Here is a 230,686-nt window from a genome sequence, read left to right as displayed (position 1 = left end):
AGACCGTCTCGTACCGCCGCGTCGCGGCGAAGCCGTAGGCGGCATAGAGCGGCTCGCCGGGCAGGGTGGCGACCAGTTCGAGCGCGCGGAAGCCGGCCTCCCGCACCGCCGACTCGCTGGCGCGCATGAGGGCGCCGCCGATGCCCCGGCGCGCGTGGCCCGGATGCACAAAAAACGCCCGGATCCGCGCGGCGTCCCGGGCCGGATCGAGCAGCGGATCCTCCTCGCCTTTCATCTGATCGCCGCCATAGAGCGTCTTGCGCCGGCTCCATCCGCCGCATCCCACGATCGCATCGCCGTCGGTCACCACGAAGTAGGTCCGGTCTTCGAGCAGTTGCGTGTCGACGCCGAAAATCTCCACGATCGCCTGTTCGATCTGCTCATCCGAATAGAATCCCGGACTCAGGCCGCGGACGGACAGCGGGATCAGCGCCTGCATGCCGGCGAGGTCCGCGGGGCCGGCGAGTCGGAGGTGTCCCATACGCTTCGACAGAGGGGGTTCAGCGGATGAAGAGCAGGTAGACCGGAAGCAACGCATTGACGACGATGAGGGCGACCCAGAACAGCGTGGTCCACGTGCTCATGTGGCCGAGCGGATGCTGCTTGAGATACGCTTCCCAACCCAGTTCGCCGGGTAGCTGGACCGTGTCGGTCACCTTTTTGAGATAGCCCGAGACGCGTCGAATGGTTCGGATCGTCATCAGGTTGTTGAACCAGAGAAGCACGGTGATCACGAGGGGGATCCAGTAGGCGATGGTGATGACCGCATTCTCCTGGCTGAGCAGCCACGCCCACATCGCGCCCGTGATGAACAGGATATGCCACGTCTGCGCGGCCAGATGGTCGATGCGCTGCAGGTTCTCGGCGCGCAGGGCGTTGTATTCGGCGATGAGGAGCTCTTCCTGGACGCTGGACATGTCGGGCCTGGGGCGGATGACGAGGAGGGAGCCGGCGCACGCAGTGTAGGCATGCCGCACGAAAAGAGAAAGGGGTGAGAAGATCGCGGCCAGTGGTTACCTTACGGCGATTCACCGACCCTGGTTTTTACGCACACGAATATGACTTCATTTCGGACGATACAGCGCATCGCCTTCGCGGCGCTCATCCTCGCCGCCGGCTTCGCCCCCGCGGCCTTCGCGCAGGTCGACATGGACGCCTTCAAGGCCCTCAAGGCGCGGTCGATCGGGCCGGCCGGCATGAGCGGCCGCGTCACGGCGATCGACGCCGTCGTGGCCGATCCGGACATCGTCTACGTCGGCACCGCGTCGGGCGGGCTGTGGAAATCGACCAACGGCGGGATCGACTTCGATCCGGTGTTCGACGACCAGCCCGTGCACTCCATCGGCTCGATCGCCATCTACCAGAAAAGTCCGGACATCGTCTACGTCGGCACCGGCGAGGGCAATCCGCGCAACAGCATGAACGCCGGCAACGGCGTCTACAAAAGCCTCGACGGCGGCCGGACCTGGATCCACCTCGGGCTCGACGCCACCCGCAGCATCCATCGCCTCTTCGTGCATCCGGACAATCCGGACATCGTCTATGCCGGCGCGCTGGGCTCCGGCTGGGGCGCCAACGAGGAACGCGGCGTTTACAAGACGACCGACGGCGGCGCCACCTGGGAACAGGTGCTGCACTTCGACGCGACGACCGGCGTCGGCGACATGGTGATGGATCCCGTCAACCCGAACAAACTCATCGCCGCGATGTGGCAGTTTCATCGCGAGCCGTGGTTCATGAACTCGGGCGGCGAAAACTCGGGGATCTATGTGACGGTGGATGCCGGCAAGACGTGGACGAAGCGCACGGAAAAGGACGGGCTCCCCGGCGGGATCCTCGGTCGCTCCGGCCTCGCCATCGCCCCGAGCGACCCGTCCGTCGTGTACGCACTCGTCGAAGCCACGAAAAACGCGCTCTACCGCTCGAACGACGGCGGCGTAACGTTCGCGAAAGTCAACGACGCGAATGTGTCCGACCGACCGTTTTATTACAACGACCTGTATGTCGACCCCGCCAACGAAAACCGGCTCTACCACGTCGCCTCCATCATCCAGGTCAGCGACGACGGCGGGCGGACGTTCAAGGAGATCCTCGGCAACGTCCATCCGGACCATCACGCGTGGTGGATCAACCCCCGGGATCCCCACCTGATCTACGAGGGCAACGACGGCGGGATGGCCGTCTCGCGGGACCGCGGCGCGACGTGGCGCTTTATCGAAAATCTCCCCCTAGCCCAGTTCTACCATATCCGGGTCGATAATGAGATCCCCTACCGCATCTGCGGCGGGCTGCAGGATAACGGCTCCTGGTGCGGCCCGAGCCAGATCTGGAGCGCCGGCGGCATCCGCAACACGTACTGGCAGGAAGTGGCTTTCGGCGACGGGTTCGACGTGATGATCCATCCGGAAGACCCGAACGTCGGCTACGCCATGAGTCAGGGCGGGAATGTGACCCGCTTCCAGGTCGATACCGGGTTCCAGAAGTTCATCAAACCGATCCATCCGGACGGCATCGAGCTGCGCTTCAACTGGAACGCCGGCATCGCCCAGGATCCGTTCGACGCCAACACGATCTACTACGGCAGCCAGTTCGTCCACCAAAGCACCAACCGCGGCGATGCCTGGAGCATCATCTCGCCGGATCTCACGACGAACGACCCCGAGAAGCAGAAGCAGCTCGAGAGCGGCGGCCTCACGTACGACGTCACGGGCGCCGAAAACTTCACCACGATCATCGCCATCGAGCCCAGCCCCCTCGAGCGCGGCGTGCTCTGGGCCGGCACCGACGACGGCAACGTCCAGATCACGCGCGACGGCGGCGCCACCTGGACGAACGTCGTCAAAAACATCCGCGGCCTGCCCGCCGGCACCTGGGTGCCGCAGATCCGGGCGTCGCGACACCACGCCGGCGAAGCCTTCGTGCTGTTCGACGACCACCGCCGCAACAACTGGGAGCCCTACGCCTTCCACACGACGGATTACGGAAAGACCTGGAAGCGCCTCACCGACGCCGGCGAGGTGTGGGGCTACACGCTTTCCATCGAACAGGACCCCGTCGCCCCGAACCTGCTGTTCCTCGGCACCGAATTCGGACTCTACGTCAGCTTCGACTACGGCGACACCTGGCAGGCCTTCAAGCACGGCATCCCGACCGCATCGGTCATGGACCTGGTCATCCATCCGCGCGACCACGACCTCGTGGTCGCCACGTTCGGCCGCGCCGTTTTCGTGATCGACGACATTCGTCCCCTGCGCGCCGTGGCGCAGAAGGGCGCCGCGCTGCTGAACTCCCCGCTGGCCGTCTTCGAGGCGCCGGTGGCCTACCAGGCCGTCTATAAGCAGGCTCCGGGGACGCGTTTCGTGGCCGACGCCATCTATGCCGGCGAGAACCGCCGGCCGGGGGCGATGATTAGCTACCTGGTTACCCCTGCGGAAGTCAACGTGATGCCTGATGAGGAGAAAGGGGAGATGGATTCAACAGCGACGTCGAAAAAGGCGAAGATCGAGATACTGGATGGGGATGGTACGGTGATTCGGACGCTGAGCGGGCCGGCGGAGAAGGGAGTCAACCGGGTGTACTGGGAGATGAGCCGCAAGGGCATCCGGTTCAATCCGTTCGGCGAAAACCAAAACGCGGACGAGCCCGCCGGCGCGGATGTCCTGCCGGGCACGTACACCGCACGCGTATCCTACGCCGGCCAGACGGACGAGACGCCGGTCGAGGTACGGTACGACCCGCGCATCGACGTCCGCCGCGCCGACCTCGAAGCGCGTCTCGCGATGTACGACCGTTGGGAGCAGATCGCAGCCGTGGCGGTGGACGCCCAGAAGCGGCTGAAGCAGGCCGGCGAAACCATCGAGACGGTCGGCAAACTCCTGGCTGACCGCGACGACGAGGCCTCCAAAACACTCAAGGCACGTGGCAAGGTGCTCGCGGACTCCATCAAGACGCTCACCGAGGCGATGAGCGGCAAGGAGGTGCAGGGCATCCGCCGCGATCCGGAGACCCTGATGAACCAGCTGTTCACAGCGCGGAGCTACATCACCTCCGGCCTGAATGCCCCGGATCCAAGCGCGACGATCGCCCTCGACAAAGCCCGTGCTTCCTTGCGGGGGTTCGCGGACGACGTAAATGCGTTCTTCGCCGGCGACTGGGCGGCCTACCGGCAGGCGGTCGACGCCGCGAACGTCTCGCTGTTCAGGGACGCCGAGCCGCTGGCGGTGCCGGTGGAATGATGATTACTCCATGTCGGGTTGCGGGCCACGGAAGGCCGCGATGTGGAAAAAGACATGGCGGGTTACGGGCCAACGAAGGCCGCGATGTGGAAAAAGATATGTCGGGTTACGGTCCCTGCGGGGACCTAACCCGACCTACGGAATTATGGGAAATACGGGAATGGCTATGCGATTTTATCTGGCGACCCTCTTCGCGTTGATGCTGGCTCTGCCGGCGGCGGCGCAATCTTCCAACTACGACGAGGCGCTCTACAGCGCGCTCGAATACCGCAGCATCGGCCCCTTCCGCGGCGGCCGGTCGGCGGCCGTCACCGGCGTGGCCGGCAAGCCGCTGCTCTTCTACTTCGGCTCCGTCGGCGGTGGGGTGTGGCGGACGCAGGACGGGGGGCAGTCGTGGAGCAACATCTCCGACGGCTACTTCGGCGGCTCGATCGGCGCGGTGGCGGTCAGCGACTGGGATCCCAATGTGATCTATGCCGGCGGGGGCGAGGTGACGGTGCGCGGCAACGTCTCGCACGGACACGGGATGTGGAAATCCACCGACGCCGGCAAGACGTGGACCGACGCGGGGTTGAAGGATTCCTACCACATCCCCCGGATCCGCATCCACCCGAAAAACCCCGATCTGGTCTACGCCGCCGTGCTGGGCAACCTCTACCGGGATACGGAGGAGCGGGGCGTCTACCGCTCGAAAGACGGCGGCGCGACCTGGGAGCGGATCCTGTTCGCGAACGCCGGCGCCGGCGCGGTCGACCTGGTGATGGATCCGACCAATCCGCGCATCCTCTACGCCAGCACCTGGAACGTCCGCCGCAACCCGTACAACCTCTCCAGCGGCGGCGAGGGCTCGGCCCTGTGGAAGTCGACCGACGGCGGCGACACGTGGTCGGAGCTGTCCTCGAAAAAAGGCATGCCGGAGGGCACGCTCGGCATCATCGGCGTGGCCGTCTCGCCCGTCAACCCCGAGCGGGTCTGGGCGATCGTCGAGGCCGACGAGGGCGGCGTGTTCCGGTCGGACGATGGCGGGGAGACCTGGAAGAAGATCAACGAAGACCGCAATCTCCGGCAGCGGGCGTGGTACTACACGCGCATCTACGCCGACACGCGGGACGAGGACATGGTGTACGTCCTCAACGTGCAGTTCTGGCGGTCGAAAGACGGCGGCGCGACCTACGAGCGCATCCAGACGCCGCACGGCGACCATCACGACCTCTGGATCGCCCCGGAGGATCCGAGCCGGATGGTGATCGGAGACGACGGCGGCGCGCAGGTGTCGTTCGACGCCGGCGCGAACTGGTCGACCTACCACAACCAGCCCACGGCCCAGTTCTACCGCGTCACCACCGACACCCACTTCCCCTACCGGATCTACGGCGCGCAGCAGGACAACTCCACCGTGCGCATCCTGAGCCGGAGCCGGGGCGGATCGATCGGCGAGCGCGACTGGGAAGACACGGCCGGCGGCGAAAGCGGCTTCCTCGCCCCGCATCCCCTCGACCCGGACATCGTCTACGGCGGCTCCTACGGGGGCTACCTCGAACGCCTCAACCACCGGACCGGCGAATCCCGCGACGTGAACGTCTGGCCGGACAACCCGATGGGGTATGGCGCCGAGGGCATGCGATTCCGTTTCCAGTGGAATTTCCCCATCTTTTTCTCGCCCCACGACCCGAACACCCTGTATACCACGGCGAATCAGGTCTTCAAGACCACGAACGACGGCCAGTCGTGGGAAGCGATCAGTCCGGACCTCACCCGCAACGACCCGAGCACACTCGGCCCCTCCGGCGGCCCGATCACGAAGGACAACACGAGTGTCGAGTATTACGGGACGGTCTTCGCCGCGGTGGAATCCCCGCATGAGGCCGGCGTGCTCTGGGCCGGCTCGGACGACGGGCTGATCCACGTCACGCGCGACGGCGGGGCCACGTGGCAGAACGTGACGCCGCCGGCGCGGATCATGCCCGAATGGATCCTCATCAACAGCCTGGAAGCCGATCCCTTCGAACCCGGCGGCTTGTACGTCGCCGCCACCATGTACAAACACGGCGACTTCCGGCCGTATCTCTACAAAACAAAAGACTACGGGAAGACCTGGACGAAGATCGTCGCCGGCATCGACGAGGCGCACTTCACCCGCGTCGTCCGCGCCGACCCGCGGCGGCGCGGCCTGCTCTACGCCGGCACCGAGGTGGGGATGTACCTGTCGTTCGACGATGGCGCGCACTGGAAACCGTTCCAGCTCAACCTCCCCATCGTCCCGATCACGGACCTGATCGTGCACGAAAACGACCTCGTCGTCGCCACGCAGGGGCGTTCGTTCTGGGTGATCGACGACCTGACGCCGCTGCATCAGCTGAACGAGACCGTCGCGAAAGCCGATTTCTGGCTGTACGCGCCGCGCCCCACCTACCGCCTCAACGGCGGGGGCGGTGGCCGGCCGCCGCAAAACGCCGGCGCGAATCCCCCGAACGGGGTGATGCTGCGCTATTACCTTCGGGAGAAGCCGGAGGATGAAGCCGGCGTCACTCTCCGCATCCTGACCCGGGACGGGGCGATCATTCGGTCTTACACGTCGGACGCGAAGGAAGAAAACGAGCGGGTGCCGGCGGCTGCCGGCGCCAACCAGTTCGTCTGGAACATGCGCTACCCCGATGCCGAGGGATTCGACGGCCTCATCATGTGGGCCGGCAGCCTGACCGGCCCGAAAGCCGTCCCGGGCCGCTACCAGGCCCGCCTGATCGCCGGCGCCGACTCGATGACCGTCCCCTTCGAGATCCTGCCCGACCCGCGTCTGTCCGCCCCGGTGGCAGACCTCCAGGCCAAGTTCGATTATATCGCGGAATCGCAGCAAACCCTGACCGAGACGCACCAGACGATCAAGTCCATCCGGGAAATCAGGAAACAGGTGGAGGAGATCCGCGACCGTGTGAAGGGAAGCGACGGCGAGGCGGCCATCGAGGAAGCAGGGGACGCGCTGCTCGAACAGCTCAAGGCGATCGAAGAAACGCTGTACCAGACGAAAAACCGCAGCGGGCAGGATCCACTGAATTACCCGATCCGGCTCAACAACAAGCTGGCGGCGGTGGTCGGCACGGTCGAGCAGGGTGAGTTCCGCCCCACCGATCAGCAGGTCGCTGTCCGCGACGCGTTGACGCAACAGATCGAGGAGCAGCTCGAACGGTTCGAGCAGCTGATGGAGCAGGCCTTGCCGGCGTTCAACAAGCTGGTGCGCGACCAGGATGTGCCGGCGGTCGTGATCGAGATGAAATCTGCGCCGCCCCCCGGCACGTAATCCGGCTGCCGGCGTAAGACCCGAAGGGTTTTAGAAACCCTTCGGGTCTAGGCCAGGGCTCCATTTTTATCCGAAACTATGCCGCATTTTTCCCTCCGCATGGCGTTCGCGCTGTGCCTCCTTTTCGTCGCAAACGCCAACGCCCAGTTCACCCGGCAAGACTCGCTCAGGGGTTCGATCACCCCGGAGCGCGCATGGTGGGATCTGGTCTATTATCACCTCGACGTCAGCGTCGACCCCGCCGGCCGCACCGTCTCCGGCACCAACACCGTCGCCTACCGCGTGCTGGCCCCCGGCCAGCGGATGCAGATCGACCTCCAGCCGCCCATGCGGATCGAGTCCGCCACCCAGAACGGCGCCCCCCTGCCCTTCGAGCGCGACGGCAACGTGTACTACATCGACCTCAAGGAACCCCAGGCACTGGACGCCCTGAACGAGGTCGCCATCCGCTTCGGCGGCATACCGAAGGAAGCCGTCCGGCCACCATGGGACGGCGGCCTCACCTGGCGCGCGGATAACCGCGGCAACCCGTTTGTCGCCACCTCCTGTCAGGGCATCGGCGCCAGCATCTGGTGGCCCACCAAGGACCACATGTACGACGAGCCGGATAGCATGCTGATCAGCGTGACCGTCCCGGATTCGCTGGTGGGCGTCAGCAACGGCCGGCTCCGCAGCGTCGATCCCCCTAAAAACGGCACCCGGACCTACCACTGGTTCGTCGACAACCCCATCAGCAACTACGGCGTGAACGCCAACGTGGGCGACTACGTGCACTGGTCAGACACCTACCCCGGCGAGAAGGGCGATCTGAGCCTCGAGTACTACGTGCTCCGCGACAACCTCGACAAGGCGCGCACCCAGTTCGCCCAGGTGCCGGGCATGATCGAGGCCTTCGAGCACTGGTTCGGCCCCTATCCGTTTTATGAAGACGGGTATAAACTCGTCGAGGTGCCTTATCTCGGGATGGAACACCAGAGCTCCGTCACGTACGGCAATCGCTATGGCAACGGCTATCTCGGCAACGACCTCAGCGGCACGGGATGGGGGTTGAAGTTCGATTTCATCATCGTCCACGAATCCGGCCACGAATGGTTCGCCAACAACATCACCTACAAGGATGTGGCCGACATGTGGGTGCACGAGGGGTTCACCGCCTACTCCGAGAATCTGTACCTCGACTACCACTACGGCAAAAAGGCCAGCGCCGACTATGTCATCGGTACGCGGGGACGGATCCAGAACGACCGCCCCATCATCGGCACGTACGGCGTCAACCACGCCGGCTCCGGCGACATGTACTACAAGGGCGCGAACATGCTGCACACGATTCGCACCCTGATCGGGGACGACGAGAAATGGCGCCAGATCCTGCGGGGGCTGAACGCCACCTTCTATCACCAGACCGTCACCACACAGCAGATCGAGCACTACATCGTCGACCAGAGCGGCCTCGACCTCCAGCCGGTCTTCGATCAATACCTCCGCGATACCCGCATCCCGACCCTCGAATACCGATGGGAGGATGGTAACACGCTGGCGTATCGCTGGGCCGAGGTCATCGACGGCTTTGCGATGCCCGTCGCGCTCAGCGTCGAGGGCCAGACCTATTCCGTGCGTCCGACGTCCGCGTGGCAGACCCAGCGCACCCTTTCGCGTGGCGATGTCGAAGTCGACCGCAATTACTACGTCGAGACCCGCGGCGTCGCCCGCTGAGGCCGGCACGAAATCCGCGTCGCCGCGTTAGACCCGAAGGGTTTTCGAAACCCTTCGGGTCTTCGGGTTGCATCGCGACGAGTGTTTATGAATCACCACCACCTCGACGTCTCCCGGAGCGCGCGTTTCTTTACCCTGGGCGCCCCCTCGCCGGCTCTCCGCGAGGTCTGGTTCGTACTCCACGGCTACGGCCAGCTCGCGGAGTATTTCATCCGCCACTTCCGCCCCATCGCCGACGACAGCCGGCTGATCGTCGCCCCCGAAGCGCTCTCCCGGTTTTACCTCGACGCCGAGTACAAACGCGTCGGCGCCTCGTGGATGACGCGCGACGACCGCGAGCGGGATATCGCGGACAATAACGCGTATCTGGAAACCGTCGCCGGCGAGATCTGGCAACGCCTCGACCCCGCCTCGGTAGAGGTGCACGTGCTCGGGTTCTCCCAGGGCGGCGCCACGGCGTCTCGCTGGGCCGCCACGTCCGCCGGCTTCGCTTGCCACCGGCTGATCCTCTGGGCGTCCCGCATCGCCTCCGACCTCGACGGCCACGCGGCGAAACTCAACCGCATGCGCCTCACCTACGTGGCGGGAGATCGAGACCCGTACCTCACGCCGGAACGCGCCCGGGATGAACGCGCCTGGCTGGATGGACACGGCATAGCCCACACCTTCGTCCCGTTCGAGGGCGAGCACCGCATGAACCCGGACGTGCTCCGTCAGCTGATTACACCAGCCACGTAACCAGCTCGGGGAACAGGATGATGAGCAGCAGCCCGATCAGCTGGAGCACGATGAAGGGGATGGCGCCCCGATAGATGTCGGTCGTGGTGAGCGAGGGCGGAGCCACGCCGCGCAGATAAAAAAGTGCAAACCCGAAGGGCGGCGTCAGAAAGGAGGTTTGCAGGTTCATGCCGATCATCACCCCGAACCAGACCAGATCGATCCCCAGGATGCGCGCCGCCGGGACGAGCAGCGGGAGGATGATGAACGCGATCTCGAAGAAGTCGATGAAGAACCCCAGGATGAAAATCGTAAGGTTCGCCACGATCAGCAACCCGATCACGCCACCCGGAAGATTCGTCAGCAAGTCCTCGATCCAGAAATCCCCATACAGCCCGCGAAAGACGAGCGCGAAGGCGGTCGAACCGATCAGCAGGAACAGCACCATCGAAGACAGCTTCGCGGTGGCGTTGAGAGAATCCTTGAGCGCCGCGCCGGTCAGCCGGCGATTCACGGCCGCCAGCCCCATCGCGCCGATGGCGCCGAGCGCGCCGGCTTCCGTGGGCGTCGCCACGCCGGCGAAGATGCTCCCGAGCACCACCAGGATCAGCACGAGCGGGGGCAGCATCACCAGCAGCACCCGCTTCAGCAACGCGCCGCGCTCGAACTGGCGGTCTTCGTGCGGCAGCGCCGGCGCGTCCTCGGGACGCACGATCGCCACGATGGCCACGTACGCGGCATACATCACGGCCAGCAGGATGCCGGGCACCAGCGCGCCCTTGAAGAGGTCGCCAACCGAAATCCCCAGCTGATCCGCCAGCACCACCAGCACGACGCTGGGCGGTATGATCTGCCCCAGCGTGCCCGACGCGGCGATCACGCCGGCGGACAGCCGGTTCGAGTAGCCGTAGCGCATCATGACGGGCAGCGAGATCATCCCCATCGCCACCACCGACGCCCCGACCACCCCGGTCGCAGCCGCGAGCAGAGCCCCCACGAAAACGACCGCCATCGCCAGGCCGCCCCGCATCGCGCCAAAAAGCTGCCCGATCGTCTGAAGCAGGTCCTCGGCGAGGCGCGACTTCTCCAGGAGCGTGCCCATGAAGATGAAGAACGGAATCGCCAGCAGCACATAGTTGGCCATGATGCCGAACGTGCGGTCCGGCAGCGCCAGCAGCAGGTGCCAGTCGAAAAAGCCCATCTCCACCCCGATAAACGCAAACACGAGGGCGGTGCCGCCCAGCGCAAAGGCTACCGGATACCCCATAAAAATCAGCACGAGCGCGCCGACGAACATCAACGGCGCCAGCCAGTCTCCTTCCATCAGAGGGCCTCCTCGCCGGCGGGGGTTGCATCGTCCCGGGTGGCGCGCAGCACGGCGACCTGCCGGATGATCATGGACACGCCCTGCGCGATCAAGAGCACGAATGCGATCGGGATGATGGTCTTGATCGGGTAGCGGGGCAGTCCGCCCGGGTCGGACGACATTTCGCGGACGCTCCACGAGTTGATCACCGCCGGCCAGGAGACCACCAGCATCAACACACTGAAGGGGATCAGGAAGAGTACGGTGCCGGCGATATTGATCCACGCCTGTCCGCGAGGCCCGAGCCGGCCATACAGCACATCGACCCGCACATGCGCGTCGTGCTTGAGCGTGTAGGCCGCGCCGAGCAGGAACACCATGCTGAACAGATACCACTGCAGCTCGATGTAGGTGTTCGAACTGAGCCCGAGACCGGTGTAGCGGTCCAGGTAACGCGCAACCGCGTTGAAGGCGCCGACGATGACCATCGCCAGCGTGAGCCAGTAGGTGATGCGGCCGATCCGTTCGTTAACGGCGTCGATCCAATCGGCGAGGCGTGCCCAGACACGCATGGGGCAGTCCGTCTGGTGGGTGGGGTACCATGGCATCCGGCCTCGTGTGGCCGAACCGATCCCAATGTACTGTTCCCGCGGACGAGATCAAACGCCGCAATCCGGCCTCAGAGCACCAGCCGCTGCCCGCATTCCGGAAGATGGATGGTGATTTCCGGATAGAAGTACCGGATGTTGTCCGCCATCCACTGGCGCGCGTCCGTTTCGCCGTGCACCAGGACGATCTGCTCCGGCTTGAGGCGCTCGACGATCTGGAGCAGGTCGCGCCGATTGCTGTGGCCGCTGAACCGGAAACGCTCCACATCGCAGTTGACGGGTTGAGGGCCGACCATGCGATCCAGCACGACCAAGTTGCCGGGACCTTCGGCCGCGGCATCGAGGATCAGGCGCGCCGGCGAATCCTCCTTCACGTAACCGACCAGGAAGATGCCATGCTTGTCGCTCTCCACGAGCTGCTGCGCCAGCCGGTTCGATATCGTGCGCTCGAACATCATGCCGCTGCTCATGATGTGGATGCTCGGCTTGCTGAGCGCCTCGCGCGTGGCCTCGTTGCTGCGCGGCAGCCGGCGCTGCGGCACGCCGTACACCTGAAAATCCGGATCCAGACGCGGCGTCGATAGACGCGTCTTGTCGTACAGATCGGCCACGGCGCGCATGGATCCGGCCGTGTAGATCGGGACGTCCTCCGGGATCCGGCCGTCCGCCATGAACCGGTGGAGCATGGCCAGCATCTCCTGGGCGCGTCCGAGCGCAAACACCGGGATGAGCACGGTGCCGCCCCGATCGAGGACGCGATGGAGCGAGGCGGCGAAGCGGTCTTCTTCGAGCTTGCGCGTGGTGCGCTCGGCGTCGGGGTCGGCGCCGAGGGTCGACTCCAGGATCAGGAGATCGAGCGGCCCGTCGGGGTAGTCGCCCCCGGGGATGATGTCCTGCGGCCGCACGTTCGTGTCGCTCGTGTAGAACAGCCGGCGCTGCCGGCCGTCCTCCTCGAACGTCATGTGCACGCCGACGGCGCCGAGCAGGTGGCCGGCGTTATAAAACTCCCCTCGGAACGGGATGTCGTCGTTCACGCCGCGCAGATCGAACGACTTTCTGAGCTCGTGGGTGAGATACAGAAAGCTCTGCATCTCCAGCTCCTCCTCGTCGAACAGGGGTTCGTAGGCGCTGGAGCCTTCCTTGAGCTTGCGACGCTGCAGCCGGGCGGATGCCGGCAGCAGCAGATCGGCCAACTGCCGGGTCGCAGCCGACATATGGACGTTGACGTTCGGGTACTCCCGAAGGAGCACGGGCAGCGAACCCATGTGATCGTGGTGCGCGTGCGTCACGATGACGTGATCGACGTACCACGCTGAATTGCGGCGGAGAATATCGAAACGCGGCAGGCTGTCCACGCCCTCGGCATCGGGATCAGCGCCGGCGTCCAGTACAATGCCGGTTTCGTTGATATTCAGAAAGAGACAGCTTGCGCCAATATCTTCCGTGCTCCCCAGCGCGACAAACTCCATGGACGTGTTACATGCGTTAGAGCCCCGGGAACCCTGCGCGGGCTGTATGGAGCGGGCCGTAGAAAAGAAGAAACGAGTCGTTTGAAGCTGCTTGGTACAGGCTGAGCGGCAAAACGGTTTCAGCGACGGGCGCAATAACACGTTCACCTCACACAATCTTCCCCGTCGAGGGTGCAGGAAGGCCGGGGCGCCTGTTCACGAGAACCCGGTCGAACGTACGCCCGCACCCCGGGACGTCCATCCCCTCAAACCCGCGTGCTCTTAGTTGCGGACTTGCCGGGCAGGCGCTACTTTCGCTGATCGTCTGCGTCCATAGCCCCACAGAAGGACCTGCCATGTCGCTGCCTCTCCAGGCGTTTGTCGCCGTATTTCCCATCATCCTGGCGGCCGTGTTACTGGTCGGGTTTCGCTGGCCCGCCCGGCGCGCGATGCCGCTCGTCTATGTCGTGGCCGCCCTCCTCGCGCTCACGCTCTGGGGCGTGGCGCCGGCGTATGTCGCCGCGTCGACCGTCGAGGGATTGTTTATCACCTTCAACATCCTCTACATCATCTTCGGCGCCATCCTGCTGCTGAACACGCTGAAATATTCGGGAGGGATATCGGCCATACGCGACGGGTTCACGCGGATCAGCACCGACCGGCGCGTGCAGGTGGTCATCATCGCCTGGCTTTTTGGAGCCTTCATTGAGGGCGCCGCCGGCTTCGGCACGCCGGCCGCCGTGGTGGGCCCGCTGCTCGTCGCCCTCGGGTTTCCGGCGCTCTGCGCCGTGATGCTCGGCATGATGGTGCAGAGCACGCCCGTGACGTTCGGCGCCGTCGGCACGCCGATCCTCGTCGGCGCCGCCGGCGGCCTGCAAAGCCCGGAGGTGACCGAACAGCTCGCCGCCGCCGGCTGGACCTTCGACGGGCTCATCCGGCAGATCACGACCGAGGCGGCCGTCCTCCACGGCATCACCGGCACCATCATGCCGCTGCTCATGGTGATGATGATGACGCGCTATTTTGGCGCCAACCGGTCGTGGAAAGAGGGACGGGCCATCCTGCCCTTCGCCCTCTTCGGCGGACTGTCCTTCACCGTCCCCTACATGCTGACGGGCATCTTCCTGGGCCCCGAGTTCCCGTCGCTGCTGGGCTCGCTGATCGGGCTGGGTATCGTGACCCTCGCTGCCCGGCGCGGCTTCCTCCTCCCGAAAGACACCTGGTCGTTCGCGCCGGCGGCCTCGTGGCCGGCGGATTGGACCGGCTCGATCGACATCCGCCTGGATCACGAGCTGGGCCGACCGATTTCGACGGCCAGAGCCTGGCTTCCCTACCTGGTGCTGGCGGTGCTGCTCGTCGCGAGCCGGCTGCCCTATCTCCCGCTGGGCACGTGGCTCAAGGCGCCGACCCTCTCCTGGTCGTCCATTTTCGGCACCACCATCACGGCGTCGACGCAACCGCTCTACCTGCCGGGGACGCTGCTCATCCTGACCGTCATCGTCACCTACTTCCTGCACGGGATGCGGCGCGAGGCGCTGAGCCGGGCGTTCAGCGAATCGACCCGCGTGCTGCTCGGCGCCGGCTTCGTGCTCATCTTCACCGTCCCGATGGTCCGTATCTACATCAACTCGGGCATCAATGGCGCCGGCCTGGCGAGCATGCCCATCGCCATGGCCGAGTGGGTGGCGGCGAGCGTCGGCGCCGTCTGGCCTCTCTTTGCCCCCACGATCGGAGCGATCGGCGCGTTTATCGCCGGCAGCAACACGGTCAGCAACCTCATGTTCAGCCTCTTTCAATTCAGCGTGGCGCAACAGCTGATGATATCCGGCGCGCTCGTCGTCGCACTGCAATCGGTTGGCGCCGCGGCCGGCAACATGATCGCCATCCACAACGTCGTCGCCGCCTCCGCCACCGTCGGCCTCCTCGGCCAGGAAGGCACCACGCTGCGACGAACGATCCTCCCGACGTTTTATTACGTGGGCCTGGCCGGCCTGATGGGCCTCGCGGCAGCCTATCTGCTGCACATCGGCGACCCCATCACCCCCTGACCGATGCTGTTCGATTATGGAACGATCACCCGCCGGCCGTCGCACAATACGACACCCTAGCGGGTTTCATGCGGGATCCTGCGCGAAAACAGGGGTTTTCGGCTCCGTTGGCACCTTTTTGGTTGATGGCGGCGCGGACATAAAAAGTTGACTGATGTCAGGCTAAATTGTTAGCTTGGCCCTGACCCACGAGCTTGCGCTATCACTGAACCTGGAGGTAACCATACATCCCTATGGGCATTTTCGATTTCTTGAAAAACATCGGCATCGGTGTCGACGACGGCAAAGAAGCCGAGCAGATCAAACAGACGATTTCGATGGCCTTTGGCACCAGCATCGAAGGCCTCAACGTCGCGTTTGACGACGGCACCGTCACGCTCAGCGGTCAGGCCGACTCCATCGCCACCAAGGAAAAGGCGGTACTGATGGCCGGCAACGTGAAGAATGTCGAGAAAGTAAACGACATGCTGACCGTCAAGGCCGCCCCGCCGGCCGCTCCCGAGCCGAAATTCTACACCGTTAAAAAAGGCGACTCCCTCTCGAAAATCGCGAAAGAAGTCTACGGCGACTTCAAGAAGTGGGAGAAACTCTTCGAGGCCAACAAAGAGGTCATCAAAAACCCGGACCTCATCTACCCCGGCCAGCAGATTCGCATCCCCGAATTGTAGGTCAAAAGGCTCCGGGGCAACCCGGAGCCTTTTTTTGTTCATCGGCCACTGGTCATCGGCCACTGGTCATCGGCCACTGGTCATCGGCCACTGGTCATCGGCCACTGGTCATCGGCCACTGGTCATCGGCCACTGGTCATCGGCCACTGGTCATCGGCCACTGTCACGGATGAACGCATTGCTCTCCAACGCCCTGACGCGCCCGAAGGGCGCCAATGACAGCGCCCAAAGGGCGCCAATGACCAGTGACCGCGCCCAAGGGCGCTAACCACCGCGCCCGAAGGGCGCCAGTGACCAATGCCGCGCCCAAAGGGCGCATGACCAATGACCGCGCCCAAGCCCTCCCTCCCCTCACCTCAAATCGTTGGCGAGCGTCCTCGTGATGCAATCCGCCGTGTAGCGGCTGAGCCGCTCGAGGGCGTCGCGCAATTCTTCCTCGCTCAATTCGCTCAGGGCTTTCGCGTTGCGGACGTTATCGAAGAGGTAAAACCCCCCGTCGTTGAGCGGCTCCTGCACCCCGACGTCCCGCTTCCAGACCAGCCGGCCCGAGTGGTTGTCGATCAACTCCACCCGGGCGTCGACGAAGTATTCCATGCCGCCATCGTAGCTGCGGCCGGCGTAGATGCCGTGGTTCTTGATCCGGAGGATCATCACGAAATCCGACCGGTCGAGATCTTCCGACGGGATCGCCCCCATGTAGCGCGCGGCCCGCGGCAACGCCTCCTCGGCGATCAGCATCGAGACATCCACCGAATCCGCGGCGCGGTCCAGCCGCCGGCGCGCCTTTTCAGCATGCGCCTCCTTGGCGATCGACGTGGCGGCCCGGAACAGCCCGCCCACCGACCGGGATGCCACACCGCCCACCACATCGCCCTCGACGTCGGTGATGATGCGCGGCACCGGCGCATACGGGGCGTCGAGCGCCAGGGTCTGCCCCTGGAAATCGTAACGCGCCAGATAGTGATGGTGCCGGGCGCATCCACCCATAAAAAATGTCGGCGCGATAAGCAGCCAGACCAGGATCGCGCGCAGACGCGGCGCAGTGTTCAGAAAAGCATACGCATTGTTCATCATAGCACCCATTCTACCCGTTCGTGAGTCGTTTTAAGCTATCGGGTGGCGATGGGAGGCAATAGTTCAAAGCCCGTACCGGGGCGCAAGGTGGGAGGATTAGGGATCAAGGATTAGGGATCAAGGATTGAGGATCAAGGATTGAGGATCAAGGATTGAGGATCAAGGCGGTATGCCCACAATCCCTTGAACCTTGAGCCTCAAACTTTGAACTCCCTCTCCCCCCTCACTTCCGGTCCAGGTGGACGCGGCGGGCGAACTGGGGCGATTCGGGGTCGGAAAGGATCAGGAGCGCGTGGGCGGCGCGGACGCGGACGTCGAGCACGGGGTCGTTGAGCATGGCATAGAGCTGACTGGCGCCGTCGACGAGCCAGGCCTCGGCCGCGGCGCGGGCGGCCTGGGACCGGGTGACGGAGTCGTTGCTGCTCAGCTGCGCGTAGAGGGCGGCGCGGCCGGCGGGGTCGCCCAGCACCGCCAGGGCGCGCTCGACGTAATACCGGTCGGCGTCGTACCGCGCCAACTCGAGGCTGGCGTTGAGGAGCGGGATATCCGAGGCCTCGCCGAGCTGGAGCAGCACGTCGGCCGCGATGCCGCGCACGATGGGGTCGTCGGAGAGCGCGCGCGACCGGATGAAGCCCAGCGTCTCGCCGCGTCCGGAACGCTGCAGCGCGGCGGCGGCGTACACCCGCAGACGCCCATCCTCACCCTCTTTCATGGCCTCCTGCAGCAGCAGCGTATCGCCCACGCGCCCGATGGTAAACAGCGTCCGCGCCGCCGCAAGACGCGATTCCATGTTTTGCCCGAGCAACATGTCCTGCAGCAGCACGATGCTGCCGTCATACCCGCTGCGCACCAGTTCGCCGATGAGGCCCGCCCGGACCGGGGCGTCTTTCACGACGGTCAGCAGATCGAGCAAGACGGGCTGCACATCGAACGTGTAGCGCGCGCCGGTAAGGGCCTCGGCGGCATGGATCACCGTTTCCGGATCGCCCTGGAGCATCCCCTGCCGCAGCGTCTGCATGCACTGTTCGTGCACATTGGCCGTGAGCAGATAGACCGCCGGCGGGGGCACGGGCGCATGGCAGCCGGCGATCGCGGCAAAAGCTAGAAACAGACAGGCGGCATTGCGGGCAATGCGCCGGCGTACGGCGGTCATGATGGGCTGGGAAAAAATGAACGGCTGCGTCAGCCGGGATGGGATGCGCCGTCAACCAGCGCTCCGCGCAAGAAACGAATCAGAAACCGGTCCGTCCAGTGCCAGTCGTGCCGGGCCTCGGAGTCGAACACCAGGGTGTCGAAACCCAGGCGCAGCCCTTTGTTTCTCACGAGCCGGCCGAAAAACCGGGTCCGGTCCCGGTTGCCCTGCTGACCGTCCGCGCCGGCGCTGGCGATCCAGAAGGTCGTCTTCCCCAGCTCGCGCAGCCGCTGCTCGTCCGCGCGCTTGAGGGTGTCCGTCGGATTCCATCTCCGCAGCGCATCGGCATCCCGCGGGCTGCCCAGCGCCGCATCGAAGAGCGGCGAATCCCGCCAGATGGGATCCGTCAGGCCCTTCCCGTCCTCCCTCGGATCGCGGTGTCCGGGCCACATGAACAGGGCGTCGTACATCGCCGCGTGAGCAAAAAAACCGGGGCGGTGGATGGCCAGCAGGCTGACCGTATATCCCCCCAGCGAAAAACCGGCCGCGAGCCGGATGCCCCCGCTGGTCTGGGGATAGTCGCACCCGATGCGTGAAAACAGCTCGTCGTTAAGGTAGCGCCAGAACCGCCCTTCACCCAGCCCCTCGGGGCGCCCCGCCATCGGCCCCACCATATCGACGCCGAGCGACGGCACATGGTTGTTCGTGCTCGTCAGACCCGGCATCACGGCCAGCATCGGCGGCAGGTCGCCGGCCGCAATCGCCCGGTCGAGATCCTCGATCGCCGTGCTGTGCTGACGCGAGGCATCCTCCCCGATGTTGACCCATTCCCGCTCGTGCCCCCGGAACAGATAGACCGCCGGCAGCGCCGCATGACGATCCAGGCCCGGCGGCTCGTAGACGTAATAGGACTTGCGTAGACCGAGCGCGCGGGATTGCAGCCAACGCAGCTTGAGCCGGCCCTGGAGCGTTTCCGCGTGCCGGGAGAGAATGTCGCGAGACGAAGGCATGTAGGCGTGATGTCAGGCGACGTGCGGTTCGACAGGCCGCGTCGCTTCGCTGGTCCAGGGCTCCCCGATCGCCTGATGGAGAAAGTTCGGGATGACGCGGCTGTGCGTGCGCGCCAGATACTGTCGATCCTTGAGCCGCTGCATGATGAGCTTGAACTTGGCCTCGCCGTGCGCCTCGATGAGCGCCGCGCGGCGAACCGGGTCGTTGAAGTGCCGAAGCATGCCCGGCGGATGCGCCTCGGGATGAAACTGCACGCCGACCATCTCCGGCGAAACGCGCAGCGCCATGATGGCCTGCTCGAGTGCGACATGCGGACGGAATTTTTCGCGGGCCAGGATCTGCGCGCCCAGCTCTTCGATCCGCCGCTCGTGCCGATGTACCACCTGCCAGTGCCGAAAGTCGGCCGCATAAAACGGGTCGCCCAATCCCTGGAACAGCGGGTCCTGCACGCCGGCCGACGTCGGGTTCACCGGGAAGACCCCGAACGACTCGGAGCGCCGGCGGGTCACCTCGGCGACGCCGAAATGCCGGCACATCAACTGGAACGAGTGGCAGATGAACAGGACGTGCCGGGCCCGCCCCTCCGCGCGATGCGACTCGTTGAACGTCCACAACCGATCCAGCCAGCTAAAATACGCATCCTCCCAGGCCGTCCCGACGCCCTCGAACGGGCTCCCCGGTCCGCCCGACGAGATGTACAGATCGTACGACAGGTCGGGCACCTCGCTGCGGCGACGCACATCGAAGGTTTTCCACGTAAACGAACGCCCCGAATAGTGGGCCCGGCCGTTGAGCAAGAACCGCTCGATGGCATGCATGCCCAGATTGGGCTCCCCGTTGTACAGATCGAGAATGGCGACGTTAATCGGGGACTCGGTACGAATTGTCGTCATGCGTATGGCGTAAGATGAACAGCGGCAGCGAACCGCCGCCGGCCGTTACGTTGGCCAGGTTCGAGGCCGACGTCCGCGTCAGGCAGCCTCCCATCAGGGGTCCGTTGAGATACGGATCCAGGTCGATGATAGTCGGCACGTATTCCCATCCGCCGGCTGTTTTCTGCAGGAAGGGCTCCCGATGGATATCTACTACCTCCTGGACTACAAATTGATGCCGCGCGCTTTGTTCGATGGCGTCGTCCCACTCCGCCTGGGAGGCGGAGAATCCGAGCGTAACCCCCTTGCCGCCATACTCGTCGTTCGGCTTGATTACAAAGTAGTTTCGGTTGTTTCGGACGAACTCTAAGAGGTCGATGTCCAGACCCCGGAACGTGGTCCGCTCCGCGCGCAGCATGCGCGTCCACGGGATGTGATTCCGGATGGCCTCCTGCTGTTCGGGCGTGAGATGGCGGGTGTAGCGCTCATCCGTCAACAGGCTGAAGATGGCCTTCTTGTGCACCATCTTCGTGCGGAACGTGTTGAGGTAGCACGTTTTCTGGGCGATATAGCCTTCCAGAAATGCCTTGCACGTGTCGCGCATCTCGTAGTACTCGTTCATCAACAGCCGGCGATACAGGATGTCGATCCGCCGCCCGTTCGCATAGATCCACCCGTCCCGGCACTCCAGCGCCCGCGGATCCACCACCTCGCACGGATAGCCCATGCGTTCGAGATAGGCTTTCAGCAGGTTGAACTCGTGGATCGTAGGCACGTCGAGATGGTCCACGATGGCGACGGCGGGATGCTCTTCCCGGCCGTCGAATTGCTCGTGGTAGATCTGCATCAGCGCCGCCACCGTGTGCTCGAGCGGCGACACGAAGCGAACGGGATGCTGCTTCTCGAACGCCTGGAAGATCGGCAGCGACCGGTAGATGCGCCCGAGTTCGTGGAGATACGCGATGCCGGCGGGATTCTCGGCGTTCAGCTCGACGAACTTGAACGACGACCGGGTCATAAACGAATCCATCCGGGCGAATGCCGAAAGCCGGATCACGTTCGTCGGTATCGCCGCCAGCTCGATCTCCCAATCCTCCATCCCCAGCTCATGCCGGAGCACCTGTTCCTTGCCGAAACAGATCGCCGCGATATGCAGGATGGCCTGACGGATCAGATACACGGTGTCCTGCACGGCGTTGTAGGTCGCCTCGGTCATCAGCGTCGGGCGCAGGCTGTTCGCCATGTGCCGGTCGCCAAAGAGCACGCGGCGTTCGTGCTGCAGCGCGACGAGCTGGTCGAGCTGGGCCTCGGCCGCCGGCAGGTTGGCCTCGATCAATCCGTGATAGGCGCCGATGGCGTTCGTCAGTGCGTTCGACATCGATCAGCCCACCCTCCCGGGCTCCAGCAATCCGTTGGCCGTAAACGCCGGCGCGGGCTTCGACTTCGCCCGGTCGACGAGGAATTTCCCGACTGTCCGGATCACCCACTCGTAATTTTCCTGACCGACCGTGTGGTAGTCGGCATCCGGCGCGGGATTCATGAAGTCGATCGCGTACGGAATCCCGCCGCGGACGGCGAACTCGACCGTATTCAGGTCGTACCCGAGCGCGTCGCACAACGCGAGCACGTCGCGCTCCAGCTTTTTCTTCATCTTCGGATCGATCGGCGACGGATCCACTTCGGTGTACCGGGTGCCGGCGTTGTCCGCCGCCGGGTTGTACCGCATGATGCGGACGTGCTTCCGCCCGATGCCGTAGCACCGGAAATAATCCTCGAACTCGATCGACTCCTGGAGCATCATGCACGACGTGCCCGACGCGTTGTACGCCTCGAACAGCGCCTCGGGGTCGGCTACCCGCGTCACCCCGCGCCATCCCCCGCCGTCGTGCGGCTTGAGGAAGGCGGGAAACCCGACATAGGCGAACACCGCCGGCCAGTCGATCGGATACTTCAGGTTCCGATACGACGACGCCTGGGTATTGGGCATGTGGTCCTTGTGCGGCAGGATGACGGTCCGCGGCACCGCCACGCCGGCGGCTTCGGCGATCACGTTGTCGATGAACTTGTCGTCGGCGCTCCACCAGAACGGATTGTTGACCACGTACGTGCCCTTGAGCGACGCCCACTTGAGGTAGGAGCGGTAGAAAGGCACTTCGTGGGATATCCGGTCGAGCAAAACGGCGTATTCCGGGTCTCCGTCCATCCGCACCGAGTCGAGCATCACGAATTCCGCGGTGACGCCCTTGTCGCCGTAGTGCTCGTTGATGTGGTGAATGAGTCCGTCCGGAAACGTGGTCTCCATTCCGCGGAGAATGCCGATTTTGACTTCTTTCTTGCTAGCCATGGGGAGTCGGGTGGGGTTGCGGGTGCTCGCGCGGACGGTTGACCGCGCGATGGGCTCAGGCGATATGCTGCACGATGAGATCGCGCCACCAGGGCCAGTCGTGGCCGAATACGCCGGGGCGCGAATCGAGGGTATGACCGATGCTCTTGGCGTGCAGGATGCCACTGAGGGTATCGTTCGCCGCCTTGCACGGATCGTACTCGGCGGTGCTCAGGATAATATGGTTGCGGCGAATGGCCTCGAGCGTGCCGTGGTCGGTGAGGTTCGGGAGATAATCGATGGGGTTGCTGAAATACACGTCGTCGTTGTAGAACCCGTCGAGTTGCGACCTGATGTCGAACGCGCCGCTCAGGGCGATCAGTTTGCCGAACGCCCAGGGGTGCTTGAAGACCATGTTCGCCGCATGATACCCGCCGAAGCTGGCGCCCGCCGCAATCAGGAAGGATTGCCCGCTGATGTGGCGGATATACGGCACCACTTCGTCGATGATGTAGCGCTCGTATTGCTGATGCCGTTTGATGCGCGTGTAGGGATCCACGCCGCGGTTGTAGAGGCTCTCGGCATCGACGGAGTCCACGCAGATCAGCCGGTTGTGGCCTTCCTCCAGCTGGCGGGACAGGGCGCCGGCCATCCCGAAATCCTCCCACTCGTAAAACCGCCCGAGGCTGGATGGAAACACGAGCGCGGGCGTGCCGGCATGACCGAGTACGAGGAGATCCATGTCCCGCCCGAGAGCGGGGCTGTGCCATTTGATGTGCTCGCGATGCATGTCGTGGTTTTTTCGAGGAGAAGCGACGGTGGAACGCCCCGAAATGTACGGATGCGGACAAGAAAAACCCGCCAGTCCACGCCCTCTTTTTGGCGAGTTACCCCGGCGCGGCCGTATCATGGAGCCGCCGTCCATCCCGCTACCCGATGCCCGCAGACTCGCCCATCGCCCGACGCGCCTGGATCGCCGTCATCGGTCCGGGCATCCTGATCGCCGCCACCGGCGTCGGCGCCGGCGACCTGGCTACCGGCGCCTTCGCGGGCAGCAAGCTCGGCGTGGCCGTCCTGTGGGCCGTGGCGCTCGGCGCCGGCATCAAGTTCGTGCTGACCGAGGGGCTGGCGCGCTGGCAGCTGGTCACGGGAGAAACCCTCCTGGAGGGCGCCATCCGCCGGCTCGGCCCGATCGCCCGGTATTTCTTCATCACCTACTTCCTCGTCTGGTCGTTCAGCGTCGGTTCGTCGCTCATCAGCGCCTGCGGCGTCGCCGCCCATGCCCTCTTCCCGGTGTTCGACGACCCCGTTCGCGCCAAGATGATCTGGGGCGCCCTCCACAGCCTCGTAGCCCTCGGCCTCGTCCTGGCCGGGTCGTTTCGCCTGTTCGAGTGGACCATGAGCCTCTGCATCGGGCTGATGTTTCTCCTGGTGGTCCTCACCGCCGTCCTCATCGGCCCCGACTGGCCGGCGGTCCTTCAGGGCCTGTTCGTACCCCGCATACCCGCCTACGCCCCGGCCGGCGTCGACGAGGGCGCCACGTGGACGCTGGCCCTGATGGGCGGCGTCGGAGGAACGCTCACGGTGCTGAGTTACGGATACTGGATCCGCGAAGAAGGGCGTGCGGACGCCGGCGCGATCCGGCTCTGCCGGATCGACCTCGGCGTGGCGTACGCGGCCACGGCGCTCTTCGGCATGTCGATGGTGATCATCGCGAGCGCCATCGACCTCGAGCGGCAGCCGAGCGCGCAGCTCGTGGTGTCGCTGGGCGACCAGCTGGGCGGCGTCGCGGGGCCGGCGGGACGCCTGCTGTTTCTCGTCGGCGCCTGGGCGGCCATGTTCTCGAGCATGCTCGGCGTCTGGCAATCGACGCCCTACCTCTTTGCCGACTACCTCCGCATCACCCGCCCCGGACCGGGCCGCGACCGGGTCGACATCCGGAGCACGCCCTACCGGGCCTATCTCGTCGGCATCGCGACAATCCCGATGGTGGGGCTGTTTTATAACTTCGAGCTCGTCCAGAAACTCAATGCCGTGTACGGTGCGCTCGTCATGCCGATGCTTGCGCTGACCCTCTTTCTGTTGAATCGAAAACCCGGGTGGATGGGCGTCCACCGCAATCGGCCCCTCACCACCCTCATCCTGATCGGCACCCTGCTGTTTTTCGCCTTCATCGGCATGCCCGAACTGGCGGGCGCGATCAAAGGGCTCTTCGGATCGTAAGGCTTCGCATGCACGCTACTTCCCTGCCAGACCGACTCTGGGCGCTCGTATCGGAACAGGTGTTTACGGTCCCTTCCGCTGCGGGGCTTTTTAACCCCTACGCGGACCGGGTCGACGGCATCGACCATCCGGACGCGCCGGCGATCCGACGCGAGAACCTTCGGCAATACTTCGCCAGCTACCGGACCGCCCCGAGGGTGCTCCTGCTGGCCGAGGCGCCGGGGCCCTGGGGCTGCCGATTCTCGGGCGTGCCGCTCGTCAGCGAATCCCAACTGGCCGACCCGGCGTTTCCGATCGACGGGACGCCGACAAGCCTCGAAGAAAAACCGCACACCGAGTACAGCGCGAATATCTACTGGCGTATCCTGCGACCCTATTTCCCGGCTTTTTTCACCTGGAATACCGTCCCGTTCCACCCGTACAAGGCGGAGCGCATGCTGTCCATCCGAAACCCGACCCATCGGGAAGTAATGGCGTTCCGGGATGTAGTGGATGGCATGGTCGAGATCCTCAAGCCCGAGCGTATTCTGGCGATTGGCCGAAAGGCCGAACACGTACTGCAGCAGCTAGGCCTACCCTGCCGCTACGTGCGCCATCCCTCGCAGGGCGGCGCGCTCCTGTTCGAGCAGGGCGTGCGAGAAGCCTTCGCCGAACTCGGTTTGTGATCCCCCGGGCATCATTTTGCGTTTTTCATTTTGCATTTTGCGATCACCCACATGTCCGACCTCTTCAACGACGCCGCCGAGCGCTACCGGGCCCGGAATGCGCCTCTCGCCGACCGCATGCGGCCGCGCAGTCTGCATACCTTTATCGGGCAGGGCCATGTGCTGGGGGAAGGCAAGCTCCTCCGGCGCGCCATCGAAGCCGACCAGCTGTCCTCCTTGATCTTTTACGGCCCTCCGGGCACGGGAAAGACGACGCTGGCCCGCATCATCGCCAACACGACATCGGCCCACTTCACGGCGCTGAATGCGGTGCTCGCCGGCGTGAAAGATATCCGCGATGCCATCCACGATGCCCAGGAGCGGCTGAAGCTGCAACAGAAGCGGACCATCCTCTTCGTCGACGAGGTGCACCGGTTCAACAAGGCCCAGCAGGATGCGCTGCTCCCGCATGTCGAAAACGGCACCGTCATTTTTGTCGGCGCAACGACCGAAAACCCGTACTTCGAGGTCAACAAGGCGCTGGTCAGCCGATCGCGCATCTTCGAACTGCGGACCCTGGAGGAGGATGACCTCCGCCGGGTGGCCCTCATGGCTATCCAGGACCGGGAGCGGGGCTATGGAACCCGCAACGTCGTCATCGACGACGACGCGCTCGCGCACCTCGTCAGCACCGCCAACGGCGACGCCCGCTCGCTGCTCAATGCGCTGGAGCTCGCTGTCGAAACCACACGCGTGGACGAACAGGGGGTGCTCCGTATCGATCTGCCGGTGGCCGAACAGAGCATCCAGAAACGAGCCGTCCTGTACGACAAGGAGGGCGATGCCCACTTCGACACGATCAGCGCCTTCATCAAAAGCCTCCGGGGGTCGGACGCCGACGCCGCGCTCTACTGGATGGCGCGCATGGTCTACGCCGGCGAGGACCCGCGTTTCATCTTTCGCCGCATGCTGATCTTCGCCTCCGAAGACATCGGCCTCGCGGATCCCCGCGCCTTGCAGATCGCCGTGGCCGCGTCGCAGGCATACGACTACGTGGGCATGCCCGAAGGGCGTTTCCACCTGGCACAATGCTGCCTCTACCTGGCCACCGCACCCAAAAGCAACACCACCCTGTCGTTTTTCGACGCGCTCCAGTTCGTGGAGCAGGAGCAGTCGCACGACGTTCCGAATCCGATCAAAGATGCCAATCGGGACAAAAAAGGGTTCGGCCATGGCGAGGGATACCTCTACCCGCACGCCTTTCGGGATCACTACGTCCCGCAACAGTACCTGCCGAACGAGATGCAGGGCACGTACTTCTACAAACCGAGCGGCCAGGGGTACGAGCAACGCATTGCCGCCTGGATGGAGGCGCACCAGCAACGCGACGAGGAAGAGCATCTGTTGCGCCGCGTGAAACGGTATGCCGGCAAGGACGAGCCGCCCGAAGAGCGCGACCAAATGTAACAAAACAGGAAAAGCCGACCCAATTTGCATTGGATCGGCTCTTTACCTTGCTGCTTGCCCCCCGGTTATAGCAGCATATTCAAAACAGGGTAGTATCTTTCGGGTCTTGTAAATGGTTCGGGCCGGCCGTTACCCGTGAGGGAAACGGCCAGCCCTCTACCTTGCTGCTTGCCCCCCGATTTAAGCAGCAAACCCAGGAGAGGCGGGATGTCGTAGCGCGGCATCCCGCCTTTTTAGTTCGTTCGTGTAGCGGTGGTTGAAGCCCGGCCGGGCGAACCCGGCCGGTCCTCTACCATTGCTGCTTGCCCCCCGATTTAAGCAGCAATTGCTGGTGCGCTATAGGCGTGTTTTTCTGGCGCTGTATAAGCAAACCACGCACGCCTTACCTGGGGCAAACGGTGGTTGAAGCCCGGCCGGGCGAACCCGGCCGGTCCTCTACCTTTGCTGCTTGCCCCCCGGTTATAGCAGCAAACTCGCGTACACTTCAATAGCTCAAAGAATCACGTGAACGGCGCCTGGCCCGAATCACGAATGTAATTTAGCTCGGTACCCGGGTGCCAGGTCTCAACCTCTGGCGTGGCGCTATAGCACCTTTGGCGCATTCGGCCTCTCGTTATCGGCGTATCGAAATTGACCTCGATTTTGCCGACCGGCACCCGCATCATTTCAGTAGGTGTACCCCCGAGATCAACCCTCCCACTATGCGGAGGCGGCTGCCCTTTCAGGCGGCGCATGTCCTCGGGTGCTGAGAACGTGATTACCCTTCGTCACTTCCCAATACACCTACGGTGCCAAAACAGAATGAGCACCAATCCTGCACAGTTCCTCAACATTTGCCGGCGTTAATCGCCCAAAATCGCCGATTTGCCTGTGCGGCGATTTCAAAATCCGGCCGGCCGGCGTGACATGCGCCCCGAGCGTCTCACGCGATATCACTTTGATACAACACAGGCCTCATTACGGGACAATCTATTCGGAACGGGACGCCAGGCCATGGAAATCCTACACCGCCCCCTGAAAGCGCAGGAAGCCTGAAGCTGAAACGGGGTCTCGTGCGAGCCGGGCAGACATAACGCGGCGCCCCGTTCGTTTAAACCAACGGGCTACGCAGCCGATACCCTGACAAATGGATTTTGATAACCAATCCCCACCGGCGATGCGTCAGCTCCATGCTCCGATCTCAGATTCCAGCGACCTGCCGCTCGTCATCGATCTGTTCTTCCCCCTCTTCGCTATACTGTCTGGCCGCTCGGCCTTACGAGGTGCAGGACGGAGGTCGTACCCCACCGTAACGACCTCCGTCCATTCTTATGATGTGACAAGGTCTGTATCGGTAGGCGCCGGCATCTCTTAAGGGCCGGCTAATGTAACGAATCGGAACCGCTCGCCTGCGTATCGAAAAAGAAGTGAGGGGACGGAGGCTCTACCCCTCCAATGTCCTCCGTCCCCATATCGAGATGTGTCTCGCTGAGTGCGTCATATCCAGAAAAGGACGCTACTCTTCTCATTGCGTTATAAGGTACGCAGGCCCGCCGGACCGGGTTTGGAACCGACGCCTTATTTTAGCCGGCACTGTCGGAGCACTGCAGTGGTACTGAAGGAGTAGCGCGCACCCGATACCCACAAAAAAAGACCAGGGCCCGAGACGCGAACCGCTCGAACCCTGATCTGTAGGCCACAATGCATGTAGGATATTCGCCAGCCGAAGCGAATGACTATCCCTGCATCACACTATTTTTTACCCGACCGTCACGGTACCTGGTAGGCGATCAACCGATCCGACATCATGACGGGCAGATAAACCATCCGCTGCGCCGGTACGTATTCGAGATCGGCCGTACCCTGGGACACCGTGAGCACATCCGTCGCTCCGGCTTCGGGCGTGTAGTAGAAGACCTTGCCCGCGCCCCAGTCGGACAGGATGTACCCGCCCTTACCGTCAGGCTCGATCGCGTCCAGACCGCCGATACCGACTTCGTCGCGCAGGGGAGTCACCGCCTTGTCGGCATAGGAGATGGCCATCAGGTACCGGGCATTGCCCGGATTTTCGATGTCGGTCCCGTTAGCCGCGATCAACAGGCGGTCGGCTTCCGCGAAGAGGCCGTTGGGCGAGCGGATCGCGTCGCCCTGAAGCCACGGTTCGAACACGCCGTCTTTCAGGCGCCACACCGACGCCTGGTTCATGTCCGAAACATAGACCGAACCGTCGGGCGCGACCGTGACGTCGTTCAGGAACTGGGCGCCGGCGGCGGGATACCGCGCGCTGATCGCGCCGGCCGCGATATCGATCTCCACGAGCTGATCGATGTCCGCCGCGTACAGCATGCCGTTGCCGACGTCAACCCCTTTGGGCGCATCGAGGCCGACGACCCAGGCGCTGTCGATCATCGTTCCGTCGAGCCCGACCTTGGCGATGTAGCCCGTCCCATTTTTCTCCGTGGCCCCACCGGCCATGTTGGACAGGTACAGGGCATTGGTCGCAGGATCGAACGCGATCGATTCAGGCCGGTTAACGCCGTCGCTGAGTTCCCAGGTCATCTGCAGGGAAAACGGCATCGCCGTCTCCATGCTTTCTTCGGCCTGCGCGGCGGGAGGCTCCTGGGGTTCGCAACCGGTATAGGCAAGAACGGCCAGGCACAGGCCGCCCATTAGATGTAATCGTCTCATAGGAATGGTCTCTTTCGTAGGTAGCATGACGCCCGAATTGGGCGATCACCACCCCTAAAATAGGCAATTCCTGAATCACACGCTAACAGTTGGCTTCCGGGGACCAGAGGTTAGCCTTCTTCACCGAGGCATAAGCCTTGATCCGACTGAGCCGGGCCTTCAGCGCCTTCACCAGCGTATCAGGCTCCATACCCTTCCGGAAGAAATCGTCGCTCCCGATCGCAACGGCCTCCATTTCGACCTCCTCATTCGCTTCGGACGTCAGGAAGATGATCGGCAAATCGAAGTACGCCTCGTGCTGGCGAATGACGGCCGCCAGTTCCAGTCCGGTGCAACCGGGCATATAATAATCGAGCAGCAGGAGGTCCGGGTTGGAACACTCGATGGCTTCCAACGCGAGCAGCGGGCTGGTGAGGATGTCGGTCTCGACGCCGGCTTCCGTCAGCTTGGCGGCAATGAACTGCGCCGGCACCAGGTCGTCGTCGATGATCAATACCCGGCCTACCGGGGATGACTTGGGGCGCTTCGACTTCTCGATCGCGCCGATCAGGCCGCGGACATCGACGGGTTTGGTAAAATAACGCGTCGCGCCGGCGCGGCTTGCAGCCAGGCGCGCGGCAATATCCCGTCGCGCGGAGAGAAAAAAGACAGGCACCGAGGCATCGATGCGCGACCGAACCCGGGCTATGGCCTCGGCGCCGGCCAGGTTGTTCTCGGGGAACATCATGTCGGATACGATGGCGAAAGGCGTCCGCTCGGCGAGGGCGTACTCGAGATCCTCGAGCGCGCCGAACGTGGCGACCTCGAAACCGGCCTGCTGCAGGACAAAGTCCAGCATCCGCGTTTGATCGGGGTCGTCATCCACCACAAACACCTCGCGCCCCGCGAAGTGCATGCCCAGCGAAGGGTGCGCCGGCGGGTGGAACCGGAGGGCGGACGATTCCGTCTCGGGCTGGCGCCGCTCGACGACGCGCTCGACCTCCTCCCTGAGTGCGCGCATGAGCTGACCGATTTCCGCGAGCGTCGACGCCGGCAGGTTCTGCAGGTCCTTCCGCGGGCGAACGAAATCCAGAAAGGTGCTCGCCATGGTCGATATGGATGTGAACCCATAAATCCCGGCGCCGCCGATCATTTTGTGCAGCAATCCATACGCCTCGCGCAACCCGTTCGTCACGTCCTCGCCGCTCCCGTTGACCCGTTGCAACGCCATCTCGATCTCTCTCACCTTTTCAGGCAGCTTGCCGAGGTAGGATGCGCGCAACGTTTCAAGCTTCTCGTTTGCAATGGAATCGGTCATGACATTCTCCTGTTTATACATGCTGGGTACGTTCACAGCATTCCTGTCGGACGTGCGGTGAACGGTTCTACGAAACGGGCCTCGTTACAGGCGCCACCTCCCTGGGCCTGCAACCGGCGACGGCAAATGCACGCCATCGGCATCCTCGGGGTCATTGCTAGAGCTCGGCCCAGATAGCGCGGATGCGATCGGAAAGCGCTACCGGATCGAACGGCTTGTCGATCACGGCTACGGCACCTCTTCCCAGGTATTCCTCGATCTCGTGTTTCTGCACGCGCGCCGACATAAAGATGACCGGAATGTGCGCGTGCGCCGGCGTGCGCTTCAGCTCGGCCAGCGTGCTCAACCCATCCATGACCGGCATCATCACGTCGCACAGGATCATATCCGGTTCAAATTGCGCCACGCGATCCAGCGCGATACTCCCGTTCTCGCAGGCCTCCACCTCGAAGCCCCCCAGCGCCTGCATCAAATGGTGCGCGACGAGACGGATGTCCTCATCGTCTTCGATGATCATGATCCGCTGTAAAGACGTCTCATTCATACGAACCCTCACATGGTCCTTGTGAACCCGGCGCGTCGGGGCAGGAATGAGGTCGGGCCAGGAATCGAGTAAACAGTGGGTAAGTCGTGTATCGCGGCCCCACCCCAAGCACTAAATCGTTTCTTGTTGAAGATTGTGCGAGGACGGTCGCGGCACGGCATCGCCCGAATCGATACGGACCACGGTTTCACGACGAGCACGAGGATGTCTGCATCTAAAAAACCCGCCTCACTGCGCGCCCTGAACGCGACGCGATACCGGATTCGTTCGCCGAGGTGCACGCGGGCAGCACCTTCCCCAAGCAAGCACGCCGATTTTTTTGCCCGCGCCTTATACCCACTAACCCAGCGCCGATGCTAATCTTAGCAGTTGCGCAATTCAGTATGGGTGGAACATGCTCGAGTATTTCACGGCGTTTTTTGAACCGAATACCACATCGCCGGCGACTCGATTCGGCTGGCCGGACGACATGTTCTGGCTGCACGTGCTCTCGAATGTGCTGCTAGCGATCGCCTGCCTCGCGATACCCGTTGCCTTCGCGCGGCTGGCCCGCGGCAGGAACGATTCGACCTTCAGCAGCCTGATGTCCCTGTTCGGCATCACCGTCCTCCTTTTCGGGCTCTCGTACGCGTCGGACATCTGGGTGGTGTGGACCGGCGCGTATCGGATAGCCGGCCTGCTCGATGCCGTGACCGCGTTCCTCTGCCTGACCGTCGCGGTCATCCTGCATGCGCTGGTCCCCACGCTCGTCTGCATCCCCAGCCCCTATGAATTGAAACACATCAACGATTCGCTGCAAAGCGAAATCGACGAGCGTGAGGAAGCCGAACTGGAGCTCATCCGGCATCGCGGCCATCTCGAGGAGCTGATTCGGGAACGAACGCAGGAACTCGAGTCCGTCAATCTCCTGCTGCGGAAGGAAATCCGCACGCGCGAGCAAGCCGAAGCCAGCGTGCGTCATTCGGAGACGCGGTACCAGTCGCTCTACGAGAAATATCTGGATCTGTACGAAAACGCGCCCGACATGTACGTATCGGTCGACGCACTCAGCGGCATGATTGTCCAGTGCAACGTGACGCTGTCGGACCAGACGGGGTATCCCAAACACGTGCTGATCGGCATGCCCTTTTTCAGCCTCAGCACACCGGCCTTTCGCCGGCGGACCTACGAGGCGCTCGATCGCATCCACACCGATGGCGAGGTCTACAACGTGGAACTCCAGCTGCGACGCAAGAGCGGCCAGCCGATCGATGTCACCCTCAACGCCAGCGCCATACGAAACGAAAATGGCGTATTGATCGCCAGTCGATGCTCGTTCCGGGACATCACCGTCCAGAAACGGGCCCAGTTGGCACACGAGGAGTCGAATGCGCGCATCAAAGCCATCGTCGACCATGCCGTGGATGCCATCATTACCATCGATGAACGAGGGATCATCGAGTCGTTCAACCCCGCCGCGGAGGCCATCTTCGGCTACGCGCACCACGAGGTCTATGGCAAAAACGTTAACTGCCTCATGCCGATGGACTACGCGGCGGAGCACGATGCCTACCTCGAACGATACCTCATTTCCGGCGAGCGCCGCATTATCGGTGTAGGACGCGAGGTGGAAGGCATGCGCCACGACGGGACCCGATTCCCCATCGAATTATCGGTGAGCGAGGTACTCGTCGCCGGCAAGCGCATCTTCACCGGCATCGTTCGCGATATCACGGAGCGGAAACAGCTCGAGCACATCAAGGACGACTTTGTGTCGATCGTGAGCCACGAGCTGCGCACCCCCCTCACCTCGATCAACGGCTCGCTCGGCGTGCTCGCCTCGGGAACGGTCGGCGCCATCCCGGAGGCGGCCCAACGGATGATCGGCATCGCCCGGCGCAACTGCGAGCGCCTCGTGCGGCTCATCAACGATTTGCTCGACCTCCAGAAGATGGAAGCCGGCAAGTTCGATATCCACCGGGAGCCCGTGAACCTGGTGCAGCTGATGAACCAGTCGCTGGAATCCAATGCCGGGTTTGCCAGGGCACACAACGTCCGCCTCGAACTGGTCTCCACGACGGAACCGTGCCCGCTCGACGGCGATCCGGACCGGCTGCTCCAGGTCATGGCCAACCTGATCTCGAACGCCGCCAAGTTTTCCCCGACAGACGAAACGATAACCATCCGGGTCGACCGGGAGCCCGAGATGGTTCGGGTGGCGATAGAGGACCGGGGAATCGGCATCCCGGAGGAGCAGATCGCGACGATATTCGACAAATTCGTGCAGGTCGATTCGACCCTACAGCGGCAAAAAGGCGGCACCGGGCTCGGGCTCAGCATCTCGAAACGCATCATCGAGATGCACGGAGGACGCTTGAGCGTCGAGTCGACGATGGGCAAAGGCACGACCTTCTTTTTCGAACTGCCGCTCGCACCCGTGGAAGAGGGGACGCTGACGTCTTGACCCCATCTTACGGGAGATGACGCAGGATGTGCAGATAGGCGTTCGCATCCATCGGCTGCGGATTGGACGCGTTGGAGTTGTTGGCCTCGGCGGCCTCCGCTACCTGCGCGTAGGCGCCGCTCGGGATGTGGAGGGATGAAAACGGCGGAATGCCCAGGTCGCTGACGAGCGTTTCGAGCCGTTCGATGAATCGCTCGCCGGTCGCGCCGGCGCGCTCCGGCTCCACCAGCGCCTCCAGTCGGGCCAGCTTCGGTTCGATGTGGGGCAGATGGTAACGCATGACGGGCGCCAGCAGGATCGCGTTCGCGAGCCCGTGCGGCACATCCCAGAGCCCTCCCAGCGACTCCGACAGGCAGTGCACGCCGGCCACGTCCGCATTCCCGAACGCGATGCCGGCGATCGTGGCCGCGCGCATGACGCCCTCGCGGGCCTCATCGTCGTGCTCGATATCGGCTGCCGCGCGCCGGAGGTAGGAAAATAGCAGGGTGACGGCCTGTTCCGCGAGGGCATCGGAGACGGGATTGGCCGCCTGGCCGGTATACGCCTCCACGGCATGGGTCAGCGCATCGGCGCCGGTCTGGGCGACCAGCGCGTGAGGCAGGGTACGCAGCAACTGGGCATCGACCAGCGCGACGCGGGGAAACATGCCGTCTCCCTTCACGCTCGCCTTGCGCTTCGCCGCCGCGTCCGTGATCACCGAGACCCACGTCACTTCCGAACCCGTCCCGCAGGTGGTGGGGATGGCGATGAATGGCGCCGATCCATGCGCAAACCGGTTGCGGCCTTCGTAATCCAGGCAGCCGCCGGGGTTGCGCAGCAGCATGGCCACCGCCTTCGCCGCATCCAGCACGCTGCCTCCCCCCAGCCCGACGACACAGCGTATGCCCCGATCGCGCGCGCCGGCGGCCAGCCGATCGATCGTGGTGTTTCGGGGATTGACCTCGACGCCGTCGAACACCATCACCTCGTGGCCGCAGGTCACGAGCAAATCGAGCACGCGCGCCGGCCAGCGGGTCGCCTTCAGACCGGCGTCGTAGACGAGCAGGACAGGCCCCCCATCGAGGGAGGCGACAAGACCCGGAAGCCGATCGAGACAGCCGGGTTCGATATAGACGTGCGTGGGAAGACGAAAAGGCACTGGGCGTTCCGGGCGTTTGGAGAGGGTAACGTCCGAAAGTAAACCGGGAAGGTTGCTTCGTCAAATCGTGGAGACGACGGATCTCATCCGGGGTATAAAGAACCGCACCGCGAGGCCGGCGCCTAAAGGGTAAAGCCGGCGCCGAGGGCGAAGTCGACCACGCTGAAGTGCATCCCGAGCGCCGCATTGCGTCCGAACGGAGTGCTATGGACGAGTCGATACCGGCACTGCGTGAGCAGGAAGAGATGCGGGTTCAGCACGGTCCGGAAGCCGATGGACACTTCGGCGCCATACCCGAGGCCGTAACTGCGGTCGTAGAAGACATCCCGGTCGGTTTCGCTTTTGATCTGGGGGCCGATGGGGCGATGCGCCGCATCCATCAGGCGGTAGGCGCGCGTGAAATGCGCCGTCACGCCGGCGGTAAACACAGGCAGGAACCGCGTGGACCGAACGGGCAGCAGGTACGAATAGGCAAAGGTGAGGGGATAGGAGTAAAACTTCCAGTCCGGATCGATCCCCGCCATCTTGTAATACGCCCGGGGCAACGAGGCGGCGCGAAAGAATTCGCCGGTCAGGTTCAGGGCATGGGGGCCGCGCAGCGGGTACGTGAACGTGAGGGTCTTCGACGTGGACCGGATCAATACCCGAGCGGGCTGAGAGGGCAGCTTGACGGTTTCACCACCGAACATGGGCACAACGACCGCGTCCTGCGCGAACACGCAGGGACCGGTTGCCGCAGCCGCGCAGAGAATCACGGCAACGAAGGCATATGTGCTTTTCGATGGCGTCATGTGATCTTGGATCGAGCGGGTGGCACATACCCCTCAGGCGAACGACATGCCGGTGCCGGATCGCGCCTGAAAGGCCGAAAAAAGGGGGCTTGAGAACCACGCTCGATTGGAATGATTTAGGCTAGTCGCAAAGTGCGACTTCATCCCAATGCTAAAGATGAGACACTCGTACTGTGGGGGGTGGGGGGGTCTACAGCTCGAAACCGAGACCAAGGCTGAAGTCGAGCAGCGTAAACGGACCGTTCCTGGACCAGGAGGGGATGCCGGGCATCGTGCCGACATACCGGTACCGGCTCTGCGCCAGCACAAACACCTGCCGGCTGATCAGCATCCGAATACCCATCGTCGCTTCCGCTCCGGCGCGCAGCCCGTACCGCGTCGTAAAGCCCGGCTGCGGCAACGACCCGCCGCGCATCCCGTTGCGCATGCGTTCGGCGAAGAGATGCGTGGAAACACCCACGCCCACTACCGGCTGCAATTTGCGCGTCACGGAAGGCAGCGAATACGTGTAGCTGAACGTCACAGGAATCGAGCGAAATCGCCAGTCAGGGTCGGCGCGCAATCGCTGCGGATTAAACCGGGGCAGCGAGGATGCCCGAAAGTACTCCCCTGTGACGTTGATCGCGTGCGGACCGCCGATAGGCAGACGCACCGAAACCGCGTGCGACGAAGATGAAAATCCGGATGTCGACCGGCTGAGTTGCGGGTTATTCGCGAGTGCGGCCAGCAGGCTGTTCCACTGTGCGCAGGCCTCCCGGACACCCGACAGGGCGCCACAGAGGAGGAAGCACAGCAGACAACGCGTGGCGGCTCGAATAACCATCAATCAGGGTTGCGATCTACATAACGGGGGAGGAACCTGAGGAGACGACCGCCGGCTCCCGAAGGACTGACGCTACGTCTGATCGTACTTCTTGCCAGAGGGAGTATCGGAGGAAACCGGATAAAGCTTAAAGACCGGGCAAGCGCTTCCAGATCTACGAACGCGCGAGAGAGGGCGGCTGTTACAACAGCCCGGAAAAGAGCCTTTAACCGGAGTGGGGGGCGTCTGGAAAAGGAGTATAAACGGGTCGTCCCACCCGCGCAAGGTTGCGCGAGTGGGACACCAGATCGTTACAACAGTCGGCCGTGTTATTTATTGGCGGCCAGCGCGGCGGAGCGATCCCACAATTTGAGCGCTTCGGTGAGTTCCGGGTCGATCGAGTTCACGATCGGATGCCACACCCCGCTGCCATAGAGCTGCCGTGCGATGAGGGCCTTGAGGCGGGTCTCGATCGTAAGCCGCTGCTCGTTGGCGTCGGAACGGGCAAAGACCTTCTTCTCTTCGGAAACCTGGCCGGCGTCGGACGTCAGCGTGACGCCCTTGTCCGCCGCGTATTTCCAGAAGGCGTCCCACGTGGCGTCGTCGACTTCGTAGGAGCTGATAAACGCGCTGCGTTTGTCCGACCACTGCTCGCGATACATCTGTTCGTGGGTCTCGAACCACTCACGGGCGAAGAGCTGATCCAGCTGGTTACCGATGATGGCGCCGGCGACCGGCGAGGAGAGCGTGTCCAGCGGGACGATATAGTCCGGCAGGATGCCGCCGCCGCCGAACACGATCCGGTTGTGCGTGGTGCGGAACTTGAGCGAATCGGGGACGCTGTCCACGTAGTCGTTGAGGCTGAACGTGGTGACGTGGCTGAGCGATTTGTTCTCGTAGTACGATTCGAGATCGCCGCCTTCGTACGGCGTCTGGATGAGCCGGCCCGACGGCGTGTAGTACCGGGAGATGGTCATCTGGAGTACGCTCTTGTCCGGCAGCTCGAACTGGGACTGGACGAGGCCCTTGCCGAACGTCCGGCGACCGACGATCAGGGCCCGGTCATGATCCTGCAGCGCGCCGGCGACGATTTCGCTCGCCGAAGCCGAATATTCGTTGACGAGGACGATCACCGGCTGGGTTTCGAGCTCGCCGCCGGCGGTCGAGTGCTTCACCTGATCGTACTGCGCGTTGCGCCCCTTCGTGTACACGATGATCTTGCCGTCCGCGATCATCTCATCGGCGATCTTGACGGCCGCCTCCATGATCCCGCCGCCATTGTAGCGCAGGTCGATCACGAGCCGCTTCATGCCTTCGCCGAGCAACTGGTCGACGCTTTCGCGGAATTCCTTGTACGTCGTCATCGCGAAGCGGCCGATACGCACGTAACCCGTCTCGTCGTCGATCATGTACGAGGCATCGATCGTGGTGAGCGGAATCCGTCCGCGCTTGACCGTGAAGTCGATCGGATCTTTCGATCCGGGGCGCTTGACCGACATCTTGACGCGGGTGCCGATATCGCCCTTGAGATGTTTCTGGACCTCGTTCGTCGAAAACCCGACCGCGTTCGTGTCGTCGATCGCGATGATCCGGTCGCCGGCGAGCACGCCCACCGTCTCGCTCGGGCCATCCGTCACCGTGGAAACCACCCGGATCGTGTCGCGGATGATTTCGAAAAGAATGCCCACGCCGCCGAAGGAGCCCTTGTAGCTTTCCTGCAAATCGGCGATCTCTTCGGGGCTGATATAAATCGAGTGCGGATCGAGGTCTTCGAGCATGCTGTTGACCGCGCTCTCGACGAGCTTCTTCGGATCCGCTTCGTCGACATACTGACGCTGGATGATCAGAAACGCATTCTCGAGCTTGCGGAGCTGCTCGTACGTGTCCGTATCCGAAAGCACGGATTCGATCTTCATGCCAAGGACCAGCCCGATGACGAGCAGGATGAATCCGGGGATGACGTAGGTTTTTTTCATGCGTTGCATCGTCCTAGGGTGCGTCCGAAGTGCCGCTGGGAACGGTCGGGCGTGAAAAGTGCGTCGGGGCGGACCAGACCGTTTTGCTAAAGTAATAAAAATCAGAACGGTATTCATTCGCCCGAGCCGGCATTTTGTTGCAAGGTTCCAGCATTTCGCGCATGCGCCTTTGGCGCACGCGGGTGCATGCGGACAGGTTGCGGACTGGCCGGCTCGTACGAAAACGGGGTATCCTCTGGGTGTCAGCCGCCACGCACAAACCTTAAACGCGCGCACCCGTAACCTGCCCCGATCTTCAACCCAGTAACCTGACAACCTGCAACCTGCCAACCTGCAACCTGCCAACCTGCAACCTGACAACCTGTAACCTGCCAACCTGCAACCCGCCAACCACAACCTGTAACCTTTCCCGAACCCCGCGCGTCTCTCCCCGCAACGGATCGGAAATACCGAACACGAGTGTGCACAGGGGCATCACGTGACCCATCGACAATTCGAGCAACACGTTTTACAGTATCAGCATCGGGTCTTCGGGTTCGCCTACCATTTCCTCGGCGACCGCGAGGAGGCGGAAGACGTCACGCAGGAGGTCTTCATCCGCTTCTGGAATCATCGCGGTGAGGTAGACGGGGGGCAGCCCATAGGCTGGTTGCTGCGCGTGACGCGCAATGCATCCGTCGATGCGTTGCGTCGCCGGAATTCGTATCGAAAAACCATTTCCGGCGACTCCGAGCAGGTCGAACTCGCCCGAGGCGACGCGCCGGGGCCGGCGAAGGATGCCGAGAGCAGCGACTTTCGGGCCATGCTGGATCAGGCGCTGGACCGGTTGTCCGAGCCGTATAAAAGCCTGGTCATCTTGCGCGAACTGCAGGATCTGAGCTACCAGGAGATCGCCGATACGCTGGCACTCCCGCTCACGACCGTCAAAGTCTACCTGCACCGCGCCCGCAAGATGTTGCGCGACCACTTAACGGAGGTAATGCATCGTGAAACCCATTGACGACCTGCCGGCTGACGCCTGGATCGATGAACGGCTCGAAGCCTTCCTCGACGACGAGCTGCCTCCCGAAGAACGGGCGGAGATGGAACGCGCCCTGGACGCCCGGGCGATGTGGTCTGCCCGGCTCGACCTGGCGGAGCGCATCAAGACGACCCTCCACGCCACGGACACCCCGCCGGCGCCGCCCCAGCTGACGCGCACCATCCTCGCCCGCACCCGCCGCCTCTGGTGGCGCGAGCGGCTGCGCCACGGGTTGAACCTGTTCGTGCTCCCCCTGCGCGCGGCCTGGCAACCCGCCCTGGCGCTGGCCAGCGTGGCCATGCTCGCCACGTTCCTGTATTTCGCGGACGGCCTCGGCCTCCGCCCCCCTTCGACCGTGCCCGAACCCAGCGTCGAACAGGCCCTGGCCGAAGTCAAATGGACCCTGGGCTACATCAGTAAAACAGGCAAAAAGACGGGCGAGTCCGTGCAAAACGCCATGGGTCCCATGCTGCGAGAAACACCCCATGAGTAACCACCACACGTTTATGAAGGCTGTTCACACCCGTCTGCCCATGCTGCTGTTGAGCCTCGCGCTCGCCGGCGCCGCCCGGCCGGCGCTCGGCCAGGACGACCTGGCCCAGGTAGCGGGGTATGTCGACTTCACCGACCTGGCCGACCAGTTCGGCGAGGCGCCGACGCTCGAAGTCAACATCAAAGGGCCCTTGCTCAAACTCGTCGCCGAGGCGTCCCGCGAAGAGGATCCCGAACTGGCGGACCTGCTGCTCAAGCTCCAGGCGATCCAGGTGCGCGGCTATCCGCTCCGCCGTTCCCAGTTCCGAAGCATGGAGCGGCGCTCCCTCATGCTGGCCGAACGGCTCTCCGAAGCCGGCTGGGAGACCGTCGTCAACCTGCGCGATTACGGCCAGTATGTCGATATGTATGTCAAACAAAACCCGAAGGCCATCGAAGGCATGGTGCTCCTCGTGCTCGACACCGAGGCCGGCGAGACGGTCTTCATCAACATCGTCGGCGACATCGACCCCGGTGAAATGGGGCGCATCGGAAGCAAATTCACGACGACCCCGCTCGACGATCTTTCCAACTGACGCCAGACACACGATGAACGTGCACCGCCTGCTACCCGTCCTCTTCCTGGCCCTGGCCACTTCGGGCTGCTACCAGTTGAACGAGATGCGCTCCCTCCGCGACGACATCGGACACGAAACCGATACCCGGTTCGACACCGGCGTGTCGCTGTCCCTGGGGCCCGGCATGGCCCAGACCGCCAGCTGGATCACCCGGCACGTGGACGATACCGATGCCCGGATGGTCAGTCGCGCGCTGAATGGCGTGCGCCGGATGAAGGGCGCCGTTTACCCCTTCAAGCACGCCGGCAACGCTTGGGATCTCGATCCCCGTGCATTGCCTCACTTCTCCCATAACGGATGGGAGCTTGCCCTCAAGACGGTCGATTACGACGACGTATCCTGGGTCTTCTACCGGGAGCGGCGCGGCTCCGTCCGCGACATCTACACGATCGTCATCACCGACTCCGAGCTGGTGCTGGTGCGCGTCCAGGGGCACCTGAACGCGTTGCTCGACCTCGCCATCGCGGAGGCCGAAGGCGAGGGGACCGAAATCGTCGATCTGGAATATTGACCGAACGTTTGTTCGCTGGCGCGTAAAACGCAGGGCACCGCCGCCGGCCGCATCGCGGCGGCCACGTTCCACCCGCCATCGACGCCGTGCTCACCTCCTCGAACCCTCCTCCCGTCCGCGCCTATTCCCGGCGCTTTCGGCTGCTGGCCGTCTACGGCACGGCGCTGCGCATCGTGATGAGCTACCTGGGCGTCCAGCTCGCCGGCATGTTCCGGAGCCCCGACTGGAAGCAGCGGCGGCTGCCCGCGGTGCACCGGATCAATGCCCGGCGAGTCGAGCAGATGATCGTCCGCCACAAGGGCCTGTTCATCAAGGTCGGGCAGCTGATCAGCATCCTCACGAACTTCCTGCCGGAAGATTTTCGCGCCGGCCTCGAAGGGCTGCAGGACCAGATCCCGCCGCGTCCGTTCGAGGAAATTGAACGGCGCATCCTGCTCGAACTCGGGGACACCCCCGATGCGCTCTTCGCCGAATTCGAGCGGGACCCGGTCGCGAGCGCCTCGCTTGCGCAGGTCCACCGCGCCCGCCTCGCCGACGGCCGGCTCGTCGCCGTGAAGGTGCAGCATGTCGACATCGAGGCGATGGCGAAGATCGACCTGCGCACGATTCGCAACCTGCTCGGCCTCATCAGCGCCGTGTTTCGCGTCCGCGGGCTGGACACGCAGTACCAACAGCTGGAAGCGATGATCGCGGAGGAGCTCGACTTCGAGCAGGAGGCCCGCAACATCGAGCAGATCGCCGCTTGTTTCACGGCCGATCCGCGGACCCACTTCCCCACCGTCGTCCACGAGCGGTCGAGCCGGCGCATCCTCACCACCGAGTTCATCGAGGGGGTCAAGGTCACCCACCTCGCCGCGCTGGACGCGCTGGGCATCGACCGCGCGTCGCTCGCCGAACACATCGTCCGCGTGTATTGCCAGATGATCTTCACCGACGGCATCTACCACGCGGATCCGCATCCCGGCAACATCCTGGTGCGGCCGGATGGGAGCGTCGTTTTTCTCGATTTTGGCGCCGTGGCCACGCTGTCGCCGGAGATGAAAGCCGGCATTCCGGAGTTCCTCTCCGGCGCCCTGAGCCGCGACCCGGAACGCATCACCCGGGCGCTACGGCAGATGGGCTTTATCGCGCACGGGCATGGCGATGCCGAAGCGACCGCGCGCCGGCTGATCGACTACGTACACGAGCAGTTTCTGTCCGATCTCCCGCTCGAGGCGCTCCACCTGGACCACATCAACGCCGAAAACGCGCTGGAATCGAAGATGGAAATGATCGCCGATCTGCGGCGCATGAATATCTCGATCCGCGAGCTGACGAGCACCTTCCAGGTGCCCAAGGACTGGATGCTCCTCGAACGCACCATGTTGCTGCTGCTCGGGCTCTGTACCCACCTGCATCCCTCCATGAACCCGATGACGATCATCCAGCCCTATCTGGAGGAAGTCGTCCTCGGCAAGGACCGCGACTGGACCGCCTTCGTCGGCGCCATGGTCAGGGATGTGGCGCGCACCGCGCTCTCCATCCCCGACGAAATGCACCGGCTGCTGGTGCGCGCCAACCAGGGCGAACTCGAGGTGCGGATCAAGGGGCTGCGGCAAACCACCAACCTGGTCTATGCCCTCGGCCACCAGTTTCTGTTCGGGATGCTGGCGCTCGGCGCCGGCGCGCTCGCCTTCAACGCCCGCTCCGGCGGCGACCCCGCCTGGACGTACGCGTGGCTCGGCATCGCCGTCGCCTGCGCCGCGCTGATGGCCGGCACGTACCTCTCCGCCCGGAAGTGGCTGCGGGACTGACCGGCCGCGGCCTCCCGCCATGCGCCAGAGTCCCGCATCAGACGCCCCATGCGCCGGGCCGGCGGGGCAATCGCATGCTCTTCAAACGTGTGCATCTCCCGGTTTGGGAGTATGGGGGTGTGGGAGGTTTTGCGGTAAAAAGTGCCCCCCATGCACCCAAACTCCCAACCGCTTCTCACGGCCAAGGCGAAAATGCGATTGCCCTGGCCGGGCCGGCAGATGGCTGTAATCCGAGGATGAAAGTCCGTATTATAGCGCGGCAGGGAGGCGACCCACCGAAACCGGACCTGCCCCTGCTCGTATGCGAACCTGCTTCTTTCACTGAACCATTGGAAAACAATGCGTAGCAAAGGCACGCTTGCTTTACTGATCATCATCCTGCTGGTCGCCTTCGCCGGTTGCGCGGGATGCGGCTCCTACAACAGTCTCGTCTCCCTCGACGAAAGCGTCGCGACGGCCTGGGGCAATGTTCAGACCCAGTACCAGCGCCGCGCTGACCTCATCCCGAACCTGGTCAATACCGTGAAGGGCGCGGCCGAATTCGAGCAGGGCACGCTCGAGTCCGTCACCAACGCCCGGGCACGCGCCACGCAGATCAACCTGAGCGTGGACGACCTCAACGATCCCGACAAACTCCGCGCCTTCCAGGAGGCCCAGTCCCAGCTGGGAAGCGCGCTCGGCCGGCTGCTCGCGGTGTCCGAAAACTACCCGCAACTGCGCGCCACCGAAGCCTTCCGCGACCTTCAGGTGCAACTGGAAGGCACGGAAAACCGCATCAATACGGCTCGCCGTGACTACAACAACGCCGTACAAAGCTATAACACCACGGCGAGACAGTTTCCGACCAACATGATCGCCGGCCTCTTCGGCTTCGACCGCAAGACCGCATTCGAGGCCGACCAGGGCGCCCAGAACGCGCCTACGGTGCAGTTTTAGTCATTGGTCATTGGTCATTGGTCATTGGTCATTGGTCATTGGTCATTGGTCATTGGCGAACGCGTTGCCTGGAGCGGGTTCCCCGTGACCGATGACCCGTGACCGCCCTCAGGGCACAATGCCCCCGATCGCACACCTCTTCCCGATCCTTGCCGTTGTTCACTCGATATAAGGCGCCGTTCTTCTTGCTCGCCGTACTGGCGCTCTTGAGCCCGGCGCGCGCCCTGGCGCAGCGCTTCGATGTGCTGGCGCCGACCGGGCAGTGGGTCACCGACCGGGGGGATTTCCTGTCGCCGAACGAAGAGCGGTTGCTGAGCCAGAAACTGGCGGCGTATGAGGATTCGACGTCGACACAGATCGTGGTCGTCACCCTGCCGGATCTCGGCGGGGCGGACCCGGGCGAGTATGCCACCGAGCTGGGCCGGCGCTGGGGTGTGGGCCAGAAAGGCCAGGATAACGGCGTCGTCATCCTCGCGTCCAGGAACGATCGAAAGATCTTTATCGCCACAGGGTACGGCATCGAGGGCGCGATCCCCGATGCCGTGGCCGGGCGCATCGTGCGCAACATCATCGTGCCGGCGTTTCGCGACGGCCGCTATTACGATGGCTTTTCGCGCGCAGCGGACGCCCTGATCCTGTCGGCGAAGGGCGAGTTCGAGGCGGAGCCCCGATCCTCCCTCCCGGATGTCGATTACCTCGGCATCATTTTCTGGATCGTCATCATCCTCATTATCGTCATCAGCCGGTCGTCCGGCGGCGGACGGGGCGGCAAGCGGTATCGCAGCCGGCGCCACGGCAACCTGCCGCTCATCATCTGGGGATCGATCCTGGACGACGCCATGCGACAGGGCCGGCGTGGCGGCGGCAACTGGGGTGGCGGCGGCTGGGGTGGCGGCGGTTTTGGAGGCGGCGGTGGCGGCTTCGGCGGATTCGGGGGCGGCGGTGGCAGCTTCGGCGGCGGCGGCGCCGGCGGAAGCTGGTGACCCTGCCGGCCCACCGCGTAAATCAGGCAAAATCATGTCCAGGCTCGACTCGCTCCTCGGTTTCTTGCGCGAAGATCCGAACGACACCTTTACCCTCTTTGCCATCGCCTCAGAGTTTCGTAAACTGGGGGACGACGAACAGGCGCTTGCGTACTTCAACCGATTGGCGGAACATCACCCCGACTATGTGGGGACGTATTACCATCTGGGCAAGCTGCTCGAGTCGCTGCACCGTGCGGAGGAAGCCATCGCCGTGTACACCCGCGGAATTCGCAAGGCGGAGGAACTTCGGGACTTCCATGCACGTGCAGAGCTACAAGACGCGCTGATGCGCGCCCGGGGCGTCGATTTCGACGACAACCCGTAAGCGCGCACCCCACTCCATCGCCCTTTCCGTTGCCATGCGTTTCCTCCGACACCTCATCGGCTGCTCCCTCTTCCTGATCTTCGCCGTCTCGTTCGCCACCGCGCAAACGCCGACGACGTCGTACACCGTCAAAAAGGGAGATACGCTGTACAGCATTGCCCGCGCGCACGAGATGTCGGTCGACGAGTTGCGGTCGATGAACGGCCTGCAGAACAATACCATCTATTCGGGGCAGTCGCTCAAGGTGCGCACGCCGCTCACGGGCCCGCGACCTGTGCTCGAGGAGCCGCGCCGTCCGCGCCCCAACGACCCCGTGGCGCCCTCGCCCTCCGAGGAGAACACGATAACCGTGCGCACGTCCTCTTCGCGCCCGGCCGAGCCGACCGCCGCCGCGGCCGCCTACACGCCCGGACGCGGCAAGCGGACGTATACGGTACAACCCGGCGACACGTACTACAGCATCGGCGTCGCGATGGGCGTGCCGGCGTACGCCATCTTTGCGCTCAACGACGGCGACGGGTCGCCGCTCGAGCCCTACCAGTCGATCTGGGTGCCGGAAGCCCCTTCGCGTTCATCGGGCAGCCAGGGCGGCAGCCAGACCTACCGCGTCCGACGCGGCGACACGATGTTCAGCATCGCGCGGGAAAACAACATCACCGTGGGCGAATTACGCCAGGCCAACGGACTGGAAGGCAGCCAGCTGCGCGTCGACCAGGTGCTCAAGATTCCCCAGGGACAGCCGGCAGCGGCTCGCAAGAACCAGGCGTTGCCACCCGTGTTCGAGCAGGGCGTGGTGGATGTCTACCCGGATACGTTTGCCGGGCGCGTCCTGACCAGCGGCCGCCCCTACGACCCCACGCGCTTCACGGTCAGCCATCCGGATCTTCCGATGGAATCGATCGTGTTGTTGACCAATCCGGCGACGGGCATGAGCACGTTCGCCGAAGTGAGCGATCGCGGCCCGGCCGACGGTCGTTTTATCATGGATATCTCTTCCGCCGTGGCGCGCGAACTCGGGCTGTCCGTGGGCAGCCGCGATGTCGTGCAGGTGCGGGTCGTCGAGTGACGCCCCCGCCGGCCACGCTCCGCTCCTCTCTCTAAAAAGTCGCCGACATCTCGCATCTCCGTCGCGACGCGTACGTAACGGCCGCTATGGCTTCGCCGAACGATACCAGAACCACGCGCTCTCCGGAACCGGAACGGCCTACCACCTATCTGGGCCTGACGCGAACGGGCACCTACGGTTTTTTGAGCGCGCTCCCGCTCATCCTCCTCTACGAAGTGCTGATCATCAGCGCGAATCGCGGACGATCCGGGGAAATCCGGGTCAGCTCCGAAGTATGGCTGAAGGAGATCCTCGCCTCGATGGGTCTGCAAAGCCTGCACCTGCTCGCCGGCATCGTCCTCGTCATCGGCTTCGGCATCGTGATCTACGAACGCCAGAAGAAGATCCCGATCCGCATCCGGTATTTCGCCGGCATCCTCATCGAGAGCTCGCTGTACGCCGTGCTCGTGGCCATGCTCGTGTCCGAAATCGTATGGCGCATCTTCGACCCCCAGCTGCTGCCACCGAACATGATCCTCCAGGACGCGGTGCCGGATCTGTGGACCCAGATCGCCCTGTCCATCGGCGCCGGGATCTATGAGGAACTGCTCTTCCGCGTCATCGTCGTAGGCGGCGTATACCTGTTCCTGCATGCCCTGCTCGGGTTCAAGAGCGTGGCCTATCTGGTGGCCGCGGTGTCCGGTGCGCTTCTGTTCAGTTTCGTGCACTACATCGGGCCGCTCGGCGATCCGTTTACGATGACCTCGTTCACGTTTCGCTTTTTATTCGGGCTGGCGCTCAATATTCTATACCTGACCCGCGGCTTTGGCGTCGCCGCGTGGACCCACGCGCTCTACGATGTGATGATCGTGACCCACCTGCTCGGCTGAACCCCGCCGGGCCCGCTCAGTACAATAACGGCATACTCACCCTCATTCCACCGCGCAACACATGATGAACTCCGTTCGCACCGCCGCCCTGATGGCGTTTTTGATCGTGCTGTTCGCCCTGATCGGCCGGGGCATCGGCGGCTCGCAGGGCATGACCATCGCTTTTGTCATGGCGCTCGTCATGAATTTCGGCAGCTACTGGTTCAGCGACAAGATCGTTTTGCGGATGTACAAGGCCTCGGAGGTCAGTCCGAAAGAGGCGCCTGAACTGTTCGAGATGGTCGACCGGCTGCGCCAGCGAGCCGGCCTACCCATGCCCAAGGTATACGTGATCCCGTCCGATCAGCCCAATGCCTTCGCCACCGGCCGCAACCCCGAGCACGCCGCCGTCGCCGTCACCAGCGGCATCGTGCGGCTCCTGAGCCCCGCCGAGCTCGAGGGCGTCATCGGCCACGAGCTTGCGCACGTCAAAAACAGGGATATCCTGACCTCGTCCATCGCCGCAACCATCGCGTCCGCCATTACCATGCTGGCGCGCTTCGCGCTGTTCTTCGGGGGTGGAGACCGCGACCGGAATGCGATCGTCAACCTGTTGATGCTGATCTTCGCACCGATCGCCGCCATGATGATCCAGATGGCGATCTCGCGTTCCCGGGAGTTCGTGGCCGATCACGACGGCGCCGAGATCGCCGGCAACCCCCGCGCGCTGGCCAACGCCCTCGCCCGGCTCCATCAGGGCGCGGAGCGCATCCCCATGCATGCCGGCAACGAGGCCACCGCGCACATGTTCATCGTCAATCCATTCTTCGGCGGGCTCGGCAAACTGTTCGCCACCCACCCTCCGATGGAAGAACGGATCGAACGCCTCCTCGAACTGGAGCGTACAGGATTTCAGGATTGAACCCTGTAACTGATCTTACGCACGATAGCCTCAGGTCTTGTGATGCAGGATACAGGGATGCAGGATGATCGATAAAACGGACGGGGTTTTGGTAAACATCCTGCAACTTGCATCCCGCATCGATAGATCACGTCATTAACGTGCGTAACGTCAACATGTAAGATGAAAATTGGACTGCTCCTAGCGCAGGGCAATCGCATGCTCTTCAAACGTGAGCATGTCCCGGACTGGGGTATGGGGGTATGGGGGGTGTTGCGGTATAAAAAAAACCCGAACTCCCCTCCGCTTTTCACGGCCACGGCGAGTAGGCAATTGCCCTGGCGCCTGGCGGTTCATTTTGCACTTCTTACTTTTCATTTTTCAATTTCACCACACCATAATCAGCGCTCCGTCGACCGCGAGGGGCTCGGGTATGGGCTGACCGGGGATGCCGAGCAGGTAGTGGCCGTCCACGGTGCGCAGCACGGTGCGGTTTCCGGCCCAGCCCCAGAGGTCCAGCTTGCCGGCGGCGCGGGGTTGCTCGGCCACCTGGTACACGGCGTTGTCGTCCATCGAGCGGACACCCTTCTGGTAGAGCTCGCCGTGCACGAAGGTCCGGTCGTACGCGAGATACCGGCCGTCCGGAGACCATTGCGGGCGGGTTTCGCTCGGCATCACGGTGTCCGTCGCGCGCACGATGAAGGTCGCTTCGCCGGCCGCGAGGTCGTAGACGGCCAGATGCCGGATCGACGGGTCCGTCTGCGAGGTCACGTCGAACGCGAGTTTCGACCCGTCCGGTGACCAGGCGAGATTCCTGGGATGATACCGTTCGCCCGCGACCGGACGCTCGTTCGACCCGTCGAGCTCGGCGATCATCAGCGTAGAATCCGGTTCGTAGGTGCGTTTTTCCCGATTGTATTCCAGCTCACGAAAGATGTAGGCGACATGCCGGCCCGTGGGCGAAGGCGTCACCTGATGCTTCTTGAGCAGGGAGAACGTGGTCGTGGTGGCGCAGCCGGACGCCTCCACGAGGTAGATCGATTTCCCGTCGCCCACCAACATCCGATCGGCCGTGGGCCATCCGTAGACGATTCGGGATGCCGTACACCCGGACGGGCGCATTGTCATGCCGGCCGTCTCGACGACGACCATGCCCCCGGGGCCGGGCGCATCGCCGTCGGGCGTGTAATACCCTGCGACCAGCGCGCCCTCATCCGGACGCCAGGCCATCGTGACTTCGCGTCGTTTCGCGGCAAGCGGCAGCGTCCGGGCAGCGCCCTGACCGGGCGTGACGACCGCGAGATAGGTCGAGTCGTTCCGCGTAAACGCGACAGCCAGCATGGCGCCCGACGGGGCGAGGGATCGCGCGACGACGGCCTCCATGGCCGGCCCCACCCGGTCCACCGTCCCGGCAGGCATCGCGGCGCGCAGGAGGCCGTCCGGGCTGGCCACCAGCATCGAATAGGTCGGTCCGGCCGGCTCCCGGGGTAGATCCGCCGGGGCGAGGGTCTGCGGCCCCGAGCAGGCCGAGATCAGGAAGCCGGCGAGGAGCGCCGGCGCCAGGTAGGTACATCGAAAACGATCTATGTGCATGCCTACAGGGTGCGTGTCGTGATGATGGGGTGTGCAGCTCAAAAACGAGGCCAAAAGGTAAGAAATCTCCCGCCGGATTCCTCGCCGGCTTACTACGTCGTGTAGGCGTTTTGTCCGCCATCCTTTTGCACGGAAAGCGCTGGCGGCGCGCTTTCGATGCCGTTACTTTCCCAGGCACATCTCTGTTGTTCCTGCGGCTACCCTGCGATGATCCCCCTGGCCGTCCCTTCTGCACCCGAGTTGTTTCAAAACAACTTGTTGTTCATTACCGCCATGTTCGCCACTCTGGACAAGCCGGCTGCCCCGCGCACGCCGGCTGCATCGATTCGATCCGCCGCCCCCTTTCTCAGCATCATTGAAAACCTGACCGACCGGACGCACCGCAACCTGTCCCCCGAGTTACCGGAAGGACGGGAGGCGCTTGCGACGCTCCTCGAGCGCGCCATGGCGACGTCGCCGCTCGGTTTCCGGCGGCTGAACTATCTCCAGCTGCTGCGGCGCCTGCATCGCCGCATGCGGGCGGCCGGCGAAAGCGACCTCACCGCATACTGCGCCATGGCCGAAGCACATCCGGAGGAATTGTCCCAGCTCCGGCGCAATCTGCATGTGCGCTCAACCCGCTTCTTCAGCGATCCCGAATCGCTGTTCGTGCTCGAACGGTACGCCCTGCTCGGCCTGTTCGCGGCAGGTTCGCTCAAGGGGGGCATTCGCATCCTCGTGACGGGCAGCGGGAGCGGTGAGGAAGCCTATTCGGTGGCCCTGCTCCTCCACGAGTACGCGCGATGCATGGAGCAACCGCCCGCGATCGAAATCCACGCCGTCGAAAACGACGAGACGCAGGTGGATGTGGCCCGCCGAGGCCGGTATCCGCGCGCCCTGGCCGACGACCTCTCGGACGCCTGTCTGGCCGGCTACTTCACCGAAGACGCGGACGGCTTCACGTTGCTACCGCACGTGCGCGAAAGCGTGGTATTTCACCACGGGGTGCCGGCCGAGGACGTGGCGTTCGACGAACTCGACCTCATCGTCAGCCGGAACCCTGTATTGCTGATGGATCCCGTCCGCCAGGATGAACTGCTGCGTTCCTGCCACGCCCGGCTGCGGACGGGCGGCTACCTCCTGCTGGGAGCTCCGATGAGCGCGGAGGAATCCTCCGCCTATTTCGACAACGTCGTCGCGTCGAGCGGACTGTATCGGAGCCGCGAGCTCGATGCGGATGTGCCCGCGCCCCTCACCGAAGCCTCCCTGACCGAGGCGCATCAAAAAATGCGGACGCGCGGCCTGCTCGCCTACGCCCGCTATCTGAAGGAAGAGCTGTTCCAGAGCGAAGAGCGGGCGCGCATGACCCAGGAATACCTCGAAGGCAGCCACGACGTGATGGCCGACGATACCGACGCGCTGCGCGAGGCGTACGCCCAGCTCGAACAGGTCATCGCCGCCAGCAACACCGGGCTGCTGCATCTGGATTCCCATCTCCGCGTGCGGCTGTATTCGCATGGGCTGCCGGGCATCCTCGATCTCGAAGCCGGCGATATCGGGCGCCCGCTCACCGACTTCTCGTGGCCTGTCCGCCATACCCTGCAGGAGATGGCATCGGACGCCCTGCGGACGCACTTGCCGGCGGAACGCGCCGTTTCGCTCCGCGAGCGGACCTATCAGATCCAGGTCAACCCGCTGGACGATCCGGCCGCCGGCGCGATGGGCGTGGTGTGCTCGTTCATCGACACGACGACTTTCACCCGTTCCGACGAGTGGGTCGATCTCCAGCGCCAGGCCTTCGATCAACTGCACGACCCGGTCATCGTGACGAACCGAGCGCTCCAGGTGCTGTTCGCCAACGACGCCGCCTCGCAGCGGTACGGCATCGACCGGCAGCGGGCCGCCGGCCGCAACCTGAGCGATCTGCTGCAGATCGACTGGCCCACGCCGGTGGAACGCCAGCAGGCCCACGACGCGCTGGTGGAAACCGGGTCGTGGGTAGGCCGGCAGGTGCACCGGACGCTGACGGGCGGCGCCTACGACGTCGAGACCGCCGTAAGCATGCTGCGCGACGCGAAAGGGGAAGAAATCGGGATGATGATCGCCGTGCGAGACCTCACGTACCGCAATCCCCTGGGTATCGAGGCGCTGAGGCAGATGATCAGCGACCTGGATGCGCGCAACGCGTCCCAGTCGAAGGACGGGGCGCCGGCCGAAGCGACGCCGCTCCCCGAGCTGCGCCCCAATCGGCCGCCGCGGGAACGGTCACTTTTCCGGTAGGCCGCATGGCGCTGGAATTGGGGCAGCCGACACCGCCTTGCGGGATTGTTTGCGTATCTTGCGCAAAACGATCCCCACGCCTATGCCTCGCATCGTCATTGTCGGTTCCGTCAACATGGATCTCGTGGCCCGGGCCGAGCGGCTGCCGGCGCCGGGTGAAACGGTCCACGGCGCGTCGTTCTTTATGGCACCCGGCGGCAAGGGCGGCAACCAGGCCGTCGCCGCCAGCCGGCTGGGAGGGGCGACCACCCTCATCGGTTGCGTGGGCGACGACCTGTTCGGCACGTCGCTCACGGAGCGCCTGCGCCGCGAAGGGGTCGATACGCAGCACCTGCTCGTGGCGGCCGGCACGCCGAGCGGCGTCGCGCTGATCGGCGTGGACGACGCGGGCGAAAACGCCATCACCGTCGTCGCCGGCGCCAATGGCATGCTCACACCGGAACGGATCGAGGCGCTCGAAACGGTCATCGCCGGCGCCGATGCCGTGCTGGTGCAGCTCGAAATCCCCCTGGCCACCGCGTCGGCCGCGCTGCGCCTCGCGCGCCGCCACCGGGTCATGACCCTGCTCGACCCCGCCCCGGCGCCCCGGGCGCCGTTCCCTCCCGCGCTGTTCGAGGTCGACTTCCTGACGCCCAACCTCGCCGAGGCCGAGAGGCTGTCCGGCATCCGGATCGACGACGAGGCGTCCGCCCGCCGGGCCGCCGACGCGATCCATCGCCTCGGCGCCGGCACCGTGCTCATCACCCGGGGCGATGCCGGCGTCTATGTCTCGGGGGACGGATTCCTGGAGATCCCGCCGTTCCACGTCGAGGCCGTTGATACCACCGCCTGCGGCGACGCTTTTGCGGCCGCTTTCGCCCTGGCGCTGGCGGAGAACCGTCCGCTCGAAGCCGCCGTCCGCTGGGCCGGCGCCGCCGGTGCCCTCGCCGCTACACGCACCGGAGCACAGGATGCGATGCCGTATCGGGAAGAGGTGGAGCGTATGGTGGGTTAGTGATTAGTGGTTCGAGGTTTGAGGATCGAGGTTCAAGGAATGGCGAGGCAGTGCCTTGAACCTCAAACCTCAAACCTTGAACCTCGATCCTCAGACCTTGAACCCCTTACGCCAGCACGGCTTCCACGACGTTCCCGCTCACATCCGTCAGGCGGAAGTCGCGCCCCTGGAAGGGGTAGGTGAGGCGTTCGTGATCCAGCCCCAGCAGATGCAGGATGGTGGCCTGGAGGTCGTGGACGTGCACCTGGCCGTCGATCCCGTAATACCCGATCTCGTCGGTTTCCCCGTAGGTCACGCCGGCCTTGACGCCGCCGCCGGCGAGCCACATGGTAAAGGCCTCGCTGTGGTGGTCGCGCCCCTTGTAAGGATTGGATACGCCGCCGCGGTTTTCCATCATGGGCGTCCGGCCGAACTCGCCGCCCCACACCACCAGCGTTTCGTCGAGCAGTCCGCGCCGCTTCAGATCGATGACGAGGGCGGTCATGGCCTGATCGACCTCCTTGCACCGCTCCATGAAGCCGTAGTTGATCGACTCGTATTCGGTGGTGCCGTGGGAATCCCAGCCGTCGTGAAAAAGCTGGATGAACCGGACGCCGCTTTCCACCAGCCGGCGCGCGAGCAGGCAGTTGTTTGCGAACGACGACACGCCGGGTTCGGCGCCGTATAGCCGCCGGGTCTCCTCCGACTCCGCGCTGACGTCCAGCACGTCCGGGGCCTCCACCTGCATCCGGAAGGCCAGTTCGTACTGTTCGATCCGCGTCAGGATCTCGGGGTCCAGCGTCTCCTCGTATTGCTGGCGGTTGATGGCGTTGATGGCGTCCAGCGTGAGCCGGCGCGTTCCGCGATCCACCCCGGGGGGGTCGTTCATGTACAGGACCGGCTCGTCGCCCGAGCGGCACTGGACGCCCTGAAACACCGTCGGCAGGAATCCGCTTCCCCAGAGGCTCTTACCGGCGCTCGGCTCGGCGCGGCCCGACACCAGCACCACGTAGCCCGGCAGATTGTCGTTTGCCGACCCGATCCCGTACGTCACCCACGACCCCATGCTCGGCCGGCCCATGCGCGCATGGCCGGTATAGAGCAGCAGCTGCGCCGGCGCGTGGTTGAACTGATCCGTGTGCATGGCCTTGAGAAACGCGACCTCGTCGACGATCGTCGCGAAGTGCGGCAGCACGTTCGATACGTAGGAGCCCGTCTGTCCGTATCGATCGAACGTGGTATGCGGGCCCAGCATTTTGGGGACGCCCTCGATAAAGGCGAACCGTTTGCCCTCCAGCAGCGAAGGAGGGCAGGTCTGCCCGTCGAGGCGGGCCAGCGCCGGCTTGAAGTCGAAAAGCTCCAACTGCGACGGCGCGCCTTCCATGTGAAGGAAGATGACGCTTTTCGCCTTCGGCGCCACGCGGGCGGCCCTCTGCATCGCCGACGCAGCGTCGGGCGCGCCCTGGCCGCAGCCGGCCAGCATTGACAGCGCCGCCGCGCCGAGGCCGGAGGTGCAGGTCCTCAGAAAATGCCGGCGCGTCTGGTAGGCGCCGTAGGTCTGGCGGAGTTCGCGGTCGAGATCCATGCGGTTGCGGCGCCTCTCACTGTTTGACGATGAACGCATCGAGATTCATGATGGCCGAGGCCACCTGCACGAGCGCCGCCCGTTCCGGCGTGGCGGGATAGTCGGGGCCGGCCGCTGCGGCCAGCGTATCGGCCGGCGCGCCGGTGTACCGGTCGAATGCGCCCCGGTGCAGGCGTCGCAACGCCTCCAGGGCGTCGGGGGATGGGGGCGCGGCGACGGCGAGGCGGTAGCCGCGCGCCAGCTGCGCATCGAGGGAAGGACCGGCGTCCGCCATCCGCGCCGCGAGCGCCTGGGCCATCTCGACGTACACCGGGTCGTTCAGTGTCACGAACGCCTGCAGCGGCGTGTTCGTGCTGACGCGCCGCGAGATACAGAATTCACGGCTCGGGCTGTCGAACGCCACCATCGAGGGGTAAGGACTCGAGCGACGCCAGTACGTGTACAGGGCGCGCCGGTGTCGGTCGGCCGGGTCCTCGTCGTCGATCCAGCGAATCTGCGGCCGCAGCTGGACGCTCCAGATGCCGGGCGGCTGCACCGGCTTGACGCTCGGCCCGCCGACCACGGGATTCAACAGTCCGCTGACGGCCAGCCCCTGATCGCGGATCTGCTCCGCCGAAAGGCGGGTGCGCGGGCCACGGGCCAGGAGCCGGTTGTCGGGGTCGGCCTCCCGGAGCGCCGGCGTTAGCCGGCTGCTTTGCCGGTACGCGGCGGAGAGGACGATTTCTTTGAGAAACGGTTTGATGTGCCAGGCATGCGTCGTGCGGAGACGCACGGCGAGCCAGTCCAGCAGCTCGGGATGCGTCGGCGGCTCGCCCTGGCTGCCGAAATCCTCCAGGGTCTCGACGATGCCCCTCCCCCAGACGCCGGCCCACAGCCGGTTCGCCAGGACGCGCGCGGCGAGGGGGTTGTCCGGCCCGACGATCCACCGGGCGAGCCCCAGCCGGTTCGAGGGCAGGTCCGCCGGCATCGCCGGCAGCGCCCCGGGCACCCCCGGCGCGATCGCGTCGCCGGGATCGAGCCAGTTGCCCCGGTTGAACACATGCGTCGTCCGGCGGGCATCGCCCTCGAGCTCGACCATTACGGGCGTCCGCACCGTATCGCCCAGCACGGGGTCAAACACGGCGAGCCGCGGGCGTTCCGAGCCGTGATCGGTATCCGCCGTGTTGTTGAAGAAGGCGAAGGACGCGTAATAGTCCTCGTGACGAAACGGATCGTAGGGATGGCTGTGGCACTGGACGCAGGCCATGGTCGTGCCCATCCACACTTCCCACGTGGTGTTCACCCGGTCGATCACTGCGGCGACGCGGAACTCCTCATCGTCCGAGCCGCCTTCGTCGTTCGCCATGCTGTTGCGATGGAAGGCCGTCGCGAGCCGCTGGGCGTCGGTGGGCTCGGGCAAGAGGTCGCCGGCGAGTTGTTCGATGGTGAACCGATCGAACGGCATATCGGCATTAAACGCCTCGATCACCCAGTCCCTGTACTTCCAGATCTCCCGATGCAGATCCGGCCGATAGCCTTTGGTGTCGGCGTACCGGGCGAGGTCGAGCCAGGTAGCGGCGAGATGTTCGCCATAGGCCGGCGTCGCGAGGAGGCTGTCGACGAAGCGCTCGTAGGCGGCATCGGCGTCCGCGCGGCAGAGGCCGTCCGCCTGCTCGGGCGCCACGGGCAGGCCGGTCAGATCCAGCGAGACGCGGCGCGCCAGGGTGTAGCAGTCGGCTTCGGCGCTCGGAGACAGGCCGGCCTCGAGGAGCCGGTCATAGACAAACCGGTCGATCCCGCCGCGAACCCAGCGGGAGCGGACCGCCGGCGGCGCAAGGTTCGGATCGGGCGGAACGTACGCCCAGTGGGTTTCCCATTTCGCGCCCGCGGCGATCCATCGCGTGAGCAGGTCGATCTGCTGCTCGCTGAGTGGGGGGTGCTCGTAGGGCATCCGCTCCTCCGGATCGTCCAGCCGGATGCGCCGGATGACCTCACTGGAATCGGGCTGGCCGGGGACGATCGGGATGCGGCCGGATTCGCCGGGAAGGAGCGCGTCGTCGGGGAAAAGAAGACTGAAATCGCCGGCCTGGCGGACGCCGCCGTGGCAACGCAGGCACTGCCCATTGAGCAGCGGCCGGATTTCGCTGTTAAAATCGGGAGGCGCGTGCGCGGCGCGAAAGAGATACACCCCGCCGGCCACCAGCGTGACGCACAGGATCAGAAGAGCGGTCGTTCGCCAGGGCATGGTAGAGGAACGGGTAGCGTGTCATCGGGCGCTACAATCTACGTCCCCGCGGCGAACATGTCACGCCTTGCCGGCTCGTGCCGGCTATTCCACCACCGGCGCGACGCCCAGGCCCGCGTGCCGCCGCACGAGCCGCTGGAGCGAAGCCAACTGGATCGGCATCTGCAGCACGTCCGCCACCCCTCTGGCGACGAGTTTGGCGCGTCGAGCGACATCCAGCTGCGTGGCCAGCGCGACGACGCGCACGGCGCCGCGGTCGAAGCGGGTCTCCGGCGCGGACGCCAGGGCGTTTTCGATCTCATCGAGGCCGAGGAGCACGAGCGCCGGCTTCCCCGCGCGCACCGCGTCCAACGCGCCGGCGGGTGCGCCCATTTCGACGTCGCATCCCATGTCGCTCAGCATCTTGGCCATGAGCCGCTGGTGAACCGGGTGCTTTTCGGCGACGAAGGCCTGCATCGGTGCGGTCCACGAGCCGACGGGCTCCTCGACGGGTCTGGCGGCGAGCACGTCCTGCAACTTCTCGAAGAGCCCCCGCTTGCGCACCGGCCGATGGATGTAGGCATCCGCCGGCACCTGCCGGCACGTCACCGATTCGGACATGCACTGCGTGGCCAGCAGCGGGATGCGGCCCCGGCTCGTTGCGAGCGCGGCCGTCAGCATCTCAAACGATGCCTCGTCGCGCAGCCCCAGGATGACGACGTCGTAATGGACCTCGCCAATGTGCCGGACGGCCTCGGTCTCGTCCGAGCAGGCATCCACCCAGAGATTCATGCCATCGAGCCGGCGTGTCAGGATGTCGCGGCCGCGGGGGTGCGCATCGACAAAAAGGACCCGATGCGCCACCGGGAAGACGGGCGGGATGTCATCCGGGCCGGGCTCCGCGGGCTCGGCCTCGAACGTGCAATGGAAGGTAGTCCCGACGCCGACGGTACTCTCAACCCACATGGTCCCGCCCATCAACTCCGCCAGCTTGTAGGAGATTGACAGCCCCAGCCCGGTTCCGCCGTATTTGCGGGTGGTCGAGGCGTCCACCTGGGAGAACGACCTGAACAACCGGTTGAGCTTTTCTTTCGGTATGCCGATCCCCGTATCCCGCACGGACATGTGGATCTCGTAGCGCTCGCCGGCGATCGGTTTCGAGTCGACATGGACCTCGATCTCGCCCTGTTCGGTGAACTTGACGGCATTCGACAGCAGGTTGACCAGAATCTGCCGCAGGCGGGTCGGATCGGTAAAGACGCGCGGCGGCACCGACTCGTCGATTTCGTAGAGCAGTTCGATCCCATGCTCCGCGGCGCGGGTCGCGAGGAGATCGAGCGACCCCTCGACGAGATCGTGCAGGCAGACGGAGAGGCGCTCGAGTTCGATCTTGCCGGCTTCGATCTTCGAAAAGTCGAGAATATCGTTGATGATCGCCAGCAGGCTCTCGCTGGAGACCTGAATCGTCTGAACGAAATCGCGCTGCTCGCTGGTGAGATCGGTCTCCTTCAACAGGCTCGCCATGCCGATCACCCCGTTGAGCGGGGTACGGATTTCATGGCTCATGTTGGCCAGAAAGGCGCTTTTTGCCCGCGTCGCGCTCTCGGCCAGATCCCGTGCCTGCTTGAGCTCGCGGGCGTAATCCATCAGAGCCTTCTCCGCATCGATGCGCTGGGTAATATCCTGCACGATCGAGCTGACACCTACGATCTCGCCGTTCGCGGATCGCAGCGACGTGTTGTACCACTCGCAGGTGATGAACTTGCCCTGCTTCGTCTGATTCTTGTTGACACTGTATGCGCCGCCTTCCCCTTTCAGCAAGGCGCCGACCAGCGCGCCGACCTTCTCTTTTTCACTTTCCGGCACGATATCCGGGATCGGCCCGAGCGCTTCGGCCCGGGTATAGCCGAAGATGCGCTCGGCGGCCGGATTCCATTCCACGACCTCGAAGTTCGTGTCCCACTCGATGTAGGCCATCGGCGACTGCTCGATGTGGAAACGGAGGCGCTGTTCGGACGAATACGTGGCGTGGATCGCCTCTTCCTGTTCGGAGATATCCTGGATCGTGCCGATCAGCTTGGTCAGTTGGCCGTGCTCGTCAAACAACGCGCTTCCGCTGCTCACGACCCATCGGAGGCTTCCGTCGGGCAGGAGGAGGCGATGCTTCAGGGCGTAGGGCTCGCCGACTTGCAGGGCTCGTTCAATCGCGGCCAGAAATTGTTCGGCATCTTCCGGATGGATACGCTGCATGAAGTCTTCGATCGTGGGCTCGCCGGCCGCAGGGTCGAAGCCGGCGATGCGGAAGACTTCATCTGACCAGATTAGCCGGTTATCCTCCGTAAAGAATCTCCACGACCCGATCCGGGCGAGCTTCTGCGCGTCGCCGAACAACATCCGGGATTCGAGCAATTCCTGCGCGAGGTCGCGCTTGCCGCGTATGTCGCGCAGCTCGACCAGAATCCAGACCACCTGTTCGCCTTCGACCCGGTACGTCGTCACCTCGACGGGTACATCGTGGCCGTGTTTGTCGGAGAATCGGCAGGAACGGCGGTACGTCGGCTGGCTCAGCATCGCCATGGACGCTTCCGTCAGCCGCTGCGCATCTTCGTCGAGACACAGATCGCAGAGGTGGCGCCCGATCAATTCCTTGCGCTCGAAGCCCAGCAGCGATGCGCAGGCGGTGTTCAGATCGACGATGAGGCCTTCGCCATCCAGCCGGAGCCGTGCATCGAGCGCGTTGTGGAACAGGCGATCGAACCACTCCGCTGTCTCATTGGATAAGTCATCCTGCCGGTCAATTCGCAGTTCCGAAGCCTGTGACGCCATCGAAAGGGATGTGGTTTAGGGATCGACATCTACATCACACCCGAGTATCGACGGCGCGGCCCAAAACTATACCCCCGGAGTCCGGGCTTATCCCCTGAATGTGTAGGTATATTTGACTAGCAGGATCCTGCTCTCATAACGCGGCAGCATCGGACGATTCCGATCCTCCTGGATGAGGCGCTCGCGGTCCAGGTTCTGGCCTTCGTTGTATACCAGCCACAGGTCGTTTCCTTCGCTGAAGTTGTAACGGAATCGCACGTTCGACGTGACCAGATCGGAGGCGCTGCTATACTGGACAAACGCGCTCAGCGAGGCGCGCGTATTCAGGGCGAGCTGCGCCTTGAGCCGGACGATGTGCGTGTTGAAATCCGCGTCGCGGTCCGGGAAATGGACCATATTGATCAAGTATTCGGTCTGCAGCTGCACGTATTTCGAGGCGCTCCAGCGAGGCCCCACGCCGAGATCGACGCGCCATCCATCGTAGAACGTCCCCAGATAGAACTGATTCTCCGTTCGGAACAGCTTGCCGTTCGAGCCGCGCCCCATCGCCTCGACGCCGACGAACGAGTACGACCCGACGGGCACCTCGACGTCTTCGGGCAATTCCAGGGGCTCGGAGAGGTCTTCGTACGAATACTGCGGCCCGATGGTCAGCCGGCCGCCCCGTTGCGTCTCGATGGCGACGGGCGCCGTCACCGTAAACGTCTCGATCGTCGCGTCGTCGTTGCGCATGATGGTCACGACGTCGAGGCCCGACCCGACGTGGCGATACCAGTTTTCGGCCGTCCCGAACCAGCCGTAGCCGAGGTGACTGCCGATGGTCTGCACATTCTCCCGCGTGATGAAGCCCATCTCCGGGAAATATTCAGGGCCGTACCGCTTGCCGGTGAGCCGGTAGCTGAAGCCGTCGTCGGTGCGGCGCTCCCACTGCGCGCGCCACATGCTCGCGCGGCTGAGGTCGAAGGCGCCGCCGGCATCCGCGAGGTCGCTGTCGGCCGTACCGGCCACGCGGACGGTGACGTATTCGTTGCCGAAGGGGCGCAGGATGGCGTCGAGCCCGAAGGCCAGGTTGTAGGAGCCGTCGTTGCCCAGCCGGCTCGTCATCATGCCGCCGGCGTACGAGAAGCCGTTCAGCACCTGCCGGCGAAGCCGGAACACCCCGAAGTTCTCGGCCGGCAGGCTGTCGCTCACGGCCGTCTGCATGTCGAGGACGCCGAGATCCCAGGGCCCCACCCGCCCCACAACGCGGCCGCCCCCGAGGATACGCACCGGCAGCCCCTCGTCGTCGAGCCCGATACGCCGGCTGTAGAACAGCTGGTCCGTGCGGCCGGTGGAAAAATCGAAGATGCCGGCGCGCTCCTGGAAGAACTGCCGCTTTTCCGGGAAAAACAGCGAGAGGCGGGTCAGGTTGACCTGCTCGTCGTCCACCTCGACCTGCGCGAAGTCGGTGTTCAGCGTCAGGTCCATCGTGAGGTTGCTCGTGAGGTTGTACTTCAGATCGACGCCGGCCTCGCGGTTCCAGCCGCTGCTCCGGTCGATCGCGGTTTCCTCATCGTTCAGCAGCGCCGTCTCCCCGCGCCCTCCGAGCACATAGGGCGTGACGTAGAGGGGGTTCTGGCTGTAGACCCCGTCGAACGCAACATCCTGAATGACGGACGCCTTGGCCCACCCGAGCTGCCAGTTCGGGAGGATGTCGGGATACATGTGCCGCTCGTTCAGGCGGGAGATGTACCGGTAGGTGGATAATCCCATCACCACGTGGCCGTCCTCGTCCTGGAAGCGGAGGCTCGAAAAGGGGATGCGCATCTCCGCGAACCAGCCTTCGTCGGTCTGCCTGACGGCGACGTCCCAGAACGTATTCCAGCTTCGGTTGATGGTATTGCGCACGTCGCGCTGGGCCTGTGCGTCGTTGGCCACGGCCCAGTCGAAGCGTACGCCCGCGGGCGTGGTCGAGAACCACAGCGCGTTCTCGTTGTCGTTGAACGAGTCGAGAATCAGCGAAAAGGTGTCGTCGCCGGCATATTCATCGCGGTACAGCGAATTGGCGCGTATGCCCGACGGTTCGCTGTCGTACATCCGGCCGGCGGCGTAGATATACGCATCGTCGTACGCGACCCGGATCTCGGTGCGCTGGGAGGGCGGGGCGCCATGAACGGGCTGGTAGACCGTGAGCGGGAGCGGAGGGACCGCTTCCCAGGCCGCTTCATCGCTGAAGCCATCGAGTTCGATCGGGCCCTGGAGGCGGGGGATGGAAAACGGTTCGCTGACCTGCGCGGCGGCGGTGCCGGCGAGGCACAGGGCCGCGGCGGCCAGGGCATAACGGATTGGAAACGACATGCGCTGAGGCGAAGAAAAGTCGGAATAACGCGCTTCGACAGCCCGTATCGGGCCGCAGACGGGTGGAGCAGGCCCTATGATCGCGTTTTTTTGCCGAAATCACCAAGCCGGCCGCATGAAGATTCATCCGTTCCGCATCCTCTCACGAACGGACTATCGCGCGGGGTCGAGCTCCATCAACAGCGCGACATCCGGATCCACCACCAGTTCGGTAATCGGCCTGTCCAGCTCGAACCTGAACGTGTGTTCGGCCTGATCGACGAGGACGCGTTCCCGGCGGACGTCCCCGCCCGTCACCAGGTCGAGATCCAGCGGGAAGCGAAAGGGCGCGCCGGCCTGTCGCTGGGCGACGGTCACGGTCAGCTGCTTGTTCGCGGCGTCGTAGCCGTGCGTCACCCGCAGCTTTGGTTGCCCGGGGCGATAGAGCCACTGGTCGAAGAACCAGCCGAGTTCCTGGCCGGCCGCCTGCTCCATCGCTTGCCGCAGGTCGTCCGACGTGGCGTTGGCGTCGCGATGCGTTGCGTAGTAGCTCCGGATGCCGATCCAGAACGCGTCGTCGCCGATCAGCCCGCGGAGCATGTGCAGCACCCAGCCGCCTTTCTGGTAGCTGTTGGTATTGAGCAGCTGGTTGGGGTCGTCGGTGCGGGTGTCGACGAGCGGGGTGGGGCTGCGGCGGAAGAACCGGATGACGGCCTCGCGCGCCTCCGCCATGTCGGCGACGAGCCGGCTCCGCCCGTACGCGTGCTCCAGGTACAGCTCGGCGAAGTAGGTCGCGAATCCTTCACTGAGCCAGATATGCGGCCAATCGGCTTCGGTGACGGAATCGCCGAACCACTGGTGGGCGATTTCGTGGGCGACGGTCGACTCGTTGCTCCGCTCGCCGGTGATGGCATTTTCGTTATAGAAGATCGCGCCGGCGTTTTCCATGCCGCCGTAGCGGGTCTTCGACTGCACGTTCGCGAGTTTGGCGTAGGGAAACGAGCCGATGCGGTTGTCGAAATACCGCAGCATGTCCATCGCCACCGCAAAATCGTAAAACCCGTCGTCCCGGTCTTCCGGATACACCCAGGTCTGCACCGGCACGTCGGCCACCTCGCCTTCGTAACGCACCGCGAAGCGCGCCGCGCCGAACACCATCACCTTGGTCGGCAGCGGCGCGTCGGTCCGCCATGTGGTGCGGCGGCGCTCGCCCGGGAGATCGGTTTCCTCGACGAGCCGGCCGTTGGCGATGACCTGGTAGTGATTCGGGGCGGTGATGACAAAGGCGCACGTCGCCTTGTCGGAAGGATGGTCGATCGTCGGCAGCCAGTTGCGCGCGCGGTTGGGCCAGTTGTCCCCGAAAAACGTGCGGTTGCCGTGCCGGTTTTTGGCGATGATGAGCCCGTCCACCGGTATGCCGCCATACGAAATGCTGAACCTTCGTTCCTCAGCGGCTTGCGAGGGCGACGACAGATGGAGTACCAGGCGGTCCGCCGCGTGCTCGAAACGGATGGTACGATCGTTCTCCCGCACGCCGGCGACCTGCATGCCCGGCTCCCGCGGTCCTGCGGCCGTTACCAGATCGAGCGTGAGACGCTCCACGCCGGCCCGATCGAAGCGGACGGTGATCAACGTCTCGCCCTCGATCCGATCGGAGGCATCGTCGACCGCGATCCGAAACTCATAATCCAGAACATCGACGCCGGCGACTTGCGCCACGACGCGTTCCTGCGCGAACGCGCAAAACAGACTGCATACGACGATCAAAACGCGAAGACGCATCGACCCACCTGATTCGTTTCCGGAGCGTTTCTGCCGGCTGCGCGTTGCCGGCGCCATGAGATCCCGGGATGGGCGAATCTCAAGGTTTCGCACCGGGTTCGCTGACAGAAACCCCGGTATCTGCTTTCTGTTCAACCGTCAACAGCCATGTACGGGCTCCAGCCGTAATCCGACCCGTTCTACTTTCTTCCACGCGCCGTCCGGAGCATCCCGCAGGATGCCGTGACCGGCTTTACGTTCGACGCCCGACGCCACGAACGCGCGAACACCCCGATGCGACGCCGTCACGGTGGTTGCACGTGGACGCACCAGACACCGATATGGCACTAGATATCGCAATTCCTGAAAAGAAAGGGCTGAATCTCAGCGAAAAGGGAAAAGCCGCCGACGGCACCGAAATTTTCTCTGATCGCCGGCTCTATATGCAACTCCTCGCCTTTAGCGGTTGCCAGCACACCCATCGCATCATCGAAACACTCGAGGACAGCGAAATCAAGGGCGTGCTGTACGAAGAACTGAACGACCCGACAGGCATCGGCCTGCTCACGTTCAGCGAAGACCCCGACTACTTCGTCCACGTCATTCGCCCGCTCGTGCAGCGCCATCCGTTTTCCGACCTGGCCTTCAAGCCGGAATTCACCCTGTTCGGCCGCACATACACCATCGGCTACGAAGCCGATCTCGACGAAGTGCTCCTCCATCGCCCCATCCGGCATGCCACGCATCCCGACTGGCCCTGGGCCGTCTGGTATCCGCTCCGGCGCAGCGGCATGTTCGAACGCCTCTCGCGCGAAGAGCAGCGCACCATCCTGATGGAGCACGGCGGCATCGGCATGGCCTATGGCCGGGCGGATGCGGCCCACGACATCCGGCTGGCCTGTCATGGGTTGGACGTTAACGACAACGACTTCATCGCCGGCCTGATGGGCAAGGAGCTCTATCCGCTCTCGATGGTCGTCCAGCACATGCGGAGGACCCGCCAGACCTCCGAGTTCCTGGAGAAGCTGGGCCCCTTTTTCGTCGGCAAAGCGGTCTGGCGGCGCGCATCATGAGCCAGAAAACCGTAGCGGTCATCGGCGGCGGCATCAGCGGGCTGTCGGCGGCGTATTACCTCGAGCGCCTCGCAGCGGACAAAGGCCAGGATCTACGTGTGATCCTGATCGAGTCCGAGCGCGAGGTCGGCGGCAAGATCGACACCATCCGGCAGGACGGTTTCACGATCGAGCGGGGCCCGGATATCTTTCTGGCCCGCAAGCCCGACGGCGTGCGGCTGTGCAAGGCGATCGGACTCGAACAGGACATCATCGGCACCAATCCCGACCCGCAGCGGTCGGGCAGCCGGATCTTCTTCAAGGGGGAGCTCTACCCGTTGCCGGAAGGCCTGAGCGGCCTGGTGCCTGCGCGCCTCGGTCCGCTGGCGCGCAGCCCGCTGCTCTCCGCGGCCGGCAAGATGCGCGCGGCGCTCGACTACGTGCTGCCGGCCCGCTTCAACGACGACGACGAATCGGTCGGCTCCTTCATTACGCGCCGGCTCGGCCAGCAGGCCTTCAATCGGCTCGTGGACCCGCTGCTCGGCGGGATTTATGGCGGCGACGGAGACACGATCAGCCTGATGGCCACGTTCCCGCAGCTCCGCCGGCTCGAGCGCGAACACGGCGGCATCCTGCGCGGCCTGCAGGCGACGCCGGCATCCAAACCGGAAGAAGATGCCCTGACGCCCTTCGTCTCCCTCGCCGGCGGCATGCGTACCCTTCCGCAGACGCTCGCGAGCAAGCTGCATGACGTGCGGACCGGCCAGCGCGTCACCGCGATCGCGCGGCGCAAAACCAAATATGCCCTCTCGATCGACGGCGCCCGCGCCGTGACCTGCGATGCCTTTGTCGCCGCGACGCCGTCGTTCGCCACGGCGGAACTGCTGCGTCCGTGGGCGCCGGAAATCTCGAAGCGGCTCGACGCGATCCCTTACGGGTCAATGGCGATCGTTTTTCTCGCCTACAAGGCCTCCGACGTCCCGCATCCGCTCAACGCCTACGGCTACATCACGCCGCGCGAAGAGGGCCGGCCGATCCGCGCCTGCACCTGGATGTCGACCAAGATCCCGAGCCGCGCCCCCGAGGGGCACGTCCTGCTGCGCCTCTTCATCGGCGGGTCGACGGGATCCCCCAACCTGAACGACACGAGCGACACGGATTTCGTCCGGATGGCGGTACATGAAGTGCGCGATGTGCTCGGCATCGTCGAGGGGCCGCTGTTCCATGTCGTCCAGCGCTGGCCCGACTCCATGCCCCAGTACGCCGTTGGTCATGTCGACCGCGTGGCGGGTATCGAGATCGGCCTCCGGCGGCACCCGGGCTGCTTCCTCGCCGGCGCGGCCTATAACGGCGTAGGCATCCCCGATTGCATCCGGGATGGCGAGCGGGCCGCCCGCAACGTGATCCATTATCTCTATAAATCCTGACCCCTCCCTGCATGCCCCGTACCGGACTCATCATGCTGAATTTCGGCGAGCCGGCTGAACCGACGCCGGAAGCCGTCATCCCCTTCCTCGAACGCATTTTCTACACCAACGCCCCGCTCGAACAGTATCCGGACGAAGCCGCCTTGCGCCGCCGATGCCGCGAGCTGGCGGAGCGCCGCGCACCCGGACTGATCGCCGACTACCAGGCGATAGGCGGCTCGCCGCTCGACGAACAGGCGAATCGCCAGACCGAACGCATCCAGGACGTCCTCGCCGCGCGGGGGCATGACGTTCGGGCCTATCTGGGGATGCAGTATACCGGGCCGACCATCGCAGAAGCGGTGCAGCGCGCCATCGCGGAGGGGGCGGATCAGCTGATCGGGTTCTCCGTGTATCCCCTGTGCGGATTCACCACCAACGTCGCCGCACTCAACGACGTCTGGAGTGCGGCCGCGGAGGCCGGCTTCGAGGGACCGATCCGTGGGATTTCGGGGTGGCACGCCCATCCGGGCTACACCGCCATGCGGGCGGACCACATCGCCGGCAGCGCCGCCGCGGCGGGCATCGACCTCCACGCCCCCGACACGCTGCTCTATTTTTCGGCGCATGGGACGCCCATGAAATACATCGAGGCCGGCAGCCGCTACGACCGCTACGTCGAGGAGCAATGCCGGCAGATCGCCGAACGGCTCGCCGTGCAGTATACGATCGGCTATCAGAACCACGCCAACCGCAACATCGCCTGGACGCAGCCGGACAACGAAACCCACCTCCACGAGGTAGACGCCAGGCAGCTCGTCGTGGAGCCGATCAGCTTCCTGCACGAACAGTCCGAGACGCTCGCCGAACTCGACATCGACTTCAAGGAAAAGGTGGAAGCCGCCGGCATAGCGTTTTTCCGGGTACCGGTCCCGCACGACGATGCCCGATTGATCGATGCGATGGCCGACCTCGTCGAGTCGCTGCTCGACGCGGATGCGCCCGCGCTTTACCCGTGCCGGTGCCGGCCCGACGCCGGCACGTTCTGCACCAACGGCGGCCGCACGCTGCACCGATGACGGGCCGCGGAGCCCCCCAAGGAATCACGGCGGGTCGAGATCCGTTTGAGGCGTTACCGCTGATCCTCGAACCACAGGCTTTTCCGCCCCCGCCGACGTGAACCCCGCAACTCCCCACCCGATGGCCGGCATCGATGTCGGCGGCACCTTCACGGACTTCGTCTTCCTCGATCGGGGCGTCCTGCACGTGCTGAAAGTCCCGACGACCTCGGACGACCAGAGCGTCGGGATTCTGGACGGGCTGGCGCGTCTCCAGGCATCCGGCCAGACCGTCGTCGTGCACGGCACAACGGTCGCGACGAACGCGCTCCTGGAGCGCCGGGGCGCGCGCACCGCCCTGCTCACCACCGAGGGCTTCGCCGATGTCCTGGCGATCGGCCGGCAGAACCGGCCCCATCTCTATCGGCTGGATCAAACACGGCCCGAACCGCTCGTGCCGGCCGGATTGCGGTGCGGCATCCCCGAGCGGATCGACAGCGCCGGCGCCGTGATCGCCCCGCTCGACGAAGCCGCCATCCGCCGCGTGGCCGGGCGCCTCCGCAGCGAGGGCGTCGAGAGCGTGGCCGTCGTCTACCTGTTCTCCTTTCTCGCGCCCGAGCATGAACGCCGGACCGAGCGGCTGCTCAACGAGGCGCTGCCCGATGCCTACGTCACGCTCAGCAGCGCCCTCCTCCCCGAATACCGCGAGTACGAACGTACCTCGACGACCGTGGTCAACGCCTACGTCCAGCCCCTCGTGGCCCGGTACCTGCGGCGGCTCGACCGGGCGCTGAACGGCCGGCCCGTACGCATCATGCAATCGAACGGCGGGACGATCGGACTCGCCCAGGCGGCAGGCCAGGCTGCGCGGCTCGTTCTGAGCGGTCCTGCAGGCGGAGCGGTGGGCGCCTTCGCCCTGGCCCGGCAGGCCACGGGGGAAGCGCGGCCCCGGCTCCTCACCTTCGATATGGGCGGCACCAGCACCGACGTCGCGCTCTGCCCCGGCGAGGTGCCGCGATCCCAGGAGAGCCACATCGACGGCCTGCCGCTCCGCCTGCCGACGACGGACATCCACACGGTCGGGGCCGGCGGCGGCAGCATCGCCCGCATCGACGCCGGCGGGGTGATGCGCGTCGGCCCGGAAAGCGCCGGCGCGCGGCCGGGGCCGGCGTGTTACGGCCGCGGCGGCGCGGCGCCCACCGTCACGGACGCCAACCTCGTGCTGGGCCGGCTGCGGCCCGAAGGGTTCGGCGCCGGCTTCCCGCTCGACCGCGCCGCGGCGCAACAGGCCATCGCCCCGCTCGCGGAACAGCTCGGCCAATCCGTCGAACAGACCGCGCTCGGCATCGTCCGCATCGCCAACGCGACGATGGAGCGGGCGCTTCGCCGCGTCTCCGTCGAACGGGGGCACGACCCGCGCGACTACCTGCTGATGCCTTTCGGCGGCGCCGGCCCCCTCCACGCCTGCGACCTCGCCGAGGCCCTCGACATGCGCCGCATCCTCGTGCCGTTGCATCCTGGCGTCCTCAGCGCGCTGGGGCTGCTCATGGCCGATATCGTCAGCGATGCCTCGCACGCCGTCCTCCAGCCGGCCGCGGCGCTGCTCGACGGGCCGGACCTGCTCGCCGCGCCCGCCGCATCCCTCGCCGACATCCTGCTCAGCCAGCGCCCGACGGACGAGCCGGGCCGGCGCCTCGAGGCCTTTCTCGATCTGCGCTACAAGGGACAGAGCTACGAACTGGAGACGCCGCTCCCGCTGCCCATCCTGCCGGCATCGATCCGGAGCGCAATCGAACAGTTCCATGCCCGGCATGCGCAGCGCTTCGGTTACGCCATGCCCGAAGCGCAGGTCGAAGCCGTCACCCTCCGGATGCGCCTGACCGTCCCGGGCGTCGACCCCGGATGGCCTCGCCTGCCGGCGGCGGCGGCGCCGGCCGAGACCGCGCGCAGCGGGTTTCAACCCATGTGGCACGACGAATCCGGGCCCATCCGAACGCCGCTGTACGATCGCAGCCGGCTCGCTCCCGGGCACCGCTTCGAGGGGCCCGCCTGCGTCGTCCAGTACGACACCACCCTGCTCGTCAGCCCGAACTGGAGCGCCTCCGTCGACGATTGGGGCAATCTATGGCTGCAAACGCGCGGCTGAACGCCGTTCGAGGGCCGAACCGAAACGGTACTTCCGTTATCCACAAAAACGCAGGGAGAATCCCCCACACCGACCGCACACGACTTAGTGTAACTAAACCCTTATTTTTCATATCATTGAGATATGTTATCCAGAAATTATCAAGACGCTTGACCGCAATCTTCCACAAGTTATCCACATTTGAAAATCTGGTTGATAAACCGTGTGCGAACGCGGTTCACGGAACATGAAATGGATTGACGAAGCGGACCCCGACCCCATTCTGCTCGAAATCTACCGGCACCGGTTTTCCGGCATCGCCGAGGAGATGGGGGTCACGTTGCAGCGCACGAGCTACTCGCCCAACATCAAGGAGCGGCTCGATTTTTCCTGCGCCCTGTTCGACGGCGCCGGCAACCTGATCGCCCAGGCTGCCCACATCCCCGTGCATCTGGGCGCCATGCCGGCAAGCGTCGCCGCCGCCCTCGCGGCCTTTCCGTCGTGGGAAGCCGGCGACCTCGTGCTGCTGAACGATCCCTACGACGGTGGAACGCACCTGCCCGACCTCACGATGGTGTCGCCGGTGTTCGCTTCCGCCGGCGACGCGCCGGCCTTTTTTGTCGCCACCCGCGCCCACCATGCCGACGTGGGCGGCATGACGCCGGGGTCGCTGCCGCTCTCGACCGAAATCTTCCAGGAAGGCATCGTCATCCCGCCCGTCAAGCTCTATCGCGCCGGGGTGTTGAACGCGGATCTGCAGCGGCTCCTGCTCCGCAACGTCCGCACGCCCGAGGAACGCCTGGGCGACCTGTCCGCGCAGCGCGCCGCCCATGCGGTCGGCGCCCGTCGGCTCACGGAACTGTGCGAGCGGCACGGTCGGGCTGAAGTCGGCGCCTACGCCCGGCACCTGCTGGCCTACAGCGAGCGCCTGATGCGCGCGGCGCTGGCGGCCTGGCCGGCGGGGGTCTATCGCTACGCCGACAGCCTGGTGCTGGACGACCGCCCGGGCGCACCGGAGCTGACCATCCGGCTCGCCGTCACGGTGGGCGACGGCGCCGTCGACTTCGATTTCGCCGGCACGTCCCCGGCCGGCCCGACCTCCCTCAACGCCGTCCTCAGCATCACGCAATCCGCCTGTTATTATGTCGTCCAGGCGCTGGCGGGCGAGACCATCCCGGTCAACGCGGGCTGTTTTGCGCCGGTGGCGGTGCGCGCTCCCGCTGGCTGCCTGGTGCATGCCCTCCCGCCGTCCGCCGTGGCCGGCGGCAACGTAGAAACCTCGCAGCGCATCGTCGACGTCGCCCTCGGCGCGCTCGCGCTCGCCATGCCGGACCGTGCGCCGGCGGCCTCCCAGGGCACCATGAACAACCTCACCATAGGCGGCCTCCGGTCGGACGGGTCGCCCTACGCCTACTACGAGACCATCGGCGGCGGCATGGGTGCCAGCACTCGGCACGACGGGCTCGACGGCGTCCAGGTCCACATGACCAACACGCTCAACACGCCCGTGGAGGCGCTGGAACTGAGTTTTCCGTTTCGCATCACGCAGTACGCGCTCCGATCCGGTTCCGGCGGCGACGGCCGGCATCGTGGCGGCGACGGCATCGTGCGGGAATACGAGATGCTTCAGCCGGCAACCGTCACCATGCTCAGCGAACGGCGCAGCGTGGGCCCGAGCGGACTGGCCGGCGGCGACAGCGGGCTGCCGGGACGCAACGTTCTGGTCGACGCGGACGGCCGCGAGACGATCCTGCCCGGTAAATTCTCGCGCCGGCTCGAAGCCGGCGAACGCCTCCGGATCGAGACGCCCGGAGGCGGTGGGTATGGGCGGAAATAGTGTCCTCCCGACCGGCATTGCCGCGGAGTGACCTCCTGACTTGAGACATGGCCTTTGGGGGAAGGTCTCTCGGCTACATCGCCCAGCCGGGCGATTCCGGTGAGATGACATGTTTTTGCAGGACCTACGATCGAGGCTCCTCAGGGGGCAGCAAGGTCCGAAACGCGGTTTCGCCCGTTTCCAGCATCCGTCTCAGGTACGGATGGCAGAGACCGCACCCGTTGCCGCACAGCCCGCGAGCGCGAAGCTCATCCAGGCGCGTCAGGCCGGCGGCGTCGGCTTCCCGTTTGATCTCCGCGAAGGTGAAGCCGTGGCACACACAGCGGTCGATGCGGATCGCCATCGGGTTACCGGATTCGGGTGATGCGCGTGTGCGTCCGGCGTTCGCCGGCCGTCATTGAAACCACATAGACACCGGCTGGCGCCGATTGCGGCGCCCACCGCACCGTGTGCCGGCCGCCAGCGAAGACGCCCTCGGCGAGCACCTCGACTTCCCGTCCGAGCAGATCGTAGACGGCGACGCGCACGGGGCCGGACGTATCCAGGACAAACGGGATCGAGACGGCTCCGCGGAACGGATTGGGGTAGCCCGCCTCCAGCGCGAAGGCGCCATCCACAGGCTGCTCCTCGACGGCGACCGCCTCGCCGGCACGCTGGAGCGCGATGGAGGACGGGATGATGCCGGCGGCCACACGCGCCATCTCGCGCCCCTCGGCGTCGTGGATGGAGACCGAGCCGGCCTCGGCAAATCCCGTGATGCGCCCCAGATAAAACCGCGCCGTCGCGTCGTCGTAGGCGACCGCACCAATCGCCTCGTCGCCGGGTATGTCGATGGCCGGGAGCGCCGCGTTGCTAGCGGTATCGAACGGCAGGATGGCGGTGCCCTGGACGACAAAAAGCCGCCGGCTGATCGGATCGTAGAACGCATCCTGCCCTCCCACTCCGCTGCCCAGCTGCGCCGTCGCGTCGAACGATGTGACGAGCGCCCCGGTCGCCCCGTCGAGCACGACGACCCGGCCGTTCGATTCCGAGATGATCTCGGTGAAGTCCTCATTGTACACCGTGTTGCCGGTGCACACCACCCAGAGTTCCTGTTCGAGATCGGCCGCGAGCATGCGCGGTCCGTCGCAACCCGGCTCCAGCGGATCGAGCGGCGTATCGCTCGACGGATCGATCACCGAAAGCGTCGTTCCGGCCCCGAACCCGTGATTGGCCACATACACGCGCCCGCCGGCGACGGCGATGTCCTCCGGGTTGTCGCCCACGTCGACCGTCCCCTGCACGCTCGCATCCGAGAGCCGGATGATCGTCACCGTCGCGTCGTAGAGGTTCGACACATACGCCTTGTCCTCCCCGACGACCGTCATGTAGCGCGGACTCGGGACGCCGGCGATCTGGCCGGTCCGCTGCCGGGTGTCGAGCGAAAAGAGGTCGATACGGTCAGACGTGTTCGCCATCACGAAGCCCGTGCCCTCATGCAGCGTGATGCTCTGGACCAGCGTGTTCAGGTCGGGCAGTTGATCGAGGTTCACGGCCAGCGTCGCGGGATCGATGCTCGACACGGTGCCGTTGGCATCCGAAAAGTTGCCCTGGTTGCCGACGAAGACGGCGATGGTTTCCGGCTGGGCGAGGGCAGCCGGCGCGAACAGGCCGATCGACAGACAAAAAACGAGGAGGAGACGAGTCGGTGCGTTCATGAGCGTACGGGATGGCTGGGGTGGAAAAGGAGATCAGGAACCGAGATCGACCCGGAGGGCGATGTGGAGCCGGCGGGGGGGCATGGGGTAGCCCTTGATGCTTTCGTAGGCGGCGTCGAATGCATTGTCCAGACGGGCCGAGAGCTGGATACGGCCGAAGGCCGCCTGCCGGCCCAGCGTGACGCCGGCATCGGCCACGGCGTAGGGTGCAAGGGACTGCGTCTCGTCGGCCGTCACGAAGCGCCGGCCGATACGCACGGCGCCGGTTTCGAGCGAAACGTTCCAGGCGCGGGCTTGCCAGAGGGCCGAGACCGTCGCTTTCATCTGATGCCGTGGCACATAACGAACCTGTCTTCCGAAGGAGGCCGAGGCCGGGTCGGAGCGGTCGACGGCGGCGGTCAGGGTGTAGCGCGCATCCGTCGTTACCACCCACCGGCCAATGCGCCGTTGCGCGCCGGCGGAGGACTCGATGCCCCGCGACCGCACCTGCGCCACGTTTTGCGGCGACCAGACCGTGCTCGTGGCCGGCTGCCAGACGATCTGATCGCGCACATGCTGGTCGAAGACGGTGATTTCCAGCCGGGCGGCCTGCTCCGGGGGCGTCCACGCCACGCCGGCGTCGGCGGTCCAGCTCCGCTCGGGTTTCAGATCGGGGTTGCCGCCGGGCTGCCAGAAGCGGTCGTTGAGCGTCGGCGCCCGAAACCCGCGCGCGAGGCGGCCTTTCAGCGCGATGCCGGCGCGCGGCGTCAGATGCAGGTTGGCGCCCAGTCCCGGGTTCACGGCGTAGCGCCCGTCGCCGCCCGACGAAACCGCGTCGAGGCGGAGCGCGGGATAGAGCTGGAGCCGGCCGGCGTCGATCGTCCCGCTCGCGAAGGCCGCTCCCTGCGTCCTGCGCGCCGCGCTGGCCAGGTTGGGATGCTCGGCCCGCCCGGCGCCCCCGCTGAGGCCGGCGGTCCAGGCCAGGCGTCCTGCCGCCCCGAAGGTCTCCGCCTGTAGCAGCGCCGTCCGGGAAAGGCCGAGGTCGTCGATCCGAAGCCGCGGGTTCAGATAGCGCAGTTCCGACTGCTGGAGCGTGGCGCGCAGCCGCCATCCGGCGCCCTCGTGCGTCCCCCAGAGGCGCACCTGCCGATCCTGCTGTCGCTCGCCGACGGGGGTGGTCGTCGCCGGCCCGGGCAGACCGCGCTCGGCATCGGTCGCCAGCACGGCGATCCGCGTCTGGCGATGCGTATCGATGGCGCGCGTCAGGCCGGCGTACAGGCTATGCTGCCGGCGATCCGCCCCGGCGCGTGGCGCCTCCCGCGGCGGAAAGAGCGACGGATTCCAGAACGGGTAGTCGCCATCCTCCCCCCGAAATTCCCCGGCGACGCGCGCGCTCCAGCGCCCCTGGCGCGCGGCGAGCGTTCCGCCGGCCTGACGCTCGCCATAGGGGCCATATCCACCCGAAAAAGAGACCGAAAGCGGCTCCACCGGGACGGCGGTCTGGAGCTGTACCGCGCCCGAGATCGCCTCGCTCCCGTACAGCGACGAGCCGGCGCCGTGCATCACCTCGACGCGATCGACAAAAAACAGCGGCAGCAGCGAGAGATCGATCTGTCCGAGCTGCGGGTCCGACACCGGCAGGCCGTCGAGCAGGATGAGCGACTGCGACGCCGTGCCGCCGCGCATCGAGAGGGTGGCGAGCCCGTTGCCGTAGGGACGGATGAACACGCCGGCGCGGCGCAGCAGCACGTCGGCCAGCGAGGCCGCGGAGGCGAGGTCAGGGCGGTCGAGGCGCTGGATGCGCGCGGGAGCGCGATCCATGGCGACCGGTCGGCGCGTCGCCGTCACCGTGATGCCCGGGAGGGTGTAGACCGAGTCGGAGGCCTGCGCGTGCGCCGACGCGACGGCCGCGCCCAGCACGAGGAGGCAGCCGGCGCATCGAAGCGGACCGGCCCATCGAACGAGATGCCTGCTAAAAACCATAAAGCCCGAACCTCAATCAGATGAAGCTCGGGCAAACGGCACCGGGGCGCAGGGCCGCGTGAAGACGCGCCCATCGCCGGAATCGGGCGTGCTCGAACCTCATCTCCCGGAGGTCGAATGCGTGAACGCAGTGGCAGGTCTCCTGGCTCGTTGCCGGCGCCGAGAACTCGGCCGGCGGTCTTCCCATGCTGTTGCACAGTGACCGCGGCGTCGTCGTTCTCCGCTCCGATGGCAACCTACAGTTGCGGGTACAGCTCCGGATTCTTCGCGAGCGAATGACCGGATTCCCTTTTCATCCGAAATAGCGGAACCGCTGCGACATAAAAAAGAACGTGCCGGCAAGGTACGCCCCGCCGGCACCCGATGCAATCCATCGCATCGATGAAGATTATCACCACCACATTCCGTAGGTCGGGTTAGGCCCCCATCAGGGGCCGTAACCCGACACAATACATGCCATCAGGGGCCGTAACCCGACACCATACATGCCATCGAGCCCCAACCCGACACAATACATGCCATCGCGCCCCAACCCGACACAATACATGCCATCGAGCCCCAACCCGACACCATACATGCCATCGCGGCCGTAACCCGACACAATACATGCCATCGCGCCCCAACCCGACCCACGGATTTCGTCATCACCCGAACGGCACGCGCAGCGTCAGCGACACCGATCGGCCCATGTCCCGGATGCCATCGGGCTTGAGCAGCGAGAGGTGGTTGATGTATTTCGCGTTGCCCAGGTTATTGCCGTGCAGCCCCACCTGGACCGTCTGGCGCGCGAGCGGCAGACGCGCGTTGACCGAGGCATCGATCAGGACGTAGGCTTTCGACGACGCCTCCCAGAACGGCACGCGATCCTGCTTCAGGTAGGCATCGGCGCTGAGCGAAGCCGACAGGTTGCGGAACGGGCCGTTCGCGCCGCCGGCGAGGTCGAGCCCCGTCAGCACGTGGTGCGCGGGAATCATCGGCGCCCAGAGCGACGCCTCGTCGCGCAGTTGCGCGAGCACGAGGTCGAGCCGGCTGTACAGCTTCATGGCCGGCAGCGCCGCCGGGTGCAGCGCCACTTCCGCATGGCCGCCCCAGAAGTCGGCGTCGTCCTGCCGGTATGCAAACACCGGGAACACCTGGTCGCCCGACGGGCGGGTTTCGGTCACCGTAGCGCCCGTCGCGTACAGGTAGGTGTAGTTGAAGATGCGGTTGGCGAAGGCGCCGAGGGAGAACGTTACCGATTCGAGCCGCCAGGTCGAGGCGACGTCGAATTCGAGGTTCTGCTCGGCCACGAGTTCGTCGTTGCCGATGAGGAACCGCCGCACCTCGCGGAGCAGCCCGTTGGCCGTCAGGGCGGCCAGCGACGGCGCGCTGGCGCCGACGCCGGCGTTGACCTTCAGATTCCAGCCGGGGCGCACTTCGTAGGCCACCCCGATGGAGCCGCTGCCCATCCCGAACGAGCGCTCGAGGTCGCTGTCGACGAGCGCCGCTGTTTTCAGGAGGAACTCCTCCTCTTCGCCTTCCGCCGGTGACGTGGTGAGGCGCTGGGCATCGTAGCGCAGTCCCCCCTCGATCGTCGCGCGGTCGGTCTTCTTGCGCAGCAACGCATAGACACCGTTCTGATTCAGGTCGGCGTTCGGGACAAAAGGCTCCATTCCCTTGCTCTCGTTCTTCTGCACCTGCCCCTGGAGCCCCACTTTCAGCAGCCAGTCGTTTTCGAGGGCGCGTTCGTAGCCGAACCGGTAGTGGAACGTCGTCAGCACCAGGTCGACGGCTTTCTCTTTCTCCTCCGGCCCGGCGGTCACCGGCTCGAACTCCTGCTGCTGGTTGATCTGGACGCCCAGCACCGTATTGAGCCAGCCGGAGCCCACTCGCGTCTGCGTGTCGGAAGAGAGGATGTGATCGAACAGCGCGTGGTAGGGCGCCTCGATCTTCCGGTGGTTCTCCTCGCGCCCCATTTCCTCCTCTTCGGCCTCCACGATGCCGTTCAGATGCTGGAGGTAGTGGTACGTGAGGCGGGTGCTGCCCCAGTTCCGGCTGAGGCCGGCGAACACCTTGGCCTGGGTATGCCGGAACCGCGAGTTCGGGACGATCTTGTCGTTTTCGCCCTCCGGCTCGGGCGGACGCACCGCGCCCGGCTCCAGCTCGCGCTCGCCGCCGGCGAGGTAGTCCGCGTGCGCGTCGTAGCTGGCGCGGGCGCCCCAGAACCAGCCGTTCTGCGACTGCCGGACCGAGAGTTCATTGTACAGACCGCTCGTATTCGCATACAGCCCGGCGGTGTAGGCGCCGACGGTGCGCCCGACCGGCGCGGGGTACTCGGGCACAAACGTGATCACGCCGCCCATGGCGCCCGGACCGTACTGGAGCGTGGCCGGCCCCTGGATCACATCCACCTGCTCGGTGCTGTTGCCGTTTTCGCTGAGCCCCATCTCGGGATCCCACGTCTGGTACGTATACGGCATGTTTTCGACCATGAGCAGGATGCGTCCGCCCGAGAGACCCCGGATAAAGGGGCGCTCGATGCCGGGGCCGTTGGTGGACCGCGCGATGCCCGGCAGGCGGTCGAGCGCCTGCCAGACGCTCAACGCGCCGTATTCGCTCGCCTCAGCCTGATCGATGGACAGCGTGGTCAGCGGCACGTCGTCCTGGTTCTGCGGATCGTCCGCGATGACGACGACTTCCTCGCCGGCGACGGTCTGCGGCTGGAGGTCGATATCGACCCGCGCCGAGGCGCCGGCCGCCAGGGTCACCGTCCGCGTCTGCTTGAGGTAGCCCAGCCGGGAAAACTGGACGGTATACGTTCCCGGAGCGAGGCCTTCGATGGCATAGCGGCTCCGGGAATCCGTCACGGTGCCTCGCTTGAGGCTCGCGATATACACATGGACATCGGCCTGCGCCGCGCCGCCGGTTGTCGCCGTCCCTTCGATGGATTGGGCGTTGAGCACGGCGGGAAAGGAGGCCAATAGAAATCCGAGCACCGACCAGCGGCGCTTTAAACGTAGGATGGACATACGTATCCCTTGTGTTTGAATGGATCAGACACCACACGCGGCACAGGATGCCGCATGAAGCTCGAAGCACGGGTGGGCGCTTCAGCTCCAGGGTGGCGGGTCCGGGACTTCAGGGATACAGGAGCGGTAGCCGGCTTTCTGCGCCGGCGGGTAAGAAAGGGATGCAACGGCGGGGCTCACCGACGGATGCTTCGGCAGGATGCCGGCAAAGGCGCCGACCGATACCGATCGCCAGACGGAAGCCGGCGAGCGCGCGTCGATGCGCCCCTCATCGAACACGTTAGCGATGGCCCGCAGGTACCGCTCTTCCTTGATGTCACGCAGCAGCAGCACAAACATGGAGTCGCCGCGCTGCACCGCGAGCGCGATGTCGTACATCCCACCCTCCAGCCGTATCTCGCGCGCATTGACGCGTTCGAAGACCTGCTCGGGTTGCTCCCACTCGGCCACCGAGACGACCAGGCGCCGCGCCGCGGCGGGCGACGTGTGTTCGCCGGCCTCCGACGCCAGACGCTGGCCTCGGCGATGCGAGCGGAAATAGAGGTACGTGAACATCCCGGACATGCAGACCGGACCCATGAGGACCGCAGCGAGCAGGGTTCCGAGGACGATCGACCGCATAGAGATGGCTTGCGCGTTTCAGGAAAAAACAGCCGAGTTGAGCCGCGCCACGATACGACCGCGGCGACTGGTTTTCAACGACCTCTGGCGCACGACGCCAGCGTTTTTAATCGCCCCGCGCCGGCCCTCTGGCAGGGACGCCGTTTTTTTCGCGGCCCGTTGTCATGTATCTTGCCGGCGTAGCCCGGCGCCCGCTTTCTCCGACAACCGCCCTCCCCGACCCGACGCACCATGAAGATTTTTGCCAGTGTTTGCTGCGTTCTCCTGTTCGCTTCGTGCGCGCGTCCCGACCCCATGAACGGCTTCGACGATACCCTCGACGGCCTCCTGGCCTCCTATCCCGACGCGACGGTCGCCGTGGCCGTCCGCGACCCTGCGAAAGGCGTCTCCTGGGATCGCCTTCCCGACCGCACGTTCCACGCGGCCAGCACCATGAAGGTGCCGGTCATGATCGAGATCTACCGCCTCGCCGAACAGGGCCGGCTTTCGCTCGACGACCGGCTCCCCGTCGTCAACAGCTTCCACTCGATCGTCGACGGTTCGCTCTTCAGCATCGAGGACGATTCCGACGACGCCATCTATAAACGGCTCGGCGAAACGATGTCCGTCAGCGAGCTGGTGTATCAGATGATCACGGTCTCCTCCAACCTCGCGACCAACCTGCTCATCGATACCGTCCGCGCCGACTCGGTCCAGGCCACGATGGAGCGCCTCGGGACGCGGCACATGCAGGTGCTGCGCGGGGTGGAGGACCTCAAGGCGTTCGACCTCGGGATGAGCAACACGACGACGGCGTCCGACCTGGCGCTGGTGATGGAGCGCCTGATGGAGGGCGGGGCGGTATCCCCCGAGAGCGACCGGGCCATGCGGGAGGTCCTCCTCTCCCAGCAGTTTGGCGAGATGATTCCCGCCGGCCTGCCGTACGACGTCCAGATCGCCCACAAGACCGGCCAGATCACAGCCATCCACCACGACGCCGCCATCATCTACCCGCCCCAGCAGCCGGCGTTCGTGCTGGTGATCTTGATCGAGGGCATCACGGACAGCAAGGAATCCGCCGCCCTGGGCGCCCGCATCGCGACCGCCGTATATAACCGCCTCCGCACCTCCCCCGAAGCCCCCACCCCGTAGCAGCCACGCCACGGCATGGCGACGGGACCGGATCATTGCGACGCCGATTGCATAGCCCGTACGGTGCGTTGCCCATCGCAGAGGGGCGGCAATACATAGTCCCCGGGATGCCAGGCCTTTTCGGGCATCGCCGTCATCCGATGGATCAAATCGAACCGGTTTGCGACCTCCAGATACGCGATCGCATCCCGATTTCCCTGGGCCGCCTGCTCCTGCAATTCCTGCAGTTCCTTCCCCAGCCATTCGTGCAATCCTGCCGCCTCGTTGTCGACAGCCAGACTCGCCACGGCAAAATGGCGTTCGGGATCCACCCGATCGCGACGCGTATCCATGTAGACCATCGCCCACCGCCAGTAGGCATACGCATCCCCCTGCCGGCCCAGCTCTTCCAGGATCGCATCGGCCTCTGCCAGTTGTCCATCCCATGCGAGTTGCAGCGCATGGCTCCGCCGTGCGATCGGATGTCCGACTTCCAGCGCCCGGTCAGACCAGAGGCGTGAAAGCCCATCATCCTGGCCATCCATCCACATGGGATAAAATCCCCATCGGGAGCTGTACCGGGCGGATAGCCACAGCATCGCATCGCCGTCTCCCGCCTCGGCGCGCTCGTGCAGCGTCTGCTCCAGACGGTCGGCCCAGGCTTTTGATGCCGCGGCATCCTGCCCCAGCCAGGGCATCCCGGTCTGAAAGGCCTCGCCGCCCCAGATTCGGTTGGACGCATCACCGGCCAACAGCTCCGCCAGCAGCTGCATCGAACACAGATTCCCGGCCTCGGCGGACTGCTCGGCGACCTGCTTCGCCCGGTAAAAATCGCCTTCCTTGACGAGTTGGGCGGCCTGGATGAAGAGTTCGTCCGGCGTGCCCACGATGGGCGCGTCAGTCGTCCGGCCGCAGGCGGCGAAAAAGACGCCGGCCGCCAGCACCGCTACCGTCGCCAGCGCCCAGGACGGCGCGCGCATCCGCGTCCGTCGCGGCGTATCGCCCTCCACGATCCGCCGGATCCGGTCCACCAGCCGGCCGTCGGACGCGCCGAGCGCCAGCGCCGGCCCGCGGCGCTCCTCCAGGCCGGCGAGCGCGCGGACGTACGTCAGGTCGTCGCCCAGGGCGCGGACCGCCGCCGCGTCGCACGCGAACTCCCGCTCGATCCGCAGCCGGCGCGACACCCACCATACGGCCGGATGATAGAAGAACAGCGTTTCGAGCACCGCCTGGAGGTAGACGACGAGGTAGTCGTGCCGGCGGATGTGGGCTAGCTCGTGCACCAGCAGCGCCTCGACGTGCGCCGCCGGGATGCCGGCGAACAGGCCGGCCGGCACTACGATCATAGGCCGCAGCCATCCGAGCAGGGCCGGCTGCGCCACCGACTCCGACGTCACCAACCGTAGCGGCCTCGAAATCCCCATCTTCGCTTTCAGCGCGGCAAACCGGTCCGGCCATGCGCCATCCTCAACCGGAACGCTCAGCCGGCGGAGACGACCCACCCCGTACATCCCGTAGGCGAGGCGCAGCACAAACAGCGGCAACGCCTGCAACCAGACGCGAAAAATCACCCAGCGCCACTGGAGCGCGAACCAGCGAAACACATCCCAGCCGTCGATCTTCGATTCCACGCGTCCGGGTCCGGCGTACTTGGCGACTGATGCAGGCTCGCTCGGAACGGTGTCGTCCGATGCCGCATCGATCCCGAACCCATCCACCGGCCCCATCCAGCCGCCCGCGTCGATCCGCGCCGGCGCGACATACACCTGGATCGCCGTCGCTACCGGCAACAACAGAAGCAGCATCGCCGCCCCCACGCACAGGCTGTAGCGCGTCTCGGCGGAGGCATGACGCATCAGGCGCAGCGCGATCGCCAGCCCGATGGCCACGAGCGCCCCCTGCCAGACGAAGTGCAGCAACGCCGCGCCGGCGGCGTCGATCAAGGAAGGGGGCAGTTGTTCGAGAAAGGACTGCATGATGAGATGCCCTGTCGAGTTGATATGACTCCCGCTTACGATCCGCGCCTCTCCAGCTCCTCGATCAGCTTTCGTATCTCCGCCAGTTCCTCCGGCGTGCTCCGCCGCGCCGACAACGCCCGCAGCACGAGCATGCCGGCCGATCCATGGAACGCATCGTCGAGCAGATCCTCCACCAGATGCGTCTGCGTCTCCGCCTCCGATACCGCCGCCTCATAGCTATGCGTCATTCGGGACGTGTCGCACCGGACCAGGCCCTTCTTCCGCATGATCTGCATCTGCTTCAACACGGTCGTGTACCCGATCCCCTGCTCGCCGCCGAGTACATCGTGCACTTCGCGCACGGTGGAGGCGCCTCGCTTCCAGAGGACATGAAGAATCGCCAGTTCGGCGCTGGTCGGCTTCGGCGGTGTCATCGCGGTGCCCTTAAGATACGAAAAGCTTCGTACCCAAAGATACGAAAGAATTCGTAGGTGTCAAGCCCTCATTTTCCCCAACGCTTCGATTCCCGGGATTTAAGTCTGGAAGGCCCACGCCGATACACCCCTAAGCAGGTGCGCCCGGCCGGCGCTGACGAGTGATCGGAGCCGGATTTCGCCTGCTGAAGCGTCTACCCACCGGCTTCGTGCCGCCCCACCCGGACGCTTCGCCACATGGTCAGGTAGCTCCCCCGCTCCAGGCCCATGCAGTGCCCTGCCCACACGCCCTAACACGGCGTTCCAGCGCCACCGTGGCCAGAAAGGCCTACGAGACATGGACCTGATGCATCCCACGGCAGCCATCCCCCCGACCGCTATTCGCCGCCATCTGGCGCGATGCGCCGTCACGAGGCTGCACATCCGATAGGCCCTAGAGGCTTAATCGACTCCAACTATTCGAGGTTAAGACGCCATGCACGCAACGCAAGCGAATCCTGGTTTTCTGAAGCGGGTCTTTGTCCAGCCCGTACAACGATTCATCCAGATGGAGGCTTCCGGCGGCATCCTGCTGCTGCTCTGCGCCGTAGCCGCCATCATCTGGGCCAACTCGCCGTTTGCTGCCGCTTATTTCCACCTGTGGGAAACCCATATCGCGATCGAGCTCGGACACAGCATGGTATCCATGCATCTGATGCACTGGATCAACGACGGTCTGATGGCGATTTTCTTCTTCATGGTCGGGCTTGAAATCAAGCGCGAGATGTTGTCCGGCGAGCTCGCTTCGCCCAAGAAGGCCGCACTCCCGATCGCCGGCGCCATCGGCGGCATGATCGTTCCCGCCGTCCTGTACGCCGCGTTCAACGCCGGAACCGCTTCGGCCGGCGGCTGGGGCATTCCGATGGCGACGGATATCGCTTTTGCGCTCGGCGTCGTCATTCTGCTCGGTAAACGCGTTCCCCTGGCGCTTAAGGTATTCCTCACGGCGCTCGCGATCGTCGACGACCTCGGCGCCGTGCTGGTGATCGCGTTTTTCTACACGTCCGACCTGAACTTCATCAGCCTCGGAATCGGCGCCGCTTTTCTGGTCGCGCTCATCGCCATCAACCGCATGGGGGTTCGCCGGCCGGCGCCGTATGTCATGCTGGGCATCGGACTGTGGGTGGCCTTCCTGCAGAGCGGCGTGCATGCGACCATCTCCGGCGTATTGCTGGCCCTGACGATTCCGGCAAGCCGCAAAATGGGCGCCTACGCCTTCATGGCGGTCAGCCGCGACCTCGCCTACAAATACATGGGCCTCACGGAGCCCAACCAGCGCGATCTGAAGCACGACCAGGCGCATGTCGTACACGAAATCGAACATGCCTGCAAGGACGTCAGCAGCCCGCTGGTGCGCATGGAGCATGCCCTGCACGGATGGGTCAACTTCCTGATCATGCCGCTGTTCGCCTTCGCCAACGCCGGCGTCCGCTTCGTGGGTACCGACATCACGGCCGCGCTGACCAGCCACGTCACGATCGGCGTCATCGTGGGCCTCTTTGTCGGCAAGCAGATCGGCGTGTCGCTCTTCTCGTGGCTGTCGATTCGCCTCGGTCTGGCCGAAATGCCCTCGGGAACGACCTGGAGACAGTTTTATGGCGTGAGCCTCCTGGCCGGCATCGGCTTCACGATGTCCCTCTTCGTATCGAACCTGGCCTTCACCGAAGCCGCCATGCTCGACAGTGCCAAGATGGGCATCCTGCTGGCCTCCACGATCGCCGGCGTCGCCGGATGGATCGCCCTGAGCCGTTCCGCTGCCACGGCGCCGGCCCTGGATGCGCCCGCCGCCGTACCGGCCGCTCCGAAAACGCGCACGCAGCCCGCGCCCGTCGAGAGCGCAGCGCCTGCCCCTGCGCCGGCGCAGGTGGCTACCGAAAAGGAACCGAGTTATGTAAACGCGTGACCTCCTCCTAACTCCCCCCGGCTCATGCGAAATGCCCGGCAGGTCAATCCTGCCGGGCATTTTTCATGGGATGAAGCCGGCGCAGAGAAAAGGCGCATTCCCATGCGAAGAATGGTGCCATAACTACGCTGTTGCCAGTGGCAATTTTTTGTTATGTATAGCTGCCATCGGTGGCGCGTTTCCGAGTCCGTTCCACGTCGCGCCGCCTGCCCCCGTCGGCAGAGCCCCCGCTTTTCTCCAACACATATGCATCACCACATGAAAGCGAAATCAGTGTTCAGCCAGGCGTTGCTCGCAGCGAGCGTGGCGTGGGCCGCAGCGGGCACCGACGCGGCAGCGCAGGATCGATACCTCGTTCGCGCACGCGACGGACAAATGGATGCCGCCGTTTCACGCATCGCCGCCGCCGGCGGTACGATCACGCGCGATATCTCCCGAATCGGCATGGTCGCCGTGCAGACGTCCAATCCGCACTTTGCGGCCGACCTCAGCGGCGACGCCAGCATCGAATTCCTCACCGACAACCCGACCGCGCGCTGGATCGATCCGATCGGCCGTGAGAACGTCATGATCGAGGACTTCGGCACGCCGCCTGCCAGCGGCGACGACGACTTCTACTTCGACCTCCAGTGGGGCCACGACGCCGTCGACGCCACCCTCGCCTGGAACAAGGGCGCACGGGGCAAGGGCGTGACCGTCGCCGTGCTCGACAGCGGGATCGACTGCGACCACCCGGATATCGTGCCCAACCTCATGCTCGCCAAGAGCGCGTCGTTCGTGCCGGGTGAAGACGTCTGCATCCAGCCCGGGTTCTACTTCAACCACGGCACCCACGTCGCCGGCACCGTCCTCGCCGCCGACAACGGCTACGGCACCATCGGCGTGGCGCCCGAGGCGAAACTCATCGCCGTCAAGGTCCTCTCCGAATTCTCTGGCAGCGGCTCGTTCGACGGCGTCATCGCCGGCATCGTCTATGCCACGGACCAGGGCGCCGACATCATCAACATGAGCCTTGGCTCGCTCATTCCGAAAGCCGGCCAGGCCGACGGCGTACAGAAAGAGCTGCGGGCCGCCGTGGAAGTGGCCTCCGCCTACGCGCGCGCCCACGGCACGCTCGTGATCGCATCGGCCGGCAACGAAGCCACCAACCTCGACGCGGGCTACATCCACCTGCCATCCGACGCCAAAGACATCCTGTCGATCTCGGCCGCGACGCCGATCGGCTGGGCGCTCGACCCGTCGACCAACCTCGACATCCCGACCAGCTACACCAACTACGGCAAGAAGAGCATCGACTTCGCCGGCCCCGGGGGCGACGCGCTCTACCCGGGCAATGAAAACTGCCTCGTGGGCGGCCTCGAACGTCCGTGCTGGGTGTTCGACCTCGTCTTCAGCACCATTGCCGACGGCTGGGGCTGGGCCGGTGGCACCAGCATGGCGGCTCCGCATGCCGCCGGCGTGGCGGCGCTGCTCAAGAGCCAGAACCCCGGCGTCGGCCCCGATGGCCTGCGCAACCTCCTGAAGAACCGCGCCGACAAGCTCGGCGACAACCCGGGCAACGATACCTTCTTCGGATGGGGCCGCGTCGACGCCATCAACGGAGCGACGGGGTCGTTTGACGAGCTGACGCTCGATACGCCGGCGATGGAACGCGTCGCGGCCGACCTGCCGACCGAGTTCGCGCTCGACCAGAACTATCCGAACCCGTTCAACCCGACGACCGCGATCGTTTTCGGGCTGCCTGAACAGGCCAACACGCGGCTGGCCGTCTACGACCTGCTGGGCCGCGAAGTGGCTGTGCTCGTCGACGGCAGCCTGCCCGCCGGCCGGCACGAGGTGCAGTTCCGGGCGGACAACCTGCCCAGCGGCGCCTATTTCTACAAGATCGAAGCCGGCAGCTTCCAGCAAATCCGGCAGATGCTGTTGATGAAATAAGGCACTGCCGTTCAAGGTTTAGGGTTCAAGGTTCAAGGTGGCATTCACGCTCCTTGAACCTTGAACCTCAAACCTTGAACCCACTCACCGCATCGCCATCTCCTCGTCCCGCTCCACCGTCGCAGAATCCGGCTCGCGCCCTACAGGAAGAATGAGCCGCGCGCTTCGGTCGTAGGTGACGTAGTTCCAGGCCCAGTTGATCAGCACCTGGAGCTTGTTCCGGAAGCCGACGAGCTGCATCAGATGCAGCACCAGCCACATCACCCAGGCGATGAAACCGCGGGTGCGGATCCCCCCGCGCAACTCGGCAACCGCGGCGTTGCGCCCGATCGTCGCCATGATGCCCCGATCCACATAGACAAACGGTTTGCCCGGTTTGCCCGCCAGCCGGCCCGCGATCGTCCGCGCGACGTGTTGCGCCCCCTGCATCGCGACGGGCGCCAGCTGCGGGTGGAGCTCGCCGTGTTCATCCTGGCTGGCCGCGATGTCCCCGATGGCGAATACCTGCGGATGGTCCGGCAGACTCAGGTCTGGCGCGACCGCGACCCGGCCGCCCCGCACCGTTTCGACACCCAGCGCGGCGGCCAGGGGATTGGCCTGCACGCCGGCGGCCCACACCAGCGTGTGCGCCTGTAAAACCGATCCGTCGTTGAGTTCGACACGCGTCGGGCTGACCCGCACCACGTGGCGACCGAGGACCACCTCGACCCCGCGTTTACGCAACGCCTTGAGCGCGTGCGCCTGGGACTCCGGATGGAACGGCCCGAGCAGCCGATCCGAGGCCTCGACCAAATGAATCGCGACGTGCCGCGTGGCCAGGTTCGGGAAGTCGCGCACGAGCACCTTGCACGCCAGCTCATGCAGCGCGCCGGCCATCTCGACACCGGTAGGTCCGCCCCCGACGACGACCATCGACAGGGCGCCGTCGTCAATCAGCTCCGGATGTTCGCTCGCGCGCTCGAACGAGGCGATGATGTGGGAACGCAGCCGGATGGCCTCGGGCAGACTCTTGAGGGCAAATCCGTGGGCTTCGGCCCCCTCCACCCCGAAATAGTTCGTGACGGCGCCGGTCGCCAGCACCAGAAAATCGTAGCCGATCTCGGCCCCGTCGGCGAACATGACGCGCCGGCCGGGCAGATCGAATCCGGCGACCGTATCCATCCGAAACGAAAAATTCCGCTGATGATGGAAGATGCCGCGGACGGTGTGGGCGATTTCCTCGGCTTCGAGTCCGGCCGTGGCCACCTGATACAACAGCGGCTGGAACGTGTGGTAGTTCTGTTTATCGATGAGCAGGATGTCGACGGGCGCCTTGCGCAGCGCGCGGGCCAGCGTGAGCCCGCCGAAGCCGGCGCCCACGATGACGACGCGGGGTTTCGCTGTGTCTGTCTGGGTCATAGAAATAGGGTTCCAGGTTTAGGGTTCAATGTTCCAGGTGCTGGTGGGTTCTGCCCCCCAACCAACCTGCAACCTGAAACATGCGACCTGCAACCGCCCCGGACAACGTCCGGGCCTATTCCACCCAGACCGATTTGATGTTCACGAATTCCCGCATGCCGAAGTGGGAAAGTTCGCGCCCGATGCCGCTTTCCTTGACCCCGCCGAAGGGCAGGCGGGAGTCGCTGCGCACCATCGCGTTGACGAACGCGCTGCCGGCCTGGAGCTGACGCGCCAGGGTCTCGCCTCGCGCCCGATCCCGCGTAAAAAGGGTCCCGCCCAGTCCGAAGCGCGACTGGTTCGCGAAATAGATCGCCTCGTCGGCATCCTGAACCACACTGACCGCCGCGACAGGACCGAACAGCTCTTCTTCGAACGCCGTCATCCCCGGCTCGACGTCGGCGATGACGGTCGGCGCATAATAATAGCCCGGTCCGTCGATGGCGTGCCCGCCGGCGACGAGCCGGCCGCCCTCATCCAGCGTCCGCCGCACCTGGTCGTGCAGGGCGTCGCGCAGATCCGGGCGCGCCATGGGGCCGATGTCCGTCGCCTCGTCGCGCGGATCGCCCACCTGGAGCGCGCGGACCCGCGCGACGAAGGCCTCCATGAAGGCGTCGGCGATGGGCTGCTCGAGGATGAAGCGCTTGGCGGCAATGCAGCTCTGTCCGTTATTCTGCATCCGGCTGGCGATGGCGGTATCGACGGCCGCGTCGAGATCCGCATCGGCCAGGACGATAAAGGCGTCGGATCCCCCGAGTTCGAGCACGACCTTTTTCAGGGCGCGGCCGGCTTCCTCGGCCACGGCGCGGCCGGCGCGGCCGCTGCCCGTCAGCGTCACCGCCAGGATCCGGGCGTCGGCGATGAGGGAGGCGACGGCGTCGTGCTCGACGTACAGATTCTGCATAAAGCCGGCGGGGAAGCCCGCCTCCCGAAACAGCTCCGCGATGGTCGCGGCGCACTGCGGCACATTGGGCGCGTGCTTGAGGATGGCGACATTGCCAGCCATCAGCGCCGGCGCGGCGAACCGGAAAACCTGCCAGAAGGGAAAATTCCAGGGCATGATGGCCAGGATCGGGCCGAGCGGGTCGAACGCCACATACGAGGTGCGGGCCTCGGTGGCCACCGATTCGTTCGCCAGAAAGGACGCCGCGTGCTTCGCGTAAAACCGGCAGGCCGCGGCGCACTTCAGCACCTCGCCCCGCGCCTGTCGCACCGGCTTCCCGACTTCCAGGGTGATGAGCGCCGCGAGCGATTCGAGCCGCTGCTCGAGCAGGTCCGCCAGGTCGTTAAAGAGCGCGGCGCGGGTGGAGAACGAGTCGTACTGATGGATCGCGTACGTCGCCGTGGCGCGTACGAGCACGCCTTCGATCGCCTCGGCGTCGTGGGGAGGCACCGTGGCCAGCGTCTCGCCGGTTGCGGGATTTGAAGAAATGAAAGGCATGAGACGTTCGAAGCGTATCGACGCAGACAAGGCCTGTGAAAATACAAAGGACTCGCCGCCAAATCATGAGGGCCGGCGAGAGGGGGCGTCTTTTTTTATGATTTCGCTTATCTTTGTGCCCGTGTAACGACCAAGGGTACGCGAATTTGCATTCCACCGCGTCGAAGACATCGACTCCGCTTTTGCAGAGGCTCATTCGAGGTCTGTTTGGAGGATATTTCAGACGAGAAAAGCGCCCTTCCCCCCTCGCTCGTCAGGATATCGAACAACTGATCGGATTTCGCATCCGCGACATGAGCCTGTATGAACGCGCCATGCGCCACCGCTCGCTTCTCCGAGGCGAGACCAATACGGCATTGCGTTCAAACGAGCGGCTCGAGTTCCTGGGCGATGCCGTGCTGGGCTTCATCACCGCCGAACACCTCTACCAGATCTTCCCGACCAAGGACGAGGGGTTCCTCACCCGGCTGCGCGCCAAGCTGGTGAACGGCAAGGCCCTGGCGGAATGCGCCGAGCAGATCGATCTGGGCCGCTTCATCCTCATGTCCAAGAACATGATCCAGGAGCAGGGACGCCAGAACCGCACGATCCTGGCGGATGCGTTCGAGGCGTTGATCGGGGCCATTTACCTCGACCTCGGGCTCCCCGCCGCCCGGAAGTTCATCCACCGCACGATGTTCGCCAGCGTCGACCTCAGCGAACTCGCCCAGCAGCACGACAACTACAAAAGCCTCCTGCTCGAATTCGCCCAGGCCCGCGGCTGGTCGCAGCCCACCTATCGCGTCGTCTCCGAGGAAGGGCCCAGCCATGCCCGCACCTTCACCGTCGAGGCCGTCCTGCAGAACAACGCGTGCGGCCGCGGCCAGGCCGGCAGCAAAAAACTCGCTGAACAACGCGCCGCACGCGAAGCCCTCAAACGGCTTCGAGAAAAGGGCGATTGAGGGTTATTTTATGAATACGCGCAACGGATTCGGGCCCTGAGAAACTTCCCGCTCCGATGCGCCTTTGCAGCCCCATCCAGGCCGCGACGTCAGGGATCGCGCCGCCTGGCTGTCCCCGAACCTGCATTCCTCTGACGGAACGGCTCCCCGCGTTCCGCGACAGCACCCAGCATTCGTCTCGTCCGCGCTCCTATGTCCATAGATCTCTCGTTTACCGATTCGTTCGACCGCCGTCACAATGGATCTTCCCCGACCGAAATCAAGGACATGCTCGCCGCCGTCGGCGCGCCGTCCCTCGATGCCCTGACCGACCGCACGGTACCGGCCTCCATCCGCTTCAACGACGCACTCGCGCTCCCGCCGGCGCTCAGCGAACATGCCCTGCTCGAGCGTGCCCGGGAAATCGCCGCTACCAACGAGATCTACCGCTCCTTCATCGGCCTCGGCTACTACGACACGGTGACCCCGCCGGCCATCCTCCGGAATGTCTTCGAAAACCCCTCGTGGTATACCCAGTACACCCCCTACCAGGCCGAGATCGCCCAGGGGCGTCTGGAAGCGCTTCTCAATTACCAGACGATGGTGATCGACCTGACGGGGCTCGAGATCGCCAACGCCTCCCTGCTGGATGAGGGCACCGCGGCCGCGGAAGCCATGATGATGTTCCAGCGGCTCGGCAAGGGCGCGGAACGCACCCGGTTCTTCGTCTCGGAAGCCTGCCATCCCCAGACCATCGCCGTCGTGCGCATGCGCGCGGAGCCGCTCGGGATCGACGTAGTCGTCGGCGACCATCGCGCCTTCGCGTTCGACGAGACCGTCTTCGGCGCCCTCGTGCAGTATCCCGCGACGGACGGCGCGATCTACGACTACACCGACTTCTGCACGGCCGCCCACGACACCGGCGCCCTCGTCGTCGTCGCGACCGACCTGCTGAGCCTGACCCTCCTCAAGGCGCCGGGCGAATTCGGCGCCGACGCCGCCGTCGGCAACAGCCAGCGCTTCGGCGTGCCGCTCGGCTTCGGCGGTCCGCACGCGGCGTTCTTCGCCACGCGCGACGCCTTCAAGCGCCAGGTGCCGGGCCGCATCATCGGCCTGTCGGTGGATGCCGACGGCCAGCCGGCCCTCCGCATGGCCCTCCAGACCCGCGAACAGCACATCCGCCGCGACAAGGCGACCTCGAACATCTGCACGGCGCAGGTGCTGCTGGCCGTCATGGCCGGCATGTATGCCGTCTACCACGGCCCGAGCGGTCTCCGCGCGATCGCCGCGCGTGTGCATGGCGCGGCCCGGGTGCTGGCCCATGGCCTGGAGCGGCTCGGCTACACGCTGCGCCACGATCTGTACTTCGACACCCTGTGCGTCGAACTTTCTCCAGACGAGCAGGAATCCGTCCTCGGCGCCGCCGAGGCGAACTGCATCAACCTGCGCGCTTACGACGACGGCGCCGTGGGCATCGCGCTGGACGAGACCGTCTCGTCCGACGATCTCGATACGCTCCTGGCGCTCTTCGACCGCGAGGCGAGCGGTGAACTCTTCGCCGACGAACTCGCCGAAGAAACGACGCCGGCGGATTTCGGCCCCTTCGCGCGGACCAGCGCCTACCTCACCCATCCCGTCTTCCACCAGTACCACTCGGAAACGGAGCTGATGCGGTACATCCACCGGCTCTCTTCGCGCGACCTCTCGCTGACCACGAGCATGATCCCGCTGGGCTCCTGCACGATGAAGCTGAACGCGGCGGCGGAACTGATGCCGGTGTCGTTCCCGGGATTCAACAAGCTGCATCCGTTTGCGCCGGCCTCGCAGACCGCCGGCTACCAGATCATCCTCGACGAACTCAGCGATTGGCTCGCCGAGATCACGGGCTTCGACGCCGTCTCGCTCCAGCCGAACTCGGGGGCGGCCGGCGAATACACCGGGCTCCTCGTCATCCGCGCCTACCACCTGAGCCGGGGCGACACCCATCGCAACGTCTGCCTCGTGCCGGAGTCGGCCCACGGCACCAACCCGGCCAGCGCCGTCATGGCCGGCATGCAGGTGGTCATCGTCAAGAGCGAAGAAAGCGGCGACATCAACATGGCGGACCTGCGCGAGAAAGCCGCGGCGCACGCCGACCGGCTCGCCGCGATCATGGTCACGTACCCGTCCACCCACGGCGTCTTCGACGAATCGATCCGCGAGATCTGCGAAACCGTCCATGCCCATGGCGGACAGGTGTATCTGGACGGGGCGAACATGAACGCCCAGGTGGGCCTGTGCCGGCCGGGTGATTTCGGGGCGGACGTGTGCCATCTCAATCTCCACAAGACGTTCAGCATCCCGCACGGCGGCGGCGGCCCGGGCATGGGCCCCATCTGCGTCGCGCGGCACCTGGCCCCCTTCCTGCCGGGCCATCCGATCGTGGCGACGGGCGGCGAGCAGGCGACGGGTCCGGTTTCCGCCGCGCCCTACGGCAGCGCCAGCATCCTCCTCATCTCGTGGGCCTATATCGCGATGATGGGGCCGGAGGGGCTCAAAAGCGCCACCCAGCTCGCCATCCTGAACGCCAACTACCTCGCGAAACGCCTGGAAGGCCATTTCAACATCCTGTACAAGGGCCGGCAGGGATACGTCGCCCACGAGTTCATCCTCGACCTCAGGCCGTTCCGCAAGGCCGGCGTGATCGAGCAGGATGTGGCGAAACGCTTGATGGACTACAGCTACCACGCCCCCACCGTCTCCTGGCCGGTCGTGGGCACCATGATGATCGAGCCGACGGAAAGCGAGTCGAAGGCCGAACTGGACCGGTTCGTCGAGGCGATGACGTCGATCCGCGCCGAGATCCAGGAAATCGAACGGGGTATGGCGGATCCGACCCTGAACGTGCTCAAGCAGGCTCCGCACACGGCCGCCATGCTGACGGCCGACACGTGGACGATGCCCTACGGACGCGAAAAGGCGGCCTTCCCGGCGTCCTGGCTCCGCGCCTCGAAGTTCTGGCCCAGCGTCCGCCGGCTCGACGACGCGTACGGCGACCGAAACCTCGTCTGCGCCTGCCCGCCGCTGGAGTCCTACCAGGAAGCCTGAGCCCCGCGGGTTACGCGTCGATCCGGTGCATCTTGCCCGGCAGCGACCGCCCGAGGAAGGCTTCAAGATCGCGGGTGACGGCGCCGACCCGGCGGCGGTCGATCCCGGTTTCGATGCCCATCGATTCCAGGAGATAGACGGTATCCTCCGTCGCGATGTTGCCGGTGGCGCCCGGGATGAACGGGCATCCTCCCAGCCCGCCGAGGGACGTGTCGAAGTGCGTCACGCCGGCCTGCAGGGCCGCCAGCACGTTCGCCATCCCCAGCCCCCGCGTGTCATGCAGATGCAACACGATCGGGACCGCCCCGAGCACGGGGCGGACGGCCTCGATGACCCGCTGGATGTGCACCGGATTCGCCATCCCGGTCGTGTCCGCGAGCGAGAGCGACGCGATCCCCATGGGCGCATACCGCCGCGCCATGTCGACGACGCGTTTGAGCGGCGTGTCGCCGGGCGCGGCATAGCCGAACACGCACTGGAACCCCATCTGGGCCTGCAGACCCAGCTCCGTCGATAGCCGGATCATCGCCTCGGCCTGGACCATGGCTTCCTCGCGCGACAGGTTGGCATTGTCGCGGCTGTGCCGGTCGTTGGTCGATATCGAAAGGTCCACGTGCGTCAGTCCGGCCGCCGCGGCGCGCGCGACGCCGCGCGTGTTCAGCGCCAGCCCCGTAAACACCGCGTCGCCCGCGGGAAGCTGCGCGCAGAGCGCTTCGGCGTCGGCCATCTGCGGCACCCACTTCGGGTGCACGAAGGACGTGACCTGGATGCGCGACACGCCGGCGGCGAGCAGCCCCCGGAGCACCTCCAGCTTCCGCTCGGTTGAAATGGGGGTTTTTTCGAACTGGAATCCATCGCGCATTCCGACCTCGGTAAGGACGACGCGGGCAGGAAGTTCGATCATGCGAGACCCTCGCGGTTTCGTTGCATGTGGCTCGCAGGCGGCGTAACATAGACGCTCGATGCTTCGTCTCCCACACCGTCGTTTGCAGCGCAAGCTTCTCACCCAACGCAAGTCCCATGGTTAAGGTTCAAGACAGCCGGTCACGCCTTGCTCGGTGCCTGACCTTCGTCTTTCTCTACGGCGTTCTTGGGGTCGCTACCGCCCTGGCGCAGACCACGTCCGACACGCCGCTCAGCGATCGGCGTGTCGCCTACGAGATGGAAGTCACGCTCGACCCCGATACCCGAACGCTCGACGGCCGGCAGCGCATCACGTGGCATAATCCCGATACCGTTCCGGTGGACGAACTCCAGTTCCACCTGTACCTGAACGCATTCCGGGATTCCACCAGCACCTTCATGCGCGAAAGCGGCGGCCGGCATCGCGGATTCACGGCGGAAGGCGAGGACCGCTGGGGCGGGATCGACATCCAGCACATGCAGATCGTCCACGACACTCCCGGCGATGCCGGCCCGCTCGGCGCCGCCGCCGATGCGGTCGACCTCACCGACCGGATCCGGTTCATCCATCCCGACGATGACAACACGGACGACAAAACCGTCATTTCCGTCCCCCTGCCCGAACCGGTGGCGCCCGGAGGGTCGATCACGCTCGACGTCGACTTCACCTCGCGGATGCCGCAGATTTTTGCGCGAACGGGATGGGAGCGCAAGGCGAACGACAGCCTCTTCTTCCTGGTCGGCCAGTGGTTTCCCAAGCTCGGCGTCTACGAGGTGCCCGGCCAGCGGTACGTGCCGGCCGACGCCCCGCGCGGGGCATGGAATACGCACCAGTTCCACGCCAACAGCGAGTTCTACGCCGACTTCGGCACGTACGAGGTCTCGATCACGGCGCCGGCGCACTACCTGATCGCGGCGTCCGGCAAACAGGTCGGCGAAGTCACGCTCAACGGCCAGAAGCAGGTCACCTACCGCGCGGACGACGTGCACGACTTTGCCTGGACCGCCAGCGGCGACTTCCTCGAGTTCACCGACCAGTGGCGCCACGTCTCGCTGAAGCTGATGCTGCAGCCCGAACACCGCGGGCAGGTCGAGCGGCACTTCAACGCCGCCAAGGTCGCGCTCGAGCAGTACGACGCGTGGATCGGCGAATACCCCTACGAAACCCTCACATTGGTCGACGGCATCGGGGGCAGCAACGGGATGGAATACCCCACCCTGATCACCTGCGGCACCACGTATATGCTGCCCGAATGGGCGCGCATGCTCGAACTGGTCACCATCCACGAGTTCGGCCACCAGTACTTCTACGGGATGCTGGCCAGCAACGAATTCGAGGAGTCGTGGATGGATGAGGGGATGAATTCGTACATCGAAATGCGCATCCTCGACGAAGTCTATGGAAAAGGATCGGTGCTCGATCTGCCCGGACTCGCCCTGAGCGACGGCGAAGTGCAGCGGCTCGGTTACCTCAAGAACAATCCGGAGCGGGGGCCCATGTTCGCCAAAACCTGGGAAATGGCGAACGCGGATTATGCGAAGGCATCCTACAGCAAGCCGGCGGTCGTGCTCGCCACCCTCGAGCGCTATCTCGGCTGGGATACGATGCAGCGGATCCTCCAGACCTACTACCAGGAATGGCGTTTCCGGCACCCGACGACGCGCGACTTCATCGAGGTGGCTGAGCGCGTCTCCGGGCAGTCGCTGGACTGGTTCTTCCAGCCGTATGTCTACGGGACCGCCGTGGTCGACTACGCGGTCGACGACATCGTCAACACCCCCTCTGAAACCGGCGAGGGCGGATTTACCAGCACCGCCACGCTGCGCCGCGCCGGCGACGGCGTTTTCCCCCAGCAGGTGCTCGTCCGCTTCGCCGACGGCACGTCGGAAACCGTGGCCTGGGATGGCCAGGACGCGACACGGACGCTCAGCTATCAGCGCGCCGCGCCCATCGCCGAGGTATTCATCGACCCGGATTTTATCGTCTGGCTCGACGTGAACCGGCTCAACAACCGGCGTCTCGTGACGCCGGAGACCGCGTACGCGCGCCGGCAGCAGTTTAACGCCACTGTCTGGCTTCAGCAGCTGTTCTACCTCCTCGGCGGCCTCTTTTAATCCGGACCCACCCTGCACCCCGCAATCGAACGCGCATCATGTCGAATCATGTCATAGCGAGCATCGGCGAAGGCGTGGCGGCCGCGCGCCGTCGCCCGGCACTCACCCTGCTCGTCTACGCCGTCAACCTGAGCGGCGCCCTGCTGCTCTCCTCGCTTTTATACCGGCTGCTCGTGGATACCATCGGCGTCAGCGGTTTCGGCGACCAGAAACTTCTCGATTTCGACACGCTGATCTGGCAGGAGGCCATGGCGACCGGCGGAGGCCGGCTGGTCGGCATCGTGCGGCACCTGCTGTGGATCGTGCCGCTGTACCTCCTCTGGCGCGTCGTCGAGGGCGTGGGCCTGATCTATGCGCATCACCAGGGGGGCGCGTGGTCGTTCTGGCGGGGCGTCGGGCATTACATGATGCGCGGGCTGGCCCTCGCCATGATCTGGTTGCCGGTGCGCGTCCTGGCCATCGGGAGCGTGTTTGTCGGAGCGACCGGGCTGGCCTCGTTATGGGAGGGAGAGATCGGGACGTTCTGGTCGATGCTCGTCATCCTGCCGGCCGCCCTGATCACGGTGCTCGCGATGATCGACCTCTTCGAGCGCTACGGCCGCCTCGCGATGATCGTGCGGCACGAACGCATCCTGTCCGCCTTCGCGACCGGCATCGGCTGGCCCTTCCGGCATGGCAGCGCGAGCTTTCTGTACCTGTTCTGGTTTTTCGTCGCCCTCGCCGTGTTGATCGTGCCCACCCTCATCGGCGCGCGGGGCGCGACGACCCTCGCCGGCATCTGGGTCGCCTTTTTCATCCAGCAACTCGTCATGCTCGTCCGCGCCGCCATCACCGTGGCGTGGACCGGCAGCGAGGTCGCCCTCTTCGAGCACGTCTGGATGTCGCATCCGTCACCGGTCGCCCCGCACGACGTGAGGCCGGCCATCGCCTGAACCCATCCCCAAGCCACACAACCTCGCATGCGCACCGTACGCCCGAGCGTCTTCGTCACGGCGCTCCTCGTCGCGGCGTGCTCGTCGGAGCCGCCCGTTCCCGTCCATGTCACCGAACTCGCGCCGGCGCGCGCCGCGGCCCAGGCCGACTCGATCGCCCGCACCGCCAGCGTACAGCTTGCCGCCGGCCTGTCGCTGTCCCTCTGGGCCTCCGAGAGTCTGCTGGCGGATCCGATCGCCCTCGCCTTCGACAACGAGGGGCGCGCCTACATCACCCGAACCAATCGCCAGAAGCATTCGGAATTCGACATCCGGGGGTACCGCCACTGGATGCTGCCCTCGATCAGCTGGCAGACACCGGAAGACCGGCGCGCCTTCCTCCACGAGCAGTTCGCGCCGGAACGCAGCAGCGAGAACACCTGGCTCGACGACCTGAACGGGGATGGCTTGCACGACTGGCGAGACCTGACCGTGGAAAAGGAAGAGGTCTACCGCATCGAGGACACGAATGGAGACGGGGTGGCGGACCGTTCCCAGCGTTATGTGGAGGATTTTCATACCGAGATCACGGATGTCGCCGGCGCCGTGCTGCCGTTCCGCGACGACGTTTATGTCGGCGTGGGCCCGGATATGTGGCGGCTCACGGATACGTCGGGCGACGGCCAGGCCGACAAGATGGTCTCCATCAGCCACGGATACAACGTCCACATCGGTTTCGGCGGCCACGGCATGTCGGGCCTGATCGCCGGCCCCGATGGGCGCATCTACTGGTCGGTCGGCGACATCGGGTTCAACGTGACGGATCAGGAAGGCAAGGTATGGGCCTACCCGAACCAGGGGGCCATCCTCCGTTCGGAGCCCGACGGGAGCGGCTTCGAGGTGTTCGCCGCCGGCGTGCGCAACACGCACGAATTCGTCTTCGACGCCTACGGCAACCTCATCAGCGTCGATAACGACGGCGATCATCCCGGGGAGCACGAGCGGCTCGTGCATCTGGTGGAAGGCTCGGACAGCGGCTGGCGCGCCAACTGGCAGTACGGGAAGTACGTGGATCCCGACAACAACACCTACAAGGTGTGGATGGACGAAGGCCTCTATAAACCCCGGTTCGACGGACAGGCCGCCTACATCCTGCCGCCCGTGGCCGCCTACCACAGCGGTCCGGCCGGCATGGTCTACAACCCCGGCACCGGCCTCGGCGACGCCTGGCGCGATCGCTTCTTCGTGGCGGAGTTTACCGGCTCGCCGGCCCGGTCCCGCATCTTCGCCTTCCGGCTTGCGCCCAGAGGCGCCTCGTTCGAGCTGGCCGAGGACACCGAGTTCGCCCGCGGCATCCTGACGACCGGGCTTGACATCGCGCCCGACGGCGCACTGTATGCGGCCGACTGGCTCGACGGCTGGGGCACAAAAAATGCCGGCCGCATCTGGAAGATCGATGTCGCCCCCGGCGCCCGCAATCCGTTGCGCGGCGAAACGCAGCAGCTGCTGCAGGCCGGCTTCGAGGACCTGGAAGACAGCCGGCTCGGCGCGCTGCTCGGCCATGCCGACATGCGCGTCCGCCAGGAAGCCCAGTTCGAGCTGGCGCGGCGCGGCGATCGCGGCTTCGACGTCCTGCGCGACGCCGCCACGACTGCCGGCGAGCGCCTGGCGCGCATCCACGGCATCTGGGGAATCGGGCAGATGGCCCGCGCGAACCCGGCCTATGGCAACGCGCTCTACCCCGACCTCCTGAACGACCCGGACGCCGAAATCCGGGCACAGGCGGCCAAGACAATTGGCGACCTTCGGCTCGACGGTGCCGCCGAACAGCTCGTACGCCAGCTGACGGACGAGGCGCCGCGCGCGCGTTTTTATGCCGCCGAAGCGCTCGGACGCATGGCCTACAAGCCGGCCATTCAGCCGCTCATCGCCCTGCTCGAAGCGAACGACGACGAAGATGTGTACCTCCGGCACGCCGGCACGCTGGCCCTCGCGCGCATCGGCGACGCGGCGCCGGTGGCTGCCCTGGCCGGCCATGGCTCGCGCGCCCTGCGCATCGCCGCGGTGGTCACGCTCCGCCGCATGCGCGACGCCGGCGTCGCCGCCTTCCTGCGCGACACGGACCCGTACATCGTCACGGAGGCCGCCCGGGCCATCAACGACGACGGCGGGATCGAAGCCGCCCTGCCGGCGCTCGCGGCGCTGCTCGATACGCCGCGTCTCTCCGGCGAGCCGCTCGTCCGTCGCGTCATCAGCGCCAATGCCCGTCTCGGCACGACCGACGGCACGCGCCGCCTGGCCGCGTACGCCGCCCGAACGGATGCACCCGAAGCCATGCGCGTGGAGGCGCTCGCCGCCCTGTCGACGTGGCCGAATCCCTCGGTGGTCGATCGCGTCGACGGCCGGTACCGCGGCCCGGTGCCGCGCGACGGGGCGCCGGCGCGCGAGGCGTTCGCCGGCATCGCCACCCCGCTCCTGCGGGGCGCCTCAACCCCCGTGGCCGTCGCCGCCGCCGAGGCGGCCGGCCGGCTCAACGAGGAATCCACGCTGCCGGCCCTCCGGGCGCTGCTGCGCGGAGCCGCCGCGCCCGAGCTCCGGATCGCCGCGCTGAACGCGCTCAACGTCATGGGCGACGAGCAGCTGGCGGACGCGATCCAGCAGGCCCTGGCCGACCGCGCCGAGGCCGTCCGCATGACGGCGCTCGGCCTCATCCCGGGAGCGTCCCTGCCGGGCGCCAGCGTCGCCGAAATGCTCTACGCCGTCCTCGATCGCGCCCCGATTCCCGAACAACAGGCCGCGCTTCGCGCCCTCGGACTGGTCAAGACCGACCACGCGCGGGACGTGTTGCTCCGCTTGCTGACCCGGCTCGAGGCCGGCGACTGGCGCCCCGAACTCCAGCTCGATCTGCTGGAAGCCGCCGAAGCCCAGCAGACCGACGAACTCACGGCCCGCGTTGCCGCCTACCGGGCCGCGCTCGAACAGGCTGAACCCGTGGTCCGGTTCGGGGACGCGCTGCTCGGCGGCGATGCCGAAGCGGGCCGGCGGGTCGTTTTCCGGCACGAGGCGGCGCAGTGCATGCGCTGCCACGCCATCGACGGGCGCGGCGGCGATGTGGGGCCGGATCTCTCGCACGTCGCCCAGCGGCTGCCGCGCGAGGCGCTTCTTGAGTCGGTTGTCGCCCCGAACGCCCGTATCGCGCCCGGCTTCGGCCTCGTATCGCTCACGCTCGAAAACGGCGACGTCGTTCGCGGCACCGTCCGAAGCGAGGACGCGCAGACGGTCCGCCTCGTCGATGCGGAAGGCGAGGAGCATGAGGTGCCCGTGGCGTCCATCCGTCAGCGCGAGACCGGGGCGAGCGCCATGCCGCCGATGGGTCTCATTTTAAGCCGGCGTGAAGTGCGGGACGTCGTCGCCTACCTCGCGACGCTGCGCTGACCCCGGAGCCGGACGAATAAAAAAAGACCGCGTCTTACGGGACGCGGTCTTTTTATCAGGAAGATCCGGAAGCACCAGCCACGAATGCCGCCGGATCTCGTTTCCTGGGAAAAATCTATCGTTAATTGGCGCGCATGACGCCGAGCAAATCCTGGATTTCGTCGACAGCGGGCACTTTCATCGTTTCCGCGCCCGTCTCGAAGAAGGCATCCGCGAAATATTTCGCCAGCCCTTCGCGCTCTTCCTGCGTTTCCGCCCCTTCGTCGATGGCATGCATCATGTCTTCCCAGGACGTTTCCGCGATTTTACCGGAAACGTACAGTGCGAACAATCTGGGAAGCGCCGAATGAGCGCGTGTTGCGGGGAGCCTCGGGTGCGTGGTCATATGCGAGCCTCAAACATATTCAGGGGGTCAACGAAATCACTGTTTAGCAAATTCTTATACAAACTACGGGCCAACTTTCGCGACGAGCGCCGGATAAACCCGGGACCACAGAAAAAAATAGCGATTTGCTGGCGCGACCGCCGTGCGTCGGGCGGCTCGCGTTCGGGATGTGCGGTACGGAAAGGCCGGCGATGTCCTCAGGTGAGGACAATCTCTTTGCGCAGCCGGGCGACCGGAATGCCGAGCTGTTCGCGGTATTTCGTGACCGTGCGGCGCGCGATCTGAAACCCTTTCTCTTCGAGCATCTGGGCAATTTTCTGATCCGATAGCGGCTTGCGCTTCTCTTCACCCCCGATGATCGTCTCGATGATCGCCTTGACCTCCTTGTTGGAGATCTCCTCGCCGCTGTCGGTCGTGAGGCCTTCCGAGAAGAAGTATTTCAGCTCGTAGACCCCGAACTCGGTCTGGACGTATTTGCCGTTGACGACGCGGCTCACCGTGGAAATGTCCATGTTGATCCGTTCGGCGACGTCCTTGAGGATCATCGGCCGCAGATACCCTTCGCCGAACTTGAAGAAGTCCTCCTGGATCTCGACGATGGCGCGCATGACCTTCATCATCGTCTGCCGGCGCTGATTGATCGAATTGATGAACCAGCGGGCCGACTCCAGTTTGCCGCGCAGAAACTGCTTGGTATCCGTATCGAAAGCGCTCCCGTTTTTGCGTTCGGGATTCTTCTTTTCGGCGGAAATCTGATGCAGCATCTGCCGGTACTGCCGGGAGATCCGCAGTTCGGGCGTATTGCCGCTGTTCAGGTTGATGTAGAACTCGCCTTCGACGAAGACCACGGAAAAGTCCGGCGTGATGTAGTTCTGCGCCGCCGTGAATTCGCCCTCGCCCGGTTTCGGATTGAGGCGCTGGATCAGATCGAACGCTTCCTTGAGTTCTTCGGAGGACGCATCGAGACGCTTCATGATCGCGTCGAAATGCTTCATCGTAAAGGCTTTGTACGCCTTCTCGAGCATGGCGATGGCCACGTCGCGTCCGCGCAGATCGTCGGGCAGGTTGTCGAGCTGGACGAGCAGGCATTCCTTCAGATCGCGCGCGGCGATCCCGACGGGGTCAAGACGCTGGATACGCTCGAGGACATGCTCGACGTCTTCGTCGGACAACATCAGTCCCTGGTTGAACATGATGTCGTCGATGATCGATTCCAGCGGCCGGCGGAGGTAGCCGTCCTCGTCGATCGAGCCGATGATCTGTTCGGCGATCAGGAGTTCGGTCTCGTTGAGGTTGAGGAAGGGAAGCTGATCCATGAGGTGTTCAGCCATCGACACACGGGCCGGCAACGGGAATTCGCGGTCGTCCTCCTCTTCGCTGTGATCCACCTGGGCCTTGTATCCGTAGAGATCCTCGGCGCTGTTCAGGAATTCATCCCAGTCGTAGTCGTCTTCTTTATTGATCTGGTCGTCTTTCTGCAGCTCCACCTGGTCGAGGGTGTCCTCGGCCGGCTCTTCCTGCGCTTCGGCTTCTTCCTTGGTTTCGTCCTCGTCGCCTTCCTCAAGGAGCGGATTGGATTCAAGCTCGGCCTTGATCCGCTGCTCCAGCGCGAGCGTCGGCAGTTGCAGCAGCTTGATGTACTGGATTTGCTGCGGCGACAGCTTCTGCTGAAGCGATTGTTTTTGATGAAGGTTTAGCATCGTGATCTCTCAAAATCTTTAATCCGAGTCCCGATGCAGGCCCAGCGCCTTCCGGCGCTCAATGCATGCTTCACGGAACTGCTTATACCATTCTTCGCCATACTTGCGCACAAGCGGTTCGCGTAGGAAGTCCATTAGCTGGGTACCGTGCCGCTGCCCATGTTTGATCGCCGGGGTGCAGAGGCTGATTTGCTCGTAATTCAGTGCCTCGTAGTCGCCATACCGCTGGACGCGGATCGGGTAGAGGTGGCACGACACAGGCTTTTCGAAGTCGATACGACCGTCACGGTACGCCTTTTGAAGGCTGCACTTCGCAATCGGACCCTCGTAGTAGACGAAGACGCACTCGGCCTTGTCCACGCAGCGCGTGGCATACCGTCCTTCTTCGACTTCTTCCCAGGGACCGTGCTCCTCGATGATCGCGCGGGCCTCTGGCCGCAATAACTTGCGAACCCGGGGCAAGGCCCGCTCCAACGCTGCTCGCTCGTCCGGCTCCAGTGGGGCGCCGGATGATCCGACAACACAGCACCCGCCCAGGCACGCTCCGAGGTTGCAGGTGAACGGGGCATCGAGCACGTTGTCCGATACTAATACGCTACCTACAGCAAACATAATGCCAAAATATAGTGATTAAAGGAACGCTTGTCAACATCCATCGCACATTCATGGAAATATCTTTTTATCGACACGCCCACGGCTCCGGTTACACCGCCTCGATCAATTAACGGAAATCCCTATCTTGGGACAATCAAACGGGTCATTGGTCATTGGTCATTGGTCATTGGTCATTGGTCATTGGTCATTGGTCATTGGTCGAACGCGTCGCCTCCGGCGGGTTCCCGATCGCCCGCGGCCGGCGGTCGCTCACAGCCCCAGGACCGCGCACCATCGCAACGCATGTCATCACACCGAACAGCACACGATCCACGCGAGGAAGACTTCGAGCGCGCCCTGCGGCCCGGCCGGCTGGATGAGTTCATCGGGCAGCAGAAGATCAAGGAGAACCTGCAGATCTTCATGACGGCCGCGCTGCAACGCGGTGAGACCCTCGATCACGTCCTCCTCTCAGGGCCGCCCGGGCTGGGGAAAACGACCCTCGCGCACATCATCGCCAGCGAGATGGGCGCCGGCCTCAAGAGCACGAGCGGTCCGGTGCTGGACAAGCCCGCCAGCATCGCCGGCGTGCTGACGAACCTTGAGGAAGGCGACGTGCTCTTTATCGACGAGATCCACCGCCTCAGCCCGATCGTCGAGGAATACCTGTACTCGGCGATGGAAGACTACAAGATCGACATCGTCATCGACGCCGGCCCGAACGCCCGAAGCGTCCAGATCGCGTTGCCGCCGTTCACCCTCATTGGCGCGACCACCCGCAAGGGCCTGCTCACGGCGCCCCTGCGGGCCCGCTTCGGCATCGATTTCCGTTACGACTACTACGACGCCGACCTGCTCCAGCGCATCGTCCTCCGATCCGCCGCCATCCTCAAGCTCGAGATCGACGAGACCGGCGCCTACGAGATCGCGCGACGAAGCCGGGGCACACCGCGCATCTCCAACCGCCTGCTCCGTCGCACCCGCGACTTCGCCCAGGTCAAAGGCGACGGCCGGATCACGCGCGCCATCGCCGACCACGCGCTCAACGCGCTCGACGTCGATTCCGAAGGACTGGACGAGATGGACAAGCGCATTTTGCTCACGCTGATAGAAAAATTTTCCGGTGGACCGACCGGTCTTTCCAACCTGTCCGTCTCCGCCGGCGAGGAAGCCGGCACCATCGAGGAGGTGTACGAACCCTACCTGATCCAGGAAGGCTTCATCGAGCGGACGCCGCGGGGCCGTGTGGCCACGGCGCGGGCGTACGCGCATTTCGACCGCATCCCTCCCCTCCGTACCGGCGACCTGTTCGAGTAGGCGCCTCCGGCTCCGCGGGGCGCGTTCGGCCTGGCGCGAACCGCACCCGGATCAGACGCCGGCACACAAAAGCGTGCACCGAACTTGGTTTCCCTGTGGACAGGACGTATTTTCTGAACGCCCGCTAAAAAGCGGCTTTTTTTGCCACTACCGCATTATTTGTTACGAAGGAGGATCCTCCTATGCCTTACGTTGTCACCGAGGCCTGCATTAACTGCAAACACACCGATTGCGTGGAAGTCTGTCCGGTCGATTGCTTCTACGAAGGTCCCAATTTCCTGGCGATCCACCCCGACGAATGCATCGACTGCAACGCATGCGTACCCGTTTGCCCTGTGGAGGCCATTTACGCGGACGACGAGTTGCCGGCGCACCTCCAGCACTACGCCGAATGGAATACCTACCTGGCGAACCAGTGGCAGCAGCAGGGACACAACATCACCAGCAAACAGGACCCGCTCCCCGACGCGGAGACCTGGGCCAAGAAGGAGAAATCCGAACAGGATATCCTGACCTGGGATGGCGGCGAATAAGGCCGCGCGCAAAACGCAAAAAAAGCCGCACCGGATTGTCCGATGCGGCTTTTTTTATGGTACTCGGTGTCGCGGGCGATCAGGTGCCGGCGGCGTAGTCCGTCGCGTAGGCGATCTGCTCTTCCGTGAGGGTGTCGATCGACAGGCCCATCGTTTCCAGCTTCACGCCGGCGATTTCCTGGTCGAGCGCCTCCGGCAAATCATACACGATCGGCTCCAGCTTGTCGCCGCGCTTATGGGCCTGCACCAGCGTCAGGTGCGCCATGAACTGGTTGGCGAAGCTCATGTCCATCACTTCCGACGGATGGCCTTCCGCCGCCGCGAGGTTGACCAGGCGTCCGTCCGCCAGGACGAACACGCGCCGGCCGTTTTCCAGGGTGTACTCCCGGTTGTTGGCGCGGATGATGCGCGTATCGGTGGACAGCTCCGCCAGCTCCTTCAGGTTGAGCTCGACGTCGTAGTGCCCCGTGTTGCAGACGATGGCGCCGTCCTTCATCTTGGCGAAGTGCCGGCCGCGAACCACGTCGCTCATGCCGGTAGCCGTGATGAAGATGTCGCCGACCGCAGCGGCTTCGTCCATCGTCATCACCTTGTTGCCCTCGAGGATAGCCTTGAGAGCGGCCGTCGGCTTCACCTCGGTCACGATGACATTGGCGCCCAGCCCTTTCGCCCGCATCGCGACGCCGCGGCCGCAATGGCCGTAGCCGGCGACGACGACGTTTTTGCCGGCGATGAGCACGCTCGTCGCGCGCAGCACGCCGTCGAGCGTGCTCTGCCCGGTGCCGTAGACGTTATCGAAGTCCCATTTCGTCTCCGCGTCGTTGACGGCGTAGACCGGGTACAGCATCTTGCCGTCCGCCGCCATGGCGCGGAGGCGATGGACGCCCGTCGTGGTTTCTTCGCTGCCGCCGATGATCGTGTTCGCCTTCTCGGGGAAACGATTGTGGACGGTAAAGATGAGGTCGGCGCCGTCATCAAGCGTGAGGTGCGGCGTCTTGTCGATCGTGCGGTCGATGCACCAGTAGAATTCCTCGGTATTCATGCCATGCCAGGCATAAATCTCGATGCCGCCTTTCGCGAGGGCCGCAGCCACTTCGTCGTTCGTGCTCAACGGGTTGCACCCGCTCCACGCCACCTCGGCGCCGCAGGCGGCGAGCGTCTCGATCAGCACGGCGGTCTCTTTCGTCACGTGAAGGCAGCCGGTGATCTTGTAGCCTTTGAAGGGCTTGGATTCCGCGTATTTCTCGCGAAGGCGCATGAGCACCGGCATACGGCTCTCCGCCCATTCGATGCGCATGCGGCCGGCGTCGGCCATGCCCAGATCGCGCACTTTGTAGGATCCTTCTTTGTGGTCCATGATCTCTTTTTAAGTCGATGTAAAACAAGTCAAACGAGCGGCGGCAGCGCTGCGAGCCACGAGTGCGCCCCCATTCCGCCCAATAAACAGAACCCCTTGCCCGAGGTTGCGCCCATCCGGAAAATTCTTGCCGGCGCGGGTCGATCCCCCTCCCCCAAGCAGCCGCGGCGCACACGCGATCCCGTTATCGGGCGCGGCTCGTACGTTCTACTTTCACCAGCCGCACCACCTTGACGCCGGCCGGGGTCGACAGCCGCAAGAGGTACACCCCGCTGGCCAGATGACCGACCTCGTACGGGAGCGTATACGATCCGGCCGGCTGCGTGGCGTCGACGAGCACATCCATCTGCCGTCCGAGGACATCGTAAACCGCCAGTTCGACATGGCCCTCTTCCGCGAGAGTATAGGACAGGTTCGTGCCTGTGGTGAACGGATTCGGATAGTTCGCGTGGAGCGCCAGCGCGCGGGGAATATCGAACCCTCCCCCGACGGTCTCCAGCGTGGAGTAGCGCAGGCTGGCCGTGCCCACGCGCCAGGGCCCTTCCTCGGGTCCGGGGACGCCGGCGGCGTCGATGCGCAGGTAAATCTGGCGCCCTTTCCTCTCGAGCAAGTCGAACACCGCCTGCTGCAACCCCACCTGCCGGCCGACGAACGCCGATTCGCCGGCCATCTGGCGTATCGCGGTCGAGGCCATCACGCCTTCGTAGCCATCGACGGGCTGAAGGAGCGCCCATGAGGCGCCCCCATCGTCGGATAGCTTCACATTCATCCCGACCTCGCCGGCCCGCAGGCTCGCCTCCCACTGATAGATCAGCAGCAGCGAGAGATTATCGACGTTGTCCGGCAGATCGAGCGGCCCCATCACGAGGCCCGAATAGGCGGCATTGCCCACACTCTGGACACTCCACTGCGTCCCATCCCAGCGCCATGAACCCGATAAGACCGCATCCGGCATCAGATTGAGGGCTTCCTGCAACCGGTATTCGATCCGGAACGGCCGTTCATCGCTGGCCGGATAGACGGCGATATTTCCATCGAAATCGACGAGACGCAACCGGAACGTAATGCTGTCCCCCACGACGAGCCCTGCCCCGGACGCCAGCGCGAACGGGGCCTCGAACACCCGTCGATCGTCCGCGCTCATCGGCAAGCGGATCGCGCCTTCGTCGATGCCGGCGCGGCGATACACCTTGTACAACGCCTCCACCCGCTCGACACCGACGTTGTCGCCGGCTTCGACGTAGAGATCGGGCAGATCCTGCCCGGGCGAGAGGGCCAACCGGTAGGCCGGCAGCAGCGAGGCCTCGGGCCGCTCCACATCCTCGGGCGCCTCACCCAGCACGGTGATGTCGTCGAGATACCAGCCGGCATAGCCCTGCGCCGGCTGGTCGTTGCCCGCATCCGTTCCGAAATCAAACCGGAGCAGGACCTCGTCGGCCACCGGAAGCGAAACAACGGCGCGTTGCCAGCCATAGCTGAAGCCCCCGAACGCGGCCTGTCCGCCCATCGGGTTGCTGCGGCCGGCGTCGATGACGCCGTCGTATCCGCCCACCGGATCGAGCACGCGCCAGGTAGCGCCCCCATCTTCAGACACCTTGATGTTTCCACCATCCCACAGCGTGGTCGACCCATCCCCGGCGCTTTCGGTATCGTAATAGTGCCAGAAGACGAGATAGGTATCCCCTGCCGTCCGCACCCGCAGGGGCGGCAGCGTGAGGGAGGAGATGCCGGCCTGATCCGAATAGGCCCCGGCGGGATTGATGCCCCAGACCCTGGCGCCGGAATGGGCGAAGCGGGTCCCGAAGACCGGGGTTGCCTGTTGCCACAGGCCATTCGACTCGATGCCGTCCACGCTCGCCTCGAAATCATAGAACCTCAACACCCCGCCATCGGCCACGATGGAAAAGGTGAAGGGGCCATCGGCCGGCAGGGCGGTTTCGTTCGCGCCGAGCGAGCGATCGCGCGCCACGATCTGATACGAGACGACGCTCGCGGGCTCCATATCCTCCACCGGCACCGGAAAGGCGCCCTGGTACGAACCGTCGACCCGGGTCAATCCAAATGAGGAATCCGCGATCACGCCGCCGAGGGGATTGACGATCCGGAACAGCACCGACACCCCCTCGATCCCCAGATTGTCCGTAGCCTCCACGGTCACGACGGGCGGCCAGTCGGCCAGCGCAACGAGGCCAAGCGGCTCATGCGCCACGACGGGCGGTTCGGCGTCCGGCCCGAGCGTGAACGAATACCGGGTTTCCATGTCGGCCGAGGGCAGCCGCGTCATCAGGCCGCGCTTGTCGGTCACTTCCACCGCGTACACCACGTTGCCGGCCTCGGAAGGCAGGGCGAGCACGCCCTCATACCGATCGTCGCCCGCCGGATTCAGCGTGAGCTGCTGGGTAAGGGTGCCGTCAAAGCCATACGTGATCGACACCGCGTCGATTTCCGAGGAGACGCCCACGGCATCGACCACGAACGCGACCTCGCCGCCGAGCTGCTCGACCCAGGTGATCGGCACGTGGGTGGCGAGGGGGCTGAAGGCGGTCCGGTCGACCAGTCCGCGCTGCTCGAACAGATCGAACAGCTGCGTGGCGTGTTCGCCGGCATACAGATCCAGATCCGCCTGGATGACCGCCTCAGCGGCATCGCGGAACGTGACGGGATGCATCAGATAGGCATGCGAGGCCAGGTTGAGGCGATCCGTCACGGTGCGCCCGAGCACGTCGTACACCGCCATCTGCGAGACAGCCCAGAGCATGCCATCGGCATAGATGTCGCAGGAAGTCGGGCGGTCGTCGCACTGCGTGGCGGTGGGGTAGGTGCCCTGGAACGCCAGATGCCGGCCGGCCCAGATGGCCCCGTCGCCGCTATCCCACTTAAAAAACGTTTCCCAGTCTGACCGCCCCAGACCGCCCTCTTCCGCAAGAAAGCGGGCGTAGGAGGCCGCCCAGTAGTCGGCCCATCCCTCGTGCAGCGCGCGCCCCTCAGCGCTGTCCAGCAAGCCGGGCGCGCTTTCCTGCAGCAGCGCATGGCCGTATTCATGCCAGATCACGAACGCGTCTTCGGCATCGTCCACCCCGCCGGCGCCAAACGCGATGTAATTCAGCGTCGGATAGAACCGCGAATTGTCTTCGTTGCCGAGCCCGAACGGGTTGATCGAGATGGCGCGATCCTGGATCGGCCGCCCGATATTCAGCGATTTCACATACCGCTGGCTGGTGTCGACGTGGTAATAGACGTTTACCGCCTCGAAGGCGTCGTCCGCGCGCCCATACCGGAATCCGTCGGGCAGCGTCTCGGCGGGCGGCGCGTAGACGTCGCTGCCGGCCGGGCTCTGGCCGACGATCTTGACATGCGGCCCCTCGAGGCGGTACAGCCCGTCGTTGCCCAGCGCGATGTCGGGGAGGTCGACGAGCACCCGCTGGTCGTTGATGGCCGGCACGTCCTGATCGTCCGCATCGTCGAACGCCTGCGCGTACGTCAGGCCCGACGTGGAGAGCGGATCGGGGTTGAAAGCGAAGCCCTGTCCCGTCGCCATGCCGGCCGCGCCGACGGCGGGGGCCGGCGGGAGATGCGCCCTCGTTTCGGAGGGCGACGCGACATAGGGACGCGCGTGCGTGCTCAGGTCGCGGATCTGGATGAGCGCGCCCGACCTATCGTCGATGAGCAGCTCCCACTCGCCGTGATTCCGTTCGCTCCAGGCGACGAGCCGCCAGGCCAGCCGCGGTTCGGGGCGAGGGATCACGACCAGCTCCGCCGGCACGCTGCGGGCGAGATCGCCCTGGAGCGCATCCCGGGCCAGCGCGAGCACCTCGCCGGCCGAGCGGAGCGGCTGCACGTCCAGCGCGGCGTTTCGAGCCAGGTTCGGGGCATAGCCGCTAAGCACCATCGCCGGCGCGCGGCGGCCATCCAGGTTGACGCGGACGGTCCGGTGGTACACCGGAATGCCGCGATACATCTGCTGAAACGTGAGATGCCGGGCCCCCTCGCTCTCGACGCGGTCCGCGAGCACGAGATCGTCCAGCGAGGCTTCCATGCCGAAGGAACCGGCCTGGTCCGCGAGGTAGCGCCGGGCGACCGCCTCATCGCCGAGCGATGCCGGCGGCGGAGGCGCCTCGATGCGATAGCGTGCCCGCAACACACCGTCGTCGATATCCACCCGCCCCTCCGGGACGACACGCGTCCGGAACCGGGTCAGCGTGTCCTCCGGCGCGTACCGAGCGGCCGCGACGGCGGACAAAACATCCGCCACGCGCGCTTGCGGCTGCCGCGCCTGCCCGAACGCCGGGGAGGCGAGGACAGCCAGCATGACGCCCGCAAGAATCAGGTGCGAAGTATATCGAGGCATTCCATAGTGAGACGTGGTCGCTCGGTCCGTCAGGCAAGCTGCGCGGCGGCCCGCTTCAGCGAGTCCACCCGATCGAGCGCCTCCCAGGAGAACTCCGAACGACCAAAGTGACCGTATGCAGCTGTCTGGCGGTATTTCGGTTTAAGCAGATCCAGCTGACGAATGATGGATGTCGGGCGCAAATCGAACGTCTCGCGAACCAGTTGCACCAGCTGTGTATCAGAAACAACTCCTGTGCCATAGGTGCTCACGTCGATCGACACCGGGGCGGCGACGCCGATGGCGTAGGCGATCTGGACGAGCACTTCATCGGCGAGGCCGGCGGCTACGAGATTTTTCGCCACGTGCCGCGCGGCATAGGCCGCCGAGCGGTCGACCTTCGAGGGGTCCTTGCCGCTGAAGGCGCCGCCGCCGTGCGCGCCGCGGCCGCCGTAGGTATCCACGATGATCTTGCGCCCGGTCAGCCCGGTATCGCCATGCGGCCCGCCGATGACGAAGCGCCCCGTCGGGTTGACGTGGAGGATGAGGTCCTTGTCGATCAGCTCGGCCGGAATGACGCGCGGAAGGAGGATCTCGCGCACATCGTCATAGATCCGCTTCTGAGACACCTCCTCATCGTGCTGGGTCGACACGACGACCGTGTGCACGCGCCGGGGGGTGCGTCGGTCGTCTTCATATTCGATCGTGACCTGGCTCTTCGCGTCGGGGCGCAGATAGGGCATCAGGTTGGTGTGTTTGCGGATCTGGGCGAGTTCGCGGACGAGGCCGTGCGAGAAGACCAGCGTCATCGGCATCAGTTCGTCCGTTTCGCGGGACGCGTATCCGAACATCATGCCCTGGTCGCCGGCGCCCTGCTCGGCGTGCAGGCCGGCCCCTTCCGTCACCCCCTGGCTGATGTCCGCGCTCTGCTCGTGGATGCTGCTCAGGACGCCGCACGAATCCGAGTCGAACCGGAGGCGCGGATCCGTGTAGCCGATATCGCGGATCACGTCGCGCGCGATCTGCTGCACGTCGATGTAAGCGCTCGTCGTCACTTCGCCCGAGAGCATCACCAGGCCGGTCGTCACGAGCGTTTCGACGGCTACGCGGCTGGAGGCATCCTGGGCGAGCAGCGCGTCGAGGATGGCGTCGGAGATCTGGTCGGCAACCTTATCCGGGTGTCCTTCGGATACAGATTCAGAGGTAAACAGGTAGGCCATTCGTGGTTTTAGCATCAGAGATGAAGAGGTACGCCGGCGGGGCTAGTGCCGCCTGGCACGACGGAGCGACGACCATGGTCCGACGCCACCCGATCCAGCGCGCGCGCCGGCGGATGGGCTCCGATCCCGGACAAAACGTTTCTCTTACGCCACGTCGCGCATCCTGTTGCCTACGGGTATCGGCCAAAAAGTGACGTTCTGTTAGCGGGACCGGGGGCCGGGCGGCGAGGAAGCGTCGCGATGGCAGGGCTCCGGGGGCGCCGATAATTTGACGCGCGCCGGCCGGAACCAATCTGGCACACGGATGGCTAGAAGAAAGGGACCTGTCCGTCCCGCGAAAAAAGTGAGCGACCGACATCGCGGCGATTGACAATCGTCCTGGAAGCGCTTTTCTTTGGTGCTTTCTTTTTTCCGAATCGGGGTACGGACCATCTCTTTTCCCGAGAACGTCTACGGCGACATCGCCGTCATTCATAGATCCTGTATGCGTGCAGAAGGCGTAAGTAAACAAACCGTCGTCCACGAAGCAGCGCAGTTGTTCAACCATATCGGCTATAGCGACCGCTATTTTGCCGATGTGTGGCGTGCGTGCGTCGACACGGAGACCGAGTTGAGCTGGGCGTACGAAACGCCCGACCAGTTTGCCCGGGCGGCCTTCGCGTTTGCCGCCGGCCAGTCCGTCGCGCACCTCCATCGCGTCATCGCCGCGCACGCCAGCGCGCCCGACCAGCTGGCGGCTATTTTCGACGGCTTCGAGTACCTTTTTTCCCGTCCCCCGCTCAAGGGAGGCTGCGCGTTGTTCAACACGCTCACGGAAGAAGGGTGCGATCCGGACATCAAGGCGCTGGCCCGCCGCGAACTGCTCGGCATCCAGCTTGCGATCGAGCATGTGCTGCGCCGCGGCAGGTTGCTCGGCGACTTCGTTCGCTCCATCGACCCGCCCTCCTTTGCGGCGCACATCACCAGCACCCTGGAAGGCGCGTTCCGGCTCAGCCGCGTGTATCAAACCACGACGTATCTGCGATCCGCCCTTCAGCATCTGCGCCGAATGGCCATGATGAACATGTGCGCGTAACACGCGGGCGTCTTCGCTGACAGAAACAATCCTCGAACCGGCGGGATTTAAGCCGCCTGTTTTGATGCGCGTTTGCACCAAACGCGCGCCTGCGTTGCTTCTACCCATACCCTGGAGTAATTTAGCGCGCTCGCGAGTGCGACTTCGGCACAGGCTAGACCGGCAAACCCCGCCGCCTGATCCCGTCGCAATCCACCATACCATCAGCAAGAACGCCGTTAGTTATGTCCGAGATTAAATCCAAAGTCTTCGCCATCGTCGCCGACAAGCTGGGCGTTGAGGAAGAGAACATCACCATCGAGTCCTCTTTTATCAACGACCTCGGCGCAGACTCACTCGACACGGTCGAGCTCATCATGGAATTCGAAAAAGAATTCGATGTCACGATTCCAGATGAGGACGCCGAAAAGATCTCCACGGTCGGGCACGCCGTTGACTATCTGAAAGAAAAAACGAGCTGATTCGGTATGCAGGCCCGGCGTGTCGCTGCCATTGCGGAAGCGGCACGCCGGGCATTTTTGTCTGCATACATCCGCAACGGACGGTTTAACCTATGAGCAACGGCATGCGCAGGGTGGTGATTACAGGCATGGGTGCGCTTACCCCCATTGGCCTCAGCGTCGAGTCATTCTGGGAAGGCATGATGCAGGGCAAGAGCGGCGCCGGCCCGATTACGGCGTTCGACTCGAGCGAGTATGCCACCCGGTTCGCCTGCGAATTGAAGGGGTTTGATGTCCTGAATCACATGGACAAAAAATCCGCTCGCCGGGCCGACCGGTTCACCCAGCTCGCCATCGTCGCCGCGGACCAGGCCGTTCAGGACGCCGGCATCGACCCGAGCACGCTCTCCACGGAGGAAAAAGACGGCACGGCCGTCATTTTCGGGAGCGGCATCGGCGGGCTGCAGACCTTTCAGGAACAGACCGAGATCTACCTGAATCAGGGCCCCAACCGCATCTCCCCGTTCTTCATTCCGATGCTCATTCCGGACATCGCCGCGGGCCACATTTCGATGAAGCATGGCTTCCGGGGTCCGAACTACGCAATCGTGTCGGCGTGCGCCACCGGCAACCACAACATCGGCGACGCCTTCGTGATGATCCAGCGCGGCCTGATCCATGCCGCGGTGTGTGGCGGCAGCGAAGCGACCGTCACCCCGCTCGGCATCGGCGGCTTCAGCGCGCTGAAGGCCCTCTCCACCCGGAACGATTCGCCGGAAACGGCCAGCCGGCCGTTCGACGCCACGCGCGACGGCTTCGTCCTGGGCGAAGGCGCCGGCGCCCTTTACCTGGAGGAACTCGACCACGCCCGGCGGCGCGGCGCGCGCATCTATGCCGAGATCATCGGCATCGGACTATCCGGCGACGCCTACCACCTCACCGCGCCCGACCCCGAGGGCAACGGCGCGCGGCTGGCGATGCTGATGGCGCTGCGCGACGCCGGCATCACCACGACGGATGTCGACTACATCAACATGCACGGGACGTCGACCCCGCTGGGCGACGTCGCCGAGTCCAAAGCCATCGAACAGGTTTTCGGCGACCACGCGTACGCGCTCAACGTCTCGTCCACCAAGAGCATGACCGGGCACCTGCTCGGCGCCGCCGGCGCCGTGGAGGCCATCGCCTCGATTCTCGCGACGGTGCACGACATCATCCCGCCGACCATCAACTTCAAGGAAAAGGACGAGCAGTGCCGGCTGAACTACACGTTCAACACGCCGCATCGCCGCCCCGTCAACTACGCCGTGAGCAACGCCTTCGGGTTTGGCGGGCACAACACCTCCGTCATCTTCAAGAAGTACAGCGACGGCTGATCGCGGCACCAACGCCGCTCACCGAAACACGATATCCTGAACGAGCGGCGCCTCCAGCCGTTCGTTCAGCCGTTTTCGCCACGCGTTCCGATGCAGGTACAACTCCTGCCGCCACGTGGCCGACGTGACGACCACATAGAGGATCCCCTTGCTGGCCCAGACGCGTTCGGTGACGGCGTTGATGGGGCCGCCGGCGACCTCTTTCCAGGCATCGACGATGCGCGCTTCATCCAGCTTGCGCTCGATGCCCAGCGATCCGATCAGTTTGCCGAGCACGTCTCCAAGCGGCTCCGGGCGGTGTTTCGATGACATGTCGGCGCGCGATTGATCCACTTAGTCAAAAATTTGCAGGCGTCGAACGGCCTGCCCGAAAACAATGCATGCGCCCTTTTGTACACACGCATGTTACCTTAAACCGATGGCAGGCGGCTCCGATCCTGAGTGCGTCCACTGAAAGCCGGCCACCTCCTCGGCGCCGGCCTCCTCCTCCCGTCTCATGCTCCAACGCCCCGTTCGATTCATGCTCCGATCGCTGACGCTCGCCGGCCTGCTGCTGGCGACCTTCGCCGCGAGCACCCGGGCGCAGGCGCCGGCCGGCGACACGATGCGCGTCTCCGTCGCCCAGGCCATCCAGCGCGCGGTGACGGCAAGCCCGGAGATCGGCGATGTCGCCTCGCAGCGGGACTTCGCGGCCGCGCGGTACGAACTGGCGCGCGCCAGCCGCTTCCTGACCGAATTTAATCTGAATACCGGGCATTCGGTAGCCCCGGGGCTCAAAGGGATCGGCGACACGCCGACCGACCGGCTCTACCTCAACCCGGACATCCGCAACGACTGGAGCGACCTCAGCATGTATTATCAGATACAGGCCGAGGCCATCCAGCCCATCTACACCTGGGGCGAACTGAGCGGCAACCTCCGCGCCGCGCGGCAGGGCGTGGCGGTGGAAGAGGCCTCCGTCGACATCCGCCAGGCCGAAGTGGCGCTCCGCACCGGCGAGCTGTTCTATAGCGTGTTGCTGGCCGACGAGCTGTTCCGGCTGACCGACCGCGCCGGCGACATCGTCGATCAGGCCAAGCGGGAGATTCGCCGGCTGCTGGACGAAGGGGCCGAGGGGGTGGACGACGCCGATCTTTTTCAGGTCCAGATCACCGAGCAGGAGTTCCTTCGCCGCGTCGTCGAGGTAACCCAGCGCCGCGAAACGGCGCGCACGGCGCTGAAGCGACAGCTTTTCATCCCGGACGGGACGGTCGTCCTCCCCGACGCCATCACGCTCGAGCCCGTCGACTACGCGCCGGATGCGCTCGAAGCGTATTTCGAGCGGGCGTTTGCGCATCGACCGGAGTTGCGGAAGGCCCGCGCCGGGTTTGCCGCGCGGGATGCGCTGGTCGACGTCGCCCGGTCGCAGTATTACCCCAAGCTGTTCGCCGGCGTGTCGTCCAACCTGTCGGGCGCCGACGGGCGCTACCGGCAGCCGACCCCGTATGTCGGCGACCCGTTCCGGGGCCGCTCGTTCAAGGCCGGCCTGGGCCTGCGGCAAAACCTCAACGTCTTCCAGACGCGCGCGCGCGTCCAGCAGGCCGAGGCGGAGCGCAATCAGGTGTATTATCAGCAGGAGGGGCTGGAGCAACTGATCCTGTTTCAGGTTGAAGAAGCCTACCGGAACCTGATCGTAGCCCGCGCCGCGCTCGATGCACAAAACGAATCGCTGCGCATCAGCAAGGATTGGCTGCGCGCCGAGATGGTCAACTTCGACCTCGACCTCGGCGATACGGAGAATCTGGTCAAGGCCGTCCAGGCCGAGCTCCAGATCGAAGCCCAGTATTACGAAACGGTACAGCGATACAACATCACGGTGCTGCGCTTACTCAACGCGTGCGGCCTCCTCGTCGACCAGGCGCAGGGTGGCACACTCGTTGAATAAATACAGGGTGCACCGGGAGAAACAGCGAATTTGACGCTTTTTCCCGCTATCGACACCTTTACAAACCGACATCGCTCGATCCAATGTCTTCAATCCTATACAGAATATTCGCCCTTTGCCTCTTTCTGGTCGCCCTGCTCCTGCCGGCTTCGGCGCAGGCGCAGGAAGATGTCATCCGCAAGATGCTCATCGACCGCGATCATGAAATCAAGGCCCTTCTGGGGGACAAAAAAACGCTTACTGACGCCCAGGAGGATGAACTCAAGGAATTGATCAACGGCGTCATCGACTTCGACCGGATGAGCCAGGATGCGCTCGGCGCCGAGTGGAGCAAATTGACCCCGGAACAGCACACGGAATTTGTCAAAGTTTTTAGCGAAATTGTCAAAGGTCAGTCGCTGGCCGACCTTGACATCTACCGCCTCAACATGACCATCGGTGATATCAAGGTGGACGACGACAGCGCCCATGTTGAAACCACCACGGTCTACAAGGAGAAGCCCATGAACGTGGCGTACGCACTGGGCTTCCGCGGCAATGAATGGCGCGTGGACGACATCATCCTCGACGGTGTGAGCACCACCGAAGGATATGCCCGCTCGTTCCAGACGTATGTGCGGAAACGAGGCTTTGACGCCCTGATGGCCAGCTTGCACAAAAAGCTTGATAAAATGAGCGCGACGGGCTGAGAGACCTTCGCTCCGGGTGGCAGGCTCCAAGGGAGAACCTCGTCACAACAGGTGCGTACGTGTGGTTTCCTTCTAGTCAGCCGCCCTAGTAGAAGATACAGATGTCCACGTTCGAAGAAGGATACGTCTACCATACGTATGGACCTGACCGATACGTTCGAGATGCGGTTGCTTCTGTCCTGACGCTCCGGCGTCACGACCCCGATCGTCCGGTTGCGCTTTATTGTCCGCCGAATCACATCGAGGTACTCCAGCAGTACGGGCTTGACACGTTGTTCGACTTTATAGGCGAACTTCCGGAGGAAAACCGGTCGATCATCGGGTTCAAGCATCAACTGCACCTGTTCATGCCCTACGAGCGCTCGCTGTACGTGGACTCGGACATGGTGTGGTGCCGCGACCCGGATCCGCTCTGGACGCAGCTCTCCGCGTTTCCGTTCACGGCCACGGGCCTGGAGCGGGCGGACTTCTTCTTCGGGGGGCCGAAGGGCGTGGCGGTTGCGTTCGACTACCTGCTGGACCGGCGCCGGCGTACGATGCGCCGCTTCGGGCTCAGCCACCTGCCCCGCGTGCAGGCCGGCATGATCTACAGCCAGGACCGCGAACTCACGCGCGAAGTCTGCCAGCGGGCCTCGCGGTTCCTGAGCCGCCGCAACGAGACGCACTTCCGCAGCCGGCTCAACGAAGGCCGCACGGAAGAATCGTGCGAGTGGAGCCTCGCCATGGCGATGAGCCAGATGCGCCTCCATGTCTTCCCGTGGCTCCAGGGCCACAACAGCCCGCAGCTGGACTACATCGACGGCATGACCGAATACGACGGCGATTTCGAACACGTCGTGTGCCGCTACTACACCGACCGGTTCGTGTACATGATGCGGAGCATCGCCAACCTGCCGCTGCGCAACTTCCTGGTCAAGGTCTTTTCCTCGCTGCCGGGACGGGGCGACTACCTCGAAGTGACGCCGTTCGTGCTCCACTTCGGGTGGCTCCACTACAAACCCCGGTTCCGCGAGTTTTCGGTTCGCACGTGGAACCGGCTCACGCAACCCCAGCAGCCCCTGCCCGCCGAGGCCGTTTCCGTGCAGGCGGAATAAATCTCGATTGCATTTTGTATGTTTGGAAACGTGGCCGCCTCCGGGTGGCCACGTTTCTTTTTTTGGACTTGCTCCATCCCCATTTTGCCGATCTCCGGACCACGCACCGCCATGCGCATCGCCCTCATCACCCTGCTCGTCGTCTGTCTCACGCCATTCGCCACCGCGCAACGCGCGCCCCTGTTCACGCAGGATTTCAGTCCGGAAGAATTCGCCGCGCGCCGGGAGGCCGTCTACGATGCGATCGGCGCCTCCGGCATCGCCCTGCTGCAGGGAGCGCCCAGCCCGCGAGGCTACACCCGTTTTCGCCAGACGAACGAGTTTTATTACCTGACGGGTGTCGAGGTGCCGCACGCGCTCGTGCTGCTCGACGGCGCCAGCCGTTCGGCGACGCTGTATCTGCCGCACCGCAACGCGCGCCGCGAGGCGGGTGAAGGGCGCATGCTCGCGGCGGAAGACACGGATTTCTTCAGCGACCTGGGGTACGCCGGCGTATATGGCCCGGAGTTGCTCGGTGAACACCTCGGCCGCCAGCTCCGCCGGGCCGGCGTCACTGTGTTCACGCCGTTCAGCCCGGCCGAAGGCACGGCGGAAAGCCGGGATCTGGGGCTCCGCGTCAATGCCGACATCGCGTCCGACCCCTGGGACGGGCGCCCCACGCGGGAGGCCGCCTTCATGCAGCTCCTGGAGCAGCGCTTTCCCGGCATCGTCCTCGCCGACCTCACCCCGACCCTCGACGCGCTCCGTCTCGTAAAAAGCGACGGCGAGCTGGCCCTCATCCGCAAGGCGACCCGGCTGTCGGGTCTCGCGCTCATGGAAGCGGCGCGGTCGACCGTGCCCGGCATCATGGAAGAAGAACTCGACGCGGTCGCGCGCTACATCTTCCTGCGGCATGGCGCCCAGGGCGACGCCTACTACTCCCTCATCGCCGGCGGCCCCAACGCGTTTTTCCCCCACTATCACGCCGGCAAGAGCCCGCTGGTCGACGGCGAGCTGGTCCTGATGGACTACGCGCCGGACGTCGGGTACTACATGAGCGATGTCACCCGGATGTGGCCCGTCAACGGCCGCTTCAGCAAGGAGCAGCGCGAACTGTACGGGTTTTATCTGGCCTGCTACAAGGCCATCCTGAGCCACATCCGGCCCGAGGTGACGGCGGCCCAGATCCGCCGCGAGGCCGTCAAGGACATGGACGCCGCGTTCGCCGCCGCATCGTTCACCAAACCGGCTCACCGGGAGGCGGCGCGCGCCTTCGTCGAAAGCTACCGCGCCGGCAGCCAGCGCGAGGATGCGCGGCTCGGTCACTGGGTGGGGATGGCCACGCACGACGTGGGCGACTACACCGGCCCGCTGAAGCCGGGCATGGTCTTCACGATCGAGCCGGCGCTGCGCGTCCCGGAAGAGATGATCTACATCCGGCTCGAAGACCTCATCATCATCACCGAAGCCGGAGCCGAAATCGTATCCGATTTTGTGCCGATGGAGATCGAGGACCTGGAGCGGCTGATGGAAGAGCCTGGAATGCTTCAGGACTCGGCGAAAGAGCTGGATGCGGCGCTGATGCAGGCGCTGGATCCAGACATGGCGCGCAAGCGCTAGCGCCGGCGGGCGTTACGTCAGAAAAGCCATCGCCCCGGGCGCGTCTGGCGCCACGTGGTAGAGGTTGAAGAAGTGCTCGCGCAGGAAACGCTCCTGGTGCAGGTGCTCGAACAGACGCACGAGCGGATCGTAGATGCCGCCCGTGTTGATCAGGACGATCGGCTTGGCGTGATAGCCGAGTTGTTTGAGCGTCAGCACCTCGAGGAATTCCTCGAGGGTGCCGAGACCGCCGGGCAGCACCACGAAGGCATCCGAGCGCTCCCGGAGGAGCGTCTTGCGCTCGGCCATCGTGTCGGTGATGATGAGTTCGTCCGCGATGTCGTAGGCGACGCCTTCCAGTTCGTTGAGCGCCCGGGGGAGGATGCCCACGACCTGTCCCTTCGCGGCGTGCGCGGCCCGGGCCAGTTCGCCCATCAGGCCGACATCTCCGCCGCCATACACCAGCGTCAAACCGCGCCGCGCCAACTCGAATCCGAGTTGTTTTGCCACGTCAAAATACGCCGGCTGCACCGCACCGCTGGACGCGCAGAATACGCAGACCGATTCGATCATGAATTCGACCGCGCGTGTTCGAATGCGAACGAGGCATACGCATTCTCCGCGGTCGAGAACCATTTGTAGGAGCTGTCGCGGAACTGTTTAAAGGCCGCGTACACCCGCCCATACCCCGGCTCGGCAGCGGCCTGGGCTTCCATGATCTCGAACGCCTTCTTCTCGGCTTCCGCCATGACGTCGTTCGAGAAGCGGCGGAGGTTGACGCCGGCATCGAGCAGGCGCTGCAGGGCCGGCGGATTTTTCGCGTCGTAGCTCGCGAGCATCGCGATGGATGCCGCCGCGGCCGCCGTGGAGATCGCTTCCTGATAGGCAGCGGGCAGCTGGTCGTACGCGCCCTTGTTGACGTAGAGCGACAGGCCGGGGCCCGGCTCCCACCATCCGGGGTAGTAGTAGTACTTCGCTACGCGATAGAAGCCCAGCTTCTCGTCGTCGTAGGGTCCGACCCATTCCGCCGCGTCGATGGCGCCGCGTTCGAGCGCCGGGTAGACCTCGCCGGCCGCGATGAGTTCGACGCCCACGCCCATTTCGTGCATCACCTCGCCGCCGAGACCGGGAATGCGCATCTTGAGGCCGCGCATGTCCTGCAGACCGTTGATCTCTCGGCGAAACCAGCCTCCCATCTGCGTACCAGTATTGCCGCAGGGAAAGTTGATGACGTTGAAGTCCGCGAACACCTCGCGCATGATTTCGAGGCCGCCGCCGTGGTACATCCAGGCATTTTGCTGGCGGGCGGTGAAGCCGAAGGGCACGGTGCAGTCGAACGAGAGCGCCGGGTTGAGCCCCTTGAAATAATAGCTCGCGCCGTGACCGATCTGGACGGTGCCTTTCTGCACCGATTCGAGCACCTGGTCATACGGCACGATTTCGCCGGCCGGATAGACGCGGATGTCGAATCGTCCATCGGTCAGGGCCGAGACGCGTTGCGCGAAGACCTCGGCGGCGCCGAAAATCGTGTCGAGCGAGCGGGGAAAGCTGGAGATCAGCCGCCACCGGATGTTCGGTTGCGTCTGAACGGCCGGCGCGCCGGCGCCATCGGGGCCGGAGCCGCAACCTGCCAGCACGCCGCCGGCTGCCGCGGCCGTGAGGGTAGACTTCTTGAGAAAATCCCTTCTTTCCATGTCACGTGGACGTTCGATAGCGATGATTTTCCCGAAAAAGTCGGCAATTAAAAGTGAAAAACAAAGCTGGCGCCCCAGATATTCGGGCTGATCTCGTTGACGCCGAGATTGAATTCGGCCAGGAAATGCACCTGCTCGATAAACATGACATCGATGCCCAGATTCGCCCAGGTCGGCAGGTCGGGATCGTCGTCGAAGATGAGGTCGAAATCGATGCCGCCGTAGAGGTCGAGGGTCTCCGAGAGCGGGTAGGCGATGTTCAGCCCCCCGTCGAAGGCCAGATCGTTCTGGACGTGGAGCCCGGTCATGAGCGAGACGTACGGCGGGCCCGGCCGAAGGCCCAGCTCGACGGAGCCGCCGACAAGGGTGCCGTCTTCGAAGAAGCCGGCGCGGGCCTCGAAGTCGAGCCCGGTCCCGACGCCGTAGCGGCCCATGACAAACATCGCGAGCGCGTTGGCGCCGTCGTTGTTGAACACGACCGGAGCGCCGGCGAGAACGAAGGTGCGCCCGGGAAGCGAGCGTGCGGAGTTGAGTACCTGGGCCTGGGCGGTTGAACCGATCCATCCGGCCAGGAGGACGAGGAGCAGGAGGGTGTGTTTCATGGGTTCCGTCGGAATACAAAGGGGAGCGGCCTTATGGGCCACGGCGTGCACCCGGTTGGTGGACGGCCGGCGCATGTGCGCCGATGCTAGATAGAATGGTTGGATGATTTCCGGTCGGCGCGAAAGGAAGAAGGTGTTGGCGCGCCGTCTGATATGCGTTGTTCATCCCAACCCGAATCCCCTGCGAATCGTTCCGGGCCCATGGATGCACAATATTTGATGAAGGCAGGTCGTTGATTCCATAGCCATTCCGGAAACACGGCACCTCCCCCTCGCTCCCTTCTTTCTTAACCCATACCTGGACATCGCCATGTTTACGCGCCTGCTCACGACCGCGAGCCTGGGCCTCGCCGGCCTCGCCCTCTGGTTTTTCGCAACACCGACCTCGACCCCGGTACCGCCGCCCCCTCCGCCGATCCATCCGATCAACCTCCCAACACCTCCCCCGCTCCCGCCGACTATCGACGGCGAGCCCCGTCCCATCCCGGCGTTCATCCATCGCGGGCTCGACTGGCTCGCCGCCGCGCAGCTCGAAAGCGGCGGATGGGGCGCCGGAACGCACGCTCACCAGGACATCCGCGACCCGAAAGCCGTCGCCGCCGACCCCGCCACCACGGCGTTTGCGGCTATGGCCCTGCTGCGCACGGGCAGCACGCCGGCGTCGGGCCCCTACCGCGATCAACTCAGGCGCGCGCTGGTCTTTCTCGTCGATCAGGTGGAATCGCAGCTGCCCGGGACGGCCAACATAACCGACCTGACCGGCACGCAGCCGCAAATCAAGCTGGGGCAGAACATCGACGTCTCGATGACGGCGCAGTTCTTCACGCGGGCGCTCCCCTACCTGGCCGATGACGAGGCGCTTGCCGGCCGCGTGCAGCAGGCTCTGGGCGTCTGCCTGAACAAGCTCGCCGCCACGCAAAGCGCCGACGGCAGCTGGAACGACCGGGGCGGCTGGGCGGCCGTGCTCCAATCGGCCATGGCGAACAATGCGTTCGAGATGGCTGACGAGGCCGGCGTGGCCGTCGACAAGGACGCGCTCGAAAAATCGCGGCGGTACCAGCGGAGCAACGTCGACGCAGCGACGGGTGAGGTGCGCACGGAGAGCGCGGCCGGCGTATCGCTGTACTCGATCGCCAGCAACCAGCGCGCTACGGCCAAAGAAGCGCAGCAAGTCCGGGATGCCATCGCCGGCGCAAAATCACGCGGCGAACTCGCCCCGAGCGCCGAGCCCACGGCCCAGGCGCTGCAATCCCTGGGTTATGCCGCCGACGAGGCCGAGCGCCTCGAGGAATCCTTCCGCCAGAACGAGGCGACCCGGACCATGCTCAACGACGACGCGGTGCTCCAGGGCTTCGGCAACAACGGCGGGGAGGAATTTCTGAGCTACATGATGACGAGCGAGTCGCTCGCGCACGCCGGCGGCGAAGACTGGAGCGCCTGGTACGAAAAAATGAACGAGCGCCTCTCCGCCATCCAGAACGGCGACGGCAGCTGGTCCGGTCACCATTGCATCACGAGCCCCGTCTTCTGCACCGCCGCGGTGATCATGACGATGACGGCGGACCGGGATGGTGCGTCGACGAGGAAGAGCTGAGGGATTGCCTGCGGCTGCGGACATGAGTGCTTCGCGGCCATGAGCTGCCTGCGGCTGCGGACATGAGTGCTTCGCGGGCATGAGCTGCCTGCGGCTGCTGTCAGGAAAGGGTTAAGTATCCTATGAAGCATACATGACCTTGCCCAGCATTCATGACCTTGCCCAGCATTCATGACCTTGCCCAGCATTCATGACCTTGCCCAGCATTCATGACCTTGCCCAGCATTCATGACCTTGCCCAGCATTCATGACCCGGAAAAACCTCTTCCTCATCCCCCTTTGCCTCCTCGTCGCATCCTGCGGGCAGCCTTCGGTTCGGGAACGGGCCGAAGGGCTGCTTGCCGGGGCGAGCGCGTACCTGTGGGCGCAACAGGCCGGCGACGGCGGATGGCACAGCGAGACGCACGGCATCGTGCGGGGTGGGCAGGCCTGGACGCCCTTCATCCTGCACGCGCTGCTCACGACGTCCCCCGCCGCCCGGGATAGCGATGCCGCGCGCGCGGTGGCGTTCATTCGCGCACACATCGACAGCGCCGGCGCGGTGGGACGCCTCCATCCGATCGTACTCGAATACCCGAACTACGCCTCGGCCTTTGCGCTGAGGGTGCTCGCGCGCGACGACGCGACGGCGGGCGATGCCGGCCGCATCGCGCGCTACCTGCTCGGCCAGCACTTCACCGAACCGCGCGGCATCTTCCCGGAGCATCCCGCCTACGGGGCGTGGGGGTTCGGAGAGGTCGGGCTGCCGTCGGGTGGAGTCGGGCATGTGGACCTCTCCCATACGCGGCGCGTCCTGCAGGCGCTGCGCGAGGCGGGGGTGACGGACAGCCTCGTCTACGCCCGGGCTGCGACCTTCCTCGGACGATTGCAAAAGCGCGACGCCGCCGGCTACGATGGCGGATTCCACTATGCCCCACTGGCCGTCTTCGCCAACAAGGGCGGTTTCGAACCGGATGCCGGGGGCGTCCCCATTTATGCGAGTTATGCCACCACCACGTGCGACGGCCTGCTGGCCCTGCTGGCTGCCGGCGTCCCTCCCTCCGATGCCCGTGTGCGCGACGCTGTGGCCTGGCTGCGGGATCACCCGCGGCTCGATTATCCGGAGGGCATCCCTGCCGGACAGGCCGCCGGCTGGGACGAGGCCATCTTCTTCTACCACCTGATGGTCCGCGCCGAAGTCTATCGCGCGCTCGACTGGCCGGACACGGGATGGCGCGGCGAGATCGTGTCGCTCCTCGAAACCCGCGTGCGCCCCGACGGTTCGTTCGCCAATCCGGCCGGCGCGCCCAACAAGGAAGACGACCCGCTTCTGGCGACCGCCTTCGCCCTCGTGGCGCTCGGCGCCCTTGTGCACTGAGCGCGCCCGGCGTCCCGACGCGTCTCAACCTCTCGCATCATGCGCTACCCGATCTTCGACGGACACAACGACACCCTGCTCAACCTCTATGTCCCCGAGCGCGGACAGGGGCGATCGTTTTTCGAGCGGAGCGACATCGGCCACATCGACCTGCCCCGGGCGCTGGAGGGAGGCTTCGCCGGCGGTTTTTTCGCCATGTTCACCCCCCAGGCCGATCCCCCCAAAAAACCCGCGGCAGACGCCTCCCCCGAGGCCCTCGCGGCCTACGTCGAGGCCCTGCAAACGCCCGTCTCCCAGGAACGCGCGCGCGAGCTGACGCTGGGCATGATGGCCCTGCTGCTCCGCATCGCGTCGCAATCCGCCGGCCGCGTGCGTGTCGTGCACGACGTCGCGTCGCTCCGCCAGTGCATCGCCGACGGCGTGATGGCGGCTATCATGCACATCGAGGGCGTCGAGGCCATCGACCCGGGCCTGGATGCGCTGTACGTGTTCTACGAAGCCGGCTTACGCTCCCTCGGCCCCGTCTGGAGCCGGCCTAACGCGTTCGGTCATGGCGTGCCCTTCGCCTTCCCCGGCACGCCGGATACCGGGCCGGGCCTGACCGAGGCCGGCAAGGCGCTCGTGCGCGCCTGTAACGACCTCGGCGTGTTGATCGACCTCAGCCATCTCAACGAAAAGGGTTTCTGGGACGTGGCCGACCGGTCCGCACATCCCCTCATCGCCACGCACTCCGGCGCGCACGCGCTATGCGCCTCGCCGCGCAATCTTACTGATCGTCAGCTCGACGCCATCCGCGCCTCGGGCGGGGTAGTCGGCGTCAACTTTCACGTCGGCTTCCTGCGGGAGGACGGTCGGCAGGAGGCCGATACGCCGCTCCAGCGCATCGCCGATCACGCGGTCTATATGGCGGATCGGATGGGCATCGAACACGTGGCGCTGGGGTCCGATTTCGACGGGGCGACCATGCCGGCCGAGCTGGGCGACGTGGCCGGCTTGCCCCGGCTCATGGATACGCTGGCGGCGAACGGTTTCGGGCCCGACGACCTGCAGAAGATCGGCTACACGAACTGGATCCGTGTGTTAGAGGCAACCTGGCACGGTTAAACGCTCAGCCCCGGATCGATGCGTCGGCTCATCTGAGCGGGAAGTACCACTTGCCGAGATCGGCGGGGGCCGGCGGCAGGTTGCGCAGGTCTTCCCGTATCCCCAGGGAATCGATATAGGCCAGGTGCCGCATCGAAAGGGCAATGCGCTGGTCCGCGCCGCGCTCCAGTCCGCTGAGATGGCCATTCATCCACACCGCCACGGTCTCCGGGTGACGTTCCAGCATGGTTCTGACCACTTCGTAATATCGCCTCAAATCCACCTCCTCATCCCGCAACACGACGGAGGACCATCGCAAGAGCGAGAACGGGTCGCCGGCCTCGCCGGCTTCGAGCCAGAGGGCGGCGGCTTCGTCCTGCCGCCCCATCGCGGCGAGGTGATTCCCGTACAGCCGCTTGCCGACGATCGAGCCTGCCCGGGCCGCGCGTTCGGCCCAGAAGGCGAACTGGGTGGTGTCGGCGTCCGCCCCGGTCAGGCCGGCGACGCGGTACTCCGATCGATAGCTGATGGCGAGCACGGCCATGGCGTCCGCGTCGCCCCGGTCGGCCCGTTCGCGGAGGGTAGCGACGAGGCGGTCGGACCAGTACCGCGCCTTGTCCGGGTCCCGGGTCCAGTCGCGCATCCAGCGGGCGAACCAGTGCCGGCGGTTTCGGAGCTGGACGCCGTTCTCGTAATACGAGGCCAGATACTGCATGGCCGGCGCATCGCCCATGCGCGCTGCCCGCTCAAAATAATCCGCGGCGCGCAGCGGGTGTCCACTGTCATAGAGCGCTCGCCCACGGGCGCTCAGCTCCTCGGCGGAGAGCCCTGCGGGCGACTGGCAGCCGGCCATCAGGAGCAATACAAACAGCGCGACCGCACGCATGGATCGAACGAAGAAAACGGAGACAGACAAAGCGTTTTCCCAAAACGCCTAACCCGTCCATCCGGGTTCCTGCGCAAGGGGGAAAACAAAAAGACCCGGATCGGATGGCCCGAGCCAGGTCTTTCTTGGGTGTGGAGATAAGGGGAGTCGAACCCCTGACCTCTGCAGTGCGATTGCAGCGCTCTACCAACTGAGCTATATCCCCGTCGTGCCCCTGAAACCGAGGGGTCCCGCGCCCGGTTCCGGGGAGGCGATATCCGCGAATACACCAGTCGCAACGAGTTGTTAGTACCCCTCTGCTCGCCTCGCATACCTGCAGTCCGCGCACCAACCATGAAAGGTATTGCCATACCGCTCGTCGGGCTGATGGTATGCCTGGGATATGCCTGCCCGCTCAGCGCACAACCCCGACCTGACTGGGCGGTGGCGCTCGTCAACCTCGACAGCGCGTCGTACGATTTCCCCCGCATCCTCGACACGGCGATCGACCGTGACGGCAACCTGATCGTCGCCGGCATGGCGACCGGCGCGATCGATCTGGATGGCGATGGACAACCGAACTTCATCACGCGGGGCACCACCGACCTATTCGTGGCGCGTTACACGCCGACCGGAGCCCTCTCCTGGGCGCACAACGCGGGAGGCGACTGGTCGCTTGCGTTCAACGACCTACACGATGTACTGGGCCGGCACGTCGCTTCGCTGCACCAGGGCTTCCTGCCCGCCGGCGAGCATCGGTTCATCATCGATGGCAACGCGTTGCCGGCCGGCCTGTACGCGGTGAGGCTCCGTGGCGAGGCGCTGACCGCGCGCCGGCTGATCGTCAGGGTGCCGTAACGAGTCCGAATGCAGGTACATGCAGATGATCGGAACATGAAAGGTTCGTTTTAGCGGAACAGCCCCGATACCACCTCGTAATTCACACGTGCGCAACACGTGTAATCCGTACCGTCATGCAAAAGAAACTGACCATCACGATCGACGAAAGCGTCTACGAAGGCTTGTACCGCATCGTCGGCGCAGGCAATATCAGTCAGTTCATCGAACGCCTGTTGCGTCCGCATGTCATCCAGGATGAACTCGATGCGGCCTACGCCGAAATGGCTGCAGACGAATCCCGGGAGCGAGAAGCCCTGGACTGGTCAGAGGCCCACATAGCCGACGCTGCCGATGAAACGTGGTGAAGTGTGGTGGGTGAACTTCGACCCATCCGTTGGAGGTGAAATTCAGAAAAAACGACCCGCTGTCATCGTCAGCAACGATGCATCGAACAGACACCTGAATCGGGTCCAGGTGGTGCCGATCACATCAAACGCCGATCGCCTGTACCCGAGCGAAGCCTATGTACGGGTCGGTGATCGCACAGGGAAGGCCCTGGCAGATCAACTGGCAACCGTCAGCAAGCTGCGCTTCATGAGTCGGATAGGAACGATCTCCCCGGGTGATTTGCAGGCCATTGAACGGGCCATTCGGATTCAGCTCGGGATGTCGTGACCGTTTGACAGTCCAGAGCCTGCTGAAACCAGACCCTTTGGATCTTGAATCCCCGAAGGGTCTAAATTCCCTGCGAAGAACGCGCAATTATCGAACAATTCCCCTACCCTCCGGTATCAGTAGCCCTTCTCGACCGCCATCTTTCGACAGCCCAGACTATGAGCACCACGCCTGACAAACGGGACTATTTCGGCGCCAAGGCCACCTTCGACACCGGCTCCGGCTCCGCCTACATCTACCGCCTGGACCGCCTGGCCAAATCCTTTCCGGGCATCAACCGCCTGCCTTTCTCGATCAAGGTGCTGCTCGAAGCGGCCCTCCGCGAGTGCGACGGCTTCCTGGTGACCCGGGAAGATGTCGAGCGCCTCGCCACGTACGACCCGAAGGCGCCGGCCCAGGAAGAGATCCCGTTCATGCCGGCGCGCGTGCTCCTGCAGGATTTCACCGGGGTGCCGGCCGTCGTCGACCTCGCAGCCATGCGCTCCGCCATGGCCCGCCTCGGCGGCGACCCCAACGAAATCAACCCCGGCGTGCCGGTACACCTGATCATCGACCACTCGGTGCAGGTCGACGCCTACGGCATGGCGGACGCCCTGCGCATCAACTCGGAATACGAGTTCGAGCGCAACGCCGAGCGGTATGAGTTCCTCCGCTGGGGCCAGCAGGCGTTCGACAACTTCGGCGTCGTCCCGCCGGCGTCGGGCATCTGCCACCAGGTCAACCTCGAGTATGTCGCGCGCGCCGTATGGACGCGCCCCGAGGCGGACGGGCTCGTCGTCGCCTACCCGGATTCGCTCGTCGGCACCGACAGCCACACGACCATGATCAACGGCCTCGGCGTCGTCGGCTGGGGCGTGGGCGGCATCGAGGCGGAGGCCGTCATGCTCGGCCAGCCGGTCTACATGCTCATGCCGGAGGTGGTGGGCTTCCGCCTCACGGGCGAGCTGCCCGAGGGGGCCACGGCGACGGACCTCGTGCTCACCGTCACCCAGATGCTCCGCAGCTACGGCGTCGTCGGCAAATTCGTCGAGTTCTTCGGCCCGGGCCTCGGCCGGCTCACCGTGCCGGACCGCGCCACCATCGCCAACATGGCTCCGGAATACGGCGCCACGATGGGCTTCTTCCCCATCGACGGCGAAACGATCGACTTCCTCCGCCGCACGGGCCGCGACGCCGACCTCGTCACGCTCGTAGAGCGTTACACCAAAGAGCAGGGCCTTTTCCGGACGGACAGCACGCCGGACCCCGAGTTCGTCGACACGCTCGAACTCGACCTCTCGACGGTCGTCCCGAGCCTCTCCGGCCCCAAGCGCCCGCAGGACCGGATCGCCCTGCCCGACGTGAAGCAGGTGTTCGCCACGTCGCTCACCACGCCGCCGGGCCCCAAGGGCTTCGGCCTCAGCCCCGAGGCGCTGGCGAAAAAAGGCCGCTACAAGGACGACAAGGGACGGACGATCGAGATGCAACACGGCGATGTCGCCATCGCCGCCATCACGAGCTGCACGAATACGAGTAACCCGTCGGTCATGATCGGCGCCGGCCTCGTGGCCAAAAAAGCCGTCGAGCGCGGCCTGACCGTCAAGCCGTTCGTCAAAACCAGCCTCGCGCCGGGCTCGAAAGTCGTGCACGACTACCTCGAGGCCGCCGGCCTGCTGCCGTACCTCAACCAGATCGGCTTCAACATCGTCGGCTACGGCTGCACGACGTGCATCGGCAACTCGGGACCGCTCAACGAGCCGGTCGTCGCGGCGATCAAGGAGGGCAACCTCATCGCCGCCGGCGTGCTCTCGGGCAACCGCAACTTCGAGGGCCGCATCCACCCGAACGTGCAGGCCAACTTCCTGGCCTCGCCGCCGCTCGTCGTGGCCTACGCCCTGGCCGGCACGGTCGACATCGACCTCACGAAGGACCCGATCGGCACCGACAAGGCCGGCAAGCCGGTCTACCTGAAAGAGATCTGGCCGACGAGCAAGGAAATCCAGAACGCCGTCAGCCAGTACCTCACGCCGGCGATGTTCGAGAAGGAATACAACGGCATCGAGACCTCGAACGAGGACTGGAACAAGATCAAGATCCCCGAAGGCTCCATCTACGAATGGAGCACGGAATCCACCTACATCCAGGAGCCGCCGTATTTCGACGACCTGACCGGCGAGACGCCCACGATCGCGCCGATCGGCGGCGCGCGGGTGCTGGGTATCTTCGGCGACTCCACAACCACCGACCACATCTCCCCCGCCGGCGCGATCAAGCCGGACGGGCCGGCCGGCAAGTACCTCACCGAACACGGTGTGCCGTTCCTCGATTTCAACTCGTTCGGCTCGCGCCGCGGCAACCACGAGGTGATGATGCGTGGCACCTTCGCCAACATCCGCATCAAAAACAAGCTGCTCCCCGGCACGGAAGGCGGCATCACCAGATACCTGCCCACGGGTGAGACGCTGTCCATCTACGACGCCTCGATGAAGTACCAGGCCGACGGCACGCCGCTGGTCATCTTCGCCGGCAAGGACTACGGGATGGGCTCGAGCCGCGACTGGGCTGCCAAAGGCACGATCCTGCTCGGCGTCAAGGCCGTCATCGCCGAAAGCTTCGAGCGCATCCATCGCTCCAACCTGATCGGCATGGGCGTCCTTCCGCTCCAGTTCAAGGAGGGCGAGAGCTACGTGACCTACGGGCTGGACGGCACGGAAACGTTCGACGTCCCGGTGACGGACGACGTCAAGCCGCGCCAGGACATCGTGGTGACCGCCACCCGGGCCGACGGGTCGAAGGTGACGTTTACGACGACGTGCCGGCTGGACACCCCCGTCGAGGTGGATTATTACCGCAACGGCGGCATCCTGCACTACGTGCTGCGGAATTTCCTGAATCGGGCGATGGCGGGGGCGTAGGGAGGGTCACTGGTCATTGGTCATTGGAGCACCCTCTAATCACCCCTGACCGAGGTCCAGTGACCGATGTCCAGTGACCAATGACCGATGTCATCACGACGCCGGCGCGTAGTCTCGTTCGATCCGGCCGTCCACCAGTTCGACGACCCGGGTGCCGTAGCCGGCGAGCTGCTCGTTGTGCGTCACCTGGATGATGGTGACCCCTTCGTCGTTCAGGGCCTTGAGCGTCTCCATCACCTCCTGCGCCTGGTTGGAATGCAGGTTGCCGGTGGGCTCGTCCGCCAGGATGAGGCGGGGCTCGATGATGAGCGCCCGCGCGATGGCGACCAGCTGTTGCTGGCCCCCCGAGAGCTGATTGGGGAAGAGATCCTTCTTCGCCACGATGTTGAACCGATCCAGCATCTCGGCCACGCGGGCCTTCCGTTCGCCGCCCTTCATCTTCTTGTACAGCAGCGGCGTCTCCAGATTTTCGTAGACCGTCAGATCGTCGATGAGGTGGTAGGCCTGGAAGACGAACCCGATCTGCTCGCGATGCAGCGCCGTGCGCTGTTTCTCGTTCATCCCGTGCACCGGCTGGCCGTCAAACAGGTAAGCGCCTTCCGACGGGTCGTCGAGCATGCCGATGATGTGCAGCAGCGACGACTTGCCGGCGCCCGAGGGCCCCATGATGCTGACGAACGCGCGTTCCTCGATGTCCAGATCGATGTTCCGCAGGATGAAGTGGCGCGTAAAGCCCTGCTGGTATGCCTTGGTGATGCCTTTGAGTTGGAGCACGGTATTCGGGGTTGAGATAAGAGGAAGCGTTCAGGCGGCCGGCGTCTCGCGCTGGCGAAACATGACCGGGATGACACGGGCATGGGAGGCGCCGATCTGGACCAGCTCCCACCCGGTATCGTACGACAAAATCTGATGGCGAAGCCGCTCGATGCGCGACTCCTCGGGGGACTGCGTCGTACAATCGAAGGCCTCGACACGGTAGTGCATGATATGGCGTTTCCCATCGACGCGAACTTCGACTTCGACGGTTTGCTCGGGTTCGAGCGCGGGCAAGTGTACGCAGATCTCTTTCATGGTCTTGTCGGATGATGATACCTATTCGTAGCGGATGCTGTCTACCGGGTCGGCCAGGGCGGCGCGGATCGCCTGGAAGCTGACCGTCAACAGCGCGACGACCAGGACGAGCGCGCCGGCCGCGACAAATAGCGCCGGCGAGATATCCACGCGATACGCGAATCCGTCGAGCCACCGCCGCATCGCCCACGTGGCGACCGGCGTCGCGATCACGAACGACACCGCGACGAGCACGACGAACTCGTTCGCGATCAGCGCGACCAGCCCGGCCGACGACGCGCCGAGCACCTTCCGGATGCCGAGTTCCTTGGTCCGCCGGGAGACCGTGAGCGTCGCCAGCCCGAACAGGCCCAGACAGGCGATCAATACGGCCAGCAACGACGCGATGCCTACCATCCTCCCCAGCCGCTCTTCCTGCACGTACTGACGCTGGAGCGTCTGGTCCAGAAAGGAATACACAAAATCCTGCCCCGGCGCCACCGTATTCCAGGCGCGTTCGATCCGATCGACCCGATCCCGGAGGTCTCCCGGCCGGATGCGAATCGCGATCTTGGGCTGAGGCGACTGGCCGGCGCTATGATCGGACGCGCCCTCGTCCAGCATATCCAGATTGAGGACGAGCGCCAGGGGCGTCACCTCGGTGTGCAACGACGCAAAATTGAAGTCCCGCACGACGCCGATGATGCGATGGGGCCCGAACGGGCCCGGCAACTGGGCCGTGAGGGGATCGTCCCACCCGTACGCCGCGACAAACGCCTCGTTGACGATGATGGCCTGGTTGGCGTCGGATGGGATATCGAGCGAGAAGTTGCGGCCCGTCGTCATCTCCATCCCCATCGCGTCGATGTATTCGGGGTCGACCACGTTGACGTTGAACTCCCGGAAACGGCCGTCATTGGCGCGGTATCCCAGTTCCAGCCAGGCCCCGCTCGCGAACGCGTACTGGGAACTCCCGATACGCACGACGGCGGGATCGCCGGCGAGTTCGTTCCGCATCCGCTCGACCAGCGGCGCCCCGACTTCGGGCGGCACGCCGGTCTCGACGACCACCACCTGTTCCCGATCGAACCCCAGATCGCGCGTCTGCACATACTGAAGTTGGGAGCGGATCACGAGGGTGCTGGCGATCAGCGCTATCGAAAGCACAAACTGCACGGCGATCAGCCCCTTGCGCAACACGTTCCCCTGCCGGCCCGCCGCCACCGCCCCCTTGAGCACCTGGATCGGCCGGTACTCGGACATGACGACAGCCGGATAGGCCCCGGATAACAACCCCACGCTCAGGAACAGTCCGGTCGCTATGGCGATGAGCCCGCCGTCCAGCCGGATCGCCAGGCGCTGGCCGGCGAGGGCGTTGAAGAACGGCATCGCCAGCCAGGCGAGCGCGAACCCGACGCCCATCGTGATCGCCGTGAGCAGGAGGGTTTCCCCCCAGAACTGGAGCATCAACTGGCTCCTGTTGGCGCCGACGGCCTTGCGGATCCCCACCTCGGTCGCCCGCCGGGCCGACCGGCCGATGGCGAGTATCGTGAAGTTGATGCAGGCGATGAGGAGCACAAAAAACGCGATGGTCGCGAGGATGTAGGAATAGGCCGGATCGCTCACCGGCGCGATGCCCTGGGGGATGGCCGTATTGAGGTGGATGTCGGCGATCGGCTGGAGCCCCACTACGTATTGCCCCGGCTGCACCTCGTCGCCCAGGACCGTATTGACCATCGCCGGCAGCTTCGCCTGAAACGCGTCGGCGTCGGTGCCGGGCTTCAGCAGCAGGTACGTCTCGGGCGACACGTTGAACCACGCCTGGAGGGCGCGTTCGCTCCACCGCCGGCCGGTCCCGTTTTCGAACCGCAGCACCACGCCGTACTGGATCGAACTGTTGGGGGGCGGATCGGCGGCGACGGCGGACACGACGAACGGCTCGAAGGTCTCGTCGCCGATCCGTATGTCGAGCGTTTTCCCGAGGGCAGCCCCCTCGCCGAACAGCCGCCTCGCCGCGCTTTCGGAGAGCACGACATCGTTCAACCCGTCGAGCGCCTGCGACCGCTCGCCGGCGACGAGGGGGAAATCGAACACCTCGAAAAAGGCGGCATCGACGAGTTGAATGGACTCCGTGAGCGTATTCGCGCCCGGCCGCACCAGATTGTCGAACACGGTGTAGCGCACATAGGCCTCCACCTCCGGATACGTCTCGGCAATGGCCGGCCCAAGCGGCATGGGCGTGACGCTGTTGAAGAACTCCTGCCCCTCACCGTACGACTCGTGGACCCAGGCCCGGTAGATGCGATCCGATTTTTCGTGGAAGCGATCGTACGTCCACTCGGAGCGCACGAAAAGCATGATGAGCAGACTGCAGGCGATGCCGACGCTGAGGCCGACGACGTTGATGGCGGCGTAGCCCTTGTGGCGCCAGAGATTGCGCAGGGTGGTATGCAGGTAGTTTTTCAGCATGATATTGGGGATATAAAGTCGCCCTATTCGTAGCGGAGACTGGTGACGGGATCGCGCAAGGCGACCGCGAGCGCCTGCCCGCCGATCGTCAGGGCGGCGATGACCAGCGCCAGTCCGCCCGCGAGCACGTAATACACGGCGACGCCGGACAGGCGATAAGCAAACTGCCCCAGCCAGGCGTCCGAAATGGCGAAGGCGATCGGCCCGGCTACACACGCCGCGACGACCACGAGCGCCAGCATGTCGCGCGTCAACAGCCCGACCAGGTGCGCCGCCGAGGCGCCGAGCACCTTGCGGATGCCGATCTCCTTCGTACGCCGGCTCGCGGAGAAGGCCGCCAGGCCGAACAGCCCGAGACAGGCGATCACGATGGCGAGCAGGCTGAACCCGGCCAGGACCTGACCGAGCTGGCGTTCGGACCGGTACACCGCCGCGCCGGCATCGTCCAGAAACTGGTAACTGAAGGGCAGACGCGGCCCGAAGGATTGCCAGACGTCCTCGATGCGCTGGAGCGTGCCGGCGAGATCGCCGGTCGCCATCCGGATCGTCAGGACATCGAACTGATCCGGGATGACCCGCAGCGCCAGCGGCTGCACGGCCTGACGCAGCGAGCGGAAGTTGAAGGAGCGCACGACGCCCACGATGTGACCGCCGCTGGGCCAGGCATCGAATCGCCGGCCGATCGCCTCCTCGGGGCGCAAAAACCCGAGCTGCGCCACGGCCGCCTCGTTCACGATGAGCGCCCCCGAGCTGTCGGATACGAAGTCGGACCCGAACCCGCGTCCCGCCACCACCTCGATATCGTACACATCCAGAAACTGGTCGTCGACCAGCAGATGCGCCATCGCAGTTTCCGCCAGCGTACCGTCGGCCGTTTCGACGCTCATCAGCCAGTTGCCCTCGCGCATGCTCGCCGCCGGCGATTCCGACGAGGCCGTCAGCGCCTCGACGCCCGGCTGCTCCAGCAGCGCCGACCGCACCGCCGCGAGCTGCGAGCCGATCGCCGCATCCTGTCCGAACGGCACCACGATCATATGCTCCCGCCGGAAGCCGGGATCGTACGTGTTCAGAAAGTTGACCTGGGCGAAGATGATGGCGGTGACGACGATGAGGGTGACGGATACCGCAAACTGCAGGACGACGAGGCCCTGACGCAGCCGGCCCCTGCGGGTTGCCGGCTCGCCCTTGAGCACGTGGAGGGGTTTAAAAGCGGCCAGATAAAAGGCCGGATAACTGCCGGCCGCGAGCCCGACGACCACCCAGAGCAGGCCGAGCACGGCGACGATCCAGGGCAGGTCGCCGACGGCGGGCATGAGCGGCTTGCCCAGGTAGCCGCTGAAGGCCGGCAGCACCGCCCAGACGACCGCGACGGCCATCCCCAGGCTGAGCAGGCTCAGCACCAGCGACTCCATCAGAAACTGGGCGGCGACGTGGCTCCGCTGGGCCCCGACGGCTTTCCGGACCCCCACCTCGCGCGCCCGAACCATCGCCCGCGCCGTACTCAGGTTGACAAAGTTGACGCAGGCGAGCACGAGGATGAACACGCCGATCAGACTCAGAATCGAGAGTTGCGTGGCCGAGCCGGTCGGGCCGGCCTGCTGCGTCCGGTCGGACGTCAGGTAGATGTCCGACACCGGCTCGAGCGCCAGCGCGAACTTCCACGACGCCTCGATGCCGGCAAACTCGGGGCGTCGCTGCAGCGTCTCGTTGATGGCCGTCTCCAGGCGCTGCCGCTCCGTGCCGGCGCGCGCCCGGACGTACGTGTAGAACTGCCCGGACACCCAGTTGTCGAACAGCCACCCCTGCATGGCCTCGACGCTGGACATGCTCCCGAGGATCTGGAAAGCGAGGTGCGACTGGGCCGGCAGCGGATTCAGGATCCCCGTTACCCGCGCGTCGACCGCCCCATTGACGCGGATGGTCTGCCCGACGGGATCTTCGTCGCCGAAATAACGCGCCGCCGCGGCGGGCGTCATGACGATGCTGAACGGTTCATCGAATACCGAGGCGGGGTCCCCCTGCAGCAGGGAAAGCCCGAGCACATCGAACACGGTCGAATCCGCAAAAAACACCTGCTTTTCCTGAACTATCGCGTCGCCCCGCTCAAACTCGAAGTCGCCCGCATAAAGCCGGCTCGCCGCCTCGATGTCGGGCACGGCCTCGACCAGGAAGGGCGCGATGGGCGCCGCGGTCATCGCCGACCGCTCGGGCTCGCCGGCGGCGGTTTCGTCGGTCGCCACCCGGTACACCCGTTCGTAGTGCGGCGCGTAGCGGTCGTAGCCGGCTTCGAACCGCACATACATCACCAGCAACAGGCACGCAGCCATGCCGATCGTGAGTCCCGCCCCATTGAGCAGCGAGAAGCCGCGATACCGCCAGAGCTGGCGGAGGGCGATCTTGAGGTAGTTATTCAGCATGGCATTGACGGATTGGAAGGAGGCAGGTTATTCGTAACGCAAACTTTCCACCGGATCGGCGAGGGCAGTCCGGATTGCCTGGTAGGACACGGTGAGCCCGGCGAGGAGGAGCACGCCGGCGCCCACCGCCGCGAAAAGCGTCCACGACAGGGGGATCTGGTAGGCGAAGGCCTTGAGCCACTGTCGCATTAACAGGTAGGCCACCGGAGCGCCGAGGCAAAAACTGGCCGCGACCAGCAGCGAAAACTCGCTCGACATAAGCACCACCAGCTGCGCCACACTGGCGCCCAGTACTTTCCTGATGCCGATTTCCTTCGTCCGTCGGGCGGCGCTGAAGGCGGCCAATCCGAAGAGCCCCATGCACGCGATGAGCACCGCAAGGATCGACGATAGGCCGAACACCTGGCCCGCCCGCTCTTCGCTCCGGTAGAGTTTCTCCAGCTCTGCATCGAGAAACGAGAACGCAAACGGACGATCCGGCATCCAGGTGGTCCAGGCGGCCTCGATGCCGGCCAGCGCGTCTGCCGTGCTTCCAGGGGCGATGCGGACCACGATGAAGTTGCACCCCCAGGGCTCGACGAAATACGCGAGCGGCTCGATCGTCTCTCGCAACGAGAGGTAGTGATAATCCGCAATCACGCCGGCCACCGTACCCCACCGATTCCCGGACAGGGCGACCCGTTTGCCGATGGCTTCATCTGGCGTCCATCCGGCGGCCTGCACCGCCTTCTCGTTCAGCAGATATTGATAAGATCCCGAGGTGATCGAATCCGATCGTACCGGACGCAAACCCGGGCCGGCCACCAGATGCAACCCCAGCGTCTCTACGACATGGGCGTCGGACGGCACGCCACCGATCGCGATCGTTTCGTCACCCCCTTCGATACGCAGGCCATAGCCGCCACGCTGGTATCCCGGGAGATGATTTACCGCGGCCACGCCGGCAACCGATCGAAGTTGCAGCATCGCCTCGCGCATCGGTTCGTACGCGCGCTGCGTGGCCGGGTCGCCGACCGGGATGGGCAATGCGACCACGTGTTCTCTGTCAAACCCCAGATCCGCCGTCTGTACGAAACGAAGCTGACCGCTCACCACGACGGTCGCCACCAGGAGCACGACCGTCGCTGCAAATTGAAAGATGACCAGCCCGCGACGAAGCCATCCGCTTCCACTGCTAGAAACGGCCCGTTTGAGGATTCCCGCCGGCTTGAACGAAGCAAGCAGCAGTGCCGGATAGCTCCCGCCCGCGACACCGACAACCACCACGACACCCACCATGGCAGCCCAGGTGGCGGCGTTGCCCCAGAGGGTCAGGTTCTTGCCGGCGATCCCGTTGAAGGTCGGCATGCAGGCGGCGGCGAGAGCGACACCCAGCGCGAGGGAGAGCGTTGCCAGCACCATCGACTCGCCAAGGAACTGCCAGAACAACTGGTTGCGATTCGCGCCGGCGACCTTGCGGATGCCCACTTCCCGGGCTCTGTAGGCGGCGCGCGCGGTCGACAGGTTGACATAGTTCACGCTGGCGATCACGAGAAGCAACAACCCGATCGTCCCCAACAGGTAGACGTACGTGCGATGCCCTTCCACGTCGAGATAAATGCCGAGCAACGGCTGCAGGCCCAGCCGGTAGTCGGGCTCGACCTCACCGGCTTCGCGGGCTTCGGCGACCAGGTTATCCAGGGTAGCCTGCACCCGTTGCGGATCGGTACCGGGGCGCAGCCGGAGGTAGGTCAGAAAATTGGCGCTCCCCCATATCTCCTCCGTCGCCCAGTGCGTGGTGGCAAAGGAACCGAGGAAATCGAATTGAAGATGGGACGTTTCCGGTATCGGTGCCAGCACGCCGGTCACTTCGTACTCGCGCGAACCGATGGTCAGCCGCTGTCCTACCGGGTCCTCGTCGCCAAAATACTTCTCGGCCATCGGCGCGGTGAGCACGACGGTGTTCGGCCTGTTGAGCGCCAGGCCGACGACGCCGGCTTGCAGCGGAAAGGTGAACACATCGAAAACCGACGAATCCGCATAGAAGAATCGCGACTCGAGAAATTGCCGATCGCCACGGCGGACGACAACATCCTGGAAGCTTCCGATATTGTACAGCCGCGCAGCCGCCTCGACACCGGGAATGGCGCGAACAGCGAGCGGAGCGACGATGGTCGGCGTCACTTCGTTGTCGTCGCGCACATGCACGCGGTAGATGTCGGCCGCGTGCGCGTTGAATCGGTCGAAGCTCAGGTCGTCCTGGATGTACCGTGCGATGAGCAGGCAACACGCCATCCCGAGCGCCAGGCCAGCCATGTTGATGACCGTCTGGCCGCGATGCCGCCAGAGCTGGCGGAAGGCGATCTTGAGGTAGTTATTCAGCATGGGATTGGCGGTTTGGAAGGAGGCAGGTCATTCATACCGCAAACTATCCACCGGATCCGCGAGGGCGGCGCGGACCGCCTGGTAGATCACCGTCAGCAGGGCGATGGCGATGGCCAGCACGCCGGCGGCCAGAAACACGCCCATCCCCAGCGGCATGCGGTAGGCAAAGCTGTCGAGCCAGCGCTCCATCGTGAAGTACGCCACCGGAATCGCGACGGCGAACGCGACGACCACGAGCGCGATGAACTCCCGCGAGAGCAGCGACACCAGGTTGGAGACCGACGCCCCGAGGACCTTCCGGATGCCGATCTCTTTCGAGCGCCGCTCGGTCGCGTACGCCGCGAGGCCGAACAGGCCCAGCGAGGCGATGAGCACGGCGATCAGCGTGAAGTAGCTGAAGGTCTGGCCGAGCCGGCGTTCCGAGCGGTACAGCGCGTCGAAGTCGTCGTCCAGGAAGGTGTACTCGACCGGGTAGTCCGTGAAGGTGTCGAGGGTCGACGTGATGAACGCCAGGGTTGCCGGGATGTCGGTCGGGGCGATGCGGACCGCCACGCGGTTGTACCAGTTGCCGCTCATCCGCACCATCATCGGCGCTATCGGCAGGTGGAGCGAGTGCAGGTGGAAGTCTTTCATCACGCCGATCACCTGCCCGTCGTCCGTGAACCGCTTGCCGACGGCCGTTTCGGGCGTCCAGCCGAGCGCGGCTACGGCCGTTTCGTTCAGGATGATGGCCTGCAGCGAGTCGCTGGTGAAGTCGGGCGTGAATCGCCGGCCGGCGACGATGGGAATCTCGAACACATCGAAGAAATCGTAGGTCACGTTGGCCTGATAAACGGTCAACTCCGCGTCGCCTTCGTGCCCTTCCCACGCCTGCACGCCGTTCGACGATTCGATGTTGGTGGGGAGGCTGCTCACGGTGGTCACCGAGCGCACGTTGGGATGGCGGCGCAGGGTCTCGATCAGGACGTCGGACTGCTGCCGCAGCCCGCTATCGTAGATCGGCAGGCTGACGACCTGCTCGCGGTTGTAGCCGACGTCCAAGTTCTGGATGTACTGCAGTTGCCGGTAGATGACCAGGCTGCCGGCGATGAGCACGATCGACGCGGTGTATTGCACCACGATCAGCATGCGCTGCAACCGGGATCGGTCCGGCCCCCCGCTGACGCTGCCTTTGAGGGTCTGGATGGGCCGCAGCTTCGCCATGTAAAAGGCCGGGTAGCTGCCGGAAACGAGACCGACAAAGATCATCAACGCCAGCAGCACGGGATACAGCAAGGGCTGATCCCACGCGATGGCGATCGGTCGATCCACGAGGGCCCCGAACACGGGCGTTCCGTACCGCGCCAGCAGGATCCCGAGCACGAGCGCGACAAAAGCCATCAACACGGATTCGCTGATGAACTGCACGATGAGCTGCCCTCGTCGCGCCCCGATGGCCTGGCGCAGCCCCACTTCCCGCGCGCGCTTGATGGATCGGGCGATCGCCAGGTTCATGTAATTGATGCAGGCCAGCAACAGGATAACCAGCCCGATGGCGCCGAAGAGATAGACATAGCGAATGTCTCCCGACTGACCGAGATCGAAATTGGCATTCGAATACAGATGGATATCCGTCAGCGCCTCGACGATGTATTCGTAGTTGTGCGCCTGCTCCGCGCCCACATGCCGCAGCACGAAGTCGGGCATGGCCGTCTGCAGGGCCTCCGAATCGCTCCCGGTCTGCAGGCGGAAATACGTCACGTAGGAGTTGTTGGTCCAACGGGTCAGGCTTCCGACATAATTGTCGTTCGCGTGGATGGGAAGCACGAAGTCGAACGTGAAGTGGGCATTTTCAGGCACGTCCTCCATCACGGCCGAGACGGTGAACGGCTGCACGCCGGACCAGGTCCGGACGTCGAGGGTCTGACCGAGGGGGTCTTCCTCGCCGAAGAGGCGCTTCGCGAGCGTAGCCGAGAGCACCATCCCATCGGGCCCTCGGAGGGCGGTCGCGGCATCGCCCCGCAGCATCGGGAACGGCAGCACGTCGAAGAAGCTGGAATCCGCCCAGATGCCGTCTTCCATAAAATTCGCGTCGTCGGTGCCGAGCAGCACCCCGATATTTGCGACGGAGGTCGCATGGAGCACCTGCGGGAAGTCCGCCTCGAGCGTCCGCGCGAGCGGCGCCGGCGTGACGGCGAACCGGTCGTTGCCCATGAAGACATTGTTGGGCTGTCGTTCGATGATGCGGTAGACGTCATCCGCCCCGGGGTGAAACCGGTCGTGGCTCAGTTCGAACTGGATAAAGAAGTAGATGAGCAGAAACGACGCGATACCCAGCGCCAGCCCGAACACGTTCAGGCCGCTGTACAGCTTCTGCTGCGCCATCGTGCGCAGGGCGATCTTGAGGTAGTTTTTCAGCATGATATCGGGCAGTGGAATCGTGCGCGGGCGGGAGCGCCCTATTCGTAGCGGAGGCTTTTCACGGGGTCGGCGATCGCCGCGCGGATGGCCTGGTAGGCGATGGCGAGGAAGGCGATGAGCACGGCGGCGAGCCCTACCAGCAGGAAGATGCCGGCGTTCATGTCGGACCGGTACGCGAACGTCTCGAGCCAGCGCCGCATGCCAAAAAAGGCGATCGGCCACGCGATCACGGTCGCGAGCGCCACCAGCTTCAGAAAATCCCTGGAGAGGAGCCCGACCAGCGCCGGCACGCTCGCGCCCAGCACCTTGCGTACGCCGATCTCCTTCGTCCGCCGCGATGCCGCCAGCGCAGCGAGACCCACCAGCCCCATCGACGCGATGAGGATGGCGAACAGCGTCGAATACCCCACGATCTGCCCCCACCGGCGCTCCGCCGCATACTGCTGCTGCACGTCGTCATCCAGGAAAAAGAAGCTGAACGGGTGGTCCGGCGACACGGCTTTCCAGGTGTCCTCGATCGTTTGCAGCGCCTCGGTCACGCGCCCGGGGCGGACGCGGACCAGCACGTTGCCGAAGCCGTACGATGGCGTCATGTGCCAGAACGAGGGTCCGATGGGCTCGTGCAGCGAGCGCGAGTGATAATCCTTGACCACGCCGATCACGGTGAGCGGCTCGGCTCCCTCGTCGTCGTTGTACCCGAGGAGGCGTTGACCGATGGGCTGATCCCAACCGAAGGCTTTCGCAAAACTCTCGTTGACGATCGCCGCATGCGTGGGATCGGAGGGGTAGTCGCGGGAAAAATTCCGGCCGGCGACGAGCTCCATGCCGGCGGTGTCGAGGTACTCGTAGTCCACGCGCAGCCGGGCCGATGCGCGGGGCGTCCCGTCCGGCTCCTGCCACGAGACGGTATCGTAGCTCCGCGTAAACGAATACCCGGCGCCGGCGGCCGATACGATTTCGGGCCGGCCGGCGAGCGCCTGCTTGAACGACTCGACGGTCTGGATGGACTGCTCCGAGAAATCGAAGGTATTGAGCACGACCACCTGCTCGCTGTCAAACCCGAGATCCTTGTGACGGAGGTAATTGAGCTGCCGCGTCATGATCGTGGTCGCGATCATCAACGCGATGGCGAGGGCATACTGAAAGACGACCAGGCCCCGCGTGAGCCGCACGCGTCCGCCCACGCGCGCCTCCCCTTTCAGCGCGTTGATGGGTTTGAAGGCGCTCAGGACGAAGGTGGGGTAACTCCCGGCGAGCAGCCCGATCGCCGCGGCCAGCAGGAGCAGGGCACCGACCGACGCCGGCGTCGCCAGGGGCTGCATCGTGAGCGGCAGGCCGGTGAGCGACTTGAAGAGCGGCAGCGCCGCCCAGCACAGAATCACCGCCAGGGCCACCGCGGCGGCGCTCATCACGGCGGCCTCGCCCAGGAACTGCTGCGCGAGCTGCCCCCGTCGGGCGCCGAGCACCTTGCGGACGCCCACCTCGCGCGACCGGCTCGACGAACGGCCGATGGCGAGCGTCATGAAGTTGATGCACGCGATGAGCAACACGAGCAGGCCGATGCCGCCCATCGCCCACGAATAAAGCGGGTTATGCGTCGCTTGTTCGTAGATGCTCACGATCTCGGGCTGGAAATGCAGACGCACGAGCGGCTGGAGCACGAGGCGGAACGCGTCGTCGCCATCGGCCAGGTAGCCGGCTTCGCGGCGCCGTTCGATGAAATCGGCGAACGTCGATCGCACCAGCGGAACGAACGCGGCCTCCACGGCGGCGGGGTCCTGCCCCTCCTCCAGCAACAGATAGGTGGAGGCCCGCCCGCCCCAGTTATTGGCGCCCATGCCGAAATTCGGATATTGCGCGAACGGGATGAGGATGTCCATCTGGAGACTGGACTGCGCCGGCATGTCGCGCATCACGCCGTCCACCACGAAGTCGCTCGGCCCGTTCTGCGTCAATACCTGCAGCCGCTGGCCGACGACCGAGGCGAGATCCATCGTCCCAAAGTACTTCGTGGCGATGCGCTCGCTGATGACCGCCGACTCCGGATTGCGCAGGCTGCGCGCGGGGTCGCCGGCGACGAAGGGCAGCGTGAATACATCGAACACCGTCGAGTCCGCGTAAAAAAACGGCTCGACGTTGGACTCCAGATCCTGCCGTACCAGGAAGTTGTTGCGCACCAGCCGGGTATAGCTCTCGATGCCGGGTACCTGTTCGGCCACGCCGGGAGCGGTCTCGGGGAACTGAAGGACCCGATAGTACAGCCCGCCATCCGGCATCGTTTCCCGGTGGAGCACCCGGTAGATCCGATCCCGTTTCGCATGGGAGGTATCGAAGCCGGCCTCGTACTGAATGAACAGAAACAGCAGCAGGCAGCAGGCCACGCCGATCGCCAGGCCGGCGATGTTGATGAACGCGTAACCTTTCTGCCGGCGCAGGTTTCGGAGCGTGATCTTGAGGTAGTTTTTCAGCATGATCGCGGAGAGGATGGTGGCGCCTATTCGTAGCGCAGGCTTTTTACGGGGTCGGCCACGGCGGCGCGGACGGCCTGCCAGGCTACGGTGAGGAAGGCGATGGCCAGCGCGCCGCCGCCGGCCAGCAGAAATACATCGGCGCCCAGGTCGATCCTGTACGCGAATTCGCCGAGCCAATGCTGCATCAGGACGAGTGCGATGGGTGCGGCGACGAGCGACGAGATGCCCACCAGCTTGAGCACATCGGCGGTGAGCAGGCGGACCAGGCCGGCGACCGACGCGCCGAGCACCTTGCGGATGCCGATCTCCTTGGTCCGCTGCTCGGCCGTGAAGGCGGCCAGACCGAAGAGGCCCAGACAGGCGATGAAGAGCGCCAGCAATGCGAAGCTGCGCGTGAGGTCGCCCAGGCGTGTCTCGTCACGATGCCGCGACGCCCAGGCCGCATCGGCGAAGGTGTACGTGAAGGGGCGGTCGTCAACGAACGCCTGCCACACGGCGCGCATGGCGGCGAGCGCGCCGGCCACATCCGCCCCGGGCGCGAGCCGCACGACGAACGTACCCGGGAAAAACATCGACCGCCAGTCGCCCGGCTTCTCGAAGACGGCCGGCTCGATGGGGGCATGCAGGGACGCCAGATGGAAGTCGGACACGATGCCGATCAGCGTTTGCCCCGGAAAGGAGGCCTCGTCCAGGACCTCGCCCACCCGGTCCTGCACCCCGAAAAGGCGGGCCGCCGTTTCGTTGAGCAGCAAGGCCGTCGAATCCCCCTCCGCGCGAAATCCCCGGCCGGCGACGACGCGCATGCCGACGGTAGCGAAATAGCGTTCGTCCACTTTCAGGTAATGCAGGAGCGCTTGCTGATCGCCGATGGTTTTCGTCGAGATGATCCCGCCATCGAGCGGCATCCCGAACGCGTTGGACACCGACGCCACACCCGGCACCTCGCTGAGGGCCGCCCGGAAGACGTCGGCCTGGGCCGTGAGGGGGCCCTGCATCGGGATGCTCAGGAGCTGCTCGATCTCATAACCGGGGTCTTTGGTCTGGATAAACCGCACCTGCCGGCCGATCACCAGCGTCACGACGATGAGGACGATCGACATCGTGAACTGAACGGCGACCAGGGCGCGTCGCACCTGCCCGCCCCCGCCGCGGGAACGCCCCTTCAGAACGCTCATCGGCTGGAAGGCGGAAAGATGGAGCGCGGGATACCAGCCGGCGAGCAACCCGATCAGCAGCGTAAAACCGGCAAGCATGCCCCATGCTCGGGGACCGCTGAACAGGCCGCCGGCCAGCTCCCGGTCCGTCAGCTGGTTGAACAGGGGCGCGGCGAGCTGCGCGAGGAGGCACGCGAGCCCCACCGACAACGCGCTCAGCACCAGTGCCTCGCCCATGAACTGTCCCATGAGCTGCGCCCGGCCGGCCCCCACTACCTTGCGGACCCCCACTTCGCGGGAACGCTGCAGCGCGCGCGCCGTGGCCAGGTTCATGTAATTGATCATCGCGATGGCGATCAGGACGATGGCCACGAGGCCGAACAGGAACGGCAGACGCGCTTCGCTATTGGCCTCCGCCTCGCCGCGCAGCGCGGAATGCAGGTGGATATCGACCAGCGGCTGCAGATGAAAGCGCATCCCGCGCAACGCCATGCCGAGCACGGCCGCGACCTGCTCGGGGTCGGTTTCGGAAAACGCGTCCATCCGCGCCTGGATGGCGTCGAGATCGGCATCGGGCGCGAGGAGGAGGTAGGTGTAGCTCGATAGCTGCTCGGGCCGGCCCTCGCCGTCGGTCTGCCGCAGCGAGGAAAACGACGCCAGCAGGTCGAAGTGCAGATGCGTGTTGGTGGGCGGGTCCGCCACGATGCCGGTGACCGTGAGCACCTCGCCGTCCGCCTGTTCGAGCGTCCGCCCGAGGGGGTCCGCATCGCCGAAATAACGCTGCGCCGTCGACGCCGTCAGGATGACGCTGCGCGGCGCAACCAACGCCGTGGCGGGGTCGCCGGCGATCAGCGGGTAGGAGAACACCTCGAAGAACGAGGGATCGGCATAAAAAAACCGGGGCTCGGACTGCAACGCGCCGGCGCGCCGGAGCACCGTCTCCTGCCGATGCAACCGCACGGCATCCACGACGCCGGGGATCTGGTCCCGGAAGTAGACGCCGGCCTGCGCAAACGCCGTCGCCATTGTGCCGAAGGTGCCCATCTCCGTCACGAGCCGGTACACCCGCTCGCTCCGTTCGTGAAACCGGTCGTACGACCGCTCGTGCTGCACGTAGCGCCCGATCAGCATCGCCGCGGCGATGCCCACACTCAACCCCACCACATTGAGGGCGCTGTAGCCTCGATGCCGGTTGAGGTTGCGAAGGGCGATGATGAGGTAGTTTTTCAGCATGGGATGATGTCCGATGGGGACGCTCGGCGGCGATGCTATTCGTAACGAAGGCTTTCCACAGGATCCGCCAGCGCCGCGCGGACGGCTTGCGAGAGGACGGTGATCAGCACGAGCGTGAGCACGATGGCGAGACCCGTCAGCATCACGCCGGCGCCGAACGCGACCCGGTCGTAGAAGGTGTTCAACCAGAGGTTGTTGACGTAATAGGCGACCGGAAACGCGAGCGCGGCGGCGCCCAGCGCGAGCAGCAGAAATTCGCGCGACAGCAACCAGCTCACCTGGGCCACGCTGGCGCCCAGCACCTTCCGGATGCCCACCTCCTTCACCCGACGGGCCACGACGTAGGCGACCATGCTCAGGAGGCCCAGGCAGGCGATCGCCAGCGCCAGCACCGCCAGCCACCCGACGATCGCGGTGATGTCGCGGAAGGATTTGTTGACCGCGTTGTCGCGCGCTTCGAGCGCATACCGCTGGATCTCCAGGGTGTGCTGGCTATCGATCCGCGCCCAGATCGCTTTCAAGGCGGCTGAAACCGCCTCTTCGCGACCCGGCGTCGTGCGAACAGACAGGGTGAGGAAGGCGGCGGGGTCGTTCAGGATGAGCAGCGGCTCGGGCGCGGTCGACATCATGTCCACCTGGAAATCGCGCACTACCCCTACGACTGGCTGCAGGCTGTCCCTGAAGGCGACGGAGGCCCCGAGCGCGTCGTCGAAGACATGGAATCCAAAACGGCGAGCGGCCGTCTCGTTGAGCAGCACGCCGGGCGTGCTCCCGGCTTCCTCCTGGAAGTTGCGCCCCGCGAGGAAGACGAGGTCGAGATTTCTGATGAAGCCGGCGCTGGCGCTAAAGTAGTTCGTCCGCACGGTATCCTGCCCATACGCCATGTACGCCGACGTCCCGCCGCTGGCAGCCGGCAGACGCGACGTGGCCCCCGCCTCGACGACATCCGGCACGCGCAGCAGCTCCTGCCGCAGCAGCGCGCTGTCGTTGCCCTGCAGGTCGATCACCAGCTGGTCGTCCACGTTGAACCCGAAGTGCCCCTCCCGCATGTAGCCGAACTGGCGTACCAGCAAGACCGTGGTGACGATGAAGAAAAACGAGAAGGCCAGCTGAGCGAAGGTCAGGGTCAGTCGCAGACGCGATGCCGAGCGCCCCTGGCTGTCGATGCCGCCCCGCAGCACGGCGGAGGGCCGAAACGACGAGAGCCTGAACGCCGGAAACACGCCGGCCAGCAACCCGACCCCGAGTGCGAAGACCAGATAGATCGCGATCAGGCCCGGACTCAGCAGCATGGACGGGCTCACGGCGACGTCGAGTTCGGACAGGATCGAGATCTGATTGAAGGCCGGCACCAGCAGCGACACCATCATCAGTCCCACGACGAGCGCCGCCAACGCCGTGAAGATCGATTCGGCCAGAAACTGAGCCCGCAGATGCCCGGGGGTCGCGCCGATGGCCTTGCGTATCCCTACCTCCCGGGCCCGCCGAGTCGATTGCGCGACGGCGAGCCCGACGTAGTTGAACACGGCGACGATCACGACGGAAATCCCGAGCCCCAGCAGCGCCCACACCAGAAACCCGGGCAGGTTGTACGAAGCGATCTCGTTGCCCACCTCCGGCCCGAGGGTGATTGCGGTAAGCCGCTGCAGATACATCACATAATCGCCCCGATACCGCTCGGCATACCGCGCCAGGTGAGGGGCCAGCACGGCGGGATCCGCACCGGGTTTTAGCAGCACGTAGGTGGCAAAATGCCAGAAATTATCGGCATTCTGCAGTTCCTCGCGTCCGCTGTCGAGGGTCGAGAGCGTCTCGAAGGAAGCGAGGACGTCGAACCGAAGGTGCGACTTCACGTGGGCGGTCCGCACCACGCCGGTGACGGTATACTGTCCGAAACGGGTCAGTTCGAAGGACTGGCCGATCGGGTTCGCGTCGCCAAAAAACCTGGCCGCCGTTTCTTCGGTCAGGATGATCCGATGGGGGCCGGCAAGCGCCGTGGCCGGGTCCCCGGCGACGAGTTCGAAATCGAACAGCGAAAAGAAGGACGGCTCGACGTGCAGCCCGTTCACGAACAGCGCCTTGTCGTTCGCCGAGGCATCGGAACGGATCTGGCCGAACCGGACGACCTCCTCCACCTCGGGGACATCCTGCTTGAGCGACGGCCCCAGATACGCCGGCGTGGCGGCCAGCGCGCGCCGATCCGGACGCGCGGCGAGGACCCGCACGATCCGATCCGCCTTCGCATTGAACCGATCGTAGCTACGCTGGTCCTGGACGAGCAGCAGCACCAGCAGGCTCAACGTCATCGCCGCGCCGAGGCCCACCACGTTGATGAGGGTGGCTACCGGCTGGCGGCGCAGGTTGCGGAGGGTGACGGTCAGGTAGGTTTTCAGCATGATGTTGAACCGTATTTGAGCCGAGACGCAACATGTTGCGTCTCTACCAGGGGTCATTCGTATCGCAGGCTTTTTACGGGGTCGGCGAGGGCGGCGCGGACGGCCTGGTAGCTGACGGTGAGCAGGGCGATGCACAGGGCGACGCCGCCGGCGATCAGGAAAATGGACCCGTTCAGATCGATCCGGTAGGCAAAGGTGGACAGCCAGCGTTCCATCCCGACATAGACCACCGGGCTCGCCAGCACGAAGGCCGCCAGCATCAGCCAGACGATGTCGCGCGACAGCAGCAGCGCGATCTGCGCCACACTCGCGCCGAGGATCTTTCGGATGCCCACCTCCTTCGTGCGCTGCTGCGCGGCGAACGCGGCAAGCCCGAAGAGACCCAGACAGGCGATGGCGATCGCGAGCAGGGCAAACGCGCCGAACAACTGGCCGAGGCGCAGCTCGGTGCGGTAGAGGGCGTCGAAGACGTCATCGTAGAACCGATAGACGAAGGGCTGCTCGGGCACGACCTCACCCCAGAGCCGCTCGACGGCGGCAATGGTAGCCGGCAGGTCATGCGAGCGTACGCGCAGGACGACAAAGTTCGAGGCCTGGTCCGTCGGCTGGAGGTACATCGGCGCGATGGCCTCCTTGAGCGTCTTGTTGTGGAAATCCTTGACAACACCGATTACGGTGCGCACGTCCTCGTCGGAAAAATGCAGTTGTTTTCCGATCGGCGCATCCCATCCGGCTTCCTTCACGAGCGTTTCGTTCACGACGATATCGCGCGCCCTGGCGCCGGCATGCGCCGCATCAAACAGGTTGCCGGCGACCCGTTCCAACCCCATCGTCTCAAAAAAATCGGCATCGACGGTCTGCCCTTCGAGAAAGAGTCCTGGCGCCCCGTTCATCCCTCCTTCGACGTATTCGGCGTTCAGATAACGAATCTCGCCGGCCTGCGTCAGCGTGGAGGTCGTCGTCGCCTGCTCGACACCCGGGATGCGCAGCACTTCGCCCTTGAAGACATCGTACCGATCCGCCAGCTCGTTCTCGAGCCCACCCTGGACAAACGAGCCGCCGCGCGTGGCGAACGTCAGGAGCTGCGATTCCTGAAAACCGGGCCGTTCGCTCTGAACCAGATGCATCTGGCGATACACGACAAGCGTAGCCGCGATAAGCGCCACCGACACAAAGAGCTGGAAGACCACCAGCGCGCGACGAAGCGAGAGCGATCCCGCCCGCTGGATGCTGCCCTTCAGGACGGCCTCGGGCCGGAAAGCGCTCAGGTAAAATGCCGGATAGCTGCCGGCAATGACCCCCACGCCCAGTCCAAACAGCACAATCATCCCAACGAGCATGGGCGACTCGCTCAGCCCGAAGGCAATCTGGCGATCCATCACGTGTGCGAATGCCGGCAGCAAGAGCTGCACCAGCCCGATGGCGATCACCAGGGCCAGACCGCTCAAGAGCACGGACTCCGCCAGAAACTGCCCGATCAGCTGGACTTGCCCCGCACCGACCGCCTTGCGCACACCGACCTCCCGCGCCCGCACGGCGGCCCGGGCCGTGGCCAGGTTCATATAGTTGATGCACGCGATGAGGAGAATGAACACCGCGATGGCCGCGAAGAGGTAAACATACCGGATATCGCCTTTCGTGGTGCTGTCCCCGGTGACTTCGGAGGAATAGAGGTGGATGTCCAGCAGCGGCAGCGCGCTGAAGTCGATACCGCTGGTCCGGCCCTCCGGTACGCGCCGTTCGGCGAACGGCGTCAGGCCCTCCTCCAGCCGCTGCACATCGGCCGGCGACTGCACCAGCGCATACGTCCACGCATTGGTAAACCAGTTCTCGCGCTCGGTCCCCATCGCAAATTCAGACTCGAACGACCCCATGAAATCGAACGCGAGATGGGAATTCGCCGGCAGATCGGCGAACACGCCGGCCACGTCGAACGTCCACCGGTTGTCCAGCACCAGTTGCCGCCCCACAGGGGAGGTATCGCCGAAGTATTTCCTGGCGAGGCGCTGGGAGATGAAGACCGTGAACGGGCTGGCCAGCGCGGTGGCCGGGTCGCCTTGCACCACCGGTATGTCGAAGATGTCGAACACGGCCGGATCGCCAAACGCGACGCCGTCTTCAAAGAACCGCCGGTCGCCCTGCGCAACGAGCCGCTTGATCGGCGGCGTGATGCGTGCCGTCTGTTCGACGAAGGGAAAGTCTTCCTCCAGCAGCGCCGCCATCGGGATCGGCGCCAGCGCCCAGTGCCAGGAATCGTCGTTCACCCGCTGCATGGTGATCCGCACGATGCGATCCGCCTTCGTGTTGAAGCGGTCGAAGGACAGTTCCGTCTGGATATACAGCAGGATCAGCACGCACGCGGCCAGGCCGACAGAGAGCCCGACGATGTTGATCGCCGTATAGCCGCGGTGCCGGCGCAGGTTGCGAAGGGTGATGATGAGGTACGTTTTCAGCATGTCGTTCAACCGTATTTGAGCCAGACGCCACATGGTGCGTCTTTACAACGGCGCCACCGGGCACCTCGCCCGGTCATTCATACCGCAAGCTTTTTACGGGATCGGCGGACGCCGCGCGGACGGCCAGCCAGGCGACGGTGCCGGCCGCGATGAGCAGCGCCATCCCGCCGGCGGCCAAGAACACGCCCGGCCCGAGCACGATGCGGTTGGCGTAGCCGTCGAGCCAGCGCGCCATGGCGAGGTAGGCGATCGGTACGGCGACGAGAAAACCCATCCCGACGAGCTTGAGAAAATCCAGCGTCAGCAGCGCCGTGAGCCGGAGCGCACTCGCGCCGAGCACTTTCCGAATGCCGATCTCCTTGCGCCGGCGCTGCACGCCGAAGGCGGTCAGCCCGAACAGCCCCAGGCAGGCGATGAACAGCGCAAGAAACGTGAAGGAGGCCACGGCACGGCTCAAGACGCGCTCTTGCTCGGCCATCTTCGCAAAATTGTCGTCGATGAAGGCATAACGGAGCGTTTCGTCGCCGGCAAACGACGCCCACAGCGCCTGCACCTGCGCCATCGCCTCGCCAACCCGACCGGCCTGCAGTCGCACCAGCAGATGCGTTCCTTCCTCGTTGTAGAGCACGACCGCCGGCTCGATGCGCTGGCTGAGCGACTGGAAATAGAAATCGCTCACCACGCCCACGACGCGCCGGCCTTCGCCGATGTCTTTCCCGATCGGGTCGTCGCCCAGATTCAGGGCCCGCACGGCGGCTTCGTTCAGGATCGCGGCCGAGGAATCGGATGCCAGGTCGCGACTGAAATTCCGGCCGGCGATCAGGCGCAGCCCCAGCGTCGGCAGGTAGGTGTCGTCACCGCGGAACGTCTGCAGTGTCATCTCCTCGGGCATCTCCGGCGTCTTGTAGGTAAACATCGAGACGCCTGAGCCGGTCGGCACGCGGCGCGCGAGGCTGGTCTGCGCCACCGTCGAGAGCCGATCGACCTGATCGCGGAACGTTTCCAGACGCGGTCCGAGCACGCCGGCGTTTTCGATATCGACCACCCCCTCGAAGGCAAAGCCTTTATCGGTGCTGCGGAGATGATCGAGCTGGCGAAAGACGACCAGGCTTCCGATGCCCAGCGTGATCGCCACGGCGAACTGGGTGACGACGAGGGCACTGCGCAGCCGGCTGTTTCCCGGACCCGCGCCCGTGCCGTGCAGCATGCTCACCGGCCGAAACCGGGCGAGGAAAAGAGCGGGATACACGCCGGCCGCGAGACCGACCGCCAGCGTGAAACCGACCAGCCAGAGGAGATAGAGCGGCCCATCGAACAGGCTATCCACCAGTTCGGCGCCCGTCACATACGAAAAGACGCGCAACAGCAGCTGGGCGAAGACGAGGGCGACGACGAGCGCCATCCCGCTCAATGCGACCGTCTCGGCGACGAACTGGCGCCGCAACGCATTGGGCTCCGCGCCCAGCGTCTTTTTGACGCCTACTTCCTTCGCCCGGATCGCGCCGGCGGCCGTCGTAAGGTTGATGTAGTTGATCGCCGCCAGCACCAGGATGAACGCGCCGATGATCCCCAGCACGTAGACCTGCACGGGGTTGCCCCCGGGCTTGATTTCGAGCCGGTAGTCCGAGTGCAGGTAGATGTCCCGGAGCGGCTGGATCATGAAGCGGACGGCAAAATCGCTGGACGCCCATTGCTCGTAGGTGCCGTCGACGCCACTGGACGGAAAGGCGTAGTCGCGCAATAACCGGTCAAGACCGCGCTGCAGCGCGGCGGGGTCCGATCCCTCGCGCAGCCGCACGTAATTGTAGAACTGCACGTTGCTCCACGCGCTCGCCGGCTCGTCCTCGCGAACGAGCGGAAGCCAGAGCGAAGCCGCGAGGTGCGTCCGATAGGGCGGATCGGCGACCACCCCCGTGACACGATGGGGCTTTCGTTCCTTGCCCACCAACACCACGCGTCCCAGGGCCGGCGCATCGCCAAAGTAGGTACGCGCGGCCGTCTCGCTGAGGACGATCTCGTCGGGCGCGCGCATCACCTGGCCGGGAGTGCCTTCGAGAAACCGGTAGCTGAAGAGGTCGAAAAACGCGCTGTCGGCGTAGATGTAGGCCGGCTCGGCATACCGCGTCTCCCCCACCTGAACGGTCGTCTCCTGAAACCCCCGGTCGAACCGGGTGGCCGCTTCGATCTCCGGCACCAGATCGGGCAGGATGTCGAGGAGCTGTTGCTGGCTTTTGGCGAAGCCGCCCATGTTGAAAAAGTCGGTCGCGATCCGATAGACGCGGTCGCCACCCTCGACATGGCGGTCGTAGCTCAGCTCCTGCCGCACGTAGAGCCCGAGCACGAATGCCGCGGCAATGCCCAGGGCGAGCCCGCCGATGTTGATGATCGACGTCAGCGGATCGCGACGCAGCGAGCGGAGGGCGATGAGGAATGCGTGCCTGATCATGTCATTCGTACCGGAGACTGTCCACCGGATCGGCGAGCGCCGTCCGGATGGACTGATAGCTGACCGTCAGCAGCGCGATCAGGATCGCCACCACGCCGGCGCCGACGATGATCCAGCCGCTTATGGTCACCCGGTACGCGAAGTGCGCGAGCCACCGATCCATCGCATAGAGCGCTACCGGCACCGCCAGCACGTACGCCACGGCGATGAGCCGGGAGAACTCTTTCGACAACAGCAACACCAGCTGCGGCACCGTGGCCCCGAGGACCTTGCGCACCCCGATCTCTTTCGTGCGCGTCGCGGTGACGTACGACGCCAGACCGAACAGCCCGAGGCAGGCAATAAACACCGTCAGTGCCGTGAAATAGCCGAAGATCTGGCCGAGACGCTGCTCGCTGGCGTAAAGCCTGCCGAAATCGTCATCCAGAAAAAAGTAGTCGAACGGCTGGCCGCCGGCGATGTCCGCCCACTTCATCCGAAGCCGTTCGATGGTTTCGTCCAGCCGAACCGGGCTGACCCGCAACAGCGCATACTGCATGTCGCCGCCGAGCTTGAGCACGAGTGGCCGGATGGTGTTTTCAAAGGACTCGAACTGAAAATCGCGCACGACGCCGACGATGGGTCCGGAGACCGCCGCCTCGTCGTCCGGCTCCTCGATGCGTTTGCCGATCACATCCTCCAACGTGAAGCCCAGCTCGCGCATGCCGGCTTCATTGACGACATACGCCGCGCTATCGCCCGGAAACGCGCGCGAAAACGAGCGGCCCGCGACGAGGTCCATCTCGAGCGTTTCGATGTAGTCGTGGCTGACCTGTGCCGAAGCCAGGGCGAAAATCGTGTTGCCCGAAATCCCTTCCGGGCGAAAGGCATCGGTTGTCGTCAGCCGCCCAGGCAGCGCGTTGGCGAAGGCCACACCGGTCACTCCCTGATCCGACAACAGGGTGTTATGCATCGTCTCGGCGGCGACCGAATTCGAGGTGATCGGCAGCACGAGCACCTGGTTCTTGTTGAATCCCACGTCCTTCGACTGCATGAAATCCAGCTGCCGGCTCGCCACGCCCGCGCAGATCAGCATGCCGATGGACAGCCCGAACTGCATCACGACGAGCGCGTTGCGCAGGCCGGCGTGCCGCACCCCGCGCGGCAGGGTGCCCTTCAGCACGGCCGCCGGCTGGAAGGCCGAGAGCACGATCGCGGGATAGATGCCAGCCAGCAGCCCCGCGGCCAGCGTGATCCCCAGCATGCCCGCGAAGAAGCCGGCGTCGCGCGTGAAATCGATGGTAAGCGTCTTGTCCGCCAGCTGGTTGAACCACCCGAGCGAGAGCCACACCAGCAGGCTCGCGACCCCGAGCGCCGCCAGCGCCATGAGCATGGACTCCACCAGGAACTGCCGCATCAATTGCCGGCGCGTCGATCCCATCACCTTGCGAACGCCGACCTCACGAGCGCGGCCGGTCGAACGGGCCGTGGCGAGGTTCATGAAGTTGATGCAGGCGATGAGCAGGATAAACACTGCGATGGCGTTGAGCACATACACGTACGTGATATCGCCCGTTCGCCCGATGGTGCCGCCGGCCTGGGAATGGAGGTAAAGGTCGCCGAGCGGCTCGACGAAGTACGCCCATCGCATGCCGTTCGCCACCGCCTCGTCGAAGGAGACGCCCAGCGCGCCTTCGACCTGGGGGCGGACGTAGGTCTGCACCAGCGCTTGCAGCTTCTGTTCGAACGCGACCGGGTCCTTCCCTTCGGCCAGGCGCACGTAGGTATGAAACGAGTTGCTCACCCAGTTCGCCTGATTCACCCAGGGGATGCTGGTCAGCGAGGCAAGGAAATCGAACTGCAGATGCGAGGTGGACGGGATGTCCGCCAGGATGCCGGTCACCCGGTAGGCGTCGCCGTCGCTGTAGACGGTCTGGCCAAGGGGATCATCCCCGCCGAAGTATTTTTTCGCCATCGCATCGGTCATCACCACCGAATAGGGCTGAGCGAGGGCCGTGCGCGCGTCGCCGCGGAGCAGGGGAAAGGTCATCACATCGAACACCGACGAGTCGGCCCACATCCACCCCGACTCGAGAAAGGCGCGGTCCTCATACCGCACCGCCTGCCCCTGGTCGTCGAACGACGCGAAGAACCGCGCCACGGCGCGGACCTCCGGGTACTCGGTCGCCAGCACGCCGGCCATCGGCGCCGGCGACGTGGCCGTCTTGAGCGCCTGCCCGTTGAACGCCGCATCCAGGTTAATGCGATAGATGGACGCAGCGTGTTCATGAAACCGGTCGTAGCTCAACTCATCGCGCACATAGAGTACGATGAGCATCGCCACGGCCAGTCCGATGGCCATGCCGAAGACGTTGATGGACGTGTAGGCGCGCTGCTTCGACACAGTGCGGAGGGCGATGACGAGGTAGTTCTTGAGCATGATGGCCTCTTCGGCATGCAGCGCGTTCAGGCCGGGGCGATGTAGCGCTGTTTGAGAAAGTTCTCCGTCACGATGTGGCCGTCGAACAGGTGCACGATCCGGTGGCTGTATTCGGCGTCCGCCGGCGAGTGGGTGACCATGGCGATGGTGGTGCCGTTTTCGTTCAGCTGCGTCAACAGCGACATCACCTCTTCGCCGTGGGTCGAATCCAGGTTACCGGTGGGTTCGTCCGCGAGGATGAGCTTCGGGCCGGCGACGACGGCGCGCGCGATCGCGACGCGCTGCTGCTGACCGCCCGAGAGCTGCTGGGGAAAATGCCCTTTCCGGTGCGTCATCTGGACGCGATCCAGCGCCGCCGTCACGCGTTGTTCGCGCTCGGCGGACGTCATCCCCAGATACAGCAGCGGCAGCTCGACGTTTTCGTAGACGGTCAGTTCGTCGATCAGGTTGAAGCTCTGAAACACGAAGCCGATGTTGCCCTTGCGCAGGCCGGCGCGCTGGCGCTCGGACATGTTCGCCGTCTCGTGGCCCAGGAACGTGTACGACCCCTCGGAAGGGCTGTCGAGCAAACCCAGGATATTGAGCAGCGTCGACTTGCCGCAGCCCGACGGACCCATGATCGAGATAAACTCGCCTTCCTTGATCTCCATGTTGACGTTGTTGAGGGCGGTGGTTTCGACCTCTTCCGTCACGTAGGTCTTTTTAAGATTGGTGGCTTTGATCATACGTTTGATGTATTGAGCGTGTGCGTGGGCAAACGGTTACTGAAGAACGAGGCGATCGACATCGCCGAAAGTGTCGTACGAGGACGTCACGACCTGCTCGCCGGCCTCCAGCCCTTCGAGCACTTCGTAGACGAGCGGATTCTGCCGTCCGAGACGGACGACCCGCTTCACCGCGAAGTCGCCCGAGGGATCGAGCACGTACACCCATCCTCCGCCGGTGGACTGATAAAAACCGCCGCGCGCCAGGGTCAGCGCCTCGCCGAGGTCGCTCATCTCGAGGCCGAGCCGGATCGTCTGCCCGCGGCGAATGTCCGGCGGCGTCTCGCCGAGGAACGTGAGGTCGACTTCAAACCGCCCGTCCCGAACTTCCGGATAGACGCGCGTCACTTCCATGGCGTATTCGACGCCGGCGATCGGCTGGGTCGTGGCGCGCTGACCGCGTACGACCCGGTTGATGTAGTACTCGTCGATGCCGGCACGCACCTTGAACCCGTCGAGCACGTCCACCTGCCCGAACCGGAAGCCGGCGCCCTTCATCTCGCCGAGTTCGGCGTTGAGCGCCGTCAACTGGCCGGCAAGCGGCGCGCGCACGGTCAGGTTTTCGAGCTGTTCCTGCATCACCTCGAAGTTGGCGTCCATCCGCTCGACGGCGAGGACCATGCGCTCGACCTGCAGCGCCTGCCGCAGCGAATCCTGCTTGAACGACTGCTGGGTCAGGTCGCGCCGGCGCTGCCAGTATTCATATTCATCCTTCACCGTCTGGAACTCGCGTTCGGAGATGACTCGCTTCTCGTACAGGTCCTGGTTCCGCTCCAGATCGCGCCGGAGCCGCAGGATGTTGTAGTCCATGTCCGTCAGCTGCTGCCGGCGGGTGAGGTTGCCCTCCTCGATCTGAAAACGCGTTTGTTCGAGCTGGCTGATCTGCTCCAGACGCTGGGATTCCGTGTTCAACAGACTCAGCTGGAGCGTGCTGTTCGAGAGCCGGAGGATGGGCTCGTGGTCTTCGACCATCGCCCCTTCCTGGACATAAATCTCCTCGATGCGCCCTCCCTCGACCGCATCGAGGTACACCGTCGTGCGCGGGAGGACGTTGCCGGTGATGGCGATCCGTTCCTGGAACGGCTCGAACCGGACGGTCGATACGGTCAGGCGTTCGGTATCTACATTGAGTTTGCGCCCGCCGGTCGTCGTCCACAGGGCATAGCCCAGCAGGGCTACGAGGACCACGGCGCCGGCCAGTTGAAGGGTGCGGCGCATCGTCCAGAATCGGCGTTCGCGCTGCCGGTCCATGCCTTCGCCGCCGCCCATCCGGCGGTCGCCGGGATCGGACGCAGGGCCCGAGGAAGGACGCAGCAAAACGGAAATGTCAGGCTTCTGATCAGGGGTGTCGTTCATTGCTCTATCGGGTACGTGACTGCCCATTGCTTTGCAATCGCGGTGCCAGTACCCACAACTCGTTGCCTCCCAACAACATGACCCTCACACAGCCGTATCTCGCCTCCGCCGAAGGTGTTCGCCGGCGAAACACCAGGTGTCCGATTTCGAACACTCCGGTCAGCGTATTCGCGCCTGTTCACCTATATTGCGGGCTGGAATGATGTTTGGAGATCGCCGGCCGATCCACCCACCGTATTCAACCGAACCGTACCGCCACGTATGAGCGATTTCGGGAGTCTTTTGATTGTCGACGATGACGAGGATGTGCTGCAGGCCGCGCGCTTTCTGTTGAAGAAACATGCGCGCCGGATCCACACCGAAAGCCGGCCGGAACGTCTCCCCGAGCTGCTGCAGAACGAGACGTACGACATCATTTTGCTGGATATGAACTTCACGCGCGACGTCTCGAGCGGACGCGAGGGGTTTTTCTGGCTCGACAAGATCCTCGCGATCGATCCGGCGGCCGTCGTGGTGCTGATCACGGCGTTCGGCGATGTGGAAATGGCGGTCAACGCCATCAAGGCCGGCGCCACCGACTTCGTCCTGAAGCCCTGGCAAAACGAGAAGCTGATCGCCACGCTGACGGCTGCGCGGCGGCTGCGCTCGTCCAAGACGGAGGCCGGCCTGCTGCGCGATACGCAGCGGCAGCTCCTGTCCGATATCGACCTGCGCTACCAGGATTTCGTCGGCGAGTCGCCGGCGATGCAACGCGTCTTCGAACAGATCGACAAGGTAGCGGCCACCGATGCCAGCGTCCTCATTCTGGGGGAAAACGGCACGGGCAAGGAGCTCGTCGCCCGTGCCCTGCATCGCCACTCGCGGCGATCCGAGCGCCCCTTCGTCGGCGTCGACATGGGCGCCATCTCGGACACCCTGTTCGAAAGCGAACTCTTCGGCCACGTCAAGGGCGCCTTCACCGACGCGCGGGAGGACCGGGTGGGTCGTTTCGAGCTGGTTTCGGGCGGAACGCTGTTCCTCGACGAAATCGGCAATCTGTCGATGGCCAAGCAGTCCAAGCTCCTGACCGCCCTCCAGCGCCGTGAGATCGTCCGGGTGGGGTCGAACAAACCGATCCCGATCGACGTCCGGCTCATCTGCGCGACGAACATGCCGATCTACGAGATGGTCGAGGAAGGTCTGTTTCGCCAGGATCTGCTGTACCGCATCAACACCGTCGAAATCCATCTGGCGCCGCTGCGCGAGCGCCCGGAGGACATCGAACCCCTCGCCACGCACTTCCTGACGCGGTTCGCCCGAAAATACGGAAAGTCGGTCCGGTCGCTGAGCAGCGCGGCGATCCAGCAGCTGAAGGCCTACCACATGCCCGGCAACGTCCGCGAGCTCGAGCACATGATCGAGCGGGCCGTGATCATGACCGAGTCTACCTCGCTGCAGCGAGAGGACTTTTTCTTCGCCGGCACCCGGCGCCCCGACACCGACGGTCTCGTATTCGATGCCTACAACCTCGAGGAGGTGGAGCGCACGGTCATCCGAAAGGCGCTCGACAAACACGAGGGCAACATCAGCAAGGCGGCGAAGGAGCTTGGGCTCACCCGCGCCGCGCTGTACCGACGTCTCGAAAAATATCACCTCTGACCCCGATCCATGCGCGGCTTTCGCATACAGTGTACGCTACGCATTCTGGTGCTGGCAGCGAGCATCTTCGCCGGCGTGTACGCCTATGTGGTGCACGCCTCGTCGCTGATCCCCGTTGCGGCGGCGGTTCTGGTGGCATTCCAGGGCATCTCCCTGGTTCGTTTCGTCGATCGCACGAACCGCGAGCTGAGCCGGCTGTTGCTGGCTATCCGGTATTCCGACTTCTCGCAGGCGTTTCATGCCAAGGAGCTGGGGGGGTCTTTTGTCGAGTTGAGCAAGGCGTTTACCTCGGTCATGGAGGATTTTCGATCGGCGCGCGCGGAAAAGGAGGAGCACGTTCTCTATCTGAACACCGTCATCCAACATATCGGGATCGGCCTGCTCGCTTTCCAGGAAACCGGCAGCGTGGGGCTGATCAACAACGCCGCCAAGCGGCTGTTGCGCGTGCCCTACCTCAAGAACGTCAAGGCGCTGGCGGGATTCAGCGCCGAGCTGGTGGATACCCTGCTCAGGATGCACGCGGGAGACAAGGCGCTCGTCAAAGTGGTCGACGGCGACGAACTGCTGGAACTCGTCGTCTACGCCACGGAATTCAGGCTCGGCGGGCAGTTTTACACCCTGGTGTCGATTCAGGACATCCAGGCCGAGCTGGAAGAAAAGGAAATCCAGTCCTGGCAGAAGCTCGTCAGTGTCCTCACGCACGAGATCATGAACTCGATCACGCCGATTGCCTCGATGGCCGACACGGCGAACGAATTGCTGACGGATCTGGCTCCCGCCCCGGAAACCGGTCTTGCCGCCGAGACGCTCACCGATGTGCGTCTGGCGATGCAAACCATCGCGCGGCGCAGCCAGCACCTCATCCATTTCGTGCACGCCTACCGCAGCCTGACGCGCATACCGCGACCGGATCTCGAGATCTTCCCGATTCGCCGGCTCTTCAGCGCCATCGAGCATCTTTTCCGGAGTTCACTCGACGACGCCGGCATCGGGCTGAGGGTGGCGGTCCAACCCGAGGAGCTGGATGTGACCGCCGATCCCGAGTTGATCGAGCAGGTCGTCATCAACCTGATCAAGAACGCGATGGAGGCGCTGCAGGACACACCCGATGCCTGCATCCAGCTGAGCGCACGGATGACGCCGCGGGGCAATACGATCATCCAGGTCTCGGACAATGGCCCCGGCATTCCACCGGAAGCGCTTGAGCGCATCTTCATTCCGTTTTATACCACCAAGAAGGAAGGATCCGGCATCGGGCTCAGTCTATCCCGCCAGATCATGCGTCAGCACGGCGGGGCGTTGAGCGTTATTTCCGACCCGGACCGGCAAACGACCTTCACCTTGCGCTTTTGACGCCCAGGTCCGCAAGATTCGGGTCGACCCGGCCGGCGCGCTGGCGTATTCTGGGGTACCTTCCACGTATACCCGAAACGATATGTCTTCCGACTTCGACCGTATCGAAAGCGCCATTCGGTTTCTCGAGGACAACGTCCTCGACCAACCCCGCCTCGACGACATCGCCGCGCACATTCACCTGAGCCCGTACCATTTCGAACGGCTGTTCAAGCGCTGGGCCGGCGTGACCCCGAAGCAGTTCCTCCAGCATTTGACCCTGAGTCATGCCAAGGAACGGCTCAGGACGTCCGCCTCGGTGCTCGAGGCCGCCTTCGCGGCCGGCCTGTCAGGCCCGAGCCGGCTGCACGACCTGTTCGTCACCGTCGAGGCCGTCACGCCCGGCGAATTCAAGCAGCAGGGCGCCGGCCTGACGATCCGCTACGGTTTCCACGAGACGCGTTTCGGCTGGTGTTTCGTCGGCGTCACCGACCGGGGCGTCTGTCATCTGGCCTTCGACCCGCCGGGCCAGGGCCCGGTCGACGAGCTGGCTTCCCGCTGGCCGAGCGCCGGCCTGGTCGAAGCCCCGGATGAAACCCGACGCACCGTCGCGCGCATCTTCGGCGAGGAATCCGAGAACGGCTCTTCGATGAGGTTGTTGTTGAGCGGCACCAACTTTCAGTTGCAGGTGTGGCAGGCGCTGCTCCGTGTGCCGGCGGGCCATATCGTCTCGTACGAGGACCTGGCGATCGCCTTGGGCCGGCCGGCGGCAACGCGCGCCGTCGCCAGCGCCGTCGCCAGGAATCCTGTCGGCTACCTGATCCCCTGCCACCGGGTCATCCGCAAGTCCGGGCATTTTGGGCAGTACCACTGGGGCAGTGCGCGCAAGAAAGCCATGGTGGGGTTTGAGGTGAGCGCAGTCTTGAATGCGATGCCATGAGCCAAGACGCTGCCACATCGGGGGCTGAGCCCAACAAGCCTGGCACGATCAGATACGCACCAGCGTTTCAGGAATCGCTCGCGTAGCAGGCCACGAGATAAGCATAATTATCGAGTTCGATTGTTACGGTCGTAAAACCCTGCAAAACTTCAGCATGTGCAGGTAATACTTCATATTTATTGTAAAAGAAGGGATCGTCCTTTTGGACTCCGAAGAGACCTTCGAGAACCGAAAGGGTCAGCGTGGGCAACGCAACTTCACCGACCAGGTCTACCCCTTCCTTTTCGTACCATTCCAAAACCCTGATGACGCGATGATGCTGGGCGGTCATGTTGTTCAGTTTGATGACTTCACGTGCGAAATCGACGCAGTGCGAGATAGCAGCCTATAGACACCATGCGTTCACGCACGGCACGGGGCCGGCTGCAGGATTCCCGATGCAGCTGGCAAGGCCGAAGAAGCCGGTGTCACGGCTCCAGACGCACGATCAGGCGGCATGGCGCGCAACCGTTCACATGCTTGAGGCTGTCGAAGTGATCGTGATAGTCGGGGTCCTCGGTATCAAGCCTGGCCACCGCCACGAGATATCGTCCCAGGTTAAACAGCACGTCTCGATTTCCCGAAATCGATACCTGCATCGCTCCGGTTTCTTCCATTTCGTCTGTAACCATGTTCAAGCGAAGCTCCTTCTGGACGCATACCCCAAGCTGCTCCAGATGCTGCGGCCCAGCAACGCCGCCTTCAAAATACCCGTCTTCAGGCCTCGAGCGTCCCTGCATATACTCCAGGGTCAATAGCTCTTCCTTAACTATTTTCTTCATGTCTCTAGCCGGCGTCAAGCACCCTGGCGCTCCGAGTCGAACATCCTATACCGAACAGCTTCGGCGTAGTATTCTGGCAGTTTAAGGTATTCATCAGGTGAGCCCCTCCAATACATATTTGGCCCAGGCTCCCCCTCTGCACTATCGACTACAAATAAAACTCTCATTTAAAACATCTCTTTCAATAGTAACAATTAACAACATTTCCATTTATGGCCAGGAATGACAGGTATTTCATAGGAAAGATCTCACGCAAACCTGCGTTTTTTACAGGCCAGCATACTTCCTTGCATCCTACTTCAGATGACTGTGATGCAAAAGCCAACCCCTCAAATGGCTCCAAATAGCTAATGACGAGCAGTTTAATGGCATACGTAACTTCCGATGTTTTAAGGCGATATCTTGCATAACCCGTGCCCACTCAATCTACAGTCAAGATCATTAAGCTATTCTTTTCGCATGTACACCCAGGATCCTTCACTCAAGAGCTGAGGCACACGATCATTGCTTACAACATAATCTGTTTCCACGCTTACATCATCGAAATCAGCCATCATTTCTCCGGATACAGACTCCAATATATCTAATTCATCTTCTGATGGCGAGTCAGCAAAATAGAATCTTAAATAGACAACTCCATCTTTCATTGCCACAGCAATAGCTCTCATATTTGAAGTAATCATACTCAACAATGCCCTTTGAGCCGAAAGCAGTACGATTTTTTTCATTTTAGAGATACGGCCTAGATGGAACAATATGCACACCAGTCCTACTATTGATCACGATCCCTCTTGTCGTAGGCAACGAAGCCCCTGTAGACGGATCGACATAGCGACCTATTATTTTACCAAAATCCACCCTTATCTTGCTAGCATCAATTCTCTGAACCATAAGCACACTTCCATTGTGAAGATCATCAAGTAGTTCCTGAGCACTCAACTCAAGTATACTCCTCCCCGGAATATAGTTATTGTGCCCTAGAAGATGTTTTCCCTGTTTACCAAGATCAATTACTCTTGATATATCTCTAACATTATCATCCAAAACACCGACAACTCTTAATGATCCAACTTCAACACTGGATGATCCTCCAAGGAGTTTACCAATCCCTTTGCCCACAGATCCGGCTACTTTTCCAGTGATTCCACCAAGTGCCCCACCAATGCCTGCCGAGATCGCGACCTCTGTCCAGTCAAAGTTATTGCCAGAAAGTTTTTGATCTACCAAACTACCTGCCGCACCCCCAAGCGCCCCTGCTGCTATCAGGCTGCCAACCCCAGCTCCGGCAGTTAGTACAACCAGATCAGCAACTAGCCCGGCAGTCGCGCCAGAAATTGCTCCCTGTTTACAACCATCCCCAGTAGCTACTCCTACAGCACATCCGACGACTGCTCCTACTATCGTACCAATAATTTCGCCATTGGGGTCATAATTGATTACGGGGTTATTCGCCGCATAATTATAGGGGCTGATTTCCGGATAAATTTCCATTTGCGGATCCACACTCCCCCACCTCCCCAACGCCGGCATGTAGTACCTGGCGCCGAAGTAGTCGAGGCCTGTTTCCGCGTCACGCTCCTTCCCGGTGTATCCTTCTTTTGCCGCGGCACCCGAGAGATAACTCCGACCGGGCAGGGTCAAACCGAAGGGGTAGTAGTCCCGCCACTCCACGGTCGACCCCGCGGCGTTTATGACCAGTCGCGTCGAACCGAGGGCATCCTTGTGGTAATAAAACCGGTTCGTCCCGTCGTAGCGCCCCCAGACGGATTCGCCGGCGATGATATTCCAGTGTTTCAGCGTTCCCGTGTCAGAGAACACGCCCATGATCTGGCTCCCATCGAGAACATAGTGCTCGCCCGCAGCACTTCCAACCTTCTTCGCAAACCGCTGCCCGTCGCCACTGTAGCGATAGGTCGTGGTTGAGCCGGCCGTGAGGGACAGGGGGAGGTTACGTTCGTCGTACGTGCTGCTCGTGATGGCGTAGGGCGCCGGCGCCGTCAGCATGTTGCCATTGAGATCGTAGCTAAAACTGCCGGTCTCGGCATCCCACGCTTCGGCCGAGGAGACCGCATCGGTAACGGAGGCAAGCCGATTCGTGCCGCTCGCATACGAATAGGTAAGCTGATCGATGGCGCTCCCTGTCTCCCGATTTCGCGTCAGGGCGGTGATGTTGCCGCTCTTGTCATAGGTGATGCCGTTCACATCGTAGCGGGTTGTGAAATACCAATCCCACCCGCCTACGATATAGGGCTGCGGACCTACTTCACCCGTCCCGTTCCAGACGGCGTAGGAATAGTCGGCCGACTTGATGCGGTCGAGCGCGTCGTAGGTAAAGACATAGCGGTACCGCTTGTCCGACGTCGCGGTGCCTTGGTTGAACGTGGCCGTCGAGATATTGCCGTTTCCGAAGTAGTCGTACAACGCCGCAAAGGGCGTGTTTTCGCTATCCAGATCGATCCCGGTGACCCAGTCACGCAGGTTGTAGTCGTACCCCTTGGTGGCCCGGTACCCGTCGGTCTGGTATTCCTTCAGCTGGACGGTACGGACGGCGCCGGCCTGGTTGTACAAGAAGCGAACATCGGCCAGTGCCGGCTTGGCGGACGATGTAGACGCATACATTTTGGTCTCCCGGCCGAGCGCATCGTAGTCGTACCACTGGTACCAGTTCAGACTGCCGACCGTCGATTGCACCTTCGTACGCTGTCCCAGCCAGTTCAGCGTATAGGTAAAGGTGGTATTGAGGGCCGTAGTGACGCCGCCGGCATTGGACTCCGTGTACTGCCGCTTCCAGGTCTGCCGCTCTTCGTTGTCGTAGCTGGCCATCTCGATCTGCCAGCGTCCGTTGCTTTTGTAGGCCGATGCCGTGCGATGCATTTTCCCGTTGGCAGGGGTCGCGGCTCCGCTTATCTGGGAGCTGAACAACGACCAGGGATACGTACCCGTTGCCGGCTTGACGGCCGTCCCACCGTACCCGTTCGCCGCATCGCCGTAATGGTGGACCGCGAGGAAATAGGACGTCGTGGTATTCTCCCAGCCATAGTCTGTAGCGCCGGTGAGCGTATTAAAATCGATATGGGTATGCAGCCCGGTGATGGATGGCCGGCCCAGGTTGTCGTACCGGGTGTAGAGCACGTCGCTCTTCGAGGCCTGAACGGCGTCCTGACTGAATCGAAGAAGGCCCGCTTCGTCGTATTTGTATTTCACCGTGCCGGCATCGGGCGTGGTGCGCTGGGTCAGTTGCCCCTGTACGTTGTAGACGTTCGTCGTAACCAACCCACGCGGATCTGCGACCTGCGTGAGCAGATCGACGATGTTGTAGGTGAAGGTCGTGACCGCCTTGTCCGACGTGTTATAGCCGGCTACCACCTGCTTCGTACGCCCGAACGTATCGAAAAAGGTGCGCGTCACATGGCCGATTTCGTCGGTCGTTTCCTCGAACCTGTAGTTGGATGAGGAGCCCCCATCGAGCGTACCTACCTTGTAGGCCGTGAGGATGTAGGGGGCTGTCGTCCCGTCGTTTTCGGGCGTGACCCGGTCCACGCGCGCGAGGCCGTCACGCCGAAAGAGGGTCTCCACGTACGGATTCGTACTGCTCCCATACAGGCTTCGAGCCGATCCGGCGAAGCCGGCATGGTAGGCGCCTCCCGTTGCGTAGCTATACGGTTTCCACTCGCGGATGCGCGCGCCACTCGTCGCCGTGCCGGGCAGGTACTCCGTGTGGGAGACCACGTACAGCGCGCCGTCTTTGGATTGCGTCTGAAGGGGCCGGCCCAACCCGTCGAAGAACGAGATCGTCTCATAGGCGAGACCGGATGCGTGGAATTGCTTTCCGGTCACCTTGAAGGGGACGGTGGAGGTCGAATAGGAATACGTCGTCACCGTATTCGACGGGCTCATCCGGTTTTTGACTTCGGCGAGCCGGCCAAAGTTATCGTAGGTATAGGTTGTCGTGTGGCTGTTTTCGTCCTTGACGGTCGCGAGGAGTCCGAAGGCCGCATCGTAGCCAAACTCGACCGACAGCCCGGCTTTGGCCACCTTTTTGAGCAATCCCGGGGGCGTCGTGCTGACCCCGGTCGTTCCGGTGAAATACGTGAGCGTGGTGACGACGCCGCGAGGATCGGTGATCGACGTCGGTAGACCGTGCTCGTTGTAGGCCGTGGTTTTGTCCTTCAGCTGCCAGCCGCTCTGGATCGTGTCAGTCGTCCAATTGCTGTAGACCGGTTTGCTCGTCGAGGCCGTCCCGTTCCAGGCGACGTTGAATCGGGGCTTCCAGATGGTGCCGCCGGCCATGGCATAGCTGCTCCATCGCGTGGCGGTCGATGCGTGCCAGGTGGTTGAGGAAGCGCTGGTCTTTTCGCCTACGACCGTCTGAACGACCGGCCGCAGGATATTCCGGGTATTGAGTTCGCCGTATTTCTCGTAGCCGTACGTGTATTCGGTCTTCCGCGCCGGCGTTGACGTACTGTTGAGCGTTTCTTCGCTGGTTTTGACATAGCCGGTCCCCGTCCCGGCGGCCGTGTGGTGGGTATAGGTTGCCTTGTGCGTGATGGAGGTCGACGTGCTGGCGCTCTGGCCATAGTCGGTATCCGTTTCCGCGTCGACCTTACCGTCATACGACCACACCAATTTGGCGTCGTAGCCGCCGGCAGCGAATGCACTCGCCAGCGGGTATCCCGTCAGATCGTAGGTACGCGTCGTTTTGCGAACCGGATTGACGCCGCCATTATTGTAGTAGTATACCTCGTAGGGGAGCCCCCAATTCCAACCCTGATTGCCCTGCACGATCGCGAAGTCGTAGTACTGGAAGTTCGGATTTCCGAAATCGGCGCGCAGGTACAGAAAGGTACTGATTCGGGAAACCGTGGCCGGTGTATTGCCGGCGTTGGTGTAGTAGGTCTTGACGCTTCCGCCATCGGGATCGGATCGTTTTACATAATCATAGTACACCGCCGCCTGGGCTCGCTCGGTCCCCACAAAACCCCGGTATGTGGTGAAGTAGGTTTTCCACCACCCGCCCGGGACGCTGTTCAGCCGTCCCGAACCGTACGTGTAGGTCGTGCTCCATTCGCTCCCGAGCCCATCGCCTTGCGTTCGGGTTTTTACGCGGGCGCCACCCTGACGCGTCTGGTTGCCCGACAGGGTGAAGGAATACGCCGTGGTCGACGCATTCTGCTCCAGATCAAATAGCCAGAACGGGACCGTCTCGGTGCTGAGCAGGGAATCGTCCTCGTAATCGAACTGATCCCAGCCGCCGGACGGATACGTGATGCGTTTCAGGCTCCAGGCACGGCCGTCGTTGTTGACGCCGAGATTAAAGATGTCGGCGGTGCCTGCATTGCAGAAGCCGAACCAGTCCGCGTGCGCCGCCGTTACCGACGACGTGCAGGCCCCCCAGTACGTGAAGGCGTACGCCGGCAACGTAGCGTCGTTGTTCTTGCCGTAGATCTTGACGCCATCCAGCGAGAGCCGAGGCTCATCCGGACTGGCGTGAAGCGCTGAGGTGATCGTCTCGACTTTCTGCAGCGTCGTCGAAGGCGCCGAACGGGCCGCGAGGGTGATCTGCGTCAGTTTCTGGAAATGACCTTCCTCGTAGAGTGAAAGGTTTTCATTGTAGCGGGGCGCGGTTGACAGGGTCGCCTGATGGGTGGGCGTCACGATGGCGCTGAGGTACGATACCTGCTGACGCGTCGCCGCTTCGACCCCACCGGGGTCCACGACGGTCGTGGGCGTCGTATAGTCGAACCGAATCCAGCTGCCGGCTTCGTTCCCCGCGGGAATGTCGGGGCCCAGGTAGTCCGGCCCCAGGATCGACCGAAGCCGCCAGCTGCTGACATAATATTCGACCTGCAGGTCGTCGGACACAGTGAGAACGCTCGAAAAGATCCGAAATGTCGACAGGGTCGGGTGCGCAAAGACATAGCGGGTGCCGTCGTCGGTCGTTATCGTGAAACCGGTATAATCCGGCTTCTGGACGACCACACTGTTGAATACGGTCGCCGTCGTCGTGCCGCTTCCGGCTGCATCCACCACCGTCACGGGGGCGGAGCCGATGGCATCCACCTTCCAGGGGCGCCAGGCGTTCAGGTAGAATCCGTCCGCATCGGTGCGCGGCGGCGCCGTGCCGCCGGCTAGCCGCGTCATCATGGACGAACCGGCCGGCAAGGTGACGTAATAGGCATCGGGCTGCCACGCCGGCGTCGATCCGTCGGCCCAGTCGGTGCCGTGCACGGTGCCATCGGCCTCCACGAGCCCCATTGGCTCGCGCGTGATCGAACCCGGATCGAACTCCCAGCCCAGCCCGATCCAGCTGGCGCGCTGATCGACGCGGATGCCCGAACGGTAGGTAAACCGGATCTCGTAGTCGAGCCCGCCACGCCCCGGAACGGTCATGATCGGCAGGGAGAGCGTCAGGTCGCCTTTCGCATCCACGCCCGGTTCGGAGGGCGACGCCGGCCGCCAGACATCCGGCTGCGTCATGTGCGCGTTGAACAGCTGGCTCGTTTGTGCCGGCGAGGGAATTCCGGGCGAAAACAGGAGGAGCAGGCAAGCGGCCGTGAGGATGGGCTTCATGGCGCAAAGGGGATTGGTTTGATGTACGGCGCCAAATTCGCCGATCGCCGCCCCCGCAACATGAATGGAAGATGATCGGTGAATGAGATGTGACGCCGGCGGCATCCCGGTTTGCAAACAATCGCCGCGATAGCGCGTACATGGATCTCCAGACCGACTCGAAACGCCTTGAGATCGACTGGATTTGTTCGATAGTGAGCCTACCCGCAACGCTACCGAAAACAACGATGGACGCCTACATTTCCAAGAACGCCCGAAAGTTGCTGGACAACCCGGACACCTGCGAAGAGCTGAACCGGCTGCATCACGACCGTAAGGACGGATGGGTCAAGCTCGAAGGCGAGGCGTTTTACGTGACGCGTTCGCTCGACGAGGCCATGAGCCTCGCCCGATCGATCAAAAAACGCAAAAACGGTCACAAGAAAGGGTGAGCCGGCGGCAACGGCGCGCCCTCCTGTCGCCTCACCCCGTTGCATCTCCCCGCGCGTAGATCCCGGTCTCGATGGACGTCGCCTTTCCCGCGCTGCTCATTTTCCTGATCGTATTGCCGGGAATCGTCTGCCGGTACGGCTACCGGAAGGGCTCCTGGACCAGCCCGGTGTACCTCACCTCGATCTCTGAGGAAATCGCCTACGGCGTCGTGCTGGCGGCGGCCTTGCATGGGGTCTGGGGGTGGATGCTTTCGCTCTTCGGCGTCGCCATCGATCTGGATGCCGTCCTCTTCTTCCTGACCGGAGCGAACGGCGACGAAGCCGACCGCGCGATGCGGGCGGTGACGTACGCGCCCGAGCGTATCTTCGGCTACTTCCTCGCCCTGAACGTTTTTGCTGGCGCCGTGGGCTTCGGCCTGCATGAATTCGTTCGGCGTCGCCGGCTCGACCTCCGGTTTCGGACGATGCGATTCCGGAACGAGTGGTACTACCTCTTCCGGCAGGAAGACCCGATCATGGAGATCATCGAGGCGCGCGGCTGGAAGTGGGGCGGGCGCGAACTGCGGGAGTGGCTCAAATTCTACCGCTCGATCCAGGGGTACACGTATGTCTCCGCCGTCGTCGAACAGGGCGGCATCGCCTACATCTACTGGGGTTATCTCCACAAATTCTACTTCGACAAAGCCGGCGCGCTCGACCGAATCGTGCTCACCCACGCCAAACGCCGCCGGCTGGAGCAGGACAAACCGGATCCACTCGTCAAATCACCCGACAACGACGCCCGGTTTTATCCCATCTCAGGCGATTACCTGGTCCTCCGCTACGCCCACATCCACACGCTCAACGTGGAATACCGGTACGTCGTACCCGGTCAAAACGCCTCGCCTACCGAGAAGTAGAACGCGCGCCCGTCGCGCCCCCAGGCCATGTCGATGCGGAAGTTGACGCCCTGATCGTTCATCAGGAAGCGAAATCCGGCGCCGCCCGACAGGATGAACGGATCCGTCACCAGGCTGCGAGCATCCGGCTGTACGTCGGCGGCCGCGCCGAACACCGTGAAGCCGACCGGTCCCCACACCCACAGCCGGTATTCCGCCTGCAACGCCAGCATCAACCGATCCTTGTACCGCCCCTGCGCATAGCCCCGGAGCAGCTCGCTGCCCCCGATCTCGGGGAACATCTGAAACGGCGCCCCGCCGGCGACGCCGAGCCCCTGCAACTGCACGGCGAGGATCTGATCCCAGCCGAGCGACCAGAAGCGCCGCACGTCGAAACCCGTCCGGCTGAACTGAAAGTCGCTCCCGAACACCGGATCAAACACCATCCAGGACAGCCGCACATAGGTGCCCCGCGACGGATAGAACAGATCGTCGCGCGTGTCCCACCGCACGAAAGCGCCCGGCCCGACGATCCAGTTTCGCTCGCTCCCCAGCAAGGCGCCGGAAGCGAGCACGCCGTCCGCCTCGAGATCGACCAGGTTTTCGCGCCGCACCCATCCCATCAGCCCGACCCGGAACCCCGGCGCTATCTCATGTTCGCCCCCGACCAGGGCGCTGGCCACGCGTGACGTGTAGGTTTCGCTCTCGCTCAGGGCCTGATCGTTGCCGATGCCGTAAAAGCGATCGGGAAAGTTGAAATAAAGCAGCGTCCCGAACGCGCGCCACCGGTCGTGATCGAAAAACAGGTCCGGGGAAAACGTCACGATGGTCTGTTTTCGCTGTGTATAGACCACCGAGGCCTGGATCACGGACGGCCGTTCGCCGCGCAAACGTTCCGGAAAAAAGCGAACCGACCCGCCGCCGCCGATCTTGGTGCGCGGCGAATAAAACAGGCTCGGCAGGGCAACCCAGCTCCGTTTGACGACCTCGCCGGCCGCCGCCGTATCGGCCGATGCGGATCGCTGGGCCCTCGCCGGCGTGCCGGAAGCCAGATACAGGGACAGACCAAGCGCGATGAGCGCCAACCGGTAAAGCATGGGATAAAAGAAAGACGAGCCATACGGACGCCCTTCGATACGCCGGCGTCGCCGGAGAAGGTCCCGCCTCAGCCTCTGGTGATCAGATGCAGAAAGAACCCGACCCGCGCGTGGTATCGGATGGCGAGGTAGATGCCGAGGAGGATGACGATGAAAAACGGATTCCCCGCCAGCGCCGCCGCCAGCCGCGGCCAGCCGGCCCGCGTGATGTGGCGGTAGTCGTTCATCGTGCGGAAGGTCGCCCCGAAGCCGGAGACCAGCGTGGCCAGCGCCACGACGATGGCCCAGTTCATCGCCTCGGGCTGCTGGAGGGTGCTTACCACCATCGCCGCGAGCATCGTGCCCAGCAGCGTCCACCGGGGCCAGGAAACGAGCATCATCACCTGACCGGGCAACAGCGGGTTGCGGTTGCGGCTGGAGAGCGCGGACAGGACCGATGTCCACACCAGCACGCCCAGGGCGAAGATGGCGCCCATGACGAGGGTGAGCGTGAGCGGCCGCCCCAGCACGGCGACGCCGGAAAGGACCATGGACTCGGGCAGGCTGCGGGTCAACAGCGCAAACGCCGGCTGCTCGCGCACCGCCTCCAGGATGACGCCGTACACGAGCCCCGAGGCGACCACCAGCGCCGCAAGCACGAGCGCGTTCGGCCCGAACATGAGTTCGCGCCCCTGAGAAACCGACTCCCGGTAGAAGCCGTGGGCGAAGAAGTAGCGCCGGACCATGGTCTGGAACCGGATATACCGGAAATACGCGAGCCCCAGGATCAGCAGCACCAGCCATCCCAGGATGATCACCCACGGCGTCGCCTCGCTCGGCCGGCGCCCCGGAGGAAACGCGAACACGGTCTGCCGGCCCGTGTAGATACCTTCCACCACCGCCAGCGCCAGCCGCCGCTCGCCCGTAATGCCGTGCAGGCCGTAGGAATCCAGATACGGACTCGACAGATCGTGGCCGAGGGAGGGACGGTCGAAGCGCCGGTCGCGCCACGCGTACACGAACACCGACGACGGCGGGTTCGAGAGGGTGTCCGACAGCAGCGCGTTCAAGCCGGTCTCCAGAAAACGGGCCTGGAAGGAGCGCGAATGCGGCACCCGCGTCCCATCCTCATCCTGCGTGTCGATCACCCAGGTGCCCAGCCGCCCGATGCCGACACGGCCGGCGTGCGCGGAATGGGCAGATTGCCATGCCCGGAGCTGCCCGATCACATCCGGCGTGTCCAGCGCATCCAGCAGCACGGCGTCGACCCGCTCCGCGCACCGGTCATCCTCGATGAACGAGGTGATGTAATACAGCCGGATGCCTGCCGGACCGTCCCGCCGGAAACGATCCGCCATCTCGCCGAGGGCCTCGCAAGCCGTGTCGTCGCTCGTATCCGCGTAGCGCGCCAGCCCGAAATGACGGGCCGACGGATGCTCTTGCGTCCACCACAGCGCCTCCTGGATCACCTGCTCGGCGTAGCGTAGGGTATCCCTGAGTTCGCCGCCGGCGAGGTACTGAAAGGGGAGGTCCTGATAAAATGCGATGCCCAGCGAATCGGCCACGCGATACAGCCGCTCGTTACGGATCAGCGGAGATCGTATCGCCTGGACCCCCATGGCGTGCATCTCGAGCAGATCCTCCTCGGCGAGGTCCGTCCGCAGCGGCGGCTCCCACACGATGCCGCGCACCGGCTGGCCGTAGGCCGGCCAGGCCGCCATCGCGAGACCGACGCAGAGCAGTATCACTCGAGCAGCTGGCATGAAGAAGGAGTCTGGTAAAGCAAAACCCGGAGACCGCGCCAAGATACGCTACGGTGCGGCTCGGTGCAGAACACAAAAACCCCACACGCACTGCGGTGGCAGACGTGTGGGGCGCGGCCTTGCTCAGGGGCCGTGAAGGGACCGGAGGGCCCAGAGTTAATGCATATTGTAAAATGAAAAGTGCATAGCGGATCCGACAGTAACGATCTACCGCACGTGCAGGGCGGTCAGATCAACGATCCGATGACCCTGGCCATTTTACACTTTACAAGGTGCATGTTACTCGCTTAATCGATCATCTTGCGGAGGAACGCCGGCACATCGGTGTTGCCTTTGCCGATGCGTTCGCGGCGCTCGCGGACGTCGTCGCTCTGCAGCCGCTTGATGCGGTTCGCGGCATCGGCGTCGTCCGACAGTTCGATCGGATTGGCCATGCGCGGCGGTCCGGGTTGCCGGCGCTCGAACGCCGGGATATCGAGCTGACGCAGGTTGTCTTCACCCTTGTAGTTCGGGTAGTTGACCGTGTTTTCCTGCTCGAGCGGCGAGCTGCGGCGCTGCGGAGCGGCCGGCCCGGCCGACGGCTTGCGCTGCTTGTCGAAGCCCGTGGCGATGACCGTCACGCGGAGGCTGTCGCCCATATCCTCGTCAATCACGGTACCGAAGATGACTTCCACGTCGTCGCCGGCCTCGCGCTGGATGATGCTCGTCGCCGTCGTGGCTTCGTGGATGCCGAGGTTGCGGCCGGCCGTGATGTTGACCAGCGCGTTGCGCGCGCCGGCGATCGAGACGCCGTCCAGCAGCGGGCTCGAGATCGCCTCGATGGCCGCGCGTTCCGCGCGGTTCTCGCCCGACGCCGTGGCCGCGCCCATCAGGGCGGTGCCGCCGTTTTTCATCGTCGTCTCCACGTCCGCGAAGTCGAGGTTGATCAGGCCGTGCACCGTGATCAGGTCGCTGATACCGCGCGTCGCGTTCAGCAGCACGTCGTCGGCCTTCTCGAAGGCCTCGATCATGCTCGTGTGCGGCTCGGCGATGTCGAGCAGCCGTTCGTTCGGGATGATGATCAGCGTGTCGACCTGCTCGCGGAGCAGCTCGATGCCGGCTCCCGCGGACTCCATGCGCCGGCGCCCCTCGCACTCGAAGGGTTTGGTGACGATGGCCACCGTCAGGATACCCAGCTTGCGGGCGATGGCGGACACGACGGGCGCGCCTCCCGTGCCGGTGCCGCCGCCCATGCCGGCGGTGATGAACACCATCTCGTAACCCCGGAGCAGCTGTTCGATTTCCGAACGGCTCTCCTCGACGGCCTCCGCCCCCTTGACCGGGCGCGCGCCCGCGCCGAGCCCTTTGGTCAGGCTGACGCCGGCCTGGATTTTCACCTCGGCCCGGTTGACGTCGAGCGCCTGTTTATCGGTGTTTATCGAAATAAAATCGACACCGTTGATGCCTTTCGCGACCATGTTGTTGATCGCGTTGCCGCCACCGCCGCCAACGCCGATGACGGCGATTTTCGGGCCTTCGCTCGCGTCGTCATCGAACGCGAATCGTGAGCTGATGATATTTTCCATAGATCCCTCCTAACGGGGTACACAAGGTCCCCTGGATGAAAACCGGATTGAGCAGATCCGGCTTGTATGGTTAAGATGCTGGTTGCTGGGTATTTTCATCGCAAATCGCGACTCACAAATCGCTAATCGCAAATCGCTAATCTCAAAGTTCCTGGAACCACCGGGTCATGCGTTCGACGATGCGGCGCGCGCCGGACTCCTCGCCGTGCGCATGCGCGTTGCCGGCCGACCAGCGCTCCTTCTGGGCCAGGAATTCGCGCCCCATGAGGTTGGGACGCAGCCCGTAGAGCACGAGACCGACCGCCGTGGCGTATTTCGGGTCGCTGACTTCCTTGACCATGCCGCCGCCGAGACCGGTCGGGATCCCGACGCGCGCCTCGACGCCGAGCACTTCGGCCGCGAGCGCCGCCGTGCCGGGCACCATCGAGCCGCCGCCCGTCAGCACCACGCCGGCGCCCAGGTGACGCGCATAGCCGCTGCGCTTGATCTCGATGCCGGCGATCTCGAGGATCTCTTCCAGTCGGGGCTGGATGATCTGCGTGAGCGCGCTGCGGCTGATCGTCTTTTCGGTCCGGCCGCCGATGCCCGGGATCGCGATCGTCTCGTCCGGGACGTTCATGTCGACGATGGCCGTGCCGTACTGCTTCTTGAGCTGCTCAGCCTGGTCCTTCATCAACCCGAGACCCTTCCGGATGTCGTCGGTCACCTTGTTGCCGGCCACCGCGATCACGCCGGTATGGCGGATCGTCTTGTCCTCGAACACGGCGATGTCCGTCGTCCCGCCGCCGATATCGATCAGCGCGACGCCGACTTCCTTCTCGTCCTGATGCAGGACCGAGTAGGACGACGCCAGCGGCTCGAGCACGATGTCGGCCACGGTGTAGCCGGCCTTCTCGACGCACCGGTAGATGTTGCGCGCCGCCGAGACGAGCCCGGTCACGATGTGGACGTTCGCCTCGAGGCGGACGCCGTTCATCCCGACGGGATCGACGACGCCGTCCTGGCCGTCGACGATGAATTCCTGCGGCAGCACGTGGAGGATCTCGCGGTCGGCCGGCATGGCGACATGGGTCGTATCCTCGAGCAGACGCTGCACGTCGCGCTCGGTGATCTCCCCGTCGCGGTGCGTGGTGATCACGCCGCGGCTCTGGAAGCTCTGCACGTGGTCGCCGGCGATGCCGACGATCACGTTGCGCACGGTCACGCCGGCGGCGCGTTCGGCCTTCTCGATGGCCTCGCGAATCCCCGCCACCGTCTTGTCGATGTTGACGACGACGCCGCGGTTCAGCCCTTCGGATTCCGCCACGCCCACGCCGAGGATATGGATGCCTTCGAGGTCATCCTCCGCCGCGAGCACAGCGCAGATCTTGGTCGTGCCGATATCGAGGCCGACTACGATTTCTCCATCCATGGTGGTTACCGGTTTTCGTTCAATTATTGGGTCAGGGTACGTTCCCTGGTGATGATCTGACTGTCAAAACGGAGGTCAATCCACTCAAAATGTTTTTCGCGCTGCGCCAGCACCTCCTGGTCCCAGAAGGCCTGGAGCCGGGACAGCTTGCGCTCGAATCCGCCGGTGCCCATCCCGACCTGGATGGCGCCGCGGCCCGGCTTCGGTGTCGTGTAAAGCAACACGCCGCCATCGTCGGCCAACTCGAATTCCGAGAGCAGGGCGTCAGTCGTTTCGTCGACGCGCGACACCACATCGGCCAGTTCCAGCAGCGCCGGGTTTTCGGTCGGCGCGCCGGCGATGAACGGCTCTTTCAGCCCTTTCAGCAGCGGCACATCGTACCCGTGGCCCCGGACGTACGGCATCTGATAGCCGCCGGCGTCGATGAATCGGGTCGGTTTGCCCGAGGCGTCGACCGCCATAAGCGCCGGCGTGCGCTCGTGCACGTCGATCTTGATCGTCATGTCCGCCCCGCGATACACCCGCGCCTCCTCGATCCAGGGAAGCCGCGCGATCCGGTCGGCGATGGCGTGCGTGTCGATATCGAAAAACACGGCGCCCGAATCGACCGCGGCGATCGCGATGAGCGAATCGACCGGGGTGTGGCGGGCTCCGATCACCACGACGTCGCGCACGTGCAACTGCGATTTCCACGACCAGCCGACCACGGTCAGCAGGACGACGAGCAGAAACGAGACGATCGGTATCGTCAGGCGCTTCGCCCGATCCGGCGCGGCGCTCTTCGCGCGCGGCCTCGCCGCCGGCCGGGACCGCGGTCGTTCCGGTTTCGGCCGGGACCCGCCGCCACGACGCGGACTTCGTTTATCGTTTTTCATGCTGGAATCCGTCAAAATGTCGCCCGGACGCCCCGCGCCCGAATCAAATCAGGAAGCCTGCTGCAAGGCCTCCAGTAACCGTCTGCCGTAACGCCAGATGTTGCCGGCGCCCATGGTGATCACGACATCCCCCTTCCGGACGATGCCGTGCAGCCGTTCGATGAGCGCTTCGAGATCCGGCTCGAAGTGGACATCGCGATGCCCGTATTCCGCGGCGAGGTCGGCCACCGACTGCCCGTCCACGCCGGGGATCGGCGATTCGCGCGCCCCGAAGATTTCTGTCAGGACCAGGACGTCCGCGTCAAAAAATGCGCGGGCGAAATCGTCCTTGCAGTCCCGCGTACGGGAATACAGATGCGGCTGAAAGACGGCCACGATGCGCCGGTCCGGCCAGCCGGCGCTCGCCGCGCGCAGCGTGGCGCGCACCTCCGTCGGGTGGTGCGCGTAGTCGTCCACCACCAGGATACCCTGCGCCTCGCCGAGCACCTGGAAGCGGCGCTGCACGCCGGTGAAACGCGCCAGCCCCTCCCGTATCCGGTCGAACGGGATATCCAACTCGACGCCCACCGCGATGGCTGCCAGCGCATTCTGAATGTTGTGCTGACCGGGCGCCTTGATCACCACCTCGCCCAGCCGCTCCTTGCCCCGGAAGACCTCGAACCGGTTTTCCAGCCCTTCCTGCCGGGCGTTTTCGGCCCGGATGTCGGCCTGCCGCGCCGTGCCGTAGGTGACGATGCGGCGGTCGATCCGGCCGATGATTTCCTGCACGTGCGAGTCGTCCAGACACAGAATCGCCGCCCCGAAAAACGGGACGCTGTTGGCGTAGGTGACGAAGGCGTTCTGGATGTCGGCGAGATCCTCGTAGATGTCCAGATGGTCCGCGTCGATATTCGTGATCACCGCGAGGGAAGGCGTGAGGCGGAGGAAGGTCCGGTCGTATTCGTCGGCTTCGATGACGATGATATCGCCCTCGCCGGCCACCGCATTCGACCCGAACGACGCCACCTTGCCGCCGACGATGATCGTTGGGTCGAAGCCGGCCTCGGCCACGACGAGCCCCGCAAGCGTGGTCGTCGTCGTTTTCCCGTGCGTGCCGGCGATGCCGATGCCGAATTTCATCCGCATCAGCTCTCCGAGCATCACGGCGCGGGAGATCATGGGGATGCGGAGGCGTTCCGCCTCCTGCGTCTCGGGATTGCCGGCGGGATGGACGGCGGACGAATACACCACCACATCGGCGCCTTCCACCTGGGTGGCCTCATGGCCTTCGTAGATGGTGGCGCCGAGCGTTTCGAGGTGCTCGGTGATCTCGCTCTTCTTCATGTCGGACCCCGTCACCGCGTACCCGCGGCTGAGGAGTACCTCCGCGATCGAGCTCATCCCGATACCGCCGATGCCCACCATATGGACGCGCCGGATCCGCCCCAGAAAGGGCTGGCGCCGGCGTTCCGTGCGATCTGTGTCCAATGCGTGTTTCAAAACAAACGGCTAACCGCCTCGGGGCAACGGGAGTGTATGAGGTCGAGTACCTGCCTCGCGATGGCGCGCGCGGCGTCGGGCCGCGCCAGGCCGAGCATGGCCTCGCGCATGGCCTGCCGGCCGGCGTCGTCGCGGAGCAGCCCGAGCGCCTCGTCGGCGAGGCGTTCAGGGAGTTCTTTTTCCGGCAGGAAGCGCGCGGCGCCGGCATCCGCCATGCTGCGCGCGTTGGGGGTCTGATGATCCTCCGCCACATTCGGCGAAGGCACCAGAATCGCCGGCGTGCCGGTGATCATCAGTTCGCTACAGGTGATCGCGCCGGCCCGCGACAGCACCGCGTCGGCGGCGGCGTAGGCCATATCCATGCGGTCGATGTATTTGAGCAGCCGCAGCCGCGGATGCAGTTCGACGCGCGCGTTCACCCGCTCGTAGTAGAGCGAGCCCGTCTGCCAGATCACGCAGACATCGGGCTCGGCCAGCAGCCGGCCCAGATGGTCTTCCATGGCCGCGTTCAGCGCGGCGCTGCCCAGCGATCCGCCGAAAACGAGCAGCGTGCGCGCCGTTTCGGGAAGGTCGTAGAAGCGTCGCGCCTCGCCGCGGTCGACGCCGACGAGCGAACCGCGTGTCGGATTGCCGCTGATGACGCACCGTTTCGCATCGAAAAACCGCGTGGCCTCCGGAAAAGCGAGATGGATCGTCGTGGCCATCTTGCCCAGCAGCTTGTTCGTGACACCCGGGAACGCGTTCTGCTCCTGGATCACGATCGGCCGGCCCAGCAGGCGCGCCGCCAGCAAAACCGGCCCCGCCACATAGCCTCCGGTGCCGATCACGACATCCGGATCGAAGGCACGCACCAGACCCAGGCTTTGCAAAAACCCCTTCGTCACCTTGAAGGGAAAGCCGAGGTTGCGCAGCGGCTGTTTCCGATGAAATCCCTGCACGGTGATCGGATGGATGGCGTAGCCTGCCTGAGGCACCGCCTTCCATTCCAGCCGGTCTTCCGTGCCGGCGAACGCGACCGCGGCCTTCGGCTCCAGGGCGCGCACGGCATCCGCGATGGCGATCGCGGGATACACATGGCCTCCGGATCCGCCGCCGGCAAACAACACACGCGGGGCTCGTTCGTTTTTCATGGCAAAAAGGTGTGGAGCAGGGGACTATGAGGTCTTGGAGTGCTTCAGGAGTGAGGGTGATGATGTGCCTTCCTCATAGGCCGTGCACCTGCTCCACAGTATGGTCTACAATGTTGGGTCACTGGTCACTGGTCACTGGTCACTGGTCACTGGTCACTGGTCACTGGTCACTGGTCACTGGTCACTGGTCACTGGTCACTGGTCACTGGTCACTGGTCACTGGTCACTGGTCACTGGTCACTAACATGGCTGCAAACTGCGGCATTCCTGATGGCCAGCGCCCAATCCCGATGCTTTGCGTCCAGTGACCGATGACCGGTGACCGACTGCCAGCTTCACTTCGCCTGCCGGCTTATGTTGAGCAAGATGCCCATCATCATGCCGTTGGCCAGGATCGAGGTGCCGCCGTAGGACACGAACGGCATCGGCAACCCCGTCACCGGCAGCAGACCGCAGGTCACGCCGGCGTGGACGAATCCATAGAGGGCCACCACCGTGGTGAGCCCGACCGCCATGATCAGTCCGAGCGGATCCGGGGCGTGTCGGGCTACCCGGAGGTATCCTCGAAAGAGCAGCACCATAAACAGGAACAGCAGCGCCATGGCGCCGAACATCCCGTACTCCTCGGCGATGATCGCAAAGATGAAGTCGTTGTACGGCGCCGGCAGAAAGTCGCGCTGGACGCTTTTGCCCGGCCCCTGCCCCGTCAGCCCACCCATCGCAAAGGCGATGAGCGCCTGGCGCGACTGATAGCCTTGCTCCACCTTGAGGTCGTCGGCCTGCTCGGTGCCGTCGGCGTTGAGCCGCATCCCGAGAAACTCTTCGAGGCGATGCATTCGCGCCGGCGACGAAACCAGGAAGAGCGTCGCGAGCAGGATCGTCACCAGACCCAGCCCGCTGAGCTGTAGCACGGCCACGCGCGCCACGAAACACATGAGCACCGTCGAAAGCAGCACGATCGACGCCGTCGAGAGGTCTTCCATGCCGATCAGCACGACGGTCAGGATGATCCAGGCGAAGAGCGGGGTGAACGCGCGGCCGAAGCTCTCGATATAGGTCTGTTTTTTGGCCAGCAGGACCGCCATGTAGACCAGCAGCCCGACTTTCGCGATCTCCGCCGGCTGGAACATGCGCGACCCGACTTGCAGGGCCCGCTCGGCGCCGCCGAGCGACACGCCGATGAGCTGCACCAGCAGCACCAGCCCCGTGCCCAGGATCAGCATCGGCCGGCTGTAGCGCGCCACGATGTGGTAGTCGATGCGGCTGAAGGCGATCATGACGATGATGCCGAGCCCCAGGTGCACCACGTGGCGCAGCAGCAATCCCGTCACGTCTCCTTCGGCCTTGGAACTCGCCAGAAAGCCGATGGCGCTATACACGGCCACTACCCCGATGGCCCCCAGTCCCAGCACCACCCACAGGATGTACTTATCCAGCGGAGGCAGCGCGGCGACGGCGGCTTTCGCATTCGATTTCGGTTGCCGTTTGTTCATGGAGTTATCGTTCAAGGTTCAAGGCTCAAGGTTCAAGGATTATCAGGAGTTGCTCTCCGTGAACCTCAAACCTGGAGCCTTGGACCAGTTACTGTGCCCTGACCAGCTCGCGGAAGAGGTCTCCGCGGTGCTCGTAGTTTTTGAAAAGGTCGAACGATGCGCAGGCGGGGCTGAGCAGCACGACATCGCCCGGCTTCGACAGCCTGCGCGCCGTCTCGACCGCGTCGGCCATCGAGGTGGCCTCGACCGCCTCGGGAGCCAGCGCTCCCAGTTCCCGCATCACCGTCTCCGCGCTCTCGCCGAGCGCGATCACGGCGCGGACGCGGTCCCGCACCAGCGGCTTGATGCGGTTGTAATCATTGCCCTTGTCGCGACCGCCGGCGATGAGGATCACCGGCCGCGTCATGCTCTCGAGCGCGTACCAGACCGCGTCGACGTTGGTCGCCTTCGAGTCGTTGATGTAGCGCACCCCGTCCAGCTCGCGCACGAACTCCAGCCGGTGTGGCACCCCCGCGAAGCTCGACAGGCTCTCGCGAATGCGCCCGGGCGCTACGTCCATCGCCCGCGCGGCCATCGCGGCCGCGAGCGCGTTGTAGAGATTGTGCCGGCCCGGCAGCGCCAGTTCGGTCTTATCCATAAGCCGGATCTCCTCGCCGCCATAACGCAGCACCAGCTCCGTCCCATCCAGGCCGGCGCCGGTTTCGGGCCGCGTGCCCAGGCTGAAGCCGGCGAGCGTAACTCCGCCGGTTCGCGCGGCGGCCTCGGCGCGCGGCGCGAGCACCGGGTCGTCGATGTTGTAGACCAGGACATCGCCCTCGCCCTGGTTCTCGAACAGCCGGAATTTGCTGGCGGCGTATGCCTCGAAGCGGTAGCCGTACCGATCGAGATGGTCTGGCGTGATGTTGAGCACCACCGAAACGCGCGGTCGGAAGGTGTCGATGTGATCCAGCTGAAAACTGGACACCTCGAGCACGACCACCTCGTCGGGTTTCGCCTCCATCGCCACATCCGAAAAAGGAAAGCCGATGTTGCCGGCGACGTGCGCCGCGTAGCCGGCCTGCGCAAAGAGATAGCCGAGCAGACTCGTCGTCGTCGTTTTGCCGTTCGAGCCGGTCACCGCCACGATCGGCGCGCGGCAAAACCAGCTGGCGACTTCGATCTCGCTGTAAACCGCCAGGCCGTTCCCCAGGGCCGTCTGGATCAGCGGCGTCGTCGTCGGGACGCCGGGGCTGATCACCACAAAGTCGGCCTCGAGTGCCCGCTCGGTATGGCCGCCGGACTCGACGGTCACGCCGGCGGCTTCGAGCGATGCCCGGAGGGTGTCGTCGACCGGGCCCCGATCCGTAAGAAAAACCTGCGCCCCGGCGCGCGCCAACAGATGCGCCGCCGCCACCCCGCTGCGCGCGGCGCCGACGATGGAAACAGGTCTGCCGGAGACGTCGATCATACTGGATGCCGATAAGGGGTGCCGGGCCTTTCAGGGATCAGGCCGTGTCTGAAGCATTTTCAGACAGCGCTTAGTGGAGACGCAGGATCAGCAGCGACGCGATCACGGTGATCGCCGTCACGATCCAGAAGCGAACCGCAATTTTCGCCTCATGGATGCCTTTCGCCTCGAAGTGGTGATGGATGGGGGCCATCTTAAAGACCCGCTTTCCCGTCCCCGTCCTGCGCCGCGTGTATTTGAAGTAGCTCGTCTGGATCACCACCGAGAGCGTCTCGATGAAATAGATCGCGCAGAGCAGCGGGAGGAGGAGTTCGATGCGGATCATCAAAGCGAGGGCGCCAACGGCGGCGCCCAGAGCCAGCGAACCCGTATCGCCCATGAAGACCGATGCCGGGTAGCCGTTGTGCCAGAGAAAACCGAAACAGGCCGCGGACATGGCGACGGCGAAGACCACCAGTTCGCTCGCGCCGCGGAGATGGATAATGTGGAGAAACTCGGCGAAGTCGACGCGGCCGGCGCTGTACACCAGGGCGGAGAGCCCGAGCGCGACGATGGCCGTCACGCCGGCGGCGAGCCCGTCCAGGCCATCCGTCAGGTTGACGGCGTTGGATACCGCCGTCACGATAAAGACCGCGACGGGGATGTAGACGACCCAGCCGAGGTCGAAGTCGACGCCGAGCCAGTGCTGCAGGAAGGCGTAGTCGAACCGCACCGCATCCACGAAGGGGATGTACGGCAGGTAGGTCTGCGACCGGATCTCCTGAAACATGGGATGGAAATACAGCACGCTGCCGAGGATGACCCCGATGCTGATCTGCCCGATCAGCTTGATCCGGGCCGGCAATCCGCTTTTGTCGCGCTTGACGACCTTGATGTAGTCGTCGGCGAAACCGAAGGCGCCCATCCAGGCCGTCACGAGCAGGATCAGCCAGACGTACACCTGGCCGATGGCCCCCCAGAGCAGCGTGGCGCCGAGAATCGAAATGAGGATGATGACCCCGCCCATCGTCGGCGTGCCGGCTTTGTGCGAATGGTCGACCGCGCCCGCATGGACGCCGGCGCGCACCTGCTCGCCGATCTGCTTGCGCCGCAGCCACGCGATGATGCGGCGGCCGGCGAACAGCGAGATCACCAGCGCCGTAATCGCCGCCAGCGCCGCCCGGTTGTTGATAAACCGGATCGCCTGAAAGCCAGGCGGCTGGTAGAGTTTTTCGAGATAGTCGAGGAGGTAGTATAGCATAACACTCGCTGGGGTAGCCGCTCCCTGCACGTCACCGCGTGCGGGTCATCGGGCATCATCTCCGGTTGCCGTGCAACGCGTCGGGGCCGCGCCGCATGGTGCACTGTTCATGTCGCACTGTTCAAGTCACATTGTTCATGTTGCACTGTTGAACCATGTTTTCGCCTCCTCGCGATCGTCGAAGGGAAACTTCTCCTTCCCGATCACCTGGTAGGGCTCGTGGCCCTTGCCGGCGATCAGCACCACGTCTCCGTCGGCGCTGCGCGCGGCGGATTCGCGGATGGCTTCCCGGCGGTCGACGATCCATAGCGCGTCGGTCGGCCGGCTCATGCCCCGGCGAATATCGTTGAGGATGGCTTCGGGATCTTCCGTCCGCGGGTTGTCGCTGGTCACGATGACGCGGTCGGCGCCGGCTTCGGCGATGCTGCCCATGATGCGGCGCTTGTCCCGGTCGCGGTCGCCGCCGCAACCGAAGACGCACCAGAGGCGCGCATCGGGCGGCATCACGTCGCGCACGGCGCGCAGGATATTTTCGAGCGCATCGGGCGTGTGGGCGTAATCGACGATCACCGTGCGATTCCGGCCGTCCGTCAGGTACTCGAAGCGGCCCGGCACCGGACGCGCCTCGCACAGGGCGTCGATCGTCTCGGCGGCGCCGTATCCGAGCGCGCGGCCGGCCGCATAGGCGCCGGCCAGGTTGTAGGCGTTGAATGCGCCGACGAGCCGGAAACGCCGTTCCGTCCCGTCCAGACGCAGCCGCAATCCGTCGAGCCGGCTGCCCAGGATATCAAAGAGGACGTCGGCCTGCTGCGTCCGCCCGAAGGACGTCGCCCGGGCCCGGGTGCCGGACACCATATAGGCGCCGGCCGGGTCGTCGGCGTTGTAGACGGCGGCTGCATCGGGCGACAGGGTATCGAACAGGCGCTTCTTCGCGTCGCGGTAGGCGTCCATCGAGCCGTGATAGTCCAGATGATCGCGCGTCAGATTCGTAAAGAGGGCGGCGGCAAAAACAAAGGCGCGAACGCGCTCCTGATCCAGGGCGTGGGAGGATACCTCCATGCTGCATGCCCCGCACCCTTCGTCCACCATCCGCCGAAACAGCCGGTTGGTGTCGAGCACGTCGGGCGTGGTATGCGTCGCCTCCAGGACTTCCGCGCCGATCCGGTATTCGATCGTGCTGAGGAGGCCTGTCTTGACGCCCAGCGTCTCGAAGAGGTGGTGCATCAGGTAAGCGGTCGTCGTTTTGCCGTTGGTGCCTGTCACGCCCACCAGACGCAGTTCACGCGTCGGGTCGCCATAAAAACACGCGGCCAGTTCGGCCAGCGCGGCGCGCGCATCGCGCACCTGCACGAAGGCGATGCCGGGAAAACGCTCGCGCGCCTCCTCCGGCATCGCCTCGCACACGATGGCAATGGCTCCGTTTAAAACAGTCTTTTCAATGAACATATGCCCGTCGGTCTGGCCGCCGCGTATGGCGACGAACAGGCCTCCCGGCCCGACCTTCCGGCTATCGTTTGCCAGATGATCGATACTCAAGGTCTCGTCAAGTCCCAGCCTGCGCTGGATCAGCCCCGCATGGGCGAGGCGGTCAGTCAGCTCCTTTAGCGTTTTCATAGGCACGATGCGCTTCCGTATTTCGCCGGCGCGCTAGGCGGCCGGCAAGCACGGCCGGCGCATCATCGGCAGCGGACGACGGCCGTCGCCACCAGCGGCTGTCCGGCCGCGGGCGACTGACTCACCACCATCCCGTCGCCCTCGATGCGTACATCAACCTGCAGCGCATCGAGCCAGTGCACGGCCTGACGCAGACTCAGCCCGACGAGGTCAGGCATGGTCCGCACCGCCGCGCTGCTGTCGGAGGGAACGACCGCCCGCAGCGAGGCGCGCGCGCCCGCATACGCCAGTTCACCCGGCGCCGGCGTCTGCTCGCTCACCATCCGGAACATCGCGGCATCGTCCGCTTCGCGCACATCGAAACCGGCCGAACGGAGCCGCGATGCCGCAATCTCTACGGGCAACCCGACGACGCGCGGCGCCGAACGCTCATCGCCCCGCGGCGCGTGCAGGTCGGCCACCAGCTGTTCGGCCAGGTCGGGCCGGGAGCCCACCCACCGCCGCGCGATGCGCTGGAAGATGGGCGCGGTGATCACGCCGCTGTCGCCGCGTTGCCGGGGCTCCGCCAGCATCAACAGGATGGCCACCTCGGGCTTGTCCGCTGGAAAAAAGCCGACGTACGAGACGCGGTGCAGCTGGTTGTCGTACTGGCCATTGACCAGCACGCGGGCCGTACCCGTCTTGCCGGCGATGCGCAGGCCCTCGATGTGCGCCGAACGGGCCGTGCCCGTTTCGACCACTTCCTCGAATGCCGGCAGCAGCCGCCGCGCCGTCTCCCGCGAGAAGGCGCGCCGGATCGAATCCGGCTCGGCGGACCAGAGCAGACGCCCCTGGCTGTCGCGCCGCTCGGCGACGACGTAGGGCCTCATCAGCACACCGCCATTCGCCAGCGCGGCGTACGAGGACAAAATCTGCAGCGGCGTCACGTCCACCTCGTAACCGATGCTGATCGACGAGTGCGACGTGCCGCTCCACTGATACGGCTTCTTCAGCGTCCCATCGACTTCACCGGGAAGATCGATCCACGTCCGCTGACCAAACCCCATGTTGCGGGCATACTGGTAGAACACGCCCCGATCGAGCTGAACCGCCGTCTTCGCGATGGCGATGTTGCTCGACTTGGCGATCGCCTCGCCGAAGGTCAGCGTGCCGTACCCGTGGATGTCGTGCAACGGTCGCCCGTCGACCACCGCGAAGCCGTTACCGGTTTCGATCGAATCGGCCAGCGCCACGACATCCTGCTCCACGGCCGCGACGGCCGTCACGAGCTTGAACGTCGAACCCGGCTCCACCCGGTCGGTGATGGCGCGGTTGCGCCGGGCGCCGCCGCTGTACTGGTAGAACCGGTTGGGGTCGTAGGTCGGCACGTTGGCCATGCCCAGGATGGCTCCCGTGAAGGGATCCATCGCGACCGCCGTGCCCCAGGAGGCGCGCGTCGCCTCGACGCCGGAGGCCAGCTCCTCGAACAGAATCGATTGCAGGACGAGATCCAGCGTGAGCACGACCTGCTCGCCGTTGCGCGGCTCCACCACGGCGCCGTCGACGTCGGCTTTGATGCGCCCCGTGCGGTCGCGCTGAAAAACGCGCCGGCCCGGGATGCCCTGCAGGTACTCGTTGTACTGCAGCTCGACCCCGTCGAGGCCCATGCCGTCGCTGCCTACGTGCCCGATCACATGCGCCACCGTCTGCCCGTAGTTGTACCGCCGGCTGTACGCCGGCGTCATCACCACGCCCGGGACGTCCCAGGCCTCGACCTGATCTTTCTGGTCTTCGCTCAGGCTCCGCACGAGCATCACGTATTTGGGGCTCGAACGGGCCGACACCGCACGCCGGTATTCGGCGGCCGGCCGGCCCGTCAGGCGGGACAACTTGTCAAAGAACAGATCCGCCACCTCCGAGGTGAACCCCTCGATGGTCGGATCGAGCGCGAGCTGATAGTTCGCCGTGTTCACGACGAGCGCGCGCCCGTTACGGTCATAGATCCCCCCCCGCAGCGCGGGGATGGTCACGACGGCGCTGGACTGCCGCGTGCCGGCGTCGCCCAGTTCGTCGCTTTCCGTTACATAAATCCAGATCAACCGACCGGTCACCAGGACCGGAAGCACGCCGATCAGCACCAGCACGAGGTACATACGGAGTTGTATGTTTTCTCTGGCTCCCATGCGTCTTCGGTTCGATCCTGCTCAATGAACAACCTGCTCAATCCGGCTGACGCCAGACGATCGCAGGTCCGTACATGATGTCTTCTTCCAGGCCCAGGGCCCGTGCGCGCTCATAAATGTTCTGCGGCCCGGTCATCTGGTCCAGCACGCCATGCAGGCGGTTGACCTTCAGGTTGAGCCGCATGTGCTCCTTTTTCGCCTGCTCCAGCCGCGACAGGGTCTCCTGCGTGGCATAGACGTGGCGCACATACAACCCCAGCGTCAACCCCATCACGAGGATGACCAGCGCGAAACGAACCGTCGAAACCTGGGCGAGGAACGCATCGGCGCGCGCGTTGCGCGGCAGGGTGCGCTCGTTGCCTACGGACAGATCCTTCCACCCCGGGAGGGTATCCACCCGGTCGGCTATCGTATCGGACAACCACTGCGAAACGTGCTGCCGCGGACGCACCTGGGGAGGGGCTTGTTGTCTCGGTGTCCGCGCCGGCCGTTTCCGGCTACCTGGCCGGATATGTGTCGTGCTTGTGCTGCTCATGTGTGTTGATTGCCCCGAAAGGCAATCCAATACAGCGTTACAAAATTAGATGCGTTCTGCGATGCGCAGTCGTGCGCTTCGCGCTCGTGGATTGGATGCGGTTTCCGCTTCGTCCGGCGCAATCGCCTGACGCGTGATCAGTCGCCAGGGCACCTCCGGATTTCCATAGAGATCGCGGGCGACCTCGCCCTCGAAGTTGCCGGCGCGCAGGTAGCGCTTCACCCGGCGGTCTTCCAGCGAGTGATAGCTGATGACGGCGATGCGCCCGCCGGGCTTCATGCGGCGCATGCCGGCCTCGAGCACCCGCTCGAGCACACCCAGCTCGTCGTTCACGGCGATCCGGATGCCCTGAAACACCCGCGACAGCGTCTTCTGCTCGTCACGCCCGGGCACGCACCCGCGCACCACCTCGGCCAGCGCCCGCGTCGACGCCAGCGGCCGTGCCGCGACGATGCGCCGGGCGATCTGCGTCGCCCGCGGCTCTTCGCCGTAGGCCTTCAGCACGCGCCGAAGCTCGCGCTCGTCCCAGCGATTGACGATCTCATCGGCCGACAGAGGAGCCCGATCGTCCATCCGCATGTCCAGCGCGCCCTCGCCCCGGTAGCTGAAACCCCGATCCGGCGTATCGAGCTGGTGCGACGAAACGCCCAGATCGAGCAACAACCCGTCGATCGACGCCATACCCGCTTCTTCGAGCAGCGCATCCAGCTGGCCGAAATTTCCGCGGATCAGCCTCAGCCGACCCGCGGCTATCGCCGCCTCCAGGCGTCGCCGCACTGCGTCGAGGGCATCGACATCCTGATCGATGCCTATCACCAGCCCCGCTTCATCCAGGGCATCCAGCAGCGCCGCGGTATGCCCGCCGCCGCCCAGCGTCGCATCGACATAGATGCCTCGCCGGTCGACGACCAATCCATCCACAACAGCATCACAAAGAACAGGTGCGTGGTACGCCGAGGCATAGCTGCGAGCAGCCCCGGAGCGCGACCGCGCTTCATTATCTTCAGCATCCGGCATGACCCCGTCCGGCTCCGTCAAGGTGCTCCCATGACGCGTTCTGCCAGGCTCTGGTAGTCATCCACATGCTCTTTTGCGTACGTCTCAAAGTTCGCCGGATCCCAGATTTCGATGTGATCCAGCGAACCGATGATCAGCGCGCTGCCTCCGGCGGAAATGCCGGCGAATTCCAGAAGTGGCCGAGCGATCGCCACACGTCCCTGGCCGTCCAGCGCAACTTCGTCCGCCCACATCAGGATCGTGCGCAAAAAGTCGCGCGATTCCCGATTGTACATGTTGAGCTCGCGCATCTCCCCCTCCATCCTCGACCAGTGGTCGAGCGGATAGAGAAAGACGCACTTTTCGAAGCCCCGCGTGATCGTAAAGGTGTTCTTGGCTTCCGGGCTCAGGGCCGCACGCATCTTGGCCGGTATCGCTACCCGCCCTTTTGCGTCAACCGAATATGCTGCCTGTCCCTTGAAGCCGGGCATGATCGCTCACGTGTTACCTTAAGTGGCGCCACACAACACCTTTATCTCCTGGGCTGGTTCCCCACATTTCCCCACAATTCCCCCAATCTACCAAATTTGGTGTGAAGATCAAGTTATTCCTGAACCAAAACAGGCTAGGTCTCAAAAAAAAGTAACGCCAGGATTCGATGAAATGCCCAAAATACATATGAATATATATGTATTATCCTGATGTATCGCTTGAAGTGCCGGAAGGGGGATTTGTGGGGATACAAGGCCCACAGTCACCATTTGGCGGTGTTCTTAAGGGGATATTCGCCTCATCGCGCGGCTTTTCCAGAAAAAAAGCGGCGCCGGAAGAAAAAACGTGGGGAAATGTGGGGAAATCGGGGTACCGCCCGGCGCATCACGCACGGCGGGCCTTGCGCTGCCGTTCGTACTGCCGCTGCCGCTCCCGGAAAGCCGCGCGCTGGGATTCGGTCAAGGCATCGGCGCAACGCGGGCAGGACACGCCCTCCTCGAACAGCGGCGACACCCGATCCGCATCGGACACCGGCCGGCCGCATCCCTTGCACGCGTCGTAGTCCCCCGGCGTCAGCCCGTGCCGCACCGACACCCGCTCGTCGAAGACATAACAATCGCCCTTCCACAGGCTCTGCTCGGCCGGAACCGTCTCGAGGTAATGCAGGATGCCGCCTTTGAGATGATAGACTTCGCTGAAGCCCTGCTGCAGCAGGTACGCCGTGGCCTTCTCACACCGAATGCCGCCCGTACAGAACAGCGCGAGCTTGCGGTCGCGCTCCGGATCGAGCTTTTCGTGCACGTATTCGGGGAAGTTGCTGAAGGACGCCGTGCGCGGATCTTCGGCCCGCTCGAACGTGCCGATCTCGATCTCGAAGTCGTTGCGCGTGTCGATCACGCGCACCTCGGGATCCGAGATGAGCGCATTCCATGCTTCGGGATCGACATATTCGCCCACCCCGCGCCGCGGATCGACGCCCGACACCCCGATCGAGATCAGCTCTCGCTTCAGCCGCACCTTGAGCCGTTTGAAGGGAATGGCGGGAGCGGCCGCCTCCCGCGGCGCCAGATCGGTGAGCCGGGGGTCTTGCCGAAGGTGGTCCAGCACCGCGTCGACGCCGGCGCGGGTGCCGGCGATCGTCCCGTTCACGCCTTCCCGGGCGAGCAGCAGCGTGCCCCGCACGCCGGCATCCTCGCACGCCGCCAGGAGCGGCCCCCGCATCGACCGGTATTCGGGCAACTCCACAAACTTGTACAGGGCGGCGACAACGTACGACATGGCAGGAGACAGGGGCGGACGGAACGATCAGACCTTCGCGGCGGCGAGCTTGCTGCTCTTGACACGCCGGCGCGGCCGGGGCGACTCGATCATGTCTTTCTCGCGCGCATAGCCGATGCAGGCCTCCACGAAGGAGGCGAACAGCGGATGCGGCCGGCCGACCGTCGACCGGTATTCCGGGTGGAACTGCACGCCCACGAACCACCGCTTCTCCGGCAGCTCGATGATTTCGACGAGGTCGCGCTCCAGATTCATGCCCGTGAACTGCATGCCCCGCTCGAGCAGCTTGTACCGGAGCACGTTGTTCACTTCATAGCGATGCCGGTGCCGTTCGCGCGTCGCCTCGACGCCGTAAATGGCGCGCGCCCGCGACCCTTCCGAAAGCGCGCAGTCGTACGCCCCGAGACGCATCGTCCCCCCCATGTTCATGATCTTCTTCTGCTCCTCCATGATGTCGATCACGGGGTGCATCGTCTCTTTGTTGAATTCCGTCGAGTGGGCGTCTTCCCATCCGCAGACATTGCGCGCGAACTCGATGACGGCGCACTGCATGCCGAGGCAGATCCCGAGAAACGGCAGGTCGTTCTCGCGAGCATACCGCACGGCTTCGAGTTTGCCCTGGATGCCGCGGTCGCCGAAACCCGGCGCGACGAGCAGGCCGGCCACATCCGACAGGGCTTCGCCGACATTCTTCGCCGTCAGGTCGTCGGACAGGATGTACTTGACCTCGACCTGGACCCCGTTGGCGACGCCGGCGAGGATAAAGCTTTCCGAGATCGACTTGTAGGCGTCCTGGTGCTCGACATATTTGCCCACGAGGGCGATGCGCACCGTGCCGGCGGGATTCTTGAGCCGGCGCAGGAAATCGTTCCAGGCATCCAGGCCGTCGGCCGTATCGGGAGCGCGGTCAGTGCCGACGTGCAGCCGTTCCAGCACGATGCCGGCCACATCCTGCTCCTTGAGGAGGAGCGGCACTTCATAGATCGACTCGGCGTCCAGCGCGGCGATCACGGCGCGGGTTTCGACGTTGCAGAACTGCGCGATCTTGCGGCGCAGGTCGTTATCCAGCGGATGCTCGGCGCGGCAAACCAGCATGTCGGGCTGCAACCCGTGCGAGAGCAGCATCTTGACCGAGTGCTGCGTTGGCTTGGTTTTCAGCTCGCCGGCCGCCTGGAGGTAGGGCACCAGCGTCAGGTGCACGGTGAGGGTGTTTTCGGTGCCGAGCTCGTAGCGCAGCTGCCGGATCGCTTCCAGATACGGCTCGCTCTCGATGTCCCCCACGGTCCCACCGATCTCGGTGATCACGACATCGTAGTCGCCCGTCTCGCCGAGCTTCAGCATCCAGTGCTTGATCTCGTCGATGATGTGCGGCACCACCTGCACCGTCCGGCCCAGATAATGGCCGGCGCGCTCTTTCGTGATGACCTCCAGGTAGATGCGGCCGGTCGTCACGTTGTTCGCCTGGCTCGTGGATCGCCCCAGAAACCGCTCGTAGTGGCCCAGATCCAGGTCGGTCTCCGCCCCGTCGTCCGTGACGTACACTTCGCCGTGTTCGTACGGGTTCATCGTACCCGGATCGACGTTGATGTAGGGATCGAATTTCTGGATCGTCACGCGCAGGCCGCGCGCTTCGAGAAGCCGGCCCAGCGAAGCCGAAAAAATGCCTTTTCCCAGCGAGGAGGTCACCCCACCGGTTACAAAGATGTACTTGGTGTGCACAGCGGGACTGCGTTTGTCGATGAGTAATTTCCGGACGCCGACCGGGGGCGATGCTGCCGGCGGGCACACAAGAGATGCCCGACCAACATACGAAGCGACGAAAAGAAAAACGACAGGGGGTGGGAAATTGGTTTAAGGTTCAAGGTTCGAGGTTTAAGGGAGGGAGGGCCTGGAACCTCGAACTTTGAACCTTGACCCCTTTACCTGGGACTTTGCGTTGCGACGACGATCACGCCGGTGCCGGCGGGATTGGACCGCCGCACGTCGATGGCGTGCAGCACGACGCCGATCGGTAACACGGGGAGGTAATAGAGGGGCAGCACGGCGACGAATAGCCGGCTCAACCCGAGCAGCTTCATCGGGTATTTGATCATCATGCGCCACGCCAGGGAGCCAAAGGCGCCGTAGGTATAAAACCCTTCGACGGGCGTGAGACCGGCATCGGCCAGCTTGCCCTTTAGCTCGTCCATGTTGTAGCCGTCGCGCACATGCTCGCCGATGAAGCTCGAGTCCTCCCCCACGCCGACATCCGACCCACCCAGATCCGACGGCGTATTGATGAGCACATAGCCGCCCGGGGCCAGGACACGCGCAAAATGCCGAAACACGGCGCGGTCCTCCTCGATGTGCTCCATCACGTCGACACACAAGATCAGATCGAACGACCCTTCCGCCTTGAGATCCGTCAGATCCTCATAGGCCGTCTCCACGCGATCCGCGTAGCGGGTTTGATCGATGAAACGGCGCAGATTGGCGAGGTAATCGCGCTTTACATCCACCGCCAGCACGTGGGCTTCGGGGAAGGTGCGCACGATAAAATGGGCATACTGCCCGAACCCGGTGCCGGCGTCGAGCACCCGCAGGGGCTGCCCGCGGCGGGGCGCAAGCAGCCGGCGCAGCGTCCGGTGGACATGCCAGGCGCGCAGGAAAAACAGATCCAGCAGCGCATAAAAGCTGCGCTGAAGGAACGGCCGGCGACAGAAAAAGCGGCCCAGGGAATCCTTGATCGGATCGTAGTCCAAAAAAAGGGTAACGGTTTAGTGTGCAAGGTTCGAGGAGGGCCGCCCGCCATCCGGGATCTCACCGAAGGGACACGCCCGACAGCCGTTCGAGCGCCTCGTAGAGCCGTCCCCAGCCGTATTTTTTCTTCTCTTCCCGGACGCCGGCGGTCAGGCGATCGGCCCAGTCTTCCTGAAAAAAGCGGACGATCGCGGCGCCGAGGGCATCGGGGTCGCCGGGTGGGACGACGAAGCCGGCGCGTTCGTGCGGCACCACTTCCGCCAGCCCACCCACATCCGTGACGATCAACGGGCGCTCGAAGTGGTAGGCGATCTGGGCGACGCCGCTCTGTGTCGCCGTGCGGTAGGGCTGGACGACGACATCCGCCGCCGCAAAATAGTCGGGCACGGCCTCGCCGGGAATATAGCGAACGTCGAATCGAATGTGGGCCTCAAGACGGTGCTGCCGGACAAAATCGACGGCTTCGGTCATGGGATCGTAGCTTTCGCCGGCCACGACCAGCCGCACGGCCGGCAGCCGCTCGGCCACCGCCGGCATGCTCCGCAGCAGGACATCCAGCCCCTTGTACTTCCGGATGAACCCGAAAAACAGCAGCACTTGGTCGTCGGCCCCGAGCCCCAGACGCCGGCGCGCATCGGAGCGGCCGGGCGCCGGCCCGAACAGGTCATACACGGGATGGTCGATCCGCTCCATCGGCTGCCCGACGCCCAGCGCGCGCACGTCCTGCTCGACGGCGTCGGACAGGACGACGAGGCCGTCGCAGGCCGTCAGGAAGTGCCGACTGAGCCAGCTGTCGCCCGGATGGCGTTCGTGCGGGATCACGTTGTGGAGGATCGCGAGGACCGGGATCCGGTGAGCCCGCACCGCACGCGCGATCGACGCAAACGACGCCGCAAAAAACGGCATCCAGTACGCCATGATGACGAGATCGGGCTGCAGCTCCGCCACGAACGACGCCGTGCGGCGCCAGCTGAGCGGATTGAGGGTGTCGATGAGACGGACCGAGGCAAAGGGCGCCTGATCGTCCGGCACGTCCTCGAACTGCGTTTTGCCGGGAAAGAGAAACGACGGGTACTGCCGGCGGAAGGTGACGACGGTCACGTCGTGCCCGGCGGCGGAGAGGTCCCGGTACATTTTCTCCGTGAAATGCGCGATGCCGCCGCGGTAGGGGTGAGCCGGCCCCATCAGTACGATCCGCTTCGCCGGCCCCGGCGGTCCGCCGGCTTCAGCTGACATGATGCAGGCGCGGCTCCATGGCGTCGACGACCTGGTAGGAGGTGGTGTCCTCCATCCTGGGCGCGATAAACATCTCGCCCAGCAGACCGGTCGTAAACATCTGCGCGCCGAGCAGGATGAGCATCACCCCGAGCAGAAGCAGCGGCCGGTCGCCGATGGGGTGATTGAAGAAGATCTTGTCGACCGAGATCCAGAGGCTGATCAGAAAGCCCCCGAGAAAGGCGATGGTGCCTATCGTCCCGAAAAAGTGCATCGGGCGCGCGGCGAAGCGCGTGATGAAGAGCACCGTGATGAGATCGAGAAACCCCCGGATGTAGCGCTCGAGACCGAATTTGGTGCGGCCGTACTTGCGCGCATGGTGATGCACGGGCTTTTCCGTGATCCGGGTATAACCTTCCCACTTGGCAAGCAGCGGGATATACCGGTGCAGCTCGCCGTAGACCCGCACGTTTTTGATCACCTCGCGCCGGTAGGCCTTGAGCCCGCAGTTGAAGTCGTGCAGGTCGAGCCCCGACATCTTGCGGGTGATCATGTTAAAAAACCGGCTCGGTATCGTCTTGTTGAGCGGATCGCGGCGCACCTGCTTCCAGCCGCTGACCAGGTCGTTACCTTCCTGCAGCATCTGGATCATGGCCGGCACCTCGGCGGGGTCATCCTGGAGGTCGGCGTCCATCGTCACCACATACCGCCCCCGCGCGCGCTGAAAACCAACGGCGAGCGCGGCCGATTTGCCGTAGTTCCTGCGGAACCGGATGCCGGCGAAGCGGGCATCCTCCTCATGCAGCGTGCGAATGATCTGCCAGGAATCGTCCTTCGAACCGTCGTCGACGAGCCACACCTCGAACGAATAGCCGGCGTCCTCGCACATGGACCTCACCGCCTCGGCGAGCTCGGGGAGCGACTCCTCCTCCTCGTAAACCGGCACGACAATACTGAGGTCGGGTTGCATGGGATGGCTGCGCCGTTCAAGGGGACAGGTTCAATGTTCAAAGGCATGTACTGCATGAAACCTTGAACCGCGAACCTTGAACCGACTAAACGTCAATGGTGGCGTATTTGGCGTTGCGCTCGATGAACTTGCGGCGGGGTTCTACGGCGTCGCCCATCAGGGTGCTGAAGATACGGTCCACGGCGGCGGCATCCTCGATCGTCACCTGCTGCAGCATCCGGGTATCCGGATTCATCGTGGTGTCCCAGAGCTGCTCCGGGTTCATTTCGCCCAGACCCTTGTAGCGCTGGATGACGACCTTGCTGCGGTTTTCGGGGCCGAACTCCTCGATCAGCTGCTGCAGTTCCGCGTCGTTCCAGCAATACCGTTCGTCCTTGCCGCGCTTCACCTTGTAGAGCGGCGGCATGGCCACGTAGACGAAGCCGGCTTCAAAAAGCGGCCGCATGTGGCGATAGAGCAGCGTAAGCAGCAGGGTGCGGATGTGCGCGCCGTCCACGTCGGCGTCCGTCATCAGGATGATCTTGTGGTAGCGCACCTTGCCGAGGTCGAAGATCTCGTCCGTCGTCGCCAGGCCGGTGCCGAAGGCGGTGACGATGTTGCGGATTTCCTCGTTGTCGAGCACGCGGTCGAGGCGGGCCTTCTCCACGTTCAGGATCTTGCCGCGCAGCGGCAGGATCGCCTGGAAATGCCGATCGCGCGCCTGCTTGGCGGAGCCGCCGGCGGAATCCCCCTCGACGAGATAGATCTCGCATTCCTGGGGATCCTTCGAGGCGCAGTCGGCCAGCTTGCCGGGGAGACCGCCGCCGCCGAAGATGCTTTTGCGCTGCACCAGCTCGCGTGCGCGCCGGGCCGCGGCGCGGGCCTGCGCGGCGAGCACCACCTTGTCGACGATGCGCTTCGCCTCTTTCGGATGGTCCTCGAGCCACTGGGCCAGCTTGTCGTTGATCAGGACCTCGACGGCGCTCTGGACTTCCGAGTTGCCGAGTTTGGTCTTGGTCTGCCCTTCGAACTGAGGTTCAGCCACCTTGACGGAGAGCACGGCCGTGAGGCCTTCGCGAAAGTCGTCGCCCGACAGGTCGGTCTTGACGTTTTTCAACAGGTTGTTGCGCTCGGCGTACACCTTCAGCGTGCGCGTCAGGGCGCGCCGGAAGCCGGAGACGTGCGTCCCGCCTTCATGCGTATTGATGTTGTTCACGAACGACAACACCGTTTCCGCATAGCCGGTGTTGTAGCGCATCGCCAGTTCGACCGGCACTTCCGCCTCTTCGGCCGAAATGTACACGATCTCCTCCATCAGCGGCGTGCGGGACTCGTCGAGATACGCGACGAACTCGGACAGGCCGCCTTCGAAGTGATAGGTCTCCTTGCGCAGATCCACGTCCTCTTCCCGCCGGTCCTCCAGCGAGATGCGGATGGTGCGGTTGAGGTAGGCCAGTTCGCGGAGCCGCTCGTCGAGCGTGTCGAACCGGTACTCGAGTGTCGTGAAGATGCTGCCGTCCGGCCAGAAATGCACGTGCGTGCCGTTCGTCTCGTCGGGCCGCATATCCCGGACCCGCTTCACGGGCGCCAGGGACTTGCCCAGCGCGAACTCCTGCTGCCACACGCTGCCGTCGCGCCGGATCGTGGCGATGAGCGTCGTCGAAAGCGCGTTCACGCAGGATACACCGACGCCGTGCAGACCGCCGGAGACCTTGTAGGTGTCCTTGTCGAACTTGCCGCCGGCATGGAGCGTGGTCATCACGACTTCCAGCGCCGAGACGCCTTCGGTGGGATGGAGATCTACCGGAATGCCGCGCCCGTTGTCCTCGACGGAGACGGACCCATCCTCGTGGATGATGACCTCCACATTGTCGCAGTAGCCGGCCAGCGCCTCGTCGATCGAGTTGTCGACGACTTCATACACCAGATGGTGGAGCCCGCGCACGCCCACATCCCCGATGTACATCGCCGGCCGTTTGCGAACGGCCTCGAGCCCTTCAAGGACCTGGATGTTTGACGCGCCGTACGCTTTTTTGTCGGTGCTGGAAGCCTCGCTCATACGCAATGTAACCTGGATCCTGGATGTTGCGATGGATGCAACGCACAGGGCACGGGAGGGTTCTGCGCGGGGTTCGAGGATTGAGGTTCAAGGTTCGAAGTTCAAGGTTCAAGGGGCGAATCCCTTAAACCTTAAACCTTGAACCTCGAACCCTTCAGACGTTACGCCGGCCCCCGCGAATGTGTCTAGTAGGCAAAAACCCACCAGCCCGCCTACGCTGATGAAACGAACCGTCACCCTCCGCCCCGGCGCGCGCGGTACGAAGCAGCTGCACGCGCAATTCGGCAACGAACTCATGTACGTCCGCTACCGGTACGACCCGGGCATCCAGAAGCGGTACAAAACCATCGAGCTGATCATCGACGAGCAGTACTGGCTGCCCCGGGAGATCCGGGACATGCCGGTTTGGGTTCAGCTCGCCTTCCACGAGCGCGACCTGCGGCTGCGCATCGTCCGCTCCGGCGGCCGGTGGGACCCGGCCCATCAGCGCTGGGAGCTGCGTTTCGAGGACGCGGAGCGGCTGGGGCTGACCGAGCGGATCGCGCAGCGGGACGAGGTTGGCGCCTGAGCCGGCAATGCGTATCATGCGCGCACACCCACCCGTCGCCACACGCCGCCGCGCCCAGCGCGCGCCGCCCGTTCACCCCATGAAACGTCGCGTAAAAGCCTGGCTGCACCGCCACGGCCGGCTCAAACCGGCCGAAGAGCTGTACTTCAACCTGAAAACCCTGACTCCGGGCATCCTGTACCGCGAGCTGCGCTACAGGGCATGGGATGCGCCGGACGGGTTTCCCGTGCCGCCGGCCGCCTTCATCAAGGATGTCATCGCCTGCCGCTGGAATGCCGTCTTTTACGATTCGGGAAAACGGATCGTCGACGACATGGCCGACCTGCTGGGCCGGCACGGGCTGTCGTTTGCCTCCTTCACGTCGGTGCTGGATTTCGGCTGCGGATGCGGCCGGCTCATCCGCCACCTCGATCGCCGCACGGAAGCCGACCTGCACGGCTCGGACTACAACCCGGCCCTCATCCAGTGGTGCCAGAAAAACCTCCCGATCGCCTCGTTCGCCGTCAACCGGCTCGAGCCGCCGCTCCCCTACTCGGACGACACCTTCGACTTCGTTTACGCCCGTTCCGTGCTCACCCACCTGCCCGAATCCCTGATCGATGCCTGGATGGCCGAGATGCGACGCGTCATCCGGCCCGGCGGCCTGTTCCTCTTCACCATGCACGGCCGGCCCCTCAGCCACGGACTCTCCCCGGATGAGCGCGCGGCGTTCGAGCGAAACGAACTCGTCGTTACCTATACGGCCGCCGCCGGCGAAAACCTGTGCTCTACCTACGCGACGAAGTCCTACGTGGACGATCGGCTGATGGAGGGATTCGAGCGCGTCGACTTCGTGGAAGGCCGACCCGTCGAGCACCTCCGGCAAGACATCCATCTGGTGCGCAGGGTGGATGAAGGGCTTAACGTTTGAGGCTTAAGGTTTTAGGGCTGTCGTTGAAATTCAGGGGCGTATGGCGAGCACCGCGATGACCGGCAGGCGTCTGCCAGGATGCCGGCGCCCTTCCTCCTACCCGGTGCATCGCGCCCGGAACCGCCAGGAACCGAGTTCCGGCAGACGATTAGCACTACGATGCTCCAGCATCCCGTTTTTCCTATGAAGGCCACCGGAATCCTTTTCGCCCTGCTCGTCGCGCTGACGGCGCCGGCCTACAGCCAGCCGGCGGACAGCCTCGGCCTCTGGCGCATCCAGCGCGGGGTCCAGGCACAAAAAGGCGTCACGTCGATCACGGCGACGCTGGAGGCACGCGAGGCCCAGCGGTTCCTGGGCGTCCGCTGCGAAAATCAGCGCACCTACGCGTTCATCGCATGGAACGACCGGGTGGGCGCCTCCCCGCGCGTCGGCTATCAGATTGGCGACGAGGCGCCGCTCGAGAAGGTCTGGAACACCTCCTCGGAAGGCACGGCGTCCTTTGTGCCGGGACGCACCATCGAATTTCTAAACCGGATCGCCCGGCACGATTCCCTGCGTGCGCAGGCGACCCTCGAAGACGGGACGCCGATCACGGCCGTATTCGACCTGAACGGCATCGACTACGCGCTTCAACCTATCCGGGAAGCCTGCCGCTGGTAACGCCGGCATCGGGCGCGCCCGCCTCGTTTCCAATGGATCTATCCGCCTATGCGCCGTATGGCATCGACCGGATGCCGGCCGGCCACATCGATCCCGAACGCCTCGCCGGAGCACGTCTGGCCCGGGTGCTGGCGGTCAACCGAACCAACTACCTCGTCCGGACCGATACCGCCGACATCACCGCCGAAATTACGGGCAAGATGATGGCCGCTGCCGCGTCGCCGCTCGACTACCCGACCGCCGGCGACTGGGTCTACCTCCAGCTGTTCGACGACGACTCGCTCGGTATCATCCACGGGATCGTGCCGCGCAAATCGCTGCTGAAACGGAAGGCCGCCGGCAAAATCGTCGAGATCCAGCCGATCGGCGCCAACATCGACCACGCCTTCGTGGTGCAGTCGCTGGAAGGCGACTTCAACGTGCGCCGGCTCGAACGCTACGCCGCGATGATCTACGAAGCCGGGATCGGCATGACGCTGCTCCTCAGCAAGGCCGATCTCGCGACGCCGGCCGAGATCGCGGCCTGCGTCGACCGCATCCACGGCGCGATGCCCGGCCTGGAGGTGATCGCCTTCAGCAACACGACGGGCGAGGGCATCGAAGCCATCGAATCGCGGCTGGAGCCCGCCGGCACGTACAGCCTCATCGGTTCATCGGGGGTGGGCAAGACGTCGTTGCTGAATCGCCTGCTGGGGGAATCGCGCTTCGACACCCGGGCCGTGCGGGATGCGGACAAACGGGGCCGGCACACCACCACGCGCCGGCACCTGATCGTCCTGCGCAACGGCGCGCTGCTGCTCGACACGCCGGGCATGCGCGAACTGGGCACCATCGGGATGGAAGCCGGCATCGACGAAGCGTTCGATGAAATCGCCTCGCTCGCGGCCGACTGCAAGTTCAGCGACTGCAGCCATACCTCGGAAGCCGGCTGCGCCGTGCGCGCCGCCCTGGAAGCCGGACGGATCGAGGAAGATCGGTATGCCCACTACCTCAAACTCCAGCGTGAGTCCGCGTTTCATGAAATGACCTACGTGGAAAAACGCCGGAAGGACAAGAACCAGGGCAAGCTGTACAAGCGCATCATCAAAGGGAAAGAGCACCGCCGATCGGGACACTAGACGCCAACGGGATGCGGGGATGCTGGATGCGGGGATGCTGGATGCGGGGATGCTGGATGCGGGGATGCTGGATGCGGGGATGCTGGATGCGGGGATGCTGGATGCGGGGATGCTGGATGCGGGGATGCGGGATCCCCGATCGACGATACGGTTTTTCGGGAAACATACTGCATCCTGCATCTTGCATCCCTCCATCGCTTCGCTATCTTTTTACCGTCGCGCGTAACGTCACACAGCAGGATCACCTCATCACCATTCGCTCGGCTCCCATGTTTGCTCGCAACAGTTGCCTCCTCGCCGGCTTGCTCCTCACCGCCGCCACCTACGGCCAGACCCCGTGCGCCCGGCTGGCGGATATCCGGCTCCCGGATGTCCGCATCGACGACGCCCTCGTCGTCCCCGCCCCGGCCCCGCCTGCCGATATCACCGTCGCCCACTGCAAGGTGAGCGGCGCCATCGGCGGCACCATCGGCTTCGAGGTATTGCTGCCGGACGAATGGAACGGCCGCTTCTTCATGGGCGGCGGCGGCGGCTTCGTCGGCGAAATCGCCAACGCAGCCCGGACCGCCGTGAACCGCGGCTTCGCGTCGGCCGGCACGGATACCGGGCATCAGGGCAACGGGCTCGAAGCCGGCTGGGCGCTGAACGACCCGCTGGCCCAGCTCAACTTCGGCCATCTCGCCATACACCGGACGGCCGAGGTGGCCAAGCACATCATCCACGCCCGCTACGGCGACGCCCCGGCCTATTCCTATTTCTTTGGGTGCTCCCGGGGCGGCGGCCAGGCGCTGATGGAGGCGCAACGGTATCCCGCCGACTTCGACGGCATCGTCGCCGCCGCGCCGGCGTTGGACTGGCCGGGTTTCGCCGCCGAGTTCGTCCAGAACATCCAGCTCAATTTCCCCGACCCCGGGCACCTCGCCGAACCGGTCGTCACCCGCGATAACCTCATCCTGCTCGAACGATCGGTGCTGGACGCATGCGATGCGCTGGACGGGGTGAAAGACGGCGTGATGGAGGATCCGCGCGCCTGCCCATTCGACGTGCACACCATACCGGCCTGCGCCGCCGGCCAACCCGGGCCCGAGTGCCTGACCGCGCTGCAGCGTGCGGCCATCGAGCGGGTCTACGCGCCCGTCGTGACCGACGCCGGCGAAGTCCACCCCGGGCAGCCGTTCGGCGGCGAGGGCGATCTCGTCAGTGGCTGGCTGCCCTGGATCACCGGCGTCCTCGACCCCGTGTTCGCCGCATCCCAACAGCGGTTTCCGAGCCTGCAGTTTGCCTTCGGCACCGAACTGTTCAAGTACTTCGTCTACGGCGACCCCGACTGGGACTATGCGCGATACGACCTCAACCGCGTGCCGGCCGACACCCGCCACGTGGCTACGCTCCTGAACGCCACGAATCCGGATCTGAGCGCCTTCGAGGCGGACCGCGGCAAGCTGCTTCTCTGGCACGGCTGGTCGGACCCCGCCCTGTCCGCGTACCGATCCATCGACTACTACGAGGAGGCGGAGGCGCTGGATGCCGGCCTGCGCGACTACTTTCGCATGTTCCTGCTGCCCGGTGTGACGCACTGCGGCGGCGGCAGCGGTCCCGACACCGTCGACTGGTACACGCCCATCGTCGAGTGGGTCGAGCGCGGCCAGGCGCCGGAACGCCTGACGGCAGAAAAGCGCGACGCCGACGGGAAAACCACGCGGAGCCGGCCGCTCTGTCCGTACCCCCAGAAAGCCGTTTACCTCGGCCGGGGCGATACCGACGAGGCCGCGAGCTTTGTCTGCCAGTGACGGGTTGAACAGATGCGCGATCGCCACACCGCCTGACTTCCATGCCGCGTTGCGTCTTCCTCAGTATGGACAGCCTGGACGGCTACGTCAACGACGACGCCCTGGCGATCCCGGCGCTTGCGGCGGCCGGCTGGTCGGTGGACACTCTATCCTGGCGGGCGCCGGATGTTGACTGGGGCACGTACGACGCCGTCGTGATCCGTTCCACCTGGGACTACATGGAACACCCGGACGCCTTCCGGGCGGCGCTCGCCCGGATCGTGGCGTCGGGGACCCGGCTGCTCAACCCGCTTCCCATCGTCGACTGGAATCTCTCCAAACGGTATCTGGCCGATCTCGAAGGCCAGGGCGTCGCCATCGTGCCGAGTTGCTGGGGTCGCCGGCTGGACGAACCGGCGCTCCACGGGTTGTTCGAGCACTTCGACACGGACGAGCTGGTCCTCAAACCCCTCGTGAGCGCCAACGCAAAGGACACCTTCCGTCTGCGCCGCGGCGCGCGGCCGGCCATCGAGGCCGCCGTCGCGCGTTTCGCATCCGACGACTACCTCGCCCAGCCCTTCCTGCCGGCCGTCGTCGACGAGGGAGAATATTCACTCTTCTATTTCGATGGCGCGCTCAGCCACGCCATCCTGAAAACGCCGGCGCCGGCCGACTTCCGGGTCCAGGAAGAACATGGCGGACACATCGTCCCCATCCACCCCCCGCCCCATCTCGTGGCACAGGCCGGGCGCATCCTCGACACCATCGAAAGCCGGCTGCTTTACGCCCGGATCGACCTCGTCCGAACATCCGAAAACGACGCGGCGTTGATGGAACTGGAGTTGATCGAACCGTCTCTGTATTTCCGGATGGACAAGGACGCTCCGCTGCGTTTTTCGCGGGCGCTGCACCGCATGATGGAAGCCTGAGACGCTGCCCACTTCGCCTCGCCCTTCCCATCCCGCGCCCGCCGACACTCACTCGTACAGGTTATCCCTTCTCCATGGCAACCGACATAGCCAGCGCGGCCGACGAAAACCTGCTGGTACACTTTTCCTGGGCTCAGGAGCGCACCCCCGGCATGCGCGTCGCGCGCGCCGAGGACGTCACGCTGGTCGACAGCGGGCTCCCCTGCGACACCTTCAACGCCGCCATCCGGACGCGCCTGGACGAGGAAGCCGCCTCGACCCGCATCGCGGAGGTCCTCGGGTGGTACGAACGCGCAAAGCGTCCGTTTTCCTGGTGGGTGGGCCCGGCCGACCGGCCGGCGGGGCTGGGCGAGCGGCTGCTGGAAGCCGGCCTCGAAATCGCCCAGACCGACCCGGCGATGGTCGCCGACCTGGCGCACCTGAAATCCGCCGACCTCGCGCCGGGCGGGCTCAGCATCCGCCGGATCACCGACACGCAGGACCTGTTCGCCTTCGCCCGCATCAACGCCGCCAACTGGGATCCCCCCGACCGGTTCGTGATCCGCTACTACACCATCGCCGCCAGGGCGCTGCTGGAGCCGGATTCGCCCATCTGGCTGTACATCGGCTACATCGACGGCGTGCCGGTGGCGACCTCCGAACTGACCGTCGGCGGCGGCGTCGCGGGGCTGTACAACGTGTCGACCGACGCGGCGTACCGGCGGCGCGGCATCGGCTCGGCGCTGACGCTGAAGCCGCTGCTCGACGCCCGCGACGCCGGCATCAGGACGGCGATCCTCCAGGCAGAGCCTGACGGCGTGAGCGTCTACAGCAGACTGGGGTTCGAGGTGTTCGGCGAGGTCTCCGAATACAAGCCGCCGGCGCCGCCGCCACCCGAGCAGCCGGTCTACTGACGGCGGGTGGATGCCGCGCGCGCCTGGTACAGCCGCTCGATGCGATCGCGCGTCGCGCGGGTGTCGAGATCCGCTTCCCCGAGGCGTTCCACGAGCACGGGGAGACTCGCCTGCAGCAACTGTTCGGCCTCCTCGAACTGCCCGATGTCGATCAGGCAGCCGGCCAGCGCGCTGCGCGCCTGGGCCACGCGCCAGTGCGACGCATCGTGCAATGCGAGCCGCATCGCGAGTGCCCTGCGATACAGATCGACCCCCTCCGCGCCTTTGCCCGTGAGGCAGCGCAGGGTGGCCCGCCCCTGGAGCGCGCGCACGATGTAGGCGTGGGTTTCGCCGAACAGCGACCGCGAAATCTGCTCGGACGCAACGAAGAGCGATTCCGCCCGGGGATACTGGCGCGTGTCGACATACACCCACGCGAGCTGCTGCATGGTGTTGACGACGCGGATGTGCGTATCGCCCAGGAGCCGGCGTTCGGTGGCGAGCGCCTCCACCAGCAGCGTCTCCGCCTCGGCGTGTTTTTTCTCCTGACCGAGGATGCTCGCCAGCGTAAACTTGCTCACGGCGGTCTCGTTGTGCTCGTCGCCGACGGTCGCCTGCCAGATCGCGAGGCTCTCCCGCCCGTAGCGTTCCGCCGCTTCGAGGTTGCCGCTGTCGCGGCTGAGCTGCGCGAGATCGTTGAGGGCGACGGCCGTTTCGACATGCTGGTCGCCATACAGGGAGCGGGCGATGGCGAGCGCTTCCAGATAAAGCCGCTCGGCGGCCGGGTAATCCATCTGAAAGCGGTGCACCATGCGGCCCAGATCCTGGAGGTACCCGAGCGTGGCCGGATGTTTTTCGCCCGTCGTCCGCCGGCTGTAGTCTACCGCCTCCCGGAAGAGCGCCTCCGCCGTCGCGAAGTCGCCCTTGCGGTGCAGCATGGTCGCGTAGGCATCCATCGTCTCGCGCACCGCCGGGTGCGCGGCGTCGAGGTGCCGCTGCTGGACGTCGAGCGACAGCCTGAACAGCGGCTCGGCGGCATCGTACCGGCCCAGACTGCTCATCAGGTCGGCCAACTGAAACCGGGTGGCGGCCAGGTCGAGATCCTCCGGATCCAGCGTGGCCTCACGGATGGCGAGGGCCTCCCGCAGCAGCGTATCGGCCTCGGCATACGCCGACGCCTCCCCCCGGATGGTGGCGAGCTGATACAGGCTTCGCGCGAGATCGGGATGCGGCTCGGGATGAAGGCGGCGCTCGATGGCGACGGCCTCCTCCACCAGCGGCGCGGCGGCGGCGAGCAGCCCCAGGTTGCTGTAGACCTGCCCGACTTCCCCGAGCATCGTCGCCTGCAGCTCCGGCTGGTCGCGGAGGTCTTCCCGGATTCGCTCCACCCCTTCGTCGAGCAGCCGGCGGGCCGTGATCGTGTCGCCCAGCGCCTCACCAGGGTCGGGGAGGCGGAAGATGCGCTGCATCATCGCCACGACCTGCTCCGTCTTGTCCCGCTCGGCAAGCACCTTGTCCCGCTCGGCAAGCACGCGTCGCGACTGCCAGTACATCCCGAGCCCGCCGGCGATCACCGAGCACAAAAACAGCGTCATGGCCGCCACGCCGAGCCGGTGCCGGCGCACGAACTTCACCGCCCGATACGACAGGGTCGCGGGCCGGGCTTCGACCGGTTTCCCCTTGAGATAACGCCGGAGGTCGGCCGCCAGCGCGCCGGCCGTTCCGTACCGGCGTTCCGGCTCTTTCTCGAGCGCCTTCATCACGATGGTGTCCAGGTCGCCACTCAACGCGCGCCGGAGGGCCTTGACCCCGGCGTCCTGGGCGCGCGCGGGGCCATCCTTCGTCACGGCCGTGCTGGGCCGGGGCGGATCGGTGGCGCACACGATTCGCTCGACCTCACTGGGTGAGGCGGGCGCCTGGATGGCGTACGGACGCCGGCGCGCCAGCAATTCGTACAGGATGACGCCGAGCGAGTAGATATCGGTGGCCGTGCCGACGGCCTCGCCGCGCACCTGTTCCGGACTCGCGTATTCCGGAGTCATCACCCGCCCCAGCCAGCGGGTTGACGCTTCCGGGCCCGACTGGCCCTCGGCATCGAACGCCTTGGCGATGCCGAAGTCGAGCAGCTTCACCGATCCGTCCGCCGTCACATAGACGTTCGATGGCTTGAGATCCCGATGCACGATCAGCTTCTGGTGCGCGTGCTGCACGGCATCGGCTACGGCCGCGAAGAGGGCGACGCGCTTGCGGACCGAAAGGCCCCGCGACGCGCAATAGGCGTCGATCGGTTCGCCCTCGACGTATTCCATCGCGTAATACGGCGTCCCGTCCTCCGTGAACCCGCCGTCGAGCAGCCGGGCGATATTCGGATGTTCGAGCCGCGCCAGGATGCGCCGTTCGTTGAGGAAGCGTTCGCGGAGCGACCCCGTCCCGAGTCCGGACCGGACCAGCTTGAGGGCTACGCGCTGTTCGAACTGCCCGTCCGCGCGTTCGCCGAGATAGACGACGCCCATCCCGCCCTCCCCGAGTTTCCGGAGGACGCGGTAGTTACCGATCCGCCGGCCTTCGTAGGCATCCCGCTGCAGGGTGGAGCGCAGCGGCTCGACGAGCATGTTCGACAGTTCGTCGAGCATTCCCTCCCCCTCGGCGTGCCGGAGCAGCGACGCCACCTCGTCCCGGGCCTCGCCGTCCGTGATGGACGCCAGGAAGGCGTCGCGCGCGCCGGCTTCGAGGCCGGCGGCTTCTTCGAACAGCGCCTGGATATGTTGCCATCGGTCGGGCGTCATGCCGGGAGTGGAGTTACGATTCCATTTGAAGCTCCCGGTTCAGCCAGGCGCGGGCGATGGTCCATTCGCGCTTGACGGTGGCCGGCGACACCTTCAGCACCGTCGCGGTCTCCTCGATGTTCAACCCCCCGAAAAAGCGATAGGTAACCACCTGGTGCTGACGCACGCTCATCGCCTCGAGCCGGGTGAGTGCTTCGTCCAGGGCCAGGAGGGCATCGGCGCGCTGATCGGACATAACGAGCCCCTCGTCGAGGGGCAGTTTTTCCTGCGCGCCCCCTCGTTTCTGCGCCTTGCGTTTCAGGGCGTAGTTGACGAGGATGTTGCGCATGGCCTGCGCGGCGATGGCGAAGAAGTGCGCGCGGTTTTGCCACTGGATCCGGTCGAGCTGGACGAGCTTCAGGAACGCCTCGTGGACGAGATCCGTGGTGCTGAACGTGTGGTCGGCGCGTTCGCGATCGAGCTGGCGATGGGCCAGCCGGCGCAATTCGTCGTACACGACCGGCAGGAGACGGTCCATGGCTGCCGATTCGCCCTCGGACAACTCGATCAGCAATTGCGTTACGGTCTCGTTCACAGCCATACGATGTGGGTCGTTTGCAGATCGGATCTGGCCGGCGTTCGTTTCCGACGCGCGCATCGCGCCGGCGCCCTCTCCGTTGAACCGCACCTTCGACGTCAGGTGCCATCGAGGCGCGGCGTGGACGGGGGCCTGTTCGGATGTTCGTTCCATGGTCATGCAGAAAGTAAGGTATGTCGCTTCTCCTTTAATTCTATTCAATCTCTCATGCCCCGCGCGTGCATCCATGGTTCCGCCGTGCTACATTTCCCGAAGTATTATGCAGTAGGCATAGTGAAGTGTCATCACTTTCCCGGTTACGCATATGAAATTGCTCGGCAAGATCCTGAAATTCGGCATACCGGCCGTGCTTATACTCATCCAGTTTTTCCCGGTCGAGCGTACCAATCCGCCGGTCACGCGCGAGGTTCGCTGGGATTCTCCTGAAACGCGCGAACTCGCCGTGCGCGCCTGCTTCGATTGCCACAGCAACGAATCGGTCTGGCCGTGGTACGCGTATGTCGCGCCCGTCTCCTGGCGCATCTCCGAACACGTGGTCGATGGACGGCGCCACCTGAACTTCTCCACCTGGGATCAGCCCAACGAAGACTTCGAGGAAGTGGAGGAGCAGATCAAGGAGGAAGAGATGCCGCTCTGGGACTACCTCATCATGCATTCGGAGGCCAAGTTGTCTCCGCAGGAAACGCAGGCGCTCCTTAACGGATTAAAGGCCACGTTCGAGCAGGATCCCCCGATCGAACGCCCGCGTCGCCGGCCTCCCGGAGCATCCGAGGAGCACTGAAGCCGGCGCTGTCCATCACATGCCCGAGAGCCGACGTGTCCATCCGACGCCCTTTTATCCCCCTCGCCGTACTGGCCCTGCTTTCGCTCGCCGGTACGGCGCAGGGGCAACGACCGATGCTGCCCCATCCTGAAGACGTCGCGTCGATCGAGGGCATCATGAAAGCCTATTACGAGGTGGTCTCCGGGCCGGCCGGGCAGCCGCGCGACTGGGCGCGGGACAGCTCGCTGCACCACCCGGCGGCGCAGATCGTCATCGTCGAGGAGGTGGCCGGCAAGCCGCAGGCGCAGGTCATGACGCTCGGCGACTTCCACCGCGCGAGCGCGAACCTCGCCGACCGGGGGTTCTTCGAATACGAACTGCACCGCGAGGTGCAGCAGTTCGGAGCCACCGCGCACGTCTGGAGCACCTACGAATGGCGGACGGATAAAAACGGTCCGGTGGGCGGTCGCGGGATCAACAGCATCCAGCTGTATCACGACGGATCGCGCTGGTGGATTCTCGGGTGGATGTTCGATGGGCGGAGCGACGCCGGCCCGATCCCGCCGGCCTATTTGCCCGATCATTGATGAAAAAGCGGATCCTGGCGGCCGCCCTTATCTCCCTCGTCGTTTCCGCCGGTTGCCACTCCGAGCCCCCGCCCCCGCTGCTGCGGCTCGCCGGCGATAGCGTCTGGCATTACGTGCAGCAGCCCGCCGGCGCCCGGCTCACGTTCGCCGTCAACGGCGAGTCGGAGATCGGCGGCCTGGCCTACACCCAGGTTCACGTGACCATCGAGGACGGCGACGAGATTCGGGATGCGGGGCATCTGTACGTACGGCTGACCGATGAAGGCCTTTTCTGGCGTCTGAGCGACAGCGCACACACCCTGCTCACGCCGGGCTTTTTCATGTACCCCGTCCGGCCCGGACGCGCGTATGCGCGGGACGGCGCGACGTACCGGGTGGAACGCGATACGACATCCTACGCCGGGGCGACCGTCAACACCCTGACCTACGAACAGCGCGTCGCCGGCAAAGACCCGCTGCGGGTAACGTTTGCGCCCGGCGACGGCATGATCGCGCTCGAAAGCGGCGCCTTCCGGTTCGTCCGCGAACGCCCTTGACCCCAGGGGAATCGCATGCTCTTCAAACGTGAGCATCTCCCGGCATGGGGGCATGGGGGGTGTGGGAGTATGGGGGGTATGGGAGGTTTTGCGGTAAAAATGCCCCCATGCACCCAAACGCCCATACGCTTCTCATGGTCACGGCAAGAATGCGATGGTCCTGCCCTTGACCCGCCTCGGATCGCACCTTTTCGGCCGGCGCCGTACCTTGTCGCCGGCACACGTCGGTGCTCCGCCGCCCATTCATCAGCTCGTACAGGATTCCATGCGCGCCCTCTTCAGCCTCGTTCTCCTCGTCGGTTTTATCGCGCCCGCTTCCGGTCAGAAACTGACCGACCGGCGCCCGGTCGCCACCTATTCGATCGTCGCCCGCGACTCGGCGACGGGTCAACTCGGCGTGGCGGTCCAGTCGCACTGGTTTTCCGTCGGCCCGATCGTCGCATGGGCGGAAGCCGGCGTGGGCGCCGTGGCCACCCAATCGTTCATCGACCCCTCGTATGGCCCGCTCGGTCTCGCGATGATGCGCGCCGGACGCAGCGCGCCGGACGCCCTGGCGGGCCTGCTGCGGGCCGACGCCGACCGTGAAGTGCGGCAGGTCGCCATGATCGATGCGGCGGGCCGCGTACAGGCGCACACGGGCAACCGGGCCATCCAGGCGGCCGGCCAGCACGTGGGCAAGCAGTATTCCGTACAGGCCAACCTGATGGAGAACCCCACGGTGTGGGATGCCATGGCGAGGGCCTACGAGACCGCCGAGGGCGACCTCGCCGAGCGGTTGCTCAAGGCGCTCGAAGCGGCGGAAGGCGAGGGCGGCGACATACGCGGCCGGCAGTCCGCCGCCATCCTCGTGGTGTCCGGAACACCGACCGGCCGCTCCTGGGAAGATCGGATCTTCGACCTCCGCGTGGAGGACAACCCGGACCCGGTCGCCGAACTGCGCCGGCTGGTCCGCATGCAGCGGGCCTATCTCAAACTCAATGAGGGCGACGGCTGGGTGACGCAGGGCAACTTCCCGAAAGCGCTCGAAGCCTATTCCGATGCCATGGACATCCTGCCCGACGAGGCCACCAACGGCGAGTCGCCCTTCTGGGTAGGCGTCACCCTGCTGGACGCCGGCGACGCCGACCAGGCCCTGCCCTACCTCCAGCGCGCCTACCGGCAGGATCCCCGCTGGGCCGACCTCATCCCCCGCCTCCCCGCCGCCGGCCTGCTCAAAGCCGACCCGGCCACCATCGAACGGCTGGTGCAGGCCATGCAGCGGTGATCGAAAAAGGTACATCGTACATCGCAAATTGGGGCTGCCGGGAGGGTCTTCGACCAGCAACCGACGATTTGCGTTTTACGATGTGCGATTCCCCCTCACATCGTTTTTTCCCGGTGCAGCCAGCCGGTGAGGCTGAGGCGTTCGCGGCGGGAAGGGAGCACTTCGTGGACGATGCGATCGCTCCGGAAGCAGACGAACGTGCCGGCTTCGGGTAACACGTCCACGAACAGGTGCTCGGGGGCATCGGGGGGATGGATGCGCAGCAGTCCCCCGTCCTCCGGCGTCCAGCCCCGGTTCAGGTAGAGGATACACGATATCATCCGATGGGGGGCGTGCCTGAACTGGTCCAGGTGCGGCTTGTAGAAAGACCCCGGCGGATAGATGGCGTAGTGCGCCTCGAAGGCGCGCAGCCCCAGATAGAGCGACCGATTCATCTCGAGCCGGAGCGCGTCGACGAGGCTCCAGTACGGCTTCACCGCCTCGGGCAGCGCCTCGGCGTCCAGCCAGTGGATGCGGTCGTTGCGGATCTCCGGCCGCATCGCCGCGGCGCCGGCTCCGATGCCGGCCTGGCGAAAGGCCCCGGCCTCCCACAAGGCCAGCTCGGCCTCGATCATGCGATCGATCACATCGCCGTCCAGAAGTCCCCGTGAAATACTCCAACCCGTCGTCGCAATCGCCTCGACGATACCGGAAAAATCAAATGGGATACCCAACGTAATGCCTGAAAGACACCGTATTGAACCCGCAGGGCCATACCAGCCGAAACACAACCTGAACGGGAGTGAAATCGCCGCATATAGCGCGAATCGCCGGCATTGGTTCCTGCGCCCCGATGCCGCCTCATCCTGGCGTTCGACGCACTAGGGACGACCGCGCACACGCATGTTAGACCGCGACGGGAGGCCCCCAAATATTCTGCCGGCGGGCGCCCGAAAGACTAGCAACTAATCCATGCACCTGTCGTAATTTCGCTCTGTTCACGGAGCCGGCCTTTGAATCGTTTTCCGCGCGATCGCTGGAGCACGAACAGCTACCCGATACGCGCGGCGAGACGGCGCCGCAGCGGCACGTTCCAGGCGCTCGCGGCAGCAAACCTTCACATCTGGCTGCGCTCTATACAGGCATCCGCCCTAACCTTGGAGACATCACCATGGGTGCGCATGTTTACGTTGACGAAACCAACGTCGGCCGCGGCGTTTTTGCGGCTCGACACTTTAAGCCTGGAGAATTGATCTTGACGTTCTCCGGGCCACGCATCGACCATACCAGTCCACTTCATCACACGGAGCACGCGGGCAATCTGCTGCAAACTGGAAAATACACCTACATCTATCCCGACGCTCCGGGCCTCTACGTTAACCACTCCTGCGAACCAAACGCCGGCATCTTTCCACATCGCCGCCTCGTCGCGCTGACCCCGGTCGAACCGGGCGAAGAAATCCGCTTCGATTACTCCACAACCATGGACGACGGCATCTGGACGCTCAATTGCCTCTGCGGCCAACCCACGTGCCGGCACGTTGTAACCGACTTCAAAACCCTGGACCCCCAGCTTCAAGCCTCCTACCTCATGCGTGGGATCGTGTTGCGGTTCATCGCCCGCACGTATCGCCCCCCGATGATGAGAGCCGCTTGATTGACGGGTCGCCGTGAATTGCCCTGACCTGCAGGCGTCTGGCCCGGTGCCAGGCGCCTTTTTTTATTCGATGCGGCGGGCCCGGGGCAGGCTGAGCCGCGCAAAAATAGCATAAGACCGTAGGCCCGTCGTCAGGATCGCGACCGCCAGCAGCTGCGCCTGTTCCGGCAAGCCGGCCATCGACGCCGCCAGGAAGCTGACCCCGCCGGCCAGCGCCGCGGTGGCGTAGAAGTCTTTCTGGATCACCGCGGGGATTTCCCGGACCAGGACGTCACGCACGACGCCGCCCCCCGTGGCCGTCAGCCCGGCCATCATGATCACGCCGATGGGGCCCAGCCCGAACGCCTGCGCCTTGGACGCGCCGATCGCGGCGAACACGCCCAGCCCGATCGCATCGGCCACGAGCATCTCCTTCCAACGCGGCGCTATGTGCGGCGCCGCCAGAAACACGGACACACCCCCGAGGATACAGACGACGAGGTACCGTTCATCCTGAAAAACCGCCGGCGGCGTGGCGCCGAGCAGCACGTCGCGCAGGATGCCGCCTCCCACCCCCGTCAGCGTGGCGAGCACGAGAATGCCCAGCAGATCGAGTTCGTATTTGGCCGCTTTTAAACCGCCAGACACGGCGAACACGAAGGTGCCGATCAGATCGAGCAGTTCGAGCATCGTTCGTTCAGCCGGCGACCGCGTTCGCCCCGAGCGCCGCGAGTTCCGCGTCCTCCGCCTCGGGGAGTCCGCTCACCCCCACGGCCCCGACCACCGCGCCCTGCCACACGATCGGCACCCCGCCGCCCCATCCCGTGTACCGCAGGTCGCCAAAGTTCGTCATCGGAAAGCCATCCACCCGGGAGGCCTTCCCGATGGCCCCGGAGGGCTTGCGTTCGCGCGCCGCCGTAAAGGCCTTGTTGATGGCGTTCTGGATCGACGGCAGCGGGCACCCGTCCGTGCGCAGAAAAGCGACGAGTTCGCCATGGACGTCGACCACCGCGATCGCGGCGGCCTTGCCGGTTTCCGTCAGGCGCCGGCGTATCGCGTCGACAACGGCGAGCGCATCGGCATGGGAGAGCGTGGCAACCTGGTGCATAACAACCCTACGACGGCGGGTGAAGAGACGATCAGTACAACTTGATCTCGAAGATGAGCGTGGCGCCCGGCGGCACGACGGACGACCCGATATCGCCGTAGGCGAGGTCCGGAGGGATGATGAGCTGACGCTCGCCGCCACGCCGCATGGTGGCGACGCCCTCGACCCATCCCAGGATCACCTGCGACTCGTTCAGCGTGAACGAGGCCGGCACGCCGCGCAGGATCGAACTATCGACCAGGGTGCTGTCGCTCAGCCACGCATTGTAGTCCAGCACCACCGAGGCGCCGGCGCCGACAGGCGTCCCCTGCCCCACGACGAAGTCGTAATACTTGAGGCCGCTCTCCAGCACGGTGAACAGCGAATCCGCCACGACGCGCGGAACCGGGTCGGGCAGCACGACGACCTCGGGCTCCTCGTCCTTCCAGTTGAACAGGTCGCACGCCGAGACCGACAGCAACAGGACTATGGCGAGTGCCTTGACAAGGTTTTTCATAGAGGGGTTATTCGACGGCCAGGACGACGACTTCGAAGATAAGGGTGGCATTCGGTGGAATCGCTCCCCGGCCCGGAACACCGTAGCCGAGGTTGGGCGGGATGACGAGCTGTCGCTCGCCGCCTACGCGCATCCCTTCGATGCCCTCGTCCCACCCCTTGATGACATTCCCGGTCCCCAGCTGAAAGAGCAGCGGCACGCCCCGGAAAACCGAGCTATCGAAGAGGGTATTGTCAACGAGCCATCCGTGGTAATGAACCTGAACCACGGAGCCGGAATCGGCGACGGCGCCGTCGCCGACAAAAAGTCGTAATACTTGAGCCCTGTCGACGAGACGACGTAGAGGGAGTCGGCTACTTCACGCGGCAACGGATTCGGATCGATAGGCTCCTGGGGGTCGCCGTCGAAGAAGTCGCACGCGGAAAAGGCGACGGCAAGGAGGATGAGCGACATCCATACGGATAGACGTGCGGGCATGACAACCGGGTGAGGGATGGGTAGGACGCGATCCGCCGGCCGGCGGAAACCTACGTACGCCCCAGGTTGCCAAGATGTTTTGCCTGCCGGGCGCGCGCCCAGAACTTACACGCAGGCCGCGGCCGACGCGTAAACCTGCCGGCACCGGCGCAGGGCCTCCTGCAATTCGTCGCGGGCGATGGGTTTTCCGATGGCGTAGGTAAACCCGCGCTGGAGCAACACGCCGCGCTGCTCCTCGGTCAGTTCGGACACCATGGCGATGGCCTGCACGCCGTCCGGCATGTGCGGCCGGAGCCCCTCCAGGGCCTCGGCGGCGTCATCGGTCGACGCAGCCGCCAGCAGCACCACGTCGCAATCGCCGGCGTCCAGGCTCGGACGGGCGGCCGCGGTGTCCTGGAACGCGATCACCGTCTGGTCCAGCCCCTCGAGCGCCCGCTGCGCGAGCTTTTGCTGGACCGGGTGCGCCTCGACGAGGGCAAAACGAAGCGGCCCCTCCACGTTTTCCGGCGCCTCGTCGATCTTCAGGACATCGAGAACGACGGCGCGGAGCGCATCCAGCTTCAGGGGTTTCGCGATAAACGGGTAGGCCCCGCCGAACAGGGATCGGTGCAGGATGGTGCCGGTGACGATGCACGGAACCGGCGCCAGCCGTTTCACGAGGCTGGAAACGGTCGACCCGGGCAGGGTGGCATCGACGAAAGCGAGATCGAACGATTGCTCGCCGGCCAGTGCGAGGCCTGTTTGTTCATCGGCGGCGACGACACAGTGGATACCGAAGGACTCGACGTACTGGCGCAGCGTTTCGCGCGCGTCGTCATGATCCTCGATGAGGAGCGCGCGTTTGCCGGCCAGGTTCGCCGGCGCCGGCGCCGCGCCCGGGGCGACATCGAGCGAGAGGTTGAGGAAAAAGGTCGAGCCATTCCCCGAGGCGCTCTCGACGCCCATCTTGCCGCCCATCAGCTCGACGAGCCGCGATGAGATCGACAGACCGAGCCCCGTGCCGCCGTATTTACGCGTGGTCGAAGCATCGACCTGCGAGAAGGCGTCGAAAAGCGTCGCGAGCTTGTCATCCGGTATGCCGATGCCGGAGTCGTGCACCGCGATCTGAAACGAAAAACTGCGCTCGCTGGTGGCGACCGGTCGGACCGACACCACGATGCCGCCCTTGTCCGTGAACTTGACGGCATTCGACAGCAGGTTGACCACAATCTGCCGGATACGGTTCGCATCGCCGTAGAGGGCCGCCGGCACCTGCGTGTCGATGCAGCTGACCAGCTCCAGCTGCTTCTCGGCGCTCTTGGCGACCACGACATCGATCGCCGCCTCGACCACTTCGCGCAGGTCGAACGGGATCCGCTCCAGCACCACCTTGCCGGCTTCGATCTTCGAAAAATCCAGGATATCGTTGATGATGGCCAGCAGCGCCTGACCGGAGGACTGGATGACCTCCACCGTCTCGCGCTGATCCTCCTCCAGATCCATGTCGAGCAGCAAACTGGTCATGCCGATCACCCCGTTCATGGGGGTACGGATCTCGTGACTCATGGTGGCGAGAAATTCGGCTTTCGCGCGGGCCGCCGCCTCGGCCGCTTCTTTCGCCACCACCAGGTCGCGCGTGCGTCGCTCCACTTCCCGCTGCAGGGCGATGTTGCTCTCGAAAAGCGAAAACGAATCGCCGGAGGAGCGAATGCTCTGCTTCACGCGCTCCTTGAGCGCATCGTTGATCTTCTTTTGCCTGACCAGTTCTTCCTCGAGCGCGCGCAGACGCGCTTCCGGATCGAGCGGAGATTCCATTCAGTCGCCCTCTCCTATGGCTACTCCCGTGAGCGTCTGGTTGACGTGCAGGCCGTTGATCTGCTCGCCGAACGTGCTGAAACCGAGGAAATTGACGCTCTGAAGCCGTTTTGAGACATCCCCCTCGATCCCTTTTTCGAAGATCTCCAGCCGGCGAAGGATGCAATCGCAGCCCAGGGTCAGGGCCGGCTGGCCGATTTCCCCCCGGAGCCTGCCGATCTGCGCATCGAGCGCCTCGATATAGTCGACGCAGCGCCCGATGGTCAGCGGCAGCCCCGTATCGATGGCACAGAACAGCACCAGGCTGCCGTCCGGATCCATTCGGGAGATCGAACGGACGTACCACTCGTCGCCGATCTGGATCATGAGCGGGTGCAAGGAAAAAATCGCGGTCTCGAGCTGATCCCGGGTGAGCCCGAGGGCGCGGGCGTATTCGTCGCCGGCGTTGCCTCCGTTCAGTTCGTAGATGGTGCGAATCTCCGGATCGGAGTGCGTCACCACGAGGTCCACGTCGGTCGGCTCGAAGTGCTGCCAGCGGAATACCTGGAACGGGAGCGTGGTTTCGATGACCGTCAGCACCGCGGCCTGCCGGTGAAACTTCCCGTCGACAAACACCAGGGTTTCGACAAACTTCAGATCGTCGCCGGCAGAGCCCCCGACGATCGACATCCCGTTGAATGCGTTGTAGAGGTTGGCCGTGACCTGCTCCTCGAGCAGCGAGAGCCCGTCGACGAGCAGCAACCCGAACATCCCTTTCGCGCCGATCCGTTCGTTAAAGACCAGATCCGGCTCCACCTCCTCGCACAGCATGGCCGCGCGCGTGAGCCCGAAATCGCGCATGGAGCCGATCAGCCGGGGATGCATGCTGAAGTGCGACGAAGGAAATCCCAGACCGACGATGCTATTTGCCTGGTACGCGGTGCCGATCTCGCCGGCCGTCGTGCACCCGACCACAGGGCAATCGAACGCTTCGCGCATGCCCTCCGCGATGACCTCGAGATCGTAATTGGCCGAGCAAAAGAAGATCACGCCGGCCAGGTCCGGCTGGCGCACCTGTTCGGCAAAGGCGGCAACGGCGCGCCGGGCGTCGGGCTCCAGGATCTCTGCGCGACGAATCAGGGCGGTGTCAATCATAATCCATTATTACCTGTACAAAGGATCTGGCGCGCAAGGCGGCACATGGGCCATTTGCCTCCATTCGGTCCGGTAGCCGCCATGCAGGGAGGTGCAGCATGCACGTGATGGGTATCGTCGGCGGAACGCATTTTTTAAAACCCGCCGGCCGCGGTCCGGTGGCGGCGCCCTCGGTGGTTTCCTATCTTGCCCCGTCTATCCGAACGTCCACAGCAGATTTCGACTATGCGTCGCTCCGCCATTCTCTGGTTGCTTTTGTTCGCCCTGCAGGGGTCCGGGTGCACCTTACGCATGCGCCAGCCCGACGAAGCCGAGCGCAATGCGTTGCGGGAAACCGTCCTCAGCCTCACCCGCGAAATTCTCGACGCCGCAGAACAGGTGGATGTCGAAGCCGCCTTTCGCTACCACAGCGCGCTCCCCGACGCGGTATTCCTGATCGACGGCAAGCGGTACACGCGCCGCGAGTTGATCGAGGCCTACCAGAGCATCTATGCCGGCGTGGAAAGCCAGGATATCGACTTCGGGGAACCGACCGTCACCGTCGTCTCCGAACACATGATCGTCGTCTCTTCGACCGGCCGGTTCGTGACCCGCATGAAAAGCGGCGGATCCTTCGCGCGCGATGCGGCGTGGACGTATGTGTGGGTGAACGAGGGAGAAACCTGGAATATCCGCCACGTTCACCAGTCCTTCCCGCGCCCGGATTGACCGCCCGGATTGAACCGGCGCATCCGTGCCGCTCCCTACACGCCAAGGCGCCATGCACGCGCTCGCTCATCTACCCGTACAGACCCGCATCCGCAACGGCAGTCCCGTGCGGATCAGGCCGCTGATGCCCTCGGATCGCGAGGGCCTGCGCCATGCCGCCGGCCAGCTTTCGACCGATTCGTTTTATGCGCGCTTCCACAGCATGCCCTTCACCCTGTCCGAGGCGCAGCTCGACTATTTCACCCGCGTAGACCAGCAGCGGCACGTGGCCCTCGCGGCCTTCGACCTGGCCGGCGACGCCGAAACCGGCATCGCCACGGGGCGATACATCCAGATCGGCGACCTGCCGGCCGCCGCGGAACTGGCGCTGACGGTGGTCGATGCCTACCAGCGGCTCGGCGTGGGCTCGCTCCTGCTCGAACAGTTGATCCGGATCGCGGCCACGAACGGCATCGGCACCTTCGTGATGCACATCCACGCCAGCCGGCGCGGCCTGCTTCGCACCCTGTTCGCCGCCGGGGCGAACGTCGCGCAGGTCGAGGCCGGCGTGGCCGAGATCCATCTGCCCCTCCACGCCGTGGCGGTCAAGGGGTCGTGAGCAGCAGCGTATTGCCGGACGGATCCTGGATGGCCGGCCGATCGAACAGCACCGTTCGCGCGATGCCGGCCGCGTCGAGGTGACGCAGGAAGGCGTCGCGCGTCGTGTCGTCCGGCAGCACGAGCGATGCCGCCACCAGCCCCAACGCCCCGGGCGACGGTGGCTTTGCGCCGCGAGATTCCCAGGTGTTCGCACCGATATGATGGTGGTAACCGCCGGCGCTGAAAAAGCCGGCGCCCGGCATAAACGCCATCGTCTGCATCCCCAGGGCCTGCTCGTAAAACCGTAGGGTGGCCTGGATGTCCGCGACGCGTAGATGCACGTGCCCCATCGTCGTCCCGTCCGGCAGGCCGCGCCAGGCTACGCCAGCGCCGGCCTCGAGCAGGGCGCGGACATCCACCCGCTCGGTGCCCATCCGGAGGAGGCCCTCCACATATTCCCACATCTCGCGCGGGCGGTCTCGGTACACCTCGATGCCGTTTCCCTCCGGATCGGAAAGATAGAGCGCCTCGCTCACGAAGTGGTCGCCGGCGCCGTCGAGCCGGTAGCCGGTCTCGGCCAGATGCGCGAGCCACGCGCCGAGATCCGCTTGCGACGGAAGGAGCAGGGCGAGATGGTACAGCCCCGTCGATCCCGGCTCCGCGCGGCCGCCCTCCCGGCGCACCAGGTGCACCAGCGGAACCCCGCCGGCTCCCAGCATCGCCTCGTCGTCCGTGCGGACCAGCAAATCGAGACCGATCACGACCCGGTAGAAGCCGCTCATCCGTTCGAGGTCGGATACCGCAAGCGTGACCGCGCCCATCCGGACGCGCGGATCGATCGTGTAGGCGTGAGGATGGATGGAGGAATGGGCTTCCATGGAAAGAGGACTTGAAGGAGTGAGGACAACCCGTTATCATGGTAACCCCCGACAGGTTCCTGCGGCACGCCATACCGCGGCCTACCGATGACGGCGGCGACGCCACGCGCAGGCAACCTCACCCTGGACCACCGAGCCCGAGTATGGACTGGATTCCCGTATTGCTTGGAAGATTGCACCCGATGATCGTGCACTTCCCGATCACGCTGCTGCTCATCGCCCTGCTCATCGAAGTCCTGACCTGGAACGGCCGGCGAAGCCATCTCGAAGCCGGCAAGCGCATGATGCTGGGCCTGGGCGCCCTTTCGGCCGTCGTTGCCGCCGTCCTCGGGCTCCTGCTGGAAGACGCCGAATCGTTTACCGGGCAAACCGTGGTGTGGCACAAATGGGCGGGCATCGCGACGGCGGTGCTGGCGCTGGCGAGCCTTGCCCTGTTTCGGCGCGCAAAGGGGCTGAACACGGACCGCAGCCGGCTGCAGTACCGCGGCGTCCTCATCGCCGCCACGCTCGGCGTAGGCGTCGCCGGCCATTTCGGGGCGTCGCTCACGCACGGCGAGACCTACCTGACCGAAGTGCTCCCCTGGAACAGGCCGGCGCTGCCCGAGCTCAACCCCACGATCATGGCCGCGCTCGACGCCGGCGAGGCGCTGACGGACGACCAGCGCGTCGAACTGAACCTGGGGGTTCGCGCCATCTTCGCGCACAGCTGTTACAAGTGCCACAGCTCGAACAAGGTGGAAGGCGGGCTGCGGCTGGACGAGAAGGAATTCGCCTTTCTGGGCGGAGACTCCGGCGCCGCGATCGAGCCCGGCAACAGCGAAGGGAGCGAACTGGTGCGCCGGCTCCTCCTCCCGCGCCACGACGAGGAGTCCATGCCCGAAAAACGCGACGCGTTGCCGTCGGACGAGATCGCCCTGATCCGTCTGTGGATCGACGACGGCGCCTTCTGGCCCGACACGCTCGAATACAAGATCTTCCGGGAGGCCCCGCTCGCGCCGCGCCTGCCCGACCTGCCCGCCATCGCCGGCGGACGCACCCACCCGATCGATCGTATCGTCAATCGGTATTTCGAAGCACACGACATCACCTGGGAAAAACCTGTCGACGACCGCCGGTTCATCCGCCGCGCCTATCTCGACGCGATCGGCCTGCTGCCGACGCCCGAAGCGGTCGAGGCGTTTGTGGCCGATGGCCGACCGGACAAGCGGGCGGCGCTGGTCGACGAACTGCTGGCGCGCGACGACGACTATGCCGCGCACTGGCTCAGCTTCTGGAACGATCTGCTGCGCAACGACTACAGCGGCCCCGGCTATATCGACGGCGGCCGCCGGCAGATCACGCGGTGGCTGTACGACGCCCTGAAGGCCGACATGCCGTACGACGCGATGGTCCGGTCGCTCATCAGCCCCGACCCGCAGTCGGACGGCTTCATCAAGGGCATCAAGTGGCGCGGTGCGGTCAACGCCAGCCAGCGCGTGGAGCTGCAGGCCGCCCAGAACATCTCGCAGGCCCTCCTCGGCCTGAACCTGAAGTGCGCGTCCTGCCACGACAGCTTCGTGGGCAACACCAAGCTCGACGAGGCCTACGCGTTCGCCAACGTTTTCGCCGACACCACCCTGGAGATCTACCGCTGCGACAAGCCGACGGGACGCATGGCGGAGACGGCGTTCATCTACCCCGAGCTGGGCACGATCGACGACTCGGCGCCGGTCACCGAGCGCCTCGTGCAGCTCGCCGACATCATGACCCGGCCCGACAACGGCCGGCTTCAGCGCACCCTCGTCAACCGGTTCTGGGCCCGCCTGATGGGGCGCGGCATCGTCGAGCCGGTCGACAACATGGATGCGCTGCCCTGGGATCAGGACCTGCTGGACTGGCTCGCGTCCGACTTCTCGAACCAGGGCCAGGATATTCGCGGACTGCTCCGCACCATCATGACGAGCGAAGCCTACCAGCTGCCGGCTCGCATCGCCCCCTCCGAGGACGTGGTCCGGAGCGCGACGTTCGCCTTCGCCGGCCCGCTCGTGCGCCGGCTCACCGCCGAACAGTTCGCCGACGCCGTCAGCGCCTCGATCGCCCCGGTGTACGTGAGTGTCGCGTTCAACCCGGAAGCCCAGCGCAAGGCGCCCGAGGCGAGCTGGATCTGGTATCCCGACATCCACCAGTCGCAGAATGCCTATCCCGGCACCCGTTACTTCCGGGCGACGTTCGACGCGCCGGCCCGGGCGCTCGAGTCGGCCAGCCTCCTGGCCACGGCGGACCATTCGTATCGCGTGTTCATCAACGGCAAGGAAGCCCTCGCCGCCAGCGACTGGCGGACGCCCGAGCACATCGACGTGCGATCTTTCATCCGGTCCGGACGCAACCTGATCGCCGTCGAGGCGGTCAACGAAGGCACGGTCCCCAACCAGGCCGGCGTCCTGCTGAGCCTGCAGCTCGCGTACAGCGGCGGCACCGTCCAGCGCGTGGAGAGCGGAGACGGGTGGAAAACGCTCGACAGCCTGGCGACGGGCTGGAACGAACCCGGCTTTGACGATGCCGGCTGGAAAAACGTCCAGCGCAAGAGCCACAGCCTGTGGGGCTACCTGCTCCGGTTCACACACGACGACGACGCCCCGCTGCCCGATTTCGCGAGGGCCTCGCTCGTCTACAACGACGATTTCCTCAAGGCGCTCGGGCGCGAAAGCCGCGAGACGGTGATCACGAGCCGGCCGACGCAGACCACGCTGTTGCAGGCGCTCGAAATGACCAACGGCGAGCGGTTCTACGAGACCATGCAGATCGGCGCCGAGCAGTGGCTCGCGGCGCTCGGCGACGAGCCGGCGGCGCTCGTGGATAGCGTATACGCCTCCACGCTCAGCCGGCCGCCCACCGACAACGAACGCCGCGTGGCCCTCGAACTGCTGGGAACGGAGCCCGACACGTCGAGCGTCCAGGACCTGCTGTGGGCGGTCGTCATGCTGCCCGAATTTCAGTTGATTTATTGACCGAACGTACGTGCCCGGACGGTTTGACCGTCCGAAACAGGTTACAAGATGCAGGATACAGGATGCAGGGATGCAGGATCACGATCAATCGCACGGTTTTTCGGTAACCATCCTGCATCGCGTATCCCGTATCCATCGATCGCCTCGCTACCGTACGGAACGTCACGTATTCATTGATCTGACGCGGATGCGCTCACTATGAAAGATTCCTTCTCCCGTCGCGAATTCGTCAAACGGTCCGGCGCGGCCACCCTTGCCGCGATGGCCGCGACCCTGCCGTCCGCCACCTTCCTGAGCTCCTGCGCGAGGTCCGCCCGGGCGAACGCTTCGGCCGACACCGTCATCCTGCTCTGGATGGCCGGCGGCATGGCGCACACGGAAACGTTCGACCCGAAAACCTATATCCCGTATGAAAAAGGGATCGACCCGAACAAGGTGCTCAGCACGTTTCCGTCGATCCCCACGGCGATCGACGGCGCGCAGTTCAGCGAGGGGCTCGAACAGATCGCGAGCGTGATGGACCGCGGGACCGTGATCCGCTCCTATCAATCCGGCGACCTCGGTTTCATCCTCCACTCGCGGCACCAGTACCACTGGCACACCTGCTACGAGCCGCCCCAGACGGTGGCCGCGCCGCATATCGGTTCCTGGATCGCGCGCGAACTCGGGCCCATCAATCCCGCGTTGCCGGCGTTCATCAACATCGGCCAGCGTTTTCATGTGGGCGAGGCCGAGGAGCTGAAAGCCTTCCACACCGCCGGCTTTCTCGGGGCCGAGTATGGCCCCTTCCTCATCCCCGACCCGCAGACCGGCCTCGACAGCGTGCGTCCGCCCGTCGGCATGACGGCAAGCCGGTTCGAGCGCCGCAATCAGCTCTATCGCGAACTCATTAACCAGAGCCCCCTCGGCGATCAGGGCAGCGACTACCAGAAAGAGTCCCTCATGCGTTCGATGGAGCAGGCCTATCGCCTGCTCAACTCACCCGAGGCGCGGGCCTTCGACCTGTCCCTCGAACCGACCGAATCCTACGATACCTACAACACCGGGCGCTTCGGGCTCGGCTGTCTCCTCGCCAAACGGCTCACCCAGCAGGGCGCACGTTTTGTCACCGTCACGACCGAGTATGAGCCGTTCCACGGCTGGGATACCCACGAAAACGGGCACACGCGGCTCGTCAAGATGAAGGAGCTTATCGATCGGCCCATCGCGCAGCTCGTGCGGGACCTGGAAGAGAGCGGCCACCTGGACCGCACCGTGATCATCCTCGCGAGCGAGTTCAGCCGGGACATGCTCATGGAGGGCCGGCCTGGTGCCAAGGTAAAGGACCAGGTGTTTGTGCCCGATACTATCGAGGATCTCGTGCACTATGGGATGCATCGCCACTTCACAAGCGGTTGTTCGATTTTGATGTTTGGAGGCGGCATCAAGAAAGGACATGTTTTTGGCCGCACCGCCGACGAACGCCCGTGTGAAGCGGTAGAAAACCCGGTAAAAATCGACCAGATACATCAGACGATTTACCACGCGCTGGGCATTCCGCCCGAAACCAGTTATGAGATCGAGGGACGCCCGTTTTATACCACACCCGACGGCAAGGGAGAGGCCATCCTCGACATCCTGGCCTGACGACGTGACCGATCCCGCTGGTTCAGAACTATTTTGCGCGATTCTGGTAAACGAATTGCCTGTTTTTTCGCGCCTCCCCGATGCAGGGTATCGTGGCGCATCCCCTGATACCTTTCTCGATAATGCCGGGCGGGCCTTCTGGTTTACAGGCCTGCCTTTCGTGGCACTTTCTGGTACGTATTCTCTCGGACGGACCTCCGTATCGGCAGAAAAGGCGGCGCACATTGACATGCGATGAAGCGCAGTTTACCGCGATGTCAAATCAACCAACGCCCAAGATCAGCCGACGGGCGATATTGATGATTTACCAGTGCGCCTACGATTCGGGAATGACTGAAAGTCAATTCTTCGAAGGCGTGGGCTACGACGCCGATTCATGCCCCGAATGGATCGAATGGGATCATTGCGTGCTGTTTCATAACCGCCTTGCCGCACACGCCGGCTCCGACGAGCAGCTCCGCGAAATCGGATTTAACGTCTTCAAGGCGCCTTCCGGCATCCTGCTGCTCCGCGTCCTCGGGTTGTTTTCGGACCTTTCCGCGATTCTCATGCGCATGAACGCGTTCATCATGCGCACCTTTTTCCCGGGACTGATCTTCGACACCACGATCGACCGGTCGACGCGCAGGGCAACAGCCAGCATCCGCATACCCGAACCGTTCGCCTCGTGCCGCGCCTTTTTCGTCCTTTCGGCCTCCGCCTATGAGGCGACCTTCCGGCAACTCAAGGTGCCGTATCGCGATTTTTCCTTCGATATTTCGGAACGATCCGCATCGTACACCTTCACCTTCTATCCCAACCGATCGCTCTTCGAACGGGTCCGAAAGATTTATCAGGTGATCGTAGGGGCGGACTATGCGGTGCAGCAGCTCGCCGAAAACGAGGAGGAATTACGCCGGCGCCTGGAGATCGTGGAAGCCGCCCGCGCGGAGGCGGAAAGCCTGCGGATCAAGGAAGCGGAAGCCCGCCGGATCGCCGTGCAGGCGCTTGAAGTCCGGCAGCGGTTTCTCGCCGTGATGTCGCACGAGTTGCGCACCCCGCTGAACCACATCATCGGCGCCTCGACGATCCTGAAAGACGAGGAGCTGTCCGAAGAGAACCAGGAGATGGTCGGCATCGTCGACGAAGCGGCATTGCACCTCCTGCATCTGATCGAATTGATTCTGGATTTTACCGGTGTCGGCGAACTGTCGATGGAGATGGCGTCGGAGCAGGCCATCGACGCGCTCATCGACCCGGTAGTGGACAAGATGATTTATGCCTGCGAGGCGAAGGGCCTCTCGTTCGAGTACCGGGCGCTCGAACCCGGCCGAGTGTTGCCGCTTTATCCCGGGCACCTGAGCCGCATCCTGACGTTGCTGCTCGACAATGCCGTGAAGTTTACCGAAGCGGGTATCGTGCGGCTTCACGTGTCGATGCCGGCCGAAAAACACCTCGCCTTCCGGATCGAGGACAGCGGCTGCGGCATCCCGGCCGAGTGGGGCTCGCGGGTGTTCGAACCCTTCCAGGCCGTGGACGACTCCCAGACGCGGGCCACGGGCGGCATCGGCCTGGGCCTGACGATCGCGCGCAAGCTGGCCCAGGAGATCGGAGGCGATGTGCGGCTGCTGGAATCCACGACGACCGGCACGACCTTCCAGGTCGACATTCCACTGGATCGGAGCCTGTCGGTCGGCGACGGCATGGCCTCCTGAGTAGAAATCGCGCCCCCCGCCGGCCTACCGCCGGCGAACCATTGGCGCGCTAACGAGTACCCTGTCCCCGCGCCGCCGATCTGCCAGATATCCACCGAGGCAGGCTGGTTGCTTTCTGATCGATCACCTACATTCCGCAACGCGGAGCATCCCCCGGCTCCGCCCGCATCGCGCCAGACATGGGACACGTACACGCCCGGGGATGGTGGGAGCAGGCCGATCTGGGCCGGCAGTACATGGATGGATTGATCGTCTCGATCGAGAACGATCACATCGAAGGCTCCGGCAGCGATATGGTAGGCCTGTTCGTCCTCACCGGCTCACTCAGCGAAAACCGACACGTGGTCATCGACAAACAGTATCTCGGCAAACACCGGGTGAGTTATTCGGGCCAGTACGACGGCGTCCAGCGCCTGTGGGGTCGGTGGCGGCTGGCCGGCATGGAAGGCCCGTGGGAAATCGTGATCAAGGCGGAAGGGCAGGACGACGAGGCGATCGAAAACGAGGCCGTCGCCGCCATCGACGAGCCGGCGACGACGCACTGACCCCACGCCGGCGTCGCCCATGCGCGGTTGTATACGATCGACTACCCGAACCGTATGACCATACCCGAGCACTTACGTCATCAGCGCCTGTACAGCGACCGGGAAGTGAGCGCGATGCTGAAGCGGGCCTCGGAATTGCAGGATCATGCCGACGCGGGCGTCCGACAGGGGCTGCCCTACGCGCAGATCGAATCGTTCGCGAGCGGCCTCGGCATCGATCTCGAAGTGCTCCGCGCCGCCGCCGTCGAGCTGGAGCAGCGGGATCTCGAACACGGGACGCGCACGTTCTGGGGCGGACCCTTCGAGTTCGCGATAAAACGCATCGCCCCGGGAGCCCTCACGCCGGCACGCGCCGTGCGGCTGACGGATGCCCTGGCGGCGCTGAAACCGCGGATGAACGAACGCCGGGACGGGCACATCCACGGCACCGTCCGGTCCCACCTCACGGGCTCTCTCCATATTCACGTGGACTCGACGGACTCGCACACGACGATCCGCCTGCATCGCACGTTCACCCACGCGGCCGCCCTCGCGTATTCGCTGGGCATCGCGCTCAGCCTCATCGCCGCGATTTCAGCCCCCCTGCGGCATCATACCCTGTGGGTCGAGACCCTGATTTTCGCCGGCAGCCTCCTGCTCGGACTCACCGTAGCACGCCTGTCCCTGGGCCTGTGGATCCGCACACAACGCAAGCGCTTGAAACAACTGGCGGACCGTTTGCGTGATCTCTCTTCAACATCCCAATCCTGAATCGTCCGATGACCATCCATAGAACCATTTTTTCCCCCCGCATCCTCGCGCTCGTTGCGACGGGTCTCCTGGCAACCGGGGCCCTGGCTCAACCTACGCCGGCCGAGTTGCAGGCCCTGCGTGTCGACGTCGTCTACCTCGCTTCCGACCTGCTCGAAGGCCGGCAGACCGGCTCGGCCGGCGAGACCCTCGCCGCCGAATACATCGCGTCCCAGTTCGCCGCCATCGGGCTCGAACCCAGAGGCACCGACGGATGGCTCCAGCCGTTCTCGTTCCGCTACAGCGCCAACCCGCACGCGCCGGCCGAATCCGGCGAAGAGCGTACCGGCCATAACGTGGTCGCCTTCCTCGACAACGGCGCGCCCACGACCGCGATCATCGGCGCCCACTACGACCATCTCGGCCACGGCGGTTTCGGCTCCCGCGACCCCAACAGCGACGCCGTGCACAATGGCGCCGACGACAACGCCAGCGGGACGGCCATGCTCATCGAGCTGGCGCGCCGGCTCAAGGACGCCTCCTACGACGGCAACAACTACCTGTTCATCGCCTTCTCCGGTGAGGAACTCGGCCTCTACGGCTCCAAATATTTCGCCAACAACCCGACCATCTCGTTCGACAACGTCAGCTACATGCTGAATATGGACATGGTCGGCCGCCTCAACGCAGAGAACGTCCTGGCCGTAAACGGCACCGGCACGTCGCCCGCGTGGGATGGCGTGCTCGACGGGCTGGCCGGCAACGGCATCCAGGTCAAGAAACACGCCTCCGGCATCGGTGCTTCGGACCACACGTCGTTCTACCTTCAGAACATCCCGGTCCTCCACTTCTTCACGGGTCAGCACCAGGAATACCACAAGCCGTCGGACGACAGCGAGCTAATCAACTATGAAGGCATGTATGCCGTTACCGACTTCATCATGGGCGTCATCGCCTCGCTCGACGATTCCGGGAAGCTGGCCTTCACCGAGACGAAAGACGACGACCAGGGCCGGGCGGCCGCGTCGTTCAAGGTGAGCATGGGCATCATGCCGGACTATGTCGCGGAAGGCAAGGGCGTCCGCATCGACGCCGTCGTCAACGGCCGGGCGGCCGCCACGGCGGGCCTGGAGAAGGGCGACGTGATCATCAAGCTCGGCGATGCCGACATCGACGACATCAACGCCTACATGCAGGCGCTCGCGACCTACGAAAAGGGCGACAAGACCACGGTCGTCGTCAAACGCGGCAACGAGACGGTCAAAAAGAACATCGAATTTTGAGCATCCGATCCGGCCTATCCGGTTGAAAAGAGACGTCCCGTCGGGGCGTCTCTTTTTTTTGCCCGGCCGCGACGGCTTCCCTCCCTGCAACGCCGGCGCATTCGCTCCGTAGACAGGCCCGGACCCCACCGACGGCCTGCCATGACGATCGTATTTCTCAAAGGACGCGACAAACGCCACACGCTTTCGTGCATTCGGGACGACGGATCGAAGACCTGGACCTCCATCCAGAATGTGTTCGGCCCCCTGCACGACATCGGCCACTATGCCGTGGAGTCGGTGCTCGGGTTCGACGGGGGCTTTTACGGACTGCTGGCGCAGGGGCGCAGCATCCAGGAATTCGAAGAAACGGCCGACCGGAGCTGGATCGGCCCCCAGGGACTGCAATCCGAGGCCGTGGTGATGGCCCTCCAGTACGAGCTGGCCGGCGTGCTGCCCTATGCCGATTTCCTGGAGGCGGTCCGCGCGTCCTGCGCCGGCACGGGCGTGCCCATGCCTGCCGGACTGAACCCCGCGATCCACGAGGTCATCCTGTCGCGTTACCGGGCGCTGCTCGACGACTGGGAAGCGGTCGCTCCGGGGGAAACGCTCACGCTTCAGTTTCCGTGAAGTCCGTCGGTGGTCCCTCTCATCCGCAGGCGGTATCTTGAGCGCATGCGAAGATCTGCTCCGCACCGCCCTCATCGAACGGATCATCCCCATGGCGCCCATGCACCGCCGCGCTTTTCTGAAGAGTGCCCTCACCCTGCCTCTGCTCGCCGCGACCGACGCCGAGCCGCTGCAACCCGCTCGCGCCGGCAGACCGCTGCCCGGTCATCTGAAGCTCAGTTGCAACATGTTCTCGTTCAACGAGCCGCTGCGCGGCGGCGCCATGACGCTCGAACAGGCGATCGAGGCCTGCGCCGAGCTGGGCTTCGACGCCGTGGACCCGACCGGGTACTACTTCACCGGCTACCCCGAGCCGCCCGAGGATGCGTATGTGTTTCACATCAAGAAACACGCGTTCAGGCTGGGGCTGGACATCAGCGGCACGGGCGTGCGCAACGATTTCACGCTTCCGACACCGGCCGA

Annotated in this window: 174 protein-coding genes, 1 tRNA gene, 1 pseudogene and 1 riboswitch (1 of these 177 cut by a window edge); of the genes and pseudogenes, 80 read left to right on the top strand and 96 right to left on the bottom strand. The window is 64.6% G+C overall.

Annotated elements, in window-relative coordinates; genetic code table 11:
- Together R2834_06200 and R2834_06195 are read right to left on the bottom strand one after the other, a co-directional pair.
- Positions 1-481 carry the 5' portion of a GNAT family N-acetyltransferase gene (locus R2834_06200; protein MEZ4699902.1) on the bottom strand. It extends 53 nt beyond the left edge of the window, so the window shows 481 of its 534 coding nt (coding positions 1-481); it begins with the start codon at positions 479-481; its stop codon lies off the left edge, out of view.
- Positions 482-500: 19 nt separating this feature from the next.
- Positions 501-917, bottom strand: coding sequence for a hypothetical protein (locus R2834_06195; GenBank protein MEZ4699901.1), 417 nt, complete (start codon positions 915-917; stop codon positions 501-503).
- 141 nt (positions 918-1,058) lie between these two features.
- Here R2834_06195 and R2834_06190 point away from each other — a divergent pair, with 141 nt between their 5' ends.
- The 4 genes from R2834_06190 to R2834_06175 all read left to right on the top strand — a co-directional run bounded on the left by R2834_06190 (position 1,059) and on the right by R2834_06175 (position 9,981).
- Entirely contained in the window at positions 1,059-4,235 is a 3,177-nt protein-coding gene (locus R2834_06190) for a hypothetical protein (GenBank protein ID MEZ4699900.1), read from the top strand.
- Between the two features lie 160 nt (positions 4,236-4,395).
- A complete protein-coding gene (locus R2834_06185) occupies positions 4,396-7,530 on the top strand; it encodes a glycosyl hydrolase (protein MEZ4699899.1) in 3,135 nt (1,044 codons plus the stop codon).
- A gap of 78 nt (positions 7,531-7,608) precedes the next feature.
- Positions 7,609-9,243, top strand: coding sequence for a M1 family metallopeptidase (locus R2834_06180; protein MEZ4699898.1), 1,635 nt, complete (start codon positions 7,609-7,611; stop codon positions 9,241-9,243).
- A gap of 87 nt (positions 9,244-9,330) precedes the next feature.
- On the top strand, positions 9,331-9,981 hold the full coding sequence (locus tag R2834_06175) for a hypothetical protein (protein MEZ4699897.1): 651 nt from the start codon (positions 9,331-9,333) through the stop codon (positions 9,979-9,981).
- Here the strand turns inward: R2834_06175 and R2834_06170 are convergent.
- The 3 genes from R2834_06170 to R2834_06160 all read right to left on the bottom strand — a co-directional run bounded on the left by R2834_06170 (position 9,965) and on the right by R2834_06160 (position 13,343).
- A complete protein-coding gene (locus R2834_06170; protein ID MEZ4699896.1) occupies positions 9,965-11,284 on the bottom strand; it encodes a TRAP transporter large permease subunit in 1,320 nt (439 codons plus the stop codon). The two genes, R2834_06175 and R2834_06170, sit on opposite strands and share 17 nt — an antisense overlap.
- Positions 11,284-11,838 (bottom strand): TRAP transporter small permease subunit, encoded by a 555-nt coding sequence (locus tag R2834_06165; GenBank protein ID MEZ4699895.1) that lies wholly within the window; start codon positions 11,836-11,838, stop codon positions 11,284-11,286. Before R2834_06165 ends, R2834_06170 begins: the two co-directional genes overlap by 1 nt.
- A gap of 107 nt (positions 11,839-11,945) precedes the next feature.
- Positions 11,946-13,343, bottom strand: a complete 1,398-nt coding sequence (locus R2834_06160) for an MBL fold metallo-hydrolase (protein ID MEZ4699894.1) — start codon at positions 13,341-13,343, stop codon at positions 11,946-11,948.
- Between the two features lie 335 nt (positions 13,344-13,678).
- Here R2834_06160 and R2834_06155 point away from each other — a divergent pair, with 335 nt between their 5' ends.
- Positions 13,679-15,370, top strand: a complete 1,692-nt coding sequence (locus tag R2834_06155; GenBank protein MEZ4699893.1) for an L-lactate permease — start codon at positions 13,679-13,681, stop codon at positions 15,368-15,370.
- Between the two features lie 233 nt (positions 15,371-15,603).
- A complete protein-coding gene (gene lysM / locus R2834_06150) occupies positions 15,604-16,038 on the top strand; it encodes a peptidoglycan-binding protein LysM (protein ID MEZ4699892.1) in 435 nt (144 codons plus the stop codon).
- Between the two features lie 351 nt (positions 16,039-16,389).
- On the opposite strand, the gene R2834_06145 is transcribed toward lysM, so the two are convergent.
- From R2834_06145 to R2834_06115, 7 genes are all read right to left on the bottom strand, one after another.
- Positions 16,390-17,112, bottom strand: a complete 723-nt coding sequence (locus R2834_06145; GenBank protein ID MEZ4699891.1) for a hypothetical protein — start codon at positions 17,110-17,112, stop codon at positions 16,390-16,392.
- 223 nt (positions 17,113-17,335) lie between these two features.
- Positions 17,336-18,265, bottom strand: coding sequence for a HEAT repeat domain-containing protein (locus tag R2834_06140; GenBank protein ID MEZ4699890.1), 930 nt, complete (start codon positions 18,263-18,265; stop codon positions 17,336-17,338).
- A 29-nt stretch (positions 18,266-18,294) separates the two neighbouring features.
- On the bottom strand, positions 18,295-19,254 hold the full coding sequence (locus R2834_06135) for an alpha/beta hydrolase-fold protein (GenBank protein MEZ4699889.1): 960 nt from the start codon (positions 19,252-19,254) through the stop codon (positions 18,295-18,297).
- 12 nt (positions 19,255-19,266) lie between these two features.
- Positions 19,267-20,148 (bottom strand): hypothetical protein, encoded by an 882-nt coding sequence (locus R2834_06130; GenBank protein MEZ4699888.1) that lies wholly within the window; start codon positions 20,146-20,148, stop codon positions 19,267-19,269.
- Positions 20,117-21,505 carry a hypothetical protein gene (locus R2834_06125; protein MEZ4699887.1) on the bottom strand — a complete coding sequence of 463 codons (1,389 nt, stop codon included), beginning with the start codon at positions 21,503-21,505 and terminating at the stop codon, positions 20,117-20,119. Before R2834_06125 ends, R2834_06130 begins: the two co-directional genes overlap by 32 nt.
- A 3-nt stretch (positions 21,506-21,508) precedes the next feature.
- Entirely contained in the window at positions 21,509-22,471 is a 963-nt protein-coding gene (locus tag R2834_06120) for a hypothetical protein (protein MEZ4699886.1), read from the bottom strand.
- Positions 22,472-22,526: 55 nt separating this feature from the next.
- The gene (locus tag R2834_06115) at positions 22,527-23,240 is read right to left on the bottom strand and encodes an alpha/beta hydrolase-fold protein (protein ID MEZ4699885.1); all 714 of its coding nucleotides are present in this window, start codon (positions 23,238-23,240) and stop codon (positions 22,527-22,529) included.
- Between the two features lie 146 nt (positions 23,241-23,386).
- Between R2834_06115 and R2834_06110 the strand changes: the two genes are divergently transcribed.
- From R2834_06110 to R2834_06100, 3 genes are read left to right on the top strand one after another with little or no spacing between them, the layout of a single operon-like run.
- On the top strand, positions 23,387-24,673 hold the full coding sequence (locus R2834_06110) for an Nramp family divalent metal transporter (protein MEZ4699884.1): 1,287 nt from the start codon (positions 23,387-23,389) through the stop codon (positions 24,671-24,673).
- Between the two features lie 8 nt (positions 24,674-24,681).
- Complete coding sequence (locus R2834_06105) at positions 24,682-25,338, top strand: uracil-DNA glycosylase (GenBank protein ID MEZ4699883.1); 657 nt, start codon at positions 24,682-24,684, stop codon at positions 25,336-25,338.
- A gap of 51 nt (positions 25,339-25,389) precedes the next feature.
- Positions 25,390-26,784: an AAA family ATPase gene (locus tag R2834_06100; GenBank protein ID MEZ4699882.1), complete on the top strand. Its 1,395-nt coding sequence runs from the start codon at positions 25,390-25,392 to the stop codon at positions 26,782-26,784.
- A 1,749-nt stretch (positions 26,785-28,533) separates the two neighbouring features.
- Here R2834_06100 and R2834_06095 read toward each other — a convergent pair.
- The 3 genes from R2834_06095 to R2834_06085 form a co-directional block, all read right to left on the bottom strand.
- On the bottom strand, positions 28,534-29,451 hold the full coding sequence (locus R2834_06095; GenBank protein ID MEZ4699881.1) for a hypothetical protein: 918 nt from the start codon (positions 29,449-29,451) through the stop codon (positions 28,534-28,536).
- A gap of 82 nt (positions 29,452-29,533) precedes the next feature.
- Positions 29,534-30,748, bottom strand: coding sequence for a response regulator (locus R2834_06090; protein ID MEZ4699880.1), 1,215 nt, complete (start codon positions 30,746-30,748; stop codon positions 29,534-29,536).
- Between the two features lie 157 nt (positions 30,749-30,905).
- Positions 30,906-31,265, bottom strand: coding sequence for a response regulator (locus R2834_06085; GenBank protein ID MEZ4699879.1), 360 nt, complete (start codon positions 31,263-31,265; stop codon positions 30,906-30,908).
- 421 nt (positions 31,266-31,686) lie between these two features.
- On the opposite strand from R2834_06085, the gene R2834_06080 reads away from it, so the two are divergent.
- Positions 31,687-33,735 carry a PAS domain S-box protein gene (locus tag R2834_06080; GenBank protein MEZ4699878.1) on the top strand — a complete coding sequence of 683 codons (2,049 nt, stop codon included), beginning with the start codon at positions 31,687-31,689 and terminating at the stop codon, positions 33,733-33,735.
- 7 nt (positions 33,736-33,742) lie between these two features.
- Here the strand turns inward: R2834_06080 and R2834_06075 are convergent, their stop codons facing one another.
- From R2834_06075 to R2834_06060, 4 genes are all read right to left on the bottom strand, one after another.
- Positions 33,743-34,873, bottom strand: coding sequence for an iron-containing alcohol dehydrogenase (locus tag R2834_06075; GenBank protein MEZ4699877.1), 1,131 nt, complete (start codon positions 34,871-34,873; stop codon positions 33,743-33,745).
- A 122-nt stretch (positions 34,874-34,995) separates the two neighbouring features.
- A complete protein-coding gene (locus R2834_06070) occupies positions 34,996-35,592 on the bottom strand; it encodes a hypothetical protein (protein ID MEZ4699876.1) in 597 nt (198 codons plus the stop codon).
- Between the two features lie 262 nt (positions 35,593-35,854).
- Entirely contained in the window at positions 35,855-36,487 is a 633-nt protein-coding gene (locus tag R2834_06065) for a hypothetical protein (GenBank protein ID MEZ4699875.1), read from the bottom strand.
- Positions 36,488-36,795: 308 nt separating this feature from the next.
- On the bottom strand, positions 36,796-38,442 hold the full coding sequence (locus tag R2834_06060; protein ID MEZ4699874.1) for a S41 family peptidase: 1,647 nt from the start codon (positions 38,440-38,442) through the stop codon (positions 36,796-36,798).
- Positions 38,443-38,920: 478 nt separating this feature from the next.
- On the opposite strand from R2834_06060, the gene R2834_06055 reads away from it, so the two are divergent.
- From R2834_06055 to htpX, 11 genes are all read left to right on the top strand, one after another.
- Entirely contained in the window at positions 38,921-39,442 is a 522-nt protein-coding gene (locus R2834_06055) for a sigma-70 family RNA polymerase sigma factor (GenBank protein ID MEZ4699873.1), read from the top strand.
- Complete coding sequence (locus R2834_06050; GenBank protein MEZ4699872.1) at positions 39,429-39,956, top strand: zf-HC2 domain-containing protein; 528 nt, start codon at positions 39,429-39,431, stop codon at positions 39,954-39,956. Before R2834_06055 ends, R2834_06050 begins: the two co-directional genes overlap by 14 nt.
- Positions 39,957-39,969: 13 nt before the next feature.
- Positions 39,970-40,530, top strand: a complete 561-nt coding sequence (locus tag R2834_06045) for a DUF4252 domain-containing protein (protein MEZ4699871.1) — start codon at positions 39,970-39,972, stop codon at positions 40,528-40,530.
- Between the two features lie 13 nt (positions 40,531-40,543).
- Complete coding sequence (locus R2834_06040) at positions 40,544-41,083, top strand: DUF4252 domain-containing protein (protein ID MEZ4699870.1); 540 nt, start codon at positions 40,544-40,546, stop codon at positions 41,081-41,083.
- Positions 41,084-41,169: 86 nt separating this feature from the next.
- The gene (locus R2834_06035; GenBank protein ID MEZ4699869.1) at positions 41,170-42,876 is read left to right on the top strand and encodes an AarF/UbiB family protein; all 1,707 of its coding nucleotides are present in this window, start codon (positions 41,170-41,172) and stop codon (positions 42,874-42,876) included.
- A gap of 339 nt (positions 42,877-43,215) precedes the next feature.
- Positions 43,216-43,812, top strand: a complete 597-nt coding sequence (locus tag R2834_06030; GenBank protein ID MEZ4699868.1) for a LemA family protein — start codon at positions 43,216-43,218, stop codon at positions 43,810-43,812.
- Positions 43,813-43,997: 185 nt separating this feature from the next.
- A complete protein-coding gene (locus R2834_06025) occupies positions 43,998-44,795 on the top strand; it encodes a TPM domain-containing protein (GenBank protein ID MEZ4699867.1) in 798 nt (265 codons plus the stop codon).
- 34 nt (positions 44,796-44,829) lie between these two features.
- On the top strand, positions 44,830-45,162 hold the full coding sequence (locus tag R2834_06020) for a tetratricopeptide repeat protein (protein ID MEZ4699866.1): 333 nt from the start codon (positions 44,830-44,832) through the stop codon (positions 45,160-45,162).
- A gap of 34 nt (positions 45,163-45,196) precedes the next feature.
- The gene (locus tag R2834_06015; GenBank protein ID MEZ4699865.1) at positions 45,197-46,228 is read left to right on the top strand and encodes a LysM peptidoglycan-binding domain-containing protein; all 1,032 of its coding nucleotides are present in this window, start codon (positions 45,197-45,199) and stop codon (positions 46,226-46,228) included.
- Positions 46,229-46,314: 86 nt separating this feature from the next.
- A complete protein-coding gene (locus R2834_06010) occupies positions 46,315-47,097 on the top strand; it encodes a CPBP family intramembrane glutamic endopeptidase (protein ID MEZ4699864.1) in 783 nt (260 codons plus the stop codon).
- A 64-nt stretch (positions 47,098-47,161) separates the two neighbouring features.
- Entirely contained in the window at positions 47,162-47,998 is an 837-nt protein-coding gene (gene htpX, locus R2834_06005; GenBank protein MEZ4699863.1) for a zinc metalloprotease HtpX, read from the top strand.
- 366 nt (positions 47,999-48,364) lie between these two features.
- On the opposite strand, the gene R2834_06000 is transcribed toward htpX, so the two are convergent.
- The gene (locus R2834_06000) at positions 48,365-49,570 is read right to left on the bottom strand and encodes a hypothetical protein (protein MEZ4699862.1); all 1,206 of its coding nucleotides are present in this window, start codon (positions 49,568-49,570) and stop codon (positions 48,365-48,367) included.
- Between the two features lie 273 nt (positions 49,571-49,843).
- Here R2834_06000 and R2834_05995 point away from each other — a divergent pair, with 273 nt between their 5' ends.
- Positions 49,844-51,829 (top strand): CheR family methyltransferase, encoded by a 1,986-nt coding sequence (locus R2834_05995; protein MEZ4699861.1) that lies wholly within the window; start codon positions 49,844-49,846, stop codon positions 51,827-51,829.
- An 82-nt stretch (positions 51,830-51,911) separates the two neighbouring features.
- A complete protein-coding gene (rbsK, locus tag R2834_05990; GenBank protein ID MEZ4699860.1) occupies positions 51,912-52,823 on the top strand; it encodes a ribokinase in 912 nt (303 codons plus the stop codon).
- Positions 52,824-52,929: 106 nt separating this feature from the next.
- Here the strand turns inward: rbsK and R2834_05985 are convergent, their stop codons facing one another.
- From R2834_05985 to R2834_05965, 5 genes are all read right to left on the bottom strand, one after another.
- On the bottom strand, positions 52,930-54,387 hold the full coding sequence (locus R2834_05985; GenBank protein MEZ4699859.1) for a DUF1501 domain-containing protein: 1,458 nt from the start codon (positions 54,385-54,387) through the stop codon (positions 52,930-52,932).
- Positions 54,388-54,403: 16 nt separating this feature from the next.
- Positions 54,404-56,611, bottom strand: coding sequence for a PSD1 and planctomycete cytochrome C domain-containing protein (locus R2834_05980; protein MEZ4699858.1), 2,208 nt, complete (start codon positions 56,609-56,611; stop codon positions 54,404-54,406).
- An 84-nt stretch (positions 56,612-56,695) separates the two neighbouring features.
- Positions 56,696-59,416 carry a PAS domain S-box protein gene (locus R2834_05975; GenBank protein MEZ4699857.1) on the bottom strand — a complete coding sequence of 907 codons (2,721 nt, stop codon included), beginning with the start codon at positions 59,414-59,416 and terminating at the stop codon, positions 56,696-56,698.
- 87 nt (positions 59,417-59,503) lie between these two features.
- Entirely contained in the window at positions 59,504-61,753 is a 2,250-nt protein-coding gene (locus tag R2834_05970; protein MEZ4699856.1) for a DUF5916 domain-containing protein, read from the bottom strand.
- 153 nt (positions 61,754-61,906) lie between these two features.
- A complete protein-coding gene (locus tag R2834_05965; protein MEZ4699855.1) occupies positions 61,907-63,514 on the bottom strand; it encodes a M1 family aminopeptidase in 1,608 nt (535 codons plus the stop codon).
- 320 nt (positions 63,515-63,834) lie between these two features.
- Here R2834_05965 and R2834_05960 point away from each other — a divergent pair, with 320 nt between their 5' ends.
- The 5 genes from R2834_05960 to R2834_05940 all read left to right on the top strand — a co-directional run bounded on the left by R2834_05960 (position 63,835) and on the right by R2834_05940 (position 70,971).
- Complete coding sequence (locus R2834_05960) at positions 63,835-64,566, top strand: chlorite dismutase family protein (protein MEZ4699854.1); 732 nt, start codon at positions 63,835-63,837, stop codon at positions 64,564-64,566.
- On the top strand, positions 64,563-65,972 hold the full coding sequence (gene hemG, locus R2834_05955; GenBank protein ID MEZ4699853.1) for a protoporphyrinogen oxidase: 1,410 nt from the start codon (positions 64,563-64,565) through the stop codon (positions 65,970-65,972). The genes R2834_05960 and hemG overlap by 4 nt, the downstream gene beginning before the upstream one ends.
- Positions 65,973-65,983: 11 nt before the next feature.
- Positions 65,984-67,030 carry a ferrochelatase gene (gene hemH, locus R2834_05950; GenBank protein MEZ4699852.1) on the top strand — a complete coding sequence of 349 codons (1,047 nt, stop codon included), beginning with the start codon at positions 65,984-65,986 and terminating at the stop codon, positions 67,028-67,030.
- Between the two features lie 97 nt (positions 67,031-67,127).
- Entirely contained in the window at positions 67,128-69,155 is a 2,028-nt protein-coding gene (locus R2834_05945; GenBank protein MEZ4699851.1) for a hydantoinase/oxoprolinase family protein, read from the top strand.
- A 226-nt stretch (positions 69,156-69,381) separates the two neighbouring features.
- Complete coding sequence (locus R2834_05940; protein ID MEZ4699850.1) at positions 69,382-70,971, top strand: hydantoinase B/oxoprolinase family protein; 1,590 nt, start codon at positions 69,382-69,384, stop codon at positions 70,969-70,971.
- Between the two features lie 124 nt (positions 70,972-71,095).
- Here the strand turns inward: R2834_05940 and R2834_05935 are convergent, their stop codons facing one another.
- From R2834_05935 to R2834_05915, 5 genes are all read right to left on the bottom strand, one after another.
- Positions 71,096-71,314, bottom strand: coding sequence for a (2Fe-2S)-binding protein (locus tag R2834_05935; GenBank protein MEZ4699849.1), 219 nt, complete (start codon positions 71,312-71,314; stop codon positions 71,096-71,098).
- A gap of 4 nt (positions 71,315-71,318) precedes the next feature.
- A complete protein-coding gene (locus R2834_05930; protein MEZ4699848.1) occupies positions 71,319-72,668 on the bottom strand; it encodes a T9SS type A sorting domain-containing protein in 1,350 nt (449 codons plus the stop codon).
- A 33-nt stretch (positions 72,669-72,701) separates the two neighbouring features.
- Positions 72,702-74,630 (bottom strand): TonB-dependent receptor, encoded by a 1,929-nt coding sequence (locus tag R2834_05925; protein MEZ4699847.1) that lies wholly within the window; start codon positions 74,628-74,630, stop codon positions 72,702-72,704.
- A gap of 114 nt (positions 74,631-74,744) precedes the next feature.
- Positions 74,745-74,960: riboswitch (cobalamin riboswitch) on the bottom strand.
- Positions 74,961-75,274: 314 nt separating this feature from the next.
- Entirely contained in the window at positions 75,275-77,638 is a 2,364-nt protein-coding gene (locus R2834_05920; protein ID MEZ4699846.1) for a TonB-dependent receptor, read from the bottom strand.
- 81 nt (positions 77,639-77,719) lie between these two features.
- Positions 77,720-78,259: a hypothetical protein gene (locus R2834_05915; protein MEZ4699845.1), complete on the bottom strand. Its 540-nt coding sequence runs from the start codon at positions 78,257-78,259 to the stop codon at positions 77,720-77,722.
- Between the two features lie 294 nt (positions 78,260-78,553).
- On the opposite strand from R2834_05915, the gene R2834_05910 reads away from it, so the two are divergent.
- Positions 78,554-79,390 carry a serine hydrolase gene (locus R2834_05910; protein ID MEZ4699844.1) on the top strand — a complete coding sequence of 279 codons (837 nt, stop codon included), beginning with the start codon at positions 78,554-78,556 and terminating at the stop codon, positions 79,388-79,390.
- 32 nt (positions 79,391-79,422) lie between these two features.
- Here the strand turns inward: R2834_05910 and R2834_05905 are convergent, their stop codons facing one another.
- Together R2834_05905 and R2834_05900 are read right to left on the bottom strand one after the other, a co-directional pair.
- On the bottom strand, positions 79,423-81,345 hold the full coding sequence (locus tag R2834_05905) for a M56 family metallopeptidase (GenBank protein ID MEZ4699843.1): 1,923 nt from the start codon (positions 81,343-81,345) through the stop codon (positions 79,423-79,425).
- 35 nt (positions 81,346-81,380) lie between these two features.
- Positions 81,381-81,761 carry a BlaI/MecI/CopY family transcriptional regulator gene (locus R2834_05900; protein MEZ4699842.1) on the bottom strand — a complete coding sequence of 127 codons (381 nt, stop codon included), beginning with the start codon at positions 81,759-81,761 and terminating at the stop codon, positions 81,381-81,383.
- 475 nt (positions 81,762-82,236) lie between these two features.
- Here R2834_05900 and nhaA point away from each other — a divergent pair, with 475 nt between their 5' ends.
- A complete protein-coding gene (gene nhaA / locus R2834_05895; protein ID MEZ4699841.1) occupies positions 82,237-83,703 on the top strand; it encodes a Na+/H+ antiporter NhaA in 1,467 nt (488 codons plus the stop codon).
- Positions 83,704-83,961: 258 nt separating this feature from the next.
- Positions 83,962-85,638: a S8 family serine peptidase gene (locus tag R2834_05890; protein MEZ4699840.1), complete on the top strand. Its 1,677-nt coding sequence runs from the start codon at positions 83,962-83,964 to the stop codon at positions 85,636-85,638.
- 84 nt (positions 85,639-85,722) lie between these two features.
- On the opposite strand, the gene R2834_05885 is transcribed toward R2834_05890, so the two are convergent.
- Both R2834_05885 and R2834_05880 read right to left on the bottom strand, forming a co-directional pair.
- Positions 85,723-87,036 carry an NAD(P)/FAD-dependent oxidoreductase gene (locus R2834_05885; GenBank protein ID MEZ4699839.1) on the bottom strand — a complete coding sequence of 438 codons (1,314 nt, stop codon included), beginning with the start codon at positions 87,034-87,036 and terminating at the stop codon, positions 85,723-85,725.
- Between the two features lie 115 nt (positions 87,037-87,151).
- A complete protein-coding gene (locus R2834_05880; GenBank protein MEZ4699838.1) occupies positions 87,152-88,516 on the bottom strand; it encodes an NAD-dependent succinate-semialdehyde dehydrogenase in 1,365 nt (454 codons plus the stop codon).
- Between the two features lie 113 nt (positions 88,517-88,629).
- Here R2834_05880 and rnc point away from each other — a divergent pair, with 113 nt between their 5' ends.
- On the top strand, positions 88,630-89,457 hold the full coding sequence (gene rnc / locus R2834_05875) for a ribonuclease III (GenBank protein MEZ4699837.1): 828 nt from the start codon (positions 88,630-88,632) through the stop codon (positions 89,455-89,457).
- A gap of 192 nt (positions 89,458-89,649) precedes the next feature.
- Positions 89,650-92,523, top strand: a complete 2,874-nt coding sequence (gene gcvP, locus R2834_05870; protein ID MEZ4699836.1) for an aminomethyl-transferring glycine dehydrogenase — start codon at positions 89,650-89,652, stop codon at positions 92,521-92,523.
- A 10-nt stretch (positions 92,524-92,533) separates the two neighbouring features.
- On the opposite strand, the gene R2834_05865 is transcribed toward gcvP, so the two are convergent.
- Entirely contained in the window at positions 92,534-93,427 is an 894-nt protein-coding gene (locus R2834_05865; GenBank protein ID MEZ4699835.1) for a hydroxymethylglutaryl-CoA lyase, read from the bottom strand.
- 116 nt (positions 93,428-93,543) lie between these two features.
- Between R2834_05865 and R2834_05860 the strand changes: the two genes are divergently transcribed.
- Genes R2834_05860 through R2834_05850 form a run of 3 tightly spaced genes read left to right on the top strand, consistent with a single transcriptional unit; the run spans position 93,544 to position 99,887 of the window.
- Entirely contained in the window at positions 93,544-95,541 is a 1,998-nt protein-coding gene (locus R2834_05860; GenBank protein MEZ4699834.1) for a M1 family metallopeptidase, read from the top strand.
- A gap of 38 nt (positions 95,542-95,579) precedes the next feature.
- Positions 95,580-96,473 carry a hypothetical protein gene (locus R2834_05855; GenBank protein ID MEZ4699833.1) on the top strand — a complete coding sequence of 298 codons (894 nt, stop codon included), beginning with the start codon at positions 95,580-95,582 and terminating at the stop codon, positions 96,471-96,473.
- 27 nt (positions 96,474-96,500) lie between these two features.
- Positions 96,501-99,887, top strand: coding sequence for a HEAT repeat domain-containing protein (locus R2834_05850; GenBank protein ID MEZ4699832.1), 3,387 nt, complete (start codon positions 96,501-96,503; stop codon positions 99,885-99,887).
- Positions 99,888-100,008: 121 nt separating this feature from the next.
- On the opposite strand, the gene R2834_05845 is transcribed toward R2834_05850, so the two are convergent.
- The 3 genes from R2834_05845 to R2834_05835 form a co-directional block, all read right to left on the bottom strand.
- On the bottom strand, positions 100,009-100,167 hold the full coding sequence (locus tag R2834_05845) for a hypothetical protein (GenBank protein MEZ4699831.1): 159 nt from the start codon (positions 100,165-100,167) through the stop codon (positions 100,009-100,011).
- Between the two features lie 302 nt (positions 100,168-100,469).
- Positions 100,470-101,972, bottom strand: coding sequence for an RNA polymerase factor sigma-54 (gene rpoN / locus R2834_05840; GenBank protein ID MEZ4699830.1), 1,503 nt, complete (start codon positions 101,970-101,972; stop codon positions 100,470-100,472).
- Between the two features lie 18 nt (positions 101,973-101,990).
- The gene (locus R2834_05835) at positions 101,991-102,584 is read right to left on the bottom strand and encodes a DUF3109 family protein (GenBank protein ID MEZ4699829.1); all 594 of its coding nucleotides are present in this window, start codon (positions 102,582-102,584) and stop codon (positions 101,991-101,993) included.
- Between the two features lie 285 nt (positions 102,585-102,869).
- Between R2834_05835 and ruvB the strand changes: the two genes are divergently transcribed.
- Both ruvB and R2834_05825 read left to right on the top strand, forming a co-directional pair.
- Positions 102,870-103,883 carry a Holliday junction branch migration DNA helicase RuvB gene (ruvB, locus tag R2834_05830; GenBank protein MEZ4699828.1) on the top strand — a complete coding sequence of 338 codons (1,014 nt, stop codon included), beginning with the start codon at positions 102,870-102,872 and terminating at the stop codon, positions 103,881-103,883.
- 182 nt (positions 103,884-104,065) lie between these two features.
- On the top strand, positions 104,066-104,416 hold the full coding sequence (locus R2834_05825; GenBank protein ID MEZ4699827.1) for a ferredoxin family protein: 351 nt from the start codon (positions 104,066-104,068) through the stop codon (positions 104,414-104,416).
- A gap of 79 nt (positions 104,417-104,495) precedes the next feature.
- Here the strand turns inward: R2834_05825 and R2834_05820 are convergent, their stop codons facing one another.
- The 3 genes from R2834_05820 to metK form a co-directional block, all read right to left on the bottom strand.
- Positions 104,496-105,773 carry an adenosylhomocysteinase gene (locus R2834_05820; GenBank protein MEZ4699826.1) on the bottom strand — a complete coding sequence of 426 codons (1,278 nt, stop codon included), beginning with the start codon at positions 105,771-105,773 and terminating at the stop codon, positions 104,496-104,498.
- A 184-nt stretch (positions 105,774-105,957) separates the two neighbouring features.
- Positions 105,958-110,121 carry a T9SS type A sorting domain-containing protein gene (locus R2834_05815; GenBank protein ID MEZ4699825.1) on the bottom strand — a complete coding sequence of 1,388 codons (4,164 nt, stop codon included), beginning with the start codon at positions 110,119-110,121 and terminating at the stop codon, positions 105,958-105,960.
- 29 nt (positions 110,122-110,150) lie between these two features.
- The gene (gene metK / locus R2834_05810; GenBank protein MEZ4699824.1) at positions 110,151-111,320 is read right to left on the bottom strand and encodes a methionine adenosyltransferase; all 1,170 of its coding nucleotides are present in this window, start codon (positions 111,318-111,320) and stop codon (positions 110,151-110,153) included.
- A gap of 484 nt (positions 111,321-111,804) precedes the next feature.
- Between metK and R2834_05805 the strand changes: the two genes are divergently transcribed.
- The 3 genes from R2834_05805 (at position 111,805) to fabF (ending at position 114,211) form a co-directional block, all read left to right on the top strand.
- The gene (locus R2834_05805; protein MEZ4699823.1) at positions 111,805-112,395 is read left to right on the top strand and encodes a hypothetical protein; all 591 of its coding nucleotides are present in this window, start codon (positions 111,805-111,807) and stop codon (positions 112,393-112,395) included.
- Positions 112,396-112,619: 224 nt separating this feature from the next.
- Complete coding sequence (locus R2834_05800) at positions 112,620-112,856, top strand: acyl carrier protein (protein MEZ4699822.1); 237 nt, start codon at positions 112,620-112,622, stop codon at positions 112,854-112,856.
- Positions 112,857-112,948: 92 nt separating this feature from the next.
- Positions 112,949-114,211 carry a beta-ketoacyl-ACP synthase II gene (gene fabF, locus R2834_05795; protein ID MEZ4699821.1) on the top strand — a complete coding sequence of 421 codons (1,263 nt, stop codon included), beginning with the start codon at positions 112,949-112,951 and terminating at the stop codon, positions 114,209-114,211.
- An 18-nt stretch (positions 114,212-114,229) separates the two neighbouring features.
- On the opposite strand, the gene R2834_05790 is transcribed toward fabF, so the two are convergent.
- Entirely contained in the window at positions 114,230-114,523 is a 294-nt protein-coding gene (locus R2834_05790; protein ID MEZ4699820.1) for a DUF721 domain-containing protein, read from the bottom strand.
- 208 nt (positions 114,524-114,731) lie between these two features.
- On the opposite strand from R2834_05790, the gene R2834_05785 reads away from it, so the two are divergent.
- The 4 genes from R2834_05785 (at position 114,732) to R2834_05770 (ending at position 119,517) form a co-directional block, all read left to right on the top strand.
- The gene (locus R2834_05785) at positions 114,732-116,135 is read left to right on the top strand and encodes a TolC family protein (protein ID MEZ4699819.1); all 1,404 of its coding nucleotides are present in this window, start codon (positions 114,732-114,734) and stop codon (positions 116,133-116,135) included.
- An 83-nt stretch (positions 116,136-116,218) separates the two neighbouring features.
- A complete protein-coding gene (locus R2834_05780; GenBank protein MEZ4699818.1) occupies positions 116,219-116,824 on the top strand; it encodes an ABC transporter substrate-binding protein in 606 nt (201 codons plus the stop codon).
- 272 nt (positions 116,825-117,096) lie between these two features.
- Positions 117,097-117,918 carry a hypothetical protein gene (locus R2834_05775; protein MEZ4699817.1) on the top strand — a complete coding sequence of 274 codons (822 nt, stop codon included), beginning with the start codon at positions 117,097-117,099 and terminating at the stop codon, positions 117,916-117,918.
- A 111-nt stretch (positions 117,919-118,029) separates the two neighbouring features.
- Positions 118,030-119,517: a Xaa-Pro peptidase family protein gene (locus R2834_05770; GenBank protein ID MEZ4699816.1), complete on the top strand. Its 1,488-nt coding sequence runs from the start codon at positions 118,030-118,032 to the stop codon at positions 119,515-119,517.
- Between the two features lie 12 nt (positions 119,518-119,529).
- Here the strand turns inward: R2834_05770 and R2834_05765 are convergent, their stop codons facing one another.
- Genes R2834_05765 through R2834_05755 form a run of 3 tightly spaced genes read right to left on the bottom strand, consistent with a single transcriptional unit; the run spans position 119,530 to position 121,792 of the window.
- A complete protein-coding gene (locus R2834_05765; GenBank protein MEZ4699815.1) occupies positions 119,530-120,069 on the bottom strand; it encodes a TIGR00730 family Rossman fold protein in 540 nt (179 codons plus the stop codon).
- Positions 120,066-121,190: a TRAP transporter substrate-binding protein gene (locus tag R2834_05760; protein MEZ4699814.1), complete on the bottom strand. Its 1,125-nt coding sequence runs from the start codon at positions 121,188-121,190 to the stop codon at positions 120,066-120,068. The genes R2834_05765 and R2834_05760 overlap by 4 nt, the downstream gene beginning before the upstream one ends.
- A 47-nt stretch (positions 121,191-121,237) precedes the next feature.
- Complete coding sequence (locus R2834_05755) at positions 121,238-121,792, bottom strand: hypothetical protein (GenBank protein MEZ4699813.1); 555 nt, start codon at positions 121,790-121,792, stop codon at positions 121,238-121,240.
- A gap of 310 nt (positions 121,793-122,102) precedes the next feature.
- On the opposite strand from R2834_05755, the gene R2834_05750 reads away from it, so the two are divergent.
- The 3 genes from R2834_05750 to R2834_05740 all read left to right on the top strand — a co-directional run bounded on the left by R2834_05750 (position 122,103) and on the right by R2834_05740 (position 125,847).
- Positions 122,103-123,386, top strand: coding sequence for a hypothetical protein (locus R2834_05750; GenBank protein ID MEZ4699812.1), 1,284 nt, complete (start codon positions 122,103-122,105; stop codon positions 123,384-123,386).
- 247 nt (positions 123,387-123,633) lie between these two features.
- Positions 123,634-124,743 (top strand): hypothetical protein, encoded by a 1,110-nt coding sequence (locus tag R2834_05745; GenBank protein ID MEZ4699811.1) that lies wholly within the window; start codon positions 123,634-123,636, stop codon positions 124,741-124,743.
- Positions 124,744-124,782: 39 nt separating this feature from the next.
- On the top strand, positions 124,783-125,847 hold the full coding sequence (locus R2834_05740) for a dipeptidase (GenBank protein MEZ4699810.1): 1,065 nt from the start codon (positions 124,783-124,785) through the stop codon (positions 125,845-125,847).
- 28 nt (positions 125,848-125,875) lie between these two features.
- Here the strand turns inward: R2834_05740 and R2834_05735 are convergent, their stop codons facing one another.
- Together R2834_05735 and R2834_05730 are read right to left on the bottom strand one after the other, a co-directional pair.
- The gene (locus R2834_05735) at positions 125,876-126,742 is read right to left on the bottom strand and encodes a hypothetical protein (protein ID MEZ4699809.1); all 867 of its coding nucleotides are present in this window, start codon (positions 126,740-126,742) and stop codon (positions 125,876-125,878) included.
- 102 nt (positions 126,743-126,844) lie between these two features.
- A tRNA-Ala gene (locus R2834_05730) sits at positions 126,845-126,917 on the bottom strand.
- A gap of 128 nt (positions 126,918-127,045) precedes the next feature.
- Here R2834_05730 and R2834_05725 point away from each other — a divergent pair.
- From R2834_05725 to acnA, 4 genes are all read left to right on the top strand, one after another.
- On the top strand, positions 127,046-127,549 hold the full coding sequence (locus R2834_05725) for a hypothetical protein (GenBank protein MEZ4699808.1): 504 nt from the start codon (positions 127,046-127,048) through the stop codon (positions 127,547-127,549).
- A gap of 116 nt (positions 127,550-127,665) precedes the next feature.
- The gene (locus R2834_05720) at positions 127,666-127,896 is read left to right on the top strand and encodes a hypothetical protein (protein MEZ4699807.1); all 231 of its coding nucleotides are present in this window, start codon (positions 127,666-127,668) and stop codon (positions 127,894-127,896) included.
- A complete protein-coding gene (locus R2834_05715; protein ID MEZ4699806.1) occupies positions 127,883-128,206 on the top strand; it encodes a type II toxin-antitoxin system PemK/MazF family toxin in 324 nt (107 codons plus the stop codon). The genes R2834_05720 and R2834_05715 overlap by 14 nt, the downstream gene beginning before the upstream one ends.
- A 158-nt stretch (positions 128,207-128,364) precedes the next feature.
- Positions 128,365-131,100 carry an aconitate hydratase AcnA gene (gene acnA, locus R2834_05710; GenBank protein ID MEZ4699805.1) on the top strand — a complete coding sequence of 912 codons (2,736 nt, stop codon included), beginning with the start codon at positions 128,365-128,367 and terminating at the stop codon, positions 131,098-131,100.
- Positions 131,101-131,193: 93 nt separating this feature from the next.
- Here the strand turns inward: acnA and R2834_05705 are convergent, their stop codons facing one another.
- From R2834_05705 to R2834_05640, 14 genes are all read right to left on the bottom strand, one after another.
- A complete protein-coding gene (locus R2834_05705; protein ID MEZ4699804.1) occupies positions 131,194-131,874 on the bottom strand; it encodes an ABC transporter ATP-binding protein in 681 nt (226 codons plus the stop codon).
- 30 nt (positions 131,875-131,904) lie between these two features.
- Positions 131,905-132,171, bottom strand: a complete 267-nt coding sequence (locus R2834_05700; protein ID MEZ4699803.1) for a hypothetical protein — start codon at positions 132,169-132,171, stop codon at positions 131,905-131,907.
- Between the two features lie 21 nt (positions 132,172-132,192).
- Positions 132,193-134,619: an ABC transporter permease gene (locus R2834_05695; protein ID MEZ4699802.1), complete on the bottom strand. Its 2,427-nt coding sequence runs from the start codon at positions 134,617-134,619 to the stop codon at positions 132,193-132,195.
- 23 nt (positions 134,620-134,642) lie between these two features.
- Positions 134,643-137,036 (bottom strand): FtsX-like permease family protein, encoded by a 2,394-nt coding sequence (locus R2834_05690; protein ID MEZ4699801.1) that lies wholly within the window; start codon positions 137,034-137,036, stop codon positions 134,643-134,645.
- A gap of 27 nt (positions 137,037-137,063) precedes the next feature.
- Positions 137,064-139,400: an ABC transporter permease gene (locus R2834_05685; protein ID MEZ4699800.1), complete on the bottom strand. Its 2,337-nt coding sequence runs from the start codon at positions 139,398-139,400 to the stop codon at positions 137,064-137,066.
- A gap of 27 nt (positions 139,401-139,427) precedes the next feature.
- Positions 139,428-141,800 (bottom strand): ABC transporter permease, encoded by a 2,373-nt coding sequence (locus R2834_05680; protein ID MEZ4699799.1) that lies wholly within the window; start codon positions 141,798-141,800, stop codon positions 139,428-139,430.
- Positions 141,801-141,838: 38 nt separating this feature from the next.
- Positions 141,839-144,271, bottom strand: a complete 2,433-nt coding sequence (locus R2834_05675) for an ABC transporter permease (protein ID MEZ4699798.1) — start codon at positions 144,269-144,271, stop codon at positions 141,839-141,841.
- Positions 144,272-144,294: 23 nt separating this feature from the next.
- A complete protein-coding gene (locus tag R2834_05670) occupies positions 144,295-146,658 on the bottom strand; it encodes an ABC transporter permease (protein ID MEZ4699797.1) in 2,364 nt (787 codons plus the stop codon).
- A gap of 35 nt (positions 146,659-146,693) precedes the next feature.
- Entirely contained in the window at positions 146,694-149,054 is a 2,361-nt protein-coding gene (locus R2834_05665; protein ID MEZ4699796.1) for an ABC transporter permease, read from the bottom strand.
- A 53-nt stretch (positions 149,055-149,107) separates the two neighbouring features.
- Positions 149,108-151,510: an ABC transporter permease gene (locus tag R2834_05660; protein ID MEZ4699795.1), complete on the bottom strand. Its 2,403-nt coding sequence runs from the start codon at positions 151,508-151,510 to the stop codon at positions 149,108-149,110.
- Positions 151,511-151,583: 73 nt separating this feature from the next.
- Positions 151,584-153,956, bottom strand: coding sequence for an ABC transporter permease (locus tag R2834_05655; protein ID MEZ4699794.1), 2,373 nt, complete (start codon positions 153,954-153,956; stop codon positions 151,584-151,586).
- A 1-nt stretch (position 153,957) separates the two neighbouring features.
- Positions 153,958-156,375, bottom strand: a complete 2,418-nt coding sequence (locus tag R2834_05650; GenBank protein ID MEZ4699793.1) for an FtsX-like permease family protein — start codon at positions 156,373-156,375, stop codon at positions 153,958-153,960.
- A 26-nt stretch (positions 156,376-156,401) separates the two neighbouring features.
- On the bottom strand, positions 156,402-157,100 hold the full coding sequence (locus tag R2834_05645) for an ABC transporter ATP-binding protein (GenBank protein MEZ4699792.1): 699 nt from the start codon (positions 157,098-157,100) through the stop codon (positions 156,402-156,404).
- Positions 157,101-157,136: 36 nt separating this feature from the next.
- Positions 157,137-158,495 (bottom strand): HlyD family efflux transporter periplasmic adaptor subunit, encoded by a 1,359-nt coding sequence (locus R2834_05640; GenBank protein ID MEZ4699791.1) that lies wholly within the window; start codon positions 158,493-158,495, stop codon positions 157,137-157,139.
- A 261-nt stretch (positions 158,496-158,756) separates the two neighbouring features.
- Here R2834_05640 and R2834_05635 point away from each other — a divergent pair, with 261 nt between their 5' ends.
- The 3 genes from R2834_05635 to R2834_05625 all read left to right on the top strand — a co-directional run bounded on the left by R2834_05635 (position 158,757) and on the right by R2834_05625 (position 162,405).
- Positions 158,757-160,133, top strand: coding sequence for a sigma-54 dependent transcriptional regulator (locus tag R2834_05635; GenBank protein MEZ4699790.1), 1,377 nt, complete (start codon positions 158,757-158,759; stop codon positions 160,131-160,133).
- A gap of 9 nt (positions 160,134-160,142) precedes the next feature.
- A complete protein-coding gene (locus tag R2834_05630) occupies positions 160,143-161,486 on the top strand; it encodes a HAMP domain-containing sensor histidine kinase (GenBank protein ID MEZ4699789.1) in 1,344 nt (447 codons plus the stop codon).
- Positions 161,487-161,568: 82 nt separating this feature from the next.
- A complete protein-coding gene (locus tag R2834_05625) occupies positions 161,569-162,405 on the top strand; it encodes a methylated-DNA--[protein]-cysteine S-methyltransferase (GenBank protein MEZ4699788.1) in 837 nt (278 codons plus the stop codon).
- Positions 162,406-162,472: 67 nt separating this feature from the next.
- Here the strand turns inward: R2834_05625 and R2834_05620 are convergent, their stop codons facing one another.
- From R2834_05620 to R2834_05605, 4 genes are all read right to left on the bottom strand, one after another.
- Positions 162,473-162,736, bottom strand: a complete 264-nt coding sequence (locus tag R2834_05620) for a hypothetical protein (protein MEZ4699787.1) — start codon at positions 162,734-162,736, stop codon at positions 162,473-162,475.
- Positions 162,737-162,872: 136 nt separating this feature from the next.
- Positions 162,873-163,226: a hypothetical protein gene (locus tag R2834_05615; GenBank protein MEZ4699786.1), complete on the bottom strand. Its 354-nt coding sequence runs from the start codon at positions 163,224-163,226 to the stop codon at positions 162,873-162,875.
- Positions 163,227-163,672: 446 nt separating this feature from the next.
- Complete coding sequence (locus tag R2834_05610; protein MEZ4699785.1) at positions 163,673-163,954, bottom strand: hypothetical protein; 282 nt, start codon at positions 163,952-163,954, stop codon at positions 163,673-163,675.
- Position 163,955: 1 nt separating this feature from the next.
- Complete coding sequence (locus R2834_05605) at positions 163,956-169,796, bottom strand: polymorphic toxin type 50 domain-containing protein (GenBank protein ID MEZ4699784.1); 5,841 nt, start codon at positions 169,794-169,796, stop codon at positions 163,956-163,958.
- 227 nt (positions 169,797-170,023) lie between these two features.
- On the opposite strand from R2834_05605, the gene R2834_05600 reads away from it, so the two are divergent.
- Positions 170,024-170,227 carry a hypothetical protein gene (locus R2834_05600; protein ID MEZ4699783.1) on the top strand — a complete coding sequence of 68 codons (204 nt, stop codon included), beginning with the start codon at positions 170,024-170,026 and terminating at the stop codon, positions 170,225-170,227.
- Between the two features lie 71 nt (positions 170,228-170,298).
- Entirely contained in the window at positions 170,299-171,126 is an 828-nt protein-coding gene (locus tag R2834_05595) for a hypothetical protein (protein ID MEZ4699782.1), read from the top strand.
- Here the strand turns inward: R2834_05595 and R2834_05590 are convergent.
- The 21 genes from R2834_05590 to gyrB all read right to left on the bottom strand — a co-directional run bounded on the left by R2834_05590 (position 171,099) and on the right by gyrB (position 198,623).
- Positions 171,099-172,202, bottom strand: coding sequence for a BamA/TamA family outer membrane protein (locus tag R2834_05590; GenBank protein MEZ4699781.1), 1,104 nt, complete (start codon positions 172,200-172,202; stop codon positions 171,099-171,101). The genes R2834_05595 and R2834_05590 overlap by 28 nt on opposite strands.
- Before the next feature lie 68 nt (positions 172,203-172,270).
- The gene (locus R2834_05585) at positions 172,271-173,944 is read right to left on the bottom strand and encodes a hypothetical protein (protein ID MEZ4699780.1); all 1,674 of its coding nucleotides are present in this window, start codon (positions 173,942-173,944) and stop codon (positions 172,271-172,273) included.
- A gap of 287 nt (positions 173,945-174,231) precedes the next feature.
- A complete protein-coding gene (gene ftsZ / locus R2834_05580) occupies positions 174,232-175,509 on the bottom strand; it encodes a cell division protein FtsZ (protein MEZ4699779.1) in 1,278 nt (425 codons plus the stop codon).
- Positions 175,510-175,651: 142 nt separating this feature from the next.
- The gene (gene ftsA / locus R2834_05575) at positions 175,652-176,920 is read right to left on the bottom strand and encodes a cell division protein FtsA (protein MEZ4699778.1); all 1,269 of its coding nucleotides are present in this window, start codon (positions 176,918-176,920) and stop codon (positions 175,652-175,654) included.
- A gap of 23 nt (positions 176,921-176,943) precedes the next feature.
- Positions 176,944-177,795, bottom strand: a complete 852-nt coding sequence (locus tag R2834_05570; GenBank protein MEZ4699777.1) for an FtsQ-type POTRA domain-containing protein — start codon at positions 177,793-177,795, stop codon at positions 176,944-176,946.
- 48 nt (positions 177,796-177,843) lie between these two features.
- Positions 177,844-179,274 (bottom strand): UDP-N-acetylmuramate--L-alanine ligase, encoded by a 1,431-nt coding sequence (gene murC / locus R2834_05565; GenBank protein MEZ4699776.1) that lies wholly within the window; start codon positions 179,272-179,274, stop codon positions 177,844-177,846.
- Entirely contained in the window at positions 179,271-180,404 is a 1,134-nt protein-coding gene (gene murG / locus R2834_05560) for an undecaprenyldiphospho-muramoylpentapeptide beta-N-acetylglucosaminyltransferase (GenBank protein ID MEZ4699775.1), read from the bottom strand. Before murG ends, murC begins: the two co-directional genes overlap by 4 nt.
- 335 nt (positions 180,405-180,739) lie before the next feature.
- On the bottom strand, positions 180,740-181,897 hold the full coding sequence (locus tag R2834_05555) for an FtsW/RodA/SpoVE family cell cycle protein (GenBank protein ID MEZ4699774.1): 1,158 nt from the start codon (positions 181,895-181,897) through the stop codon (positions 180,740-180,742).
- A gap of 88 nt (positions 181,898-181,985) precedes the next feature.
- The gene (murD, locus tag R2834_05550; protein MEZ4699773.1) at positions 181,986-183,344 is read right to left on the bottom strand and encodes a UDP-N-acetylmuramoyl-L-alanine--D-glutamate ligase; all 1,359 of its coding nucleotides are present in this window, start codon (positions 183,342-183,344) and stop codon (positions 181,986-181,988) included.
- A 70-nt stretch (positions 183,345-183,414) separates the two neighbouring features.
- A complete protein-coding gene (gene mraY / locus R2834_05545) occupies positions 183,415-184,584 on the bottom strand; it encodes a phospho-N-acetylmuramoyl-pentapeptide-transferase (protein ID MEZ4699772.1) in 1,170 nt (389 codons plus the stop codon).
- A 135-nt stretch (positions 184,585-184,719) separates the two neighbouring features.
- Complete coding sequence (locus R2834_05540; GenBank protein ID MEZ4699771.1) at positions 184,720-186,198, bottom strand: UDP-N-acetylmuramoyl-L-alanyl-D-glutamate--2,6-diaminopimelate ligase; 1,479 nt, start codon at positions 186,196-186,198, stop codon at positions 184,720-184,722.
- A 62-nt stretch (positions 186,199-186,260) separates the two neighbouring features.
- Positions 186,261-188,330, bottom strand: coding sequence for a penicillin-binding transpeptidase domain-containing protein (locus tag R2834_05535; GenBank protein ID MEZ4699770.1), 2,070 nt, complete (start codon positions 188,328-188,330; stop codon positions 186,261-186,263).
- A gap of 67 nt (positions 188,331-188,397) precedes the next feature.
- Entirely contained in the window at positions 188,398-188,781 is a 384-nt protein-coding gene (locus R2834_05530; GenBank protein ID MEZ4699769.1) for a hypothetical protein, read from the bottom strand.
- 159 nt (positions 188,782-188,940) lie between these two features.
- Positions 188,941-189,912: a 16S rRNA (cytosine(1402)-N(4))-methyltransferase RsmH gene (rsmH, locus tag R2834_05525; GenBank protein MEZ4699768.1), complete on the bottom strand. Its 972-nt coding sequence runs from the start codon at positions 189,910-189,912 to the stop codon at positions 188,941-188,943.
- Between the two features lie 17 nt (positions 189,913-189,929).
- Positions 189,930-190,382 carry a division/cell wall cluster transcriptional repressor MraZ gene (gene mraZ, locus R2834_05520; GenBank protein MEZ4699767.1) on the bottom strand — a complete coding sequence of 151 codons (453 nt, stop codon included), beginning with the start codon at positions 190,380-190,382 and terminating at the stop codon, positions 189,930-189,932.
- A 385-nt stretch (positions 190,383-190,767) separates the two neighbouring features.
- Positions 190,768-191,661: a rhodanese-related sulfurtransferase gene (locus R2834_05515; protein ID MEZ4699766.1), complete on the bottom strand. Its 894-nt coding sequence runs from the start codon at positions 191,659-191,661 to the stop codon at positions 190,768-190,770.
- A 27-nt stretch (positions 191,662-191,688) separates the two neighbouring features.
- Positions 191,689-193,380, bottom strand: coding sequence for a CTP synthase (locus tag R2834_05510; protein MEZ4699765.1), 1,692 nt, complete (start codon positions 193,378-193,380; stop codon positions 191,689-191,691).
- A gap of 200 nt (positions 193,381-193,580) precedes the next feature.
- On the bottom strand, positions 193,581-194,402 hold the full coding sequence (locus R2834_05505; GenBank protein MEZ4699764.1) for a class I SAM-dependent methyltransferase: 822 nt from the start codon (positions 194,400-194,402) through the stop codon (positions 193,581-193,583).
- Between the two features lie 58 nt (positions 194,403-194,460).
- Positions 194,461-195,636, bottom strand: a complete 1,176-nt coding sequence (locus R2834_05500; GenBank protein MEZ4699763.1) for a glycosyltransferase — start codon at positions 195,634-195,636, stop codon at positions 194,461-194,463.
- Positions 195,626-196,585 (bottom strand): glycosyltransferase family 2 protein, encoded by a 960-nt coding sequence (locus R2834_05495; protein ID MEZ4699762.1) that lies wholly within the window; start codon positions 196,583-196,585, stop codon positions 195,626-195,628. The genes R2834_05500 and R2834_05495 overlap by 11 nt, the downstream gene beginning before the upstream one ends.
- Before the next feature lie 85 nt (positions 196,586-196,670).
- Positions 196,671-198,623 (bottom strand): DNA topoisomerase (ATP-hydrolyzing) subunit B, encoded by a 1,953-nt coding sequence (gyrB, locus tag R2834_05490; protein ID MEZ4699761.1) that lies wholly within the window; start codon positions 198,621-198,623, stop codon positions 196,671-196,673.
- Positions 198,624-198,843: 220 nt separating this feature from the next.
- On the opposite strand from gyrB, the gene R2834_05485 reads away from it, so the two are divergent.
- From R2834_05485 to R2834_05455, 7 genes are all read left to right on the top strand, one after another.
- On the top strand, positions 198,844-199,191 hold the full coding sequence (locus R2834_05485) for a hypothetical protein (protein MEZ4699760.1): 348 nt from the start codon (positions 198,844-198,846) through the stop codon (positions 199,189-199,191).
- Positions 199,192-199,270: 79 nt separating this feature from the next.
- Positions 199,271-200,101 carry a class I SAM-dependent methyltransferase gene (locus tag R2834_05480; GenBank protein MEZ4699759.1) on the top strand — a complete coding sequence of 277 codons (831 nt, stop codon included), beginning with the start codon at positions 199,271-199,273 and terminating at the stop codon, positions 200,099-200,101.
- A gap of 183 nt (positions 200,102-200,284) precedes the next feature.
- Positions 200,285-200,761 carry a type VI secretion system-associated protein TagO gene (locus R2834_05475; protein MEZ4699758.1) on the top strand — a complete coding sequence of 159 codons (477 nt, stop codon included), beginning with the start codon at positions 200,285-200,287 and terminating at the stop codon, positions 200,759-200,761.
- A gap of 32 nt (positions 200,762-200,793) precedes the next feature.
- A complete protein-coding gene (gene rsgA, locus R2834_05470) occupies positions 200,794-201,879 on the top strand; it encodes a ribosome small subunit-dependent GTPase A (GenBank protein MEZ4699757.1) in 1,086 nt (361 codons plus the stop codon).
- 269 nt (positions 201,880-202,148) lie between these two features.
- Positions 202,149-203,669, top strand: a complete 1,521-nt coding sequence (locus R2834_05465) for a tannase/feruloyl esterase family alpha/beta hydrolase (GenBank protein ID MEZ4699756.1) — start codon at positions 202,149-202,151, stop codon at positions 203,667-203,669.
- Positions 203,670-203,710: 41 nt separating this feature from the next.
- Complete coding sequence (locus tag R2834_05460) at positions 203,711-204,577, top strand: hypothetical protein (GenBank protein ID MEZ4699755.1); 867 nt, start codon at positions 203,711-203,713, stop codon at positions 204,575-204,577.
- A gap of 74 nt (positions 204,578-204,651) precedes the next feature.
- Positions 204,652-205,470 (top strand): GNAT family N-acetyltransferase, encoded by an 819-nt coding sequence (locus R2834_05455; GenBank protein ID MEZ4699754.1) that lies wholly within the window; start codon positions 204,652-204,654, stop codon positions 205,468-205,470.
- On the opposite strand, the gene R2834_05450 is transcribed toward R2834_05455, so the two are convergent.
- Together R2834_05450 and R2834_05445 are read right to left on the bottom strand one after the other, a co-directional pair.
- Positions 205,464-208,235, bottom strand: a complete 2,772-nt coding sequence (locus tag R2834_05450) for a serine/threonine-protein kinase (GenBank protein ID MEZ4699753.1) — start codon at positions 208,233-208,235, stop codon at positions 205,464-205,466. The two genes, R2834_05455 and R2834_05450, sit on opposite strands and share 7 nt — an antisense overlap.
- Before the next feature lie 13 nt (positions 208,236-208,248).
- The gene (locus tag R2834_05445; protein ID MEZ4699752.1) at positions 208,249-208,965 is read right to left on the bottom strand and encodes an ECF-type sigma factor; all 717 of its coding nucleotides are present in this window, start codon (positions 208,963-208,965) and stop codon (positions 208,249-208,251) included.
- A 151-nt stretch (positions 208,966-209,116) separates the two neighbouring features.
- On the opposite strand from R2834_05445, the gene R2834_05440 reads away from it, so the two are divergent.
- From R2834_05440 to R2834_05425, 4 genes are all read left to right on the top strand, one after another.
- The gene (locus tag R2834_05440; GenBank protein MEZ4699751.1) at positions 209,117-209,593 is read left to right on the top strand and encodes a heme-binding domain-containing protein; all 477 of its coding nucleotides are present in this window, start codon (positions 209,117-209,119) and stop codon (positions 209,591-209,593) included.
- Between the two features lie 35 nt (positions 209,594-209,628).
- Entirely contained in the window at positions 209,629-210,162 is a 534-nt protein-coding gene (locus tag R2834_05435) for a hypothetical protein (GenBank protein ID MEZ4699750.1), read from the top strand.
- Positions 210,162-210,698, top strand: a complete 537-nt coding sequence (locus R2834_05430) for a hypothetical protein (GenBank protein ID MEZ4699749.1) — start codon at positions 210,162-210,164, stop codon at positions 210,696-210,698. Before R2834_05435 ends, R2834_05430 begins: the two co-directional genes overlap by 1 nt.
- Positions 210,699-210,963: 265 nt before the next feature.
- Entirely contained in the window at positions 210,964-211,962 is a 999-nt protein-coding gene (locus R2834_05425) for a DUF1028 domain-containing protein (protein MEZ4699748.1), read from the top strand.
- Between the two features lie 95 nt (positions 211,963-212,057).
- On the opposite strand, the gene R2834_05420 is transcribed toward R2834_05425, so the two are convergent.
- Positions 212,058-212,675 carry a 2OG-Fe(II) oxygenase gene (locus R2834_05420; protein ID MEZ4699747.1) on the bottom strand — a complete coding sequence of 206 codons (618 nt, stop codon included), beginning with the start codon at positions 212,673-212,675 and terminating at the stop codon, positions 212,058-212,060.
- 437 nt (positions 212,676-213,112) lie between these two features.
- Between R2834_05420 and R2834_05415 the strand changes: the two genes are divergently transcribed.
- On the top strand, positions 213,113-213,598 hold the full coding sequence (locus R2834_05415) for an SET domain-containing protein (GenBank protein ID MEZ4699746.1): 486 nt from the start codon (positions 213,113-213,115) through the stop codon (positions 213,596-213,598).
- Positions 213,599-213,661: 63 nt separating this feature from the next.
- Here R2834_05415 and R2834_05410 read toward each other — a convergent pair whose 3' ends face one another.
- The 6 genes and pseudogenes from R2834_05410 to R2834_05385 form a co-directional block, all read right to left on the bottom strand.
- Positions 213,662-214,267: a trimeric intracellular cation channel family protein gene (locus tag R2834_05410; GenBank protein MEZ4699745.1), complete on the bottom strand. Its 606-nt coding sequence runs from the start codon at positions 214,265-214,267 to the stop codon at positions 213,662-213,664.
- Between the two features lie 7 nt (positions 214,268-214,274).
- The gene (locus R2834_05405; protein ID MEZ4699744.1) at positions 214,275-214,685 is read right to left on the bottom strand and encodes a heme-binding protein; all 411 of its coding nucleotides are present in this window, start codon (positions 214,683-214,685) and stop codon (positions 214,275-214,277) included.
- A 31-nt stretch (positions 214,686-214,716) separates the two neighbouring features.
- Entirely contained in the window at positions 214,717-215,181 is a 465-nt protein-coding gene (locus R2834_05400; protein MEZ4699743.1) for an FKBP-type peptidyl-prolyl cis-trans isomerase, read from the bottom strand.
- A gap of 7 nt (positions 215,182-215,188) precedes the next feature.
- Positions 215,189-215,455: pseudogene (locus tag R2834_05395) on the bottom strand (FKBP-type peptidyl-prolyl cis-trans isomerase).
- 308 nt (positions 215,456-215,763) lie between these two features.
- A complete protein-coding gene (locus tag R2834_05390; protein ID MEZ4699742.1) occupies positions 215,764-217,452 on the bottom strand; it encodes an ATP-binding protein in 1,689 nt (562 codons plus the stop codon).
- The gene (locus tag R2834_05385; GenBank protein MEZ4699741.1) at positions 217,453-218,586 is read right to left on the bottom strand and encodes an FIST N-terminal domain-containing protein; all 1,134 of its coding nucleotides are present in this window, start codon (positions 218,584-218,586) and stop codon (positions 217,453-217,455) included. It abuts the gene before it with no gap.
- 225 nt (positions 218,587-218,811) lie between these two features.
- Here R2834_05385 and R2834_05380 point away from each other — a divergent pair, with 225 nt between their 5' ends.
- Complete coding sequence (locus R2834_05380; protein MEZ4699740.1) at positions 218,812-219,294, top strand: nuclear transport factor 2 family protein; 483 nt, start codon at positions 218,812-218,814, stop codon at positions 219,292-219,294.
- A gap of 52 nt (positions 219,295-219,346) precedes the next feature.
- A complete protein-coding gene (locus R2834_05375; GenBank protein MEZ4699739.1) occupies positions 219,347-219,892 on the top strand; it encodes a GNAT family N-acetyltransferase in 546 nt (181 codons plus the stop codon).
- Here the strand turns inward: R2834_05375 and R2834_05370 are convergent.
- Positions 219,879-220,751 carry a VOC family protein gene (locus tag R2834_05370; GenBank protein MEZ4699738.1) on the bottom strand — a complete coding sequence of 291 codons (873 nt, stop codon included), beginning with the start codon at positions 220,749-220,751 and terminating at the stop codon, positions 219,879-219,881. The two genes, R2834_05375 and R2834_05370, sit on opposite strands and share 14 nt — an antisense overlap.
- 143 nt (positions 220,752-220,894) lie before the next feature.
- Between R2834_05370 and R2834_05365 the strand changes: the two genes are divergently transcribed.
- From R2834_05365 to R2834_05325, 9 genes are all read left to right on the top strand, one after another.
- On the top strand, positions 220,895-223,738 hold the full coding sequence (locus tag R2834_05365) for a DUF1549 domain-containing protein (GenBank protein MEZ4699737.1): 2,844 nt from the start codon (positions 220,895-220,897) through the stop codon (positions 223,736-223,738).
- A gap of 198 nt (positions 223,739-223,936) precedes the next feature.
- Entirely contained in the window at positions 223,937-225,364 is a 1,428-nt protein-coding gene (locus R2834_05360) for a DUF1501 domain-containing protein (protein ID MEZ4699736.1), read from the top strand.
- A gap of 4 nt (positions 225,365-225,368) precedes the next feature.
- Positions 225,369-225,602: a hypothetical protein gene (locus tag R2834_05355; protein ID MEZ4699735.1), complete on the top strand. Its 234-nt coding sequence runs from the start codon at positions 225,369-225,371 to the stop codon at positions 225,600-225,602.
- 91 nt (positions 225,603-225,693) lie between these two features.
- Positions 225,694-227,058, top strand: coding sequence for a HAMP domain-containing sensor histidine kinase (locus R2834_05350; protein ID MEZ4699734.1), 1,365 nt, complete (start codon positions 225,694-225,696; stop codon positions 227,056-227,058).
- A gap of 179 nt (positions 227,059-227,237) precedes the next feature.
- Positions 227,238-227,603 carry a hypothetical protein gene (locus tag R2834_05345; GenBank protein ID MEZ4699733.1) on the top strand — a complete coding sequence of 122 codons (366 nt, stop codon included), beginning with the start codon at positions 227,238-227,240 and terminating at the stop codon, positions 227,601-227,603.
- 54 nt (positions 227,604-227,657) lie between these two features.
- Entirely contained in the window at positions 227,658-228,353 is a 696-nt protein-coding gene (locus R2834_05340; protein MEZ4699732.1) for a hypothetical protein, read from the top strand.
- Positions 228,354-228,361: 8 nt separating this feature from the next.
- Positions 228,362-229,615: a M28 family peptidase gene (locus tag R2834_05335; GenBank protein MEZ4699731.1), complete on the top strand. Its 1,254-nt coding sequence runs from the start codon at positions 228,362-228,364 to the stop codon at positions 229,613-229,615.
- Positions 229,616-229,756: 141 nt separating this feature from the next.
- Positions 229,757-230,224, top strand: a complete 468-nt coding sequence (locus R2834_05330) for a hypothetical protein (GenBank protein ID MEZ4699730.1) — start codon at positions 229,757-229,759, stop codon at positions 230,222-230,224.
- Between the two features lie 37 nt (positions 230,225-230,261).
- On the top strand, positions 230,262-230,686 hold a 425-nt coding region (locus tag R2834_05325; GenBank protein ID MEZ4699729.1), incomplete at its 3' end, for a hypothetical protein.

The organism is Rhodothermales bacterium (genome assembly GCA_041391505.1).
Taxonomy (GTDB): Bacteria; Bacteroidota; Rhodothermia; order Rhodothermales; family JAHQVL01; genus JAWKNW01.
Note: the sequence above shows the minus strand (reverse complement) of the source record. Positions and strands in the feature narration are given on the sequence as shown.

Excerpts from the sequence above, each read along its gene's own strand:
- R2834_06195 (MEZ4699901.1), bottom strand. The coding sequence starts at position 917 with ATGTCCAGCGTCCAGGAAGAGCTCCTCATCGCCGAATACAACGCCCTG.
- R2834_06190 (MEZ4699900.1), top strand. The coding sequence starts at position 1,059 with ATGACTTCATTTCGGACGATACAGCGCATCGCCTTCGCGGCGCTCATC.
- R2834_06185 (MEZ4699899.1), top strand. The coding sequence starts at position 4,396 with ATGGCTATGCGATTTTATCTGGCGACCCTCTTCGCGTTGATGCTGGCT.
- R2834_06180 (MEZ4699898.1), top strand. The coding sequence starts at position 7,609 with ATGCCGCATTTTTCCCTCCGCATGGCGTTCGCGCTGTGCCTCCTTTTC.
- R2834_06175 (MEZ4699897.1), top strand. The coding sequence starts at position 9,331 with ATGAATCACCACCACCTCGACGTCTCCCGGAGCGCGCGTTTCTTTACC.
- R2834_06170 (MEZ4699896.1), bottom strand. The coding sequence starts at position 11,284 with ATGGAAGGAGACTGGCTGGCGCCGTTGATGTTCGTCGGCGCGCTCGTG.
- R2834_06165 (MEZ4699895.1), bottom strand. The coding sequence starts at position 11,838 with ATGCGTGTCTGGGCACGCCTCGCCGATTGGATCGACGCCGTTAACGAA.
- R2834_06160 (MEZ4699894.1), bottom strand. The coding sequence starts at position 13,343 with ATGGAGTTTGTCGCGCTGGGGAGCACGGAAGATATTGGCGCAAGCTGT.
- R2834_06155 (MEZ4699893.1), top strand. The coding sequence starts at position 13,679 with ATGTCGCTGCCTCTCCAGGCGTTTGTCGCCGTATTTCCCATCATCCTG.
- lysM (MEZ4699892.1), top strand. The coding sequence starts at position 15,604 with ATGGGCATTTTCGATTTCTTGAAAAACATCGGCATCGGTGTCGACGAC.
- R2834_06145 (MEZ4699891.1), bottom strand. The coding sequence starts at position 17,112 with ATGATGAACAATGCGTATGCTTTTCTGAACACTGCGCCGCGTCTGCGC.
- R2834_06140 (MEZ4699890.1), bottom strand. The coding sequence starts at position 18,265 with ATGACCGCCGTACGCCGGCGCATTGCCCGCAATGCCGCCTGTCTGTTT.
- R2834_06135 (MEZ4699889.1), bottom strand. The coding sequence starts at position 19,254 with ATGCCTTCGTCTCGCGACATTCTCTCCCGGCACGCGGAAACGCTCCAG.
- R2834_06130 (MEZ4699888.1), bottom strand. The coding sequence starts at position 20,148 with ATGACGACAATTCGTACCGAGTCCCCGATTAACGTCGCCATTCTCGAT.
- R2834_06125 (MEZ4699887.1), bottom strand. The coding sequence starts at position 21,505 with ATGTCGAACGCACTGACGAACGCCATCGGCGCCTATCACGGATTGATC.
- R2834_06120 (MEZ4699886.1), bottom strand. The coding sequence starts at position 22,471 with ATGGCTAGCAAGAAAGAAGTCAAAATCGGCATTCTCCGCGGAATGGAG.
- R2834_06115 (MEZ4699885.1), bottom strand. The coding sequence starts at position 23,240 with ATGCATCGCGAGCACATCAAATGGCACAGCCCCGCTCTCGGGCGGGAC.
- R2834_06110 (MEZ4699884.1), top strand. The coding sequence starts at position 23,387 with ATGCCCGCAGACTCGCCCATCGCCCGACGCGCCTGGATCGCCGTCATC.
- R2834_06105 (MEZ4699883.1), top strand. The coding sequence starts at position 24,682 with ATGCACGCTACTTCCCTGCCAGACCGACTCTGGGCGCTCGTATCGGAA.
- R2834_06100 (MEZ4699882.1), top strand. The coding sequence starts at position 25,390 with ATGTCCGACCTCTTCAACGACGCCGCCGAGCGCTACCGGGCCCGGAAT.
- R2834_06095 (MEZ4699881.1), bottom strand. The coding sequence starts at position 29,451 with ATGAGACGATTACATCTAATGGGCGGCCTGTGCCTGGCCGTTCTTGCC.
- R2834_06090 (MEZ4699880.1), bottom strand. The coding sequence starts at position 30,748 with ATGACCGATTCCATTGCAAACGAGAAGCTTGAAACGTTGCGCGCATCC.
- R2834_06085 (MEZ4699879.1), bottom strand. The coding sequence starts at position 31,265 with ATGATCATCGAAGACGATGAGGACATCCGTCTCGTCGCGCACCATTTG.
- R2834_06080 (MEZ4699878.1), top strand. The coding sequence starts at position 31,687 with ATGCTCGAGTATTTCACGGCGTTTTTTGAACCGAATACCACATCGCCG.
- R2834_06065 (MEZ4699875.1), bottom strand. The coding sequence starts at position 36,487 with ATGGTTATTCGAGCCGCCACGCGTTGTCTGCTGTGCTTCCTCCTCTGT.
- R2834_06060 (MEZ4699874.1), bottom strand. The coding sequence starts at position 38,442 with ATGAAAAAAACCTACGTCATCCCCGGATTCATCCTGCTCGTCATCGGG.
- R2834_06045 (MEZ4699871.1), top strand. The coding sequence starts at position 39,970 with ATGAAGGCTGTTCACACCCGTCTGCCCATGCTGCTGTTGAGCCTCGCG.
- R2834_06040 (MEZ4699870.1), top strand. The coding sequence starts at position 40,544 with ATGAACGTGCACCGCCTGCTACCCGTCCTCTTCCTGGCCCTGGCCACT.
- R2834_06030 (MEZ4699868.1), top strand. The coding sequence starts at position 43,216 with ATGCGTAGCAAAGGCACGCTTGCTTTACTGATCATCATCCTGCTGGTC.
- R2834_06020 (MEZ4699866.1), top strand. The coding sequence starts at position 44,830 with ATGTCCAGGCTCGACTCGCTCCTCGGTTTCTTGCGCGAAGATCCGAAC.
- R2834_06015 (MEZ4699865.1), top strand. The coding sequence starts at position 45,197 with ATGCGTTTCCTCCGACACCTCATCGGCTGCTCCCTCTTCCTGATCTTC.
- R2834_06010 (MEZ4699864.1), top strand. The coding sequence starts at position 46,315 with ATGGCTTCGCCGAACGATACCAGAACCACGCGCTCTCCGGAACCGGAA.
- htpX (MEZ4699863.1), top strand. The coding sequence starts at position 47,162 with ATGAACTCCGTTCGCACCGCCGCCCTGATGGCGTTTTTGATCGTGCTG.
- R2834_06000 (MEZ4699862.1), bottom strand. The coding sequence starts at position 49,570 with ATGCACATAGATCGTTTTCGATGTACCTACCTGGCGCCGGCGCTCCTC.
- R2834_05995 (MEZ4699861.1), top strand. The coding sequence starts at position 49,844 with ATGTTCGCCACTCTGGACAAGCCGGCTGCCCCGCGCACGCCGGCTGCA.
- rbsK (MEZ4699860.1), top strand. The coding sequence starts at position 51,912 with ATGCCTCGCATCGTCATTGTCGGTTCCGTCAACATGGATCTCGTGGCC.
- R2834_05985 (MEZ4699859.1), bottom strand. The coding sequence starts at position 54,387 with ATGGATCTCGACCGCGAACTCCGCCAGACCTACGGCGCCTACCAGACG.
- R2834_05980 (MEZ4699858.1), bottom strand. The coding sequence starts at position 56,611 with ATGCCCTGGCGAACGACCGCTCTTCTGATCCTGTGCGTCACGCTGGTG.
- R2834_05975 (MEZ4699857.1), bottom strand. The coding sequence starts at position 59,416 with ATGGCGTCACAGGCTTCGGAACTGCGAATTGACCGGCAGGATGACTTA.
- R2834_05970 (MEZ4699856.1), bottom strand. The coding sequence starts at position 61,753 with ATGTCGTTTCCAATCCGTTATGCCCTGGCCGCCGCGGCCCTGTGCCTC.
- R2834_05965 (MEZ4699855.1), bottom strand. The coding sequence starts at position 63,514 with ATGCGTCTTCGCGTTTTGATCGTCGTATGCAGTCTGTTTTGCGCGTTC.
- R2834_05960 (MEZ4699854.1), top strand. The coding sequence starts at position 63,835 with ATGGCACTAGATATCGCAATTCCTGAAAAGAAAGGGCTGAATCTCAGC.
- hemG (MEZ4699853.1), top strand. The coding sequence starts at position 64,563 with ATGAGCCAGAAAACCGTAGCGGTCATCGGCGGCGGCATCAGCGGGCTG.
- hemH (MEZ4699852.1), top strand. The coding sequence starts at position 65,984 with ATGCCCCGTACCGGACTCATCATGCTGAATTTCGGCGAGCCGGCTGAA.
- R2834_05940 (MEZ4699850.1), top strand. The coding sequence starts at position 69,382 with ATGAAATGGATTGACGAAGCGGACCCCGACCCCATTCTGCTCGAAATC.
- R2834_05935 (MEZ4699849.1), bottom strand. The coding sequence starts at position 71,314 with ATGGCGATCCGCATCGACCGCTGTGTGTGCCACGGCTTCACCTTCGCG.
- R2834_05930 (MEZ4699848.1), bottom strand. The coding sequence starts at position 72,668 with ATGAACGCACCGACTCGTCTCCTCCTCGTTTTTTGTCTGTCGATCGGC.
- R2834_05925 (MEZ4699847.1), bottom strand. The coding sequence starts at position 74,630 with ATGGTTTTTAGCAGGCATCTCGTTCGATGGGCCGGTCCGCTTCGATGC.
- R2834_05920 (MEZ4699846.1), bottom strand. The coding sequence starts at position 77,638 with ATGTCCATCCTACGTTTAAAGCGCCGCTGGTCGGTGCTCGGATTTCTA.
- R2834_05915 (MEZ4699845.1), bottom strand. The coding sequence starts at position 78,259 with ATGCGGTCGATCGTCCTCGGAACCCTGCTCGCTGCGGTCCTCATGGGT.
- R2834_05910 (MEZ4699844.1), top strand. The coding sequence starts at position 78,554 with ATGAACGGCTTCGACGATACCCTCGACGGCCTCCTGGCCTCCTATCCC.
- R2834_05905 (MEZ4699843.1), bottom strand. The coding sequence starts at position 81,345 with ATGCAGTCCTTTCTCGAACAACTGCCCCCTTCCTTGATCGACGCCGCC.
- R2834_05900 (MEZ4699842.1), bottom strand. The coding sequence starts at position 81,761 with ATGACACCGCCGAAGCCGACCAGCGCCGAACTGGCGATTCTTCATGTC.
- nhaA (MEZ4699841.1), top strand. The coding sequence starts at position 82,237 with ATGCACGCAACGCAAGCGAATCCTGGTTTTCTGAAGCGGGTCTTTGTC.
- R2834_05890 (MEZ4699840.1), top strand. The coding sequence starts at position 83,962 with ATGAAAGCGAAATCAGTGTTCAGCCAGGCGTTGCTCGCAGCGAGCGTG.
- R2834_05885 (MEZ4699839.1), bottom strand. The coding sequence starts at position 87,036 with ATGACCCAGACAGACACAGCGAAACCCCGCGTCGTCATCGTGGGCGCC.
- R2834_05880 (MEZ4699838.1), bottom strand. The coding sequence starts at position 88,516 with ATGCCTTTCATTTCTTCAAATCCCGCAACCGGCGAGACGCTGGCCACG.
- gcvP (MEZ4699836.1), top strand. The coding sequence starts at position 89,650 with ATGTCCATAGATCTCTCGTTTACCGATTCGTTCGACCGCCGTCACAAT.
- R2834_05865 (MEZ4699835.1), bottom strand. The coding sequence starts at position 93,427 with ATGATCGAACTTCCTGCCCGCGTCGTCCTTACCGAGGTCGGAATGCGC.
- R2834_05860 (MEZ4699834.1), top strand. The coding sequence starts at position 93,544 with ATGGTTAAGGTTCAAGACAGCCGGTCACGCCTTGCTCGGTGCCTGACC.
- R2834_05855 (MEZ4699833.1), top strand. The coding sequence starts at position 95,580 with ATGTCGAATCATGTCATAGCGAGCATCGGCGAAGGCGTGGCGGCCGCG.
- R2834_05850 (MEZ4699832.1), top strand. The coding sequence starts at position 96,501 with ATGCGCACCGTACGCCCGAGCGTCTTCGTCACGGCGCTCCTCGTCGCG.
- R2834_05845 (MEZ4699831.1), bottom strand. The coding sequence starts at position 100,167 with ATGATGCATGCCATCGACGAAGGGGCGGAAACGCAGGAAGAGCGCGAA.
- rpoN (MEZ4699830.1), bottom strand. The coding sequence starts at position 101,972 with ATGCTAAACCTTCATCAAAAACAATCGCTTCAGCAGAAGCTGTCGCCG.
- R2834_05835 (MEZ4699829.1), bottom strand. The coding sequence starts at position 102,584 with ATGTTTGCTGTAGGTAGCGTATTAGTATCGGACAACGTGCTCGATGCC.
- ruvB (MEZ4699828.1), top strand. The coding sequence starts at position 102,870 with ATGTCATCACACCGAACAGCACACGATCCACGCGAGGAAGACTTCGAG.
- R2834_05825 (MEZ4699827.1), top strand. The coding sequence starts at position 104,066 with ATGCCTTACGTTGTCACCGAGGCCTGCATTAACTGCAAACACACCGAT.
- R2834_05820 (MEZ4699826.1), bottom strand. The coding sequence starts at position 105,773 with ATGGACCACAAAGAAGGATCCTACAAAGTGCGCGATCTGGGCATGGCC.
- R2834_05815 (MEZ4699825.1), bottom strand. The coding sequence starts at position 110,121 with ATGCCTCGATATACTTCGCACCTGATTCTTGCGGGCGTCATGCTGGCT.
- metK (MEZ4699824.1), bottom strand. The coding sequence starts at position 111,320 with ATGGCCTACCTGTTTACCTCTGAATCTGTATCCGAAGGACACCCGGAT.
- R2834_05805 (MEZ4699823.1), top strand. The coding sequence starts at position 111,805 with ATGCGTGCAGAAGGCGTAAGTAAACAAACCGTCGTCCACGAAGCAGCG.
- R2834_05800 (MEZ4699822.1), top strand. The coding sequence starts at position 112,620 with ATGTCCGAGATTAAATCCAAAGTCTTCGCCATCGTCGCCGACAAGCTG.
- fabF (MEZ4699821.1), top strand. The coding sequence starts at position 112,949 with ATGAGCAACGGCATGCGCAGGGTGGTGATTACAGGCATGGGTGCGCTT.
- R2834_05790 (MEZ4699820.1), bottom strand. The coding sequence starts at position 114,523 with ATGTCATCGAAACACCGCCCGGAGCCGCTTGGAGACGTGCTCGGCAAA.
- R2834_05785 (MEZ4699819.1), top strand. The coding sequence starts at position 114,732 with ATGCTCCGATCGCTGACGCTCGCCGGCCTGCTGCTGGCGACCTTCGCC.
- R2834_05780 (MEZ4699818.1), top strand. The coding sequence starts at position 116,219 with ATGTCTTCAATCCTATACAGAATATTCGCCCTTTGCCTCTTTCTGGTC.
- R2834_05770 (MEZ4699816.1), top strand. The coding sequence starts at position 118,030 with ATGCGCATCGCCCTCATCACCCTGCTCGTCGTCTGTCTCACGCCATTC.
- R2834_05765 (MEZ4699815.1), bottom strand. The coding sequence starts at position 120,069 with ATGATCGAATCGGTCTGCGTATTCTGCGCGTCCAGCGGTGCGGTGCAG.
- R2834_05760 (MEZ4699814.1), bottom strand. The coding sequence starts at position 121,190 with ATGGAAAGAAGGGATTTTCTCAAGAAGTCTACCCTCACGGCCGCGGCA.
- R2834_05755 (MEZ4699813.1), bottom strand. The coding sequence starts at position 121,792 with ATGAAACACACCCTCCTGCTCCTCGTCCTCCTGGCCGGATGGATCGGT.
- R2834_05750 (MEZ4699812.1), top strand. The coding sequence starts at position 122,103 with ATGTTTACGCGCCTGCTCACGACCGCGAGCCTGGGCCTCGCCGGCCTC.
- R2834_05745 (MEZ4699811.1), top strand. The coding sequence starts at position 123,634 with ATGACCCGGAAAAACCTCTTCCTCATCCCCCTTTGCCTCCTCGTCGCA.
- R2834_05740 (MEZ4699810.1), top strand. The coding sequence starts at position 124,783 with ATGCGCTACCCGATCTTCGACGGACACAACGACACCCTGCTCAACCTC.
- R2834_05725 (MEZ4699808.1), top strand. The coding sequence starts at position 127,046 with ATGAAAGGTATTGCCATACCGCTCGTCGGGCTGATGGTATGCCTGGGA.
- R2834_05720 (MEZ4699807.1), top strand. The coding sequence starts at position 127,666 with ATGCAAAAGAAACTGACCATCACGATCGACGAAAGCGTCTACGAAGGC.
- R2834_05715 (MEZ4699806.1), top strand. The coding sequence starts at position 127,883 with ATGAAACGTGGTGAAGTGTGGTGGGTGAACTTCGACCCATCCGTTGGA.
- acnA (MEZ4699805.1), top strand. The coding sequence starts at position 128,365 with ATGAGCACCACGCCTGACAAACGGGACTATTTCGGCGCCAAGGCCACC.
- R2834_05700 (MEZ4699803.1), bottom strand. The coding sequence starts at position 132,171 with ATGAAAGAGATCTGCGTACACTTGCCCGCGCTCGAACCCGAGCAAACC.
- R2834_05695 (MEZ4699802.1), bottom strand. The coding sequence starts at position 134,619 with ATGCTGAAAAACTACCTGCATACCACCCTGCGCAATCTCTGGCGCCAC.
- R2834_05690 (MEZ4699801.1), bottom strand. The coding sequence starts at position 137,036 with ATGCTGAATAACTACCTCAAGATCGCCCTCCGCCAGCTCTGGCGGTAT.
- R2834_05685 (MEZ4699800.1), bottom strand. The coding sequence starts at position 139,400 with ATGCTGAATAACTACCTCAAGATCGCCTTCCGCCAGCTCTGGCGGCAT.
- R2834_05680 (MEZ4699799.1), bottom strand. The coding sequence starts at position 141,800 with ATGCTGAAAAACTACCTCAAGATCGCCCTGCGCACGATGGCGCAGCAG.
- R2834_05675 (MEZ4699798.1), bottom strand. The coding sequence starts at position 144,271 with ATGCTGAAAAACTACCTCAAGATCACGCTCCGAAACCTGCGCCGGCAG.
- R2834_05670 (MEZ4699797.1), bottom strand. The coding sequence starts at position 146,658 with ATGCTGAAAAACTACCTCATCATCGCCCTTCGCAACCTCAACCGGCAT.
- R2834_05665 (MEZ4699796.1), bottom strand. The coding sequence starts at position 149,054 with ATGCTGAAAACCTACCTGACCGTCACCCTCCGCAACCTGCGCCGCCAG.
- R2834_05660 (MEZ4699795.1), bottom strand. The coding sequence starts at position 151,510 with ATGCTGAAAACGTACCTCATCATCACCCTTCGCAACCTGCGCCGGCAC.
- R2834_05655 (MEZ4699794.1), bottom strand. The coding sequence starts at position 153,956 with ATGATCAGGCACGCATTCCTCATCGCCCTCCGCTCGCTGCGTCGCGAT.
- R2834_05650 (MEZ4699793.1), bottom strand. The coding sequence starts at position 156,375 with ATGCTCAAGAACTACCTCGTCATCGCCCTCCGCACTGTGTCGAAGCAG.
- R2834_05645 (MEZ4699792.1), bottom strand. The coding sequence starts at position 157,100 with ATGATCAAAGCCACCAATCTTAAAAAGACCTACGTGACGGAAGAGGTC.
- R2834_05640 (MEZ4699791.1), bottom strand. The coding sequence starts at position 158,495 with ATGAACGACACCCCTGATCAGAAGCCTGACATTTCCGTTTTGCTGCGT.
- R2834_05635 (MEZ4699790.1), top strand. The coding sequence starts at position 158,757 with ATGAGCGATTTCGGGAGTCTTTTGATTGTCGACGATGACGAGGATGTG.
- R2834_05630 (MEZ4699789.1), top strand. The coding sequence starts at position 160,143 with ATGCGCGGCTTTCGCATACAGTGTACGCTACGCATTCTGGTGCTGGCA.
- R2834_05625 (MEZ4699788.1), top strand. The coding sequence starts at position 161,569 with ATGTCTTCCGACTTCGACCGTATCGAAAGCGCCATTCGGTTTCTCGAG.
- R2834_05620 (MEZ4699787.1), bottom strand. The coding sequence starts at position 162,736 with ATGACCGCCCAGCATCATCGCGTCATCAGGGTTTTGGAATGGTACGAA.
- R2834_05615 (MEZ4699786.1), bottom strand. The coding sequence starts at position 163,226 with ATGAAGAAAATAGTTAAGGAAGAGCTATTGACCCTGGAGTATATGCAG.
- R2834_05610 (MEZ4699785.1), bottom strand. The coding sequence starts at position 163,954 with ATGAAAAAAATCGTACTGCTTTCGGCTCAAAGGGCATTGTTGAGTATG.
- R2834_05605 (MEZ4699784.1), bottom strand. The coding sequence starts at position 169,796 with ATGAAGCCCATCCTCACGGCCGCTTGCCTGCTCCTCCTGTTTTCGCCC.
- R2834_05600 (MEZ4699783.1), top strand. The coding sequence starts at position 170,024 with ATGGACGCCTACATTTCCAAGAACGCCCGAAAGTTGCTGGACAACCCG.
- R2834_05595 (MEZ4699782.1), top strand. The coding sequence starts at position 170,299 with ATGGACGTCGCCTTTCCCGCGCTGCTCATTTTCCTGATCGTATTGCCG.
- R2834_05590 (MEZ4699781.1), bottom strand. The coding sequence starts at position 172,202 with ATGCTTTACCGGTTGGCGCTCATCGCGCTTGGTCTGTCCCTGTATCTG.
- R2834_05585 (MEZ4699780.1), bottom strand. The coding sequence starts at position 173,944 with ATGCCAGCTGCTCGAGTGATACTGCTCTGCGTCGGTCTCGCGATGGCG.
- ftsZ (MEZ4699779.1), bottom strand. The coding sequence starts at position 175,509 with ATGGAAAATATCATCAGCTCACGATTCGCGTTCGATGACGACGCGAGC.
- ftsA (MEZ4699778.1), bottom strand. The coding sequence starts at position 176,920 with ATGGATGGAGAAATCGTAGTCGGCCTCGATATCGGCACGACCAAGATC.
- R2834_05570 (MEZ4699777.1), bottom strand. The coding sequence starts at position 177,795 with ATGAAAAACGATAAACGAAGTCCGCGTCGTGGCGGCGGGTCCCGGCCG.
- murG (MEZ4699775.1), bottom strand. The coding sequence starts at position 180,404 with ATGAAAAACGAACGAGCCCCGCGTGTGTTGTTTGCCGGCGGCGGATCC.
- R2834_05555 (MEZ4699774.1), bottom strand. The coding sequence starts at position 181,897 with ATGAACAAACGGCAACCGAAATCGAATGCGAAAGCCGCCGTCGCCGCG.
- murD (MEZ4699773.1), bottom strand. The coding sequence starts at position 183,344 with ATGATCGACGTCTCCGGCAGACCTGTTTCCATCGTCGGCGCCGCGCGC.
- mraY (MEZ4699772.1), bottom strand. The coding sequence starts at position 184,584 with ATGCTATACTACCTCCTCGACTATCTCGAAAAACTCTACCAGCCGCCT.
- R2834_05540 (MEZ4699771.1), bottom strand. The coding sequence starts at position 186,198 with ATGAAAACGCTAAAGGAGCTGACTGACCGCCTCGCCCATGCGGGGCTG.
- R2834_05535 (MEZ4699770.1), bottom strand. The coding sequence starts at position 188,330 with ATGTACCTCGTGCTGGTGCTGATCGGCGTGCTTCCGGTCCTGGTGACC.
- rsmH (MEZ4699768.1), bottom strand. The coding sequence starts at position 189,912 with ATGCCGGATGCTGAAGATAATGAAGCGCGGTCGCGCTCCGGGGCTGCT.
- mraZ (MEZ4699767.1), bottom strand. The coding sequence starts at position 190,382 with ATGCCCGGCTTCAAGGGACAGGCAGCATATTCGGTTGACGCAAAAGGG.
- R2834_05515 (MEZ4699766.1), bottom strand. The coding sequence starts at position 191,661 with ATGTCGTACGTTGTCGCCGCCCTGTACAAGTTTGTGGAGTTGCCCGAA.
- R2834_05500 (MEZ4699763.1), bottom strand. The coding sequence starts at position 195,636 with ATGTCAGCTGAAGCCGGCGGACCGCCGGGGCCGGCGAAGCGGATCGTA.
- R2834_05495 (MEZ4699762.1), bottom strand. The coding sequence starts at position 196,585 with ATGCAACCCGACCTCAGTATTGTCGTGCCGGTTTACGAGGAGGAGGAG.
- gyrB (MEZ4699761.1), bottom strand. The coding sequence starts at position 198,623 with ATGAGCGAGGCTTCCAGCACCGACAAAAAAGCGTACGGCGCGTCAAAC.
- R2834_05485 (MEZ4699760.1), top strand. The coding sequence starts at position 198,844 with ATGAAACGAACCGTCACCCTCCGCCCCGGCGCGCGCGGTACGAAGCAG.
- R2834_05480 (MEZ4699759.1), top strand. The coding sequence starts at position 199,271 with ATGAAACGTCGCGTAAAAGCCTGGCTGCACCGCCACGGCCGGCTCAAA.
- R2834_05475 (MEZ4699758.1), top strand. The coding sequence starts at position 200,285 with ATGAAGGCCACCGGAATCCTTTTCGCCCTGCTCGTCGCGCTGACGGCG.
- rsgA (MEZ4699757.1), top strand. The coding sequence starts at position 200,794 with ATGGATCTATCCGCCTATGCGCCGTATGGCATCGACCGGATGCCGGCC.
- R2834_05465 (MEZ4699756.1), top strand. The coding sequence starts at position 202,149 with ATGTTTGCTCGCAACAGTTGCCTCCTCGCCGGCTTGCTCCTCACCGCC.
- R2834_05460 (MEZ4699755.1), top strand. The coding sequence starts at position 203,711 with ATGCCGCGTTGCGTCTTCCTCAGTATGGACAGCCTGGACGGCTACGTC.
- R2834_05455 (MEZ4699754.1), top strand. The coding sequence starts at position 204,652 with ATGGCAACCGACATAGCCAGCGCGGCCGACGAAAACCTGCTGGTACAC.
- R2834_05450 (MEZ4699753.1), bottom strand. The coding sequence starts at position 208,235 with ATGACGCCCGACCGATGGCAACATATCCAGGCGCTGTTCGAAGAAGCC.
- R2834_05445 (MEZ4699752.1), bottom strand. The coding sequence starts at position 208,965 with ATGGAACGAACATCCGAACAGGCCCCCGTCCACGCCGCGCCTCGATGG.
- R2834_05440 (MEZ4699751.1), top strand. The coding sequence starts at position 209,117 with ATGAAATTGCTCGGCAAGATCCTGAAATTCGGCATACCGGCCGTGCTT.
- R2834_05430 (MEZ4699749.1), top strand. The coding sequence starts at position 210,162 with ATGAAAAAGCGGATCCTGGCGGCCGCCCTTATCTCCCTCGTCGTTTCC.
- R2834_05425 (MEZ4699748.1), top strand. The coding sequence starts at position 210,964 with ATGCGCGCCCTCTTCAGCCTCGTTCTCCTCGTCGGTTTTATCGCGCCC.
- R2834_05415 (MEZ4699746.1), top strand. The coding sequence starts at position 213,113 with ATGGGTGCGCATGTTTACGTTGACGAAACCAACGTCGGCCGCGGCGTT.
- R2834_05410 (MEZ4699745.1), bottom strand. The coding sequence starts at position 214,267 with ATGCTCGAACTGCTCGATCTGATCGGCACCTTCGTGTTCGCCGTGTCT.
- R2834_05405 (MEZ4699744.1), bottom strand. The coding sequence starts at position 214,685 with ATGCACCAGGTTGCCACGCTCTCCCATGCCGATGCGCTCGCCGTTGTC.
- R2834_05400 (MEZ4699743.1), bottom strand. The coding sequence starts at position 215,181 with ATGAAAAACCTTGTCAAGGCACTCGCCATAGTCCTGTTGCTGTCGGTC.
- R2834_05390 (MEZ4699742.1), bottom strand. The coding sequence starts at position 217,452 with ATGGAATCTCCGCTCGATCCGGAAGCGCGTCTGCGCGCGCTCGAGGAA.
- R2834_05385 (MEZ4699741.1), bottom strand. The coding sequence starts at position 218,586 with ATGATTGACACCGCCCTGATTCGTCGCGCAGAGATCCTGGAGCCCGAC.
- R2834_05380 (MEZ4699740.1), top strand. The coding sequence starts at position 218,812 with ATGCGTCGCTCCGCCATTCTCTGGTTGCTTTTGTTCGCCCTGCAGGGG.
- R2834_05375 (MEZ4699739.1), top strand. The coding sequence starts at position 219,347 with ATGCACGCGCTCGCTCATCTACCCGTACAGACCCGCATCCGCAACGGC.
- R2834_05370 (MEZ4699738.1), bottom strand. The coding sequence starts at position 220,751 with ATGGAAGCCCATTCCTCCATCCATCCTCACGCCTACACGATCGATCCG.
- R2834_05365 (MEZ4699737.1), top strand. The coding sequence starts at position 220,895 with ATGGACTGGATTCCCGTATTGCTTGGAAGATTGCACCCGATGATCGTG.
- R2834_05360 (MEZ4699736.1), top strand. The coding sequence starts at position 223,937 with ATGAAAGATTCCTTCTCCCGTCGCGAATTCGTCAAACGGTCCGGCGCG.
- R2834_05350 (MEZ4699734.1), top strand. The coding sequence starts at position 225,694 with ATGACTGAAAGTCAATTCTTCGAAGGCGTGGGCTACGACGCCGATTCA.
- R2834_05345 (MEZ4699733.1), top strand. The coding sequence starts at position 227,238 with ATGGGACACGTACACGCCCGGGGATGGTGGGAGCAGGCCGATCTGGGC.
- R2834_05340 (MEZ4699732.1), top strand. The coding sequence starts at position 227,658 with ATGACCATACCCGAGCACTTACGTCATCAGCGCCTGTACAGCGACCGG.
- R2834_05335 (MEZ4699731.1), top strand. The coding sequence starts at position 228,362 with ATGACCATCCATAGAACCATTTTTTCCCCCCGCATCCTCGCGCTCGTT.
- R2834_05330 (MEZ4699730.1), top strand. The coding sequence starts at position 229,757 with ATGACGATCGTATTTCTCAAAGGACGCGACAAACGCCACACGCTTTCG.